The organism is Enterococcus sp. AZ194, from assembly GCF_051713825.1.
Taxonomy (GTDB): Bacteria; Bacillota; Bacilli; order Lactobacillales; family Enterococcaceae; genus Enterococcus_K.
Genome location: NZ_JBIOQR010000001.1, coordinates 2,736,715 through 2,967,400, shown reverse-complemented (window position 1 = coordinate 2,967,400; position 230,686 = coordinate 2,736,715). Strand labels below are relative to the sequence as shown.

The window sequence follows — 230,686 nt, the reverse complement described above, 5'->3', positions numbered from 1 at the left end:
CATATAGGAGGAGATAGAAATGTTTGGATTACTACAACCGAATAAGGAGAAAGTTGGCGCACGGTTGAAACAGATCAAAGACGAAATGAACATTTCGTTTACAGAATTTGGCAGCCGTTTAGGATTAAAGAAGCCAACGATCAGTTCGTATGTCCAAGGATATAATTTAGCTCCGATCGAAGTGATCGAAAAAATCTCGAAAATCAGTGGACGATCGGTGGGATGGTTTTATTTCGGTGATATAGAAGAATACATTGCGGATTATCTTACCTTAAAAGGTCAAGGAGAGTTGATAGAGGATTACCCTGACGTAATTAAGGAAATAAAGAATGAATTTTTCAATAGCGAATTTAAAAATCCCGGATGGGAAAATGAAGTAGGGTAGCCTGAAGAAGAGTTTATTGATGATTTTTTTTCAGATATTTTCCCAAGTATATTAGATCGTTATGTTGGTAAAATAGTTACTGAGGTGATAGAGCACTCTGAGAAAGTACAATCACTTACTAAAACGGAAAAAAATGACGCACTAATTATTGTTTATACAGAAGTTATTGATTATGTTGAAATGAGCGGGGAAATTAAGTACGGTGATAAAGAAGAAATAGTTGAATTAGTCAATCAGTCAATAAAGAATCTTGATAGGAATCCAAAAATAGAATTTTCAGAAGAATATTTGATTGGAAAATTGGTGAACGTACTTAATGATGACAAAAAAACCGAAAAGATGATTTCAGATTTGTCGGAGATAATGATAGGAAAATCATTCTCAACGTTTTTTGGTGGTAAAGAGTTGGTTGAGATATTTCAAACTATGCGTCCAGCTCTGATGAAATTATATGCGGAAACTTCTGTGGAAGAAGTTTATGAGTGGTTTGAGAAATAGTACAATCGTTTAAGATGGAGTGTGAAAAATGATGAAGATTAAGGATTTGTTGAGTTCTGAAATTGTACCTATTACAGATAATAAGAATGCTTTAGTTGGTTTGGATGAAAAATCATTAAGGCAATTATTGAGTGAATACTACAAAGGTGAAATGAAGGTAAAAGAGATTATCGGAAAATATAAACTTAATATTTCCAAGGATGTCTATTTTTCTAGAGATTTACCTCTCTTCTACAGTAACGTAAAATGTCCATATGATGGTGAAAGACTAGTAACGAAATTTCCAAGTAAGTCGAGCCTAGCATCTTCTTCGTTAGATTATTATTGTATAAAATGTGGTCATAATGAATATAGTTCTAATTCTAAAGAATGTTCGTGTGATAATTGTAATGAAAAAGAAAAAAACTTGGAAAGAAAGATTCGAGATATTATTGATGATATTTATGAAGATAGTGAGGTTGAATTGGATAGTATATCTATAGAAGATAGGTTAAATTTAGCCACTTTATTACAAACGAGTGATGTAGATTTTGGGTATCTAATTCCTCCTTTTTGGAATTATAATACATCAGATAACTGTATCTCGATAGAAATTGTTAGAGACCTGATAAAAAAAGATATTTTAAAAATATCAAAGCAAAACTCCTTGTCAATCTTCTCTAATATTAAAGATTCAGGATTTTCATATAACATTGAAAAAGTGCTTTTATCTTTGAATATCGTTAGTGATGAAATAAGTTCGGAAAATGAATTATTTGAAGAGATTAAGTATTTTAATAAACCCAAATTTAATTCAGTTGACGAAAAACGCTTATTATGGAAAAAAATAGTCTATAAAGAATTATATAAAATGTTTGTTTTGTTGATGGAGAATAGTAAATTTACAAGAGAGTTAGGAGATCAAAAAAAAGAAGCGAAATTGTATAATGCATTTGACAAGTGGATAGAAAATTATACACCTTCTCAGATTTATGCAATCTTGTATAAATCAATTAAGGAAGCCGACAACAAAAGAACCAGTGGATACATGGGGAATTTTAGATTCAATGAAATTTCATTCATTATTAAACTGAGTGATGAAATGATCGTTAAATATGAAAAAGAAAATTGGGCTATACGACACTATAATTATCCGAAACAATTAGAAATAAATTTACAAACCAAAATATTCTTTTCTAAAGTTATTAAATTTCCAAACTGGTTCGATTCAAAAATCTTTACTAACTCTCAGTTAGAAATTATGGTTGTTGAAGATGAAGAGCGTGTAGTTAGAAACTACTCTAATTATATAAAGAAAAGAGAAGTTAATGCACTTGACAATCATGTGATTTCTACTTTAAGGAGTGCAGTTTACTATAGTGTGAACTATTATGGCGTAGTGATATACGATGGATTAGTCAATTGTCTTTTCGCGACAAAGAAGGATCTATGGGACAATCGCGAAAATCTGGTTGAAGCAGGAAACATTAAAGATGAATGGACAAAGGAGAGTGTTGAGGAACAAATATCAAGAGGTACAATGTTTTATGTAGAGAATAGCTATGCTCAGTACATTATCTATTTAATTATCAGTGAACTAATTAGTTCAAATGTTCCAACCAAAGAACAATGGAATCTGAAAGATGATGAATAAACGATTTGTTGAATATCTTTTTTTTGAACTACTCTATAATTTATAACAGGTTGCATTGATGATTTAAACATCTATTAATCTTTGTAAAACCTTGTACAATACAACTAACTAACACCACCAACAGAGTTTTTCCTTTTAACATAAGCTACTAAAAAATGTAGAAAGGTACAAGAAGATAGTTATAAAAAAATTCCATGGCGTATTGATAGACAGCGTTCATTTATTGAAATCATTGTGCTATAATTAACATGCTAATATCAGCAATTAAATTGTTGGGTATTAGGTAATTTGTATAACAAAGTAAAGTGATTTGACTTCAACAGAAGTAAATTGCCTGTCGTATACAGAGCTTAATCTTAATATTAATATTAAGCTCTGCATACTAAGTATGGTAACCAAGACTGTCAGAAGAATCATTTCGCACCTCCAAGAGTAATAATCTGTTGGAGAAACTTTCTTAGTTATATCATATACTATTTGTATTTTGTGAGCATTTGCTCACCCCGCCATATTACGGATGCGGTAATAGCCTTAATTGGCAGAAGTAGAGCCTGAGAGTCGCGTCTTAGGCAGTGTGCAAAGTAAATTATATAGTAGCGGGACTAAATTTACTGTTGTTGCTCCAATAAAAAACTAGTGGACTGAGGGACTCGAAATGAATAAAGATGTTTATAAATATCCAACAAAAAAATATCTTCATTTTGATAAAATTACTAGTTTTAATTCAAAGGTAGAAAAGTATGTGGATGGGTTTGAAAAAAATCCTACGCATAGTTTTCTACCTTTGATTTTTAATGAAATCTGCGTTGAAAAATTTAGAGATTTCAAAGATGATCCTGACAATGAGAACAAAAGTAGAAATGGTCGAAAAATTCCAGTCAAGGAAAAAATAAGACCAATCATGTACGCCTCTCATATAGATAATTACATATATAAGCATTACGGTCTTCAATTAAATGAACTATACAATACCTATGTTAGTGAAAAAAAATTTGATAGTTCTGTCTTGGCATATAGGACTAACAAACATGGGAAAAATAATATTCATTTTGCTGCAGAAGTAATTAATTTTATAGCAAAGAATCCTGACTCTTTTGTTTATGTAGGAGATTATACAGGATTTTTCGATAACTTAGATCACGAATACCTTAGAAGAATGATCAATCTTTTATACTACGATAATAGAATGCCTGATCATCAATTTAAGATTTATAAAAGTTTGACAAGCTACTCTTATATTCACAAGGAAGATATAAACTATTTTGTTGCCCCTGATGATGAAATATATGCTAGTCGGAAAAATTCTTATTTCGATGATTTTTCTGAATTTAGACGTTTCAAAAAAATGAATAGTTATCATTTTAATGACGGGGAAAAAGTTGTTAGAACAAATAAAGAGAAAAAAGGAATTCCACAAGGCACGGCAATAAGTGCGATATATTCAAATATATATATGTTAGAAATAGATGATTTTATTTCAGATTTGATAAATATATGGGGTGGGATTTATCGGAGATACTCAGATGACTTTATTATCGTTATACCTGAAATAAGTGATGGCCAATTTGATAACTTAAGGGAAGAAATAGAAAATAATATTTTCGTTAAAACTAAGATGTCCATTCAAAAAGAAAAGACTAATGTAATGTATTTTGATGGGAAAATATTGAGGAAAGTAGACTCTCGTGCAGTTGCCAAATTAGATTATCTAGGTTTTGTGTTTGATGGAACAAATGTTAAGATGAGAGAAAAAAGTATTACAAAGTTTTATAGAACCGCGTATAAATTAATTAAAAAGGGAGAAATTATTTCCAAACAGAAAGGACATACTGGAAACAGAAAACGATTAACCTATAGACGTAAATTATATCAAAATTATCATCAACTTGGGGAACGTACAGATATCAAATACCATTATAAACAAAGAGAATTTGGAACATTTATTACATATGCTCGAAAATCTCAGAAAATTTTTGACATGATATCACCTAGGACTAACAATCTAATGTCGACTCAAATAAGAAATCATCAAAGAAATATCCGAAGAAAATTGAATGAATCTAAAAAGGAATTAAGATAATAAGCTTTCTCATTTCAGTTTAAATTGACTCTTTATCCTCACTCAAATTGATTTTTGATATACTGGCGATTTTTTGACTATCTTTTTGACCATACTTTGTAGATTTAGTGGGACTATATCAGAGTTTTTCATTGATCAGAAAATCCTAGAAATCCCATTCTAATCAGCGACAGGTGCTACTAAGCATCTAAGTTACCAACACAGTAAAATAATTTTTATTTTTATCAAAAGGATAGGTTCAGATTTTTGGTGGAGATTTTAGAGTATCCGTTATAATCATGAGTCTCTTGATTTAACAAGAGGAGTAGCGACACTCGTTTAAAAAAATAAATGATCCTATTTTTGGCGGCATAGAGAGCTTTGAATAATACATAAAAAATGATTCGAAATTTAAGAGGCCTATGATTTTGAGGACCAGTTTAGTTAGCTACAAGGCGAATAGGCTGACGAAACTGAAGTAAACAAAATTGGCGAAAGGAGTCCCGGATGAAACTATGGTAATAAACCTTGCTTAGATTAAACAAAAACAGAAGAGCAGTTGTTTCTTCTAAGTGAGGATGAAAAATATGAAAAATAATCAAGCATATATAAAATTAATTGTAGGACAAGTTTTAGCCAACATCGGCGACACAATATATACCGTAGCAATCGTCAGTTCCGTTTTTGCATTAACAAATTCAGCTTTAGCGGCTTCGATGGTTCCGGTAATCATTACAGGAGGAATGGTCGTTTCAGGATTGTTAGCCCCGGTGATTACTGCGCGGTTTTCTATAACAAGTATCATCAAAATAAGTCAATCCTGTAAGCTGTTCATTTTATTTCTTTTAGCTGTTTATTTACAGTCAAGAATCAATCAACCAAATATTACGCTCATATATTTATTGGTTGCAGGGATTGCTTTCTTTGATGGATTTACAGAGTCAATAAGTATGGCATTAGTCCCACATTATGTAGAAAAAGAGTATTTGATAAAAGCCAATAGCCTATTTAGTACACTTTTACAGTTAGTTGGTATTGGAAGTTGGGCAATAGGTTCTTCACTACTAATCCTTTTTTCAGTTGCACAGGTTGTCTGGTTAGATGTTGGTGTCTATGTGCTATCAACGATCAGTTTACTATTACTTCCTAAAGTTAAGATAGACTCAGACTTGAAGCAAACGAGCAAAGAAGAGCTTCTGAGTGGCTGGAAGGGAATCAAAAAATATGAAGTGATTCAGACGGTTATCAAAATGGATCTCCTAGAGACGATTGCAAACACTATCTGGGCCTCTTCGATTGTTTTAGTTTTTGTAAAAGAGGTTTTACATGTTTCTGAGAGCTGGTGGGGTTACATTAATGCGACTTTTTTTGTTGGCGCAATGATGGGCAGTCTTATTGTGATGAGAGTATCAGAGTGGATTGATCATCATAAATCTAGCTCAATTTACTGGGGCTCTTTTCTTGGAGCGATAGTAACAATTATTGTTTCATTGAGTTGGAATCCAATATTTGTGTTAATCTGTTCGGTTCTGATTGGTTTGTTTTCTCAAATCAAGAATATTCCTCAAGCAACGTCTATACAACAAAATATACCTAAAGATCAACTAGCATCTATTTATGCTTCAACGGGAGTATTAAATACCGCAGCATTTTCAATTTCTATTCTTTTGATGGGGATTATCTCAGATGTTTTTGGTGTTAGGACCGCATTTTTTATTTCAGGACTGCTATTACTGATTGTTGCCAGGATTACTAGAAAAAAGAAGCACTTATTTGATGAAAAAAGAAGTGTTTAATCCACTAATTTCTAGTTAAAAGGTGACAAGTAGTAAAAATCTGAGAAGCGTCATAACAGAAATTGTCTTTAAGTATTCGCTGTATCCTATGAGTAATGGGATACAGTTTTTTTATTTTTAAACTTTCTCAACGAACTAAAGGGCCAGCAAAGTTTATTCGTATCTTTTGATAGACATTCCTATGACGGTAAAACAATTCAAAATATGTGTACTTGTGGGAATCATTCATTTCTATAAATGAGCGAATTTTTTAGGATCGATATTGGACACGCTTACCTTTTTTTGCTATGTTAGTAGGGAATACAGCGAATGTGTAATTGAATAAATAATTGAGGTTGAGTAGAGATGAGCGAAGTATTTTTAGGAATCGATGTTGGAACGACAGCCATAAAAGTAGGCGTGATAGATAATGGTGAGTTAGTGTATGACGTGGCGAAAAAGGTGACCACTTATTATGGGGAAGAGGGGGAACGTTATCAACTTGCTGCCGAATTGCTTCAAGTACTTAGTGTAGCGATTCAGAGAGTTCCTTTGACTCTGAGAGAACGAATTGAACGAATCGGCTTTAGTGTAGCTATGCATAGCTTGATGCCTGTACAAGATGGTCAGGCTGATAAAGTTTATATCTGGTCAGATACGCAGGCAACAGAGATAATTGAACAATTTCGTGAAACAGATTTAGCCAAAAATTTCTATCGGAAAACGGGAACGCCGATTCATACGATGTCTCCGTTTGCCAAAATCTTGCATTTTAAAGAGCAAGGTTTATCTGATAAAACAACTCACTGGTACGGCCTAAAGGAGCTATTAATGCGGGCTTTTACTGGGGAGTATCTATTAGATTATTCGACGGGTTCTGCAACAGGGCTACTTAACCTTGAAAGTTTAAACTGGGATGAGGAGATTCTCCAATTTTTAGGAATCTCAGAGGAGCAGCTAGCACGATTAGTGGCGCCTCTCCATACATCAATAATCTCTCCGGGAATAGCTGGAACGCTAGGCTTATCCAAGAATACCAAAGTTACAATTGGTGCCAGTGATGGCTGTCTGGCGGCTTTTGGGAGCTATGTTTCAACTGGGGTTCCTAATAGCTTGACGATTGGGACTAGTGCAGCGATTCGACGAGTCACAAAACAAGCCATTTTTGATGAGGAACGTCAAAACTTTTGTTATTATTTAGCACCCAGATTGTATATTGTGGGTGCGCCTTCCAATAATGGCGGCTGTGTTTTAGAATGGGCAAGCCAAACGTTAAGTGACTCAGAGACCATGTTTTATGAAACCTTGAGTTCCAAACTGGAAGAGTCCCCGATTGGCGCGAATGGTCTTCGATTCCATCCCTATATTAATGGGGAACGCGCACCATTTTGGCGAAGTGGCATGACTGCTGAGTTTAAGTATTTATCGATTCAGCATACGAAAGCAGATTTAACTCGAGCAGTAGTTGAAGGTGTGCTAATGAACATTCGAACATTGAAGGAGATGGTAGGAAAAATTAGCGAGCTGACGCTAAGTGGCGGTTTCTTTAAGAACACCACGCTTAGAGATTTAACTGCTGATTTATTAGATACTACCTGCTATCATGAAAAATCAACAGAGCCTATCTTTGGATTATATTATCTACTGAATCAGTCAGTAGTTCAAGAGGAACAAAGGGCTGCTATCCAGCCCGACAATCAAAAGGTCAAACAATATGCTAAGCTCGCTGAAGGATATTTTGAGTGAAGTGTAAAGAAAGACTAGGTTCATATAAGATAGCCTCAGCAAGCCGAGGTTTTGAGTTTCCATAAGACAATCAATTCCTACCATCCTTCTTTGGTCTCATGAAAAGTACTGGAAAGCCAATTACCGATAGCTTTCTTACACCTCGATATTATATAATCCCCTTGCAGTTAAAAAACAAGCCCCAACTCATCGTATTTTTTCTGATGAGTTGAGGCTATTCTTTAGTCTAATCCGATTAAGTAATCGTCATCTTTCATTGCTTCAACGGTTCCTAACAGATAGCCGTTCCCTACTTGCGAGAAGAAGTCATGGTTACTTGTACCTGTTGAAATTCCGTTCATTACGATTGGATTAACATCATTGGCTGTATCAGGGAATAGTGGATCCATTCCCAAATTCATTAGCGCTTTATTGGCGTTATAACGTAAGAAGGTTTTTACCTCTTCAGTCCAGCCTAACTCATCGTAGAGCTCTTCAGTGTAACGTTCTTCATTTTCATAAAGTTCATAAAGAAGACCATACATCCAGTCCTTCAATTTTTCTTGTTCATCGTCGGGTAATTCATTAAAGCCTAATTGGAATTTATAGCCAATATAGGTACCATGAACAGATTCGTCACGGATAATCAGTTTAATGATTTCTGCCACATTAGGTAATTTATTATTTCCTAAGTAATAAAGAGGCGTATAGAATCCAGAATAAAATAGAAAAGTTTCTAAGAAGACACTCGCGACTTTTTTTTCTAACGGCGTGCCGTTTTTATAGATCTCGTTGATAAACTCTGCTTTTTTTTGCAGGTAAGGGTTAGTGTTGGTCCATTCAAAAATTTCTTCGATTTCTGACTTAGTGTTTAAGGTACTAAAGATCGAAGAATAACTTTTAGCATGGACAGATTCCATAAATTGAATGTTATTTAAGACAGCTTCCTCATGTGGTGTACGGACATCATTTCTAAGCTGTTCCATCCCACTTTCTGACTGAACAGTATCAAGTAAAGTTAAGCCACCAAAAACGTGCCCAACAGTGGTTTTTTCTAAATCTGATAGTGTCCGCCAATCATCTAAGTCATTGGATAGGGGAATTCGTGTATCTAGCCAGAATTGTTCCGTTAGTTTTTCCCAGGTTGATTTATCGATAATATCTTCAATCTCATTCCAGTTTATAGCCTCATAATACGTGTTTGACATGAGTTATCCTCCTCGTTTTTTTCAATAGAAACCAGCCGCTCAATGAACGACTGGTAAAAGTCTAGGTAATCCTAAGTTTATCTAGTCAGTCACAAAGGTTAGATGACACAACTTTCGCATTGGTTGCTACCAATTTCTTCTGCATCGTCTGTAAATGTACGAACATAATAAATTGATTTAACCCCTTTATGGAAGGCATAGTGGCGTAAAATATTCAGGTCACGGGTTGTTTGTTTGGTTGTATCTTTCCATTCATACAGACCTTCAGGAAGTTCTGAGCGCATAAACAAGGTTAAACTCATTCCTTGATCGACATGTTTTTGTGCTGTTGCATAAACGTCGATTACTTTACGCATATCCATATCATAGGCTGAGGTATAATAAGGAATCGTGTCATTAGCTAAATAAGGAGCTGGATAGTAAATTTTACCAATTTTCTTCTCTTGACGCTCTTCAATCATACGAGTAATTGGGTGAATACTTGCACTCGTGTCATTGATATACGAAATAGAGCCATTTGGTGCAACTGCCAGACGATTTTGATGATAAAGACCGTCTTTTTTGATTGCTTCACGGAGTTCTTTCCAATCTTCGGCTGAAGGAATAAAGATATCGTTGAAGATTTCTTTGACTTTTTCGAATTTTGGTTGGTAGTCTCCTGTGACATATTTATCAAAATAGGTACCACTTGCATAGTCTGATTTTTCAAAATTATGGAAGACTTCGCCATATTCCTTGGCAATGGCATGACTTTCAACTAGCGTCCAATAATTTAATAACATGAAATAAATATTCGTAAAATCAAGTGATTCCTCAGAGCCGTATTCCATATGATTTTTAGCAAAATAAGTATGCAGTCCCATAGCTCCTAAACCAATTGTGTGGTTTAGTTTATTGCCGTTTTGAATAGAAGGAACAACATCAATATCAGAAGCATCTGTGACAAATGTCAAAGCACGAGTCATCGCGCGAACAGATTTACCAAAGTTTGGGCTATCCATTAGGTTTACAATATTAGTTGACCCTAAGTTACAACTAATATCTGTCCCCATAACATCATATTCTTGTTTGCCGTTAATTACAGAAGGCTCCTGTACTTGTAAAATTTCAGAACAAAGATTACTCATAATAATTTTTCCATAAACCGGATTTGAACGGTTTGCAGTATCGATATTTACGATATATGGGTAGCCTGATTCTTGTTGTAATTTTGAGATTTCATTTTCAAGATCACGCGCGCGAATCTTTTGTTTACGAATATTTGGATTTGCGACCATATTGTCATATTCTTTAGTGATGTCCACATATGAGAAAGGAACACCGTACTCTTTTTCAACACTATAAGGGCTAAACAAATACATATCGTCATTATTTCTAGCTAATTCATAGAACTTATCTGGCACAATCGTCCCTAGAGAAAGTGTTTTAACTCGAATCTTTTCATCCGCGTTTTCTTTTTTTGCAGAAAGAAATTGAATGATATCTGGATGAAAGACGTTTAAGTAAACAACACCGGCTCCTTGACGTTGGCCCAATTGATTGGAGTAGCTAAAGCTATCTTCGAATAATTTCATCACGGGAACCACGCCGCTTGCTGCCCCTTCATATCCCTTGATTGGCGCACCAGCCTCACGAAGATTCGAAAGAGTAATCCCAACGCCGCCACCAATTCTAGAAAGTTGTAATGCTGAATTGATTGAACGGCCAATTGAGTTCATATCGTCGGTTACTTGGATTAAGAAACAAGAAACCAATTCACCACGGCGTTTACGTCCAGCGTTTAAGAAAGAAGGAGTCGCTGGCTGGTAGCGTTGATGAATCATTTCATCAGCAAGAGATAAAGCAAGCTCTTCGTCTCCATTGGCAAAATAAAGCGCATTAAAGGCAACACGATCTTCGTAGGTTTCTAGATAAGCCGTTCCATCGTTTGTTTTTAATGCGTACTGAGAGTAAAACTTGTAAGCTGCCATAAATGATTTAAACTGAAAGTTCTGTTCGTCCAAAAATTGATAAAGCTTTTCAATAAAGGTCATTGAGTAAAGCTTGATAAATCCTTCTTCGATATAATCATTTTTTACTAGATAATCAATCTTCTCTTTAATAGAAGAAAATGTCATCGTGTTAGGTGTTGCATTCTCCTTGAAAAATGCAGCTAACGCTTCTTGATCCTTGTTTAACGGGATTTGTCCATTAACCGGACGATTAATCTCATTGTTTAGCTTAAAGTAGCTAACGTCTTTTAAATTTTTAAGACTCAAGTTCATTCACAACCTTTTTTATAATGTCGACATCTTCAGAGGTGCCGCTAAACTCAAGTGCATGGAGCAGAGGCACTTGATAATTCTCTGCCAATTGTTTTGCTGCGTAAACAAATAACTCGGCAAAATTTCGATTGCCGCTACCGATAATTCCTCTTAATAGAAGAGAGTTATCTTGATGGTCTAAAAAATCATAGACGACATCCATAATTTCCTGATCATAAGTTGGCACAGCAAGTACAAATGGTTCTTTTATCTCAAAAAAAGGATTTGCAGGCTCAATTTCATAAGCAGGCAAATCCAACTTTTTAACAAACCTTCTAGTCTGACCCGTCATGGAGAAGAAAACAATCTTCATATTAGCTAGCTAATTGTTTTAGTTGGTCAGGGCGGAAGCCGATAACAGTTGTTGAATTAGAAGTAGTTACTGGAACAGTTTGAAAACCTTGTTCTTTTAACCAATCAACAGCTTCTGGTTGATTATCAATATTAACTTCTTCAAATGCTATATTATTCTCGCTTAAGTAGCGTTTCACCATTTTGCATTGCATACAATTATTTTTTGAAAAGATTTTTACGTTCATTATAAGTTCCTCCCGAATGGATAATTTCTATACTCATTAGTATAAATCTATCTAGGAAAAAGTCAATCTAAAAACACTATATATTGTGTTGAAAAAAAAGAGAGACACCAAGTTTAGTGTTTTGAAAAAATATGAAAGCAAGAATTGCAAGGGTGAAAACAGTTTTCTAAAGTAAAAAAACTTTAAAAAATTTTTTCGAAAAAGACGAAATTTTGAGGCGATTGAAATGAATTTATTTTAGACTAATTCGCTAGTTTTTTCACAATCTCATTGACTTTTATGGAGGAAGGGAGTAATCTTATTGAGAACGATTATCAATTTCAATGAGTTTTCTTGGAATTAAAAATATGAAAATAATTCACAAGGGGAAGTTACTATGTTATCTCTTAATCAAGCACAACATAATCGAGTGTATCAGATAAAAGCAGTCAATGCTGAGGAGTCAGTCAAAAAGCATTTAAGTAACTTGGGTGTCATACCAGGGGGAAAGGTTGTATTGATTAATACATCTGGTGAGAATGGCATTGTTTTATTACACAATAGTAGAATTGCGATTAACCAGACTGTTTTAGAATCTATTTTGATAGATGAACCCTCAGAGAATCCAGCAAATTGGCTTTCATTAGACCAACTCGTTGTGGGAGATTCGGGGCAAGTGGTTACGATTCATGGGACAGGAGCTGTTAGACGTCGTTTAATGGATATGGGTCTAACTAGAGGCACGTCAGTTTATATAAGAAAGTTAGCTCCTTTAGGTGATCCAATTGAGATTCATGTTCGTGGGTATGAACTAACGTTGAGAAAAAGTGAAGCTGAGTTAGTGCTAATTGAAAAGGAGGAGAAATAATGAGTGACTACCAGATTGCTTTAGCAGGGAATCCTAATAGTGGGAAGACTAGCACGTTTAACCACTTGACTGGGGCTAACCAATATGTTGGAAACTGGCCTGGAGTAACAGTAGAAAGAAAAGAAGGGCTCCTAAAATCAGATCGAACTGTCCGAATTCAGGATTTACCCGGGATTTATTCACTCTCTCCATACACACCAGAAGAGGTCGTTGCTAGAGATTATTTATTGCAGGGACAGCCTAGCGTCATTTTAAACATTGTTGATGCAACAAATCTTGAAAGAAATCTTTATTTAACAACCCAGTTAATGGAAATGGGTATTCCAGTTGTGATTGCTTTAAATATGATGGATATTGTTGCAAAACAAGGTAAAAAGATTAATTTAGAGAAGCTTGCGTATGGTATGGGGGCCCCTGTTGTTGGGATGAGTGCTCTAAAAAAACGTGGACTTCAAGAAGCTGTCAAGGAGACACTTCATGTAGCTAAACAATTTCCGGCTAAGGTAGATTTTCCAACCTATGATGTTCGATTAGAAACGGCCTTGAATGAGATTGTTGACGTTCTTGGTCAGACGGTTTTGGAAAAACAAAGTCGTTGGTATGCGGTGAAACTATTTGAACGTGACGCACGTGCCCAAGAGGAACTCGATCTTAGTGTGATTCAAAAGAAAGAAATTGAAGAAATTATTACGATTACAGAAAAAATCTTCCAGGAGGATAGTGAAACCATCATAATTAATGAACGGTATGAATTCATCAGTCGAGTCATTAGCCTCTGTGCGATTGAAAAAGATGAGATTCGGTTGTCATTTAGTGATAAAATTGATCAAATCGTGACAAATCGTTGGTTGGCCCTTCCAATTTTTGCTGGAGTCATGTGGCTGATTTATTACCTGTCTATTCAAACCTTGGGAACGATGGGAACGGATTGGGTTAACGATCAGGTCTTTGGAGAATGGATTCCAACTATAGTGGGCGATGCTTTAGCAAACTGGCAGGTAGCAGATTGGATGCAAGGACTTATTTTAGATGGAATTATTGCTGGTGTAGGGGCTGTTTTAGGCTTTTTACCACAATTAATTGTTTTGTTTTTATGTTTATCCTTTTTAGAAGACTGTGGTTATATGTCTCGGATTGCTTTTGTTATGGACCGTTTATTTCGGAAATTTGGCTTATCAGGTAAGTCGTTTATTCCTATGCTGATTGCTACTGGCTGTGGCGTTCCAGGTGTGATGGCGAGTCGGACAATCGAAAATGAGAAGGATCGTCGAATGACCATTATCGTGACTACGTTTATGCCGTGTTCGGCTAAGTTGCCGATTATCGCTTTGATTGCAGGGGCTTTTTTCCCTAACAGTAGTTGGGTCGCGCCTTCTGCTTATTTTGTCGGAATTGGTGCAATCGTTCTTTCGGGGATTGCCTTGAAAAAAACGCAGCTCTTTGCTGGAGACCCTGCACCATTTATCATGGAATTACCGGCTTATCATCTTCCGCAAGTAAAAAGTATTTTACGACAAACGTATGATAGAAGTAAGTCGTTTGTTAAAAAAGCAAGTACGATTATTTTTGTTTCTAGTATCGTTATCTGGTTCACGTTTTCCTATAATTTTGCGTTCCAACCGGTCGACTCTGACCAAAGTATTTTAGCGAGTCTGGGGCATGTGATTGCACCATTATTCGCGCCTTTAGGCTGGGGGAATTGGCAGGGGGCAGTTGCCACGATTACCGGTCTAATCGCCAAGGAAAATGTCATTAATACGTTTGGGATTTTGTTTGGCCATGCAGGAGAGATTTCTGAAAATGGACAGGAAGTCTGGTCAGTTTTACAAGGAAGCTACACAACAGTTGCGGCTTACTCATTCCTCGTCTTTAATCTGTTATGTGCGCCTTGTTTTGCAGCTATTGGTGCGATTCGTCGTGAAATGGCCAATGCTAAATGGACGTGGCTTGCAGTTGGCTATCAATGTGGCTTAGCCTATGCGGTCAGTTTTGTGATTTATCAATTCGGGCATGTCTTTTTTGAAAATGGATCAATTGGATTTAGTTTTATAAGTGCCGTTCTTGTATTGGCAGGAATGATGATTCAGTTACTGAAGAAAAACAAACAGAAAACCAACACAACAGTCACGCTAACAACAGTTGAAGGAGGGGCGAAATGATTGCGACAATTATTCTTTCGATTTTAATTTTTGGTGGTGCGGGTTATGTCGTGTATTCTCGTATCAAAACGGGAAAAACCTGTGATGACTGTGCGACAAGCTGTCCAGTCAAAACACAACAAAATAGTAAATAAGAGTGAGAGTGGAACGGACAGGATGACTACCCAGTCAAAAGACGGGCTAGTGTCCAGTGTCTTACACCACTCTTTTTTATTTTGCTTATTCTATCCGTTCATAGTACTATTAGCGTAAAGATATAATGTGAGGGAAATTTGATGCGAGAAAAAAAGAAGGTTGTTGTACCTAGATACCAACAAATCGCTGTCGAGTTGGCGGAAAGAATTATTGAAAATAGATACCAAGTGGGCGAAAAAATTCATGCTCGCTCAACATTAGCTAGCGCCTACAACGTCTCCCCCGAAACGGCTCGAAAAGCAATCAATGTTTTGGTTGATTTGGGAATTATGGAGGTTCGTCATGGCAGTGGGGCGTATGTTGCTTCTAAGGAGAATGCCAAAACCTTTTTGGAACAATATAAGGATGTTCAATCGATTCAAGAAGTAAAGGTTGAAATCATGGAGAGTGTTAAGCAACAGAAGGATGAGTTGGATCATTTTTCTAAGTTGTTGGATCAGCTAGTCGCTCAAACGAAACGGACTCACAGCATGAATCCATTTTTGCCATTTGAACTGGTCATTACATCAGATGCGCTTCATTTGGAGAGTTCAATTAGTGAACTGAATTTGTGGCATGAGACCAATGCAACCGTGGTTGCGATTCTTCATAAAGAAGAGTTGTTATTGTCCCCGGGGCCTTATGCGAAGATCTCAGAAAATGATACGATTTATTTTGTTGGAAATGAGTACGCGTTGCAACGAATGCAAAACTTCTTTTACCCAGGTGTTAGTTTGGAAACAGATGTGACACATTAGTTTAGTTAGTATAATTGGTAAGCTTCAAGGAGTGTACGAGGCACTTAATCTAGTGAAGTGATTGTTGTAAACATACAGCTTGTCTTCACTTCGTTGTGTAGGTTAAGGAATCACTGTCAATTGATAAAACAGTGTTAGGATGATTTAGTGGACCTATTTTGGGAGAGGATTATAGTAGCTTCGAACAATAATCTGGGTATGCTGAGATATGAATAAATTTTTGGGAAACTAAGTGCATTAGGCTACGTAAAGGTAAAAAAAAGAAATTCGTATATCGTTCCCAAGTGTCGTAGTAATTTGAAAAGAATAAAGAGGCTAAAAAAATTATCGCTTTCCAGATGGTTCATGCCCGTGATTCCTACACTTTTTTTACTCTTTATTATGCACAACAAAAAGATTCCTGGATAGAGTACTGAGGCATTTTTCTCAGTGTTTACTTTAGATACGGCTCCTGTTTTGATTTTTGTTAATTTCAATTAGGTAATCCGTAAGCTATTTTTTAAACTCATTTAAAAGAAACTGAAGGAGAGAAAATGAAGCTTTTTTTTATTAGTCAAGTTTTGCTGTATTTGAATTTATTGTTAATTCTTTTGATAATAGGATTTGTTTTTATTCTGCCTAACGAAATAACGGGGGCTTTAAGTTGGTTTTTAATACCTCTAGCTATATTTTTACTGGGCATAAATTTGCCCATATCTATGATTTCCTTTGCTATCTTTTGGAAAAAACTTAATAAAAAGATGGAATAGAGGCTGAGGTTGGGACAGAAGTGTTTTACTCCGAGAAATAAGAGGGAATCCACGAAAATTGCTCTTCAAATTTTTGTGAATTTCAGCTTATTTCCGAAGGAGTTGCTTCTGTGCTCACCGTTTATTCGGGAAATAGGAGCATGGGCATAACTTTTTGAGTTATGTCCCATGTCCCAGCCTCCTCAAACTCGCTTAAAGAAATTTTAAAGAATTAGTTGTGGGAAAAAAGTAAACCTAGTTAAAAAGAGTTGGACAGAATAACAGAATATAAGAGGCAGCTTATTCATGGTGATGAGCGGCCTCTTTTTTTACTAATTAAAGAGAAATATTAGCGAAACCTTCTTTTTGACAAAGTGACTACACCATGTTAATCTAGTGTAGTCACTTTGTTTTCAGAAAAGAAAATGAAAAAAGCGTGAAAAAGGAGTTTTTTTTTGATAAAAGTAAAAGTTAATCATTTAACAAAAGTATTTGGTAAGAAGGCACAGACAGCGTTAGCGATGATGAAAGATCAACGTCCTAAGACGGAGATTCTGGCAAAAACAGGCGCTACTGTCGGTGTGTATGATGTGAATTTTGAAGTGAATGAAGGCGAGATATTCGTGATTATGGGCCTATCAGGTAGCGGGAAGTCTACCTTGATTCGTCTATTAAACCGATTGATTGAACCGACTTCAGGAGATATTTACATCGATGGACAGGATATTGCTAAGTTAAGTAAAGAAGGTCTCCGTGAAGTGCGCCGTCATAAGATGAGCATGGTATTTCAGAATTTTGGCCTATTTCCTCATCGAACTATTTTGGAGAACACAGAGTATGGACTAGAAGTTCGAGGAATTCCCAAAGAAGAACGTCAGAAAAAAGCGGAACAAGCCTTAGAAAATTCAGGGCTAATTTCGTTTAAAGATCAATTTCCCAACCAATTATCAGGAGGCATGCAGCAACGTGTCGGGTTAGCACGAGCATTAGCGAATAATCCAGAGATTCTCTTAATGGATGAAGCCTTCTCAGCATTAGACCCACTGATTCGCCGTGAGATGCAGGATGAATTAATTGACCTACAAGCAACGGTTCAAAAAACCATTATATTCATTACTCATGATTTGAATGAAGCCTTACGAATTGGTGATCGAATTGCGTTGATGAAGGATGGCGAAATTATGCAAATTGGGACGGGAGAAGAGATTCTGACTAACCCTGCCAATGACTATGTTCGTGAGTTCGTAGAGGATGTCGATCGTTCGAAGGTGTTAACTGCCCAAAATATTATGGTTCCAGCGTTAACAACCAATATTGATATTGACGGACCGACTGTCGCACTCAATCGAATGCGTAAAGAGGAAGTTAGTATGTTGATGGTTGTCAATAAGAGACGTGAGCTGAAAGGGTACATCACAGCAGAACGTGCACTTGAAGCAAGAAAAACGCAGCGACCGTTAAGTGAATTTGTCGATGCAACGATTACAACGGTGGATAAAGAAATGCTGGTTAATGATATGTTTACGATTATTTTTGATTCGCCTACCCCACTTGCTGTTGTTGAAAATGGGCGCCTTCAAGGAGTGATTATTCGAGGGAGTGTACTAGAAGCATTAGCAGAAACGAGTGAGGTGAGTGAGAATGAATAATCTATTAACGAATCAATTACCGGTAGCTGATTGGGTCGAGAGAATTACTGAATGGGTGACTAATAGCTTTTCTGGCTTATTCTCCTTAATTCAACGCGGCGGACAATCATTGATGGATAGTATTACGAACGGTTTGGTGCAAATTCCGCCAATTCTGTTTATCCTCGTATTGACACTAATTGCGTTTTTAATTACTCAAAAACGCTTTGGACTAACGATTTTTACGTTTGTCGGATTACTTTTCATTTATAATCAAGGGTTGTGGACGGACTTAATGAGTACCGTTACATTGGTCTTGATTTCTAGTGTGGTTTCGATTGTTGTCGGCGTACCACTGGGCATTATCATGGCTAAAAGTAGCAAGGCTCAAAGTATTATTACACCGATTCTTGATTTTATGCAAACTATGCCAGGATTTGTTTATCTGATTCCGGCAGTCGCCTTTTTCGGAATTGGTATGGTTCCTGGGGTTTTTGCCTCAGTGATTTTTGCATTGCCACCGACCGTTCGTTTTACTAATTTAGGGATTCGTCAAGTGCCTAAAGAGTTAGTAGAAGCGTCAGATTCATTTGGCGGAACGGCTTGGCAAAAACTTTTCAAACTAGAATTACCTCTAGCTAAAAATACGATTTTAGCTGGGATTAATCAAACGACAATGCTTTCTTTATCAATGGTCGTTATTGCTTCAATGATTGGTGCACCAGGATTGGGACGGGGCGTTCTTTCCGCCTTACAACGTGCGCAGGTCGGGAATGGGTTTGTTAACGGGGTCGCACTGGTTATTTTGGCAATTATTGTTGATCGGTTCACTCAACATCTAAACAAACCTAAAACGGCAGCTTCAAAAAACGGTTCTAAAAAAAAGAAATGGTTAACAGTAGCAAGTGTTGCAGCGATTCTTCTGGCAGGAATGGGTTTGAGTGCCTTCACCGGTAATGAAAAAAATCAGAAAGAAATCAATTTGGCGTATGTTGAATGGGACACTGAGGTTGCTTCAACCAATGTTGTTGCAGAAGTTTTAAGAGAAATGGGCTACAAGGTCAATGTGACACCACTGGACAATGCGATTATGTGGGAGTCCATTTCAAAAGGCGAGATGGATGGAATGGTGTCTGCATGGTTACCAAATACACACGGCTCTCAATACGCGCAGTATAAAGAACAAGTGGAGGATTTGGGTGAAAACTTGACAGGCGCGAAGGTTGGGCTTGTTGTTCCTTCTTATATGGATGTGAATTCAATTGATGAATTAACAGAGGAAGCAGAAAAAACAATTACCGGCATCGAGCCAGGAGCGGGCGTGGTCAATGCGGCCGAAAACACAGTAAAGACCTACTCGAATTTGAGTGATTGGAAGGTTGATACCTCGTCTTCAGGTGCAATGACTGTGGCGTTAGGTCAGGCGATTAAAAATAAAGAGGAGATCGTAATCACTGGGTGGTCCCCGCATTGGATGTTTGCCAAATATGACCTTAAATATCTAGAAGATCCTAAAGGTGGAATGGGTGATGAGGAAACGATTCATACGATTGCCAGAAAGAATCTAAAAGACGATCAGCCAGAAGTCTATCATTTATTAGATAATTTCAACTGGACGAAGGATGATATGGAGGAAGTGATGCTCCAAATTAATAATAAAAAGAATCCAGAAGTGGCTGCAAAAGAGTGGATTAAAAAAAATTCAGATTTGGTTGCCAGCTGGAAAAAATAACTGAAAGAAATCAGCAGGAATTACTTGAGCTAAAGATTCCAGATGTCCTCCTTTAATGGCCCCTAATAGGCTTGACTGAAAAAGAAATAACTGATTACTCGCAGAGAGTGGACAGTTATTTCTTTTTTGCTATAGAGGGGTAAAAGCTTCTAAAATGAAAGAGCAGAAGAATGGATCATTCATGGATAATGACGATAGATTTTATGATTTCACCAATTCAAAAAAGAAGCATCATGATGGGTTATTTTTTAAGTACCTTCTTGGTTTCATTATTGATTACCTTCGCAGTAGTGATAGTTGCTGAATGTTATATCGTTTTCTTATCAGGTGGCGTACTTTTGAGTGTAAAACAATGGGGAATGTTAGGCGTATCTTGTCTATTTACGATTTTTTGTTCCTCTGCATTTATGTTTTTTGTTGCAAGTTTTTTTCGCAGAATAGATACTTTTTCGACAATGACTTCAACCATTGGTCCATTATTAGGGTTTCTGACAGGGTGTTATGTTCCAATCGGTAGTTTACCTGAAACGGCACAGCTAGTTGTTACCTATTTTCCTCTTACAAGTGGTGTTGTGTTAATTAGAAAAGTCCTTACAGAAAATGTCTTCACTTCAGACAATGAGCAAATGGTCGCCACTGTCAAAGAAGAGTTGGGTATTACTATGGGTGTTCAATATGAGACGTTGGTTCCGTTGGCTATTCTTGCATTATCAGGGGTTGTCTTTCTAGCAATCGCTTTATGGAATATCAAACGCTATGAGTTCAAACGCTAATTCTTACTCTTAGTACATAAAAAATCAATAGAGAAAATGAGTGCTTCAGATGAGATGACCACGTGTCAAAAACTGGAGACTTAGTTTCTTTATTTTTCTTGAAAAATTGGTTGACTAAAAGAAAGCAGTTTTTTAAGTTGATTTTTCCCAATCATTTATATTGAAAAATCGACATAATTGGCGTAAAATGCTTGAGCAATACTATTTATTTTACGAGGAGAATGTGTATGGTCAACACACGAGAAAAACAGTATCTGCAACAAACGTATGGCGAGTTAATTGAAGCAAAAGAACAATTAACACAACTATTAAAACGGGCAAAGGAGGAAGGCATTTCAGCATTAAGCGAGATGTCAGGAGATATTCGTCTTAATTTTGACAGTGTTCTTGATAATCTAGATACATTTTCGATGATCGAGATGAAAAACCGTGAGATTGATCAGATGAATATCAAAGTGCAATCAGCAGATTTACAATTGCAAAAAGTCAAACGACTGTTAGAAACGCCGTATTTTGGGAAGGTTTCAGTCGATTTTTTGGATTCTGAACCGGAAGAGGATTTCTATATTGGAATTCACAATTTTGCGAATGAGGTAGGCGAAAACCGCATTTATGATTGGCGGTCGCCTATTGCGGAGCTATTTTATAACAACATGATTGGGCCGTCTAGTTACCAAGCTAATCAGGTGAGGATTGAAGTGGAGATTTTGAAGCGGCGTCAGTTTCTGATAGAGAGGGATAACTTGATTCGCTTTTTTGATACATCCATTGCGATTCAAGATGATGTTCTTTTAGCAGCTTTGGAACAAAATTCGACAAAACAAATGCAAGATATTACTTCAACCATTCAAAAGGAACAAAATACGATTATTAGAGACACCGCTACTCATAGTATTTTAGTGAATGGTGTGGCTGGAAGTGGGAAAACTTCAACTATCATGCAACGAATCGCTTATCTGCTGTATTCATTACGGCAGGAAATTACCTCAGAGGATATTTTAATTCTGTCGCCTAATAACAAATTTATTCAGTATATTAGTGATGTTCTGCCTTCTCTAGGTGAAAAAAATCCTAGAAACCAGACTATTGTCCAATTTGCGCAGCAGTTCCTAGAAGAGGCGATTGAAGATGAGGCTACCTACTTTAGTCGAGTTAGCTCAGAAACGGTTAATGAGCAAACTACTGTTTTACGCAGCAAGGAGTTTATCACTTTTCTCAAAAATAAAAGTCAAACGATGCGACTAGATGAACTTCCTTTAAAGGATATTGTCAAAAAAGGAAAGGTCATCATTTCAAAAGAGCGAATAAAGGAATGTTATCAAAAGACACCTAGTGAAGCATCCCTCATCGAACGAATCCAGGCAACAAAAAAACTGTTAGCGGAGTACTGGGAGATACGGTTATTACGCCAAGCCAAAAATGAAGAGACGCAAAATCAAATTTTATCTTTGTCAGAAGAACAACAAACAGCCTATTTTGGTGGCTTAATTTCAGATGACTCAGAAAAAAGTATTGTCGCATACGGTCATAAACTCTTAAAAAGAACGTACAGAAAGATAACGAAATCTATTCAACAAATCGATTGGTTAGATAAAGAAGAATTTTTTTTGAGACTATACAAACAGTTTAAAAATGAAACTTACTACACTAATCAGAGTGAGTATACGCTAGATGAAGCGATTATTATGTTGTACATCCAAAATTGTTTTATAGAAAAGCTCGATCTTCCAAAGACCCGTTTTGTGTTAGTTGATGAAGTGCAAGATTATACGCCTGCACAAATACAGTTATTAATCGAGCTATTTCCTAGTAGTCAATTCACACTCGTTGGAGATGAAAATCAATCAATTTTTAATTCCTCCATTTCATTTTCGGCTATTGTGGAAGCCTTTGAGGAGTATAAAAAACCAATCTATACGTATCATTTATTGAACAGTTATCGTTCAAGTGGGGCAATCACAAAGGTCTTTAAAAAGTTGAGTCTGCAGTCTGCCGAAGAAATGGAGATTGTTCCAGTTCGACCAAATGGAGAAGAACCACAAGTTTATGAATGGACGAATGAACAAACTTTTCCTCAACTCATTCAGGAACGAATCTCTCATGTTGAAGGAAAGTTAACGATTATCACCAAAACGATAGATGAGGCCAATCATCTAACCAAACTTTTAAAGAAGGCGCTGGCTGAGAAGAAGATTGAGGTTTACCCAATTAGCCTTTCTAAGGGCTTGGAGTTTGACCATGTCTTTTTGTATGACGTATCTGAAAGTAATTACCATTCTGATCGGGATAAACGGATTCTCTATACCGCCGTTTCACGGGCGATGCAAACATTAAGTCTAGGGTATTCAAAAGAGTTAACCGAGTTCTTGAAATAATCACAGCGTTCGCAGGTACAAAAATGAGTACGTGTACCTGCGAATTAATCGCTGAAAATAGCTAATAATGAGGAATTTGAAGCGTGGGACTATAAATAAAACGGCCTTTTTTGAAAAAACTACAGAAGATGATTGCATTTGATTTTTGAAAGTGTTAGAATAACTGAGTGATTAAATTACAAACGTGAGAGTTGGTTCTTTATTTTTATAAAGTCTCCATATCCACAAATTAATTTTTTCTGGGGGTATAGCTCAGTTGGTAGAGCAACAGACTCTTAATCTGTGGGTCTAGGGTTCGAGCCCCTATGCCCCCATTGGGTGCCAAACCCACGACATCGGATTTCCATTGGCGTTATTTATAACGTTTAGAAAATGGAAGTCGCGGTGTCATTTTTTTTTGCCAAAAATCAGATGTAGGTAAGATTATAGAACCATAAAGAGCCAGAGACATAACTTTTTTTGGCACTTTGTCAAATGGTGTTGTTTTAAAAATAAGTCACAGAATTGAGAACACTTTTGGTGTTCTCTTTTTGTTTTTTAAATGAGTTCACAGAGACCTTGTTGGACTAGAATCCGCAGGCGTAGATGGCGAAATGTTCGGAATCCAAAGGCAATACGTTTGATTACTTTGATTAGGTTGTTTTTTCCTTCTAGTTTCCCGTTAGAATAGCTGTACATCAAGGCATTACAAATGGCTTTTCGATGCTTTCGCAGGTAGAGAATGGCTTTCTTGAATCCTTTATTCAATTGCGCAGGAAGTTGGTCGATACAAGTAAAGAAGCCCTCATAATCCTTAGTTTCAAAGGTTTCTAAGAGTTCTTGATAAATTTCATAGCTTTCTCTGAGGTCAGAATCCACGGTTAGGAGATGGTCCAAAACCTCTGATTCTGTTACATATCTCTTTTGAAAGAGGGGAAACTGCTTGAGCGCACTGTAGTTGATATTTTTATGTTTCTTTAAAAGAGTCCGCCAATATTTTTTTAACTTGCGATAGTCCTTTTGGGCAAGGGCATCACTTTTTTTTAGTTGATTCATTGTTTGAATTCGTTGTTTATTAAAAGCTCTACTCAGTTGTTGAATCACATGAAATCGATCAATCGAAATTTTGGCGTAAGGAAATACATCTTTTACAAAGCTACTATAAGAAGCATTCATGTCCATGACAATATGGGTGACTTTCTTTCGTGCCTTTAGCGTAAAACGCTGAAAATACGCACGTAGCTTGAAGTTTCTTCGGTCGCTTAAAATGTCAAAAATTTGTCCTGTATCTGCGTCACTGACAATAAAACACATGGCTCCTTCACAATCTTTCGTTCCTTTAAACTCGTCAATCAATAAATGAGCTGGCAAGTAATGAGGGTTAAAACGGGGTTCTCTATGAAAAGAGTCTAGAACTCGTTCAACCGTTTTAAAAGAGACAAAATAGCGTTCGCCAATATCTTTCATTGAAATTTTCCGCTTCAAATCAATGGCAATAGCGAATTTCAATGGGTTCGAAATGTAACAATTTTCCTGAACATAGGTCGTCTGGGCAGAAAAAGTGGCGGTACATTGTTTACAACGGAAGCGCTGCTTAAATAACCGTAAGTAGGTAGGAACCTCTTGATACGGAATGAGCTGAATAAGACTCTCATAATACGCATGACGAATAATACAGTGTCCTTCATTGACAGAGCCGCAAGCAGGGCAACAAGAAGGTGTATAAGTAAGTACACCGGTAAAGACGTTGGATAGCTTGCCGGAGATCGTTTCTTTAGATAAGGGGTCCTCTACAAAGTAAAGGTTTGGATCTTTTATATTTAATAATTTTTTTATCAATTCACTTGTCTTTTCCTGTTTTTTTCTGTTAATCTTAGTTATAGGCATTTGGTTTCTCCTTCTATATTTTGTTTAGGCGACTTAATTATAGAGGAACCAAATGCTTTTTGTTATAAAAAAATTTGGAGTTCCTACTCATTTTTTGAGTAACAACACCAAATATTATAGAGCCCTTTTTTTAGTTATGTTTCTGGCTCTTAGCATCCGAATAAATGACAGGATTTCAAAATTAAGGTTCAATCGCAGGGCTTAGATTCAGTTCATACATTTTTGAGAGTAATGGTTTTATCTTTCGGTGTGCGACCATACATGAATAATCATTACTAAAATGAACGATTCCATCAGAGCGACTTACCTCACTGATATTTTGTAGATTAACAACAAATGAGCGATGTGTTTGAAACAGATACTCATCCATTTTTTTAATTTCACTTAAATTTGCATAGAAATCTACAAGCCTACGTTTACAAACGAGACGAAGCTTATGGGATATTTCTGTCGTCTCAAAATAATAGATATCTGAGAAGGGTACTTGAAAGGTTGTATGTTGATTTTCAAAAAAGAATATTTTGCGATTGTCTGCTTCACCTATACGATTCGATTGACTGACGGCTTTTTCGACGTGCTGGGCAATTTTTCCATTTTCCCATTCTTTATCAATGAAATCAAAAGCATAAACTTCGTAGGCGTAGGTAATCGGTGCAAACTCGGAATGAGTGGTAACGAATGAAAGAACACCATTGAAGTCGAATGAGCGGATTTCTTTTGCTAATTCCAATCCTCTATGCCTGTTGTTATGAATCTCGATATCCAAGAAATAGATATTATTTCCTACAGTTTCCCGTGCTTTTTTTAAAAGATACTCCGGTTTTGAAGTAACAACAAAAGAGGAAACATTCCATTTGTTTTCTGCAATCACATGTTTAAGAATTCGTTCGAGCCGCTGTTGCTGTAAAACATCATCTTCTAATAAAAAGATATTCATTGTGTCTCCCCCTTAATAATCAATGTTTGGCGAAATAATTGTCGGTTATATTCTGTATGTAAAGAAACCTGATGCGAACTTTTTAAAATGGTTTGGACGGTATTTAAGCCAAGGCCTCTTTTTTGTCCTTTAGTGGAATAACCTTTTTCGAATATTCTATGGAGATTGATTTCTTTCTCAACAATAGAGTTTTCGATAATGAGCTGAACGTCATTAGTCTCCTCATTTTTTAGATAGACAATGTTCATTAAGGGCTGTGTTGATTCTAGAGCTGCTTCAATTGCGTTGTCTAGTAATATTGCTACAATCCGAACGTAATCCAAGGTATCTATATTTTCGTCAGCGATAGTCTGTTGAATCTCTAAATTTACAGCGATACCGCTCTCCCAAGCTTTTATTACATGGGAAGAAAAAACACTTTTTACAGGTAAGGTTTTTAATAAATTCAACTTAGCCAAAGAGTGGTGTTCATCCTGTAATTTTAGACCTTCATCGTTTAATATTTGTTCGTAGGTTTCCTTGATAATTGTTGTATCCTGTGTTTGAACACTTTCATTCAAACTAATCAAAATATTGCGGTAATCATGGCGGAAGCTCCGAAGCTCGTTGTACATGGCTTCAACCTGTTCAACATAGCTAGATAAGTCGGTTAGCTGAGCATCTTTTAATTGTTGGATTTGAGCTTGATCCCAGGCTTTAATCTTATTGTCGATATAACGGAGTAATGAAATGATAGTTATTATAAAAATAAGAACCATATAACCTCGCAATGGGTTTACTCCGTTATGAAAGATGTTTACTTCCAACCAGTAGCTCGTAAATTGAATCGTACAACAGGCAAATAGAATAATGTTAATAACTAGTAAGAACTTTTGACTAAGTTCTTCCCCATACATTTGTAAAAATTTTAAATTTGGTCTGATTGCTTGGAAAATTAGCCAATTACATAAAATCGGAAAGCTAGTACTGATAACTAAATCAAAAAGTATAAGGTTCTCTATGTAATATGATTGTCCAAAAAGATAGTTGATAGATATATTGACTAAATAACTAAATAAAGAGAAAGAAAATATTGAGTAGATACTATAGAAAAACAAGATATTTTTGCTTGTTTTTTCTTTTCTACCGATAAACATCAAGTATAGGATAGTCGGTAGGTATAAAAAGTAATCAAATATTGAATAGCTAATAAAAATAATTATAGGGGCTAGTAATATATAATGCTTACACACATTGAAATTAGATAACATTTTGTAAATAAATATTATAGATAAGCTTTGTGCTATTGAATACACTATAGGGCTCATATATCTATTGTACTTTCATTCTTGGATGTACAGGTTCATAGGCAAATAAAGAGCATGAGGCTTCAGTAGCTACTAATAGGATAGATAGTATAACTAAAGACCTAATAAACATATGTAATTTATTGATTCTATAATACTTTTTGATAGTTTTCATAATTGTTATAGCTCCTTTTGGTTAATTTATAATAGAGGGGACTTATTAAGAGTGTTTCTAACGAAAGTCCTAAGATTATTAATATTTGGAAATAATTGGTTAACAATAAAAATGATAGAGAGAGCATAGTTATCACAGTGATGAAGGATAGTATAGCTTTTCTTTTTCTATGCTCAGCATTGATTAATGGATTTTTTTCTGTGTCGGCAGGAGCATAGAATAAAACACCAACTAGACAGCAAATCGATAGAACAGTCAGGGACCACCCTGGAATAACTAGTGCTGATTCTTGTAGTAACCGAGGAATCCCAACAAATGTGACAATTCCAAATATAGAACAGCCTATTGAGGTTCGTGCATGCCAACCTCCTGCGTGATGTCTCAGTAAAATATAGGCGCCATTCATTATCGCTGTTTCTAGCATCGTTCCCAATAAATACGCAGCTAAGTAAATTTGAGTCATTTTAAATAGGTTAAGTAAAACTATTTCTATAAAGTAACACGTATAATCATATTCAGTTTCATCCATATACAGACGAGCATTAATTTTTTTGGGGAAACACAAGTTATTTTATGGGGCGTATTTATTGCCCAATCCCGTCTATGTGTCTTTAGTTTACCTTCATTCTGTAAAAGCAACAAGAGAAAATTTGTGATAGTTTTGATTTTTTATCAGTAGTGATGTAAAGAATAGAATCTATATCTATCCTCATACTTTTTTCCACTATCTACATTAGAAGGCGCCTTCTGATGTAGAAAATCTAAGTAATAAGATAAAGTAGGGTGAATTCTTGATTGGAAAGTACGGAGAATCTATTTAAACAAAAATAAATAACCTCGAAGCCCTATCAATTTCTGAATATGGCAGAGCATTATTTCCCCATTATGAGCAATTATGGAAGAACAGTTAGAATTGGATGGAGTTGCCGAGTTTTCTATGGGAGGCTTCTTGGCTACAAGTGGGGGTTTCGCAAGTGCTGTTTCTTGCGGCTCAGCAGTTTCATCAGCTTCTTCGTTCTCTTCATTTGTAAGCTAAAGTAAATTAACTTCCTATATGAGTCTTATTAGCTAGTTAAGTCATCTAGGAAACTCTAGATGCTCATTGTTCGTGGGTTCCAAATTCTCAACGAAAAGAATTCCCCCCCACTTTTTTTAACTCCCCTCAAATGTTTCTTTGAAATCCAAGGGGTATTGCTTGACTTTTTTTAATCGCCTACATAATCAGCGAGAACAGACCTAAACCCCTGTATCTCACTGAAAGTAGGACTTTTTATGTTAAAACAACTTCAAACACACCTAGACTATCTCTCCACACAAGAAAGATTACTCCCTCACGTCACTCCAGAAGCAAAGGGTGAATACCAGGAGACGATTGAACTGTTTCGACACCTAAATTTTGATGCAGCACATGAACTGCTTGCTTCACTTTATTCTCATACTGGGCGTCCAGCCCTCGTTCAAATCGAAATTTTGCGCACAATGATTCTATGTGCCTATGAGAAAATTTCTTGGGAGACCGCTTTGTATCGACTAAATAATCGCATCGTGTATCGCGTAATCATTGGTATCGATAAAGAGTCGATTCCAACACTACCTTCTTTTTATGAGCTTAGTCGTCGCTTAATGCCGACGAATGAAAAATCGATTTTAAGAAAGAAACGCGCGCAAAAGCCAACAGAAAAATATAAGAAAAACGAAAAGATGCCTGAGTCTAAGAAAACTTGGACGCAACGCATGGCCGACATTGCACGCAAAGGAACCTTCACCTTGTATCGACCCGACCGCTTCTTACAAAAGCTCTTTAAGCTTGTTAGTATCGATACCTCTGTTAGTTACGGCTTACTTGATCCAGAGCTATACGTATCAGGAGACGGTACCTGCGTCTATACTGGGGCATCTGCTTATGGCACGGTTGTTTGCGATTGTCGGAAACAAGGAATCTTCCAGTGCGACTGCCCAAAACGTTATTCAGATCCTAATGCCACATGGGGCTGGGAAAGTTCAAAAGAACGCTACTTTTATGGCTACAATGCCTATCTACTCTCCACTTATAATGCCGAACGAAAACTTGATTTACCCCTGTATTTACGAATGGTCAGTGCCAAGCGTCACGATAGCGTGTCTGCGCTTATTGGTCTAGCGGAGTTTCGTGACCTTTGTCCAGAATTCAAGATGAAAGGTTTTTTATCTGATTCCGCATCTGACAACTATGAAACCTATCATTTACTGAAGGAATGGAAAATTCCAGCCTTTATCGCATTGAATAATCGAAAGGAAGGCACGTTTACATACAAACAAGTCGAAATCAATTCAAACGGTATTCCTATTTGTGAGGGTGGCCTCGAAATGACGTACGACGGGCGTGAAACAAAGCGCAGTCGAGCAAAATTCCGTTGTCCAGCAAAAATGAAGAAGTGCATCAAATGTCCGTTAGAGAAACCTTGTTCTTCCTCACCTTATGGACGAACGGTTTATACAAAGACCGATGATAACCCCAGATTCTTTACGGAGGTTCCGCGAGATTCAAAACAATGGCGTACAATCATGAAGCAACGAACAAACATCGAAAGAATCAATAAGCAACTCCTACGAGACTGCGGGATTGAAGCGAGTGGCGTTCGAACACGCAGTCGTCTCACGCTGTGGTTAACAGCGGCCATGATGGTGATCCACCTCAAAGCACAATATAAATACGCTGGTTAGCATTTTTACTTAAAAAAATTTTTTTAAGCCTTACGCTTATTTGAGTGCGTCTTCTTTTGTGAAAGAGCTGAGCAGAACATCGTGACTCGTTCAAATACGATAAATTTCCATATTTTTATACTTATCCCCTCAATTTTAGCAAGAATTTATCCCATCTTTCCTAGTTCACTCCTAGTTTGTAAAGGAGGGAAACTTATGGAAAGGTGTAAAAATTGCGGGAACGATAAGTTTGAAAAGGTGTTGTAATTTATGCAAGTGAAACAGAAGAAAAGCTCTTGGTCAGTATCAAATTTAGAAATAATTTTTTGCGTAAGATGTGGGGAAATTACAAAAATCTATTGTTTTAAATCCAGAGAAGTTTATTTAAAATTTATCAAAAGTAGTGAGCCCTCTTGTCAAAGAACGAAGAAGAGTCCATTTATTAGATTCCGTAGCTTGTTACTAACTTAAATGAATATCCAAAAAAAGAATACAGCAATACGTTGAAGACTAGTTCATCATTAGAATCGACTTCAACGTATTGCTATTTTTTTCATTGATTTTAAGTCATTCTGTGTATTTTATAGAAAAAAAAGCTACTGAATTGCGGAATAATACTGATGAGAGTTGTTCAGGGAATTTTTTGCGGAATTCATTTATGGTGGAAATATAATCATTCAGGGGGAGCTTCTATCCAATAAACATAAAAACGATTATTGTTGATTCAAGGGTAGTTTTATTCTTACAAATATCATACAAGTTCGGGAAATAGTTTTAAGGAAAGAGGGATATTAGATGAAGACAATATTGGAAATTAAACATCTTTCAAAGAAGTTTGCTAATTATGCAGCATTGCGAGATATTAATTTTGAAATTGGACAAGGAGAAATCGTTGGTTTTTTAGGGCCGTCCGGTGCTGGGAAAACGACAACAATCAAAATCGTTACAGGACAATTACGACAGACGTCTGGAACGGCGACACTATTAGGAAGAGACAGTAAACAGTTAACACATGAAATCTATAAAGAAATTGGGATTGTTTCAGATAATAGTGGAATTTACGAGCGAATATCAGTCTATGATAATTTACTATTATTTGCCAAGCTATTAGAGGTGTCTACAAGCTATATTGATCAATTATTAAAGCGAATTGGCTTATATGATCAGCGAAAGCAAAAGGCCGAAAAATTATCTCGTGGGCAGAAACAACGCTTGATTTTAATTAGAGCACTTTTACATAAACCAAAAATATTATTTTTGGATGAGCCGACTTCTGGATTGGATCCTAGCACCACACTTGAGGTTCATAAAGTCTTGTTTGAACTAAAGGAACAAGGAATGGCGATTTTCCTCACGACACATGATATGCAAGAAGCAACCAAGCTTTGTGACCGAGTGGCGTTGATCAATGACGGTGAAATCGTTGAATATGGCACACCTAAAGAATTATGTTTGAAATATCATACAGACAAACATTATTCTGTATTGTTAGATAATCAAACAGAGGTTGTGACGGATGATAATGAAGAAGCTGTGAAAAAAATAGCTGATTGGTTATGCCAGGGCCGGCTACAATCAATTCATTCATCAGAACCAACATTAGAGACAGTATTCTTAACAGTTACAGGGAGGGAATTAGCATGAGTATTTCATTAAATCGAGTTTCTACATTGTGTATTTTCAAAATGAAGGCGACATTCTCTAACATGTATACATTATCTTTTCTATTGTTGCCTCTACTAGTAGTGGTGGCTATGCCGTTAGTAGCCCAGGACTCTAATGAAACAGCAATCTATCTGATGGCAGCTCAACTGTCAGTACTTTTTAATTTGGTCGGTGCAGCCTTGACCGTTCCAATTATTCAGATGGCTGAGGAAAAGGAAAAGTATACACTAAGAACATTGATGGTCTCTAGTGTGACCGCTTGGGAATATTTAATTAGTAGTATCTTCCCAACCTTTCTTTTATCTTTTCTAACCCAATTTTTGATACTTGTTTTTTCAAAAGTAACTTATACTACACCGGCGCTAGTGGTTTATTTACTTACTTCTGCTGGGGCAATAGCAATCAGCTGCTTAATCGGGATGTGTTTTGGTCTATTTGCCAAAAATCAACTACAAGCATCTATGCTTCCTATGCCGATTATGTTGGCTATGGTGGCTATTCCAGTTTTGGCAAAAAATAATGAAACGCTAAGTACCATTCAAAGTTTTTTATACACAGACATCATCACAGAACAGGTTTCGGCGATGTTTACGAAGGTGAGCTATGATTTTTCAGTCAAGAAGCTGCTAGTTTTACTTGTAGAATTACTTATTGCTATTATTGGATTTATCGTCATCTATAAGCGAAATGGTTTCGAAAGTGACTAAATGATAGGAATCACTTCAAAGTAAAATTCATTTTTGAAGTGATTCCTATCTATATTGAGTTCCTTACTGATAAATAGATATAATATATTTTGGGGAGAGTGAACAAACTTTGCTTATATGTATAGTCGTTATTGTTATTGGTCTATTAATTGGCATTATTTTTTGTAACACGAAGGTGAGACATCTCAGCTTCTATCATTTAAAAAATGAACTAATAAAAAGACTAAGAAGATGGATTGTAAACTCTTTTGACATAGTAAATATCGGACAGATAAAAAACTTTACTGGTAGAGCGTATGCGTATATAAGGTTAGGTGCTACTGGTTTTATAATCTTTTTATTAATTGCATTGATGGATAAAGATATTAATGAAGGTGGTTTGAATAATATTTGGTATGTCATAACTATGTTAATGACTACATATGGAGTTGGTATGTTAATTTGTGATGGCATAGCAACTTCTATTATGCTAATAAATTTTCGGGTCTCTGTTCGTAAAGAAAAGAAAGTGCTAGCTGATTTTCATGAATTGATGGATAATGTGAGGTTTGGATCTGTACGACATCTACTAAGAAATATTTCTGAAGATACGACAATGCAAACTGCTATGAATGAAGTGAAGTTCGAGCTACAGATACATAAAAACAGAGATGCCAAGAACACAGAGAATAAGCGTAAAAGAAAAGCAGTAAATGATTCACCGTACTTCTATATCACATCTTATAGGAATTATGACATCTTTATAATCTTAATTACTCAGTATTTTGAAAAAGTAGAGGTTAGTGAGCTTAGGCGTATGCTACTTTATCTAAAAATATATAAACAAGATGATAGTTGGAAGAAGGCTATGGGTACAGTTGGCCCTATAATACTTGGTGGTATCATTTGGATAGCAGAAAAAAATATTTTTGGTATAAAGACTTTCTTGAAAAGATATTTGGAAAATGCTGATTGGATAAAAGATAAATTAAGTGAAATCGATTTAGACAACGTATTTATCCTATACTTGTTATGTGTCTTTATTTGCTTAATTATTGTGTTTATCTTAACTATTGTCGTGATTTTTAAGGATAAGAAGTTAAGACAGACAGTTATCGTAATATTAGAGAATACCATAAGGATTAAAATAGAGGAAGTAAATTTATAGGGTTTAAGTTCCTTTGCACAAGGGTACTATATTGTTACATTATGGAATGGAACTTATAGATCATAGAATGGAAGTATATAATTCCATCATGTTTTAGGGAGATAGAATTATTCACATAGATATTACGTTAAGAGTGAATTTGGTAGTGTATTTAAGCCTAGTAACATATTAGTTTGAATTTATTATTTACACAAGTTCAACAAAATCTACACAAGGTACTCACTTTCAAAAGAGGAAACAGTAGGAAGTAATTGAATTGGCAAATAAAACAGTCGTAGGTAACCAACCTATTGTTATCGAAGGAGACTAGTCAAGGATGCAATCCATCTTTTGTGGAACCAGCATAAGAATGTTCTGATGATGGTAGAAGCGAAAAAATAAATCTTTTCAATAAAAATATCCAGGCCGAGTGATGCTACTTGGTTTTTTTTGTGTTCACGAGTAATTTTGCTTTATTCAACGTTTAGGTTGTGATTTTTTTCTCAAAAACAAAAAAATCTATCAATAGTTAATTGTAATTGGCAAATGCGCATGTTATTATAATTGATACTGAGAATCATTCTCAATGATAGGGTTCTCAATTTAACTCCATAGAGTAAAGAATGGACGGTGTTTGATTGCAGTTAGAAAAGAAAGTCGAAGCGCAAGCTAAGGGCGTTCGAAAAAAGATTCAAATTTTGATTACTTTAGGTTTTATTAGCATTTTTGCCTTATCGATTCTCATCTCTTTAGGAAATGGTCAGGCGAACATTTCTTTTCAAGAGGTTTGGCACATTTTAGTCTATAAAGTAACGAATGGCGCATTTGCTTCGGAGACGATTGAGTCAATCAATCAAGCGACAGTCAATATTGTGTGGTTTGTTCGAACGCCAAGAATTCTGGCTGCCGTTTTTGTTGGCTGTGGTTTAGCCGTGAGTGGGGCAGTGATGCAGGCCGTTGTTCAAAATCCTTTGGCAGATCCCTATATATTAGGCATCTCATCGGGCGCTTCTCTTGGTGCCACATTTGCAATCATGATTGGTTTTGGTAGTGCCTCAATATTTTCACAAATGGGTCTGTCAGTTAGCGCGTTTATTGGGGCTTTATTAGCGACATTTTTTGTTTTATTACTTTCTAGTGTCGGTGGGAAAATGACGTCTATCAAATTAGTTCTTTCAGGAACAGTGATTAATTCGGTACTAGGCGCCATCTCAAGTTTGATTATTTTCTTGGCGAATAATGCGGAAGGAATGAAGACGGTCACTTTTTGGTCAATGGGAAGCTTGGCATCGGCTAGTTGGGCGAAGCTGCCTTTTTTAGCGATAGTGACTAGTATTGCTGTACTCTTTTTTTGTACGCAGTATCGAATATTGAATACTTTACTGTTGGGTGAGGAAACAGCAACAACTCTGGGGATTTCTCTGACCGTTTACAGAAGGCTCTATATGCTGATTGCTTCTCTCCTTACTGGAATCATCGTCGCAAGCTCAGGGATGATTGGGTTTGTGGGTTTAATTATTCCTCATATTGTTCGTGGAATTTATGGCTCAACGCATAAAATTCTTATCCCAATGTCAGGATTTGTGGGAGCTCTGTTCCTAATTTGGACGGATCTATTGTCGCGCATTTTATTACCAAATACGGAACTTCCCATTGGAATCTTGACAGCAATTATTGGTGCACCCATTTTCATTTACATTATTTTGAAGAAAGAATATCGATTTGGGGGATAAAGAAATGCTTGAAGTAAATAATCTATCCGTCAAGATAGGGAAAAAAAGAATTTTGGACAAAGTGGCACTTTCGATGAAGACCAATCAATTTGTGGGAATTATTGGTGCCAATGGGAGTGGTAAATCGACTCTCTTGAAAACTATCTATAAAGGGCTGGTTCCAACAGAAGGAACTGTTTCATTTCGAGGAATGGATCTATTAAAAACACCAGCGAAAAAGGTGGCTCAAAAAATCGGTGTCGTTGGGCAATTTAACGAGTTGAGTTTTGATTTTAGTGTTTCTCAGATGGTGTTATTAGGAAGAATGCCACATAAACGGTTGTTGGAGAGTGATACGGCAGAGGATTATTCAATTGTGGCGCGCGCACTTGAAGAGATGGGACTGACAGCGTATCGAGAAGAAAGTTTTTTGTCATTATCTGGAGGAGAAAAACAGCGGGTCATTCTCGCGCGGGCACTTGCTCAACAGCCGGAGTTTTTGATTTTGGATGAGCCAACGAATCACTTGGATATCCGCTATCAATTGGAATTAATGAACCGTGTAAAAAAATTAGAGATTGGTGTGTTGGCAGCGTTGCATGATCTAGATATGGCTGCCTCTTTTTGTGACTACTTGTTTGCTATGAAGGATGGTCAAGTGGTGGCAGAAGGAACGCCTGAAGAAGTTTTAACAAAACAGTTGATAGAAACGCTATATGGTGTTCAATGTGAGATTTATAGAAATCCTATCACACAGAATTTGGCGTTTCATTATTATATAGAATAGGTGGAATTTATTGATGAAAAAGTGGGCAACAGTACTTATAACAATCACGGCATTAGCACTCTTTACCGGATGTGGTTCAAAGAGTGAGCCAACAAAGAGCACTGAAAAAGAAGAAGGATATCCTGTGACGATTCAAAATTTCACGAAGGCTGAGGGAGGGACTGAGTGGCGTGTGAAGGAGCAGGTTTTTGAGAAAGCACCAGAACGAGTGTTAGCGAATACACAACCAGCTGCTGAATTGCTGTTACATTTGGGCTTACAAGATCGAATTGTAGGTGTCGGCGCTGTTTTTGGCATGTCAGATGAAGAGGTCTCCCAAGAATTTAGTAAACTGAATCATCTATCTGATGGGTATCTTAGTAAAGAGGCTGCTTTGAGTGTCGATCCGGATTTAATTTATGGTCGTGGGGGATTATTTGAAAATGAGGAGTGGGGCAATGGCACGGTTGATTCAATCAATGAGATGGGGATTGCGACCTTTGTTCAAGAAACCTCAACAGATAAAGCAACCTTTGAATCGGTGTATCATGACATTGACCATTTGAGTGAATTGTTTGATGTGCAATCAGCAGGAGAGAATTTTAAAGAAGAACTAAAAGGCCGAGAGAGTGCCTTGAAAAAGCAAGTTACTGAAGTAGGAAAAGAGCAAACCTTTGCGTTATTGTTCATGAGCGATCCTAGTGATCTGTCCATTTACTCAGCAAGTGGGGAGAGTTTTTTTAACTCAATGATGAAAATGGTTAAATTAGATAATGCTTTAGGAGATATTCAAGGGGACGCATCGCTGGAAACCTTGATTCAACGTGATCCGGATGTTCTAATTGTTCCAGATTGGTCAACCTATAAAGAAGGCGCCAAAAAAGATGAGATGGTGCAGGCTGTGTTGTCTAACGAAAAAATTTCTAGTCTGAAGGCTGTTAAAAACAAACAGGTCTATTCCGTCGATTATAACTACATGTTTGGTTATGGTTATCAATCTCTAACAGGAATGGAGCAGCTGGCGGAGGAATTGTATGGGAAATAGCAACGACCTAGATAAACAGTTAGAAAAACAAGTTGATTTGGTTATTATAGGTGGTGGTCCAGCAGGCTTATATGGGGCTTTTTACGCAGGGTTACGCGATATTAGCGTGACGCTTTTAGAAGCTCAGGAAGAATTAGGCGGGAAACTAAACTTTTACCCTGAAAAATTTGTTTGGGACGTGGGTGGGTTACCGCCGACTAAAGGCAAAATAATTAGAGAAAACCTAATTCAACAAGCGACTACCTTTGAGGCAACAATCTATACGAAGGCAAAGGCTGTGCAAATTAAACAAGAGGAACAGTTATTTTATGTGGAGGATGCAACAGGTCGTATCCATCCTTGTCGAGCAATTCTGTTTGCAATTGGGGGTGGGATTGTGTCACCCACAAAACTGGAATTAGTCATTTCTGAGGAACTTCAATCAGCGATTCATTACACTTTTCCTAGTCAAAAAGAGCTTCGGGGAAAACAGATTCTCGTTTCTGGTGGTGGAGATGCGGCGGTTGATTATGCAAATGATTGTTTGAAGTATGCGCATCAAGTAAAATTGATTTATAGAGGTAACAAGCTAAAGGCACATGAGACAGCTATTCGCAATTTTCAAACGAATGGTGGGGAGATTCTCCTAAATAGCGAGATTCACCAGATAGATAAGAGCCACAGCGGGCAACTGAGACTTCAATTAAAAAATCAGATGATGTTAGAAGCGGATCACCTGTTAGTCCAGCATGGTCATGAGCGAGATAGTTCGTTTTTAGAAACACTCGAGTTTTCTTTCGCCAAAGAACAGGATTTCTATTTTTCTTGTGAAGAGCCGACGAAAACAAATGTTGAAGGGATTTATGCGGCCGGGGATATCCAGTTCTCAAAGGGAAAGCTCTATCTTTTGGCTGGTGCCTTTCAAGATGCAGCGACGAGTATCAATCAAATCAAACAGTATCTAGCACCTGAGAGCAGCAACTATGCAATGGTTTCTTCCCATAATCATAAATTTGATCAACGAAATGATGCATTAATTGAATAAAACAACGAAGGTTGGGGTTGGGACAGAAGCGTTTAACTCCGAGCACCGGGTATAGTCACTGTGCAACATCAACTCATACTTCGTTGTGTTTTACAGCACTATGAGCGCAGGATGTAACTTAAAAAGTTAGGTCCTGCGCTCTTATTTCGAACCTAAATCGTGTGAAAATTGTAAAATAACCAAGCTGTATCTAGAGCGTGTGGCTAATCTGATAGCGATGGACAAAAGTAAAGAGTCGGCTCCAGCTTTCTTGATTAGTGGGGTCATCAAAATAAAAATAGTTGTCACTTTTATAACGTTTTTCATAAAAATCAGAGATAATAATATCTGCGGTTGTCATATCTTCAATGACTTCTATATTTTCGCGACCAAAAAAATTGTAGAGCTGACTATGAATATAGACGGCACCAAACATATTTTTGGAAAATTGAACATAGATTTTTAAGGGTCGTTGTTTCATCTGTGATAAAAAATAATAGACTAAGCTATGTCCTAGCGTGAGATGAAAGCTAGAAATTTCGTCTTTATTTATAAAGGCTGTTTTTTCTAGAAACTGATTGAAAAAGCGTTCTCCTTTTTGATACAGTTTAGATTTGACTGTTTGCATTGTCGGATTGATAAACATAAAGTCTTGCAAATGAGAGGAATCAAAACCGATAGAGCGAATGTTAATTATATAGATGGAAAAAAAATACGAAAGCTCACATTTTAACTCATGGTAATTGCTCATGTCTTTCATCTCAGGATTTTCAAGTGTCAGAGCATTAATGAGCTGTTTGCAAAAATCAATCAGTTCATTGTCTAACTGAAGGAGACGCTGACCAATTTGGAGTTGAATTTCATGTGGATCTTTATAGGAATTAAATATCCGACTCATAAAATTAAAAAAAAGTCTTTCAGAAAGTAAGGCCTCGCTATCCTGGATCATCGGATAGTGCGTCTGTAACAATCTATTAAGTGGTCCTGACAAATCATTGATGTCTTGAAATACAGCTAAGATTTGTTTTACAGATTCTTCTAGATGTAATTTTTTTTTTCGAACGGGATAAATCTGATGAATGATAGCTAAAGAGTGTAAAAACTTGGTTTGTTTAGCTAAAGATGAGTCAAAGATGGCTTTGAATTCTCGTTCTGTGAAACAAGAAAATAGTTCATCAACTGAGATATTTTTAAAGAGCCACTCAATGCCCTGTGTGACATTCCAAAAAAAATAGGTTTCAAAAAGGCGAATATTCGCATTGCTTCCAGAAATGCCCAGGCTGTCTGCGTTAAAGGAGTAGTCAATTTGAATATGAAAGGGTTTTAGGAATTGGTTAGCAGTCAGTAACAATTTATAAATATAAGGCAGGCTGATGGCTAAAGAAGCTGCCAAGTCATGAATGCTTCTGATTGAAGTTGAAAAAATCCTTTCAAGTAGTTGGAATTGTAGTGAATTGATATGGTATCGATAGTTCATTTTTCGTAATACGTATTGACTATTAAACGGTGTGGGATTATCTATAGAGTAGCCAACTTCTTCGATTATCTTAATTTGATTAAATTCTTTTATATTGTGTAAGTCTTCGTTTATGGATTGAACATATCTTTTTAATGTGGATGCTGAGACAGCCAGCTCAGTAAGAAGCCAGTCTTTACTGATAGGATTGTCCTTTGTCACGAGATATTTTAGGAAAACGAGTTTGCCTACTTCACGCTTGTTTAGAATCATTATTCATGCACCCTTCTCTTTTAAATATGAATAAAGATACCATGAGTTTCTTCGTAAGAAAAGCGGATACTGGAATTATGAAACGAATACATTCAGCTTTTAATCGAATTTTAAGTAGATGTAAAGGTTGATTCCAATAAAAGTCGAATGAATGTGATATTCAATAGTTTGATTTTTAAAAAGGAAGGTTATTTAAACGTTTCCGCTAATTCTTTTTGGATAGGCATTAGGTATTTCTGAAGAATAAGGAATTACTATTGATAAGCATGAAAATTTTTTGTCAATTTCACAAGTAATCAAAAAATGTACTATCTAGTTTTCGAAACTAATTTGAATGTTTTTGAAAACTATGATAAGATGTTATTGAAATTTATTAGAGGTGAACGTATGAATGAATTAAAAAAAGAACTCGAAAAATGGAGCCAAGAGCTTTCCGCGTTTCATTTACCCAAGTGGGAAGAGTTACCTGAACTTGATTTATATATGGATCAAGTGATTACCTTGATTGATCGCTATCTTTCGCCTGTGATTGAGCCAGATAAACATACGTTATTGACCTCTTCCATGGTGAATAATTATGTCAAACTAGGACTTATCCCGGCACCTGAAAAAAAACGTTACTCCAAACGGCATGTGGCTTTTTTGGTGGCTATTACCTTGTTAAAACAAGTACTGACAATTCCAGAAATCAAAGAAGGAATTTTATTTCAAGGAAAAGCAGTTGGCATAAGAGAGGCCTATAATCTATTTTGTCAAGAGCAGGAACAGGCGATTCATATTGCTTGTCGCCAAGCTCGTGGGGAAACGGTCACGATTGCACAACAGGAAGTTAGACTTGAATACTTAGCGGTAAAAGCGGCGACTGCTTCGTTTGCAGCCAAGCTTTTAGCAGAGAAAATGATTGAACTTGAAATGAATTATATGAAAGAGGGACACTTTGATGAATAAAGAAAAAATCGCTATTTTGGTAGACTCAGGAACAGATGTACCGGAGGAAATTATCAAACAAGAAAATATGTACATGATTCCGTTGAAAATTATATATAAGGATCGAGAGTATACGGATAAAGTGGATATTACTGCTGACGAAATCTATAAAAAATTGCCAGTAGAAATCCCAAGCACTTCCTTACCAGATGGAGAGGCGATTACACAAATCTTTGATAAAATTAAAGAAGATGGTTATGAAAAAGTGTTAGCAATTACTATCTCTAGTGGTTTAAGTGGGACATTTAATGTGGTTCGTTTGATAGGTGAGCAGTACCAAGGGTTAGAGACATTTGTTTTAGATACTAAAAATATTGGGATTGGTGCAGGCTTTCAAGCAATACGTGCAGCTGAGCTTTTGAATGCGGGCACTGGATGGACGACTTTAAAAAAACAATTGAGTGATGAAATTAAAAGAAACAAAGTCTACTTTAATGTAGCGACCTTGGAATATTTGCAAAAGGGTGGACGAATTGGTTTGGTTGCTTCAATCTTGGGGAATGCCTTGAAGTTGAACCCGATTATTTCTTGTAACGACGAAGGAATTTATCATACAGTTGCAAAAGCACGTGGCCGCAAGAAAAGTTTAGAAAAGACCGTTGAATTAGTAAAAAAATTCGTTGGCGAGCATGTTCACTTTAACTTGGCGGTAGCGCATGGTGATGCTTTAATTGATGCAGAGTGGATGAAAACCAAACTACAAGAAACGTTCCCTAAAGTTGGTCAAATCTACTTTGGTCAAATTTCTCCAGCATTGGTTGTTCATACGGGACCAGGACTACTAGGCGTGGGTATTCAAATTATTAAGTAATGAGACTATAGAGGGCATTAAGGATGAATTTGTTTAGCAAATTTAACCTTAATGTCTGTTTTTATAAGAAAATGGCTTGACCTGTAAACCAAGATAAATAACAAAAGACAAGAATGAGAAAAAACTAATTTTTATTTCAAAAATAATAATGCAAAAGTTACCCATTTTCTTTCTGAAAATGATATGATTGATTTCATGAAAGAGGTGGAAATTTTGAAAAAAGCAATAGCAGAACTTATTGGTACATTTATTTTAGTGTTTATCGGAACGGCAACTGCTGTTCTAGGCGGGGGAATTGATGGGATTGGAATTCCAGGTATTGCCTTGGCATTCGGCTTAACGATTGTGGCCGCGGCTTATAGTATTGGGACGGTCTCAGGAGCTCATTTGAACCCGGCTGTTTCAATCGCTATGTGGGTTAACAAACGAATCACAGCAACAGAATTACTTTATTATGTGGTAAGCCAAGTACTTGGGGCTATTTTAGCAAGCTTCACCTTACGATTTTTATTGAGCGATGCTGGAAAGTCACTAGAAAATTTAGGCCAAAATGGTTTTAGCGAGTTAGGAACAGGCGGTGCTTTGGCTGTCGAAATCATCTTAACATTCATTTTTGTCTTAGTTATTATGACGGTAACCAGTGCGTCAAAAGGAAACAGCAAGCTTGCCGGACTCGTGATTGGTTTGACTCTAACACTTGTTCATTTTGTAGGGATTCCATTAACAGGAATGTCTGCAAACCCAGCAAGAAGTATTGGCCCAGCAATCTTCGTCGGTGGCGATGCACTTAGTCAGCTTTGGGTATTTATCGTGGCGCCAATCATTGGTGGTTTACTAGCAGCCGTAGTGGCTAAAGCTTTGTTGAACACAGAAGAATAGGTCATCCTTCAAAAACTATTAAAAGGAACAAAAATCACAGGTTGATTTTTGTTCCTTTTTTTTACCTTAACAACTATTTTATGGATATGAAATGTGCTATCTATGCACAAAAAATCTCAGTTTTTTCTACTGTAGATTTACGAAGGATGAAAGAATTTCAGAAATGAGGTATAATGAGTAAGAATCAATAGAGATGAAAATGAAACCGAGGTGGCTTCTAATGAAAAAAATATTAGTAGTAGATGATGAGAAACCAATTTCAGATATTGTGAAATTTAATTTGACAAAAGAAGGCTATGAGGTGTTTACAGCCTATGATGGTGAAGAAGCATTGGAACGGGTGAAGGAAGTTGAACCAGACTTAATTTTACTTGATTTGATGTTGCCAAAAATGGATGGACTTGAAGTGGCTCGTGAAGTGCGCAAAACGTATGACATGCCGATTATTATGGTAACTGCAAAAGATTCTGAAATCGACAAAGTATTGGGGCTAGAATTAGGGGCAGACGATTACGTAACCAAACCTTTTTCTAATCGTGAGCTCGTCGCTCGTGTAAAAGCCAATTTACGAAGAGGTGCGGTTCCTGCCAAAGAAGCGGAAGAGACTGCGCCATCAGAGTTATCGATTGGTGATTTGACGATTCATCCAGATGCTTATATGGTGACAAAACATGGGGGAACGATTGAATTAACACATCGTGAATTTGAATTATTATTTTATCTAGCCAAACACATTGGTCAAGTAATGACACGTGAGCATTTGTTACAAACTGTTTGGGGTTACGACTATTTTGGCGATGTTCGGACGGTCGATGTAACGGTGAGACGTTTGCGTGAGAAGATTGAAGACAACCCAAGTCATCCTAATTATTTAGTGACGCGCCGTGGTGTTGGTTACTACTTACGTAATCCGGAACAGGAGTAAGCTTGCATGAAAAATAAAGTTCGTTTTTATCAATCAGTGAATTTCAAGATTGCCCTAGCGTTTATTTTAATTTTACTGATTGCTATTCAGATTATTGGGGCTTATTTTATTCGAGGATTAGAGAAGGAGACTATCAATAATTTTATTACGGATATGAATTCTCGAGTGACCGGTCTTGCTTCAACGGTTGGACCAGAATTGAATAAAAAAGGCGAAGACGGACAAGAAACAGAAGACGTGACAGCGAATATTCAACGAATTATTAATAGTAGCTCGTTACCTGATGTGATTGAGGTTCGTGTGATTGATGATAAAGGGATTGTTCGGGCAACTAACCGCTCGAATGATTCTAGTATCATCGGCAAAAAAAATGACTATACGCGAGCCAATGATTTCACCAGCAAACAAGAGGTCGTGCTTGATCCAAGCACTGATAAACGAGTGAACATCAATATACAACCGATTCAGTCCCCGACTGGCGATGCCAATATCGGGGTTCTTTACGTTAAAAGTGATATTGAAAAAAAATATTCGGAAATTAGTGATACGGCGTTAATCTTCTTTACTGCGTCAATGATTGCGGGACTTATCTCAATTGTTGTCGCTGTTCTTGTTTCTCGTTCAATTACACAGCCGATTGGCGAATTAAAAGAGCAAGCATTACGGATTGCACGTGGCGACTATTCAGGCAAGGTTCAGGTGCATGGGAAGGATGAATTGGGTCAGCTGGCCGATACGTTTAACCAACTAGCTGAGCGAATCGCCGAGGCCCAAGATACCATGGAATCTGAGCGGAATCGATTGGATAGCGTCTTGTCTCATATGACGGATGGTGTTATTGCGACAGATCGACGAGGTAAGATTATTACCATTAATGAAATGGCGCTCTCTTTATTAGATGTCACGACAGAAGAGGCAATTGGCGAATCAATTTTAACCTTGTTGGATATTGAGGAAGAGTATACGCTAAGAAAACTCTTAGAGGATACGGATGATATGGTTTTAGATCGTTCCGTTTCAGCCCAAGAAAAAGATCAAATGATTTTACGCGTTGATTTTGCGATGATTCGTCGTGAGTCAGGGTTCATTAGTGGGCTAGTGGCGGTGTTACATGATGTCACTGAGCAAGAAAAAACGGAGAGAGAACGAAGAGAGTTTGTTTCGAATGTCTCTCATGAATTACGCACCCCATTAACGAGCATGAGAAGTTACATTGAAGCATTGAGTGAAGGCGCTTGGCAAGATCCAGAAATTGCGCCAAACTTTCTAAATGTAACCTTGGAAGAAACTGATCGAATGATTCGGATGATTAATGACTTGCTCAGCCTTTCAAGAATGGATTCTGGTAATGCAAACATCCAAAAGGAATTCGTTAATTATAATGAGTTAATTAGTTTTATTTTGGATCGATTTGATATGATGGTAACCAATCAAGAAAAAAAATATACAATTCGCCGAGAGTTTACCCAAAGAGACTTGTGGGTTGAGGTGGATACAGATAAGATTATTCAAGTAATTGATAATATCATGAATAATGCAATCAAATATTCGCCAGACGGAGGAACAATTACTTGCCGTTTGCTTGAAACACATAATAATGTTGTATTGAGTATCAGTGATCAAGGGCTAGGAATTCCTAAGAAGGATCTTGCTCGAGTCTTTGAACGGTTCTATCGTGTAGATAAAGCACGCGCTCGTGCACAAGGTGGAACAGGGCTTGGCTTGGCGATTTCTCGAGAAGTAATTAAGGCGCATGGTGGCTCAATTTGGGCTGAAAGTAAGGAAGGAAAAGGTTCGACCTTCTATATTTCTCTTCCATATGAGCCTTACGAGGAGGATTGGTGGGAATGAAAATACCTGAAAGAGTCATTCAAATAGGATTGGCATCCTTAATCTTACTTAGCCTGTATTTTACCTATGTCATTTGGCTGAGTCCGGCCAATAAGGGGACAGCAAGCCTAAGTAGTGCAGCCAATCCAGTTGTGGCAACGCCAACAAATTATCGAACGGCAAGAGAGACCTTTTTACCTTTACGAGTCGTTTGGTTTCAAGGAAAAGAGATAAAAGAAAGCACGAGTGAAAACTTGATTACGAACATTCAAAAAGAACTCAGCAAAGCATCGATTGGCAAAGTTGAAAAAAAAGGTAGCGAGGATGAAAAAGAATTTGCTTCATATAGCCAGATAAAAGAGGGAATTGAGATGGGCTACGCATCAAATTTCTTACTTTCGAAGTATGATGAAACTTACAAAATGTCGATGGATCTGGATGCAGTCAATGATGGGAATGTCTATTTTAATCATTTGCAAATTGATTATGAGAAGAAAAAAATTCGTTTTTTAAACTACAGTACGTTTTCTGTCTATGAGGCAACTATTGATATCAATGAGACGGCCATTAAAGAATTTTTGACACAGAAAAACACTTCCTTACTTTCCATGAAAAGTGCGGAAGACTCAATTTTGAGTCATCAATATAGTACACGAGATAGAATCAAATTGAAAAAATATAGCTATATTCTCGCTCAACAGCCAGTCTCGTTGTTTAGGAATGCGTTTTTCCAAAATCCTGAGAATGTCCGAGAAAATAATTCTGTTTATTCTTTTTATAGTGAACGAGAAGTATTATCGGTCTCATCGGATGATCAGCTGATTGATTTTAAAGGAGAAAGCCCGGGAGAAGAGAAGCGAATGGATATTTTTTCAGGAAGCTTTTCTTATATTCAAAAGCTAAGCAATACGATTGGGAATCTTCGTTACTTTGACTATGACTCTGGTACCGTGAACTATCGGACGTTTGTTGAAGGGTTTCCTGTCTTTAGTGATGGGAAACAGGGAAAAGTTAGTATTAATATTCAACGGACGACAAATAGTCAAAACGGTAAGCAGTCCGCTTACTCTGTTCAAATTGCCACCAGTAGAAACACGATCCAAGTGCCAATTCCTTCTGATGAGGAAGTCGAATTGGTTAGTACCAATGAGGTGATTCAGCAGTTACTCGACAAAGGAGCTCTTGTTAACAAGATAAACAATGTCATGATTGGATACACTTGGGAAGTCATCAAAGATACAAAATCCGTCGTTGACTTGAAGCCTGAATGGTATGTTCAATATGAAAATACTTGGTACTCAGCCAGGGATTTACTCCAAAAGCTACCAGAATTGGAGGCGAAGTAAGTGGATTATCGTAAAATTGAATGGATTTTTTTAATCGCATTTTTAGGGCTCAACCTGTTTTTGTTTTCCATTTACAGTGAAAGTCAAAATGAAGAGAGTCTAATTAGTCGCTACAATCAAACAGAGTCACTTGAGAAACGTCTAGCAAATGACAACATCCGTGTCAGTCGCAATTTTTCTACAAAAAAAAATGAGGGTTACTATTTAAGTGGTGAGCAGACCGATATGTCACAAGCGATAGACCAAGCCAATGAAAAAGCAAATGTGAAACAGTTTTTAGAGTCAGGTGTGAGTATTACTGAAAATACGTTGACCAATAATTTAAGAAATGATTCATACGTTAATGAAGAAAAAATAGAAGAGAGTCTGACGGAGTTTCTGCGGAAGAAAGACCGCGTTCTTTTTGGCGATGAATATACGTATTTAAAGTATTTTTCAAGCAGTAACGAAGGATTCCAAAAGTTAGTTGCAGCTCAAAGTTTTGAGGGGATTCCTTTTTATGATGAGACTGCGAAAATCGAGGTCACCCTAGAGCCTTCTGGCGAGTTATTAAAAATTAGTAAATACACCCAAACGCATATTGAAGGGATTGAGACGCTTCGTGAAAAGATGGATCTTTATACAGAATATGATGCGGTGAATACACTCTATACAAACAACCGGATTCCTAGTGGTTCAAAGATTAAGTGGAGTCAATTAGCTTATTCAAGAATCTTAAAGGTTCGTGAAAAGAATGTCTATGTTCCTGTGTGGTTCATTGCGATAGAAACAAATGAAAAAGCTCTGCAAGTTGAAAGCGTAAATGCCATTAGCAATACCATAACAACCAATGCGATTGTCCCTAAGATTAATCAGTAGTGATTGACAAGAGAGAAAAGGATGGTTATCTTATAGCTAGTATATGTGTTTGCTACTATAGATATCAAATGCGCAGATAGAGTAGTAGAGATAGAAGGGAAGAAGCTGTAAATTATGGATTCAAAGGAAGCATTTAAAGTTAGTATCTTAGCTAGTGGAAGTACAGGTAACTCCCTTTATATAGAAAGTGATAAAAAAAGAATTCTTGTTGATGCCGGCCTAAGCGGAAAAAAAATCACGTCGTTAATGGCTGAAGTGGGACGTTCTCCTGAGGATTTAGATGCCATTTTGGTGACACATGAGCACAAAGATCATATTCATGGCGTCGGTGTTTTGGCTAGAAAATACAAGTTGGACGTCTACGCAAATGAAAAGACTTGGGATGCCATGGACAGTATGATAGGAAAAGTTGATGTCGCTCAAAAACATATTTTTGAAATGGGGAAGGTCCTAACACTCGGTGATTTGGATATTGAAAGCTTTGGTGTGTCACATGATGCAGCAGCTCCTCAATTCTACCGTTTTTATAAAGAGAATCGTTCGTTTGTTGTATTGACGGATACAGGTTATTGCAGCGATCATATAAGAGGTGTTATTCAAGATGCAGATGCGTATCTGATGGAAAGTAATCATGATTTGGAGATGTTACGAATGGGTGGTTATCCATGGAGCTTGAAGCAACGAATTTTAGGTGATCATGGTCATTTGTCAAATGAGGATGGTGCCTTAGTTATGACCGATATTATTGGCGATCGAACCAAACGAATTTATTTGGGACATTTGAGCAAAGAGAACAACATGAAAGAGTTGGCTCATATGACGATGGAGAATACGCTACGTGAAAGAGATTTTGGTGTAGATGAAGATTTCAGAGTTTATGATACTGACCCAGATTCCGCAACAGAGCTCTTTTCAATTTAAGAATACAAAAAAAGTCGCATGCTGTGAAGAGCATGCGACTTTTTTGTAAGGGATGATATAGGTAGTCTAAGTGTCATAAATCCTACTGCGAAAGAATTTTCAATCCTCTAATTCGTCATATGAACTTGTGCTACATCCGTAATTCCTGCCATAAAAGCGTTCGACGTCTGGTCACAAGTAGCTAGCTTATTCCAGCCAACTGAATAAGTAGAACAACCAGATTCATACCAATGTGTGTACAGATAGAGGTCCAAATACTGCCAGTAAAATAATATAATAATGAAAATAAAAGGCCTAACGAGAAGTAAATCAGTAAATGACCATCTTGATGGGCGATAGCAAAAAAGAGAGAACTGATTATTGCGCCGACCCCAAAATTAGAATAATGATTTATGAAGCCTAAAAAGGCCCGTCTAAATACAAGTTCTTCCATTATTGGCGCAATGATAGTTGTAACTAGCACATAGACAGGAAGTTCAAGAACAGTCTGAGTGATGGTTTGGGTATTTTTTGAAGTGGCGGTTGATTGAAACAGCCAACTTTCAACAATAGCCAACCAATATTGAAGAACTAGCGCAAGTACAATTCCAACAATAGCCACTAAGAAAATTTGAAGAAGCGTTTTTTTCTTCCTTTCAAAAGGGAGAGGTTCAGTTTGGCGCGTATAAAAATAGAGAAGAAGGAGCATACCAAATAAGGAAGAAAGGATCACACTCAAGAGGTAGGGTGTGATAGAAATTCCCATGTAGCTCACTTTCTGATTAGCAGAAGAAATGAGTCCAACTTGGACAAAAAAACCTGGCAGCATTAAGGAAAGACCATAGAAAAACACGGTTAAGAAGCTATATTTTTTTAAAGACATAAAAGGGCTCCTGTCTAATTTTTATTCATTATATCACACGAAAAACAAAATAAAGTCGTTGGAAGTTGCAGAAAAATTTTGAGATTTTTTTGAAAGAAAATACTTGCAAACTGAAACGGAAATGAGTATCATAAGAAATGTAAGTTAGCACTCAAAGTACAAGAGTGCTAAAAACTAATTACTATTTAACGGAGGGATTTATCGTGTTAAAACCATTAGGCGATCGTGTGATTATTGAAGTCGCACAAGAAGAAGAAAAAAGCGTTGGAGGGATTGTTTTAGCTTCATCTGCCAAAGAAAAACCACAAACGGGTACGGTTATCGCAGTTGGTGAAGGACGAGTACTTGAAAGTGGTCAAAAGATTCCTGCAACAGTTAAAGAAGGCGACCAAGTAATGTTTGAAAAATATGCTGGAACTGAAGTGAAATACGAAGGAAAAGAGTATTTAATCGTTTCAGGGAAAGATATTATTGCGATTGTAGAATAATAATCAACTTAAAATAAATTCTAGAGGTGGAAAAAATCATGGCAAAAGACATTAAATTTGCAGAAGACGCACGCGCAGCAATGCTACGTGGAGTAGATATTTTAGCGAATACAGTAAAAGTAACATTAGGCCCTAAAGGAAGAAACGTTGTTTTAGAAAAATCATACGGTTCTCCACTAATCACAAATGATGGGGTAACGATTGCTAAAGAAATCGAATTAGAAGATCATTTTGAAAACATGGGCGCAAAACTCGTTTCAGAAGTTGCTTCTAAAACAAACGATATTGCAGGTGATGGTACGACAACAGCGACTGTTTTAACACAAGCAATTGTTCGTGAAGGATTAAAAAATGTGACTGCTGGTGCCAACCCATTAGGAATTCGTCGTGGGATTGAGCTAGCAACAAAAGCAGCGGTTGAAGAATTGCATGCTATTTCAACAGTTGTTGACTCTAAAGAAGCTATCGCACAAGTTGCAGCCGTTTCTTCAGGAGACGAACGCGTTGGCCAATTGATTGCAGATGCAATGGAAAGAGTTGGTAACGACGGAGTGATTACAATCGAAGAGTCTAAAGGGATTGAAACTGAGCTAGATGTCGTTGAAGGAATGCAATTTGACCGTGGTTACCTATCACAATATATGGTGACTGATAACGATAAGATGGAAGCTGTTTTAGATAATCCGTATATTTTAATTACAGATAAAAAAATCTCAAACATTCAAGATATTCTTCCATTATTGGAACAAATTTTACAACAATCTCGTCCATTATTAATCATTGCTGACGATGTAGATGGCGAAGCACTACCAACCTTGGTATTAAACAAAATTCGTGGAACCTTTAACGTTGTAGCTGTTAAAGCACCAGGTTTTGGTGACCGTCGTAAAGCGATGTTAGAAGATATTGCTGTCTTAACGGGCGGAACAGTGATTACAGATGATTTAGGCTTAGAATTAAAAGATACAGCAATCGAAAATCTTGGAAATGCAAGCAAAGTAGTTGTTGATAAAGATAACACAACAATTGTTGAAGGCGCTGGTGAAAAAGAAGCTATCGATGCACGAGTACAATTAATTAAAAACCAAATCGCTGAAACAACTTCTGATTTTGATCGCGAAAAATTACAAGAACGTCTAGCTAAATTAGCCGGTGGAGTAGCGGTTGTCAAAGTTGGGGCAGCTACAGAAACAGAATTAAAAGAATTAAAACTACGTATTGAAGATGCCTTGAATGCAACACGTGCCGCAGTAGAAGAAGGGATGGTTTCAGGCGGTGGAACAGCGCTTGTAAATGTGATTGGTTCAGTTGCAAAAGTAGCAGCAGAGGGTGATGTGGCAACTGGTCTTAAGATCGTCATTCGCGCACTTGAAGAACCAATTCGTCAAATCGCTGAGAATGCCGGTTACGAAGGTTCAGTTATCGTCGACAAACTAAAAAATGTTGAATTAGGCGTTGGTTTTAATGCTGCAAATGGCGAATGGGTAAATATGGTCGAAGCAGGAATCGTTGACCCAACTAAAGTAACTCGTTCAGCTCTACAAAATGCCGCATCTGTTGCTGCTTTATTATTAACAACAGAAGCAGTCGTTGCTGACAAACCAGAACCACAAGCACCTGCAATGCCACCAATGGATCCATCAATGGGTATGGGCGGCATGATGTAGGCTCTTTAAAAGGACTAACTTGATCTAACCAACCGTTTATTCGGATAAAAAGAGCATGGGACATAACTTTTTGAGTTATGTCCCATGCTCTTATTTTGGCGTAATTTTTTTCTTCGAATGTCGACTAACGGCACTCCTATAGTAAAGTTTTTATTAACTCTATAAGCTTTAATCAGACTGTTCATATATCCTTATATAGGCACGAAAAGAAGTTGAGGATATCCCTTGTTATATAGGAGTGCCTTTCTACTTTTAACTAGTGAAACGAGTATGATGAAGACTATAGTCTGTGATGATGAAGGATTCAGAAAAAATGAAAAGAACTATCTTTTGGAACCATAGGGGAAATAAGATACTCGCTTTTAAAGCTGTTGCAACAAAACCAACTCGGCCATTATTTGAGGGTCAATTTTTTTCCCTTTGAGCGTGACTAAATAAAAGTATTCTATGAATAATTGTTCAAGTGGAATTTTTTTTAATGTCTGGTTCTTTAACTCTTTTTCTACTGAGGCTTCAAATAGAAAACTTACTCCTCTATTTTCGGATACTCTCTTTTTTATAATAGTGGTTGTTGCAATTTGACTACATCGTTCAAAGTCCTGTGTCTTTAAGTGTTCATTATGAAATTTTTGTTTCAAAATATCTGTTACGCCGGATCCTTCTTCCCGTAAAATGAGAGACTCGGGTAGCAGATCAGCTAGACAATGAGCTTGCATAGCGCGATTATTGTCTACGGCACAAACCCCAATTAGTTCCTGTTTAATAAAAGGAGTTAAATTATAGTTATCAGAATTTAGGATACCCGCAATAATCCCTATATCAATCTGCCCCTCTTGTAGCTTTGTTAATAAAACACTGGTTGTATCTATGGAAAGCTCGATATCTTTTCTGTTAAAAAAGCTTGTGAGAGGAGTCCCTTTTTCGAATAAGATGTATTCTCCAACAGTACGACCACAGCCGATTTTTATTGTTTGCTTATTTTGCAACGTGTTACGAGTTATCTCGATTTCGGGCAATATTTGTTCGAGACGCTCGAGTAAATAGATCCCTTGTTTTGTCAATTTCAGATGACGATTTTGGTAATTAAATAAAGGAACACCTAAATCATTTTGTAGATACTGAATGTGCTGTGTAACGGCAGGTTGGCTGAGGTTTAGTTCTAAGGACGCTTGCGTGTAGTTTAAGGTTTTAGACAAAGTTATAAAGGTTTGATAACGGTAGTCTAGCATAAGTGAATGGACTTCCTCTCTGAAAATATAGAATACGCTTTGTTTGATTGTGTAAAAAATCACAATTTGATTGTATCCATAAGTATATCTTATAAGTGAATAAAAATAAACGATTTTACGGAAGCTGCTATTAGGTGTACTCTTTAACAAGAGAAAGCATTCACGAAATATATTTAGTTCATTTCATCAGGTGCTTTCCAAATTGAATTATTTGTGAAATGGAATACAAGAGGAGTGGAAGAATGCAAGAAATTGGACATCAGAATGAGGTAGATTCAGTAGGGACACAGCGCTTGATATTCAATAGCCAACCAATCATTGGGGCCATTGTTGTTGTAGTGTTAGTCGGGTTAGGCTTTTATTTGAACAATGTAAAAGCCTCTCTAGCAATGCATCTTTTTGCAGGAGTATTGATGGGGTATGTTTTATCAAGAGCTCGGTTTGGTTTTGCGGGAGGAATTAAAAGGATTTTTGTACGAGGAGAAGGTAGTTTATCAAAGGCACTTATTATTATGTTTGCTATCACAATGTTTATTACTTTGGGGATTCAATGGTATTCAGCCCAAGCTGGTGCAGTACCTGATTACTTAGCTGAAAAAGGACAAGCTATTATTCCAGGTACACAGAATGTTGCATTTACGAATATTGCAACGATTGTTGGTGGACTATGTTTTGGAATCGGAATGATTTTTTCTGGGGGCTGTGCTTCTGGAACTTTGACAGATTTAGGGGAAGGAGAAGGCCGCGCGTTTGTTACCTTAATTTTTTTTATCATCGGTTCAGCACCTGGCGAAATAGCTCGCAAAATTGTTGATGGAACAACAATTGGTAAGATTGGAATGCAAGTATATTTGCCTGAGACTTTTGGTTTTTTTGCGGCGATACTGCTATCACTGTTAGGGTTAGTCTTGTTATACTCTCTTGCTGTGAAATACGAAATTAAACGAAAGGCTCTGGGAAGTTATCATGATCCTCTGGGCGATTGGGAAGATTTTGAAAAGCCAGCAGATAATAATCACTCACTCACACTCTTTGAAAAGGCCTATCACAAATTATTTATTGAGCGCTGGACATTCATGCGTGGTGGAATACTAATCGCTTTTATCTGGGTATTTATATTAGTGACTCAGCATAAAGCCTGGGGGGTTACGTCATCATTTTCTAAAATGAGTGTGTTTGTTGGGGAAGCATTTGGGCTACATTTTACCAACACTAAGCTAGTTGAATTGTCACAAGAAATATCAGGCGGCATTTGGTTTGATGGTGGAACCATTCGAAACTTTGGGCTGATTATAGGTGCCTTGCTAGCCTTTTTACTGGCTGGACGTTTTAAATTGAATTTCAATTTTAAAGTGAAGGACGCAGGATATTTTATTGCTGGTGGGTTATTGATGGGGTTCGGTGCACGTTTTGCAAAAGGCTGTAACGTTGGCGCGTTATATTCTGCTATGAGTACATTCTCTATTTCAGGATGGGTTTTCTTAATTGCTATGATTTCAGGCGGTGTTTTCGCATTAAAAGTATTTGCAGGCAAAGCTTGTACACTTCCTAAATTGTAGTCAAAACTGATTAAATAGATTCGTAAAAAAGTTATTCTTTTGGAGGGAAAAATATGTCAAAAAAGATTGTAGTAATTGGTGGCGTTGCTGGCGGCGCCTCAGCAGCAGCACGTATCCGTCGTTTGGATGAGTTGGCAGAGATTGTCCTATTTGAGAGAGGTCCGTTCGTATCTTTTTCAAATTGTTGTTTACCATTTCATTTAAGTGGCACGATACCAGATGCTAATGATTTAGTTTTAATGAGCCCGATACAGTTTAAGAAACAATATAATATTATTGCAAAAGTCAATAATGAAGTTATTTCTATTAATAAAGACGAAAAAACGGTAACAGTTAAAAATAGGGAAACCGGTGAGCATTTAGATGAGCCATACGATGAGTTGATTCTATCTCCTGGGGCACGAGCAATTATGCCAAGCAGTATTAAAGGGATTGATGCTGAAAATGTCTTTTCTGTGCGAAACGTTCCAGATATTGTTGCAATCAAACAATACATTGATGAAAAACAGATTGAAGACATCGTTGTTGTAGGGGGAGGCTTTATTGGATTAGAAGTGGCTGAAAACCTAAAATTAGCGGGGAAGAATATCAGTTTAATCGAAGCTACGAATCAAATAATGAAGCCATTTGATTATGATATGGCTCAAATTTTACACAAAGAACTCTTAGATAAGAAAATCAATTTAATTGTTGAAGATAGCGTGGTTGAAATTACACTAGAACATGTTGTCTTAGCATCTGGTAAAAAAATACCGGCTAAAGCTGTTGTAGTGGCAATTGGCGTTACTCCAGAAACAGACTTAGCCCAGCAATCAGGATTGAAGATTACAGAAACTGGTGGTATAGATGTCAATCATCATTATCAGACATCAGATAAACATATCTATGCTGTTGGTGATGCTATCGAAGTGACACATATGCAAACAGGTAAAAAGACACGGTTAACAATGGCTGGGCCGGCTCAGCGACAAGCGCGTGCGGCTGCCGATCATATCTATGGACGGACGTATCGAAATAAAGGAGTTATCGGCTCTTCTGTTGTCCGAGTATTTGATTTAAATGCAGCACGAACTGGGTTAAATGAAAAAGAATGTCAAGCAGAGGGGATAGATTATCAAACTGCTTATGTTATTCCGAAAGATAAAGTAGGCTTAATGCCAGATGCTAAACCATTATTTTTTAAATTAATTTTTGCTGTTCCTTCTGGTCAAATTTTAGGGGCACAGGCGATTGGTCAAGGAAATGTTGATAAACGAATTGATGTTATTGCAACGATGATTACAATGAATGGAAATTTACAAGATTTAGCTGAGGTAGAATTATCTTATTCCCCGGAGTATGGGACAGCGAAAGATGTTACCAATATGGCAGCACTCGTTGGGTTGAATATTTTAAATGGGGAGTATCAACAAATCCCAGTCACTGAAATTCGTCAATTAGTCGAAGACAATGCATTTATTATTGATGGTCGTGAATCTGCTGAATATGCAGAGGGCCATATCAAAAATGCTGTAAATATCCCGATGAGTGAATTTCGCGATCGGTTAGATGAAATTCCAGACGACCAGCCAGTGTATGTGCATTGTTTGTCTAGCCAACGCAGTTACAATATGTGTAGGGCTTTAGGGATGCTTGGCTTTGATAATGTCTCGAACATACAAGGATCATTTTTGGGTCTAAGTGTGTATGAATACTTTAATGACCAAACAAAAAATCGTGAACCAATCGTTACGAACTATCGTTTTGACTTAATGTAAAAAAATGCTCACCATGCAATTTTTGTATGGTGAGTTAAACTCTTAGAAAGTAGCGTTAATCCATTGCTTTCATTAAGGAAATGACTATGAAAGAAATTAGTAAAAAGAAATTTAGTTTAATGGTTCTATTAACTTGGGTTATCTTGCTTGGAATTTGGTGGATTACAACGAATACTCGCTTAATTGATTCTAAGTTGGTTCCGACACCACAAGAAACGTGGCGCACATTCATAGATATTCTAAAACACGGCTACAACGGCATGTCTTTGTGGAAACAGCTAGTAGACAGCTTCTATCGAATGTTTATTGCTGTATTTTTTGCCATTGTAACGGCAGTTCCTCTGGGTTTGTTGAGTGGGTATTTTGTGTTCTTTAGAGCAATCATTGATTCATTAGTTCAGTTTTATCGTCCTCTGCCTCCACTGGCTTACTATACACTATTAATTCTTTGGTTAGGTATTGATGACACGTCTAAAATAACGTTATTGTTCTTGGCGGCATTTGCCCCAATCTATGTATCATGTGTCTCGGCCGTTTCAAGAATAAACAAAGACTATGTATTAAGTGGGGAGTCCCTTGGTGCAAACAAGCAACAAGTTTTTTTCACTATTGTTTTTCCAGCATGCTTACCACAAATTTTTACAGGAATTAGAACAGCTGTTGGCGTGGCCTATACAACACTGGTAGCGGCTGAAATGGTTGCTGCCACTAGTGGGATTGGATGGATGGTGATAGATGCTAGCCGTTACTTGAAAAGCGATGTGATGTTTGTTGGAATCATAATTATGGGGATCACAGGTGTTTTATTGGACTTTATTCTACGTCAAATTGAAAAAAGAATCGTTTTTTGGGAAGAATAGTTGAAAGGTTAAATATTCAGATTGGGAGAATACACTCTTAATTTTCCCAGGCGCAAGGAGGTGGAGGTGTATTATGAATAAATTAAAAATCATTGCTGCAATGGTTATGGTGGGATTATTACTGACTTCATGTGGCGATACCAAGAGAAAAGCAGAAGACAATGATACAGGACTACCAAAAGAAGTCAACATAGGGATTATTCGAGTGCCCAATGATAAACAGGTGGCTATTTCAGAAGGGTACTTTGATGATTATTTTACAGATAAAGGAATCAAGACAAATTTTATTTTTTTTGATTCAGGTGTGGCGGCTAACCAAGCATTCGCATCTGGGAGTATTGATTTTGCAGAAATGGGTTACACTAACGGAGTAGTCGCATTATCTAAAAATCTATCTGTTGAATTAATCTGGATTCACGATGTTCTTGGAAGCAATGAAGCTTTAGTTGCTCAAAAGGATTCTGAAATTACAACGGTTGCCGATTTAAAAGACAAGAAAGTGGCTGTTCCCTTTAGCTCCACAGCACATTTTTCATTATTGAAGGCTTTGCAAGAAGCCGGGATTGAAAAGGATGTCCAACTACTTGATATGCAAACAGCAGAGATTGTGGCAGCATGGGAACGTGGTGATATTGATGCCGCCTATACGTGGCAACCAACGTTAGCAAAAATAGAGGAGACTGGAACAAGACTGACTGATAGTGAAAAATTGGCAGAAAAAGGTTATATGACAACAAATATTGATTTAGTTCGCAAAGATTTTTCTGCAAAATATCCAGAACTAGTTGTTGATTATTTAGCAGTAATGTCAAAAGGCCGCGAATTGTATTGGGAGGATGCTAAGACTGCATCAAAAATTGTCTCTAAAGATTTAGAAATTGAACCAGAAGAAGCTCTAGCACAAATGAAAGGTTCTACATGGCTGACACCCAAAGAGCAGTTATCAGAGAAATATTTTGGTACAATGAAAAAACCTGGTCAATACCATCAAGTTTTTATAGATACAGCGAAATTTTTGAAAGAACAAAAGTCCCTCTCTGAAGTACCAAGTGAAGAAGAGGTTCATCAGTTTATCAACTCCAGTTATATTGAAAAACTAATCAATCGTTCAAAATAAACAATAGGAATTTAGAAGGTGGAAAAATGATAGAAAAGCTGCTGGAAGTTTGCCAAGCAGAAATTGTTTATCAATCAAAAGAAGAACAAATACAAGCAATAAAACCTATTGATTTGACGATTAATCAAGGCGATTTTATTTGTCTAGTTGGGCCTTCCGGGTGTGGCAAAACCACATTATTAAAGATGATTGCAGGTTATTTGAAGCCAACATCAGGGAGTTGTTATATGAAAGGCAGGGAGATTACGAGTCCAAGCTGGAATAGAGGCGTGGTCTTTCAATCACCGACACTATATCCTTGGTTGAATGTTGAAAAAAATATTGAATATGGCTTAAAGGTTCGAAAAGTTCCTAAAGAAGAACGGAATAGAATCAGTGACTATTTTTTAAAGCAAATAGATATGAAATCAGCTGCCAAACGATATCCATTCGAACTATCTGGTGGAATGAAACAACGAGTTTCAATGGCTCGAGCTTTAGCAAATGAACCAGAGTTACTTTTGATGGATGAGCCATTTGGTGCGCTAGATGCGTTGACACGGATTAATATGCAAGCTTTACTTCGTAGAATTTGGTTAGAGAACAATAAGACTATTTTCTTAATCACACATGATATTGAGGAAGCTCTATCTTTAGGAACAAAGATATTGGTTATGTCTAGTGGTCCAGGTTCGATTATTGAATCATATGATGTTCATTATGCTCGTATTGCTTTAGAAAGAGATAATCGAGTTAAAAGCGATGAGAAATTTGTTCAATTGAAGAGTCGTATCTTGAATCGTATTATGGGCTAACGTAGAATATTGGGATTATAGGAAGCATGAAAGCTTTAAAAAGGGATGTAGTGGGAGTAGTTCTGCTAGCATGAGAGGATCTTAGCTCTGTTTTTCATAAATAAATTCCCCTGTCTGATTGGTGACTCTGTCTTACAAGGGAATTTATTTCGTGGAATGCGATGGATTATTTCAAGACTTCCGAATAACTGATTTGTAGCATTATTTTATCGTGGATTCAAATGTAGAGATATCCTGTCATCCTCTGATTAATCACTAAAAGGGTTCTCCAAAAATTTGATTTCTTGTTTGTTTACATCTACTTGAGCCTTTATTCCAATTGGTAAGACACATCTAGGGGTGGCATGACCGAAATTCACGTTACAAACAATCGGGATATTTTTATTATCGATTACTTTAATCAACGCCTCTTTGTATTCTTCGTAAAAAGTCTCATCTTGTGGTTTTCCAAAAATAATACCATTAATCTGATGAAACAAACCTCTTCTTTTTAGCTCCAGCAGCATTTCTTTTACTACTTCTGGCGATTCTTTCAGTTCAGAAGTCTCAATAAACAGTAGCTTTCCTCGCCAGTCATTGGCTGTAGGGAACAGATGATAACGCTCAATAATGACTGGTTCATCTTGGTGAAAATGTGGCGTAAGCATATCATAAAGACTATCTAGGCAACCGCCAAGTAGTTCTCCTTCAAAAACTGATTTCCCTTGTAATAGCTCATACCCTTTGTGATCTTTATGAGCTATCCTGTTCTTACCAATAGCTTTTGCGGAAAAATCAGTTCTTTCTTCATACCAGATAGCACTTGGCGTAATTTTTCCATAGTTTTTTGAATCTTTTAGATAATACTTGAAATATTTTTCAGTGTACGACAGCATTTGGTTGCTAATTTCTCCTAAGTCAGTGATCAGTGCCATGCCATAATAAGTTGTTAAGCCTAACTTATAAAACATGAAGTGATTGACCGTGGTATCTGAAAAACCAGTAAATAATTTGGGCTTATTTTTTACTAACTCAATGAATTCTTTGTTCTCCATTAGATAAGGAAGTGTCTTATAAGTATCATCGCCACCAATTGCGCAGATAATTCCTTTAATTGAGTCATCACGGAAGGCTTCAATCAAATCTTCGGCTCTCTTTTCAGGATGATTGGCAATATAATCAATGCCTTTTAGTGCGTGAGGCATATAAATAGGCTCCAAACCAAATTCTTTCAAGCGTCTAGTTCCAATCTCCAAATTATGTCGAATATAGGGCTCACCCAATAAGCCCGATGATAGGCTAACAATCGCAACTTTGTCACCTTTTTTTAGTTTGTTGGGTTTTAACATGTAGCTATCCTCCTAGCATTTGCGTCTATATTTTATACTATGAAACTATTTCATCAATAACATGCATAGCCAGATAAATCACTCATCAGTAAGTTAGCTCATGATATAATTACAATGGCATAATTATTTATATACAGTGTAACATCAATAATACAATTCCCTATCTAAAAAAGATAGAGTAAGTTTTCTGTTAGTAAATAACTCGGAAATCCCACTACAGTAAAAAAGTTTAATAGAATATGTTGAAAGAGGAATCTTTATGAGAGCAAAAAAAGTCAGAGGAATTAGGCGGAAATTAAATAAAATGTTTTACCATGTTGCTAAATATACAGCGGAGTTTCCTACAATTAATGGTGACTATTGGCACTTATATTTACCGACGACTTACAATTTTATTAATTCGCCTAAGCTGCCTAATAAAGTTAAGATACAATGTATTCAATTACTAATCAATAAGGCACAACAATTAAGTGAGTTAAAACCAATCGATCAAGAGACTTACCGAGTAGTTGTTGCAATTACTCTTAATCATTTATGGAGCTCTCAGATTATTCTATTCAAAGGGGATAATTATTTTAATGTTTTTTTTGATAGAAACGATAACTATCAAAAGTGGTCACCTCTACCTGGTCATAAAAAATTTGAGTTGCAGGAAAATTTATTTGTTCCAGAAAATTTTAGTGTTCTAGGATATAAAGAAACACTTTCGTACGAGGGGGCTCCTAATATAATCAGCTATACAGGTGACATATGGTTTATTGGAAACCTAACCTAAATTGAAACTCAAAATAGACTGACCTTTCATTTCACTCGTTCTCCCCTAACAGTTAGAGTCCGAGCCTAGTTTTTTCGGTAGAATAGTAAGTAATCTTTTTCTTGTTTTGTCTTGCATAAACAATCTCTAGTTGTGTTCTCTCGCCAATATAACCATCGACGTCGATTACAAAAATCCCGTCCGCTAAATCAATCTTTTTAAGATGGACAGCTCCTAAAATTTCTTTCTCTTCATCTGTAAGTTTCGGTTTATCTCCTAGTTCGAAAAAAACGGGGCTGAGTATAACTAGCCCTTTTTGAGAAAGGGTCATTTCTACTTTTTTGAAGGTTTGTTCAAATTTAATCGAACCGCATAAAGTGATGACTTCGGTCTGACTCATTGTTTGTCCTCTCATTGCTGAATTATTTTGGGCGCTCAAAATTTTCTTTAACTCAAAAACTTGATACAGGATACTTCTGATTCAAATCCCAACTGTTGGTAAAACGGATAAGTTTCCTCTTCGGTAGATAAGGTGATAATCTCAAGTCCTTGTGCCTTGGCTTCTTTTAGTAAGGCTTGAATGAGTTGAGTGCCAAGTCCTTTTCCTTGGTGTTCGGGGCTGACCATGACATCTTCTATATAACCATGCTCAAGTCCTGGGCCACACATATAACCAAAAGCCACGAGCTCATTGGTTTCATTTGCTCGAATACTTGCATAAAAATTACATCTAGAAAATAAAAGCGGATAATCAGAATAGCGTGGGCCTCAACCAATTTTCATCCGTAATTTAGGGACTTCTTCATTTTGTATAGGGGCATTAATTGATAACTTATAAATGATTCAACACATCCTTTTATGTAATAAATCTAGTATAGCAGATTACATTCATCTGCAGAAGGCGACAAAAATTCTTATTTGTTTGTTGAACTGCGTAAAAGAGACACTCATTTAAATCAGCTGACGACTATAAATGAACTGGTTAATCGGTTTTGCCAGTCGATCGGATATAAGTTGAACAAGCGGAGAGAGGCTGAACAATACGATGAAGGTACCTAGCGCAATTTGTCGAGCGATGAATAGAGTCAAGACAATCGCGATTGAGTCACCAACGAATTTTGACGTTCTGAGATTTAATGAAAAACGCCGGGCAAGACTGAGCATCAAACAATCTACATGATTGGTTGGATACTTTGCTTGAATATAAATAGAAATACCAATCGACATTAGGACAATTCCAGTAATAAATAGAATAATCCGTACGATGGGTGTTTCACTAGGCCAACTATTTTTGACGAGCGTTAAATAAAAGTCAATGAGGAGACTTTGGATGAGACTAGTAATCAGCGATAAAAAGACGTGCCAGTCGTTGGTTAAGAGGTAACAGACGACCAGAATCAATGAAGCAGTTAGAATTGTTGCTAGGCCGACAGGAATCTGGGCTTTTTTGCTGAATGCGACATAGACACCGTCCCATGCACTTTGACCATAAGTACTTGTAATCAGAAAAGAGATTCCTACTATTAATAAATTAAAACCAATCAAATAAATAGCCGTCCGTTTGATATAGATCATTTCATTCACCTTCCATTTCGAAATCTTGTTAAATTTCAATAAGTTCGGTTCATTGTAGAAAAAAACGAACGGGAAGTCTGTTGCTCAGGCAACGCAACTGATTGTTTATTGAACGCCATACCTCAAATCAATAGTAGATAAGCTGTTTTATCAAATTATTAACAGGAATAAACACGCAACTGATTCGTTAAATAATTGTATAGGGTATCTTTTCAGTCACTGAGACTCATGGTTGAGTTGATTTCAAAAGAATTTTTGTGATAACTGATAATCCCTGCTTTTTGCATCGTACTGAGTTCCCTTGAAAGTGCACTTCTATCAACGTCTAAATATTGGGCCATTTCTTCTCTGTTAAACGGGATAAGAAAGGCATTTGATTGTTGTTCTTTGGCTATTCTTGAGAGGAAGGTTAAGACTTTTTCTCGAACAGTTGGCATGATTAAACAATCGTTTCGATCATGGAGTTCCAAGGCTCTTTCTGAGACGCTATCAAACAAATTAGATAAAAACAGACGATGAGCGGACTCAATTTCTGGGTAGTAACTAAAGAGTTTTTCTCTCGGAATACAAAGCATTGTCAAAGGTTCAACAGCACGGATTGTCATCGGACATTTTCGTTCGATGCTCAAGGCAGTTAATAAAGCTGAATAGCCACCTGCATGATGGAACGTTACGATGATTTCTTTGCCAAGGATATTTAATTTGCTGCTTAAGGCCGTGCCGCTCATTATAATCCCTAATTCGTGCACTTCTTCTTGTTCATACACAATAGTCTCGCCTTTTTGGTAAACTTTTTGTTCAGCATTCATGCGTGTGAGCAAGGCTTCAATTTCTGAGAGGGTTAGACGGGCAAAAAGATTGGTGTTTGTTAGAGTTGAATAAGGCATCATGACTTTTCCTCCTACGTTGCGTAGGCAACATATTTTATAGGTAGATGATAATATAATTGGCTGGTAAGTACAATACAATTGCTAAAAAAGGAGTGCTGAAAAATGAATTCAGTCATTGAACTACAACTAAAACACAAAACAATTCGTAAATTTAAGGACAAAGAATTGGACGAGACGACAGTTTCACAGTTGGTGGAAGTTGCCCAACATACGGCTACCAGTAATTACGCGCAATCGTATACCATTATGAGTATAACAGACGAAAAAAAGAAAAAGAGAATAGCTGAGATTGGTAGACAGCCGTATATAGCCGAGGCGGGGCATCTTTTTATTTTGCTATCAGACCAAGCAAGAAATGCAAAGATCGTTGAAGAGTCAGGAGAGTCAACCGACATTTTTTCTTCGTTTGATAAGTTTTTGATTGGGGCGACAGATGCTATCTTAGCCGCTCAAAATATTGTTGTGGCTGCTGAAAGTTTAGGATTAGGCGGTGTTTTACTGGGAAGTATTCTCAATCAAGTAGATGAACTGACTCAGCTTTTGGAATTACCGCCATTAGTTGTACCTGTTCTAGGGATTGCATTAGGTTACCCTGATCAAGAGCCTCAGCAAAAACCACGTCTTCCAGAAAAACTCGTTCATTTTGAAAATACGTATCCTAAATGGGAAAACGTTTCGGAACAGTTGGTAGAGTATGATAGCACGGTGACCAATTATTATAATGCTCGCGATTCAAACAAACGGATTGAAACATTTGCTCAAATGATTACACAATGGAGTCAAACAACGCATCCAGGACGTCTGAAAATGTTGACCTACATTCAGGCGCAGGAGCTAGCAAAATACTAAAAAAGTGGCTCTAGGCAAAAAGCTTGCCGCACAAACGAAGCATCATTAAATCAAATAGAAAGTCCCTCAGCTAGACATGATTTGTGTCTAGCTTTTTTTAACTGAAAAGGGATTATATAATGTCGAGGTGTAAGAAAACCATTGGTAATAGTTTTTCCAGCACCTTTCATGAGACAAAAGTAGCAAGGCCGCATCCATGATTTCTTCCATCAAAAAGTTATGCCCCATGCTCCTATTACCCGAATAAACGGTGGGCACAGAAGGGACTCCATCTGCTCTCAACAACTTCTACGCATGAGACATGCTAGAGTTGATGTTGCACAGTACCTACCCGGTTCTCGGAATTAAACACTTCTGTCCCAACCTTATTTCTACTAGAAAACTATCGAGCCTTTTCCAAATTTATTTTTGATTCTTAATCGCTTCAACTAAATAATTAGTGGCATTTTCACCGACTTGTCCATTATAGTATGCGGCAAAACGTTCGTCGGCTAAGTACGTCTCAGCAAGGCCTTTGTGCGCCTCTAGTGAGTACTCAGGCCATGAGTAAGACAACCATTGTTTGTGTAGTTGAGCAACTTTTTTTTGTAAAGCAACATCTTTTCCCTCAGCTGTAATCAACTCACTTAGCGCTTCAAAGAGTGCTTCCTCCGTATCGTTCATTTCTTTAAATTGTTCTTCTGTTAGATTGGCAAACTTTTTGTTCGATGTAACGACCGTTTGCTCACCGTATTTTTCACGAATTTCTTTTCCATAAGCTGCTTCATTTTTCCGTAACTGTTCTTGTTTAAATGCTTCAAATTTGTCTTTGTTTGACATCTGAATCTCTCCTTTTTGGTAACGTAAAGTCTGTTCTACTGTATAGAGCAAGGCATCAATTGCAGATCTTTTTTCAAGTAGTCGTCTGTGATGCTCCTCTAAAGCAGTCGCAATTTGAAAGTCTGGTTGATCTAAAATGTTTTTTATTTCTTCCAGCTTCATATCAAGGGAACGATAGAAAAGGATTTGTTGTAGGCGGTCAATTTCTTCTTCACCGTAAATACGATACCCTGAAGAATTGACTCGCTTAGGTTTTAATAACCCTAGTTCGTCATAGTATCTAAGTGTTCGTGCACTAACACCAGATAAATGCGCTATTTTTTTGATTGTATATTCCATAATTATTCTCCCCCTGACAAAATCTATCATAAGCCTTCACGTAACGAGAAGGTCAAGTTATTTTGTAAAAAAAGTTAAATTGCTTAAAGACTACTTATGTTATACTTGATTTGAAGACAAAATGAAAGGGGTTAGTTATGAATATTGTATTTGCAGATATTGATGGGACATTTCAAGGGATGGGGGCACCTGTACCTCAAATAAATATTGATGCGGTAACAGAGCTACAAAAACGTGGAGATCATTTTGTCTTTGTCACCGGACGGGGGTATGGATTAGTTGAGCCGTTACAAAAAGAACTGGGGTTAGATTGTGACGTCATTTTTGGGAACGGTGCTGGTTTGAAAGAGATAGGGAAGAAAGCAACCTATCGTAATTGTCTTTCTTTACCCACTTTAAAGAAAATGCTTCCTATATTGGATGAGTTAAATATTCTTTATTTTATTCATACGGATGATGAAGTATTGATGCAGCCTATTGATAACTATCGTCAGAATCTTCAAGAGTTACGCGAGAGTATGACGTTCATGGGAGATAAAGGGACGATGCTGATGGACTTCAAAACAAACTATTTTGAAAAAGATTGCCATCATGTATCAGACATTGCGACTTTCTTGGAGGAGCACCCTGAGCGAGTAATCGTCAAGGTTGAGTTAATGGAAGCAAGTGAAGAAAAACATCAGTTATTAAGAGAGAAATTAAGCAGTGCAGATACGTACGTTTTTGAGTCTTACGTAAAAACACTAGAAATCGTTAATCCCTTAAGTACAAAAGGGGCTGCGATTCAGTCGTATTTGAAGAAGTTTTCTGATGTCACAAGCTATGGTTTAGGTGATGGCGAAAATGATTTAGCAATGCTTGAAGTGGTGGATGTTGCCGTAGCAGTTGAAAATGCTACGGACCGAGTGAAAGAAAAGAGTCATCGAATAGCTCCAAGCTGTGAAGAAGGCGGCGTCGGGAAATTTATATTTGAAGAGATTCTAAATAAAAACAACGAATAAGCAAAATAACTTGTTTTTGAATCAAATAGAGATAAACGCTCGATACTTTCTACGAATGAAGGTATCGGGCGTTTTTAGGGTTCTGGCTGAATATAGCTAAAGTATGTACAATAATGAACAAATTATCATAAATACGAGCGATTTCCTTTTTCATTTCTGTTTTTTTGTTATAATAGGGGATAAATAAATTGAACGTATCTGTTTCATATAAAAGAGGAGCAAGAAGATGGAAAAAGTCTATGTCGATGATAGCCTAACATTACATACGGATTTGTATCAGATTAATATGATGCAAACGTATTGGGAGCTGGGCCGTGCAGATTTGCATGCGGTGTTTGAGTGTTACTTTAGAGAAATGCCGTTTAAGCATGGTTATGCGGTTTTTGCTGGGCTAGAGCGCTTAATTGAATACTTGGAGAATTTACATTTTTCTGAATCGGATTTAGCTTATTTAAAAGAAGTTGAAGGCTACTCAGATGGGTTTATTGATTACTTGAGAAATTTCAAATTTGCTTGTACGGTTCGTTCAGCCAAAGAAGGCGAACTGGTTTTTAATAATGAACCGATTATTCAAATTGAAGGGCCGTTAGCTCATTGCCAATTGGTGGAAACAGCACTATTAAATGCCGTGAATTTCCAAACCTTGATTGCGACTAAAGCAGCACGTATCAAATCCGTGATTGGAGAAGATCCTCTTTTGGAATTTGGGACGCGTCGGGCGCAAGAATTTGATGCCGCTATTTGGGGAACTAGAGCAGCCTATATTGGTGGAGCCGATGCAACGAGTAATGTTCGTGCAGCAAAGGTTTTTGGTATTCCAGCTAGTGGAACACATGCGCATTCATTGGTCCAATCATACGGAAATGACTATGATGCCTTTGTCGCTTATGCGAAGACGCATAAAGATTGTGTCTTTTTGGTGGATACCTACGACACATTAAAGTCAGGCGTGCCCACTGCGATTCGAGTGGCCAAAGAGTTTGGCGATCAAATCAACTTTCTTGGCGTTCGAATTGATAGTGGCGATATGGCCTATATTTCCAAAAAAGTCCGTGAGCAGCTTGATGAAGCCGGTTTTACAGAGGCGAAAGTTTTTGCTTCAAATGATTTAGATGAAAATACTATTTTGAACTTAAAAATGCAAAAAGCCAAGATTGATGTTTGGGGCGTTGGGACCAAACTAATCACAGCCTATGATCAGCCAGCGTTAGGAGCAGTCTTTAAGCTTGTTTCGATTGAAAATGAAGCTGGTGAAATGGTGGATACAATTAAGCTTTCAAGTAACGCCGAAAAAGTTACAACGCCTGGGAAAAAACAGGTTTGGCGAATCACTCGAAACTCAGATGGTAAGTCTGAAGGGGATTATGTAACTTTGTGGGATGAGGATCCTCGTGAGGAAGCAGAAATATTTATGTTCCATCCAGTTCATACCTTTATTAATAAGACAGTTAAAGATTTTTCTGCGCGTCCTGTCTTACAAGAGATTTATCATGAAGGAAAGCTTGTTTACGAGTTGCCGTCATTAGAGGAAATTAAAGAGTATTCACGAGATTGTTTGGATTCTCTTTGGGAAGAATATAAGCGTGACTTGAATCCGCAGAAATATCCAGTCGATCTGTCGACAGATTGTTGGAATCACAAAATGAAAATTATGGAACAAATTCGTCAAGAAGTAGCACGCAGCTACATTGTTGACTAGGAGGAAGTTAAGGATGAGCTTACAACAAGAGATTATCAAAGAATTAGGCGTTCAACCGGTGATTGACCCAGAACAAGAGATTCGTCGAAGTGTTGAATTTTTGAAAGCTTATTTAAAAAAATATCCATTCTTAAAATCGTTTGTCTTAGGAATCAGTGGTGGACAAGATTCAACTTTAGCAGGGCGTTTAGCTGAGCTGGCGATGAGTGAGATGCGTCAAGAGACAGGAGATGCGGACTATCAGTTTGTAGCGGTACGTTTACCGTATGGAACACAAGCGGATGAAGTAGATGCAAAAATGGCCTTGGATTTTATTCAAGCAGATGTTCGTTTAAAGGTGGATATTAAGCCAGCCGTTGATGCACAGGTCGCTTCATTGGCGGAGGCTAGTGTTCAAGTCAGTGATTTTAATAAGGGCAATATCAAAGCGCGACAACGGATGATTACACAATATGCAGTCGCTGGTGATAGAAAAGGTGCGGTAATTGGAACGGACCATGCAGCGGAAAACATTACGGGGTTCTTTACGAAGTTTGGTGATGGCGGCGCAGATGTGTTACCATTATTCCGCTTAAACAAACGACAAGGCAAAGCTTTATTAAAAGCTTTGGGTGCACCTGAAGAGTTGTATCTAAAAATTCCAACAGCAGATTTAGAGGACGATAAGCCATTAATCGCTGATGAAGTAGCATTGGGTGTCACCTATGATGAGATTGATGATTATCTTGAAGGTAAGGTAGTTTCTGCAGATGCGCAAGCGAAAATTGAAGCTTGGTGGCACAAAACACAACATAAACGGCATTTGCCGATTAGCGTGTTTGACACCTTCTGGAAGGAATAACGATGAGGAGAGTTTGGCTAGCCAGGCTCTCTTTTTGAGTGAAGAAAAGTTATATAAGTTAGACAATAGAGTAGCGACTCTTGTAGAAAAGAGCATCTAATTGATTGTTGTCTTAGGTTGTTTCCTTATAGCAATTAGTTAAACTACAATAAAATCATCTGAATTCAAATTCGATAAGGCGTCACAAAGGAGCTTTACAATCAAAAAGGCAAAGACTACAATAAAAAGTAATACGTTAAAAATTCTTTCTAAGAATAGAAATGAAGGAGAACTTTCGTGAAAAATACCATCCACAAATTGATTAAGGATAAACGAATTACTTATCCGCTGATTGCTATCTTGTTACTTGCTTTACTAATTGGGAGTAATCTCTATCTTCAATGGTGTCAAAATAATCTTTCCTGGGACTTAGCATTCAAATTTGCTTTTTCTTGGCATGCAGAAAAATTCTTTTTAGGCTGTTTGGTTCTGGCTATCCTAGGACTGTTTTTAATTAGTCTTGCCGGATCTATAAGTTTTGGCGCGATTTTATATAGTTTGATTATTGGCATTTTGGGCTACGCAGATTATATGAAGATGACCTTGAGACAGGAGCCCATCTATCCGGATGACTTAAAGATGATTACGGAGCTTGGGTTATTAAAAGAAATGACCGGCACAGGACCATTTATTTTTATTCTGATTTTAGCGGTCCTTGTGTTGGCTTTATTTGTCTGGGGGATTTATAAGAGCTTCAGAAAACCTCGTCGTTTCCAAGTGATTCGTGGTGTTCTTTTTATTTTGTCGATTTCGTTGTTTGCTTATATCAGCAACTTCAACAATCCAAACAATTTGTTACGCAAGGAGTACAACAAAACGGCCCTATGGATTCCTTATAGTCAGAAGATGAATTACTATAATACGGGTTTTATCGGTGGCTTTTTATATAATTTAAAAGTAGAAGCGATGGATAAACCTGAGGGCTACTCCAAAGAGAAAATTTTAGAGATTACCAAAAAATATCAAAAAGAAGCAGAGAGTCTGAACGAAACGCGAAGTAAAGAAGCACCCAACATTGTTTACATTATGAGCGAAAGTTTTTCTGATCCCGCTCGCTTGAACGGATTGACAATTAGCGGCAGTCCTTTAGCAGACTACTATGATATGGCTAATCAAACCTATAGCGGCAACATGCTTTCACAAAACTATGGCGGTGGGACAGCCAATATCGAGTTTGAAGCCTTGACTGGGTTTTCAATGGAATTAATGAATCCACAGATGACAACACCCTATACCATGTTAGTACCGAAGATGTCAGAAATCCCTTCATTAGTCTCTGTTTTACAAGAGCGAGAGTATGATACGACGGCTATTCATCCGTACAATACCTCAATGTATAAACGAAAAGATGTGTATGAAGTGATGGGCTTTGATAAATTTTTGGATGAAGATACCATGGTTTACACAGATAAACTAGAGAATAATGCCTATATTTCTGATAGCTCAGCCTATAGAGAAGTGATGGATATCTTAAACGATGACTATACCCCGCAATTTGTTCACTTGGTGACGATGCAAACGCATATGCCTTATAATGGCAAATATACAACGCTTGATTATGATGCGACAGGGCAAGGGAATATGGATTCTTTGAAAAATTATCTGCAAGATGTTTCTTACAGTAGTCAAGCTTTAAAAGAGTTTTTAATTAATTTGAAGAACATCAAACGCCAAACATTGGTGGTCTTTTGGGGGGATCATTTGCCAGGAATTTATTCGGAAGAAGTGCAAGCAGAAAATGAAGAGAGCACTCTTCATGAAACACAATTTTTGATGTATGATAACACAGGAAATTTGACGAATTCAGATACGCATACAGCCGTCACGAGTCCCTTTTATTTTGCTAGTGACTTGATGGAACAAAGTAATCAGCCAACGACAGGCTTTTATCAGCTGCTCACGACAGTTCAAAAAGAACTTCCTGCCTTTGAAAGAAATCTATATTATCAAAATGGGCAGTGGGTTAAAGAAATTAGTCAGTCCACAAAAGAAGCGACTGCTTATGAGGATTACCAGCTCATTCAATATGATATTGTTGCTGGAAAACAATACAGTCTAGCTGAAAATTTTTTTAAGGAGTAAAGTATGAGTTTTATAAAAAAAGATAATCAACATTATTATAATCCGATTCGTCGAGCAGTATTAAATCACGAGATGATACAACCAGGGGATCGAGTAGCGATTGGAATGAGTGGTGGAAAAGATAGCACGAGTCTGTTATATTTCCTTGATACCATTAGAAAGCAGAAACGCCTGGGCTTTGATTTTGAAATTGTTCCGATTAGTTTAGCAATGGGCTTTGATATGGATATCACTCCAATGCAAAGATTTGTTGAAGAGTTAGGATATTCTCTAGATGTGGTGGATACTAATATCGCTCAGGTTGTGTTTGACATTCGTGAAGAAAAATCACCCTGTTCTTTATGTGCCAAATTAAGGCGCGGTTATCTCTACGCCAGAGCAAAAGAATTAGGCTGCACAAAAGTGGCATTAGGGCACCATCTTGATGATGCGATTGAAACGTATTTTATGAATTTCCTATTTCATGGGAAAATGAATAGCTTTGAGCCTAAAAGTTATCTTTCCAAAACTGATATTACGTTGATTCGACCGATGCTGTATTTGGAGGAGAAAGAAATCATTCGGTTTGTTAAGAGAGAAGAGTTACCAGTAATTTTTAATCCTTGTCCGGTCGATAAAAAGACCAAGCGTGAGGAAATCAAACAGCTAGTGGGCAAGCTAGCAATCGATTATTCAGATATCAGAGAAAAGTTTATCATGGGAATGGAACAAGGACAGGGTCAAGATTTTTGGACTGACTCAAAAACAGGCTCGTTCTGAATTGACGACTCTTCTATAGAAACAAGTAGTCTAAGCGTTTGTTGAACAAACACCAATAAGAAAACAGCCAATCAATTGACTGTCTGATAAAAAGTAGAAGTGAGGAGGCTCGTATTCCTCACTTTTTTTGTGCCGAAAAACAATTCTAGAGAACAAACTTTTCTAAGAAAAAATAACATGAAGCTTGTTGTCAAGCGAAAAATTGGCTTTTTGATGTATAAGCAGTAAAAAAACATGAAAATTGCGAAAAACCATTGCTCTATTACTTGAGTCATTGTATACTGATAGGGTAATGATTCATGAGGGAGTAACTGGCAGCAACATGCTGTGGCAACATCACCAACCCTGAAAGAAATTTCTGGTGTTGTCTTAAACAGTGAGACTTATGTATGTCTATTAAGCATACACAAGTCTATTTTTTTTCCTTTTTTTCTGGGATTCGTTAGAATAGACTTGTAGAGCTGAAAAATGAGGAGGAAGAAAATGTCAGAAGAGAAGAAACAACAATTAACTCATGCATTTTACGGTCAGACAGAAGAGACCGTACTTTCTGAGTTAAACACTTCACAGGAGGGGCTTAGTGGATCAGAGGCCAAAAAGCGTTTAGGTGAATATGGTCCAAATGAGCTTGATGAAGGCAAGAAAAAGAGTATGCTCGTTAAATTCTTTGAACAATTCAAAGATTTAATGATTATCGTTTTAATTGCGGCAGCGATTATTTCAGCAATTGTTTCTCACGAAGTGGTTGATGCAAGTATCATCATGTTGGTAGTTATCATCAATGCGGTGATGGGGGTTATTCAGGAATCAAAAGCAGAACAAGCAATTGAGGCATTAAAAGAGATGTCAACACCGAATGCCAACGTATTACGTGATGGTCATACATTATCTGTTAAAAGTGACGAGTTAGTTCCAGGGGACATCGTTTTACTTGAAGCCGGAGATGTTGTTCCAGCAGATATGCGTTTGATTGAGGTTCGTTCTCTTAAAATTGAGGAAGCTGCTTTAACAGGGGAATCAGTGCCCGTTGAAAAAGAATTAGGAACCTTAGATGGTTCAGATATTGGGATTGGCGACCGTATCAATATGGCCTACTCAAATAGTAATGTAACTTATGGACGTGGAAAAGGTGTTGTTGTCAACACAGGTATGAACACGGAAGTTGGTAAGATTGCTGGAATGTTAGCACAAGCTGACGAAACTGAAACACCACTGAAAAATAACTTAAACCAATTAGGTAAATTCTTAACTTTGGCGATTATCGTAATTGCCGTGATTATGTTCTTTGTTGGAATTTTTGTTAACAATACATCACCTGTAGATATGTTATTAACATCAATTTCACTTGCAGTAGCAGCGATTCCAGAAGGATTACCGGCTATCGTAACAATTATTTTGGCTTTAGGAACACAAGTTATGGCAAAACGTAACTCAGTGATTCGTAAATTGCCAGCGGTTGAAACACTAGGAAGTACTGATATTATCGCTTCAGATAAAACAGGAACCTTGACGTTAAACCAAATGACTGTTGAAAAATTATATACCGATAACAAACAAGTAAGTGCAAGCTCAGATATTTCAACTGACAACATGGCACTTAAGATTATGAATTACAGTAATGATACCAAATTTGCTCAAGATGGAAGCTTAATTGGTGACCCAACAGAAACAGCGTTGATTCAATTTGGCTTGGACCATGGTTTTAATGTGACTGATAAAGTAGCTGAAGAACCTCGTGTGGCAGAATTACCGTTTGATTCTGAACGTAAATTAATGTCAACTGTTCACCAGTTAAAAGATGGAAAATTCTTAGTTGCTGTAAAAGGTGCGCCTGATGTTCTTTTACAAAAAGCAACACGCGTTTTATTAGATGGCAAAGAAACAGAAATGTCTGATTCAGATAAAAATGACATTTTAACAAACAATACAGATATGGCCAAACAAGCGCTACGTGTGTTAGGTATGGCGTATAAAGTGATTGATGCTGTTCCAACTGATGTTACAAGTGAAGTGCTAGAAAATGATTTAACTTTTGCTGGTTTAGTCGGAATGATTGACCCAGAACGTAAAGAAGCTGCAGATGCAGTACGTGTAGCTAAAGAAGCCGGTATTCGCCCAATTATGATTACAGGGGATCACCGTGATACAGCTGAAGCGATTGCTGCTCGATTAGGAATCATTAAAGCTGGCGACGATGATGCTGTTTTAACAGGTGCTGAGTTAAACGAAATGTCTGATGAAGAATTTGCTAAACGAGTGCACGAGTATTCTGTTTATGCACGAGTTTCACCAGAACATAAAGTTCGTATTGTAAAAGCTTGGCAAAAAGAAGGAAAAGTTGTTGCGATGACAGGGGATGGTGTAAACGATGCGCCAGCCTTGAAACAAGCAGATATCGGTATCGGTATGGGGATTACAGGGACAGAGGTTTCTAAAGGCGCTTCTGACATGGTTCTTGCCGATGATAACTTTGCAACAATCGTCGTAGCTGTTGAAGAAGGACGTAAAGTCTTCTCAAATATTCAAAAAACCGTTCAATACTTATTGGCCGCAAACTTAGGGGAAGTATTGACACTCTTTATCGCAACATTGCTTGCTTGGGATACGTTATTACCTATTCACTTATTGTGGATTAACTTAGTAACAGATACCTTCCCAGCGATTGCTTTAGGTATGGAGCCTGCTGAAAAAGACTTGATGAGCCACAAACCACGTGGACGTAATTCAAATCTGTTCTCTGGTGGTGTCTTCAGTAGTATTATCTATCAAGGGATTCTTGAAGGTGGCATTACGTTGTTTGTTTATTGGTCAGCAATTCAATGGCCGGTACATGCAGGATACGATGCAATCCACGCAGATGCTTTGACAATGTGTTTTGCAACATTAGGCTTAATGCAGCTATTCCACGCATTTAACGTGAAGTCTATTCATGAATCACTATTCAAAGTGGGACCTTTCAGAAACAAAGCCTTCAACTGGGCAATTCTACTGTCATTTGCCTTAATGGCTGTCATCATCTTAGTTCCAGGCTTAAACGATATCTTCCGTGTTTCTCATCTAGATGGTTACCAATGGGGAATCGTACTAGGCGCTTCTATTTCAATCATTCCAATTGTTGAGATTGTCAAATTCTTCCAACGTTTGGGCTTGAAAAAATAAGAACGAATTAACGAAATATAAAAATACATTTTAAGTGGTAGAACTCTTTTTGTAGGAGAGTTCTATCACTTTTTTTGTGGAATATATTTGTGAGTCTCGAAGTAATTAATTAGATTTCAACAGATGGATTTTTAGGCTCTGTTTGATAATTCTGACATACAGGGGAAATTGATTTGCGTAAGAAACCTTGTTATTACTCAACTTAATAAAATCTTAAATAATATAAAAAAGTAACATACAATCGTTATATTTTACCTAAACCAGATCATATCTCGATTCCTCTTTTTTTATTATTCATATTTTAAGAAAAATACCAATTATAATGATTTATATTATCTGAAGAAATAATTAGCTTCGAAAAGCGGGCTTTTCTTTCAATTGCAAACTGTCGTTAAGCGCTTTCTTGTTCTATATTTTGTATAGTCGATGAATTGTCAAAATATTGAAAGAGGCCTAAGAAATTGAAAAAGAATAATCGATTAATAGTGAAGTTGTTTGTTGCAATGGTCATGTTAGTTGGTTTGAATATAACAGGTACAGCATACGTCTCAGCAAATAATCATGGGGATGTCAGGGTTTCGCGTTGGACAAATGGAGATGGTGGTGATTATGTAACTAATCCTAGAGCAAAACAAGATCCATCTTCTATGTATGCTTATAATGATAACTCAACTAAAGATATCTATGTTACTGGAGCTGCTAGTAATGGAGGGAATCAATATTGGACAGAGGGGATTAGTCAAGGGACACCACGTGTTCCTGTCGGTCAGTTTCGTTTGGTTTATCAAAAGGTATTTGAAATGCACTATCGTTATGGCGTCTTGGTTTATTCATCTTCAGTTCATGATAAGACTTGGATAAGTTTCTTGTGGAGTCCTGACAGTGTATAGGTGAATAGCAATCGTTGGTCTCTTGTTCATCGACTAGTTTTGTAATTTTAAGATTTCTAGGAGGTTCTTATGTGAAGAAGAATATTATAACAGGCCTCATATTTTGCATTCTTGTTGTTTGTCTGTTAGGCTTGTTAATTTCTAAATCAGATATTTTTCCTACATCTGGTTCGGATTTCTCAAAAATTGTTAAAAGAACACCACCAAATAATTCTGTAGAGACAAAAAAGGATAAGACAAAAACGGTCAGGCAAGGTCAAACAGTAACAAACGAAAATTGTGAATTTAAAGTATTATCAGCTAAGGTCTCAAAGAAGCTGAATCATTTGAACAAAGTTAATCCAGTTGACTATGTTGAAAACAATGTGGCAGTGGATGAGAATAATACCTTCTTAGATAATCATCTGTATCTAGAGGTAGGGTTATCAATCAAATATACGGGAACAGACACCTATGTCTTCCCTTTATCCAATATTAGTCTTCATACGATAAAAGAAGGGGAGCTATTTAGTTTGACGGACATCTCAGTCACGGATACAACACTTGATGCTTCAAATTATGATAGTTTCCATGTTTCTTTTACATCGGGAGAAGAAAAAACTATTTATATAGGATATATATTGACTGAAAAAGAATATAACGAAATAAAGAATAATGTCTATATATTGCCAGATTTAACAACTAATGTGACTAGTGAACCTGAATTGCTAAAAAAAATAAAGTTGACTATTAAGGATGAATGGCATGAAAAAAATGATGCAAATTGAGTTATCACGTGCGCTACTTAATAAAAAGATGCTGGCTGCTCTGTTAATAGGTCTATTCATCTGCCTTTCTCAAATACCAATGTATCTAAAGGTAGGTAATACGCTCGATTTATATTCTTTAACAGGAAAAAATTTTATGACAGCACCAGACTATCTTTGGGGAGCGTGGATTGGTGGGGATAGCATGCTCGTTCACGGATTTTTATTCTTCTTGATTTTACCTTTGTTAGCAGCGCTTCCTTTTGGTAGTTCCTATCGATCGGACGAGCGAGATGGTTACGTGAAAGCTATTTTTGTAAGAACAAAGAGAAAAAACTATTATGTTGCTAAATGGGTAGCAACTTTTATTTCAGGTGGATTGGCAGTTATTCTGCCCTTGATAAGTAACTTTTTAGTGATGTTAACTATTTTTCCTGCGACTAAGCCATTTCCAGAAAGCTCTCACTTTGGTGTGTTAGGGAATAGTACATTGTCTGGCATGTTTTATTCTCATCCGTTCGTCTACTTAAGTATATTTTGGCAATTCATTTTTATTTTTTCAGGGATTTATGCAACTCTTTGTTTATTGGTTACTTTTGTTTCAGACTACTCGTTTATTATTCTAACATTGCCCTTCTTATGCCTAGTATTCATAACCATGCTCTTAGATTTGTTTGATTGCTCGTACTTGAGTCCACAAAAATTTTTGTATCCTGATCAAGCGAAAATCTCTATTTTGTGGTTGCTTATAGAAATGGCTGTATTAGGGATTTCTTCGGGTGCTACGTATCTATTGATAGGGATAAAAGGGGAGCTGCATTCATGAATTCGAGCCATTTGTCAATGTCCTATTATCTGCATAGGTCACAACAATTTATTTGGATTATTTTAGTGACTATTCTTTTTTTGGTTCTAGGTGAAGGTGGAACTATCTATTTTTATATTAATCATGCACAACACAGTTTAATTGAGTTTTCATTGGCGGATAGTTTCCTCCTACTAGAACAACCCTATATACTTGTGTTAGTAGTCACCGTTCCTTATTTGTTAATTTTTTCTCTATTAATTATTCATGATTTTCATCCACAGTTGATTGTTGCCCAGATAAAAAGACAAAAAATTTGGTCAAAGCAAATGAGGTGGGTAAGAATTATCAGTCTTATCTGGATCGCCCTATCTGTTGGAATAGCTTATTTTCTTACACAACCATTTGTAACAGAGTCTATCAATTGGACCTCGGTAACAAGCTATTCATTTTATCAAATCGGAATTACAGTAGAAACTAGTTTTCCTTTTGTTTTAATAATCGTAATGGTGGATCTTTGGTTGAAAGTTATTTTATTGAGCATTGCCTCTTTATTTATCTATTGGCTGAGTGAGAAATTGGTATTTTCACTTTTAAGCGTACTATTATTCTCGGGGATGTCATTTCTACCAGTATTTTCCAGTACATTTCTAAACTATGGTGAAATGAATGACCTAAAACATCTATCCTTAAATTTGATTGCTGAAATTATTCTAATTTTTATGGCTAGTTTCGGTATCTCTAATTCGAGGGTTGTTACTAGAAAGGAGTTTTATGGGAAAGAAGATTAATCATTTAACTGCCCATCAACAATTACGGCATGTTCCGTATTATATAGGTACCTCACTTTTGACTTTTATGTGTTTTCTATTCTTTTTTAAAGAATCAACAGCATCAGAGTTTTCTCTAGGAGATATTTTAGGTTATATTTCACTTGGAATCAATCCAATAACTGCATTCGATCCTTCGCAGGTATTTAAGCTCCCGCTGTTGTGGGTAAGCTTATATATCTATTTATTGTTTGTTTTACTTAGGATTTCCTTATCTTTTTCTAGCACATATGATTATTGGATGCTTTTCGTTTTGAAAAAACGAGTGACCTACTGGTGTTATCAAGTACAGCTAACTTGTAGTACAATAATAGGTCATTTTTGTTTAATAGTCTTAACAGCTACACTGTGTACCTTCGTTATGGGTGGCAATCTTTCCATAGAACCCACGAAACAATTTCTTCATATATTTTTACATCGTCACATACCAGTGTCAGGAACTTATTTTTTTATTCAAGCAATTGTTTTTCCACTCCTTGTTTGTTTTGTTGTGGGACTTTTGGAAGTGACACTCATGTATTTTTTTTATGCAAGTATCAGCTATCTCCTATGTATTGGTTATTTGATTCTTTCCACTTTCTTTACCTCACCGTTATTTTTAGGGAATTATTTGATGTTATTGAAGACGAGGATAGCTGCGGGTGAGGGGGTGTCAAACGGTGTTGGCCTGTTAATGATTATCTGTTCATTCATCGGTTTATTTATTGTAGGAATGAAAAAAGTGGAGCATTGGGATTATCTAAATTAACAGAAAGAAGGAAGCACGTATGGAAATTAGTGTTGAAGAAGTGTCGAAGGTTATAAAGCAGACCCCCATCTTAACAAATATCTCATTGTCCTTTGAGAGTGGCCGAATTTACGGCCTCAGAGGGAAGAATGGTGCAGGAAAAACTATGCTATTACGATTACTATGTGGCTTGATATTCCCAACGAATGGAAGAATAATGATTGATAAAAAGGAGTTAGGAAAAGATTTCTCGTTTCCTGAAAGTGTTGGAATATTAATTGAGAACCCAGGCTTTATTCAGTCTTATTCAGGGTTTAAAAACTTGAAAAATTTGGCTTCTATCAAGAATGAAATTGAAGACCAAGTGATTATGGACTTAATGACTTACTTTGATTTGGACTGGCGGGATAAAAAGAAAGTTAAACATTACTCTCTTGGTATGAAACAAAAGATAGGGATTATTAGTGCACTCATGGAAAGTCCGAAACTTATTTTATTAGATGAACCGATAAACGCTTTAGACGAAGAATCTTCAAAAAAGGTATTGGATTTGTTGACACTTAGAAAGAATGAAGGAGCACTTATCATTGTCGCCTCACATGATAAAGAGGAATTGGATTTTCTGTCAGATGAAATTATTGAGATGAAGGCTGGGAAGATCATTACACAGCAGAACGAGGGCAAGCATAATGCAAATAAAAACTAAAGGGCTGATCCTATTCTTTTTGTTGATTGGGATGATGATAATCTGTTTTTGGACATTTCTTGTCGTGAGGGTTAACTCAAAATACTCGACACCTGTTGAAACTATCCATCAAATGAAAAAAGAACTATCTGTTCCAAAAACAAATAATCTATCGTTTGTTATCGAAAAATCCACATTGTTATCTCCTGACGAAGTGAAAAAAAAGGTGCCATCTTCATATAATCATGTAAAAGAAATAGGATTAGAGGAATATCTGGTTGCTGTAGATATAGTTATTAAAAATAAATCAACTATTGAAGCTGAAAAATTTAGCTTAACTAACGCGATGTTGACAATGAATAATAACTACACGAATGGCGTGGATCTCATTGCGACAACCGAGCTGAACGGGGAGCAGCTTGATTCAACCGTTGCACCGAATAGCCAAAAAAAGGTAACCTTCTTGTATGGCGTTTTGGATCGTTACTTAACAAGACTGCAGTTTCAACATCTTTCTGATCAAACATTCTATCTTACTTATCTGATGGTACCAACTATCGAACGCGTGCAGCTAAAGTTTAGTTAATAGGCTCTTTGGTATCGTGGCATCAAGTCTTTGGAGCGAAGCTAACTCTGTTTAATATTTTTTATCCTATATTATAGATAATTCCTCACTTCTCGGCTGATTTCTAACAGAATAATGAATATTTTTATTGTAAGCTTGTCAGATGGAGGAAAAACAGTATAAAATAGAGATAGTATGATAGAAAGTAGGGATTTTTTTGCGACCAAATTTAGGATTTTATGTACAAACGATTAATGATATTGTGACTGACACAGAAAAAATAGGAGAAGAAATGAATCCGAGCTATGAAAAAATTCGGACAGCTTTGGATGAAAAGAAAACAGATAGCCTATCTCAAGAGGAATTAGCTGATATTCGTGTACTATTTGAAGAGGGTACAGATAAATATCGTGAAATGTCAAAAAAAATTAGTACACTTCGTCCGCCAGCGATGGTAATGGGTATCCATAAGAAGTTTGAAAGGTCTTATCTGAATTATGTAGCAGGCTGCGAAGAGATGTTACAAAGTATTCGTTCAGAGGAAATTGATAAAGCAGCTTTTGATGCTGCTGAAGAAAAACAAGATATTTCAACAGATGAAATTGCCTTTTCAATCCAAAGAATGACTAATTTACTATTGAAAAAATAGTTTATAACAAAATGAGAGTTATTTAATTTAAAATAGAAGGTTTTGTTTAGACAATTGAATAAAAATGAAGTATGATTAATTCATAACCAAAAACAACCTTTTTATTTTTCATTTTTACTCTTTCTAAGAGTAATTACTCCTTTTTCCATCGGCTTAACCACCCGATGGTTTTTTTGTATATTCTCATAAAAAAACAAGATGATTTTTATTAAACGAACCTTTTTATCATTCGGCTTACGAAGAAGGGGAGAATATTATTTGTTATTTAATATTAAATCTAAACAAAAAACTAAGTAATCGGCTGTTCGAACCAATGACTTAGTTTCGCTAAATTAATTTTCAACATTTCGGACGTAGTCATCAAAATATTGAAGTAGGTCTTTCTTGATTTGTTGATATTCTTCCTCGGTATACATCTTTTCTTCAATCGTTCCGTTAAAGAACGGTAGATTGAGTTCTTCTTTCAAGCGTTCTAAAACAGCTTGTTGATCCATGAAAACACCTCTCTATCTCTTTACCTTCCATTATAAGACATTGTTAGACGCAGTCAACTCTTCAAACAGTTCTTTCATCGTAGAGAGTTTGTTATACAGTTTACCTGTTGCATCATCTTCATGGAAGATAACTAATTTTAATTCGGAATAAAATTCATCAAAAGAGAGATAAAAGGCTTCAATTTCTTTTTTTTGAATCTCAGGATGAACCCCATAAAAAAGCTTAGATACATTATACATCGTAAATAGTTCGCTCATGTTGAGCAGGACACGTGTCTCATCATAGTGTCTGCTTGTTACCAGTTCATACACGGGTAAACATTTGTTGTATAGATTCGATAGGTCACTGACTAACTGTTGGCTTGGTTCTTTTTTTAACATAGAAATCTCCCTCCTTAGGCTAAGTATAATCAAAGATGGAAGAGAAGAAAAATAATAACTACATAAAAACGAATTTCCATGTGGGATACAAAAAACTGAGGTGCGAGTCCAAACAACCGCACCTCAGTTAATTGATGGCTTTTATCCATTTTTAAGTTTTATTTTTCAAAATAAACGCAGACACATTCAGGAGCGAAGATATCTTTTTGAATCATCTCAAGTTTGCCGTTTTTTGCATTTCTACGGTAAAGAGTTAGATTATCTGTGTTTTGGTTTGCGCAGACAAGGAATTCATTAGACGGGTTCAAGTTAAAGTCACGAGGAAAGTCGCCTTCCGTCGAGATAAGTTGAATCAATGAAATTTCTTGTCCTTCTTCATTAATTTCGTAGACCGCGATTGAGTTATGCCCACGATTAGAAGCATAAAGGAAACGACCATCAGTTGATACACGAATCGCAGCGCCTCCATTAAACTCGGCAAAGTCTTCTGGTAATGTCGAAAGCTTTTGAAGTTTGGTAAACGTACCATTTGTTGCGTCATAGGCTAAAACCGTAACAGTGCTGTCTAATTCGCCAAATAAGTAAGCTATTTTGCCATTTGGATGGAAAGCTAAATGACGAGGGCCGGTTCCAGGTTCTGCTTGGTAAATAGCAACTTTTGTCAGTTTACCGTCTTCAGAGACATCATATGTGTAGACGCCATCTGTTCCAAGATCGCAGACAGCCAAGCGGTTATCTGGTGTTAAATCTGTATAATGAACGTGAGGTTTATCTTGATTGGCATGAGGGCCAGTAGCTTCCACGTGATAAACACTATCAGAAGCTTCAATTGAGCCGTTTTCTAAAATGCGATACACATTAACCTCACCTTTATGATAGTTTGCACCATAAAGAAGTTGACGCGTTTCATCAACCGCCACATAACATAAGGGAGCGCCTTCTTCTGTGACCGCATTTAAAAATTCAAACTCAGGCGTATAAGCACTAGCGCCACCTTTTCCATCGATAGAAGTAATCGTGTAGACTCTCTTAGCCTGACTTCTTGTTACATAAGTTGGGCTGTCTTCTTTTGTTGCTAAAGCAAGATTCTGCAATTCACCTTTTTCTGTATCCAAAGTGATAGAGTAGACTCCTTCACTGACACGACGAGTATAGGTTCCTAATAATAGATTTTCTAACATTTAGTATAGCCTCCAATTCTTTAGTTTCCTTTATATTTTACCATAGAAAGTTGTTCATGGGTTTTTAAAAAAACTGAGTATGTTATAATATTTATATCATTTAAAAAATGAGGAGCGATGTTGGAAATGAAAGCAATTGTAAGTGAAATTGGCAGTCAAGCATTGAGCGAGAGTGAACCAATCGTGATTTTGTTTGGTGAAACAGCAACACCTGCCTTAAGAAAATATTCGGTTATTCAAAAAATCAGAGAGGAAACACCGACTGATTTGAAAATTTCTGGGAAGATTCTTTTTGATGGGGCTGAGTATACTATTCAATACGTAGGCAATACAGCGAATCAAAATTTACAAGCGATTGGTCACCTGACATTGGTTTTTGATGAGGTTCCAGAAGAAAATCAAATTGTGAATGGTGTTTATTTAACGCCTCATGTGATTCCGGCGTTTAAAAAAAATACTGAAATTGTTTATCTGTAGGAGGTAGGAATGCAAGAAGAAAAAAAACAACAACAGCGACCATTGTCCTGGTTTTGGAAGTGGTTTTTAAATAATCAAGCAGTTACTTCGTTATTAGTCATTTTATTAGTATTGCTGATTGTCTTATTGTTTACCAAAGTATCGTATCTGCTTGAGCCAGTAGGACAGTTCTTAGCGATTGTCGGATTACCGATTGTATTGGCAGGGATTCTCTATTATTTAATGAATCCAGTAGTTGATTATTTCGAGAAGCGTGGGATCAATCGAATTTATACGATTATTGCCCTGTTTATTTTAGTTGTCGGTTTAATTGTCTGGGGAATGGTTGTGATTATCCCACAAATTCAAGATCAGATTGTAAGCTTCACCACCAATTTACCGAGTTATTTAGACACAATGAACACTAAGATGGATGAGATTTTAAGTAGTCCTTGGTTAGCCCAGTTTAAAGATCAAGCGGAACAAGTTACCAATCGTTTGACGAGTTCTTTAGGTGAGATTATTCAAAGCGTATCTAAAGTTACTGTTCAAGGTGTTGGAAACTTTGTTGGAGCAGTAGCAACTATTTTAGTTGCAGTCATCACGATGCCGTTCATTTTGTTCTACTTATTAAAAGATGGGAAGCAGTTGGCTCCTTATTTCGTAAAATTTATGCCAACAAAAATGCGCAAACCAACATTGAAGGTTCTAAAAGAGATGAACGACCAAGTTTCTTCTTATATTCGTGGTCAGCTGACGGTGGCCTTCGCAGTAGCTGTGATGTTTATCATCGGTTTCTGGGTTATTGGCTTGGATTATGCCGTAACCTTAGGAATCGCAGCAGGCTTCTTAAACTTAATTCCTTATCTAGGTTCATTTTTGGCGATGGTTCCAGCGATTTTCTTAGGTTTGGTTGCGGGACCTGTGATGTTAGTCAAGGTGCTGGTGTTGTTTGTTATTGAACAAACGATTGAAGGACGTTTTATTTCGCCATTAGTTCTAGGAAGCCAATTATCTATTCATCCGGTGACGATTCTTTTAGTCCTACTTACTTCAGGTAAATTGTTTGGCATCGTTGGAGTAATGTTAGGAATTCCTGTCTACGCGGCAGCTAAAGTAATCATTACGCATATCTTTGAGTGGTACAAAGACGTTTCTAATCTTTATGAAGAAGAACATGCAGAAGAACAAGATCCAGGTTAAGTCAAATTGAATGAAATGAGAGTTGCATCTATTAGCTAGGTTTAATGATGCAACTCTTTTTGTTTTATTTAGGGGTTTTCTTTAGACTGAGGAAATCGGGTGAATTACCTTAACTTCACTGCTTTAAATTCATACTATAGATGCATTTACTTGCGTCTTTATTTGAGTTAATCGTTTCAGCATAATATAATTTATCTGAGGAGGAATGAAAAATGAATCAGACACAGTTTGTATTATTGGGTTTTACACTTATTGGTTTTTTTGGTAGTCTTTCACTGTTTACTCCAAATCTTGCGTGGAAAGATATTTCTATTCTTTTTCGAAAAGACAGAAAAAAAGAATATATTCAATTTTCAAATCGCTACTTTGGGAAGGTGTGGCTGGTTACTGGATGCGTTTCTCTGATATTATTGATCGTTTCATACTTGATAAAAATGAATTTGCAAGCTTACTTAGTGATTGTATTTTACCTACTATTTTTGCTAATTATGAGAATTCTGCTGGAGATAAGTTGGAATAAGCAAATCTAAATGGGAAAGAAGAAATTGTTTGAGGCTGTTTTGTGCGCTACAATCGCTTCTCTCTTACTAAAAAAGATCTGACATCTTTCACTTTTAAATGAAAAGAAGAGCCAGGAGCATAACTTTTTGAGTTATGTCCCTGGCTTTTAGTCTCTGAATAAACGGTGAGTCGGAATTAGAAAGTTTTTCCTAATTCGGTTGCTGTTGTTAAGGCAGTACCTAATAATTCTTCCGCGCGATCCGGGAAGTGGTCAATTCCCTCGATGAATACTTGTTCTACTTGGTCCACACCGATGAAGTTTAAGATTCCTTTCACATATTGTGAAGAAGCGTCTTGTGCTTCATAAAACCCACCATTTGATTGGATGTGTAACGCCTTTTTACCTTCAACTAAAGGTTTTGGTCCTTCTTCTGTATAACGGAATGTTTTTCCAGCTACGTTAATTGTGTCAATCCAAGCTTTTAAACGAGTTGGAACATTTAGATTCCACATAGCATTCGCGATAACAACCTTATCAGTCGCTAAAAATTGTTCAGTAAGCTCATTAAAGCGAGCAATTTTCTTTTGTTGCTCGGCTGTTAAGTCTTCAAAGGCAATTCCAGAGCGTAAAGCATTCCATCCTGTTAATATATCTTTGTCAATTTCTGGGATAAAGTCATTGTATAAATCTAATACAGTTACTTCATCGGTAGGGTTAGTCTCTTTGTAAGAGGCTAAAAAAGTCTCCAATGTCTTCACTGAACGAGATTCCTCAGCAGATAATGGATGAGCTTTAACAACTAATAATTTTGACATAAAAATAAATCTCCTTTAAATTTGATTTTTTAACCTTCACTAGTTTACTAAAAGTAAGTAACTGTTGGCAAGTTTTTTGACTCGAGGATTTATAAAATATCATATACCTAGGATTTAGAGAGTATTCTGTCACTTTTTTGACAATATATTTTCTAAATCAATTTGTGAAATGGTCGGTTTCTTTTTTTATGTGATAGTGGAGAGAATCGTTGGTTAACCGCCATTTCCTACCAAAATACAAGGGTTAAAATTTCTTATGAAAATATCATGTAAACTCCTTGATTTTTTGCCCCAAGGTGCTATAATGACAAGGTGTCATATGACGGAGTGTCATTATAGCGAAATAGATAAAGATAGGAGGATATTATGCCAACTCATACTTTTTTTCATTTACCTGCTGAGAAACAAGAACGATTGTTGGAAGCTGCACGTATTGAGTTCTCGAGGGCTCCTTTAAATGAAGCTTCTATTGCCAACATTGTGAAGCTTGCAGAAATTCCAAGGAGGAGCTTTTATCAGTATTTTGAAAATAAAGAAGACCTTTATTTCTATTACTTTGACTTATTACGACAAGATAGCAAAAAAGAGATGGAAGAGGCCGTAAAAAAAGCAAATGGGGATTTGTTTCAAGGCTTTGAGAATTATTTCTCGAAAATTATTCGAGAGACGTTAATTGGTGAAAATTCTTCTTTTTATCGTCATCTATTTATGAACATGGATTATCGTGCATCCAAACGAATGATTGTTGATTTCGCTAAAATGAGGAAAGAGAAACAGTGTCCTAAAGAGGAGGAAAAGGAGGCAGCACATCACCAGTTAGTTGAGATGATTAATATGGATTTGCTTCGGGTAAAGGATGCTCGGGAGTTCGATTTATTGATTCAATTAATGATGCATGCAGGCTTTTCCACGGTTGTAAATGGGTACAAACATTTGGCTAAAGATCCAGAGTATTCAACGGATTTAGTCGTTCAAGATTTTCAGTTAAAAATTGGTTGGCTTCGTGATGGTGCGATGCGACAGAAAGAAGGTAAGTAAATGGTAAAAATAATCAAGCGTGTTTCATTAGTTTCAGCAATCATGGCCGTAATTTTTATGATTGTTCAAGTATTAGCCGATTTATATCTGCCAACATTAACTTCCAATATCATCGATAAAGGGGTAGCAAAGGGCGATATCGATTACATTTGGCAAACAGGATTTGTCATGATTGGTTTTTCAATTATCAGTATTATTGCAGCCATTGGGAATACCTTCTTTGCTACAAGAGAATCACAAAAACTAGGTCGTGAGTTGAGAAGCGATGTCTATAGTAAGGTCGAACATTTATCAAATAATCAATTTGATAAATTTGGGACAGCTTCATTAATCACTCGAACTACAAATGACGTGACACAAATTCAAATGGTGACACAAATGTTTTTGCGAATGATGATTAATGCACCGATTACATTAATTGGCGCTAGTTTTCTTGCCTACAGCAAGGATCCAAAACTCACACAAATTTTCTTATATGTCCTACCAATTATGGCCGTTTTGGTCGGTGGGATCATGTATTTTGCGGTACCGTTATTTAAAAGTATGCAAAAGAAAACGGACCGCTTGAACTTAGTTTTTCGTGAAGGTCTAACAGGTGTCCGCGTGATTCGGGCATTTGGAAAAACAAACTATGAAGAAAAACGGTTTGATGAGGCCAATAAAGATTACACGCAGACAGCCATCAAGGTAAATACGATTGTTTCGTTAATGATTCCGTTGATGACGTTAATTATGAGTGGAACCAACATTGCAATTACTTGGTTTGGTGGACATTATATTTCTGAGATGACACTAGAAGTCGGTAATTTAATCGCCTTTATGACGTATGCAATGCAAATACTAATGAGTTTTATGATGTTGGCGATGATTTTTGTTATGGTTCCTCGTGCACAAGCTTCAGCTGACCGGATTAATGAGGTGTTAGAACTTGATCCAGATATCATTGATGTGCCAAAACCTGAGAAGCTTTCTCTTAAAGGAAAAGAGGCCACTCTTGTTTTTGATCATGTTAATTATCGGTATCATGGAGCAGAAAACTTAGCTCTTGAGGATATTGATTTTTCTGCTAAATCGGGAGAAGTGGTGGCAATTATCGGTGGAACCGGTTCGGGTAAAACAACCTTGGTCAACTTAATTCCGCGGTTTTATGATATTGAGAGTGGCTCGATTTTGATCAATGGGTTAAGTAATGCCAATGTTACTCAAGCTAATTTACGAGAAGCCTTAGGTGTAGTCCCACAAAAAGCCGTTCTATTTATGGGAACCATTCGTGAAAATATGCAATATGGAGCACCTAATGCAACGGATGAAGAAATCTGGAAAGCGTTAGAGATTGCTCAAGCTAAGGAGTTTGTTTCTGAGATGGAACAGGGCTTAGATAGTTATGTTGAGCAAGGTGGAGGTAACTTCTCTGGTGGACAACGCCAACGTCTGGCCATTGCTCGCTCTTTAGTGAAACAAGCGGATGTCTATATCTTTGATGATTCATTCTCAGCGTTAGACTTTAAGACGGATGCGAAATTACGTGCCGCATTAAAATCAGATGTGCAAGACGCGATTGTTGTTTTAGTTGCACAACGAGTAAGTACAGTGATGGATGCTGATACAATTTTGGTATTAGATGAAGGAAAACTTGTGGGTAAAGGAACACATGAAGAATTAATGGCGAACAACGAAACTTATCAAGAAATTGTTCGTTCTCAAATTAGAGAGGAGGATGGACCAAATGAGTAAAGACAAACACACGCAGCCTGCTAGACCAATGGGTGGAGGCCCAGGCCGTAACATTGGGGCTAAGGGACCAAAAGCCAAGAATTTCTGGGGCACAATCAGACGTTTATTTCAATACATGTCGAATAAAATTTATGCCATCCTTGCTGTGTTAGTATTAGCAATTGCTGCGGTTATCTTCCAGATTCAAACACCCAAAATTTTAGGGAAAGCAACCACTGAGATTTTCAGTGGGGTTATGAAGGGCGTGGCTCAAATGAAAGCCGGCCAAAAAATCTCTAGTTTCCCAATTGATTTTGATAAAGTGGGAGAAATCCTCTTAACAGTTATTGCGATGTATTTAGTTTCGGCACTCTTTAACTTCTTACAACAGTTCATTATGACGCGTGTTTCACAACGGACTGTTTATTCAATGCGACGGGAGCTTGAAGAGAAGATGAATAAAGTCCCAATTGCTTACTATGATACACACAGTAACGGGGACATTATGTCGCGTGCGATTAATGATATGGATAATATCGCAGGGACGCTACAGCAAAATTTAACACAGTTGATTACAAGTGTTGTAACTTTTGTGGGTGTCTTATGCATGATGCTTTCAATTTCTCCACAGTTAACATTAATTGCATTGGCGACGGTTCCTTTGAGTTTGGTCGTAGTTATGATTGTTGCACCAAAATCACAAACTTACTTTGCGAATCAACAAAAAAGTTTGGGGCTTTTGAATGACCAAGTAGAGGAGAGTTACGGTGGGCACATGGTGGTTAAAAGTTTTAACCATGAAGAGGCCAATCAAGATGCCTTTGAAGTAGAAAATGAAAAACTCTATGAATCAGGTTGGAAAGCGCAATTTATTTCAGCGATGATTATGCCTTTGATGAACTTTGTTAAGAACTTGGGCTACGTATTTGTCGCTGTTCTAGGTGGGGTCAAAGTCGCTAACGGAAATATGAGTCTAGGGGATGTACAAGCCTTCTTACAATATACGAGTCAATTTTCGCAACCAATCACACAAATTGCTAGTTTGATGAATACCATTCAATCAACAGTTGCTTCTGCCGAACGTGTCTTTGAAGTATTAGATGAAGAAGAGATGAGTGATACAGCTTCTGGAATTCCTCTAGTTGAAAATACCCCTTATAAAGTTCAATTTGATCATGTTCAATTTGGTTATTCGAAAGATCAATTACTGATGGAGGACTTTACTTTAGATGTCAAGCCTGGTGAAATGGTTGCTATCGTAGGGCCAACAGGAGCTGGGAAAACAACCCTAATTAACCTCTTGGAACGTTTCTATGATGTCAGTGGGGGAAGTATCAAATATGAAGGAAAAGATACGCGTGACTTAAGTCGTGATGAATTACGTGCGCATTTCTCAATGGTTCTTCAAGATACATGGTTATTTACAGGGTCGATTTATGACAACATCAAATACGGAAATGAGACTGCGACAAAAGAACAAATTGTTCGGGCAGCCAAAGCCGCACACGTAGATGATTTTGTGCGTAAGTTACCAGAAGGATATGATACGGTCTTAAATGAAGACGCTAGTAACATTTCTCAAGGCCAACGCCAGTTAATTACAATTGCCCGTGCTTTCTTAGCCAATCCAGATGTTTTAATCTTGGATGAAGCAACTTCAAGTGTCGATACACGAACAGAAGTATTAATTCAACGTGCGATGAATCGTTTATTGGAAAATAGAACAAGCTTTGTTGTGGCGCACAGACTTTCAACGATTAGAGATGCCGACAATATTATCGTGATGAACCATGGATCAATTGTGGAAACAGGAAATCATGATGAATTGATGGCTAAAAATGGCTTCTATGCTGACTTATACAATAGTCAATTTTCAGAAGATGTCGCGTAATCAATTGAAAAAAAGATGAAATAAGACACGTAGTCTGTAAAAATGCCCCATTTTTTTGCAGAATACGTGTTTTTTTCTATTTTGTTTAAGGATAACACTTGCGAGAATCCAAGATGATGAGTACAATAAAATTTGACATAGAGGGGGAAAAAGAAAAATGAGTGATTTTGGTTTTGAAAAAACAACTTATTTGAAGAGCGTTGCCATCCGTATTAAAGACCGCGATGCGATGATTCGTTTTTATAAAGAAGTAATCGGTTTTGCATTAAAGGGTGAAGAAAATGAACTAGCGATTATGGGGACAGAAGAAGCTGGCAGTGAGGTGCTTCTTTTGGAGGAAAGTCCAAGAGCCGCTGAGCATACTGGGGAAATTAAGAAACTACACAGATTATCATTAACGGTTCCAAGTGAAGCGGAAATGGCGAATGTTTTGTCTCGTATTCGAAAAGCCGATTATCCAATTTCAGGAGCACTTGAAGACGAAGGACGTTTAGGTATTTTGATGGAGGATCCTGAAGGGAACGAATTGGGTATCTATTACGTAGCGGATCAACCAGTTGCTGTTGAACATGCTGAACCTTTAGATGAAGAAAGCCTATTAAAGAAAGCAGATGAAGTGACGGCTGTATTGGCTGCGGGTTCAAGGTTTGATCGTGTTCATTTGAATGTCAGTAATTTAGAAAGTCAACGTGAATTCTTAGGTGATATTTTAGGACTAGATGTGAAGAATGAAAACAATGGCATTTTAGTTTTACATGAAGGTGAATTTCATGTTGGATTAAATGAAGCGACAGGTGGCACGATTGATTTGCCAACGGACTCTGTGCTTGGGTTAGACTTTCTGAAATTCCATGTGAGTGAAGAAAGTATGACAATGATTGAAGAGCATTTAGTTGCACTAAAACAAGACTTTTTCATTGATAAGAAAAAATCAATTTTGACGATTTATGACGCTGCTGGAATTGAATGGTGGTTCGTCAGAAAATAAGTGACGATTGATTATTTGAACAAATAGAATGGAATAGGAGCATGGGACATAACTCAAAAAGTTCTGTCCCATGCTCCTATTATCACAATAAACGGTGGGCACAGAAGCAACTCCATCTTCACGTTGTTCCGCTCTCAACAACTTCTACGCATGGGACATGCTAGAGTTGAAGGTCTTCACTCCGCCCCATCAATTTCTAAAGATGGAACACCTTTAGAATTGGTGGACTGCGTTCCGCTCTCAACAACTTCTACGCATGAGACATGCTAGAGTTGAAGGTTCTTATTGCTGTAAAACACAACGAAGCATGAGTTGATGTTGCACAGTACCTACCCGGTGCTGTAAAACACAACGAAGCATGAGTTGATGTTGCACAGTACCTACCCGGTTCTCGGAGTGAAACGCTACTGTCCCAACCTCTAATTTTTGATAGGAGGCACAAAGATGTACCCTCAAACGCAACAAATTATTCGCGACAAACAAAAGGAAGGTGCCTTTGCCGGTGCTGTGTTTGCTTTTATTGCGCGTGATTCAGACAAACAGTCAGACAAGGATATTGAAGAAACAAGTGGACTCATTGAAGAAATCCATGTGATAGGTAATGCGCGCTTGATTCCAGAGGTGTATCCAATGGAAGAAGAGGCGCTATTTGATGTCGCTTCACTAACCAAAGTTATTTGTACTACGAGTGTCGTTTTAAAGTTACTTGAGGATGGTAAGATTGAGTTGGATGCCCCCTTGAAACGCTATTTGCTGGCATTTGAAGATGAGCGTATTACGATTCGTCATTTGTTAACACACACGTCAGATATTACCACTTGGATTGAAAATCGTGATCAACTGAATCAGGAAGAATTGAAGCGGGCTTATTTGACTCTTAAAGCAGGCGAAAATCTTGGGGAACAGGTGAAATATACAGATGCCGGAACAATTTTATTAGGGTTTATGTTAGAGGAAATCTACTGGGGAGAAGCAATTGACATTTTTCAAGATGAAGTGCTGAGCCCCCTAAATATGATGCAAAGCTTGTTCCTACCACGACCGTCAACAAGAATCGTACCGACTGAACAATTAGCAAGTGGGGAAGTATTACATGGTGTTACGCATGATCCGAAAGCGCGTGTTCTCGCAGAACATGCAGGGAATGCAGGCTTGTTTACGAACATTAATGATTTGATTCAGTTTGCCACGATGTATCTTCAATTAGGCAAAGTACCTACCGGACAATTTTTACAAGAAGCAACTATTTTAGATTTGTTAAATGATAAAACACCTTTAGGAACGGGACACAGATCACTGGGTTGGGATTTAAAGGCGGATTTGACCGATGAACACCCACTCTTGTTTCATACTGGCTACACAGGAACCTTTATGCTACTGGATATCAAAATGGGTGAAGCATTTCTCTTTTTATCTAATCGGGTACATCCGGTTGACCATCGTGCAGAATATCTCAAGATTCGCGATGAAATTCTGTCAATTTATCTGAAAGAGAAGACACTAAAGAAAAAATAGTGATATAATAACAGAGAATGAATTGAGAGGAGTTTTCTACTATGCAAGAACCATTATTTTTAAAACCTGTTTTCCAAGAAAAAATTTGGGGAGGCAGTCGTCTTAAAACAGTTTTTGGCTTTGATATTCCTAATGACAAAATTGGTGAGGATTGGGCAATTAGCGCGCATCCACACGGCGTTAGTATTGTTGAGAATGGGGAATTTAAAGGACAAAAATTAAATGACCTTTGGGATACACACAAAGAATTATTTGGTCATCCAGAGGGTCCTGTGTTTCCACTATTAACCAAAATTTTGGATGCCGAGGATGAATTGTCTGTTCAAGTCCATCCTGATGATGAATATGGCTTAAAACATGAAGGTGAGCTAGGGAAAACAGAATGTTGGTACATTATCGATGCAGAACCTGGTGCAGAGATCATTTACGGACACCATGCCAAAACTCGTGAAGAGCTAGCAGAAATGATTCATGAGGGTCGTTGGGATGATTTATTACGTCGCGTACCCGTTAAAAAAGGCGATTTCTTCTATGTTCCAAGTGGTACGATTCATGCTATCGGTAAAGGGATTCTAATTTTGGAAACACAACAAAGCTCGGATACAACTTACCGCGTATATGACTACGATCGTAAAGATGATCAAGGCAACACCCGTGAATTGCATATTCAACAATCGATTGATGTGACGACTGTTCCTGCAAGCGTTCCAGAGGTTCAAATGAAAGAAGTTCGCCAAGGTGCTTCATCAATCATCACTTATTTAGAAACGGAATTTTTTAATGTCTATGAATGGCAAGTTGCTGGGAAATTACAAGTGAAAAAACAAGCACCATATACGTTGATGACCGTTATTTCTGGAGAAGGACAACTCGTTGTTGATGGAAAAGAATATCCATTAACAAAAGGAGCTAGCTGTATTTTCCCAAGTGACATTAAAGAATGGACACTGTTTGGTGATTTAGACATTATTGCTTCTGAACCAGGAAAGAACGCGTAAGTTTTGTTGGAAAATTTTAGCATTTAATAATATAAAGACTCAGGAAAGAGGTTGGGACAGAAATTTACAAATGATGTCTCTACCTCTTTAATTCACTGACACACTTCGCCAAAATGGATATACGAATCAAGGAATCCCACTAGTAACGTTAACTCCAGTCTAGGTTGGGACTAAGACAGCTTTGTTTGGTTTGAATGAATAGGGAAACTTCAGACTTTAGGCCGAGTCAAGTTTGTGAGACTTTTGTTATACTGAGGATACAAAGAATTGGCTAAACATTGGGGGAGTATAAATGAAAAAAATGGGGATATATTTATTTGATAGTAGTATAGAAATCATTCGTATCTTATTGATTTATCTATTCTTAAACGCAGTGTGGTTGAGCTACGGTTTTGTGATTATCTCACCATTTTTAGTGGTTGCAACTTCCTTACTAGGGCTGCAAACATTTTTATGGATTAATTTCTTTTTCGCCTGTTCATTAGTAGCGCTACTCGTGTTTTTAACCCCCTGGCTCTTACAGCTGACAAAAAAAATATTACTCCAGATGGGCGAGGTTATTCATGGACTATTCAAAAATTACTCACGTTGTTGTTGTGAGTCCTAATTGGAAGAGTGTGCGAAGGGTATCAAATTTTTATATATAATTAACACGAGATTCGGTGAGTAATCGCCTCTCGTGTTTTTTTGTGATTACTAGATACATTCTATTTTTATTTTCTTAAGCTGCTAGGGGTTTGTTTCATTTTTTGTTTGAATAGTGTCGAAAAGTAGTGCTCATCACTGAAAGACAATCGGTCTGAAATTTCCTGTATGGATAAACGAGTTTCAATCAAAAGAATCCGGGCCATCTCCATCTTTTTTGTTAGAAAATAATCATAGGGTGTTTGTTGAAACGTTGCTTTGAATAGACGGGTTAGTTGAGAAGCGGAAAGATTGACTTGTGCCGCAAGCTCAGAAATTGAAAGCGTTGTATGCAGATGATTATCCAAAATAGATTTGGCTTTTTGGATGGGTTCCGGAATCGGATTGTTTTCTTCTGGTCGTACCTGTTGATGAATATCTGCAATCAATTGATAGAATAAACGTGACGTTTTTTCTGAACGCATCTTTGGTGTGAGACGATAGTCCTGACAGATTTTAATCAGTGACTCCAAGTTTTCTTTACTGGTAATTGATTTTAGTAAATACTGTTGCTGCAAATGATAGACCTCAAATAAATGATCACAAAGGGTTCCAGAGACATTTATCCAAATCTTATGAAGAGGCTCCTGTTTATTCGACCAATAATGATGATGATGATTTTTTGGGAGAATATAGGTATCGCCTGCTTCTGGAGAATAAGCTTTGCCGTCAATTTGTATTTCACCCGTTCCTGCTAATACATATTCGATACTATAGATTTGAGAATGTTCACGTTCTACACGATATTCAGCAAATGGGTAAGTAATACCAGCAAGTTCAATTCGAAAAATCTCGGGGAACTCAAATTGCTCAGGTAAAAAGCCGTAAAGAATTTCTTTCATGCGTGTATTCCTCACTTTTTTAGTCGGATTCTCTCTTAAACTAAAATTATATGACTGTATACTATAAATGTAAAGAGTGAATGGAGGGAAAGTAATGAACAACATACCAAGACAAGAACATCCACAGCCTCAATGGCAAAGAAAGAATTGGGAAAATCTAAATGGCACCTGGGCGTTTGCCTTTGACTTTGGGAAAACTGGACTAGAAAGAGGTTGGCAAACAAAGGCGTCATTTGATCAAGAGATTTTGGTACCGTTTTGTCCGGAAAGTAAATTAAGTGGGATTGAATATACAGACTTTATGCCTGCTGTGTGGTACAAACGAACGATCCAAATTTCCAAAGAACAGCTACAAGGCGAAATTCGTTTACATTTTGGCGCCGTCGATTATTCAAGTCAAGTTTTTATAAATGGTCAGTTAGTTGGGACACATCTAGGTGGATATTCATCGTTTTCATTTGACATTTCGACATTTGTAACGGTTGGCGAAAACACGTTGACGGTGTATGTAGAAGATGATAATCGAACAGGTCGACAAGCAAAAGGAAAGCAGAGTAGCTTATATTATTCTCATGGATGCGATTATACACGAACAACGGGTATTTGGCAGACAGTTTGGTTAGAATTTTTACCAAAAGTTTCGATTCAAGAAGCAAAATTTTATCCAAATGTATCCGAGGGGAGCGTAACAATTGAAGCGACAGTTAGTGGACGTGACGAATTAAAGGCGGCAGTCTATTATGAAGGAGCTCTTTGTGGCGAGACGAATTCAGTCATTTCTTCCCACGGTTTTCTAACAATTGCACTTTCAGAAATACATTTGTGGGAGGTTGGTTGCGGACGTTTGTATGATGTTGTCTTAACTTATGGAGAAGACGTTGTAAAAAGTTATTTTGGTCTTAGAGAAGTCGTATTAGAAGACAACAAATTCTTATTAAATGGGCAACCCGTATTTCAACGATTCGTGTTAGATCAGGGATTTTATCCAGAAGGTATCTATACAGCAACAGATGACGAGATGTTAAAAAGAGATATTCAGCTTAGTTTGGATGCAGGGTTTAATGGAGCAAGATTACATGAAAAAGCCTTTGAACCACGATTTTTATATCATTGTGACAAGGCAGGTTACATGGTTTGGGGAGAGATGGCTAACTGGGGCTTAGATATTTCTTCGTATTCAGCAATGGCTGATTTTCTACCAGAGTGGACGAGTCTTGTAGCACGAGATTTTAATCATCCGGCAATCATCACATGGTGTCCGTTTAATGAATCTTGGGATTATGAAAACCGACGCCAAAAGCCTGAGTTATTAGAGATGATTTATCATACAACTAAAGGTATGGATAAAACGAGACCGTGTATTGACACGAGCGGCAATTATCATGTGATTACAGATATCTATGATGTGCATGATTACGCACAAGATGTGCAAGTATTTACAGAGCACTTTACTGGAGAAAAACAAAAGAATGGTGTTTTCTGGGATGAACATGACGCACGTCAGCAATATAATGGCGAACCATTTTGCGTTAGCGAATATGGTGGAATTAAGTGGGATCCGACCGAACAATCTGGAGATTCTTGGGGTTACGGAGAAGAACCAAAGACAGAAGAAGAATTTTTTGAGCGATATCGTGGGTTAACAGAGGTCTTATTAAACCATCCGAAGATCTTTGGCTTCTGTTATACACAGCTATATGATGTCGAACAAGAAAAAAATGGTTTATATTATTATGATCGTACGCCAAAATTTGATATGCAAAAATTTAAAGAAATCAATCAACAAAAAGCGAAGATAGAAGAGGTTTAGGCAGAGAAATAAATAACTTAAATAGAAAAAAACTAATCATAAGTCAGCGATGTGTGTATCTTAAATCTCGCGTGGCTATTATGGTTAGTTTTTTTATTTTACACCCAGACTAATTTAAAGGAAATGGATTGATATTGTTCATTTCTTCCCGATATTTTTTTGGAGATTTTCCCGTATTCTTTTTGAATAATCGAGAGAAATAGAACGAGTCTTGATAACCAACCTTATCGGAGATTTGGTAGAGTTTTAGGTCCGTCATTTTGAGATACATACAGGCTTTTTCTATTCGAATATGAATTAGAAAATCGATGGGCGATTTTTCAGTATATTTTTTGAAAATGGCGCTTAAATAACTAGGAGAGACATTGCTTACGCGTGCTAGGTCAGCTAAACTTAACTCCTGCTGGTAATTCTGATTCATGTAATCGACGCATTTCTGCAATAAAATGTTTTGTTTATCGATAACTTCCTCTTTGGCTAAAAAAACATCTGTCAAAATCAGTAGTAAATAATTCGCGCTGCTAAGTAGGTTCGGTAAAGAGACCTCTTGATCAGCTAGTTCAAGAAGTTCTGAAAAATTATGCTGAATCCGGCGCATACGGTCAGCACCAAAAACCGGGATTATTTTTACTTCATCTTGTGTGAATAGCTTCGTGTTTGGTGTATAAAAATGAATCCACATAACAGTCCATGGGGCTAATTTATCTGCAAAGTAGCGATGAGGGGTATTTCTAGGAATGCAAAGTGCTTCATTTTCTTTTATCCGGTAGGATTCCTCATTATTTAACTCGACTGTTCCTGCACCGTCCAAACAAATGAGTAAAATATTCTCTTGTGCACCTAAAGAACGTTCAGCATAATGATATTTTGCATTTGGAAAGAAACCAATTTTTGTTACATAAGTTTCTTTGATGGGTAAGTTTGCGATGATTGTTTGATAACGACTTGTGGGAAGAACAATTATATGTCGTTCCCCTGAAAAGCCTTCACGTTTTCTAATATCCATTTGCTTCACCTCTTTTTAATTTTCTCACAAAAAAGTAAGATAGTCCATGAATAAATAGGAAAGTCAATTCACCAATTGTCTGAAAGCGTTTAATATAAGGGCATGAAACGTAAAGGAGAAGAATGATGAACGAAACAAATGTGAACATGTGGGAAGAAAAAATAATCATACCTACTTATAAAACGGCAGTTCCAGATAAGAATCCGTTATTTTTTGAAAAGAGGGTCTATCAGGGAAGTAGCGGCAAGGTTTATCCGTTGCCGATTACAGAAAAAATAATGGATGATAAAGAGGGTGTAGAATATAATGCAGTTTTCATTGAGAACGCCTATTTGAAGGTAATGATTTTACCAGAATTAGGGGGACGAATTCAGCGAGCATATGATAAAACCAACCAATACGATTTTGTCTATTATAACCATGTAATCAAGCCCGCGTTAGTTGGTTTAGTGGGACCGTGGATTTCAGGAGGGATTGAGTTCAACTGGCCACAACATCATAGACCGAGTACGTATATGCCAACTGAGTACAAACTAGTAGATAATGAAGATGGCAGTAAAACGGTGTATGTAAGTGAAATTGATCAGATGTATGGGACAAAAGGTATGGCGGGATTTACTTTGTATCCTGACAAAGCATATATTGAAATTACAGGGAAGTTATACAATCGAACGGATACCCCTCAAACATTTTTATGGTGGGCCAATCCTGCAGTTCCTGTAAATGATCATACGTATTCGGTGTTTCCACCAGATGTGCATGCAGTAATGGATCACGGAAAACGGGCAGTTTCAAGTTTTCCAATCGCTACGGGCACGTATTACAAGTATGATTACTCAGAAGGAATTGATATTTCAAGATATAAAAATGTGGAGGTACCGACTTCTTATATGGCTTACCATTCAGATTATGATTTTATTGGTAATTACGATGAACAAAAAAAAGCGGGCTTACTCCATGTAGCGGATCATCATATTTCTCCGGGAAAAAAACAATGGACATGGGGAAATGGTGACTTTGGTCAATCCTGGGATCAAAATTTAACGGATGAAGATGGTCCGTATATTGAGTTGATGACAGGAGTATTCACGGATAATCAGCCAGATTTCACATGGTTAAAACCTTATGAAGAAAAAACATTTACACAATATTTTATGCCTTATAAGGGCGTTGGGAGAGTAAAAAATGCAACCATAAAAGCAGCATTAAATATTGAAATAGAAGACAATCAGCTCGTACTTACTTGTTATGGAACGCAAAAAATGGCAGATGTTTCCATCCATCTCTCAGTTGATGATCAAATTATTTTTTCAGAAAAATTCCAAATGTCTCCGATTGATTTTCAAACATTTACTGTCACCTCATCAATTGAAACAATTGATGAACGAGTAAAAGTTGCAGTGGTCAGTAAAGAAGGAGAAATTCTAGTAGCTTATCAGGGAGAAAAACAAACGATTCCTGAATTACCAGATCCAGCGGAAAGTTTAGCTTTACCAAAAGACTTAAAGTCGACAGAAGAATTGTATTTAGCTGCCACTCACATAGAACAATATCGACATGCTACACTAGACGCCGAGGATTATTATTTGGAAGGCTTAAATCGAGATGCTTCGGATATTCGTTTAAATAATGGGTATGGGGTTTCTTTATACAAGCGTGGTTTATTTAAAGAGAGCATTGAATTTTTAAAGAGAGCTGTAGCTAAACAAACATGGAAGTCTCCAAATCCTTATTATGGCGAACCGTTATTTAATTTAGGACTCGCTCAGTTAAGTGCAGGCCAACGTTCAGAGAGCTTTGATTCATTTTATAAAGCAACGTGGAGTGATGATACACAGGCTGCTAGCTTTTATCAATTAGCATGTATTGAAGCACAAAACGGGAATTACAATTCAGCTTTAGCGTTTATCGAAAAAGCACTAGTCAAAAATGCACACAGCATGAAAGCTAGAGGGTTACAACTAGTGCTCAGCAGAAAACTTGGAAAAAAAGTTGAAGCATTGATAAAAAGGAATTACGCGATTGATTATTTAGACTTGGCAACCCATTTTGAAGAGTTTCTTTTAACGGGTCGTAAAGAGCCTTGGGAAAAAGTGATGCGTGGGAGCCTAAATAATTATCTAGAATTGGCTGTTGACTATATACAGTTTGGAGATATCGATAGTGCCCTACAGATTTTACAAGCATTTCCAAATGAGGCACCAATGATTCACTACTTTATTGCGTATCTGTATCATCGTAATGGAGAAAATGAGCAAGCTAGAACACAGGTTCAATTGGCAGAAAAAGTGCCTTCTGATTACTGTTTCCCTAATAAACTGAGTGAACAAATGGTGCTAGTTAAGTTAATTGAGTTGTTCCCAGAAGAGACAGGTTTTGCCAAGTACTATTTAGGGAACTTATTTTATGATAAACGCAGGTATGAAGAAGCGATAGAATTGTGGGAAGAAAGCGTCCATCAAATCCCTGAATTCCCCACGGTCTATCGGAATTTAGCGTTTGCTTACTTTAACCAAAGGAATGATTTAGATGGTGCGTTAGACAAGATGACTAATGCCTTTTCTAAAGACAACAAGGATGCACGCCTTCTACTAGAATTCGACCTATTAAAAGCGAAAAAAGGGCTTTCTATCCGAGAAAGACGGACTTTCCTAGAAAAACATCTTCAGACGGTTCTGGTAAGAGACGATTTGTATGTTGAATATATTACTTTATTAAATAATGATGGAGATTATCAAAAAGCACTATCTTGTATCCAAAATCGACAGTTTCACCCTTGGGAAGGTGGGGAAGGAAAGGTTTCTGCACAATATGTTTATAGTCTCGTTCAATTGGCTCGACAAACAGAAGATTTAGAGACAGCCAACAAGTATTTGTTAGCGGCTCTAGACAGACCACGTAATCTTGGTGAAGGGAAATTAGCCAACTATCATGACAATTTTGTTCATTTCTACCTTGGTCAAAATTATGAAGGATTAGGATTACAGACCAAAGCCAATGAACATTATCAATTAGCTACGAAAGGGGGCAACCAGCCAGAAAGTGTGATGTACTACAATGATCAGCCAGCAGATTTAATCCTGTATAAAGGGTTGGCTCATCAAAAAATAGGGGAGGAAAAGGAGGCCAGAACTTGTTTCCATAAGCTACTCTCTTATGGTGAAAAGCATTTTTATGATGAAGTAGCCTACGATTATTTTGCAGTATCCTTGCCAGCAACGGTTGTTTTTAAAGAAGATCTATCTTTGAAAAATCAAATTTATTGCGAGTATCTAATGGGTCTAGCTTATATTGGTCTAACAGATTATCAAAAAGCAACAGAGATATTTAATAAGATACTAAGTAAAAATCCTGCTTATCAAGGTGCTTTACAACATTTACTTTTTATTAAGAATGAAGAGCAGTGAAAATAAATGGAAATTTCCAGAGAGACAATTATTAGAAGTGTTGGCCCCGCCATAGAAGTTTATGCGTTAACCAATTCAAATAAGATCCGTGTCGAGCTTTCTAATTATGGGGCTAGCGTCCTAAGCATTTATACACCAGATAGCCAAAGTCGATTGGCGAATATCGTTTTAGGCTTTAAAGATGCGACTGATTATTTAGCCACACGTAGTTATTTTGGGGCAACGGTAGGGCGAGTAGCTGGTAGAATAAGCTATGGTGAGGGAAGACTTTCAGATTCATCAAAGGTTGACTTGAGTAAAAACGACCCACCGCATCATTTACACGGTGGTTTTGTAGGACTAGATAATCAATTTTGGGTTGCACGTTCTTATAAGACGAGAGAAGCTGGGACGGTCGTTTTTTCCCTATTGTTACCAGATAAGATGGAGGGCTATCCAGGAAATCTAATGATTCAAACGTATTATACGTTAACAAATGAGAATCAATTGATTATTAAATATCGTGCTTATTCAGATAGGGAGACGTTGTTTAATCCAACGAATCATATGTATTTTAATTTATCTGGTTCTATGACTAGCGATATCTCAACGCATAGACTCTCTCTTGCAAGTGATTTTTATACACCGATTACAGTTGAAAGTATTCCTACAGGGGCAGTCAGAAGTGTCAAGAATTCCGTCTTTGATTTGAACCAACCAAAAATACTTGCTGAATTAATAGAAAGTCAAGAGCAAAGCATAATTGAGCAAGGGGGAGTGAATCATCCTTGGATTTTGAGAAGTTCTAAAGAGCCTATTTTATTGAGTGACCCCAAAAGTGGTCGAAGGGTGAAAATCCAGACAGATCAACCGGCAGTTGTTCTCTATTCAGGCAATCATTTTAACGAGAATCCCTTTCTCTTAAAACAAGGAATGATTAAACATGGTGGGCTGGCAATTGAATGTCAAGCCCTACCTGATGCAGGAAAATATCCCGAGTTTGGAACTATCTGTTTAAAAGGAAACACATTTTTTGAATCTAACACCATTTATACCTTTGACATAGACAAACCTAGAAAAGAGGAAAAAAAATGAATCGAACAATAAAAAATGTAACAACCCTATTAATTGGCCTTCTTGCGTTAACCGTATTGGGTGCCTGTGGAGGAGGCCAGCAAAAGAAAGATGGAACAGCATCTGGGGAAACGACCTTAAAATTTCAAATTTGGGACACCAATCAAAAAGCAGGAATGGAAAAAATGGCTGAGGCCTTCACGAAAGAAAATCCTAAGATCAAGGTTGAAGTAGAAGTGACACCGTGGGATCAATATTGGACAAAACTACAAGCAGCAGCAACAGGTGGTAACATGGCTGATATCTTTTGGATGCACCCAGATCAAGTGTATACATTTGAAGAAGGTGGCGCGATGCTCGATTTAACAGATAAGATTAAAGACAGTGCTATCGATATGTCAAAATTCCCAGAATACATCACAAGTGGGTATAACATCGGGGATAAACAATATGCGATTCCTAAAGATTTCAGCACGATTGGCTTATGGTACAACAAGGATTTATTTGATGCGGCAGGAGTCAGCTACCCTGATGATACATGGACTTGGGATACTTGGATGGATGCGGCGAAAAAGTTAACGAACAAAGAAAAAGGAATTTATGGCATGTTAGCACCTGCAAATGGACAAAACTTCTGGTATAACCTCGTTTGGCAAAATGGCTCTGATCTTATTTCCAAAGATGGCAAAAAGACAATGCTAGGAGATCCCAAAACAGTTGAAGCCCTTAAATATGGTGTTTCATTTATTGAAAAAGGTTACTCACCAACAACAGCAGATTTTGCTAATACAACAGCAGATCAATATTTCGAATCTGGGAAGGCCGCGATGGTCACATCTGGGTCATGGATGGCCAATGAATATTTATCTATTGATGGGTTACATGCTGATGTTGCACCGATGCCTAAAGGAACACAAAGAGGATCGGTTTCTAGCGGTATGGGTTATGCGATTGCTGCGAATACCAAACATGAAGATGAAGCTTGGAAATTTTTACAATTTCTTGCGGGTGATGAAGCCAATAAAATTCAATCAAAATCCGGTGCTGCAATTTCAGCTTTAGAGGGTACACAACAACCATGGGTAGATTCTTTACCAGATATTAATGCTAAAGTCTTTGTAGATGCTGCAGATTATGGCTACTCTTCAATGAGTACACCATCAAGAGCTGCTTGGGTTGAGACAGAACAAGAGTATGCAAACCAAATTTTCTCACTATCTATAGACGTTGAAAAAGGTTGTCAGGAAATGGCCCAAAAGGCTCAATCAGAAATTGATGACTATTTTGCACAGTAGAAAATCACAGTAGATTAGTTAGTTTAGATGAAAGTCTTGAGGAGGATCATACTAGATTTTCCTCAGACCTTTTATTATAAAAAATCATCTACAGGAAAGTGGGGACGACAAATATGAAAGCGACATCAATGAAAAAACAAAAGCTATTATGGGGAACAATACTAGTTGCACCAACACTTCTCTATATAATTGTCATGAACATTTGGCCAATGCTTCAAACAATCTACTTTAGTTTTAATAATATTAGAGGTTTAGGCATTCCGCGTTGGGTGGGTCTAGCAAACTATCAAAAAGCTTTTTCAGACCCCGACGTCTTACGCTCTTTGTCGAATACATTTATCTATACAGTAATTACTGTTCCAGTCGGGACGATTCTTTCCTTACTTACTGCGGTCTTTTTAAATACCAAGATACGTTTTAAGTCAGCGTTTCGACTCATTTATTTTATTCCTGTTGTAACGGCGCCTACTGCAGTCGCGATGGTTTGGCGATGGATGTATAATGCTGACTTTGGCTTAATTAATTACTTTCTTTCCTTTGTTGGTATAAAAGGCCCCAATTGGATTGGTGATCCTAAATTTGTCCTACTTGCTATCATGATTGTCGGGATTTGGTCATCCGTTGGTTATAACATGATTATTATCTTAGGCGGACTCCAAGATATCCCTAAAACCTATTATGAAGCAGCTGAAATAGATGGGGCGACACCAATAAAAAAATTCTTCACCATTACAGTCCCACTTCTCTCACCAACTCTATTTTTTGTTGTAACCACTTCGTTTTTGAGTGCACTACAAGTCTTTGATTTAGTATTTATGATGATTGATAAAACGAATCCAGCCTTAAAATCGGCAGAATCCATTGTCTATCTGTTTTATAAACAAACCTTTGACTCAAATAATCGAGGGTATGGGGCGGCAATTGCTGTACTTCTACTGATTTTAATCTTTATAGGGACGGCAATCCAAATGAAACTGCAAAAGAAATGGGTTCACTATAACTAGATAGAAACGAGGAGAAGAGTAATGGAAGCAACAAAAGTAACCACAACTACGGTAGATAGGAAACAAAAGCCAAAGAAAAAACAGAGAAATAAGGGTTTATTAGTTATCTATATTTGTTTAATTTTAGGTTCGTTTGTCATGCTCTTGCCTTTTGTATGGAGCGTGTTAACATCATTCAAAACATTATCTGAATCGCTACAATTTCCGCCAAACATCCTGCCAAATAAATTTGATACAGCAAATTACAAAAGCGTTTGGGAAGCACTCCCATTTGGACATTTTTTCATAAACACAGGGTTAATGATTATCTTTCGTGTGCTCTTTTCAGTCCTGTTCAGTGCAATGGCGGGTTACGCATTTGCCAGAATTCGGATTAAAGGAATGAATATTTTATTTTTAATCGTTCTTTTACCAATGATGGTTCCAGGACAAGTTTTTGTTTTACCTCAATATTTATTGATGTCAAAATTAGGCTTAGCCAATACGATAACCGCTCTAATTATCCCAGGAATTGCCAGTACATTTGGAACGTTTTTAATGCGGCAATTTTTTATGACGATTCCAGAAGAAATCGAGGAAGCCGCAATTTTAGACGGCTGTAATTACGGCCAAATGTTTGTAAGAGTGATGCTACCCTTGGCTAAGGCACCATTAATTTCGGTGGGGATATTTACAGCACTGTTCTCATGGAAAGATTTAATGTGGCCGTTGATCATTAATATGTCTCCGGATAAAATGCCGTTGTCTGCAGGTCTAGCTCTACTACAAGGACAATATACCACCAATTATCCACAATTAATGGCAGGTTCTGTCATTGCCACCATTCCAATGTTAATTTTATATTTTATTTTCCAAAAGCAATTTATCCAAGGAATTGCTTCTACTGGATCAAAAGAGTAAAGGGGAACGATGATATGACGATTCATTTTGATGAAAATAAGAGACAATTCCATTTGTTCAACGAATCAATTAGCTACGTTATGGAGCTATATAGAGGGACGTATCTTTTGCAGACCTACTTTGGTGAACGGATTCAAGCGTTTACCCAGAGTTTGCCTTATCCCCTAAAAGACCGCTCATCTTTTTCGCCAAATCCGAAAGACTGGCCAGATAGAGGGTTCTCACTTGACTCAGCCCTGCAAGAAATTCCAGGCTATGATACTGGGGACTATCGAGAATCGATTTGTGCCTTTACCTTTTGCGATGGGACAAAAGCTGTCGGGTTCAGCTATCTTGAGCACACGATTTTTCAAGGGAAAAAGGCTCTCGATGGTCTTCCGGCAACTTATGTTGAAGACGATGAGGAAGCAGAGACACTCGAGATAACAATGATTGATGCAAAACGTCAGTTAAAAGCGGTTCTTTCTTATACCATCTTTGCCAAGAGAAGTGTGATTACCAAATCGATACGATACCAAAACATGGGCAATCAAGTCCTCTATATAAATAAAGCCTTGAGTAGCTGCCTAGATTTACCAGATGCTAATTTTGATTTACTACAGCTTCCCGGAGCATGGGCGAATGAAAAACAATTAAAGAGAGACCGACTTTCTATGGGAGTTCACGTGCTTGATAGTAAGCGTGGGGCAAGTAGTGTCATGCAGCAACCATTTATGGCTCTGATGAGACCTGAGGCAAATGAACATTCTGGCGAGGTTTATGGATTTCACTTTGTCTATAGTGGGAATTTCAAGATGGCGACAGAATTCAGTTTCTTTGAACAGACCAGAGTTTTAATTGGGATAAATGATCATAACTTTAGTTGGAAACTAGGTGCAAACGAGATATTTCAGACACCAGAAGTGGTTTGTGTCTATTCAAATAAGGGGTTAAATAGCTTGTCTTCGACTTTTCACAAACTGTATCGTGAACGCCTGGCAAGAGGGTTTCATAAGTATCAAGAACGGCCAATATTGATTAATAATTGGGAATCTACTTATTTTGATTTTACGGAAGAAAAGTTGCTTGCGTTCACACAGAAGGCTCAGAAGTTAGGTGTGGAATTATTTGTGCTCGATGATGGTTGGTTTGAGGGGAGAAACTCAGATACAACTTCTCTAGGAGACTGGATAGTTGATAAGAAAAAACTTCCTGGCGGCTTAAAACAGCTCGCAAAAAAAATTCAAGCAGAAGGATTAAAATTTGGTTTGTGGTTTGAGCCAGAAATGATTTCAGAAAACAGTCAACTGTTTGAACAGCATCCGGATTGGCATTTACATGTGACCGATTATCCTTCATCAATTGGGCGAAATCAATATGTTTTGGATTTCAGTCGAAGTGAAGTTCGGGAAGAAATTTATCGTCAAGTGACACAAATTCTGGATAATGTGCCGATTGATTATATTAAATGGGATATGAATCGAAATATGACAGAGGTAGCTTCTGTCTTAAGGGAGACTGACCAACAAATGGAAACGAGCCATCGCTATATTTTGGGGCTCTATGAATTTTTGGAAAAGTTAACCAATCGATATCCTACGATCCTTTTTGAAAACTGTTCAGGTGGTGGTGGGCGATTTGATCCAGGGATGGTCTATTACATGCCTCAAAGCTGGGTAAGTGATAATACAGATGCTGTGGAACGCTTAAAAATTCAATATGGAAATAGCTTAATTTTCCCATCTGTCATGACTTGCGCTCATTTGTCCGCTGTTCCAAATCATCAAGTAGGAAGAATCACACCACTAGATACGAGAGCAGCAGTCGCGATGTCAGCCAATTTTGGTCTAATGATTGATTTGGAGAAAGAATCATCCGTTGACATTGACAAAATTGCAGAATACCTTCAGTGGTACAAAAAGAATAGACAGCTGCTTCAGTTTGGTGATTTTTATCGGTTATTAAGTCCTTTTGAATCCAATCATGCCTCTTGGGTTTTTGTAAACGAGGAAAAATCAAAAGCTATTCTATTTTTCTTTGAGATTCTAGCAAACGCCAATAAACCATTTATAAAGGTTAAACTAAAAGGGCTGCAAGAATCAGCCGTTTATCAAATCCAAGAACAGACGTATACAGGAGATGAGCTTATGAAGTTTGGTCTCTATTTAAATGAAGAGCTGTTTGGAGATTTTCAAAGTAAAATCATTGAAATAAATCGAATAGATTCATTTTAGTTAGAAGTCATTAGAAAGTTAAAAATAGCTATCATTTTCGTTGGTTAGCCCAACAAAAGAGATAGCTATTTTTTGTGCTTATTTAAATTCTTCTGGCAAGTCTAGCTTTTGCCCGTATTTTTTTTCTAGAGCCAGTTTAAGTAAACGAATGGCCAGTTGTTCGTTACGTGAAAGGATAGGTCCGTGAAAGTAGGAACCATAAACGTTTTTGTAAATGACGCCTTCTGATTGATCTTCCCCGTTGTTGCCGTGGCCTTCGATGACTTTACCAAGAGGGCGTTCTCCTTTACCTAAAAAGGTCCGACCATTATGATTTTCAAATCCATAATAAGTCTCATCAAATTCTTCATTGTATATCTCGATATCCCCAATAAAACGGTTGTTCTCTTGACTCAACGTATAGTGGTCAAGTGCGCCAATCCCGCTAATCTTTTCGCCATGTGCACCCATATAGTAATGGCCCAGTAGCTGATAACCGCCACAGATTGCTAGCATGACGCCATCGTTTTCGATATATTCAATCAAGTCTTCTTTTTTCTCTTGGATATCTTTTGAAACAATCACTTGTTCAAAGTCTTGTCCGCCACCAAAAAAAACTAAATCATACTTTTTTGCATTGAAGGGCTCATGAATACTGACGACTTCAGACTGGAAGCTTATGCCCATCTTTTTTGCGTAGTAGTTTAGCATCAATAGATTGCCGTTATCGCCATAAGTGTTTAATAAATTCCCATATAAATGAGCGATTGTTAACTCATAATTAGCCACGATCCATTCCTCCTTTGATATAGCCTTGGTTTGCCAGCTCTTTTCTTAATTGTAAAACGGCTGTATACGTAGCAAGGATGTAGACGTGTTCAGTAGGTAACTGTTTGATATCTTCAATCACTTCAATTAAATCTTTGGTTTCCGTTAATTGGTCTTCAGAAATTCCGGCAACCTTTAAGCGTAAGGCCATGTCTTTATGACGATCGCCACCTGCTAGAACGGCTGGAATATCCATATCGGCAAAAGCTTCATGATTGCCGTCCCAAATCCAACTAACATCAATGCCATCTGCGTAGTTAGCATTTAATAGGCAAACTAATGAGAATGAGTAAGGTGCCAAGCCTATCATATCGATAACTTGATTTAGTCCAACTGGGTTTTTTACAAGTACTAGGGTACATTTTTTACCAGCAATATCGATAACTTCTTGTCGACCAAACACTTTTTCATCGTAGCTGAGACCTTGGCGGATTTTTTCTGCTGAGACACCGTAGTATTCAGCAACAGCAGCAGCTGAAAGAGCGTTATAGACATTGTACATCCCACCAACCTCAATGCCGTATTCCGTTCCATCGATGATAAAATCGGCGGAAGTGTTGTCCATCGCGACCATCTTAGTTAACTGATAGTCAAGGGCAGGTCTACGAAAGTCACAATTAGGACAATAGTAATCGCCTAAGTTGGCATACGTAATCATCTTGTAGTGAAGGATATGCTGACATTTTGGGCAAAGAACCCCATCTGTATTGTAATGAGCCATCTGTTCTCTAGGCTCTTCATGATTAAAGCCGTAATATTTTCGCGGATTGATCGTTTCTACAGAATTAAAAATAGGGGAGTCGCCGTTACACAAAATAGGGGCGTTTGGTGACTTTGCAGCTCCATCTACAATCATCCGATAGGTAGTATAAATCTCTCCGTAACGGTCCATCTGATCTCGAAATATATTGGTAAAAAGAAAAAGTTCTGGTTTGATATATTCAGTAACTTTACTCAAGCTTGCTTCATCAATCTCTAAAACCGCAAATTTCTTTTGGCCTTTTTTCGTTTTAGATTCTAAAAAGGTCGAAACAATCCCCTGAACCATATTGGCTCCAGTGGGGTTGGTTAAGACCTCGAATTCTTGTTTTAAGATATTGACTGTTAAAGCCGTCGTCAAGGTTTTTCCATTGGTTCCGGTAACGACCACAATTTGGTAATCTTTTGCTAATGTATCAAGGATATGTGGATCAATCTTAAGTGCGAGTGTGCCAGGAAAACTTGAGCCACCTTTGAAGAAATTCCTTAGTACCCACTGAGCTGTTTTTCCAGCGGTAATTGCCAGTTGACTTCTTATCCCCATGAATGAGACCTCCGATAAAATTTTCTATATAAACATCTATTTTTGAATGGAAAATGATTGTCAAAATATACATTTAATTATTGCAAATAGCTCCGTCTATCATAACATAAGTAGAAAAAAATGTGGACTACCACTAGGGCTTTCTTATGAAAATATAAAGGAACATTGAGCGGGATTTATTATTTTTTGCAAAAAAAAGAGGTTGGGACAGACGAGCTTAATTCCGAACCTTCAACTCCAGCACGTGACCTGCGTTGAAGTTGTTGAGAGCGAAACGCAGTCCTTCAATTCTTAAGGTGTGTCACCTTTAGAGATTGATGAGATCGAAGTGGTTTTACGGAGTGAAGACCTTCAACTCTAGCATGTCTCATGCGTAGAAGTTGTTGAGAGCGGAACAACGTGCAGATGGAGTCCCTTCTGCGCCACCATTTATTGGGATATTAAGAGTCTGAAACATAACTTTAAAAATTATGTTCCAGACTTACCCGTAGTTGGTGTTCCTATTTTTATTTTTCTGTACGAAACGACTATTTTTCCAGTCAGTTTACCCAATAATAATTTTTTCTGAAGGATATTCGTAACCCAAATCGCGTGTTTCTTTTGGTACAAACAACAATAAAGTGTATAGCATGCCGATACGTCCGATAAACATGAGAGCTGCAATTGTGAGCTTGCCGACGATTGTTAAATCACTAGTAATTCCAAATGAAAGACCAGTTGTTCCAAACGCTGAGGCAACTTCAACAATAATCGAAATTAAGGAATGATCCTCGATTGCGGTTAGAAACAGAACGCTGAAAAAGCACATGCCCAGTGAGAGCATAAAGACAACAATCGATTTCCTCACGTCATCGTCATCAATTTGACGGCCAAAAATATTGATTTTTTCTTCACTTTTTAAGAAAGAAAAGAGATACAAGCCGATGATGGCAATCGTCGTTGTTCGCACGCCACCCCCAACAGAACTTGGGCTACAGCCGATGAACATAAGTAGAGAAAAGACAATTAAGGTGGTTACCTGGAAATCCTGTAAATTATGAATTTGCAGTCCAGCATTTCTGGTAGTCATGGAGTAGAACATCGAATTCATCCACTGATTTACTGGGCTTAATCCAGAGAATAAATGATCCTTCTCTAGGAAGAAAATTAATAGAGTTCCAACAATGAATAGTAGAACAAAGGCCAAGACCGCTATTTTTGTAAACAATGAAAAGCGAAAGGGCAGCTTATGCTTCTGTTTTCGATAGGTAAACCACTCGCGGACTTCCATTAAGACCGGAAAACCGATTCCACCAATGAAAATCAAGAACATGATGCTTAACAAAAAGGGATAGTCATTGGCAAAAGGAATGATCGATTCTCCCGTGACATCAAAGCCTGAGTTAGTAACAGCTGAGATAGCTTGATAAAAGCCGTTAAAAAGAGCATCTCCCCAATTATCAAAATAATGGTTAAAATAAAAATAGAGAGAGAAAAGCAAACCAAAGCCAAGTTGAAAACCAACAATAATTCCTAAGGTTATGCGAATCATTCGAACGATACCGCTCAAGCGTGGTTGGTTCATATCGGTCATAATTAGTTGACGTTGTTTTAAAGAGATACGGCGTTTTGAAATAATAAAAAAGAAGGTCGAGATCATCATGACTCCTAATCCGCCAATTTGAAATAAGAGCTCTAAAAGAATCACGCCGCGGTCATTAAAGACACTGTTTATATCAAAGGTTGTCAATCCTGTCACGCTGATTGTGCTGACTGCCATAAATAACATATCAATAAATTTTACAGAAACGTTTGGTTCTCTAAAAAAAGGCATATAAAAAAGACCCATTGAGACAATCGTCATAAGTATGTAGTAAGAGACAATAATTTGGATAGATGAAAAATGACTAGCAACGAAGCGATTGCCTCGTTTTCTAGATAAACGAACTAAACGGCCGAGATTCATAACGGGCCCTCCTAATAACTATTTATGATTCAGTATACAGGGATTGAATATGATTAGCTATAGATGAATAAAAATTTGAGGAACAAAGTGAGCTTAACTCTCAGACTCTTCAATGAATGGTGAGGGCTCATAGTAATCAATGAATCCTTCTCTATTATAGAGTGCAACAATCATGCCTTGTATTGTACTCTAAAAAAAATTATAAAAGGAAGTCTCTTTCTTTGCTGTTGACTATCAAGTTAATCTTACCTACCAAAAAAAGTAAAATCCTTACGCCTGTTTCCCATAGGAACATTATACCTCCTATAACGTTTCTTGAATAGAAGATGATTTATCTTAACCAGCCTCAACCTTTCCAATGAGTCTAAGTAAGCTGTCACTCTGCTGCTAGTCAAACACGCATGAATTCGCATATATAAAACTGAAAAAGAAAGCGGCGCAGAATTTATAAAAAGAATTCTTTGAATATCAAACGACAATCCGTCATAATATACTGGAAAAGAAAAAAGAGGAGTTTTAAACGATGAAAATAAATCAGTATAGCCTAAAACCGACAGACCGCGAAACGATGATTCAAGAATTAAAACTAATTGATTGTTATGAAGAACAAAAAACGGCAACAGATCAATGGTTTTCATTTCTCTCAAATGGTTTTCCTGAGGTTCAAGAAGCTTCCGGTCTAATAGAAAAATATAAATTACTCTTAGCATCTGAACAGTTGAACCTAGCTGACTTCAAAAATTCAAAGCAGATTGTGACAAAAGAAATCTTCTATACGATTGCGTTACAGCTGTTGGAGTTTCAATTGGGAATTGATTTTCAGGTATCTTCTATTTTAGCAGATACCAAAAAACTGGGTATATTTACAGTTAAAGGATCGCTTGAAACAAACGAAGACGTGATAGAAGCTTGGTATTATTTATTGAATACACATACCAAGAAGGGTTTGAGTTATTTGGATTTGTTGGCAAGTCGAGGATTTTATGCAAAAAGACATCCACTAAAACCGCTGTTTTTTAATGGGAAAGCGCAAGCGGTATTCGACACGAATAAGCTGATTCGAGAAGTTGTCTATGTAGAAGCGCCGCTAGATACAGATGAGGATGGAAAAAGAGATTTATTGAAGGTTGAGATTTTGAGACCGTCAGAAACTTATGACGGCTTACGTGTTCCAAGTGTTTTTACAGCGAGTCCTTACAACCAAGGAATTAATCCAGAAGCTGGGGAACGAATGATGCATGAGGTTAATGTGCCATTAACTAGAAAAGAACCTAATGAGAGAAGTTATGAAGAGATACAGTTTGTTCCTGTAGAGAAAGCTATACCGGCCGAACGTATGGTCAATGGGCAGACAACAAAAGCCTCAGAAACTTTTATGAGAGAAAAATCTTATGCACTGAACGATTATTTCTTAGCCCGAGGGTTTGCTGCGGTCTATTCTGCAGGGATTGGAACGCGTGGCTCTGATGGGATTCAGACGTGTGGTTCAGTCGAACAAACGATTGCGACAACGGCAGTGATTGAATGGCTTAGCGGCAATCGTCGTGCATTTACGAACCGAACAGATGGGATAGAAATTTCTGCTTGGTGGAGTAACCAAAAAGTTGCCATGACCGGAAAATCTTATTTGGGGACATTAGCGACAGCTGCCGCTACAACCGGTGTTGAAGGATTAGAAACGATTATCTCTGAGGCTGCTATTTCTGATTGGTATCAATATTATCGCGATAATGGCTTGGTGATTGCGCCAGGAGGATACCCCGGTGAAGATGCGGATGTACTCGCCGAAGAAACGTTTAGTCGAATGCATGATGCAGGTGACTATTTGGCGATGAAAGAATTTTTTGATCAAAAGCAGAAGGAAATGACTCGATTACAAGATCGAGTAACAGGTGATTATAATACTTTTTGGGATGAAAGAAATTATTTACCAAATGTAAAAAATATCAAAGCAGATATTGTCATGGTTCATGGTTTAAACGACTGGAATGTCAAACCACGACATGTTGCTCATTTATGGGAAGCATTAAAAGACGTTCCGGTAGAGAAAAAACTAATTTTACATCAGGGACAGCACATTTATATTCATAATATGCCATCAATTGATTTTAACGATATGATGAATAGTTGGTTATCTTATAAGCTGTACGGAATTGATAACCAAGCCGATAAGTTATTACCTAATATACTTGTTCAAAAAAATAATCGAGCATATACATGGGAGAAATTGGAAGAATGGGGTTCAGATAAGCTGGCAACATTTTATTTGGGGGAGACTCAACTATCCAAAGAAAAACAATCAGGCATGAAAACCTACAAAGACCAGTTGGAGGCAAAACAATTTGCGACTTACACCACAAATGTCGCTAAATGGGAAGCGGATATAAAACGAACTGAAGGACCTATGCAGGGGCATCGTTATTTGGCAAAAACAGCGCCATTAGAAGAAATGGTGACGTTGAACGGGCAACCTGTTTTGAGGCTGAAAATTGCTTCAAGTGTTAATTTTGGGATGGTAAGTGCCCAACTTGTTGATTATGGAGAAACAAAACGCTTAACAGAGGTTCCCGCAACCATTGAACTGAAGGGACTCCCTTTAGGGCATCAATGGCGAGAAGAGGATATAAAAGAGTTTCAACTAGGCAAGACGTCCTCTCATAAAATGATTACGAAAGGACATATTAATCTACAAAATCGTCAATATCCTTGGAAAACAGATGACTTAGCAGCAGATGAATTTGTTGAAGTAGAAATTATCTTGCAACCGACGATTTATGACTTAGCTAAAGGACATCAAATTGGGCTAGTTATATACGGTACGGACTTTGGTATGACCGTTAGAGGAAATCAAGAGATTAACTATACGTTGGACTTTGAGGGTTCTGAGATTAGCCTACCTGTTCAATAAAAGCTCCATCCAATCAGAGAGTTTGTGGCTGTAGATAAAAAATAGCAGTATAGATAGTAATAGAGAGCATGGGACATAACTTTTTGAGTTATGTCCCATACTCTTATTATCCGAATAAACGATGGGCACAGAAGCAACTCCATCTTCACGTTGTTCCGCTCTCAACAACTTCTACGCATGGGGACATGCTAGAGTTGAAGGTTCGGAAATAAGCTTCTGTCCCAACCTCTTTATTTTGGAGGCAATTCATTTATGGAGCAATTTCTGCACGTTTTCTCTTATTCTTCGGAGTTATTGGCTTCAGTCATGGACCTGTTCTGAAAGGGGACGACTGTCTCACGTTTGACGAGATGATGAGGGACGACTAAACGAACACCCGTTGTCAACACTTCATGAATTTGGTCCATCAGTTTTCTCATAGCCATGGTTCCAAGCTCAGAGACATCAACATCGATACTGGTTAAGTAAGGATGCATTAATGTTGAAAAGATGGAATTATTAAAACTAATAACAGAAAAGTCTTCCGGAACCGAATAACCAAACATTTCTACCAATTGAATAATTCGAAGTGCAAAGATATCGTCAATCACAACAGCAGCTGTCGCTTGGCTTTCTTTTAGCACCTGTTCAAAGCGAACATAATCTTCGGGTTGTTCTAATGCAATGCTAGAAAGAGCTGGCAAACCTGCGAGCATCATGGCCTTTTGATAACCAAAGTAGCGTTCAAAATAGACACTTTCATGCGTTGTATTGGTGATAAATAGAATGTTTTTATGTTGTTTTTGCAAAAGATAATCTGTTGCGTGTTTTCCTAATAGCTGATTGTCGTTATCGACATAAACAATTTCTTCCTCATGTTTATAAGGCTGTCCCACTAAGGTAAAGGGAATCTTATTTTCGTACAGATAATTGATGACCAAATCATCCTGGTCAGAATAGACAAGGATAAACCCATCAACTTGTTTTTGACGATGCATACGTTGAACATTCTCTAACAAACGAGGAAAGCTTTTGGCAGTTGCAATAGCTGTTGTCATCTCGTGTTTTTGCGCCTCATCATTGATAGCTTCAATAATTTCTAAATAAAAGGGATTGCCAATTCGTTCCTTCGAATCTAAGGGTGGCAAAATAACACCAATTGCACTAGATGTGCGTTTTCCTAAGTTTCGAGCAGCGATATTAGGCACATAACCCAACTCATCCATTACCTTGCGGACTTTCTTTTTTGTCGCTTCTGAAATACTTGGATGATCATTAATGACGCGAGAAACGGTCGAGGTGGCAACGCCAGCTCGTTTTGCCACATCTTTTACTGTAATGGTCATTATTTGCCACTCCTTTTTGTTGAGTTGATTTTTATAGACAAGAAAAAGTATAGGTGGTTTCTTCTCGTTTTTTCTGTAGCGGATGAAGCTCAATTGTGCCCCAAGACGGCTGATGAATAATGTCTGGAATTTGTTGTGGTTCGATGGCAAGTCCGTAGTTTGAGTGCATCGGGCGACCATTCACTAAAAATTCCGCACAAAAACCGGTCGTAGAAAATAATACCACACTTTGATTCGTTGTTGCTACGGTCAATTTTCTTCCTGAAAGAGGCTCACTCAAAGTCAAGGCACTTGTTTGATTTTTATCTAAGACAAAACAATCATCTAGTCCGTCTTTAAAGGTTGCGAGAATCTCTTCAAACGAATGAGTGGTTGAAAAATCAAGAGGCGCTTCAGACATAGATAGGCGTCTCCCAGTTGGTAGTTTTTCGTTATTTACAGCGACTAAATGCTCTGCTTGAACACAAAGCTCATGACTGGTCAAATCGCGTTTGCCGTCTCCTGAGAGGTTGAAATAACTATGACTGGTCGGATTAACGATGGTTGTCTCTGGACTGGTATATTCTGTCGTCATGATAAGTGTTTGAGCGAATAATTTATAGGTAACACTGACCATTATGGGACCAGGATAACCAGAGTAATCGTCTGTCAAATGAAAACGAACACCGATAGCCTGGTCCTCTTTAATCGTCTCAACTTCCCAAAATTGATAAGCCCACCCTTTAGACCCACCATGGATATGATGTGCGCCACAGTTTTTTTCTAAGGAATAACCGTTCCAATCGGCTTCTTTGATTCGGCCAGCTACGGGTCCAACGATTGCGCCAAAATAGCTTTTATCTGCGAGTAAATCAGACGGTTGATCAAAGGAAAGCAGGACATTTTCTAGTTTTCCTTTTTTATCAGGTGCCAGAATTTGATCCATTCTGGCACCAAAGTTATAGAAGGAAGCGACTAGATAGTCATTACTTAGCGTGATCTTAACTAAACGATTCGCAAGTGGTTCAATCTTAATGTTCATGAAAAGAGTCAGTCCATTGTGCAACCAAATAGTCAACAGTCAGTTTGGTTGTATCAGGCACTAAGGCAATATCAGCCCCTAAGTCTTCCACACGACCAACGCCAATTGGTAGGGCGCCACTCTTTTTAATTGCTTCAATTCCAGCCTGCGCATCTTCAACACCGATACATTCTTCTGGTGTTAGTCCCACTTTTTTTGCTGCTAAAATAAAGATGTCTGGCGCAGGTTTACCGGCTTTCACACTCGCTGGATCTGCAATTGCATCGAAATACGTTTCAATCTCCATTTTGTTTAAAAGAAAGGGGCCGTTTTTACTTGCAGAGGCCAAGGCGACTTTTTTTCCATCAGCCTTTAGACTTTTTAGTAAATCTAAAATCCCTGGGTAAACATCTTGAGGCGTGATTGCTTGAATCATTTCAACGTAATATTTGTTTTTCCGTTGTGCCATTTCAGCAAACTCTTCAGTCGAAAATTCATTTTCTTTATCGCCATAAGCGAGCATGCGTGAAAGAGAATCCTCACGACTGACTCCTTTTAGTTGTTCGTTAAAGGCACGGTCAATCGTAATCCCAATTTCTTCACCCAATTTTTTCCAAGCGCGGTAATGATATTCCGCTGTATCCGTGATGACACCATCCAAATCGAATAAGACACCTTTAAACATTTATTTAACCTTCTTTCTTAGGGGTAAAGTTGTTTTGTCTGTTAATGAAATTTTTTGATCATACAGTGTCACGTCAAGTGGGGCACCAGTGACCAGTTCAAGCGAAACGGATTGCGTATTTACAGTAATTAACAGTAGGCGCCCCCGATAATTAATATGAAACGCATAAGCCTGCCAATTCGTTGGTAAGAATGGTGCAAAACTTAGGGCTTCATTGTCTGTCTTCATTTGAGCGAAGCCTTGAACAATGGCTAACCAACTACCTGTCATAGAGGTGATGTGTAAGCCGTCTTCTGTGTCATTGTTGTAGTTATCCAAGTCTAAACGAGCGGTCCGTTGATACATTTCCATTGCTTTTTCTTCAAGACCTAACTCCGCAGCCAAAATGGCATGGATACTAGGCGATAAAGAAGACTCGTGAACGGTCATCGGCTCATAGAACTCGAAGTTTTTGCGTTTTTCTTCTAATGTATACTGATCGCCAAAGAAATAAATTCCTTGCAACACATCGGCTTGTTTGATGAAACAAGAACGAAGAATTTTATCCCATGACCAGTGTTGGTTTAAAGGTAACTCCTCTAAATTCAACTCGGAAACAGGCATCAAGTCTTTATCTAAGAAGGTATCATGTTGAACAAAGAGACCTAATTCTTGATCCATTGGGTAATACATATTTTCAACAATCTCTTGCCATTTTGTCAGCTCAGCTTCGTCAATTGTTAGAGATGTTTTATTCTGGTATTTTAAATAAGATTCGCGTGTATAGCGTAATACCCATGCTGCAATCGTGTTGGTGTACCAGTTATTATTGATATTATTTTCATATTCATTTGGACCCGTAACGCCGTGAATCATGTATTTTTGCGCACGTTTTGAATAGTGTACACGGTCTGCCCAAAAACGAGCTATTTCCGTCAAAACTTCTAAACCTTTCTCTTTCAAGTAAGAAGAATCGCCCGTATAGTTTGTATAATTGTAGATAGCGTAAGCAATTGCGCCATTTCTATGGATCTCTTCAAAGGTTATTTCCCACTCGTTGTGACATTCCACACCAGTAAAGGTCACCATTGGATATAAAGCGCCGTTTAACCCTTGCTGGCGAGCATTATGTTGTGCTTGCGGTAATTGGTTGTGACGATAAGTCAGTAAATTTTCAGTCACAGATGGGTCAGCCAAAGCTAAGTACAAAGGAACCGCATAAGCTTCTGTATCCCAATAGGTTGCCCCGCCGTATTTTTCACCAGTAAAGCCTTTTGGTCCAATATTTAAACGTTCGTCCTCACCGTAGTAAGTAGCAAACAATTGGAATAAATTAAACCGAATTCCTTGTTGCGCTTCAGGATCACCTTCAATCACCACATCTGCTAGCTCCCAACGAGTAGCCCAAGCTTTGATCTGGGCATCTCTATGTGGCGCATAGTCAAGTGTTAATTTGCCAAAAAGGGAGGTTAATTCAGTGACCTGTGAAGCCTCTGGAACGTCACGACTTGTTAGGACTAAGACTTGTTTTGTCAGTTCAAAAGAATCATTTTCCTTCAGTTTGAATAAAAAGCTTTCTTCGACGACTAGCGGGTGAGTCTCTGTTGAAACTGTCCGCACATAGTCTTGATTACAGTGGCACTTGTGTCTCATTGCTGAGGTCACGCTAAACTGCTCAATTCCAAACGCATTAGGAATTGTTTGTGTACTTAAATAAGAAAATAACTCTAAGGAGCTGGCACCTTTTGGCTCCCAAAAATGTTCCTCGTAGTTGCTATCTTCATTCTGGACATTGCCGTCTAACTTAGAAACAACAGTGATTTCTGCTGTCCCCATTAAAACCTCTGCGGATAGATGAATCATGGCCATTTCTTTTTGGACAATACTCAAAAAACGTTCAAATGTAAAACGAACCGTAGCGCCACCTTGTGTAATTGTGAAACGGCGAGAAAGAATGCCCGTTTTCATATCAAGCTCTAAGTAAAAATCTTCAGGTTCAACTGCATAGAGGTCGACTGCTTGTCCATTGATTGAGATGTCCATAGCAATGTAGTTCACACTATTAATCACTTTCCCAAAATAATCGGGATAGCCGTTTTTCCACCAACCAACACGCGTTTTATCAGGGTACCAAACGCCTGCAAGATAACTACCTTGGTGATGATCTCCTGAGTAAGCTTCCTCAAAATTACCACGCATTCCCATATAACCATTACCTAAACTAGTTAAAGATTCTTGTAAGCGACGTTCTTTTTTATCTAATGTATGTGTAGAAACTTTCCATGGATCTACTTCGAATAATCGGTGCATTTGTTTCATTTGATTTCCTCCTATTTCTTTTATGTCTTAATAATAAACGCAATCGGTTGCGTTAGTCAATACCTTTGCTACGAAATATTATCGATGGCGCAACAAAAGCGATTGCCAAAGCGTCTGTGATATCCATTTCGATTTTTTAGGACGTATCTTTAACAAAAGAATTTTCTTTTTCTGTTTACAAAAAATAATTTAGTCGCTATAATAGTTTTGTAAACGAAACCGATTGCGCAAAGGAGCGGAAAGTATGAAAAAGTTATTTAGTTTTGAATTTTGGCAAAAGTTTGGAAAAGCCTTAATGGTTGTTGTGGCAGTGATGCCTGCTGCCGGGTTAATGATTAGTATAGGGAAATCAATCCCACTAATTAATCCTGATTGGGCACCACTCGTGACAACAGGGAGTGTGATTGAAACATTAGGTTGGGGGATTATCGGCAACCTACATTTACTATTTGCTTTAGCGATTGGCGGAAGCTGGGCTAAGGAACGTGCAGGTGGAGCATTTGCTGCTGGGATTTCTTTTGTTTTAATTAATCGAATCACTGGCGCCATCTTTGGTGTAACTAGTGAGATGTTAGCCAATGAAGAAGCCTATACACATACCTTATTTGGAACAAAGATTATGGTTAAAGGATTCTTTACAAGTGTTCTAGAAGCACCTGCTTTAAATATGGGGGTCTTCGTTGGGATTATCGCCGGGTTTGTGGGTGCTATGGCCTTCAACAAATACTATAACTTTAGAAAATTACCTGATGCTCTTTCTTTCTTTAATGGGAAACGGTTTGTGCCGTTTGTGGTCATTCTTTGGTCCACTATTGTCGCTTTGTTACTGGCAGTTGTGTGGCCTTATATTCAAGCGGGAATTAACAACTTTGGTTTATGGATTGCTCAGTCGCAAGATACAGCCCCAGTGTTAGCCCCGTTCCTATATGGGACATTGGAGCGTCTGTTGTTACCATTTGGTTTGCACCACATGCTGACGATTCCAATCAACTATACTCAGCTCGGCGGAACGTACGAAATTCTTTCTGGTGCACAAGCGGGCACACAAGTCTTCGGTCAAGATCCACTATGGCTTGCATGGGCTACAGACCTAGTGAACTTAAAAGGGGCAGGCGATATGTCTCAATATAATTTCGTTTTAGAAAATTGGACGCCAGCTCGTTTTAAAGTAGGTCAAATGATTGGTTCATCTGGTATTTTGATGGGACTTTCTTATGCGATGTACAAAAATGTCGATGCAGATAAACGGAAGAATTATAAATCAATGTATTTTTCGGCAGCTTTAGCCGTGTTCTTAACAGGTGTGACAGAACCACTTGAATTTATGTTTATGTTTGCTGCGGTGCCTTTATATATCGTGTATTCGATCATTCAAGGACTCGCTTTTGCCATGGCGGATATTCTATCTTTACGTGTGCACTCATTTGGAAATATTGAATTGTTGACTCGAACACCACTAGCAATTAAAGCTGGTCTTGGTGGCGATTTGATTAACTTTGTTTTGATGGTGATTCTTTTTGCAGTTGTGACTTATTTTATAGCAAATTTCTTAATTAAAAAATTTAACTATGCAACGCCAGGTAGAAATGGGAACTACGATGGGGAAGCAGTAGAAACCAATGAAACTTCAGGAAACGCCTCAACTGCCAATCAACAAGTGATTGATATTATCAATTTACTAGGCGGTCGCGAAAACATTAAAGAGGTTGACGCGTGTATGACTCGACTGCGTGTAAGTGTCAACGCCCATGACAAGGTCGCCAAAGAAGAAGCTTGGAAAAAAGCTGGAGCAATGGGCTTGATTGTCAAGGATAATGGCGTTCAAGCGGTTTATGGACCGAAAGCGGACGTTTTAAAATCAGATATTGAAGATCTATTAAACTCAGGAGTTGCTATTCCTAAATCTGAGGGAACACCTGCTCCTACAGCTGCTCATACAACAACGCAAGCCTTCCTGGGCAAAAAAGAAGAGTTGTTTTCATTAGTTGATGGAACAGTCATTCCTATTGAGGAAGTTGATGATCAAGTCTTTTCACAAAAAATGATGGGTGACGGATTTGCCGTAATTCCAACAGATAACAAAATTTATGCGCCAGTCTCTGGGAAAATCGTCAGCATTTTCCCGACAAAACATGCACTAGGGATTCAAACAGCTGATGGTGTGGATGTTCTAATCCATATGGGAATTGATACGGTGGAAATGAAGGAAACAGCTTTCGAAATTTTCGTTTCAGAAGGGCAAGAAGTGACGGCTTCGACTCCAATCGCAAATGCTGACTTAGAAAAAATTAAAGCAGCAGGCAAAATGACAACAATGTTAGTGGTCTTTACAAACGGAGAGAAAATAGCTGAGTACCATCTGATGAAGACGGGAGAAATGCCCGCTAAGTCAAACGTGGGCTACCTAAACATCTAAATAAAAAGTACCAAGAGTTTGCTAAAGAAACAGAAAAATTAGTGTAAAATAACAAAGGAAAGGCTGTGACTCATGTCATGGTCTTTCAATCTAGTAAGAGAACAAAAGGAGTGGGGATATGAATTTACTGACACTGAATACCCATAGTTGGATTGAAGAAAAGCCTTTAGATAAATTAGAGGCTCTAGCACAAGTCATTCATGCAAAGGATGTCGCTGTGATTGCTTTACAGGAAGTAAATCAACGTATCGATAGTGCAAAGGTTACTTTAGATGAAACCTTTCATCCGACAGTTAAACAAGTAGCTATACATGAAGATAATTTTGCCTATTTACTGGTCAAACGTCTCAAAGAATTAGGCAGTAACTATCATTGGTGTTGGATGCCCAGTCATATTGGTTATGACATCTATGAAGAAGGCGCGGCCATTCTATCTAAGACTCCACTTGAAGCGGAATCGTTGGTTGTTTCAGAGACAAAAGAGTTTACGGATTATCATACACGCTGCCTAATAGGAGCCACAACTGAGCTAGGTGGGAAAACTATTTATGTGATGAGTAGCCATTTTTCTTGGTGGATTGATCAAAACAGTGGCTTTTCTTATGAGTGGCGAAACACAAAGGAGCTTCTTTCAAAAAAGAGACAGCCAATATTTATGCTAGGGGATTTGAATAATCCTGCACATATCATAGGTGAAGGCTACGGCCAAGTGTTGGCTAGTCAACTACCACTTACTGACTCTTACTTGCTTGCTGAAGAGATAGTCGGAGACGCGACCGTTGAAAAGATTATCGACGGCTGGGAAAATAATAACGAGCGTTTACGCATTGATTATATTTTTACCTCTGAGTTGTTTGAGGTCTCAAATTATGAAGTCATTTTTGATGGAAAAGAGACACCAATTGTCAGTGACCACTTTGGAATTTTGGTCTCTGGAAAATGGAAAGATTAAAAAAGTAGTTGACAAATGAAAATTCAAGAAGTAAACTAACCTCAACATCTAATTGAATTTTAATTTACATTGAAGAGAAGAGTAACAAATACGCTGAGGCAAGAGAACCCGGATGGTGAGAAAGGGAACTGAGCAAGTTTGTGAAGATGAGCTCTGAGTTTTTATATGGTTCACGCCATATGAACGGGTGCAACCGTTATATTGCCGGGTTTCAACAGGAACCGATGAGGTACTTTTTCCGTGAGGGAAGTATAAATGAGGGTGGTAACGCGAAAAGCATTCGTCCCTTTGTTTGTCGAAGAATCGGCAGGCAAAGGGACGAGTGCTTTTTTTAATTTTATAAAAAAATGGAGGAATAAAAAATGACCAATCAAACACTAACAAAACGTACCGTTTCACCTTACCGCTATGATGTGGTAGGAAGTTATCTGAGAACACAAGCGCTAAAGGATGCCCGAAAAGCACTTGAAGCGGGGGAAATTACTCAAGAAGAATTGAGAGCTGTTGAAGATCAAGAAATTATCTCTTTAATAAAAAAACAAGAGCAAGTAGGACTAAAGGCCGTTACAGATGGTGAGTTTCGTCGTAGCTGGTGGCATCTTGATTTCTTTTGGGGCTTAAAAGGAATCTCCTTTCATGTACCGAATCATGGCTACTTTTTCCATGGTGAGGAAACAAGACCAGGAACAGTGATTGTCACAGGGAAAATCTCAGGAGAAAATCACCCCTTTGTTGCCGACTATAAATTTACTCGAGCGCATACATCAGAAGGTATCGAAGTGAAACAAACTATTCCCGCGCCGGCTCAGCTTTTAGTTGAGTTACTAAGTCCAGACAATCGTGCTACAGTGGATGAATTTTATGCGAGTGTGGAGGATCTTGTGGCAGATATTACACAAGCATACAAACAGGTCATCTCTGACTTATATGCAGCAGGTGCACGAGTGATTCAGTTTGACGATTGTACATGGGGTGTTTTAGTGGCTCCTTTACCTAAAGGTTTTATTGCGGATACACAAGGCACTACAGATGAAAAAGAAGTTCGAAACGAGTTGAAAAAACTTTATCTAGCAACAAATAATGCTGTTTTTGAGGGGCTACCAGAAGATTTGGCCGTTACCACGCATGTGTGTCGCGGAAATTATCATTCTACTTGGGCTGCATCAGGTGGTTATGAAGATGTGGCGGATGCTTTGTTTGGCGAAGAACAAGTTGATGCTTATTACTTAGAATATGACAGTGACCGTTCAGGTGGATTTGAGCCGTTAAAACATATCGAAAATAAAAAAGTCGTGCTAGGGTTAATTACATCCAAAAGTGGCGTGTTAGAAAATCGTCAAGATGTGATTGATCGAATTCATGAAGCGACAACCTATGTACCTTTAGATGATTTATGTTTGAGCACTCAGTGTGGTTTTGCTTCGACTGAGGAAGGAAATATTTTGACTGAAGAGGAGCAGTGGCAAAAGATTGCTTTTGTCAAATCCATTGCAGAAGAGGTTTGGGGGGCGTAGCTTTAATTTATCGTCCCAAAAATTTCGGTAAATGAGTTATAAGGAAAACAAAAAAATAGTTGACTGACTTATAACAAGGAGAGAATGAACATGGCAGAAGTAGAAAGTTTTACATTAGACCATACGAAAGTAAAGGCGCCTTATGTTAGAGAAATTGCCACTGAAACAGGGCCTAAGGGGGATGTTTTAACCAATTTTGATTTACGGTTTGTTACACCAAATGAAAACGCGATACCGACAGCTGGTTTGCATACGCTTGAACATTTGTTAGCCGATTTATTGAGAGACCGCGTCGAAGGGATTATTGATTGCTCACCATTTGGTTGCCGAACTGGCTTTCATCTAATTGTTTGGGGCAATCCTTCATCGACTGAAATTGCGCGAGCGTTAAAAGAAGCATTAGAAAAGATTGTCCATGAAATAAAATGGGAAGCTGTTCAAGGGACAGATATTGTGAGCTGTGGAAATTACAAGGATCATTCGTTATTCGCCGCAAAAGAGTGGGCGAAGCTGGTCTTGGAAGAGGGCGTTAGCGATCAAGCATTTGAACGTCACTTAGTATAGAAGTGAGGAGTGGCGATGAATCAATTCGGGTTGAATAAAAAAGTTGTCTTAGTAATCGGTGGAGCAAGCGGTATTGGTGCTGCGATTGTTACCACGTTTCTACAAGAAGGGGCGTTAGTGATAGATGCAGACGTTGCTTATGGAAATCATTTATTAGAAAAAAGAACGGCTACTTACTGGCAGGTGCATATTGACGTAGCGATAGAAAAAAACGTCCAACAGGTAGTGAAACAACTTAGTGAGACGTCACTGATTCCTGATATTTTTGTTGAGGTAGCAGGAGTTTCTACCATGGATTTTCTAACTGAGAGTCAAACAAGCGATTTTGACCACGTCTTGGCAGTCAATACACGCGGGGTCTATCTCACTTGTAAGTATGTCGTGAAAGAGATGCAAAATCAGAAAAAGCGGGGGCGAGTTATCTTGATTTCTTCTCAAGCAGGAAAAAATCCCTATCGTGGTATGTCCGCTTATGTAGCCTCAAAGCATGCGGATATTGCCAGATGTTGATTTGGCATTAATTAGTAATACGGTTGCTTTAGAAGGAGGTTTGAATGTCTTAAAGGATGCACTTTATTATGAAGAGGTTAACGAAGAGACAAAAGAGAGTATCAATATCTTAGCGACCAAAAAAAGTCGAGTGAAGGAAGCAAAACTGCTGACATTGGTGGAGCTATATCATAGTAGCACAATAGAATTTTATGTAAACGCTCTATCCCTTATTAGACGATGGATAGAGCGTTTTTGTGGTTTAAGTGAATAGAGTGTTTGACCTTGATTTACATTTGTAAATCAGAAAATCTAGTTGTTTTTCAACTGAAATATTTTTTATTTATTGCTTAAATTAAATATAGATCAAGTCAGTTATTTCTAATATAAATACGCAAGTTAATGGGTTGGAAAATTCACATGAACATCTCTAATATCTATGGATAAATAAAGAAATACCATCGAGCAAATACTTCAATAAATGCTATTTCCAGAAGATAGATCTTATAAAAAAGCAAAGGAGTAATTTTATAGCACAACTAAAAATGGACACTTAAAAGTTGATTGTGTCTATACATTTCGAATTAAATGTAAATAAAATCTAATGAATATATGGTTGCTTGGATAAAAAATTAGATATTAAACAACTAAACTATTTACTAAGCTAAGTACATAAAATTTTTTGAACAGTCAAAAGCTAGGAATTTAGACATAAATCAAAATGGAGCACCTAAAAGCGTTTTAAATAGGAATGAGACTGTGAAAAAATTTGTTGTTGTCAACGCTCTCTTTGTAGTTTTTTGAAGCGAAAAAATATATTGACTGTTATTTTAAAAATAGGTAAACTTATGTTGATACTGAGTGGGAATTGGAGGAGAAAATGCAATTTATAGGGATTTTATTAGCAGTGTTTTTACTAGTGATATTGAGTTTCAAAGGAGTGAATATAGTTGTTGGTACGATAATATCTAGTTTTGTTGTGACCTTTACAAGTAAAATGGATATGAGTACTGTATTCTTTGGAGATACTAATTCCTATATGGCAGGAGCAAAGGAATCCATATGATCCCTTTGCTCATTATTTATTGGGCATGTTATTATATAAAACTCCTAAAGAAATTGGAGGAAATCGTAAGAAAGCATTGAATCATTTTAGAATGAGTAAATATTTAGGATATAAAGAGGATATCTCAGTTTATATAGAAGATCTAACATAGTCTATTCAAAAAAAATGAAAAGGGAGATCATATGGATTTTGTAAAAATAGATAATTTGGTTAAAAGATATGGGGATTATGAAGCACTTAATATAGAAAATATTTCTATTAAAGAAGGGGAGATGACTGGCTTACTAGGTCCTAATGGTGCTGGGAAATCAACCTTGATTAATATTTTAACTGGTTTAGATGAACAAGACAGTGGTTCAATTTTTTATAATGGGGAAGAAAAAATTCCTAAAGAAAACATCGGTTATGTTCCACAAGATATTGCGCTGTATGAAGAATTAAATGCTGTAGATAATTTAGCTTTTTTTGGATCTATGTACATCAATGATCGAAAAAAAGTTAAAAATAAAGTTAAAGATATCATTACTATGGTTGGATTAGAGAGTAAGGCTAAAAAAACAGTAAAGACTTATTCAGGCGGGATGAAAAGAAGAATAAATATTGGAGCTGCTTTAGTTCATGATCCACAAATTCTTTTTTTCGATGAGCCTACAGTAGGAATTGATCCTCAATCAAGAAATTATATTTATGAGATAATCAATAATTTAAAGGATGCAGGTAAAACACTAGTTTATACTACTCACTATATGGATGAAGTAGAAAAACTATGCGATTCTATTTATATAATTGACGAAGGAAAGGTTATTTTGAAAGGTCGAACTAAGGAACTGTTACAGAGTTTAGGAAAGAGTATTTTGGAGCTTACAGTTAAAAATTCATCTATTAATGATGAGCTAGTTTCAATAATTGAAGAAATTCCTGAAGTCAAATTTTTAAGTGTGAGGCAAGAAACCTATTATTTTAGTATTAATAAAAGTATAGAAGAGATAACAAAAGAATTGTTAGATAAGACAAGCAAAAACAACATTACAATTGATTCACTAAATTATTCTTCTCCCAACTTAGATACGTTGTTCTTAATACTAACTGGTAAAGAGTTAAGGGAGGGATAATGAAAATGAGATGGAAATATATTGCAATAAAAGATATAAAAATTCTATTAAAAGATCCTAGTGCGCTAGTTGTACTATTAATATTGCCATTGATGTTTATGACCATCATGAGCTTTGCACTAAAAAATGAGTACGGCAGTAATGATAATCCAGTTACCTTAGGATATTTCGACAAAGATAACACGAAAGTATCTCGTGACTATTTGACCAAAATTGAAGAGTCAAAAGGGATCAAATTAGAAAAAATAAGTACAGTAGAAGACTTTTCTAAATACAAGAAAGAGAATAGATATATTGTTTTGTTCACAATACCTGAAGGTTTTGAAAAGTCAATAATTGATAATGCTAAAATTAATATCGAAATGTTTTCTGATGCTACTCAAGCTACTACAGCGAATGTATTGATTCAGTCAATTATAGGAGTTTCTAGAGCTTTTGAAGTTAAGTACCAATTAGAGAGCTATGGTAGAAAACAGGCAGACATGACTAATAAATTTGTTAATGATGCTATCACGGGAACTGTTAAAGGCATTGAAGGTCAATTAGGCATGGAATTATCAATTGATAGTCCTCAAAACGAGGATAAAGAAGAAAGTATTAGTAAAGATACCGAAAAATTGATGAAGGAAGAAGTAGAAAAGCAAAATATCTCTGTTGAAAATGTATTTAGTAACGATCAGAAAACATCACCAAACTCATTTCAGCAAAATGTTCCTGGCTATGCTGTCATGTTTGCCTTCTTTATTGTGATGTGGTCAGGAAAATCATTTTTGAAAGAAAGAGAAAGTGGAACATGGAAGAGATTATTAATATCTAAAGCTAGTTCGTTTGATTTGTATTTTGGAAAATTCATTCCAAACTATATAGTGAATTTCTTTCAAATTCTTTTGTTGTTTCTATTTGGAAGTTTAGCATTTCAAATGAGTCTTGGAAAAGATTCGTTTGCCTTGCTGGTAATGATAGCTATTTTATCTTTATGTAGCACGTCTTTAGGGGCTTTACTATCATTAGTAGCAAAAACTGATTCACAACTTACAGGTTATTCCTTGTTCATAGTTCTATTTTCTGCTGCGTTGGGAGGGACTATGGTTCCTTTAAGATTAATGCCCGAAATGATGCAAAAAATTGCAAAAATAGTTCCTCAATCTTGGGCTCTTGAAGGGTTTCAGAAGATTATAGTAAGCAATGGAAATATGTCAAGTATAATAACAAACATGACTGTCTTATTAGGCTTTTCATTGGCATTCCTGATGTGTTCTTTAGTTCTCATCAGAACAAAAAAATAGGAGATTGTAAAAATGAAGTCAGTAATAAAAAACATTAGTGACATGGCTAAATTAGCTCCAGATAGAAATGCATATATTTCTATAAATGAAAAGTAACATACTTGGAGTTAGTGGTAGAAAAAATTATTGAAGATAAATTCAGTTCATTCAAGCATATGATTCAAATAATTCAATTTTGAGGATCAGCAGTTTGTTGCAACTAGAAAATTTCTACCACTCAATTTTTCTAAGATATTAATGTTGTATATATGAAAGTAACTGAAGTAAATCCAAGAATGTTTAACTTTTATAATGAAGGAAACTTATTATGTAATATGAAAGAGTGCATAAATAATTTGAAAAATAAAGAAAAATCATTTTATATTCTGTGGAGGTATTGAGTTAACGCAATGCCTAGCTTTAATTTTTGTGACCTTGATATTGACTTTGAACTGTTTAGTATAGATACGGACACAAGCGGTTTTGATTAATTAGAATGTGCTTGAATCCCTTAGTAGTGGTATACAAACGGATGTATTAGGAAATCAAGAACGAAATATCCAGTAAAGAGGTGCAAGACTACGTAAAGCAAACGTTTGAGGGAACCAAAGTTGAAGTCAGTCAGCCGGTTGAAACATTTAACAAATAAATTTTTAGGTACTATTCACGGCTAATCTGAGCGGGTACTTCTTGTTGTCTAAGCTTTCAAATAAAAGTGACGTGTCTTAAGGAATCAGTATATGAGAGACTAAAAATTGGCGGTATGAAGCATTTTTTAGCTACTCAATTCGATGATAGCATGTACAGAACTGAGCAAAATTACTCAAACTGCTGTGAGCTGTGACTTTACCATTTTTTGAATTCGGCAAATAAAATAAAGCGACAAGTGTTGACAGCTTATCGGTAGGCGTGCTATCATTTTGATATTATAAACGTAAAGTGAGGGATCGCGCATTGAGAATTTAAGTCAAACTGTTGAAGCTGCATTCAGACTAAAACCTACCAAGGGGTTAGTGTGCAGATTTTCAGGATTGGCTTAAGCTTTTGATGCGAGGTCTCTTTTTTGATCTCATAAAAGCTGTTTTTGTAGCCTGCCCTGAAAATTGGACGGGTTATTTTTTATGAGGTGAGAAGATGTCCAAAATAGAAATTAAAAATTTATCATTTGGTTATGACAATCAAGAGGGGTTGTTATTTGACCAAGCCACACTAAACTTTGATGAACGCTGGAAACTAGGGCTGATCGGAAGAAATGGACGTGGTAAAACGACTTTATTAAATATTTTACAAGGGAACCTTCCTTATCAAGGGAAAATAAATCATCAATTGGCGTTTGTGTATTTCCCACAAAAAATCAAAGATAAAAACCAATTAACGTATTATGTACTGAATGATATTTGTACCTTTGAGCAATGGGAGCTTGAACGTGAGCTGAATTTACTCCATCTGTCTCCAGATATTTTGTGGCGCGACTTCCCCTCACTTTCTGGTGGGGAACAGACAAAAGTATTATTGGCTTTATTATTTATTGATCAAATGCATTTTCCTTTGATTGATGAGCCAACCAATCACTTAGATTTACTCGGCAGACAACAAGTGGCTGAATATTTGAAGAAGAAAAAACAGGGCTTTATTGTTGTTAGTCATGATCGAAATTTTGTAGATGAAGTGGTGGATCATGTTCTTTCTATTGAAAAAAGCCAATTAGTTTTATACCAAGGGAATTTCTCTGTTTACGAGGAACAAAAGCGTCTGAGAGATGAGTTTGAGCAGGCCCAAAATGCCAAGCTGAAAAAAGAAGTCTCTCGTTTGAAAAAAACCGCGGCCGAAAAAGCAGAATGGTCTCGTTCTAGAGAAGGAGACAAAACGAAAAGCAGAACTGGCTTTATTGATACGGAGAACAGACGGGTTAACAAAGGGTCAATAGGAGCTGATGCGGCGCGAACGATGAAACGTTCCAAGGCGATTGTTACACGAATGGAAACACAAGCAACAGAAAAAGAAAAACTACTGAAGGACATCGAGTACATTGATCCTTTACACATGAATTATCAACCATCGCATAAGCAACGATTATTGACGGTTGAAAACCTAAGCTTGGGTTATGGAGAAGATTATTTATTTGAACCTATCAGTTTTGAAGTTAACAAACATGATAGAGTGGCAATCACAGGTCCAAATGGTTCTGGAAAATCAAGTATTATTCGCTATTTACTAGACCAATTTGATGGCAAGGTTGTAGGTGATGTACAGAACTCACCGACGACACAAATTAGTTACGTTCGGCAAAACTATGAGGATAACACAGGAACCCTCCAAGAATTTGCAGAAGCGAATAAATTAGATTATTCGATCTTCTTGAATAATTTGACCAAACTAGGGATGGAACGAGAGGTTTTTCATAACCCCATTCAACAAATGAGCATGGGCCAACGAAAAAAAGTGGAGGTTGCAAAATCTTTATCGGTTTCAGCAGAATTATATATTTGGGATGAACCGTTGAACTATTTAGATGTTTTTAACCAAGAACAGCTAGAACAACTGATCTTGTCAGTCAAACCAACGATGCTTTTAATCGAACATGACGTTACTTTTTTAACGAAAGTCGCAACGAAACAGATTAAATTAAAATAACATAAAATTTAAATATTCATCTACCCTTTATTTATAATTTATATTATAATTGAAGGAGCGCTAAAAAAAGCGCAGGAAAGGGATGAAGTAATAAATGAAAAAAGCAACATTACTTGTTGGGGCAGTAGCTGGGCTCTTTTTATTGGCCGGTTGTCAAGGGAAATCAACAAAAGAACAGTTCATGGATGCATATAAAAAACAAGCAGATACCAAAGAGTATAATGCGACCGAATTTGATTTAAAAGTAGACGACTTAAAAATTGATGCGGATGAAGAAACAAGCGGTCAAGTAGCAATGATTGTTACACAAATTAAAGATATGAAACTTTCAGGTGATACTTTAATAGACAGCGAAGGAAAAAAGATGGAATTAAATTTGAAGCTTGAAGCCTTTGGAAAAACGGTTCCAGTTCAAATGATTCAAATAGATGAGAAAAGTTACCTATCTGGTGCGACTTATACTGGTGTAATTGAGTTAGTTTCTTCATTTGGTGTGCCACTTAAACTTGACCAAGCTAAAATGACTGAATTAAAAACGAAGTACATTCCTATTACAGAGAAACTTTATGACGAGTCTGGCCTAAATCAACAGACAGATAAAACGGCCGATAAAGAATTGCTTACAGAATTAAAAGATGGAAAACTAAATGACTTATTTAGAGAGTATGTAGAGAAACAACTGAAAGATGATGACTTCAAAAAAGATGGTGATAAACTATCACACACATTTACAAAAGATGAGATGCTAGACTTTGCTAAATATGCAAAAGAGAATGGATCGAAACAAATAAAAAAATACGTAGAAGAATCTATTGAGCCATTGAAAGAATTGGATACGCTAGATTTCACGGTATCAATTGACACAAAAACAAATAAAAATACTATGAAAATGACCGTTAAGCAAGAAAAAGCAGAAATTAAAATCACTTTGAACATGACTCCTAAAAAATCAAAAGATAAAGTTAAGGAACCTAACAAGCTAGATATTATTTCAGATGAAGAAGTACAAAGCTTGATGGAAGATGCCGTTGGAACAGCTAGTAGTGACGAGTACGATACGATTGAGCCTGATGCAGATGATAATGATTTAGATGATTACGAGATTTCAGATGAAGACTTCCAAGAAATATATGATCAATTAGAAAAAGTTAAAGATACCTTAACTAAAAAAGATGTTGAAGAATACTTATCTCAAGTTGGGGATATGCTTACAGATGCTCAAAAACAAAAATTACTTGATTTAGTCAAATAAGAACGACAAAAAAGAGCGGACTTTGGTCGAGGCTGCTGAAAAAGTCTCTGACAATTTTACAAAAATAAAGAAAAATAGTGGTTGAGAAAACGTCTATTTTTCTTTTTTTTTGTATAAAAAACCCATTGTATAGCCATTTATTGGTATAATAGAAGAAGTGGAAGGAGTGTTTTAAATGCTAGATAAGGGACGTCAAACGAGCTTAGAAGTAGGCATGTATTCAGGTTTATATGATATTTTGATTGAAAAGGATAATTTTTGGAGACAAATCAATGAAACGGTTGATTTTTCTTTTATTTATGCTGAAGTAAAACAAAATTATTCAGAAACAGCTGGTCGGCCAGCTGAATGCCCCATTCTCCTCTTTAAACTAATCTTATTAAAAACCTCGTATAAGCTATCAGACCGCGATTTGATTGCTCGTTTACGTACGGATATGCAAATGAAATACTTCCTAGAATATGAACCAGAAGAAACTGAATTTATGGCTCCTAGCTTACTTTCTAAGTTCCGTCACCTACGCTTGAAAAATACGAATCTATTGGACTTACTTCTCACAAAAACTGTCGAAATCGCCTTGGACAAAGGCGTAATTGAAGTGGAAAATAAATTAATTCAAGATTCTACCCACTCGAATGCCATGTTCCAACACGTTTCGCCAAGAGAAGAAATTATCAAACGAGCGAAAGAAGTAAGAAAAGCCGTGTATGCTGTTGCCCCTCAAATGAAAGAAAAAATGCCAAAGAAAAAGGAACATACGGGGATCCTTGAAGACACCCTCCACTATGCAAATGAAGTGATAAAAGTGATTGAAACAGAGGGTGGTTTTGATAACTGCACAGCCGTGATGGAGCGAATGAATTACTTAAAAGAAGGCATCGAAGAAACAGAGGGAGCGTTTGAATTTTCTAAAGATCAAGAGGCAAAAGTTGGGCATAAGACGGCGGACACCGCTTTTTTTGGCTACAAAACACACCTTGCTTTAACTCCTGAACGAATCGTTACAGCCGCGACGATTACCAGTGGCGAAAAACCTGACGGCAAAGAAATGAAGACACTCGTCGAAAAAAGCCAACATGCAGGGATTGAAGTCAAGGCAATTATTGGAGATGGTGCGTATTCAGAGACGGATAATTTGAATTACGCAAAAGCAAACGGAATGAAACTAGTATCGAAGTTAAGTAAGTCAGTCACTCATGGGAATGGAAAAAACAAGGATAAATTCGCGTACAATAAAGATGCAGAAATGTATGTTTGCCTAGCAGGACACATGGCAATTAAAAAGAGAAAGTCAGGAAGTAAATGCGATAAAAAGGGAGTAGACTCGCGTGTAGAGGCCTATTTCTTTGACGTGGAAAAATGCAAAAGATGTCCGTTTCGCGAGGGTTGTTATACTGATGGAGCGAAAACAAAAACTTTCTCAGTAAAAATAAAGTCAGATACACATATCGCTCATATGGATTATATGGAAACCGAAGAATTTAAAGAGCTTTATAAAGAGCGGTATAAAATAGAGGCTAAGAATGCGGAGTTGAAAGGTCGATACAATTATGGAACCGCACAAAGCTGTGGTCTATTAGGGATGACCATCCAAGGGGCGAGTACGCTGTTTTTAGCTAATATGAAACGAATTATCAAGTTAGAAAAGGAAAATACGGGGAAATAGAGGGTAGATTCCCTTTATTATTATGAAAATACACAAAAAACAGTGAAATTCTTTTTTTTTGAAGAATTCCACTGTTTTTTTGTGAGTGTTTTTCAGCAGCCTCACTTTGGTCTAGCTCTTTTTTTCCATGTTAAAGGAACAGCAAATGGAATATAGGGTATAACTTGCCAAGATAAGAAATCAAAAATTTATGTATCTTTTGAGAAATTCGTACATTTAGTAAAAGTTTGCTATACTAGAAGAGGATTTTTCTATTGTTAGATAGTAAGGAGGAGTTTTATGGATAAGCAACATGCTTATTATCAGACCTTAGTTAATGTGGTTTCAGATACATACGGTAAAGCAGAAGTGAAGCGTCAAGAAAAGCCCCGCATCAATAAATTAATTGAAGAAACAAATCAATTGTTTAAAGAAGCGGAAAAAGAATATGATTGGTTAAACGATCAGAAAAAAGCTGTCTGGTCTCATCAACAATTGGTAGTGAATGGGATTGATGTTGATAGCTATTGGAGTTGGGGTGAAGTCAATCATCTCAGCGAGCAAGCTTCTATTGACTATTTTATTTGTGTGTCTGCTTCTGGGTTTATCTCTGGAGCGGTTGCCAAACAAGGTGAGACTTTCCACAATCGACTATGGCCTTATATTTTAGGTGAAACAAGTATGACTCAAACGCTAAATTCCTTACGTGAAAATATTTATCAAGGACAGTTTGTTGCAGACAATCCTTTTGTGAATATTTTGCATAATCAATTGACAAAGAATGCACGTCCCGATAGATTAGAGACGCTATCTTATGAACAACAACGTCAGATTACTAAAGACAATCCGAATCATTATTTGGATTTTACCACTATGTCAGATATTCAAGCAGATGTCTTTTATAAGATTATCAACTCCAAACTGGTTTCTTATAATTTTTTTGAGGTTCTACCAGATGAGAAAAAAGGTTCCTCAGCAGATTATTGGACGACCTATAGAGAAGCATTGTTTTTATTGGCAAGAGGGGAAGTTAAAGAAAAGAATCTCCAGTTTTTAAAAATAAACCATCCCAAACGCGGACTGGAATATGGTTTGTACATCCGCTAATCTCATTGAATCAAACGCCCAACCCTGTCTACAAGCAGAGGAGTTGGGCGTTTTTTGGCCGAACGGTCGCTTCACTGAAATCGTGTAGTTGATTTTATTTGATGGATAGAAAAAAATAAATGATTCACTGATAAACGGAGGACGAACGTTCATCTGAAGGAGTAGTTAGTGTATAATGGAACCAGATAAAAGTGAACCCCTGCTTAAATTAATAAAGTGGCTTAGTAGATAGATGCAGGCCACCTTTTCTATAGAAGGAAGTCGATAGAACAAATGAACTTAAAAGAAAAAATCATTGCTCAAAGTAAGCAATTGGGAATTGATAAAATTGGCTTCGCTTCGGCTGAACCATTTGATTATTTAGAAGAATCTTTGAGAGAACAAAAAGCAAACGGTCATACTTCAGGATTTGAACATCCGGTGATTGAAGAGCGTTTGTATTTGGAACGGACGTTTGAGAATCCTCAGACGATTATTTCTATTGCGCTGGCATACCCGACAAGAGCTCGTGAAAAAGCGCCTCGTGATGAGAAAAGAGGACAGTTTGCTAGAGCTTCATGGGGGATTGACTACCATGATATTCTGAGAGATCGTCTAGCCAAATTAATCGAGTTCATTAAAGAAGAAGCGGTCAATCAAACAGAAGCACAGGACTGGCGATTTGCTCCACAGGTTGATACAGGGGAATTGGTTGATGTTGCAGTGGCCCAACGTGCCGGACTTGGATTTATTGGGCGAAATGGTCTGTTGATTACCGAAGAATATGGTTCATTTGTTTATTTGGGTGAAATTGTCACTAATATTCGTTTAGAACCAGACGAACCTGTACCTTTTGGTTGCGGGGAGTGCACCCGTTGTATTACGGCTTGCCCTACTTCGGCCTTACTTGGCGATGGCCGTATGAATGCGCAGCGTTGTTTGTCTTATCAGACACAAACAAAGGGTATGATGCCTGAAGAATATCGAAAAAAGATGCATAATGTAATTTATGGCTGCGATATTTGTCAGTTAGTTTGCCCATACAATAAGGGAAAAGATTTTCATTTTCATGAGGAAATGGAGCCAGAGATAGAGGTCGTTTATCCGAAATTAAAACCGATGCTGTCGCTATCTAATAAAGACTTCAAAGAAAAGTTTGGTCATTTAGCAGGTTCTTGGCGTGGTAAGAAACCTTTGCAAAGAAACGCGATTATTGCTTTAGCAAACTTAGGTGATCGAACGGCTTTACCTGAAATTTGGCAAGCAGCCCATGATGTTCGGCCAGTGATTCGCGGAACAGCCGCTTGGGCGATTGGCAAATTGGGGCGAAAAGAACGCGATATTTGGCAACCTCGATTAACTAGTTGGTTAGAAGAAGAACAGGAGGAAGAGGTTAAAACAGAGATTAAAATGGCTCTTTCCATCTTTATGAAAGAATAAGAGGGTAATCCCTTTACTTTTGTTGTTGTACGTGATACACTCACTGATGTAGTATAGTTGTTGAATAAATAAATAGGCTAATTCATTCGTATGAGTGGTTCAGTTCCTCTTTTTTTATACGCAAAAGTATTGCAAATAATTCGTGCGTATGCACAAATGGAGGAATACATTATGAATACAGGTACAGTGAAATGGTTTAACGCAGACAAAGGTTTTGGATTTATTACTCAAGAAGACGGAACTGACGTGTTTGCACACTTCTCAGCTATCCAAGGCGACGGCTTCAAAACTTTAGACGAAGGTCAAGCAGTGACTTTCGATGTTGAAGAAGGTCAACGTGGCTTACAAGCAACTAACATCCAAAAAGGTTAATTTTTAACTATTTAAGCAATCCTTTAGAGGGTTGCTTTTTTTATTGGTCAAAATAGTCAGAAGATGGGTTGAATGTTATGTTTGTCAATATGATAAGTAAAATAATCCCTCCGATTTTTGATTGGGATTTTTAGATAGACATACGGATAAACAACTTTTATAAAAGTTTGTTGAGGATTTATAACACGTCAAATTTACTTTTTTGATAGTTTCCTTCTATATAATAAGAAATATAGACGAAAAATGGTCGTTAGTTTTCTCAATCTGAAAAATAAGCCACTCCAAAGTGTGTATCTGGAAAAAAGTTCGTGAAATTCTCAGAAAAAACTTACGAAGAAATTTTTTTTATGATAGGATTTTAGATGTCGCAAAAAAAAGGAGGAAATAACGTGCCAAAATCAAAAAAAGAAAGTATTCTATTCACTTCAATTATGTGTTTTATGATGGTTTTTGGAATGAGTGCTTATAATTTATTACTACATAACGCATTTACATGGGGGAGTTTGTTCGGAGGGTTAGTTCCAGGAATTATTGTTGCTTTTATTCTAGATACATGGGTTGTTGGAAAAATTGCAAAAGGGATTGCTTTTAAGTTACCAATTAGTCGCGAAAAAATGATTTATATGATCCTAACCATTTCAACGCTTATGGTAACAGGTATGGTTTTATGTATGTCGCTTTTCGGAGTTGTTTTTGAAGGAGGGATTCAAGAGGATATGGGGAAACTTTATCTTGAAGCAATTGGATTCAATTTTATTGCAGCCTTACCTCTACAATTATTAGTTGTTGGACCTATCTCAAGGTTTATTTTGGGAAGCTATCAAAAGAGACAAGCAGTACAATCATAATCTATTAAATAGAAACAGGGAGTAGGACAAAAAAGTCTTACTCTTTTTTTTGCAAAAAATCATGGAAAAGTTAGTTAATTAGAACATAAGTTATCGTTGAAAGCGTTGGCATTCCTAGTGTTTTTTCATTTCCTAAAAGAATCAATGATTGGTTTTAAGTAAAAAAAATAGTCAAAAACGACAAAAAATCATGAAATTATTCTGTAAAATTCAACATATAATAAGGAAAGCAGGGACTCTTTTTTGAAGATACTTTGATTTTCCTACTTTTTTTACTTTTTCAAAAATTCTATAATTTAAAAAAACGTTGATATGACGGCGTTTCTGAGATGTCTGTTACAAAAGATAAAATAATCATTGTTTTGCAATCAAATGTCACAATTTTATCACCTATGAAATATTTTCCGATGTTAAAGTGATACCTGTCGTTAGGAAAGACAGACGACAAAGAAAAGGAGAATGTTTACATGAAATCACTTAAAACACTTTTATTAGGCGCAACATTAGCAGCAGGAGTTACCGTAGCTTTAGGTACAGCAAATGCATATGCAGATACTTCATATACAGTTCAATCAGGAGATACACTATCAACAATATCTGCAAAATATTCTGATGATAGTAACTTTATTCAATCTATTGCAGAAAAAAATGAAATTACAAACATTAATTTAATCATTGCAGGACAAGAATTAATCATTCCTACAAATGATGGAGAAGTAGTCGAAGCAGCTACTCAAAAACAAGAAACAGCTACTGAACCTTCTTACACAGAAGAATACACTGCACCTGCACAAGAAACACCAGCTGCAACAACTTCTTCTGCAAAAGAATGGATCGCTCAAAAAGAATCAGGTGGTTCTTACTCAGCAACAAACGGAAGATACATTGGTCGTTACCAATTAGACTCTTCTTATTTAAACGGAGATTATTCAGCTGAAAACCAAGAACGTGTAGCAGATAACTATGTGATAAATCGTTACGGTTCATGGGAAAATGCCCAAGCCTTCTGGTTAGCAAACGGCTGGTATTAAGAGAATAGAGTCAAAAGTCTTTAATAACCCCGTAAGTCATTTCAGAGACTGGGATCATAACTTTACAAGTTGTGGTGTGCTCCCCGTCAAGTGGACAGTGAAAAATAATAAAATTTTTATCAATTGTCTGTCATTTTTTTGGCAGGCTTTTTTGATTTCTATTTCTAAGACTAGTCGCGCTACCGCTTAACTTGCCTGTCCGTCTCACAAGTGAAACGAAGCCCATTTCGCTTATGAGACGACCAGGATGATTAAGCCACCTCCAGATAGTGTTGATGATAAGCCATTGGTGTCATAACAGATAATTTACGCTGTAATCTTCTGTTGTTGTAGTAATCTATATAATCAGAAATCATAGATACTAGGCTTTCACGGTTGGTGAACTTCCGCCCGTAATACTTTTCTCGTTTCATCATGCCCCAGAATCCTTCCATTGGTCCGTTGTCGATACAATGGGCTACGCGAGACATACTCTGCTTCATTCCTGTATTTTTTAAACGTACACAAAATTGTTGGCTAGTGTACTGAAAGCCGCGGTCACTGTGCATCAAAGGATGCGCATGAGGTTCTAGTGCAATTGCCTGATCAAAAGTGTTCATGACCAACGGATTATCGTTACGGTCACTAATAACGAAGGACACGATGCGACGATCATACAAATCAAGAATAGCGCTAAGATAGACTTTGTGTATGTCCATACCAACGTAATACTTAAATTCAGAAACATCAGTCAACCATTTTTCATTTGGTTTGTCGGCATGAAAATCCCGGTTTAACTCATTTTTTGCCGTGTGGTAAGGTCTCTTACCTCTACGTGTGATACTGTTCGCCCAATGTTTAATCGTCGATTGAATCCCTAAAGCTCGGCAAATTCTCAAGATTCTTTTATCGTTGAACTTGTGGTGATAGCGTGTACTAATTTCATCATCTAGTCTACGATAGCCCATGTCAGGGTGTTCGTCATATATTTTTCTGATTTCTTGGGCAAGCTCAGTGTTTAAATAGGCTCTGGGACTTACAGGATGTTTCAACCATTTATAGTAGGCAGAACGAGAAACATGCAAGAAATGACACATTGGCTGAATTGGATAATTTTTCTCTTCGTGTAAGCTTTTGATAGCTTCATACTCAAATAAGTGTCGGGTAAAGCTTATTCCCACTTCCTTTCTAATTCCCTTACTTTTTTTAACAAGTCATTTTCCATTTGAAGTTGTCGGTTTTTACTTTCTGATTGTGCGAGACGGTTTCGTAATTCTTCTTCCGGTGTTCGACTAGGTTGTGTGCCAATCCGGCGACCTCTGCGATCTTCTAATCCAGCAGCACCTTTCTCCTCATATCTTTTGACCCAATTTCTCACTTGTTGATAAGAAACTTGGTATTTCAAAGCCATTGCACCATAATTTTTGTTTTGTGTTAGACAGTCTAAGACGATGGTTAAACGTTCTTCTGTCGAGGTTTCTCTTGCTTTTCTCATGTAACTTCCACCACTTTCTGATTTGAAGGTTCCATGAGTATTATACACCTGTACCCATTTTTTTAGTTGGCTACTACTTCTAAGTTTGTATGTTTTGGCTAATTCCTCGTAACTTCCTTTTCCATTGAGATAATCTATGGTGGCGGATAATTTTAACGCTACTGAATAGTGCCTATTCTTGGGCGCAGTCAATAGGGCTGTTCCTCCATCATTTTCATAAAGTCTCAACCATCTGACAATGGTAGGCAAAGAAACATTTCCTTCTCTCGCTGCCTCTGAAAGACTTAGTTCATTGTTTAGACAGCTTTCTACTAGTTTCACACGCTCTTCTACTTTTAGCTTCATCAATCTTTTAGTCATAATAAATACCCCCTATACTGGACTTATTATGTTTCAGTGTCCTGTATAGGGGTAGCATATCATTATGTCTCAGTCTCTTTTTTGTCTTTTCTAAAGATATTTTGACCAAAGTATTGACCGTCAGTTTACCTGCACAAGCTCCATTAATCTTTCTGTTTTCTTCTCGAATACATCATGTCATCTGCCCTATAGGCACATGAATCATTTGTAGAATCTCTTTGTTATCCACTAAATTAGCTAATATAGTTTTCCTAAAACATATAAACAAAATTTCTAACTTATTACATCATTTAATTTGTTCGAGCCGATAAAATTAAACAGACTATCTTATCCTTCCACACCATGTATCTATTTTGACAAATAACTTGGAGTGTCCAAGATACCAATCGTTTTATTGGTAAAACGTTTACTTTATCGTTTATTATAGAGGTGGTAAACTATAGAGGAAGGAGGTCTGTTTTACGTTTCCTGTTTGTTTTTCTATTTACGAAAGGCAGAGAAGAGACTAGGGCTATTAATGGATCGATTTCAAAAGTGACACGAAGAGGAGTGGAGGAACAAATATGGTTGAACAGTATATTTTATCGATCGATCAAGGAACAACTAGCTCGCGAGCGATTGTCTTTGATAAAGCGGGGAAACAAGTGGCGACTTCCCAAAAGGAGTTCACACAGTATTTTCCAAAAGCAGGATGGGTCGAACACGATGCCAATGAAATTTGGAATTCAGTTCAATCTGTTATTGCAGGCGCTTTAATTGAAGGAAGTTTGCGTCCACATCAAATTTCGGCTATCGGAATTACAAACCAACGTGAAACAACTGTCGTTTGGGATAAAAAGACAGGGGTACCGATTTATCACGCAATTGTTTGGCAGTCAAAACAGACGAATGAAATCGCTGATGAGTTAAAAACGGCAGGGCACAAAGAAATGATCCAAAAGAAAACAGGCTTAATTATTGATTCTTATTTTTCAGCAACAAAAGTGAAATGGTTATTGGATCATGTCGAAGGGGCTCGAAAACGTGCAGAAAACGGGGAGTTGTTATTTGGCACGATTGACACTTGGATTGTTTGGAAGCTGACAGGTGGTAAGGCTCATGTAACTGATTATACCAATGCCAGTCGAACAATGATGTACAACATTTATGATTTGAAATGGGACCAAGAGATATTGGCTTTATTAGATATTCCACTGGCGATGTTGCCTGAAGTTCGTTCGAATTCTGAAATATACGGCTACACTGAGGATTATCATTTTTATGGTCAACAAGTACCGATTGCCGGGATGGCGGGCGACCAACAAGCGGCTTTGTTTGGACAAACGGCCTTTGAAAAAGGGATGGTCAAAAACACCTACGGAACTGGGGCTTTCATCATTATGAATACGGGAGAAGCGCCTATTCTGTCAAACAACGGGTTATTAACAACTATTGGTTATGGCATTGACGGCAAGATCACCTATGCGTTAGAGGGGAGTATCTTTGTTGCTGGGTCTGCTATTCAATGGTTGCGAGATGGGCTTAGAATGTTTACTGACGCGCCAGAATCAGAAGAATATGCCAAACAGGTGCCTGATAGCGACAATGTGTATGTTGTTCCTGCTTTCACAGGGTTAGGTGCACCTTATTGGGACCAAGAAGCTCGAGGGGCAATCTTTGGGTTAACTCGTGGGACAACCAAAGAACATTTTATTCGAGCAACATTGGAATCGCTTGCGTACCAAACGTGTGATGTCGTCAAAACGATGGCAAATGACGCTCAAACGGAGATTAAACTTTTACGAGTGGATGGCGGCGCCTCAAAAAATGAATTATTGATGCAATTTCAAGCGGATATTTTACAAACACCAGTAGAACGAGCAGCCTTCTTAGAAACAACCGCGCTAGGTGTGGCTTATTTGGCTGGTTTAGCAGTTGGTTTTTGGAAAGACCTAGATGAAATTAAAGCGTTGAATCAGACCGGCAATCGATTTGAACCGAAGATGAAAAAAGAGGTTTGCGATAATTTATATGCAGGCTGGCAAGATGCAATTCAAGCAACTATGCAATTTAAGCACCGACCACTTGAACGACAATAGACAATAAACATAAGTTAAATCAATAACAACAAATCAAACTGAGTACACCGATAAACCAACCTACACTATAAGTAGATACACAGAAAAGCTCAAAAAAAGCATAAGAACAAAAACTAAAAACGAAGTCTAAATTTAAGAAAGAAGGAATTCTCATGGATTCATCTGTAATGACACAGTTTATTGGAGAAGTTGTGGGAACAGCAATTTTGGTATTGTTAGGGGATGGCGTTGTAGCAGGTGTGAGTTTAAAAAAGACAAAAGCTGAAGGTGCTGGCTGGATTGCGATCACCTTAGGCTGGGGAGCGGCAGTTTCTATCGGTGCCTATTCCTCAGGGTATCTTTCTTCCGCACACTTAAACCCGGCCGTGACCTTGGGGATGGCAATGGCAGGCAAGATTGGTTGGGATATGGTTGCCCCTTACATTGCCGGTCAATTGATTGGTGCGATTATTGGTGCAATTCTTGTTTATTTACAATATCTACCTCATTGGAAAGAAACAAAAGACTCTGCAACAATTCTCGGTGTGTTCGCAACGGGGCCTGCAATCAGAAGTTATGGTGCCAACTTAGTGAGTGAAACAATCGGTACCTTCGTTTTGGTTTTTGGTTTATTATCATTTTCAACTGGCGATTTTGGTGCTGGATTGAATCCACTAGCCGTTGGTGTCTTAATCATGGCAATCGGTTTATCTCTTGGAGGTACAACAGGCTACGCTATTAACCCAGCGCGAGACTTAGGTCCACGTATTGCACATGCATTCTTACCAATTCCGAATAAAGGAGATTCTGATTGGGCTTATAGCTGGGTTCCAGTGGTTGGTCCAATGATTGGTGGGGCATTAGCAGCCGGTTTATTTATGATTTTACCTATCTAAAGACTCAAAAAGATAGGAATACTTTTAGGTTAACCAAATGGGTGAATAAAAGGTGGTTGTCTTCGTTCTGCAGTATTTTTGATTGCTGCTTTTTGATCAGTATGTTTTGAAAAGCGGCTGAACATGGCGACCCTTTTTTATAGATAACGGAAAAGAGGAAAAGGTATGAAAAAAATTATCAATGATCCAAAAGATGTCTTAACAGAAATGGTAGCTGGTTTGGTGGGCGCTTACCCTGACAGACTTGTGCAGATACCTGAAACCTTCGTCGTAAAAAGAAAAGAAAATGCACAACAAGTAGCTTTAGTGAGTGGTGGCGGTAGTGGACATGAACCAGCACATGCCGGTTTTGTCGGAGAAGGAATGCTGAGTGCGGCAGTCTGTGGGCAAGTCTTTACTTCCCCAACCCCTGATCAAATCTATGAAGCGATTAAAGCGACAAATGAAGGAAAAGGCGTTCTATTGATTGTTAAGAATTACTCTGGGGATGTCATGAATTTTGAAATGGCTCAAGACATGGCTGATATAGATGATATTCCTATCGGCTTCGTTTTGGTAGATGATGATATTGCCGTAGAAGATAGTACCTATACTCAAGGGCGTCGTGGTGTTGCCGGAACAGTTCTTGTTCACAAAATTTTGGGTGCTTGGGCAAAAAATGGGGCAACAGTTCAAGAACTAGAAAAAGCTGGTAAAGAACTGGTACCAAAAATTAAAACAATCGGCGTTGCCTTATCTGGCGCAACAGTTCCAGAGGTTGGAAAGCCTGGTTTTGAATTAGCAGATGATGAGATTGAATTTGGCGTTGGGATTCATGGCGAGCCTGGCTATCGAAGAGAAAAAATTAAAACATCAAAAGAGATGGCACAAGAAATTGTCACAAAATTAAAAGCTGAATTCAAATGGGAAAAAGGTGATACGTATGGTGTTCTTGTCAACGGAATGGGGGCGACTCCATTAATGGAACAATACATCTTCTTTAATGATGTCAAGACAATATTGGCCGAAGAAGGCCTAACGATTACCTTTAGTAAAGTTGGTAATTATATGACTTCAATTGATATGGCCGGTCTTTCATTAACGATGATTCACACAGATCAAGCGATAGTTGAAGCGCTTGAAGCACCTGTTGACACGATTGCTTGGTAAGGGGGAAAAAGAGATGTTTACACCAGAAAATTTGATAGATACAGTCAAACGTTTTGACGAAAAAATTCAAACCAATAAAGATTATTTAAGCGAACTAGATACGCCAATTGGTGATGGCGACCATGGGAACAACATGGCGCGAGGGATGGCCGCAGTCATGGAAACAACGCTCGAAGGAAGTTTGTTTGATGAGTTCAAAACAATTGCAATGACACTTATTAGTAAAGTCGGGGGCGCATCTGGCCCACTTTATGGTACGGCTATGCTAGAAATGGCGAAAGCTAGTAAAGAAACAAATGATCCAGAAACTATTTTACGTGCCGGAATTGATGGCATTGAAAAAAGAGGGAAAGCAGCGTTAGGTGAAAAGACGATGCTTGATCTTTGGATTCCAGCAGTTGACGCATTAAAAGAGGGCACATTAACTTCTGAATTATTGACCACTCTGACAGACAACACAAAAGAGTTGATTGCTACCAAGGGACGTGCGTCTTATGTCGGCGAACGTTCAAAAGGACATATTGATCCAGGGGCAATGTCCTCAAATTATCTTTTCCAATCAATGATAGAAGCGGGGGTTTTTGCTCATGAGTAGTGCAATTCTATTGGTTTCACATGTTGAAGAAATTGCAAAAGGTTTGCAACGTCTTTTGGCAGAGGTTGCAAAGGATGTTACAGTGGTTGTCGCAGCTGGCCTGGAAGATGGTGGCGTCGGGACTTCTATGGAACGGATTTCTAACGTCATTGATGGCTTATCAGAAGAGAGCATTTTAGCTTTCTATGATTTAGGCAGTGCGAAGATGAATTTAGAAATGGCTATGGAAATGACTGACAAAGAAATCCAGTTGTATGATACAGCGTTTATCGAAAGTGCTTATACAGCAGCTGCTCTACTTCAAGCAGGAGCACAAAGAACAATGATTGATGAACAATTAAAAGAGTTAAAAATTAAATAGATAACAAACCGCTAGAACAGCTGAAACGCCTATGTATGTGCTATCTATGAAAAAAGTCTTCACAACCTATCCACTAAGGGAGGCTGCGAAGACTTTTTTGTACACTGAGGTGTTGTGTGCCTTTACTTGTTGGTTTCTTTTTTGATATAAGTATCCATGGACTTTTGATAGGGAGTAGTGTCTATAGACTGATTATGAAAATAATCTGCTAGGAGATAACCGATATAAGGCCCTGTAGTTAATCCTGAAGAACCTAATCCACTAGCTACCACGATAGTTTGATCTTCTAAAGGCCCAAAGAATGGCGCAAAATCGGAGGTGTAAGCTCTAGTTCCTACGCGAAACGTGGGGTTTATTTTTGAAAAGAGCTCATCTGAGTCTAAGAAGGGTTGACTGACTGTCCGTAAGTGCTCATAAGCCTCCTGAGTAGGGTTTAAATCAAATCCGGCCTCATTTTCATGAGTTGCTCCTAACAAAATCGTCCCGTTATTAAAAGGAATTAAATCACTTTCACCGTCGAGCATAGCAACAGGCCATTTTTGACTGTCTTTAAATGCTGTCGTAAAACTTAATAGCTGCCCTTTTTGCGGACGGACATCGACTTGATAGCCAAGTGGGGATAAGAGATTCTTTAGGCCAGGTCCCGCTGTTACAGCTACAAAATCAAAGGTTCCCAGAAGATTACCTGTCACAGCTTCATGAAGTAGCCAGTCAGTTGTTTTTGAGAGAGTTATATTTCTCTTTTCAAAACGGATACCATTCGCTAATGCTTGCTGCTTTAGTTCCTGCAAATAGGCCGCACCGTCTAATCGGCCACCGCCGGAAATGTGTAGGGAAGGCTGTCGTTTTAGAAGTGGGAGCTGCTTTTGCGTTTCCTCTGCTGTTAATTTTCGAAGTTCACCAATTTCGGGCGCTTCTTTTTTTCTAGATTCGGCAAGGGTAAAAAGCTCTTCTAAATCATTCTTTTTTCTGAGTAGTAAGGTGCCGGATTTTGTATAAACGGACGCATCCAAGTGAAAGTCGCAAACGAGCTTTTCATAAAATGCGGCACCTTCACGGGCTAGTTGATACCATTTTTTATTTCGTCGTTTTGATAACCAAGGGGAGATAATGCCAGCACTTGCTTTGGTTGCTTGTCCTACTTCTGAATCAAACACGGTGATTGCAAATTTCGTTTTATCTAAATAACTGGCTAGCGTCATGCCAATAATACCGCCACCAATAATCGCTATCTTTTTCATCAAATGCCTCCTGCTACTTTTTTTGAAATCAGATTGATTTACTCGTTTATCCAAACCTTTAAGGATAAATCTTTTTCCATTTTGACACAGGGGCGGTTAATAGACAAGATTCCTGTTTCTAGTTACCTGACTTTCTACTTCAATTTACTATAAAGTAAAAAATACCAAAAAAGCTAGTTTATTTTAGGTATTTTTTGCTATAATTAGATTAATCAGATAGAGAGACTCATTATTTTTGAGTAAGTATAATACCCGAGTTCTTGCAACCAGTCGAATGTCGATAAAAATACTAGTAAGTTAATTGATAGAATTGGAGGACTAAAAATGAAAGAAAAAATGAAAGCGTTACAGAATGGATCGGATATACGTGGGATTGCGATTGAGACACCTACTCTTTCAGCAACCTTAACTGAAAGAGAAGTCCACTTAATTGGCCAAGGTTTGGTCAACTGGTTAAGAAGTAAAGGAAATCATCAACCTTTAAAAGTTGGGATTGGTCGTGATAGTCGTCTGAGTGGTCCAAACCTGCAGCAAGCATTGATTGAAAGCTTAGTCTCTCAAGGTGTCGAAGTGCTTGATTTTGGTCTGGCAACAACACCCGCAATGTTCATGACAACACAGTTTAATGAATTTGCATGCGATGCAGGAGTCATGTTAACAGCGAGTCATCTGCCCTACTATTTTAACGGCATCAAAATTTTTAGTCGTGCGGGTGGGGCTGAAAAAGAAGATATTCGTTACATCTTAACCCACACGGATAAGTTGGTGGAATCAGGAGAAACGACTGGAAAAGTAGAGAAGAAGGACATTATTTCGCCTTATGCACAAGATTTAGTTAAAAAGATTCGTAAAGGCATGAAGACAATTGATAAAGAGCCGTTAAAAGGGTTTAAAATTATTGTTGATGCCGGAAATGGTGCAGGGGGCTTTTTTGCCAAACATGTATTACAAGCACTAGGGGCGGATACAGCTGGTTCACAATTTTTGGAACCGGATGGACATTTCCCTAATCATATTCCTAATCCTGATAACAAGGAAGCTATGGCGAGTATCCAAGCAGCCGTTATACAAAATAAAGCTGATTTGGGTGTCATCTTCGATACAGATGTTGATCGTTCAGCTGTGGTAGCGAAAAACGGCGAAGTAATTAATCGCAACAATTTGATTGCGGTTTTGAGTAAAATTATTTTGAGCGAACATCCCGGTACCAGTATTGTGACGAATTCACCGACCTCAAATCACTTGAAAGACTTTATCGAAGAAAATGGGGGCAAACAAGTTCGTTATATTTCTGGTTATCGTAACGTCATTAATAAATCAATTGCTCTGAACAAAGACGGAATTGATAGTCAGCTAGCGATTGAAACCAGTGGCCACGCTGCTTTCAAAGAAAATTACTTTTTAGATGATGGGGCTTATGTAATTGCTAAAATACTTATGTTGCTACCGACATTAAAAGAAAATGGCCAAACTTTAGACACGTTAATTCAAGAATTGAAGCAACCAAAAGAAACAAAAGAAGTGCGGCTTCGTTTGTTAGAGGCAGAGTATAGACTCTTGGGAGAAAAAGTCATCTCGGAACTTCCGGAGTATTTGAGCGCGGAAAAAGGCTATACGGTGGACTTAGAAAATGAGGAAGGCATTCGGTTTACCGTCTCAGATCCGTATGGTAGCGGGTGGTTTTTACTGCGCATGAGTTTGCATGAACCCTTACTCGTATTGCAGATTGAAAACGATGTTGTAGGCAACAATCAGCTAGTTATTGAAAAACTGTCAAAATTCTTCGATAAATATCCGTCTATTGAAAAAAATCAAATTTAATGCATTTTATTTTTGAGAACTGCATGATTCCGCTTGCATTTTTGGCCAATTTTGTCCATTATGTAGAATAGGAAATAAAAAAGTGCGTGTGAAGAGCGCACTTTAGTACATAAATAAATACGGAAAAATTTATTTAAGATAGATGAATGAATTGAGGTTGGGACAGATTGCGCTGCTTTTGTGCCCACCGTTTATCTGATGCTGTGGTGGTATTAGATTCCTTGAAAGGGCAGTCATTCTAGTAAAAAAGGTGTCGTTATTTGAGGTGGAAAGAATGTTAGTTAAATTTATAGTGGTTATGACGGTCTTTACGTATGGAACCAATTTTTTGGTGTATCTCTATTTGAAAAATCAACGAAAAGCAGATATCTTAGAAAAGATCTCCGTTTACTTTGGAATCAACATGTCAGTCATGCTCATTGATGGTATTTTATTGTTTTTCGGGAAATTAGTTGAGGATGGCATTCTACTTCTTGAATAATTCACAAGGCGAATCTTTTGTTTTCTGATCCAAAAGTCACTACAATAAGCTTATAGGATGAATTAAAAAGAGGAGTGAAGGACAGTGAAAAAGGTTTATGAAACAGCAATGATTAACCATGGTGGTCGTGAGGGTGAAGTAGCAGCCCCAAATGGAACCATGAAGATGAAGATTACGGCCCCAAGTATTCACAGTGAAGGAACCAATCCGGAACAATTGTTTGCAGCAGGTTATGCTTCTTGTTTTAATGGTGCTCTTCAACATATTCTGAAAGAAGAAGGTATAACAGCCGATTCAGAAGTGAAGGCTCGTGTGTCTCTTTATACATTAGACGATGGTGGTTACACAATCGGTGTCATTTTGGAAGTGCATCTTGATGGATTAGAAGCAGCGGTTGCTAAAGAAATGGTGGACAAAGCGCATGCATTTTGTCCATACTCTAAAGCAACAAAAGGAAATATTGAAGTTGAATTAGTTCTTGTATAATAAAAATCAAAAACAGTCGCGAATTCGTTCGTGGCTGTTTTTTTTATGGGCTCTTTGTTAAATGAGGTTGGGACATAGCTTGTAGAGTCCCAGCCTCTTTTATTATAGAGTCGTTTTGACGTCTGGCAGAGAATCTTTTAGTCATTCAGTAACTCCTTAATCATCTTTTTTAAGGCATCTTCGCCAAACTGATTAGGTAAAGGTGAGCTTGGGTCAACGGCTTGTGTATTTAAGTGAGTAGTTGAGTAGGTTTTTCTATAAGCGGTTGGCGTGACACCCACTTTATTCTTGAAGATACGCATAAAATGTTTAGAATCGCCAAAGAATGAATGCTCCGCTACTTCTTCAATTGAGTCTATCGTAGTGGTTAGCAAGTATTTGGCGTGGGTCAATTTTGCTTGCAGAATGTATTCTTTCAGACTTACTCCTTGTTCTTTACGAAACAATCGTGTTAAATAGTTGGCATTCATTTCAAACTGTTCAGCAATCTCCGTAATCGTTAACTCTTTATATAAATGCACGCGAATCCACTCGGCAACATATGCTGTCTTTGCCGAAGTATGATTGACCTTCTTAGCTAATTGATTCAAGTAATCATCACTTAAGGCAGTTAGTAAGCCACTTGCTAAAAAGTCTGTTCCTCTATTTGAGTAGGAATAACTAGCGTTTGCGGTCAGCAGCTGCTTAACCAATAACTCCATTTGCTGCTTATTCTGTAGTGTAAATTGTGTAGGTAGGACACTGGCATTTATAAAACGACTAGCTAGCTTTTGTTTGGCAATCTGTTCCAAATCTTCTTTCAACAATTCTTCATTGATCTCTTCCCAGCTGGCCAAAAAGTGAAGCCAGTAAAATTCAATCTCTTCAGAGGTTTCTTTTGTTCCAAAAACAGTGGCTAAAGGTGGAATCAATGTACAGGACCCTTCTTTAATTATCAGCTCTTGTTCATTTATTTGGAGTGTGAACGCGCCCTTTGTTGCCAAAATTAATTCAAACTCTTCAGAATGGACATGAGGTTTATGTTTCCAGGGAACACCTTGTTCAGATAGAAAGACCCCAGCCCACACTAATAAAATCGGTTTCTCAAGAGAAATAGCATACATAAATGAACTCCTTTAAAAAAGTCAGATTTCAACACTTAATCTATTAGTCAAACAGTTATTCTTGGATTTAAGTGTCATTATACTAGTTATTATACAGGTTCACAAAAAAGATAACAGAAAAACAGGTGGAAAAATTAGACCTCGTTTAGTAAAAATAAACTATTTTTGAAGGGATGAAGAGGATGCAAAAACGCACGATATATAAAGTAGAAGATTACGGTGTAGTACCAAATCGCAACGAGATCCAAACGATCAGTATTCAAAAATGTATCGATGCTTGTCGAGATAATGGTGGGGGGATCGTCCATTTTTCAAAAGGGAGCTATACAATTGGAAGCATTCGGCTATACAACAATATCACTCTATACTTGGCTTCTGGGGTTGAGTTAAATGGCAGTAAAAATTTAATGGATTATCAAGATTTCCGAGTACCCAGCACGATTAGTTACCTTAAAGATGCGTATTATGTAACAAAATGGCATTTACCAAATTATTACTTTTATGGAATGATTACGGCCTTTCAAGCGGAGAATATTCAGATCATTGGAGAGCCAGGATCAGTAATCAATGGTCAGGACGTGCTTGATAAAAATGGAGAAGAGGGCTTTCGTGGACCGATGGGAATCGTGATGTCTCAAGTGACTAATGTGAAGCTGTCTGTCTATCAATTTAAAAAGAGTGCCAACTGGTCTCATGTCTTAGATGGCTGCAATCAAGTGGAAATTAGCGAAACAACCATTACAGCAGGGCACGATGGGTATAATTTACATCATTCAAAAAATATTACAATTCAAAATAGTCGCTTTGAAACAGGTGATGATTGTTTAGCTGGTTACGATATTACGAATCTAGTTGTTAAAAATTGTTATCTGAATACTGCTTGTAACAGTTTACGTTTGGGGGGTGAGCAGATAAGGATGATTGATTGTACGTTCACTGGACCAGGGCGCTATCCTCATTTATCAGAGGACACTTACTATACTCATGGCCTCTTCAAATATTATTCGATGGATGCAGATAGCCTATTAACCAACAAAGAGTCGATTGAGTTTGAAAATTGTAAAATCAATCAAGTAGGCAAATTATTTTCCTATGATTATGGAAAAAAAGAGCTGATGCAAAATAATCATCCACTGAAGCGGATAGTGCTCAAGGATATGACCATTGCTAATATTACTGAGACCTCAATTGTTAAAGGAAACGGCGAACCGATTCAACTTACTTTTGATCAGGTGAAGTTCACAGAAATTACAGCTACACCCTTTCTGGAGATTGATGAATCAACAAGCATAGAATTGATTAATGTGATGTTTACAGAGCCCGTAACTATTGAACAATTAGGAAAAGAGCCGCTTGTTTTAGAAAAGAATGTCACTAGATTAGTGAATGCTCAACAAGAAGAGCACAAATAGAAGGAATCTTAAATAAAATGAAAAGGGAAGTGAGCAGTATATTCTGTTTCCTTTCCTTTTTTTGATAAAAAGCGGATCCGTTATAAATATTCTTATGGTTAGTTTTATAGACAAGGTCTTCTAGTTTACCTGGTGTTGATAAACTGGAAGGATAACAAATAATTGTTCAAAGAAATCTAAAAATACTTTGGCTTTCTTATTCGGTTCTTTTTTGCATGCAGTTAATTTATTCAGCTACGGTCTACGTCTTAAGTCCCAGTGTAGTTCATCCTCTAGCCTGTGTGCGGTGTCATTTCTGAGTGATACTCTTAACTTAAAGGAAATTTAAACTTTTGAAAGTTAGGTGAGGGAATGAAGAAGAATTTATTATTTTTATTGTTAGGCCAGGTTATTTCTGTTTTTGGTGGAGCGATTCTGCGGTTTGCATTGTCCTTATATGTTCTTGATCAGACGGGGAGAGCAGATATATTTGCCACGATTTTGGCGATTTCTAGCATTCCTGTATTATTTGCGCCAATTGGTGGGGTAATCGCGGATCGGTTTAATCGAAGAAATTTAATGGTCTTAATGGATGTGGCTAATGCTATTTTAGCGGTTGCTTTATATTTTGTGTTGGGGACGAGTCAAGCGATTTTCCTCATCGGGTTGTTACTTTTTATTCTGTCAATTGTCGGAAGCTTTGACACACCGGTTGTTTCAGCAAGCATTCCGCTATTAGTGAAACAAGAAGATTTAGAAAAAATCAATGGTTTAGTAAATAGTGTTCTCTCCTTATCAAATGTTGCAGCGCCAATACTTGGTGGGATTTTGTATAGCTTATTAGGGGTTGAAACCTTGGTAATCAGTACGACTATTTTCTTTGTGGTCGCAGCTTTAATTGAGAGTATGTTGCAGATTCCGTTTGAAAAACGACCCATGGACCAGAGCCCTCTGCGTACACTAACTGCTGATTTGAAAGAAGGCGTGTTGGAAGTAAAAAACAATCGTATAATCCGCAATGCAGTGATTATTGCTGCATTAATCAATTTTTCTCTGGGTTCGTTTTTTATTGTTGGGATTCCAGTTGTCTTGCGTGTCGTATTAGGAGCAAGTAACTCAATGTACGGCATTGGCATGTCAGTGATTAGTCTATCAACGATTATTGGTGCCGTATTTGCTGGGTATTTTGCCAAGAAGTTATCGCTAAAAACCTTGTATCGAACCTTCGCTTTATCTGGCATATTGATAATTATTATGAATATCGGCCTTCAATTTTCTGGGAATTCTGTGGGAAACATCATTGGTTGGATCCTCTTTTTTGCAACAGGACTACCGATTGGGATGTTGATGAGTATTATCACAATTTATCTAATTAGTATGGTTCAACGAATTACGCCTAAACAAAATTTAGGCAAAATTATGGCAATCATTGTGGGTGTTTCGCAATGTGCGATGCCGATTGGTCAAGTTCTTCTTGGTATGCTATTAAAACAAACAAATAATCACCTATTCTTCCCAATGACCTTAATTGCTGGGCTGATTTTACTGGTTTCTGTCTGGTGTTTTCATTTGTTTAAACATACAGAGGATTCGGATATTCAGATGAGTGAAAAGATTCATGTCTGAATTTGGTTATTTCATCCTTGGAGATTTATAAAAATAAGGTATAATAAGTTCAAGATAGCCGTTTATCTTGAGCTTTTTTAGAGGATTAGAAAATAGAGTGTTATTTTTTATTCAAACGCTGAGATTCATAACGGCGAGGAGTGGGAATGGAGGGCCAAATGTATGGCTAAAGTAATGATTGTAGAAGATGAGGCGGTTATTCGCCAATTATTAATGGAAGAGTTAGAAAAATGGCAATTTACGAGTTTTGGAACGACCAATTTCAATCAAGTCTTTGAAGATTTTGAAAGAGAAGATCCTCAATTAATCTTGTTAGATATAAATTTACCTGTTTATGACGGTTATTATTGGTGTCAAAAAATTCGTGAGGTGTCAAAAGTCCCAATCATTTTTATTTCTAGTAGAAATACCAATATGGATATGATTATGGCGATGAATATGGGCGCGGACGATTTCGTGACAAAACCGTTTCAATTGGATGTTTTGATTGCCAAAATTAATGCCTTGTTACGCCGGTCTTATAACTATGTCGAAAATTCGAATGAGATGATGACGCATAATGGCATCACATTGAATGTGGATAATGGTAGTATGGAAATCAATGGAGAAATGATTAATCTGAGCAAAAATGAGTATCGTTTGTTATATATTTTAATGAAACAGCATGGGAAAATTCTGACCCGTGAAAAGCTTTTACGTGCGCTTTGGGATGATGAACGTTTTGTAGATGACAACACGCTGACGGTTAATATTAATCGGTTGAGAAAAAAGATTCAACAAGCGGGACTTGAAAACTATATTGAAACGAAAGTTGGGCAAGGCTACATTGTCCCTTAGATAAGGAGAAATCATGACGGTCAAAAAATATATCAAGGATGAATGGTTATTGATCGTGGGCTGGCTCTTTTTTGTGGCGATGACCGGATTAATCATGTGGTTGACTCCAGGACTCATCATGGATTGGTCAACGATTGGCTATTTGTGTGTAGTAGAAGGGGTCTTGTTAATTATTTTTATGACGGCTCATTTTGTTTTAAAAAAGAACTGGTGGGACAAGCTGACGCTTACTGAAGAGACGTCTACCCTACAGAATTACTTGGAGGGTGCTAATTCGCAGGAGGAGCAGCTAGTACAAGACTACATCAATCAGATTATCCGCGAGCACCAAGAAGTTATGCAATCAGCAATTAGCAATCAACAAGATCAAAAGGATTATATTAATTCATGGGTGCATGAAATCAAGGTGCCTCTTGCGGCTACGCAATTAATTGTTCACTCTATCGAATATGATATTGATGATAAGAAGTTTATGTTACTTGAAAACGAGCTTTCCAAAATTGATGAATACGTTGAGCAGGTTCTCTATTATGCTCGCTTGGATAGTTTTTCTAGAGACTATCTAATCCGCGAGTATTCACTGAAAACAATTATTCAGCCTGTTATGAGAAGCCAGGCCAACTATTTTATTCAAAAAAATATCCGCTATTCAATTATTGGTGAGGATGAAATTGTTCTAACGGACGGAAAATGGGTCAGCTTCATTTTTCGGCAATTGCTAAGTAATGCGATTAAATATACGCCCAACGATGGCGAGATTATCATTACAATCGCTAAAAGAGGAAGTGGCACGGTTCTTTCGTTGAAGGATACAGGGATTGGAATTCCTCAACAGGATATCCGGAGAATTTTTGATAAAGGCTTTACTGGAGAAAATGGCCGGTTAAGCGAAGAACATTCAACGGGGCTGGGGCTCTATTTAGCGAAGAGCTTGGCAGAAAAATTGGGGATAGAGCTTTCCGTTCATTCTGCTGAAAATAAGGGCACAACGATGGAGTTATTTTTCCCAGAATTAACCTTTTATTCGAAAGACACGTAGAGACTTCCTAAGAAAATGATGAGGGTTAGCCGATAGATTCCCTAGAAAACGTAAAAAATAAATTTCGTTATCTGAGAAAACCGTGATAATCATGGTTTTTTTCTTGTGTAGCGAGCGTTTTCTTTGTTAAACTCAGTCCTTGAATTGAATGTCAAAAACGATAGGAGAACAAAATGGATATTTTAATTGCATTGGTTCCGATGTTCGCTTGGGGAAGCATTGGGCTTGTTAGTGGAAAAATTGGTGGGGATGCCAATCAGCAGACATTAGGTATGACAATCGGCGCATTTTTGTTTTCAATCGTAACACTTTTTATTTTACAACCCGCTGTAACTAGTTGGATTTTATTTATTGGGTTTTTATCTGGCTTGTTTTGGAGTGCTGGACAAAATGGGCAATTTCACGGGATGAAATATCTCGGTGTGTCTGTGGGATTACCTTTATCGACTGGCATGCAGCTCATTATAAATACTGTGGCAGGAGCAATCTTTTTTCATGAGTGGACCAAGAGTCAGGATTTTCTTGCTGGTAGCTTAGCCCTGATTCTTTTGGTATTAGGCGCGTATCTAACCGCCAAACAGGATCCTACGAGCCAGATTGAGCACAATCGTATGTTTAACTTTGGGAAAGGATTTCGGGCACTGATTATTTCAACAATCGGTTATGGGTTATATACGATTTTAATTACTTGGGCGAAAGTCGATCCAGCGGCCGTCATCTTTCCTCAAAGTCTAGGGATGCTAGTGGGCGCTAGTCTTTTTGCTTTCAAAAAGGTCTCGATTAACCGGTTTGTTTGGAAGAATATGTGGAGTGGGCTTTTATGGGGAGCAGGCAATGTTTGTATGTTATTGACGCTTCAAAAAGTCGGTCTAGCGGTTAGCTTCTCACTTTCACAAATGGGAATTATTATTTCAACATTAGGTGGAATCTTTATACTAGGTGAAGCAAAAACCAAAAAGGAAATAACTTATGTAATTCTGGGTTGCCTTTTGATAATTTGTGGTGGTATTCTGTTAGGGTACATGAAAACAACCTAACAAAAGATGAAGAACTGAGCGGAGGCTAAAATGGATATTTTTCGAAAAAAAACGATTGAACCAGCTTCACTGAAACCGAGTGGAATGAAAAAAGAGTTAAAATCAACAGACCTGATTATGTTGGGGATTGGCGCAATTATTGGTACAGGAATTTTTGTTGTAACTGGGGTGGCAGCAGCAGAGACGGCCGGACCGGCATTGATTATTTCCTTTATCTGTGCAGCATTTGTGGTGATTCTTTCAGGACTTTCCTTTGCAGAGTTTGCTTCACGAATCCCGGTATTAGGAGGGCCTTACGCTTATATTTATGTGGTTTTTGGTGAAATAGCGGCTTGGATGACTGGCTGGTTTTTCATTTGTGAATGTTTTCTGGCGATTTCCTCGGTTGCTTCGGGTTGGTCAGGCTATCTACAAGGATTTCTAAGTAGTGCAGGAATAAAACTACCAGTAGCATTGACAGCTGCCTATAACGCCGAAAAAGGGACGTATATTGATATTATTGCTGTGTTAGTGTTAATTGCAGTAACCTATTGGGTCTCTCTTGAAGCCAAAACAGCCTTACGCTTGAACAACATAATGGTGTATGTCAAGTTTGGTATTATTTTATTGTTTATCGTCTTTGGCGTATTTTTTGTGAAGCCAGGGAATTGGCAACCATTTATGCCAAAAGGTTTCTCTGGTGTCTTAGATGGGGCTGCGATTGTTTTCTTCGCTTTCTTGGGATTTGATTCGGTGGCAATGGCGGCCGAAGAAGTCAAAAATCCTCAAAAGGATGTACCAAAAGGAATTATTGGCTCGATCGTGATTGCTACAGGGTTATACATTGTTGTGACATTAATTTTGACAGGGATTGTTCCTTTTGATCAATTGAATGTTAAGGATCCAGTTGCTTTTGCTATGCGTTATGTTAATCATGGAGTTGTGGGTTCAATTATTTCTGTAGGAGCGATTTTAACCTTACTTACTGTGACCATTTCGATGATGTATTCTCTAGCGCGTGTGTTATATGCGATTAGTAAGGATGGCTTGTTACCGAAGTTTATGAGTCACTTGGATGAAAAAAGACGAACACCCAAAAATGCGACATATGTTGCAGGTGTCGTCGCAATTATCTTTGCCGGCATTTTTCCTTTAAATCTATTAGCAGAGTTTACCAATATTGTGGCCTTAATGCATTTGATTTTGGTCTCACTTGGTTTACTAAAACTAAGAAAGATGAAAGGTTTGCCTAAAAAAGGGGAGTTTAAGGTTCCATGGGTCCCAGTATTACCCATCGTGTCTATCTTGACCTGCTTGTTCTTAATGGTAAGACTTGATGTTGCTACATGGATTGTCTTTTTTGTCTCAGTTGTTGTCGGCTTGGCGATTTATTTTGGTTATGGGTATAAGCACAGCCTCTATGAACAAAAGAGCAAACCTCAGCAAAGTAAATAAACGTAGAGATAAAAACAAACATAAGTTATTCAAATGAACAAAAAACGTCGTGCGAAAAATTTTCGCCGACGTTTTTTTGTATTTTATTATTGAGTTAATTCGAGCAATTTGTTCTTTAAATCTTCTTCCATGTGGCCTAATTCAATCTCAGCCGCACGACGTTTTTCGGTTCCTTCTTTTTGAATACGTAATGTTTCTTGGATTGTTTCCACCAAATCATTTTGTGTTTGTTGTAAGGTTTCCACATCCACGATACCACGTTCATTTTCTTTTGCTGTTTCGATAGCAGAAATTTTGAGCATCTCTGAATTTTTCTTCAATAAGTCATTGGTTGTCTCAGAAACCTGACGTTGAGCGGTTACCGCATCTTTTTGACGTAGGAGAGTGAGGGCGATGACGACTTGGTTTTTCCATAAAGGAATCGCCGTATTGACAGACGCTTGAATTTTTTCGGCTAGTGCTTGATTTGTGTTTTGAATCAGACGAATCTGCGGCGCTTGTTGAATCGTAATTTGACGAGCCAAACGTAAATCGTGCGTTCGTTTGTCAAGACGATCTAAGAACTGTGAATAGTCATTAACTTGTTGTACATCCATTTGTTCTTGTGTCTCTTCCGCACGCTTGATGGCTTGAGGAATCGTTGTTTTCTGCAATTCCTCCATCTTCAATTCACCAGCTGCAATATAAATATTCAACGCATCAAAATAATCTTTGTTCTTTTGATAAAGCTGTTCAAGCATCAAATTGTCTTTTAACAAACCATCTTTTTCTTTATCTAACTTGACGGCAATTTTATCAATTTGTGCACCAATTTTTTGGTATTTGGCGGTTACCTCATAAATTGATTGTTTGACTTTCCCAAACACGCGCATGAAGATATTTCCTTCTCCGGCACGTAGTTCATCAGGGTTGGCTTCTTGCAAACGATACATCAATTCAGTTAGTGAGTCACCAACTGGGCCGATATCTTGTGCTTGTACATGGTTTAGCATCGATTGTGAGAACTCGCCAAGCTTTGTTTGGGCAGCCGATCCGTAAGTAATGATTGATTGTGAATCTGTTGTATCAATCTTTGAAGCAAGTTCTTGTGCTTGCGCTTGTCGTTCTGCAGGCAATTTATCAATCAATCGAGGTGCTGCTTGTTGTTCTTGTAAAGCAGAAATCTCCGTTTGTTGAGTAGCTGTCAAAGAGTCGACAGGAGTTGAAAAAGGATTGTTCAATAAATCTTCTAATGTATCATTAACGGGTGTTACTTCTTTTACTGGTTTTAGTTCATCCATAAATGTTCCTCCTAATACAGTGATTACGAATAAGTTTTTTTGAATTTTATGATAGATGGAATAAAAAGTGGGGGTCAAACGTCCCACTTTTATCTATTATACCCTATTATCACGCTTTAGGCTTTGTTTGGCAACGGTTAATTCTATGTCCAAATCTTCTAAATCTTCTTCCACAAATTTTTGATAATCTTGGGCAATCAGTGCAGCAACTTGATCAATAATTTGAGCACTTTCTTCCAATTTTTCATAGGTTTGTTTGTTTTTTAGCTCATGATTATTAATTTCGATATACTTGTTTGTCAAATCAACCATGTTCGGTAAGTGCGTATATAAAAAGTGACTGGCAGAGTGTAGCTTCGTTGGGTCTTTGGTTAACTCTTTAAATAAGGCTTTAGAAGCTTTTACTGTATTCTGACGAAGGTCAATCGCTTTTAATTTTGCAGTACCGCTCATATTTTCTTGTAACTGAACAATCTGTTGTTTCGTATGATTCATCGTATTACGGAAAAGATCAACCTCACGATCAGTCATTCCGAGCTCCTCATAGTGCGCCTCTTTTTCTCTTGTTAAGACGGGTAAGCTTTCTTCTGATTTGCCTTTTCTCTTATTGAAAATGAGTAGGCCGATAAAAATAAACCCGCAAATTAGTAAGAAAATCAGTATGTCTGGCAGACCGTTTTCTAATAAGAAATACAAAACAAGCACGAGCCCGATTAAAGGAAGCAGTTTACGAAATCTTTTATTTTTTTTCATTGAATTCCCTCCTATCCCGTTCATGGGGATACATTATATAGTTTTAGTTACTTCGTCTTAACTACAAGACCATTTTAGCACAGTTAGCTAGGGAAAGAGTATCGGACTAAAGGTGGATTTTTGGAATTTAGAGAATTTATAAGAATTACCTGTTTCTCTTAAAGAAAAATTGAAAAAACTCCTAGAAACAGGTATGATAACAAAGAAAGTTAGGTGAATAGCATGCGAAAATTTGAGGAATTTGAAGAAAAGACAATTGCTCGTAAAAATATTTTTAAGGGGCACGTGATTGAAGTCGTTATAGATGATGTTCAATTACCCGATGGTGGAACAGCTAAACGTGAACTAGTTTTTCATAATGGCGCGGTTGGGATTATTCCAATTACACAAGACGGTCGAATTCTTCTAGTCAAACAATTTAGAAAACCTTTGGAGAAAGTCATCTTAGAGATTCCTGCAGGCAAAATTGATCCTGGTGAAGAGACACAACCAGAAAAGACTGCAAGAAGAGAGTTAGAAGAGGAGACTGGTTATAAAGCAGCTTCTTGGACAACCGTCTCGACGATGTATTTATCACCAGGATTTTCAAACGAAAAGATGGTCATTTATTATGCAGAGGGGTTAACAAAAGTTGAGAATCCACTAGCACAGGATGAAGATGAAGTTCTTGAGCTTTATGAATTCACACTTGAAGAAGCCAAAAAAGAGATTGAAAAGGGAACGATTTGCGATTCCAAAACGCTCTATGCTATTCAATACTGGGAGTTACAACAACGAACGCCACTCAAAAATTAAAAGAATTCTATTCTATAGAGGATAGAAGCAATAAGGAAGTGTAAGAGGTATGAGCAAAGGTCCCTTAGTAACTCGCTCTGAATTACGAAAGAGGCGTGAAGAAGAGGCTGATTTGTCGGAAAAACAGATAAAACAACAACTCAAACAAACCAATAAAGACTATGACAGACAAGAAAAAGAAATTTCTAGTTTTTATCGGAAAGAGCAAAAAAAGGCCAAAGCGATCACAAAAACTCGCGCAGGTGAGCAAATAAAAATGCGCGAACGTAACAAATTTTTAAACAAGTCATTACTAATTGTAGCTGTACTGTTGATTATTGTTGTATTAATGGTTATCTACTTATAAGAAAGAGGAACAAAGATGAAAATTGGTATTATTGGAGCGATGGAACAAGAAGTTAAAATTTTGCGTGAGACAATGGAGGCTCCCGTATCATGGGAGCGCGCTGGCGCATTATTCATTTCGGGCACACTAGGCAAACACGAGGTAATTGTTGTCCGTTCAGGGATTGGGAAGGTGCTTTCATCTATTACAACGAGTCTGTTGATTCAACAATATGGGGTGAATATGGTCATTAACACTGGTTCAGCTGGCGGGATTGGTGAAGGCCTTCGCGTGGGTGATCTAGTGATTTCTGACAAGCTTGCGTATTTTGATGTGGATGTGACAGGTTTTGGTTATGAGCCTGGCCAGTTACCTGGTATGCCGTTATATTACGAGGCAAGTGGTTACTTGAAAGCCGAGATGGGCAAAGCTGCTAAAGCGACCAGTCATACCGTTCGAGAAGGGTTGATTGTAACAGGCGATAGCTTTATCAACTCTCCGGATAAAATGAAAGAAATTTTAGCTAAATTCCCTGATGCACTGGCTTGTGAGATGGAAGGCGCGTCAATTGCTCAAACTGCGATGCAATTCAATATTCCATTCCTTGTTGTGCGTGCAATTAGTGATACAGCAGATGAAGCAGCGACACAAAGCTTTGATGCCTTTATTGAAGAGGCTGGAAAACGCTCGGCCGAAATGGTGATTGAGTTTGCCAAACATTTAGTCTAGGAGGATACATCAAATGAGAGCTTTACTTTCGATTGATTACACCAATGATTTTGTGGCAACAGAGGGTCAGTTAACGACTGGTCTACCGGGTCAAGCAATTGAAGAGGCTTTAGTTAGCCTAACCCAATCATTTATCGAATCAGGAGATTATGTCGTTTTTGCTATTGATGCGCATGATGCAACAGATACTTATCATCCTGAAAATAAACTATTCCCACCACATAATTTGATTGGCACAAAAGGCCGAGAATTGTACGGCAAACTCTTTGATGTTTACCAAGAAAACAAAACAAATCCTCGCGTGTATTGGATTGATAAGCGTCACTACTCAGCGTTTAGTGGCACTGATTTAGCCATTCGTTTACGCGAAAGAGGGATTACAGAACTTCATTTAGCAGGTGTCTGTACCGATATTTGCGTCCTTCATACAGCAATTGATGCCTATAACTTAGGATTCAAATTAGTCATACATGAAAAGTCCGTCGCTAGCTTTGATCCAATCGGTCACAAGTGGGCATTAAGACACTTCAAAGAAACCCTAGGCGCAGAAGTCAACCCCTAAGACCTGATGAAAGATAAAGACACTCATAAATAGTACAAAACGGACGATTCACCCATTCTAAAAAAAGGTGAATCGTCTTATTTGCCAGTCCCGCTAGTATAGGAGCCTTTAGCGGGATGGTAGGCGTGAGGCGATAATACAAAATGGCACATTTTGTTACCTTATAACAAGCCTTAGCTGCCAGTCCCACTTTTGTAGGACCATCTAGTTGCCAGTTCTACTTGTATAGGACCATTTAGTAGAATGGTAAGCGCAGTGCGATACTAGTGAAATGTTTCATTTCACTTCCTTCAAATAGCACTAGCAGGGATGGTATGCGCGGAGCGATAAGGCGAACTGGAACAGTTCGCGAACCTTTAAAATAGCTCTAGCACCCAGTCCCGCTTTTGTAGGATCATTTCACCTGTATCGCACTAGAAAGGATGCTAGGCGCAGTGCGATAAGGTAAACTGAAACCAGTTTACTGACCTTAAAAAAAGCATTAACTTTTTTAAGCAGGCAAACTTTTTTCATAATTATCTTCGTAAATAATGATGAAAAGGTGTACAATTATGGTGAAAAAGCTTCAGACAGTATTTTTCAGAAAGAAGGAGCACTCATGATTCATACGTTGACAAGCAACTATTCACGTATTCAAAAGTTAAATTATTTATTTCTTATCTGTTCGCTAGCACTCAGCAGTTATTTATTCCTCCATTTGCCAGCGCAAGTACCGACCTATTTTGATTTTTTTGGAACACCTAGTAATATGGGTGGCAAAGCGATTGTCTGGGGTTTTCCGCTGATATTTTTAGTTAGTCGCTTTCTTTTTAGTGAGAACAGACTTCCCCGCCTTTTTGCTAGTTGGACAGCCCATAATAATGCTGTAAAAATTGGTTGTCTCGGGCTTGAGCTTCTTTTGTGGTGTTTTATTTTTAGAGTAAACCAATGTACTTTGGTTTACTCTAAAAAGCTAACTGGGAGAGGAGTAGCGCACATGCACAACACACTGACTCATTTGGATAGCGAAACAGCGATTATTTATTTAGGATTTGCCGTCACGGCGTTCTTACTTTTAATGGCTCTCCTGACAAAATTCTCAAGTGGCCTGTTTTTGGCACGAACGTTTCTGGGTTTTCAAAAAGATCGTTACCACCCTAACTATAAAAAAGAGCGAGCAGTGGGTGCCCACTATCGACGATTTGTTTTTCGGTATATTAGTCCAATATTTATAGGGTTTGCAGTACTCTCTTTGATGAAGTTATTACAAGGATAGGCTACAAGCAAGATTATCCATTGAATATTATTTATTTAGGTATTTTTTTCATAAGATACGTTATATAATTTATAATAGAGAAAGGGTGGTAAGATGAATCGCGAATATTCAATAAAAGTACATGATAATATTATTGCCAATACAGAAGCTTGGGTAGAACAGTTCGAGGAGTCAACCTATTTTAAAAAGTTGACCAAAGCTCAAAAATCGGATGCGCAGTTTATCATTGAATTGTTCACTGATTGGAGTTACGGTTATGAGCTGAGACGACCACGAGAATGGACTCAAAACTCTTTATACTCAGTGTTACTGGATCCGTTTCCGCGTAAAATCACTGCAGAAAGTGCTTTTTTCAAGAGGGTGGAGCCTGTGTTAACGCAATATTTTTTGTTTTTAGAAGAGCTAGGAAAAATCAAAAACAGTAAAGCTTTGATTAAGACGCTCAAGGAAGTGGCACCAGAAATGGTTGCTAGAGAAAAAGATCCTGCTGGATGGGGGTTTGCTAAGCAGCTAATGTCTTCAAGTGATTTATCTGACTTTGATCTTGACATAGATTATTTAAATCTGTGATTCGTTTACTTAGTGACACAAACTGTTTAAGGATTCTCAGTTATTTAAGAGCGATGCTAAGCTATCTGAGGTGGTGGTTACCGCACATGATTATTATGTGCGGTAACCACCACCTCAGATGGCCTTTTGTTATTTCACTAGATTATTAGATTGCACTAGAGATAGTCACGGTGAAAAGTGCCTCTTGCGAAGGAAAGTTTTAGAAAAGAGTCAGGTAGTTCATGACTCCTTCCTCTTCTACATTCACGTATTACAGAGTGTATTTGTGGGGAAGAATGTCTCCGTATGGTATCATAAATTCATGGGTAATTGACTAATTGCAAGCAAGTATTTTTGCGATGAGCTGAACGGAGAAGAAACAGATGAAGAAATTAATGGTGTTATATAATGATACTTCTGGAAACAATCAAGGGCAAACGCTCGCCAATAAATTTAAAGACTATGCGAATAAACAGGGGGTAAATGTGGTGTTGCAGCCTTCTAATCCAACTGTCGATCCAAGTGAAACTCGTAAAAACGCTGAGGAAAGTAAAGTGGATGGTCTAGTGATTATTGGCGGTGATGGTACGATTCATCATGTGGTTCAAAATTTTAAGGACAGCATCTCGACCTACACACTTGGAATTATTCCCAGTGGAACAATCAATAATTTTGCTAGAGTATTGAATATCCCATTAGACGAGCAAAAAGCGTTTGAGACTATCCTAGAAAACCATGTCACCCCTGTCGATTATGGTTTGGTCAATGAGGATGTAGTCATTTCTACTTTAACAGTGGGGCTTTTGGCAGATACAGCGGCAAATATCACGCAGCAAGAAAAACAAACTTATGGACCTTTCGCTTTTATTAGACAATTTTTCCGTTTATTAATAAAAAAAAGGAAATATCAGTTAACAATTGAGGGAACAAATCAAACGTGGAAAGGGAAGGCCCAGCTTCTTTCGATGGTTATGACAAATTCAGCTGGAGGTTTTACCAATTTTGACGCAAATGCTTCGCCAAATGATGGAAAAGCTCATATCATTGTTTTACCGAAGCTCGTTCTGTACAAATTCTTATTTTATTTACCAAAAATTATTCGTGGACAGATTAATGAAATACCAGGTGTTGTGTATTTGTCTGAGGATGCCTTTAAAATTAGTGGCAACAAGTCAGGGATAAAAACAAGAACAGATGGTGATCCAACAGATGATTTGCCGGTTACTATTAAGGTAGTCAAAGGGGGACTCTCGGTTTGTGTTCCTAATGAAGACATGACAAACGATCAGTTGAGTGAAGTAAAAAATAAATTGAAAAAGTTGAATGAATCTCACTCATAAAAGGCCGATATTCAAATAGCACTCCAATAAAACCCGAAGAAAGCCTCCCAACTATGGGCAGACTTCTTCGGGTCTATTTGTGATGAAAATAGAAAATCCCTCTTATTTTACTTTGACTACATCTCTTCTTCATCTGGACTTTACATTGACGGGGTATCTTTAATTCAGACAAAAAAGAAAGGTGGAAATGGTGATGAGAAGTTTAAAGAGAGCAGCTTTGAGTGTTAGCAAACAATTTAGGAGGTCTGGTTTATTATTACTATTATTTAGTGTAATTATTTCACTTTTATTAGTTGGTTTTGGCATTCAGAAGGCTGTAGAGGTAGCAAACAAACAAGCAAAACAGCAGATGAAAGCAGAAATGTCCATTCAACCCGATTACATGAAAGCTTACCAAGATGGAAAGGAGAGCGTACCTCAGATAGATTCGGATATGGTTGAAAATATAAAAAATATTCCGCATGTAAAAAAAGTAATTGTGGATACAAAGGCGTATATAAATAATGAGTATGAGTTGTATATGACTGATCAACAAAAAGAAATGTTTGCTAATGATAATATGCAGAGTATGGGCTTAAAAGAAGGGCAAAAGGAACCTAAACAATATTTGTATGGCATTTCGGACAAAAACCAGATAGAGGTTTTCAAAAAGGGGCAGGCCTTTTTAGTAGAGGGCGAATTTCCTTATGAGTCAAAAAAACAGAATCCCTTGTTAATTTCTAAGGAAGTCGCTGAGTTAAATAAGCTAAAAGTCGGGAATACCTACAAGTCCAATGGGGGAGATTTAGCGAATAAGCCTATTGAATATACCGTTTGTGGTATTTTTGATTATCAAGACCCAGCGCCTGCAAAAGAAGGCAATAACAATATGATGACCTTTAAACATCCAATGGAGGAAGAAAAAAATCTTCTTTATACAACTATTGATGTAGCCAAAAAAACTATGCTACTAAATAATCCAAAGGGGAAGGTTCAATACGAATCAGTTAAGCTGGTTATCGACAATGTAGAAGAAATTACTGGTATTCAGAAGTACATAAAAGAAAAATTAGAAGGTGAATGGGACTATATGAATTTCACCTCTGACTTTGATCAATATGAAAAAATGACTGCAGCGATTAACCAAGTCGCTAATATTGCTAATATGATTTTAGTTATTGGAGGCATTGCTGGGGTAGTCATCCTAACCTTGATTTTGTTGCTATCCTTTAAAGACCGTATATTTGAATTTGGAATTCTGTTATCCCTAGGTGAATCAAAGGTAAATATCGCTTGCCAAGCAGTATTAGAAGGACTAATTATCTTAGTGGTAGCTTTTGTTTTGGGTATTGGAATTAGTCAACCGATTGCTGATGCTGCTAGTCAATCGCTTTTAGAAAATCAAGTGCAAAAAGTTGAAGAAAAGAAAGAGGACTCAGAAGGCAATGCAAATGAGATGGTTGTTATTGGTGGGAGTCATATGGACGAACAAACAGAGGTCAAGCAAATTGACAAGATTTCTGTTGCAACAAAGGATGTGAAAACGTTAGGTATGACCCTTGTTGTTAGTTTTTGTATTCTCCTATTCTCAACGGTTTTCCCACTGGCTTTATTATTTAGAAAAGACCCAAAAGTCATTTTACTAGCAAAGGACTAACTATCTATCGCTTTTTGTTTCAACTAAAAAACGATCTAAAAAAAACCATAATTTACGAGGAGTGACTCTTATGTTAACAGCTACAAATTTATCTTATCGGTATAATTACACAGAAGTCTTACAGAATGTCAATTTATCTTTTGAAGCAGGGAAAATGTATGCAATCGTAGGCAAATCAGGGAGCGGTAAAACGACCTTATTATCTCTGTTGTCGGGCATCAGTACACTTCAAGAAGGAAATATTCAATTTCAAGGACAGTCACTGACTACTGGACAACTAGCAGCTTATCGCAAAAAAATTAGTATTGTTTTTCAATCGTATAATTTAATAAATTATTTATCCCCTCTTCAAAATGTACTATTAGCGCTAGATATTAATCGTAAAAAAGGCAATAAAAAACAATTGGCGACTTCTTACTTAAATAAAGTCGGCTTATCTGGCGATCAGCTCACTCGTCCATGTAAGGAACTATCAGGGGGACAGCAGCAGAGAGTCGCAATTGCCCGCGCGATTGCTTGTGATTCTGAGATAATTTTTGCCGATGAGCCAACGGGAAACCTAGATGTTAAAACCGGACAAGAAATTATTACGTTGTTAAGAAGTATTGCAGAGGTCGAAAAAAAATGTATAATTTGCGTGACACATGATTTACAATTGGAGGAGTATGCAGATGCGACGTACCGTATCTCGGACGGGAAAATTGTTGCGTAGGAGGGATTAAGTGAATGCACGGTTATTGTTGGTAGAAGATGATTTATCTATTCAAAAGGTTATGCTGACCTTTCTGCAAAAAGAAGGTTATCGAGTAACAGCGGTTTCTGATGGACAGTCAGCAATTGATTTGTTTCAGCAAGAATCGTTTGAATTAATTATTTTGGATATGATGCTGCCCAAAAAAAGTGGAGAAGAGGTGTTGAGAGAGATTCGACAATCCTCTCAACAGCCGATTATGATTATCAGCGCGCTGAATGATGAGATGACGCAAATAGGTGCGTACACCAATCAAATTGAGGATTACGTAGTGAAACCATTTTCGATGAATATTCTGTTATTTAAAATTTCAGCGATTTTAAAACGAATTTATGGAGATACGAATCAACGGATACAGCTAGGCGACGTTACTATGTTCGTTGAACAGTATGAAGTCAAAAAAGCCGAACAGCTTGTTGTATTGACAACAAAAGAATTTGAAATTTTACTGGCGATGGCACAAAACAAAGGGAAGGTCTATTCAAGAGAAGAGCTGTTGACTTTAGTTTGGGGGTACGATTTTTTAGGGGATAGTCGGACCATTGATGTGCATGTAAAAAACATCCGCCAAAAATTAGGAAGTGAGCTGATAAAGACAATTAAAGGCGTCGGCTATAAGGTGGAGAAATGAGAAAAATCAGTTTTTACAAACAAACTTGGCTAGTTAGTGTCAGTATCATCGTTTTAACGTTACTTATCAGTTTTAGCATTTTTATCGCCTTTACAGGATTCTTTTTACAGCAAAATCAACAGCGTCAATTTGATGAGACTAGTAAAAATATTCGTCAAATGATTGAGAAAGAAGGCATCAACAAAACATACTTTGAAGAGCTTATACTGTCAGGCTATTACATAATAATACTCGGAACTGATGATCAAGTGATTTATCCCAAAGGTCAAACGCTCGTTTATACATACCCAGCACAACCGTTTTCAGAAGAAGATTTTCCTAGCTCAGGAGGCATTTTTCAAGCAGTTGAGCTGACCCAAAACGAGAGTACCTTCTTAGCAGATAATTTTACAGTAGGGTATCAACAAGTGCAGTATTCGGTGAAACTGTTAAAAAATATTTCTATTTCTAGTGAAGATTATCAAGGAGTCATTATTACGGCCGCACCTATTTTTTTGATTACTGGCTTACTTGTTTCAGGGATCATTTCCACAATCTATGCACAATATTTTAAGCGGAAGATTCAACATGTCAATCAAACAATTGATCAGATGAGCCAAATTGATTATCACCCAGTCATCATTGAGTCGAACGATGAAATGCAAATTCTTGAGAACAATGTCAGCTATTTGTACTTAGAGTTGAAGAAAAATCTAGAACAGCTTCAAAAAGACTATTTGTATATTGAATCTTTGGAAAAAGAGCGGAACTTATTTATGAAAGGTGCAACCCATGAGCTTAAAACACCAATCATGGCTATGCAAACAGTGCTTGAAGGATATTTTGCGGAACTGCCAGATACGGAATATAGTGATCCAGAATATGTGATGAGAAAGTGTCAATCTCAATTGAGAAGCATGACAAAATTAGTTAATGAGCTGCTGTCGTTATCAAGCGTTGAGTTAGCAAAAGAAACAGCAGAGATTGATGTGAAAGAGGCCTTAGAAACCGTGATACAGTGGTCGCAAATTCTAATAGACGAAAAGAATCAAAAAATTGTCGTAGATTTACCAACCATCACGATGTTCATTTCTAAAAAAATGTTGTTAAAAATATTCTCCAACATTATCAGTAATGCCACCCATCACGGAAAAGCAAACAGTAACATAGAAATTTCACTTGTCGGGCGTGAATTAATTTTTCGAAATCAAATAAACCAACAAGTTGAAGAGGTTGAGAAACTCTTCCAACCGTTTTACACCACTCAAGAAGACGATTATGAGGGGCATGGCTTAGGCTTATATTTGGTCAAAAACAGTTTAAGTAATTACGGATACGAAACGTTGATTCGTTTACCTGAACCCAATACCTTTGAATTAGTTATTTTGCTAACGAATCAAGAAGAAAGCTGAAAACTTTCTATTCAGCCGTTCTATTGTTTGGGTACAAATAAAGGAAATAAGATTTATAAAATTGATAAAATAAGCCTATGAATGGGTCGCAAAAGGGATTTCCAGTCGACACGTACATTCATAGGCTTTTTGAGTGATGCTCAAAAAGAGTTTTTAGTTCTCTAACGGAGAGCTAATGGAAAAGCAACTATTGGGCTTACCAAATACTTACCCTTTTTTCTGGAGCAAGATACATTGGGTCTTCTGGCTGAATGTCAAAGGTTGTATAAAAATCCGCTAAGTTTTTTGGTTGAACATTGGCTCGTAGTTTTGTAGGACCGTGAACATCGATGGATAATAATAATTGTTGGTATTCTTTCTTGGCTTTTGTTCGCCAAATTTTTGCCCAGTTCATAAAGAACTCTTCCAAAGCAACAGATTCTTCACCTTTAGCGGCTTCTAGTGCACAGCTAAGGCCGCCAGCATCGGCAATATTTTCAGAAACAGTTAATTTTCCATTTACGAGACCACCAGCGAAAGGTAAGCCGTCAAATTGTGCAATCATTTCATCAGCTAACGATTGAAAGTGGGCTAAATCTTCTTCACTCCACCAGTTGTTTAGGTTACCCAGCTCATCAAAGAGTGCCCCATTATTATCGAAGGCATGAGAAATTTCATGTGCAATCACAGCACCAATTCCACCATAGTTGGCACTACTCGATTGGTCCAGACTATAGAAAGGTGCTTGCAGAATAGCTGCAGGAAAAACAATCATATTTCTAAATGGATGGTAGTAAGCATTCACAGTATCTGCGCTCATTTCCCATTCATTGCGTTTAACAGGCTGATTCCATTGACTATAATGATCTTTTATTTTAATTTTGCTAAAATTCAGGACATTTCCTAAAAGTGTTCCACCTTCTTTAGCAGACCGCGTTTTAAATTGTTGATAAATAGCAGGGATTTCATCAGGATAACCTACTTGGATACCTAAAGCGTCGAGTTTGATAATTGCTTTTTGGCGAGTAGCCTCACTTAACCACGTATTATTTTCAAGACGAGATTTGTAGACTGCAATCATCTTTTCAACCATCTGATGGACATCTTGTTTAGCTTTTTCCCCGAAATATTTTTTACCATAGTAATTTCCCACCACTTGGCTGAAACGTCCACTAGCTAGATAATAGGCAGCTTTCTTTTGCGGCATGGCTTCTTCGGCACCAGATAACGTGCGCTGATAAATCCCGCTAATTTGGCGGATATCCTCTGTTAAGTAGTTACTGTACGACAATAGAGTGACTACGGACATCCAGCTCTTCATAAGTGGAAAATGATCTACTATCAAGATTTGGTTAAGAGCTACAAAAAAATTGGGATCCGTTACAATCACTTTCTCTGTTTTTTCTCCGATTAAACCTTGAATCAGCGCTGCTAAATTCAGCTCAGAACTATGCGCGATGAAGTGCTCAAATGATTGAGGATTATAAATTTTGCTGTAGTCAGCTGATTCCTCTGCACTCTTTACATGTGGAGCAAGCAGTTTATCAAACGCGATGGCTTGTTCGACAATTGACTCGGCTTCAGTGGCACTTTTTCCTGCCAATTTAAAAAGCTGGACCATCATATCAAAGAAGACGTTTAATAACTGTGGGCCACTCTCATGTCCGTCTTCGTAGTAGGTTTTATCTGGTAAAAACAGACTTGGTGCGGATGCAAAAAGTGCATTGACTTTGGCATTTTTCATATCTGTGTCGACATCTAAAGAAAACGGAAGGGTTAGTCCAGACAGAACCCACTCTGGAAAGTTTTTATTGAGGTCACTAAAAGAGTGTAAATCTTCTATCTTTTGAAGGATAGGAAGAAGAGGTGCGACACCATCTGCTTCTCGTTTTTCAAAATCATTGACAAGTTGGTAATACTTCAAAAATTCTTTCATCAACTCGGAAGGAGCCTGTTCGATGTCTGTAGCCATTTCTTCAACATCTTTCATCAACCGTTTTTCAATTCCGTCAGCTAAGTCTTGAAATCCACCTGTTGCTGGTTTATCTGCTGGAATTTTGGCCGTTTCTAACCATTCATGATTGACATATTCGTAAAAATCTTTTTTTAATAGTGCTTGTGTATCTGTTGTACTCATTAAAATTCCTCCTAATTCTCTTTGTTATAAAAGCGATTGCGTATACTTACAATAGAACAAAAAAAGGCTTTAGACAAATGAAAAAGTGAAATTGTAAAAGAAATTAGAGAATAATTCATCAATCACTCTTAAAAATGAGGTATTCTATAAGAAAAAGAAAGTGGAGGAGAGAGCATGCGGAAACTAACTAACCGAGTAAACTACTCATTGACACTTGAAGATAAAACGGAAATAATCAAACAAATCTTCGTACTATCAGGAATTGATGAAACGTCTCACGCCTTAGCCTTCGTTTTTCAGGATCATAGTTATGCTATAGTGGGGTTTCCTTCCGGGAAGTTAATGGAATACTGTCTGTCAGAAGACTCGTTTCCTTATTCAGAAAAGGCAGAGAACTATTATATAGGCCCCTTTAACTATTACAGTAAAACAGCACTAGGCTATCAAGATTTATTAACGAAGGAAGTCATTCCTTTTCATTTGGCTGAAGAGAGGTTTATTGATAGGCAAACACAAAGTATGAAAACGGAAATGGTTAGGGACGAAGCGTCCAACAATAGACTCTATGATGAGTGGATCGGACTACCCGAATCACGATTTTATCCCTATCGAAATTGGCATACACCATCTGGGTATCTTTGCGGGACTTATGCGTCAACCGTTCTATTAGCCTACTATCAGGATTATATCGATGAAACAATCATTCCCAAAGAGTTACGAGAAAAAGGTGAAAATCGATATGAAGATGTAGCGTCTTATCTTCGCCGTTTAATCCAACCACATGGCTTACCCACAATCCCATTTCAAGTCGGCTTCGGTTTATCTAGATATTTTGATCATTTTGGGCTGAATTATCGGGCGCGAACAACTGTAATCGGTTCATGGGCGCGTGCGACTAAAAGAATGCAACAAGGGAAACCTATTGAATTAGGTATTTTAAAAATTCTAGGCAGCTCCTATGGCAATCACTGGGTGACGGCGTACGCTTATCTAGAAAAATCAGATGGCTCACGGTACTACAAGATTCATGACAACTGGGGAAACTATAACAAGGTCATCAATGCAAGCTGGGGGAATGGTACGGTATCTCTGAGATAGGCCAAACTTAATTTTATTATCTAATTCTTACTAAGTGTATCAATTAGAGGAATCTTAGTGTTCTCTACAATCAAAAATGACAGCTAAATGAATAGCACAAAACAGAAGTTGGTGAAAAGATTATTTTCATGAGCTTCTGTTTTTTCGCAACGCTTACATTATTGCCAAATTAGTTGGCAATAAACTCTACTAACAAAAATAATGTAAGGGGTTTATATTTTAAATAGACAAGGAGATAACGAGATGAAAGAACGAACAATGAAATTATTTCAGCGATTCATAGCCTCAGAATTTCCACTTAGCAGGAATACATTGTGTGAAGATTTCAAGATAAGTCAACGAACCGTTCAAAATGAGATTACGGAGTTAAATAGTTATTTAATAAAATGGCATCTGCCTGTTATTCAAACAATCCGTGGGAAAGGATTTCAACTTCAACTTAGCGATTGTGAAAAAGAATCATTGATTGAGTTATTTAAGCAAGAGAATCAGGAGGTGTATTTCACCAGAGAAGAAAGAGTCTTTGACTTGCTGTTAGATATTGCTTTAGGAACTGAAAACGTCTTTTTTTATAAAAAAGAAGAACAGTACAAAATTTCTAAAAGTAGCTTAGATGAAGATATCAGAAGAGTTCGAGCAATCGTTAAAAATTATCCCGTTGAAATTATCAGCGTGCCTAAACAAGGGATTGTGCTAAGTGGGAAGGAACCGATTATTAGAACGATGTTATATGCAACTTTAACGAAGGAAAGTGAAAAGTTTAGTTTGGTTGATACACCGCCACACCCATCGATTATGCAACAAATTTTATTTAAATATTTGCCTTATGAAACCTTTAAAAAACTAGACAAACTTTATGACCAATCTATCTCTGCAAATGAAGAAACAATTTATCGGAAAAATATTCTTTTGTTTACAGGAGTTTGGTTAAAAAGAAATCAGGAGAACTTTGTTATTCGGGCAACTAGTTGGGAGAAAAAGATTGATGGACTATCAAACGATATTCAAACATTTGTCTCTTTAGTAGTGAACACATTTGGACTGACAGATAGAGAAAATGAAATTAATTATTTGCTATTTATGCTGAATACATTTAACTCCAAGGACATGCATTCGACTGTTGAATGGGGCCAAGCACAAATCTTATCACTCCAGCTGATTCAACATGTTGAGGAAGAGACAAAAATTCCGTTTACTCACAAAGAGGAAAGGCTTCAAGAGGGATTATACAAACACATTGCCGGATTGCTTAATCGCATGCGCTATGATATTCAGTTAGCTAATCCTTTAAAAGAAAATATTCAAAGGGGATACCACTCTATCTATCAGGCAATTAGTAATTTTTCAAAAGAGTTTTCAAAGGTTACAGGAAAAGTCATTACAGAAGATGAGTTGGCCTTTTTAACTATCCATTTTTCTACAACTGAGAGTGAGCTAAATCAAGAGATTGATTACGTTTACCGAGTGGTAGTAATCTGCAATCATGGAGTTGCTACAGGAAAATTATTAGCGGAAAACCTTCAAGAGCTATTTCCTATAGAAGTATTAGCTGTGTTGAGCTCCCGAGAAGTGCATCTAATTTCAAAGCTGGATGTTGATTTAGTCTTTTCGACGTTGATGATTCAACTAAGTTTTAAGCCTTTATTAGTAATTGAGCCAATCATCAAGGAATCTAGCAAAGAACTAATTCATCAGTTTTTGGAAAAAAATATTGAAGCGAGACGTTTGGTTCATATCCACGAAGACTCTACTTCATTATTTAATGGCATTTTAGAGCTATTAGAGTCGCAGAAATACAAAGTAACAAAAGAAACTTATGAGAGGCTAGAAACAGTTTTTCGAGAAAATAATTTAGTGATAAACACAAGGGAGATTCAGCCAATGATTAAAGATGTTTTAAACGACCAAAGTATTTTAATTAAAAAAAGTGCAAATAATTGGCAAGAGTCGATTCAGCTAGCTGCACAACCACTATTAGAACAAAAAATAATTACAAAACACTATATCCAAGCAATGATCCAAGCAGTTGAAGAATTTGGACCCTATATAGTAATTGGGCCTCATATAGCATTAGCCCACGCAAGACCTGAGGAAGGGGCCAAAGAATTGGGTTTAAGTGCCTTGACTTTAGATGAGCCAATCTTATTTGGGCATGAAGACAATGATCCAGTCAAAATTATTTTTTGTTTATCAGCAATTGATTCATATTCGCATTTGAATATTATGAAAAATCTCATTGATTTAATCAATGATGAAAAAAGAATTGAAGAATTAGCTCAGTCTGAATCAGTTTCTAGCTTTAAGAAAATTCTGTTCGATTGAATTGGGATAAGGGATTTAAAAATAATTTATAGAACAAAGAGGAGAGAGAAGGATGGGAAAAAAAGTAAATATTTTATTTGTTTGTGGTGCAGGTCTAGGAAGTAGCTTTGCAGCACAGATGTCAGCAGAAGATGTTTTAGACAAGTTTCATGTAGAAGCAAACTTGGATCATGTTGATATTTCAACAGCTGCTTCTATGCAACCAGATGTTATTATTACGGCTCAAAATTTTCGTTCGCAATTTGAAAAGTTCAATATTGATACAGAAAAGACCGCTATCGTTTATTTAAAAAATATTGTTTCTAAAGTTGAAATTGAAGAGAAATTGATTCCGGTTTTGAAAGAAAAAGGCGCTATCTAATAAAAAGAAGAGGTGATAAACATGGGAGTAGTAAATTTTATTATTGATAATATTTTGACACAGGCTTCAATTACTATTGCGTTAATTGCAATGTTGGGTCTTGTCCTCCAGAAGAAGTCTGCAGGACAAGTTATCTCAGGCTCATTAAAAACGCTGCTAGGATTCCAAGTTTTAAGTGCTGGTTCAAGTATTATTGTTGGAAGTTTAACTTATTTTGGAGAAATTTTTACAGCAGGCTTCAAGATGCAAGGAATTATTCCATCGATTGAAGCAATTAATGGACAAGCGATGAATGAACTTGGACTTGGACGTGATATTGCATTAACATTTCTAGCTATTTTTGTATTTAATATCATTATTGCTCGTTTCACAAAATGGAAATACATTTTCTTAACTGGTCAAGCTATCTTATGGATGGCCACAATGACGACAGTCTTTGGTTATTTTGCTGGCTTACGTGGCATAGTCTTGATCTTGGTTGGTGGTTTTGTAGGAGCAGTATTTGCAGTTTTGATGCCAGCAATTGCACAACCAATTATCCGACAGATTACAGGATCAAACGATATAGCATTAGGACATTTTTGTACGATTGGTTACTTATTTGAAGCTGGAGTAGCAAAGGTTTTTGGTGAAAAAGGTGAAAATAAGAAATCTATTGAAGACATTAAACTTCCAAAATCATTCGAATTTCTGCAAGATACTTATTTATCAGTCATGGTTGTAATGGTGCCTTTGTATATCATTACAGCAGCATTTGCTGGTCCTGAGATAGGGAATCCTGGAACACAAAACTATTTGATGTTTGCCTTTTTACAAGCAATTCAATTTGTTGTAGGTGTATATGTTTTACTTGCAGGCGTACGATTATTATTGGGTGAAATCGTCCCTGCTTTTCGAGGAATTGCCATGAAATTAGTTCCAGATGCGATTCCAGCGTTAGACTGCCCTGTATTCTTCCCGTATTCTCCTAATGCAGTCATACTAGGTTTTATTACCACAACAATTGGAACAATTATTGCAATGTTCGTCTTACCAACATTTGGTTTAGCGATGATTTTACCAGGAATGCTTACAAACTTCTTTGCTGGGGGGACAGCTGGAATTTTCGGGAATGCGGTCGGAGGTCGTCGAGGGGCTATCATTGGTGGGATTGCACATGGGTTCTTTATTACATTGTTACCTGCTCTTCTTGTGACAATATTTAATGGTATGGGCTTCATAAATGCAACTGCTACCGACGTTGATACAGTAGTGGCAGCATTACTCTATGCTTGGATTTTTAGTCCAATATTAAAAGCATTTTAAAGCATGCGGAAATGAGGAAATAAAATTGTTTCGTATTTTTGGGAATAAGAAAGAAAAGAAAAAAGTGGTACAAGAGGATTCCTCATTATCAGAGGACCAAAAAAAAGAATTATCTGCTGAGATTGAGCAACATCAATTGGCTATCAGTGATTTGGAAAACCAATTGTCAACAGACCCAACTCTTTTAGCTAGAAAATACGAAAGGATAGGTCTCATTTATGAAATGTTAGGGGAAATAGATTTAGCTATTTCCACATTGGAAAAAAGTTTGGACTTAAAGTTATCCATTGATGACGGGTACAAAAAGCTTATGGGCCTATACAATAAAAAACGTGCAGCAGCTGCAAAAAATGGTGATGATTCAGGGATAGAATATTATATGCAAAAAATGGATGATATGAGACAAATCGCAAAAAAAGTTACGATTACAGGCTAAAAAATAGCAGAAGAGGGATTGAAAACATGTATAAAACTTTAAAAGAAGTAACAAAAACTGCAGAAGAACTAAATATGACGATTGGTGCATTTAATACGCACAACTTAGAGATGCTACCAGAAATGATTCGTGGGGCGAAAGAAGAAGGTAGTCCGATTATCATTCAAACAAGTATTGATACAGCAAAGTATATCGGTTATAAAGTAATGGTTGCCGTTGTTAAAGAAATAGCAACTGATGAGATGGTTGATGTAGCCTTACATCTAGATCATGCAAGAGATTTTGATGAAATTAAAGCAGCAATCGATGCAGGATACTCTAGCGTTATGTATGATGGGTCTCATTTACCTTTCAAGGAAAATATTGTGAAGACTAAAGCAGTTGTTGAATATGCCCATGCACACGGTGTATCGGTTGAAGGTGAACTAGGAACTATCGGTGGGACAGAAGAGGGTATCTCTGTTTCAGAAGAAGATAAAGTGTATACTCGTCCAGAAGATGCGGTTGAATTTGTTAAAGAAACAAAGGTTGATGCGTTAGCAATTGCTATTGGAACGAATCATGGTCAGTTTAAATCCAAAACAGAAGTTAATATTCCTTTATTAAAAGAAATTCACCGAGTTGTTTCCATCCCTTTAGTGATTCATGGCGGGACAGGAGTCAAGGAAGAAGATTATTCGGAATTAATCAATAACGGTATTCGAAAATTTAATGTAGGAACAGAGCTCTTAGTTAATTGGACAAAAGAAGCAAAAGATACGTTTGGTAATACAGAAATAAATAAATCTCTGAGACATAACGTTATCCCTGCAAATATGAAAGTCAAGGAAATTGTCAAACATAAAATTCGTCTGTTTATGAATCTTGACAGTCCATTAAAAAAATGAAGAAATATCTTATATTAATTGCGGGAAGCCCCGCTACAGGAAAAAGTTATTTGATTAATCAAATCCGAACCGTTTTACCCAATGTTTTCATTGTAACTCCAGATGAATTAAAAGAAACACTAGCCGATTCTGTTGGCTTCGACTCCCTTGAAGAAAAACAAGAATTAGAGAGAGATGTCTGGAAATATTATTACGAACTACTAGAATTAAATTTAATAATTGGTAGACAACATATTCTATCTGAATATCCATTCTCTGATAAGCAAAAGCATAAGCTAGCTCAGTTAGCAGAAAAATATGATTATCAAGTAATTACCATTCGATTAGTTGCTGCTTTTGATAATCTATGGAAAAGAAGAAGACTTCGAGATATTGAAGAAAATCGACATTTAAGTCATATCATGTCGCACTATCACTATGGAGATGAGCTTCATAATCGAGAACAGGCGGATAACTTAATTACTGAACAAGCCTTTAAAGATATCATTGAAGCCCGTCAGTATGCTAATTTTTCTCTAGGAACAGTTATTGAATACGATGTAACAGACTTTTCAAAAGTAGACTACACTTCACTATTGGACAAACTAAAAAAATTAAATTAAAGTTGATATAGTCACGTGAGAAAACCTGGTTTTCCTATGTGGCTATTTTTTTGTAACAATATATTTCCATTTTGACAGGCCTTTCATAAATAAAATACGCAATTTGCACGGAATTTCCTTGGCAAATATGATAGAATTAAGTGAAAATAATCTTTGGGAGGATCATATGAGCCAAAAATATCAAGACGAAACACTAAAAATCTTTAGTTTAAATGGCAATCGTCCTTTAGCTGAAAAAATTGCTAAAGTGTTTGGTACAGAGTTAGGGAAAAGCGTGGTGAAACAGTTTAGTGATGGAGAAATTTCTATCAATATAGAAGAAAGTATTCGTGGAGACCATGTTTACTTAATCCAATCAACAAATGCGCCAGTTAACGACAACTACCTAGAATTGCTTATTATGATTGATGCGATGAAGCGGGCGAGCGCTAAAACGATTAATGTCGTTTTACCGTACTATGGTTACGCTAGACAAGACAGAACAGCTAAACCACATGAACCAATAACCGCTAAGCTTGTAGCAAATATGTTGCAAGAAGCTGGAGCGACGAGGGTTCTAACTTTGGATTTACATGCTGTTCAGGTACAAGGATTCTTTGATATTCCTGTAGATAATTTGTTCACTATGCCATTATTTGCACATTACTATCGGGAACTTGGCTTGACCGGAGATGATATCGTGGTTGTTTCACCAAAAAACAGTGGTGTACAACGAGCACGAAGCCTTTCTGAATACTTGAATTCGACTTTGGCAATTATTGATCAAAGCGAAGAAGGAAATCCAGAAACAGGCTACGTCATTGGCGATGTTGAGAATAAAATCTGTATCATGGTGGATGATATCTTAAACACTGGAAAAACGTTTGCTTATGGCGCAACTGTCCTAAAACAAAATGGTGCAAAAGAAGTCCATGCCTGTGCTTCTCATGGCTTATTATCGACACCAGCGAAGGAAATTTTGGATCATGCACCACTTAAGGATATCTGCATTACTGATTCGGTATGGACGGCTGAAGAAAAACATCCTGAAAACTTAACGATTATTACTTGCTCACAGTTAATGGGTGAGGCAGTCAAACGAATCCACGAAAATACACCGATGAGCCCTCTATTTCGTTTAGAGGAGAAAGAATTCGAATAAACTAACTGAAAAATTTCATAGGTAAACTGTGAATAGACTGGAACTGGGTAGAAAGTAGAGGCATTTGGCTTCGAACTTTCTAAACATTCCAGTCCTTTTCTATACAGAGGATAAATTTGTTAATGGTAAGTAGGCGAGTGGGCGAACCAATCGTCAAATCAGATAATAAATAGGGAATAAAAAATGAGTGGTTTTTATGTAGTCGAGTCTACATAAAGGATAGTGGAGGGAATGGGTATGAAAGAAACAAAAAAAGGCGTCTTGATTGGGTTTGGTGCGTATATATTATGGGGAATTATCCCCATGTATTGGAAGCTAATCCCGACCTCAGTTGGACCAATAGATATTTTAGCTTATCGTGTTATTTGGTCTTTCGTTTTTATGATTATTTATATTTTAGTGACAAAAAAGCGAAAGAATTTTTTCAGAGAGTGTAAGGAACTTTGGCAAGATAGAAGAAAACTCATTTCGATTATTTTTGCGGCTCTTTTTATTTCGATTAATTGGTTTACCTTTATCTATACAGTCAGCATCGGGCAAGTCACACAAGCAAGTCTTGGCTATTACATGAATCCATTGGTAAATGTCTTATTAGCTACACTAATTTTGAAAGAACCTTTAGGCAGACTGGGAAAAATAGCTTGTGGGTTTGCCTTCATAGGGGTTATTCTTTTGACAATTCAGACGGGAACGATTCCTGTCCCTTCACTAGTCATGGCCTTCTCCTTTAGCATCTACGGCTTAATAAAAAAAGGGTTAACATTATCTTCATATACAGGATTAACCATTGAAACACTAGTCATTTTACCAGTTGCGCTGATTTATTTAATTGGATTTTCGCCTTCAGGGTTTATGACTTATACGGGAGAAGTGAATCTATTATTATTGGGAGCAGGAGCTATCACAGCGATTCCATTATTGTTATTTGCTGAAGCTGCAAAACGAATTTCGTACATTATTTTAGGCTTCATTCAGTATATAAATCCAACCATTATGTTACTTTTAGCAGTGTTCGTTTTTCATGAACCATACACTGGCGAACAATTTTTTGCCTTCTCCTTTATTTGGGTGGGGATTGCTCTATTTACCTATGCGACGATCCATTCATGGAGAAAAGAGCAGCAGTTTGAGCAACAAGTGATTAAAACAGAAAAATCAACCAAACTAGAAGAATAATCTTTGGCTATCCTATTTTGTTTATGCTAGAATTAGCCATATTATTACTGGAAAGGAATGAATCTAGTGAATAGAATTTATCTAGATCATGCAGCAACCACCCCAATACACCCAAACGTGATTGCCGAAATGACACGAGCAATGGGGGAATATTATGGAAATCCCTCAAGTATTCATAGTTTTGGGCGTCTCGCACATGAACAGCTAGAGCTAGCAAGACAAGTCGTTGCGGATAGCTTACAGGTAGACCCACATGAAATTATTTTTACAAGTGGTGGTACCGAATCAGATAACATGGCGATTATTGAAACGGCTTTTTCACGTCAGAATGAAGGACGTCATTTAATTACTACAGCTATTGAGCATCCAGCAGTAATGCAAACGATGAAATATCTTGAGACACAAAATTTTGAGGTTACTTACTTGCCGGTTGATGAAAAAGGGAATATCTCCCTTGCCGATTTTGATTATGCTTTACGAGAAGAGACGACTCTTGTCTCTATTATGTTTGGCAATAATGAAATTGGGAATTTATTACCCATAAAAGAGATTGGTGAACGTTTGCGTGAGCATCCTGCTTATTTTCATAGTGATGCAGTTCAAGCCTATGGGAATCAAGAGATTCGCCCACACGAGCTGGGTATTGACTTGTTGAGTGTCTCTGCACATAAACTCAATGGTCCTAAGGGTGTCGGTTTTTTATTCAAGAGCGATAAAATAAAACTGCCTTCCTTGTTTCATGGCGGCGAGCAGGAAGAAAAAAGACGCCCTGGCACAGAAAATTTAGCAGGAATTTTAGGGATGAAAAAGGCTATAGAACGCTTAACAATAGAGAAACAGAAAGAAAACAACCAACAGTATCTAGAGTATAAAAAACAAATTCTTTCGTTTTTGGATGAAGAAAAGATTGCCTATAAAGTGAACGGCGATCCTTCAAATAGTCTGGCTCATATAATGAATCTCCATCTAGTAGGCGTGCCAAATAATCTTTTGTTAATGAAACTAGACCTTAAGAACATTGCCGTTTCCACTGGTTCAGCTTGTACAGCAGGAGCAGTTGATCCCTCACATGTTCTAGAAGCAATCTACGGAAAAGGAGATTCAGCAGTAACAGAATCGATTCGGATTAGTTTTGGTTGGGGTGTAACGCACCAACAGATTAAAACATTTTGCCAAGGACTAGTGACAAGCATAAAAAAATAGGTGAAGCTTCCCTTAAAAGACAATTTCTTTAAAATTTTGCCTATCCTAAATGAGAGATTCTGAATTTCAGCTAGCCAAGATAGTGGGAAACCTCTATAATAGAAAGTGACTAAATTATTGAGGTGAAAGATTATGGCTTTTTTAGAAACAGCAACAGTTGAAGGCACAGATGTGTTGTACAAATTAAATCCAGCAGCAAAAAAATATACATTACGAGATAATGGCTTTAGTGAGACCAAATCAGGGAATTTCCAATTGATTCGTCCATTAGATGCAACTCCTCAGAGTAAAGAAGGCTTCAAATTAAAGATTACCGTCTCTAAAGACATCAAAACATTAAAAATGTCAATTACGACTGCGAATGGTTTGAAATCAGTGAATCTATTTAAAGATGAAAAACATAAAATGAATCAAGATAAATTCTTCTTCTTAATGGATGGAATGATTGATCGCGGTTTATTTGAAAAAGTAGCAAAATAATTAAGACACTAAATAAAAAAGTTGTGACAATCAGTCATGGAGGGCATCATCATCCTAGCTGCTTGTCACGACTCTTTTTTTGAACCAATATAAGAGGGGACTTTTACTGGTTCATAGTTATATACGCTGTTTACTCCCATACTTTTTTATTTTTATAAACTATTTTGAGGAGAAGCAGCTTGATTTCAGGGGCTTTTTTCTTTATAAACGAATTTGAAAACTGTTTCATAAATAGCAAAAGACTGAGAATTAAATTCTATTAGTGAAATATTTGCTGAAATGTCGTATAATGTGAATCACTGAAAAGTTGCGACCTTCAACTCGTGGATGTTTCAGAATCTAATTGAAATGATGGTGATATCATGACTGACAACAGCAAGACTCGCGTTGTCGTTGGGATGAGTGGCGGTGTTGACTCATCTGTAACAGCACTTTTGCTGAAAGAGCAAGGCTATGATGTAATCGGGATCTTTATGAAAAACTGGGATGATACCGATGAAAATGGCGTATGTACAGCAACAGAAGATTATAAAGACGTGGCTAAAGTAGCTGCGCAAATTGGCATTCCATATTACTCAGTAAACTTTGAAAAAGAGTACTGGGACCGTGTATTTGAATATTTCTTAGCGGAGTATCGTGCAGGAAGAACACCTAATCCTGATGTGATGTGTAATAAAGAAATTAAATTCAAGGCCTTTTTAGATTACGCGCTAGAATTAGGGGCGGATTATGTTGCAACAGGACACTATGCGCAAGTTTCTCGCGATGCGGATGGAACGGTTCGTATGCTAAGAGGCGTAGACAATAACAAAGATCAAACGTATTTCTTAAGTCAACTTTCCCAAGAACAGTTGGCAAAAACAATGTTCCCATTAGGACACATGGAAAAATCTGAAGTTCGTGCGATTGCAGAACGAGCAAATCTTGCTACAGCAAAGAAAAAAGATTCAACAGGTGTTTGTTTTATTGGAGAAAAGAATTTTAAACAATTTTTAAGTAACTACCTTCCTGCAAAACCTGGGAATATGGTCACTTTAGATGGCGAAGTAAAAGGAAAACATGATGGATTGATGTATTATACCATTGGCCAACGTCAAGGACTTGGCATTGGTGGTGGCGGAAAAACGCAAGAGCCTTGGTTTGTGGTAGGAAAAGATTTGACTACTAATACACTTTATGTAGGCCAAGGATTTCACCATGACGCCCTTTATGCAACAAGCCTAACAGCAAGTGAAATTCATTTTACAACGAACACACAACAACCAGCAGAATTTCGTTGTACAGCCAAATTCCGTTATCGTCAACAAGACGTACCCGTGACGGTTCAATTAACAGCTGATGGAAAAGCGACAGTCATTTTCGATGAACCTGTTCGCGCGATTACACCTGGCCAAGCAGTTGTTTTCTATGATGGAATGGAATGTTTAGGTGGCGGACTGATTGATCAAGCGCTGAAAGAAACGAACGTCTTACAATATATTTAATTTAAACTTTGACTATTTGAAAGTCTGTAAAGAAACAAACAAAGAGGTTGGGACAGGAGTTGCTTCTGTACCCACCGTTTATTCGGATAAAGAGAGGTTAGGACATAACGTATGAAGTTTATGTCCCAGCCTCTTTTTCTCTTTTATATTTTGAATCGTGTTACAAACGTGTTCCTTATTTGCCTCGTGTGATTATTAGGAAAGCAAATGGTGTATCAATGTCAGGTAGGAATAGAATATGCAAAATGGGCACGTGATAGTAAAAGTACATCTATCCAGTTTGGACCACCTAATGCTGAGCCACCAGACAAACAACAATCACGTAGCAACAGACACAACAAAATGTAAACTCCGTATCTTCCTCTAGGTCCAGACGATTCTAGCTTGATTGGTCGATAAATTTTTTCCGATATTGTAGTGGAGTGAATTGATAGGTTTCTTTAAACTTCTCAATAAAATAACTCAACTGGTTAAACCCTATCAGATGACAAATTTCAGAGACGGAGTGTTCAGTTTCTAACAACAAGTGTTGCGCTTTGAGAAGACGATAATTGATTACATAGTTCATCGGAGAAAAGTGCGTATACTTTTTAAAAATTTGCGTGCATTTATTTTTATTAATATGAACTGCTGCAGCTAAGTCCTCAACTGTTAGTGGCTCTTGATAGTTTTGATGGACAACATTTAGTAACTGATAGATTAGGTGATTTTCATTTTTGTTTGATTGGTGTTCGCACTTTTTGGCAAATAGGAAATGTTCTACTAAAGAAAACAATAAATGGGTGGCAGTGAATATTCCTTTAGCTATGCCTAAGTCTTCTTGAGTAAAGGATTGAAGTAAGCATTCGATTTCATCTGTCATTTGGAGGATTTTGTAAGGCGTTTCTTCGTTTGAAAAGAGTTCCTCACGTAAGAACGGCAGAAGGTGCTCAGGGAATAATCGCTCTGAAAAATCAATACAGGTATAAAAACAATTGCCAGTTAGCGGTAACGTACCATGGAGTACTCCTGAATTAATAAATAAAGCTTTCTGATTGGTTAGATGAATTTGTTCCTCTCCAATCTGATACGCTATTTGCCCGGAATGTAGGTAGACAATCTGATACTCTGGATGCCAATGAAGTGGGATCTGGTCATTTCTTATGGCTGTCAGTTGACGTGTGTAGCGAGCGAGTGGTGCACCTTGCGTCTGATGAAGGGTCAATTCTTGAAGCGACTGGGCTCGATTAAAAAACATAATAGGACTCCTATTTTTACATAATAGTGATAAAAATCGTGAGAATATTCATAGTATTTTTTGTTTTATTAAATTTATAATAGCATAAGTGATAATTTGAATGAAAGAGGGAAAAAATGAAAAATAAAGGAATTCTCTATGCAAGTAGCGCAGCGAGTTTTTGGGCTATTTCAGGAATTGCCGGACAATTATTGTTTGAAAACTATGATTATGAGGCAGCTTGGTTGGTATCCACACGATTGTTTTTAGCAGGAATCATCTTATTAGCCATGGCAAAATTCGGTTTGAAACAAAAAATATTTGCACCGCTAAAACAGAAGTGGAGTCTAGCTTCACTCTTGATTTTTGCCTGCTTTGGCATGTTTACTGTTCAATACACCTATTTTAAAACAATCGAGGTCAGCTCAGCATCATTTGCTACGATTATTCAATACACTGGGCCGTTTTTTGTCATATTCTATAGCTCGCTTAAGAATCGGCAACGACCTTCAATAAAAACGATTGGCTTATTAGCTCTAACAGCGACCGGCGTTCTGCTAGTTGCCAGTAAAGGAGAGCTGAGTCGACTAATATTCTCTGGCGAAGCCTTATTCTGGGGCATCGGTTCAGCGATTGCTTTAGCTTTTTATTCAATTCAACCACAAAAATTAATTCATACGTTTGGCAGTTTACTGACAGTTGGCTGGGGAATGCTGTTAGGAAGTATTTTGGCAAACTTTGTGCAGCCCATCTGGCTCTTTAAAGGTAAATGGAATTTGACGGTCTTTTTCTTATTACTTTTGGTCATTGTCTTAGGGACAGCTGTCGCTTATTGGATTTATTTATCAAGCTTACGGTATATCACACCTACTTTGGCCAGTACGCTGACCGCTTTTGAGCCCGTCCTAGCAGCATTATTCTCATTAATTGTGTTTAAAATGGGCCTGACAGCTGCTGAACTCATTGGCTTTCTACTCGTTTTATTCTGTATCTTATTTGTTCAAAAAGAAATGACTTAAAAAGCACTACGAATCGATTGCCAAATTTCGGCAGCCGACTCGGAGCGCTTTTTTACTGTTTATAATTTTACAATGGTTCTTCCTAAATGTTGCCCCGCTTTTAATGCTTCAATTGTTAGAGGCAAATCAGCTAAGCTTATTTCATCAGACAGTGTTGTGTTAGTCACATTCCAATCAGTTGCCATCTTTTGCCAAACTGCTGGACGTTCTTCAATAGGGACATTAACCGAATCAATGCCTAAAAGGTTAATTCCGCGTAAAATGAAAGGCAAGACAGTCGTTGCAAGCTTAATCCCGCCAGCATTTCCACAAAGACTAATACTCCCGCCATAATGGATAAAGGGCAGTAAATCAGAGGCAACTTGACCACCAACTGTATCCAAAACAAAATGGAATCTTTGTTTATTTAAAGGCCGTTTTTGGTCCGCGAACTCACTTGGAAAAACAACCTGATGTGCGCCTAACGATTTGGCAACTTCGATTTGATTCTCTTTTCGAACCATGGCTGTAATTGAAGTGAAGCCCATTTTTGCAAAAATTTGAAGCGCGATACTACCCACGCCACCTGTAGCACCGGTTACAAGAATATTTGGTTGATCTTTGACAGATAAGCCATACTTTTCTAACGCATTGATTGATAACGCCGCTGTTAGGCCAGCTGTGCCAAAAATCATGGCGTCTTTTAATGTTAACTGTTCAGGTAGAGGAATAACCCATCCTGCTGGAACACGCGCATACTCTGAAAAACCACCTGTGTGACTCATGCCAACCGCAAATCCTGTAACTAAAACTTCTTGGCCAACTGCATAATTGGGATTCGTCGATTCTACAATCGTTCCACTAAAATCAATACCTGGAATCATTGGATAGTCACGGATGACCCCGGCATTCTTTTGAAGAGCTAACATATCCTTGTAGTTAACAGATGAATAAGCGATCTTAATTAAAACGTCTCCTGTTGATAAATTCTCAATCGTTGTTTCTTCAATAGCGGAGACAATCTGTTCGTCGTCTTCTCTGACAATTAGTGCTTGAAATGTTTTCATAAATACGCTCCCTTTTGTTAAATAAGTTTCAAATGACAATCTTTCTACTCAAAAATTACCATGTTCTCGAAACACTGTCAATTATTGACGAGAAGAGAAAACTTAGCTACTCAATGGATTGAGAAAAACAGCATAAGTTTTTTTAACGATGGCGCTGTTTTGTGATAAACTATTCATAGACTATGGATAGTTTTCAACAAACAGTAGAATAGGAAGTTTTTTTAAATAAAGAAACTTTTTTCACAAATCAAATTCTTGCAACTTTTTATAAAAGTGACTAGTATGATGTGTATCAAGGAGAAAGTGAGGGCCAGGAATGTACCAAGTAATCGTAATGTATGGTGATAATGAGCCGTGGTGGTTTTTTGAAGACTGGCAAGCTGATATTGAAAAGTGCGTTACTTTTCAATCACTGGACTCCGCACAAGCATTTTACAAGGAACAATGGCTAAAGTTACATTCCCAATATGCATATATTAATGCGAAGAGTAACTTTTTATGCGCCTTTTGGGTAGAAGGCGATGAACGCTGGTGTGAAGAATGTGATGATTACCTTCAACAATATAAGGGGTTAGCATTATTGAAGGATTATCAGCCTATTTCAGTTGAAAGCGGAAAGGAATTTTATGAAGCAACTAATTCTAGCGGAAAAACCAAGTGTTGCCAAGGACTTGAGCAAAGTCTTGGGCGCACAGCAAAAGCATAAAAACTACTATGAAGGACCCAAAGTTATCGTAACCTGGGCCCTTGGTCATTTATTAGGGCTAAAAATGCCTGAAGATTTAAAAAAAGAATGGCAAACATGGCAGATGGAAACATTGCCAATGATTCCACATAATTTGGGCATTAAACCTTTGCCAAAAACAGGGCATCAGTTAAAAGCCATTAAACAGTTAGCCAATCGAAATGATGTCAACGAAGTGGTCATTGCAACAGATGCAGGAAGAGAGGGTGAACTGGTCGCTCGCTGGATTTTAGAATATGTGCATTTTAATAAGCCAGTTAAACGATTATGGATTTCTTCTCAAACAGATAAAGCAATCAAAGAAGGCTTTAGAAACTTGAAGCCAGCTAAAATGTATGATGATTTGTATCAGTCTGCTTTAGCTCGCGCCAAAGCAGATTGGCTCGTTGGGTTAAATGTGACACGGGCATTGACAGTTAAGTATCAAGATAATTTATCAGCTGGTCGAGTGCAAACACCCACTTTAGCACTTGTTCGTGAGCAAGAAAAGAAAATCGAACAGTTCCGTCCACAAACTTACTTTACTATTCAATTGGAAGCACAGACACAAAAGGTAACAATGCGTCAAAAAAATCCTTATATCTTTAAGGAACGAGATAAGGTTGAGGCCTTCGTAAAAGAGTTAAGCAAAAAGAATGGGAAAGTCACAAATATTGAAGAAAAAACAAAGGTTGAACCTGCGCCGTTACCATATGATTTGACGGAAATTCAAAGAGAGGCCAATCAACGGTACAATTTTTCAGCTAAAAAGACACTTTCTCTAGTACAAAGCCTATATGAAATTCATAAAATTGTGACCTACCCGAGAACAGATAGTAAGTATTTGACTAGTGACATGAAAGCAACAATGAAAGAGCGTCTTCAAGCAGTAAGTGATTTTTCACCAGAAGTTAAAACCTATTTAAAAAAAGGGGCTGTCGTGAAACAAACGAAGGTTTTCCAAGATAGTAAAGTCACGGATCACCATGCTTTGTTACCTACTGAAAAAGCAGCTCGTTATGAAAAATTGGATAACGATGAACAAAAAATTTACCAGATGATTGTGCAACGATTTGTCGGCTTGTTTGCTGAACCGCATAAAACACAACAAACCAAGGTAACCGTTCAATTCGGACAAGAAGTCTTTGTCTTTCAGCAAAGCCAAGTGATTGAGGCAGGCTGGAAAAAAGCAGATGAACAGCCTAAACCTCTTGTAAAATGGCAAATGGGACAAAGTGTTCCAGCTAACTTTGCCATCACAAAAGAATTGACAAGCCCACCTAAACCACTGACAGAAGGTAGCTTATTGGGCTTAATGGAAAAATATAGTCTAGGGACACCCGCAACTCGAGCAGAGATTATTGAAAAACTAATCAAATCCGAGCTGATGGAGCGAACAGCTAGTGGACTACAAGTCTCTCAAAAAGGCAAACAGCTGTTAGAGCTTGTTAACCCATCCTTAGTGACTCCAGAATTGACAGAAAAATGGGAGAAGGATTTAGAGGCGATTTCAAAAGGGAAAAAATCTGCAACGACTTTTATTAAAGAAATCGAAAAAGAAACGCAACGATTAGTCTCCGAAGTCAAGAAGAGTGAGCAGAAATATCAAGACTTTTCTGTAACCTCCAAAAAATGTCCAGATTGTGGGAACAACTTACGAGAAAAGAATACGCGAGATGGTAAAATCTATGTCTGCACCAATCAAGAGTGTAGCTACCGACGTCGGAAGGACCCAAAAGTTTCGAACCATCGTTGTTCACAATGCCATAAGAAAATGGAAATTATCGATGGCAAAAATGGTTCTTTCTTCAAATGTAAATTCTGTTCCATCACAGAGAAAATTCCTGATAAAAAAGAACGAAAACAAAAGTTAACCAAACAGGAAGAACGACGCTTGATGAAAAAATATTCGCAAGCAGAGGAGCCAGAAGAAAGTCCGTTAGCACAAGCCTTGAAAGCGGCACTTGAAAATAAATAGAACGTGAATTCATCTTATGACCAGAAGGAAATTCATCAAGCGATGAGGGCTCTCTGGCAAACCCATAGATACTAGACATAAAGGAGCATAGGACATAACTTTTGGTTATGTTCCACGCTCTTTTTATCCGAATAAACGATGGGTACAAAAACAGCTCCATCTTCATTCCGCCCCATCAATTTCTACGCATGAGATATGCTAGAGTTGGAGGTTCGGAAAATAAGCTGAAATTGCTGTGAAACACTATTTACAAAGTAAATAGATGTAGAACAGTACCTACCTGGTCACAAAAATTTGAAGAGCGCCACATAGGAATCAGTATCGAAGGAAGTTTTTCGTATTTCTTGCCGTTTTCGTGAATTCCTTCTTGGTTACCGGAGTTAGACACTTCTGTCCCAAGCGCGTTCTAGTTTTATCATGTTACAAAAGATGAATACACGAAAGGAGCAACTATGAATAAAGAAATCGGGCGGTTAACAAGAAAACAGCAGATAAAAATAATTCTGCAATTCTGTGGTTGGAATTCCACAAGAAAAATAGCGAGCATTAAAAGTGTCCTCGCATATTTCAGAAATAAAAAATTCGAAGTGAACGAACCTATTGAACGGTGGTTACAAACTTATTTTGAGATAAATAGTGTCGTTTATATTGGTAGAGATGATTTATATGACGGACAACCTGTCTATCAATTTGTCTATCAGTTTACACTTGAGCAATCCGAGTTAGTTGAGAATACACAAGATTTTAAAGATATTCTTCAGTTCTCTCAAGAACAATGTCTACCTCTAGGAACCTTCGGATATTATTATGATGGCGTTGTAGCGATTGGACTATCAGGAACACTCTACATAAAACATGATTATTCAGAAGACGTAGCTAAATTTGACTCTATGACAGATTTGATTTCGTATGAATTAAGAACTATAGAAAAAATAACTGCTATTTCTAATACATCTAGTTTATAAGATTATGAACCTATCTCAATACAAGAAGTCAATTGTCGCACATTTTGATTCCTAATGAGAGGGTATTCCAAGTTCATTTTAGTTGTTCTAATTGAGAACTTAAGCTAATATGGAGAGGGAGTTTTCTAAATAATTGATCTGTTTTTAATGAAGAGAAAGATATCTTGTGAAATAGAGCATTTGTCTAAGAGTAAAAGTCTCGAGGTAGATGTCTCACAGCTGAAGTGACACTTTTCTATTTTTTGTTTACTTCTATGCTAAAAATCTTTGAGATTTCAATTTTCCAGAGTATAATTCCCAATGGAACGTGCAATTATTCAGTAAACTTTCTTTTTTTCATACGTTTTGAAAATTGCAATTATTATTATTTTCTTTTCTGGACAGAAGAGAAACAAAAGGAGGAAACACATATGGATATTGTGACATTAGCACGCTTTCAGTTTGCGATGACAACGGTTTTTCATTACTTTTTCGTACCGTTTTCAATCGGAACTGCACTAGTCGTGGCTGTCATGGAAACCATGTATGTGGTCAAAAAAGATGAGCAGTACAAAAAGTTAGCAAAATTCTGGGGAAATATTTTTCTTTTGAGTTTTGCAGTAGGGGTCGTAACAGGTATTATTCAAGAGTTCCAGTTTGGAATGAACTGGTCTGATTATTCACGATTTGTTGGTGACTTATTTGGCGCCCCTCTAGCAGTAGAAGCCTTGCTAGCCTTTTTCTTAGAGTCAACATTCCTTGGTTTATGGATGTTTACTTGGGAGAAGGTCAATAAAAAGCTTCATGTATTATTCATTTGGTTAGTCACATTTGGTTCACTTATGTCAGCGTTTTGGATTCTTGTTGCGAACAGCTTTATGCAACATCCATCTGGCTACACATTAAATAATGGCCGAGCAGAAATGAATGACTTTGGTGCGTTATTGAGTAACCACCAAGTTTGGTACGAATTCTCTCACGTAATTGCTGGTGCGATTACGATGGGTGGGATGATTGTCGCGGGTCTTGCCGCTTTCCAACTGCTTAAGAAACAGCGGAAAGATCATATTTTCTTTAAAAAATCAATGCGCATTGGTTTGGTCATTTCTTTATTAGGTTCTCTAGCTGTTATTGGTGCAGGGGATTTACAAATGAAAGCTTTGATAGAAGATCAACCAATGAAGTTTGCAGCGATGGAAGGTTCTTATGAGGATTCAGGAGATCCTGCTGCATGGACTCTGATTGCTTGGGCAAACGAAAGAGAGCACAAACAAGTTTTCGGGATTCAAATTCCATATATGTTAAGTATTCTTTCTTACAATAGTCTATCTGGTTCTGTAGATGGGATGGATACGGTCAATCAAAAATTAATTGAACAGTATGGCGATGATAAGAATTATTATCCGCCAGTCAACACTTTATTCTGGAGCTTCCGTATTATGGCAGGATTCGGGATGTTAATGTTACTTGTATCAATTTTAGGCTTGTTCTTTACTCGGAAGAAAAAACCTATATTATATGAAAAACGGTGGATGTTATGGGTGGTTGCACTATGTACGTTTGCCCCATTCCTATCAAACACATTCGGCTGGTTAAATACTGAGCTGGGGCGTTATCCTTGGACGGTTTACGGTTTATTCACCATTGAAGATAGTGTCTCACCAAACGTTTCGGTCGCTTCTTTACTAACGACCAATATAATTTACTTCCTATTGTTCTCAACTCTCGGTGCAACAATGATTTACCTTGTTCGCCGTGAATTGAAAAAAGGACCTGATTATGAAGAATTAATGTTAGCAGAAGAAAATCAACCTTCAACTGATCCATTTGATAAGGAGGAGTTTGACCTATGAGTTCTTTACAATTATTATGGTTCGTTTTAATTGGTGTGCTATTTTCCGGCTTCTTCTTTTTAGAAGGCTTTGACTTTGGTGTCGGAATGTCTGTTCAGACGTTGGCGCACAATGAAGACGAAAAAGATCAGATTGTTTCAACAATTGGACCTGTTTGGGATGGTAATGAAGTCTGGTTACTAACGGCAGGTGGGGCGATGTTCGCTTCTTTCCCTTACTGGTATGCTTCATTATTCAGTGGATATTACTTAATTTTGTTTATCATTTTGTTCGGCTTAATTATTCGTGGTGTTTCGTTTGAATTCCGTCACAGAATGCCTATTGAAAAGAAAGGAACATGGAATTGGACCTTATCAATTGGGAGTTTTCTAGTGCCCTTCTTTTTCGGTGTTTTGTTCATCAGTATGATTCAAGGAATGCCTATTGATGCAGATGGCAATATGACTGCGACATTTGGCAATTATATCAATCCTTTCTCACTTGTGGGTGGGGTTGCCTTAACATTACTTTGCTACCTACACGGACTAAACTATATTTCATTAAAAACAACGGGTCCTGTTCGTGATCGTGCAAAAAATTATGCACAGCTTCTTTACTGGGTATTATATGTTGGTCTAGTAGTCTTTGCCGTAATGATGTACTTCTATACAGATTTCTTTGATAACAAATTCTTCTTAACATTCGGCTTATTAGCGCTGATTGTTTTGTTGACAGTGGTTGCAAATGTTTCTGTATTTAAGAAAAAAGAGATGCTGGCATTTTTAGCAAGTGGCTTAACTTTAGTGGTCTTAGTTGTTTTATTATTCACTGGTTTGTTCCCACGTGTTTTAATCAGCTCTAACGGATCAGAGTTTGACTTGTTAATTAAAAACGCCTCATCAAGTCCTTATACATTAAAAGTAATGAGCTACTTGTCTCTTACTTTATTACCTTTTGTGTTAGCTTATACGGGCTGGGCGTATTATGTCTTTAGAAAACGAATTAGTCACAAACCAACGGAGGTTCATGGATGATAGATCGAGCAATCGTCAAACTTCCAGGAATGAAAAAGATGCTCGGATTGCTTGCAGGACTCGCTGTTCTGCAGGCAATCTTTATTATTGGCCAAGCCTACACGATTGCCACAGCCATCACCGGATTATGGGAGGGCGGCACTCTATCTGAGCAAATCAATTGGATTGTTCTGTTTATTCTTGTTTATGCAGGGCGACATTTTGTGACGTTCTTACGTGACAAGATGTTAGATAACTATGCCTATAAACAAGCTCGTGATTTGAGAAATCAATTACTTCAAAAGATTTTTCGTATGGGGCCACAAGTCGTTCAACAAGAAGGAACTGGGAATATGACCACGATGGCTTTAGATGGCATTACTCAAGTGGAAAACTATATTCACTTGATTTTGGCAAAAATAATGAACATGATGATCATTCCTTGGATTTTATTAGTCGTTATCTTTTTATTAGATTGGCAATCAGGTGTTGTCTTACTAATTGTCTTTCCGATTATTATTATTTTTATGATTGTGTTAGGCTATGCTGCACAAAGTAAAGCGGATAAACAATATCAAGCCTTCCAAGTGTTATCCAATCACTTTATTGATTCCTTACGTGGGATTGATACCTTAAAGTTATTTGGTTTAAGTAAAGGCTATGGAAAGAGTATCTTCCATACGAGCGAACGGTTTAGAAAAGCCACAATGAGTACGCTAAAAATTGCGATTCTATCGACCTTTGCGTTAGACTTTTTTACCACCTTATCTGTGGCCGTCGTAGCTGTTCTACTGGGCTTGCGTTTGATTAATGGGATTATCTTACTTTTCCCAGCATTGACCGTCTTGATTTTGTCTCCTGAGTATTTTTTACCGATTCGAGACTTTTCAAGTGACTATCATGCGACATTAGATGGCAAAAATGCGATGACAGCCGTTCAGGCGATTCTGACACAACCAGAAAAAGAAATTGTCCAACAAGAAGTTGGCTCTTGGCAAAAGACAAGCAGGCTAGCTATTGAAAATCTTCAATTTAGTTACGGGCAGCAGCTTGCACTAGAAGAACTTACTTTTTCTGCAGAGGGTTATACGAAAATTGGTATTATTGGGATGAGTGGTTCTGGAAAATCAACGCTTATCAATATACTTAGTGGCTTTTTACATCCAGATGAAGGACAAATTCAATTATCAGCAAGTCAACTAGATTCATTTGCCCAAAAATCTTGGCAAAAACAACTGATTTACATTCCCCAAAATCCATATATCTTCCAGCTTTCATTGAGAGAGAATGTGGCTTTTTATCATCCTGAAGCAAGTCGAGAAGAGATAGATGGGGCCATCAAAGTTGCCGGTCTAAGTGAGCTTGTGGCTGAACTTCCTGAAGGGATTGAAACGCAGATTGGAGAAGGTGCTCGAACTTTAAGCGGGGGACAAGCGCAAAGAATCGCTTTGGCTCGTGCCTTCCTTGATCATTCGAGAAAAATTCTCTTACTCGATGAACCAACTGCTCATTTAGATATTGAGACAGAAGTTGAGCTGAAGGAACGGATGTTACCTTTAATGGAAGAACGCTTAGTGTTCTTTGCAACGCATCGTCTTCATTGGATGAAAGAGATGGATTATATCTTAGTAATGGAAAAAGGGCGGATTGTAGAACAAGGCACACTACAAGAGTTACAAGAAAAGGGCGGCGCATTTGTGCGTTTAAGTCAGCAGATGAGGGGGCGTACAAATGAATAAAATTGGCTTATTTCAATCATTAAAATCTGATACATGGGTCAAACCCTTCTTGAAAAAGTATAAACGTTCCTTGATTGCTGCGTTAATTTTAGGCTTTATCACCTTCTTTTGTGCAGGCGCACTAATGTTTACTTCGGGCTATCTGATTAGTCGAGCAGCCTCTCTGCCTGAGAATATTTTAATGATTTATATTCCGATTGTTCTGACACGAGCTTTTGGGATTGGCCGACCCGTCTTTCGTTATATTGAACGCTTGACGAGCCACAACTGGGTACTGAAAATGACCTCAAATCTGCGTTTAAAGCTCTATACGACCTTAGAAAAGGATGCGATTTTTTTCAAGCGGAACTATCGAACAGGGGATATTTTAGGATTACTAGCTGAGGACATTAACCATATCCAAAATCTGTATTTACGAACAATTTTCCCAACGATTATTTCTTGGTTACTTTACGTATTTATTATTATTGGATTAGGTCTGTTTTCGTGGTGGTTTGCTTTAGTCATGCTTTTATTGTTAGGGATTGTTCTATTCGTTTTACCGCTATGGTCTGTCTTAGTAAATGGTGCCCGTCAAGAGAAAGAAAAGCAGATGAAAAATCTTCTTTACACGGATTTGACGGATAATATCTTAGGCGTTTCTGACTGGATTTTCAGTCAAAGAGGAAAGGCTTATGTTGCACTACACGAAGAGGCTGAAACTGAGCTTCGCGAAACGACCCAGAAACTAAATCGTTTTGACCGGAAACGTGATTTTCTTTTACAGATGATGTTCGGTGTCATCACAATTGTTTTACTTGTTTGGACAAGTAGTCGTTTTGAAGGAAATCATGGTGGCGCGGCTAACTGGATTGCAGCCTTTGTTCTGAGTGTCTTCCCTTTAATTGATGCCTTTGCACCACTGCCAGCCGCAGCACAAGAAACAAATATTTATAAAGACTCTATTGATCGTTTAAATAACTTACCTGAGAAGGCAGAAACAGAAGTAATGGATACAACGGTAATTGAAGGCGCGTTGACGATTCAGGTCAAAGATGTCTCATTCAATTATCCAAATACCACCAAAGATGTGCTAACGCATCTCGATTTAACGATCAATGCAGGTGAGAAACTAGCCATTTTGGGACGAAGTGGCTCAGGAAAAAGTACGCTGGCTTCCTTAATTCGTGGAGATTTACTGCCGACAGAAGGGGAGATTACTCTAAATCACATGCCGACCGGTTCGTTTGGAGATGAAATCACTAATTACATTGGTGTGATACATCAGACACCGTATTTGTTTCATACAAGTATTCTTAACAACATTCGGATAGGCAGACAATCTGCCACAGATGAAGAGGTCTGGGACGTACTTGAACGTGTCGGCTTAAAAGAGATGGTTAAATCCTTACCGGAGGGCTTAATGACCATGGTCGATGAAGCAGGTCTGCGCTTTTCTGGTGGGGAACGTCACCGGATGGCTCTAGCAAGAATTTTGTTAAAAGACGTGCCGATTATCTTGTTAGATGAACCGACTGTTGGCTTAGATCCAATCACAGAACAAGCATTGTTGGAAACATTTTTCAATGAGTTACAAGAAAAAACGATTATATGGATTACCCATCATCTACAAGGAATTTCAATGATGGATAGAGTGATTTTTATTGAAGACGGTCAACTCGAAATGAGTGGCAGTCCACAAGAATTAGAGCAAACAAGCCCACGTTATCGTCATTTACAAGAAATTGATAAAGGTTTCTAACTGAACTTAAGGAGCATGGGACATAACTCAAAAAGTTATGCCCCATGCTCCTATTCTCTGAATAAACGGTGGGCACAGAAGCAACTCCATCTTCACGTTGTTCCGCTCTCAACAACGTAAGAGCCTAATAACTAGGTACCTATAATCAAGCGACACCTCCGGGTATACTTGGCTTATCAAGTAAATTGGAGGTGTTTGTTTGACCAAGACAAACGAAATTGTACCCATTCAGCTTCATACGCAGCCAGACCAGAAACAAAATCAGAAAGTAGTGAGTGCGAAGCTAGCTGCACGAATAAAAAGAAAAGATGGCTCTGAAATACATCTTTATAATGGTATCAGTAGTTATATTCTTGCCGCAGTGCTTAGGGAGTTGAGATGACGTGCTTCTTGATTTCACTAAAGTAAAGAACTTGTATATCGTCACTGGGAAAACAGACCTTCGTCGTGGAATTGACGGATTGGCGAGTCTCATCCAACAAGAGTACGAGCTAGATGTTTATTCAGATGCCCTCTTCCTTTTTTGCGGTAATCGATGTGATCGTTTCAAAATTTTGTATTGGGATGGTGACGGCTTCCTCTTATGTTATAAAAGGATTCAAGATGGCCGACTCAAGTGGCCTAGAAAAAAAGAAGAGGTTCGACAACTAACTAGTCAACAAATTCGTTGGTTATTTGAAGGGTTGGACATCGATCAACCCAGGGCGATAAAGCCAGGGAAAAGAGGCCAATTCTAATAGATAAAAACCGTAATAAACATTGATTTAATGCGGTTTTTATCTGTTTTTTTGTTCTGAAAAATGGTATAATAAAGGGAAGAAAAATAGATAGAATGGTGGTGGATTTTTTTGGATATATCGACAGATGTAAGTTCAACAAATAACGTTGAGATTGATGTAAATGTCTTACTTGAACTTTTAAAAAATCAGACTGAAACGATTGATTCTCTAAAGAAAACCAACCAAGCATTAACCACCGAAATTCAACTACTGAATGAAAAACTCAACTACTTTATGAATCGCCAATTCGGGCGCTCAAAGGAGACTATTTCCTCAGATGTTAGTGGTCAATTAAATTTATTCACAGAGGAACTCGAAGAGGCCTCTATATTTACCGTACCCAAAGAAGAAAAACCGGCCCCTGAAAAAAAGTCTAAAAGGAAGAGTGGCCAAAAAGCTGAGAAAATCGCGCACCTTCCTTTAACTGAAATACACCATGAACTTCCACAAGAAGAACGTTCTTGTGAACATTGTGGTACTCAAATGATTGATATCGGTACAACAAAATTACGTGAAGAGGTCCGATTCCATCAAGCAATGTTGGATCGATTGGCTCACATTCAACACACTTATTGTTGTAAGGCATGTGAAAAGGCAGATGTTTCTTCCTATAAGAAGGCACCTGTTCCTAAACCAGTCGTCCCAAATAGTTTAGGCTCAAACAGTATTATTGCGGAAACAATCCGTCTAAAATTCGGTCAAAAAAGTCCAGCGAATCGCCAAGAAATTTATTGGCGAGAAACACTCGGACTCGATATCTCACGCGATAATATGACAAACTGGCATATCAAAGCTTGTCATCATGCGTTAGATCCGGTTGCCGAACGATTCAAACATTATTTGAATCAAGAAGAGATTCTTCATGCAGACGAGACGAGCTATCAAGTGATTCAGAGTAAAAAAGCAAAAACCTATTACTGGCTCTTCTCAACCGGGAAACATAGTGCACAGCCTATTGCCTATTACCATCATGCAGAGTCTAAATCTGGGACAGTACCGAAAGAGTTTTTGTCTGACTTTAAGGGGTATCTTCATTGTGATGGCTATGCAGGGTATAATTATGTAACGGATGTGAAGCTCGTCTATTGCCTTGCGCACGCACGTCGAAAGTTTTTTGAAGCCATTCCAAAAAATGGTAAGGCCGAACAAACGCCAGCAGTTGTCGCTGTGAAAATGCTCGATATCTGGTTTGAGCTAGAACGTAACTGGAAAGAATACACCATTGAGAAACGCTTTGATAAGCGTCAAGGCTATCTGAAGCCATTAGTGAATAACTTTTATGAATGGTTAGATACGTTCGTTGCCGTCCCAAAATCGAAGCTAGCGAACGCCGTTGAATATGTACGGAAGATACGAAGCGGTTTTGAGCGAATCTTTGAGGATGGTCGATTGGAATTAAGTAATAATTTGGCCGAGCGCCACATAAAAGAGCTGGTGATTGGGCGAAAAAATTACATGCATTCCTGTAGCTTAGAAGGTGCACGAACATCAGGCGTGATTTTGAGTATCTATCGAACGGCAGTGGCTAACGGTCTCAACCCGATTCGGTATATAGAATTCCTATTTGATCGCGTGCCAAATATGGAGACTCTATCAGATGAAGGGTTAGATGCCTTACTTCCCTGGAAATCTGACGTTCAAGCTTTATGTACAACCACTTACAAATAGACCAAATAACCTAAGCTTAGTATAAGGCTTGGGTTATTTGGCGTGTAGGTACTATTTTATTGGGCACTTACTCAACAACTTCTACGCATGAGACATGCTAGAGTTGAAGGTTCGGAAATAAACTGAAATTCACAAAAATTTGAAGAGCACCACGTAGGAATCAATCAACATCGAAAGAAAGGCTTTCGTGTTTCTTGTCATTTTCGTGAATTCCCTCTTATTGCTGTAAAACACAACGAGTATGAGTTGATGTTGCACAGTACCTACTCGGTGCTGTAAAACACAACGAAGTATGAGTTGATGTTGCACAGTACCTCCCCGGTTCTCGGAGTTAAACACTTCTGCCCCAACCTCCTTAGTTTATGGGCTCTTAGTCGATGGAAGCCTCCTCGGTAAGAAGAGTCATTATCTGCGTAATTTCTTCTTTTAGCTCATTTCTTAAACTTTCTGGCGACAAAACATTTAAAGACTTACCAAAGGATAGAAGATAACGGATTAGCCATTCTTGATTTGGTAACAGGGTCTCTACGCGAACCGTCTGTTTATCTTTTTGTGTGATTGTCTCATAGTCAAATTCATCATATACACGATAAAAAACCTCTTTTGAGAATTCAAGAATTACAGGGATTTTTTCCTGTTCTCTGTTTGTTTTAGGCAGCTCAGGAAGAGCCGCTTCTTGCGGTTGAAAGGGCCTATCTGTCACAAAGATGTCACTCATTCGATTGACTTTAAAGTATCTGAATTGATTGGCTTCTAAACACAGCGCCTGAAGATACCATGCTTGAGACTTAAAGACTAATTTGTAAGGCTGCCCCCTACGCCGTTTAGGGGACTTGCCTGTACTCACATATGTAAATTCAATTTGTCGCTTAGCCAAGATACTAGTTTTTAATAAGCCAAATTTTTCATCAGCAGAGGTCGTTTGCTGCCAGGTAGAAAAGTCAACCTCCAACCAATCATCAAAGGTTGATTGAAACAGTGAGTGCAGTTTAGTGAAGGCCTGGTCACTGATCTGTGGATTGATCTTTCGGGTTCCTTTAAGGGCAAGCAAAAGATTATTTTGTTCCTCTTCTGACAGGAGGACTTTTGTCAGAAGAAAATTATCTAGTAAATGAATCCCACCATTTCTCCCTGTTTGCGTATAGATGGGGATACCTAAGCTACTCAATTTGTTGATGTCTCTATGAATCGTTCTGCTAGAAACCTCAAAGTGTTCTGCAAGCTCCGTGATAGTGGCTTTATTGTTATTGATGAGATAATAAATGATGCCAAATAACCGATGGGTACTCAAATTCACGCTTCCTTTCATCTATCTTATTAATTATGACATAGGGTGTCAGGGTTTCTATCGTATCATGAAAGTAGATTAATGAGGAGGAGAACACATGAAATTTTCAATTTTAAAATCAGAAAGAACCAATAATTTTACAGATCCAGCGATTCAAACTAAAATCTTATCACTATGGGAGATAAATGCTTCAACCGTTCAGGAGACGTTTGAAAAGGGCGGAACAATTGTTTGTGTCTATCATGCGTATCAAACAAATTATAAAGGGGACTATTCTGTTTCTTTGTGTCCAGAAGAGGTAGCTGACGGAATCTTTGACACGACGAAGTATCAGTGGAAGGAATACATTGTCGACTCTGACGATAAATTAGGCGTGATAAACACCTGGCAGAAGATTTGGGCAGAGGAGGACAATCAGCAGATCAAACGAGTCTATGACTTTGATTTTGAGCAGTATAAAGCAAACGGTGAGGTAAGTATTTTTGTCGCGATTGATTAAAAGTTAACAAAAAGAGGTAGCCAAAAAAGACTGGAAGAAAGTAAGCCCGGACCCTAGACTTAACGTCTTAGGGGATACAGGTCTGCTATCTATCAGTCTCTTTCTATCAATAAATAAAAATAGAGCTTTTGTTCATAGATGGCCGCTTAATAATCGCGACCTAATAAGTCCGAGGTTAGTTGTTTAATCATTGTTTTTCCTGGGCTATCAGGAAGCTGTTCAATCTCAGCCAAGGCTTTTTCGGTGAACTCGAGCGCAAACTCTTTAGCCTTATCAACCCCGTCATATTCCAACACAAGGGTACTGACTTCGTGTGCTTCTTCAACTGTAATCGATTCTCTTTTATCCAAATAAGGCGCAAATACTTCAGGATGTTCTTCTTTTGCTAACAAAAGAGGTAAGGTATACACTCCTTGAGCCAAATCTTCTAGCACTGGTTTTTTTAATTTTTCAGTATCTGATATATAATCAAGGATGTCGTCATATACTTGAAAAGCTACCCCAATATTTCTACCTATTCTACCTGCTAGCTGTTGGGTGTCTGCGTCAGCTTTTCCAAAATGAGCACCTTCAATACAGGCTAACCAAAAGAGTTCAGCGGTTTTGCCGTTGACACTGCGAAGATAATCATTAAGTGTTTGATTTTGATCAAAACGAACATGCATCTGATCCAATTCGCCAAGAAGGAGTCTTTTCATTGAACGTGCATTGGTATGTAAGAATTCAGAGCCATTCATAGCATCAGACAAAAGATCGAAGAAAACCGTGAATAATAAGTCGCCTGTATAGACAGCCACATCTTTTCCATATTCAGATTGGACTGTAATAATCCCACGACGCAGTGGGGAATCATCAATGACATCATCATGAATCAAAGTCGCCATATGCAAAATCTCTAGTGAAGTCGCTACTTTAATTAGTTGGTCTTCATTGTGTTGGGTTTTATCGCCGACCTCAGAAAATAATAAAAACAGAGCCGGTCGTAGCATTTTTCCTCCTGCTTGAGTCAGGTTCATCAACGCTTCTTGTATCTCTAAATTCCTAACTTGTACTTGAGACTCAATCAGTGAGCATACGGCTTTGAGTTTTTCTTGTATTGTAGGATAATTGTTCCAGTAGTCTAGCATAATGTAATCCTTTCAAATAAACTAATCAACAGTGTTTATTTTACCTCAGGGAGCCAACATTGACTAGCGTAATGCCTAAAATTGTAAAGAAAAGTGGTTGTGAGATGAGTTTATCTGTATTTTTGGAATTAGTAGAATTTAAAGCTAAGACAGCGAGTGTTTTTCCGTTTTTTATTGGTTTATGTTATAGCTGGTATAACTATCAGTCTGTCCATCTTTTTTATGTCTTTTTATATTTTGTTGCCATGTTCATTTTTAATATGGCTGTTGATATTCTTGATAATTATAACGACTATCATCATGCGACAGATGTCCATGACTATAAAGAAAAAACAAACATCATCGGTCGAGAGAATCTATCTTTAAAGCTTGTCTTTCGATTAATGGTGGGGATGATTTTGGTTTCTGCCCTCATCGGGATTGGCCTATCATTTGTCGTTGGCTGGCCCTTGTTAGTTATGGGTATCTATTGTTATTTAGTGGGGATCTTTTATTCTTCTGGACCTAGACCATTATCTAGTCTACCTTTAGGAGAATTTTTCTCAGGGTTTACGATGGGTTTCATGATTTCCTTGATTTGTGTCTATTTAAACACCTATGAATCGTTTCAATGGACTTTTGAAACAGTTGGAGGGATAATTTTGATATCACTTCCCAATACACTTTGGATTGCAAATTTGATGCTAGCCAATAATATCTGTGATGTCGAAGAGGACGAAAAAAATCAGCGCTATACACTCGTTCACTACTTAGGAAAGCCACGTTCAATAAAACTTTTTGTGTTATTTAATGTGTTAGCTTTACTTAGTTTGGTGTTGGCAGTCGTCTTGAAACTTGCCCCGATATGGATGTTAGCAAGTTTTATTATATTGCCAATTGTTCTCAAACAAATCCGGCTATTTTTAAAGAAACAAGAGAAACAAACAACCTTTATTTGTGCAATTCGGATATTAGCGTTAGGTGCATTTGCCCAAGTGTTTAGCTTCTTAATTGGGATCATATTATAAGGAGAGCGAAGTACCATGACAGAAATAGTTATTTTAGGAGCAGGGTATGCAGGTTTGCGGACATTAAAAGAACTACAAAAAAGTAAAGAGGACGTTCATATTACCTTAGTTGATCAAAATACGTATCATTTTGAAGCAACTGACTTACATGAGGTCGCCGCAGGAACACAGTCAAAAGAAAAGATTACTTATGAGATTAAAGACGTTGTGAATTCTGAGAAAACGACTTTTACACAAGCCAAAGTTCAAAAGATTGATCGAGACAATCAAAAAGTAACACTCGATTCAGGTGAATCCCTTTCTTATGATTATCTAGTGGTTGCTTTAGGCTTCCAATCAGAATCATTTGGTATCAAAGGCGTCTCAGAAAATGCCTTAGAAATGGTTGATGTGGACTCAGCAGTCAAGGTTCATGAACATATCAAACAAATGATGCAACAATACGCAGCCACAAAAGAGGAAAACTATTTGAAAATTGTTGTTTGTGGCGCAGGCTTTACGGGTATCGAATTATTAGGTTCTTTAATCGAAGGCAAAAAAGAATTTGCTCAAATTGCGGGTGTCTCACCTGAAAAAATTCAAATCTACTGTGTAGAAGCAGTCACTCGTTTACTTCCAATGTTTGATGAAAAACTAGCGGATTATGCAGTCAAACATCTAACTGATTGGGGCGTTCAATGGCGAACAGGCAAACCAATCAAAGAAATTAAACCAGGCGTTGTCGTGTATCAAGAAAATGCAGAAACTGGTGAAACCAAGGAGCTCGCCGCCCAAACAATTATTTGGACGACAGGTGTCAGCGGCAGTCACGTCATTGGTGAATCGGGATTTTCAGAACGACGTGGCCGTGTAACAGTTAGTGCAGACTTAACTGACCCCGACCATAAAAATGTTTATGTTATTGGGGATGTCTCAGCAGTGATGGATCCAGAAACAAATCGTCCTTACCCAACAACTGCACAAATCGCTTTGAAGATGGGAACAATGTCTGCTAAGAACATTCTTCATCAACTTAAAGGAGAAAAAACAGAAGGCTTTACCTTTAAATCTCAAGGCTCGGTCGCATCTATTGGTAATACTCATGCACTAGGTTTAGTTGGAAAAAGTGCGGTGAAAGGTTACCCTGCTTCATTTATCAAAAAAATGATTATGAATAAATCCTTACTTGAAACAGGTGGTATCAAAGAAGCTATGGCTAAAGGGCGCTTTGATCTTTACCATTAAAAAAATCAACAGAAACAGGCAAAAAGAATCTAACCAACTTTTTAAAGGTAGGAGACAAGTCAATCGACTCATCTCCTACGTTTTTTAATACTGGGTAGACTCACGAAAGTTAACAAAGTTAGTGCTGAAATCCATTGGCTGATTCGAATGATAATAGGTGCATGGTAGGCGATTACGACCTTCTGTGGTTTATCTAATTGAATCAAGAAGGTGCCACGTTCTGACTGTTCACTAGGCAATATTTGTCCCGACTCATCATAAACGTGGAGTCCAGGATACGCTACGATGGGTAAATCAATTGCAGAAGACTTTGTGAGTGACATAAAATTAAAGCTTGTTTGACCATTTTTCCACTCATAAGGCATTGGTCGCTCTTCTTGATTAATCCAGCCCTTTTTTGTGAAAATTGATTGTTCCTGTTCGGCAGTTAAGCCTTTGACAAAATAATCTTTGTTTCGATAATTTTGGAATCTTCTGGAGGTCAGTAACTCTTCATCAGAATGAAAGACAAAGGTTTTGTCTTGGTTTAACCCAGTAATCAGCTTATCTGTGCTATAAAAGCTGACTCCTAGAATACAAACGGTACCCAAAGCTAGAAAGAGCCACTTGTTCTTTAAAAGAGTCAGTCCAAGGTCTGTAAAGATAATGCTGACGAAAAACAGGCCGAAAACAAGCAAATAGACAGACAAACGAAAAGGGAACTGAATCGTTGAGACGGGTGTTTCTTGGAAAAATGACCAAGGAAATTTATTGGTTAACAAAAAACAAATGGCTAGTGAAATTAAGAGTAGTCCATAAAGTAGGGAATTATTCATTATGGGCAATTTCTTTTTGAAAAGAAAGAGACTCGCACCAACGCCTAAACCTAAAATTAAAACAGTTCCCATACTGGTATAAGATAACTCATTTTTTAAAGAAGAAAGAAGAATCGGCTTAATCCCATAGCTGCTGTTAATTAACGGGTATTTCAAAACAGAGCGAACGGGGAAATACGCTAACTCATAAGCGATTGGCACAATACTAGCAGCAGAGAGTAGAATCGTTATCACAGCAGATGAGACTAGCTGCCACATCACTGCTTTATTGATTTTTCTAGCGATTAATGAGCATACAAATAAAACAACTAGCATAACAATTGAGAGTATGGCAGAGAGTAGGTGTGTATAGGCTAAACCTGTTAGACCAAGAATCAGCCAGCTTTTCTTTTTTCCAGAATCAAAAACAAGGCTATAAAATCCGGCAAAAACAAGTGGATAAAAACTGATAGAAACGAATTCACCCAGAGCCATTCGTCCATAAAAGGCGTTGAGACGATAGGTAGAAAAGACATAAAGAACAGTGAAAACAATCGGTGCAATCTTTAGAAATGAAGCAGATTGATAGGTCTGGATAGTGCGATTGAGTACATATTTTGCAGAAATAAAACAGCTAAAACACGTGAATAAATTTAATAAAAAAACATATAAGTACAGTCCAGCAGTCAGTGATTTTGTACCCAGTGAAAAGAGCGCGATTGGGTAAACTGAAGTTAGCGAAGGATAAAAAAGATTTGCGCTATAAAGGATTTTAGGTTCGCCAAAAGCCGAGAAGTAGGCGGGTAGACCGTTTTCTTTGAGCTGCTCAATCATCGCGGTAATTCTCGAAAAGTGGAAGAAATAATCATCGCCTCCCGTTAATAGTAGATGATGGGCAGAAAAATCATAGACTGGTACTAAAAATAAAATTGAAAGGAGAATAAAAAAACAAATAAGTAAACGATTAGTTTTAAGCATGAGACACTCCTATATAAGTAAAATGACCAACAAGACAGAAAAATGTTACGAGCATATTTTTCTGTCTTGTTGGTTTGAGCAATGTTAGTTAAAGCCTCTTGGTTCGTTCATTTCCGTTATTGTCCGTTTAGCCAAAAACTTACGTGGCTCAAAGGATTCCCAAAAACCAGCAGAAACAATCGCTATCAGTGGGAACACAAAATAACGGTAGCGTGTTTGAATTTCAACAATTTGATGAACAAGTACATAACCAAAAATGATTAATAACAATAGGTAGAAGGCTTGTTTTTTACTTGTCAGTTTGAGAACCGCAAAGAAGGCGCCGATAATTAGAACATAATATTGCACCTTTTGAATCATAAAGAGTAAAATTTGCCGGATAGAAAAATTATCTTTAAAATCAGTTGCCCAAGAGATAGACGAATCAAAGTCATTCCACATTCGTTTGAACTTCTTGACCATTAATTTACACAAATCTAAAGGGTTCTTTGTTCGCTCTGTAATTAATTGTTTGGCGGCATCATCCCTTTGTTTTTGTGTCTCAAATCGATTGACCTTTTGATAATCTTCATTATTCCAGTGCCCTTCTGAGGAAAGATTTAAACCGAGAGCGAGTTTCCAATAAGGATTGACCGTTGAGATCGCACTATCTGCAGTAGTGACCTGTGTTTCTAGCAAAATCTTATCTGTGATCTTTCCACTTATAAAGAAAACAAGAGGAATAGTTAGCAAAAGGAGCAAAAAAGGAAATTTCTTTTTAATAGTAGGTAACTGAAAAAAGAGACCATAAAGGACAAGGGCAATAATCAAAATGGAGGCTAATGGGCGAGTCAAGTTGCCGATAAATAACAGAAACCCAACCAATGGAAACCAACGTTGACCTTTCAAAAACAGATAAATTGCAACGAGGAAAATGAAAAGCGCAACAATCTGGTTGGTTAAGACGGAGGTCAAAGCAATATTTGGCACATACAAAGCCACGAACCAGCCAGCTAGGAGCGCGACTTTTTTTGAAAAAACTTGTTGACCTATTTTATACGTCATAAAAACAGTTGCTGTGCTCCACAAAACATTTAATAGCTTTAGACCGAGAATACTTGGTCCGATAATTTTTATCATCAATCCCTCATAAAGAACAAATCCAAGTTGATAGGGAGAAACAACAAAATACCACATATCCTGCATAAACCCAAAGTCGCCTTTAGCAAATCGGACAGAAGCTTGATACATTTTAAGAAAATCTTGTTCGGGAGCCGTTTGAACAAACAGAATCCATAATAGCCGTAACAAAAGAGCGATTCCTATAAGCCACACGACCGAAGTGAGTTTCGCTCTATATTGAAGCAATAGCAGCCCCATGAATAATGTACCGATGATGGTTGTCGCAATCAGCAATAGCTCGCCGCTAAGAGTCAATTCAAAAGGGAGATAACCGTTATTAAAATAAACCAGACTAATCACTAAAATGCCAAGAAAAAAGAGGGCGGTCGCACCTAATAAAAAATATTTTGCTAAACGTACAAGAAACAAGGGTTCCTCTTTTCGCTGAATAAATAAATGCATACATAAGCTCCTTACTACAAATTAATATCCCTAGCATACCTCACTATTTTCAATTGAGCTAGAAAAAATGAGAAAATAATTAAAAAAGTAGTTGACAAAAGTTGAATAGTAGCGTAAATTAATAAACAACTTAAACATTTTGACATCGAAAAGACAAGTAACAGACGAAAGCTTAAAGAGAGTCTCTGGTTGGTGAGAAGAGATAGTCGTAGATTGTGAAACACATCTTGGAGTCGATTTCTTGAACAGAAGTAGGGAAATCCGGGGAGCCCGTTACAGCTGCGGTCATTGATTGATGACCAGATAAGGTTAGTCACTGCAAGGTGCTAACGAATAAAAGGTGGAACCACGTTATTAACGTCCTTTAGTCTTCTGACTGAAGGACTTTTTTTATCCTCTTTTAGGAAATCACTTTTCTGGTACTTCATGACTGATAGAGACTTTTCTTGTAAGAGAGAAGTGAACTGAGGTGGCACCACGTTTAATAACGTCCTCTTGGCTTAGGCTGAGTGGGCGATTTTTTGTTTTTAAAATAGGAGGAGAAAAAAATGGATTATGTAGTTAGTGTTATGCCCCAACTTTTGGTAGGAACGATCACCACAATTAAATTATTTGCTTTTACCTTACTAGGCTCTTTGCCTTTAGGAATTGTTCTCGCATTACTGTTATCAATTCCGTTCAAACCACTCAATTATCTATTACAAGCGTATGTGTGGGTATTAAGAGGGACGCCTCTATTGCTTCAATTAATTTTCTTCTTCTACGGCTTGCCTAAAGTAGGAATTGTGTTCGATCGTTTTGACGCTGCATTAATTGCTTTTGTTTTGAACTATGCTGCATACTTCGCAGAAATTTTCAGAGGTGGTTTACAATCAATTCCAGAAGGTCAATATGAAGCAGCCAAGGTTTTGCGTTTACGTCCGCTTCAAACGATTCGCAAAATTGTGATTCCTCAAGTAGTCAAAATTGTCTTACCTTCAATCGGAAATGAAGTCATCAATCTAGTGAAAGATTCTTCATTAGTGTACATCTTAGGCTTAGGTGATCTGATGCGCGCAGGAAAAATCGCTATGGAACGTGATGCGACTTTACTTCCATTGTTAGGGGTAGCCTTGATTTACCTATTAATGACGGGAATTTTCACCCTAATCATGAAACAAATTGAAAACAAATTAAACTATTATCGTTAGGAGGGCTAAACATGATTGAATTAAAAAATATCAGTAAAAAATTTGGTAATAAAGAAGTCATCAAAAATTTAAATTTAACGATTCCAGATGGGGAAATCCTAGCAATCGTTGGTCCTTCAGGTGGCGGGAAAACAACGCTACTCAGAACCTTAGCAGGGTTAGAAACGATCGATAGCGGAACGTTCCTTCAAAATGGGAAAGCTTTTAATCCAACTGAAACAACGGAACATGAGCAAGTGGTCGGGGTCGTCTTTCAAGATTTCCAATTATTCCCACATCTTAGTGTTTTTGATAATATTTCATTGGCACCAAAAATGGTCTTAAAACAAACGAAAGAGACCTATACACAAAAAATTCAAGAGTTAGCCCAAACCTTGGGCATCAGCGAGTTATTAGCGAGTTATCCCTTCCAGTTATCTGGAGGCCAAAAACAGCGAGTGGCGATTGCTCGTGCACTAGCGATGAACCCTAGTGTGTTAGCGTATGATGAACCAACCAGTGCGTTAGACCCAGAGTTAAGACAACAGGTACAAAGCCTGATTTTATCATTAAAAGAAGAGGGCGTAACACAAATTGTTGTCACTCATGATCTAACATTTGCTAAAGCAATTGCAGATCAATTATTAGAAGTATCACCAAAATAAAAAAAGCGGAGGAAACAAACATGAAAAAATTCGGGATGAGTTTGGTAGTAATGGTAAGTATTTTATTTTTAGGCGCATGTGGCAATTCAAAAGAGGCAAAAACGGATGCCAGCAAGGACTCTTGGGAAACAATCGAAAAGAATAAAAAAGTGATTGTCGGATTAGATGATACCTTTGTTCCGATGGGCTTTAAAGATGAAGCAGGAGAAATTACAGGCTTTGACGTGGAGTTAGCCAATGCTGTCTTCGATAAATACGGTATTGAAGTTGAATTTCAATCGATTGATTGGTCGATGAAAGAAACAGAATTAGAGAACGGCACAATTGATTTGATTTGGAATGGTTATTCAGTGAATCCAGCACGAGAGAAAAAAGTTTTATTTACAGATCCTTATATGAAAAACGAACAAGTATTGGTTGCTTCAAAAAAAGACAAAATCAATTCTTTTGCGGATATGAAGGATAAAAAACTAGGCGCTCAAGAAGGTTCCTCAGGCTATGAATCCTTCACAAATCAGCCAGAAGTGTTACAAGATATTGTTGCAGACCAAGATGCGGTGTTGTATGCAAGCTTTAGTGAAGCCTTTATTGATTTGGAAAGTAAACGAATTGACGGGTTATTAATTGATAAGGTTTATGCCAATTATTATTTGACGCAAAATGGAAAAATTGATGATTATGCAATCCTCGATGGTGAATACACAGTTGAAGCCTTTGCTGTAGGGGCCAGAAAATCAGATAAAACCTTAGTCGAAAACATCAATAAACGGTTTAAAGAGTTACAAGAAGATGGAACTTTTGCAAAAATCTCTGACAAATGGTTTGGCGAAGATGTTGCGCCAAAATAAGACTCCGCGTAGTTGATGCTTGAGAACGTATACGAAATGCATTTGAAACAAAAAATTCGATTGGTTAGAGAGATTGGGGCAGCACTTTACAAGTTATGTCCCAACCTCTGAATAACCGATCGATTTTTTTATGACTTATCAGAATAAAAAGTCTATATTTTTATGGTTTCATCTCTATTTTTTTCTTTGAACTAACTGACGTTCCATGGTATTCTAAATGTGAGGTACACAGACATAGATATAAGAGAGGAAGAATCAAATGGAACACAAAAAACTAGCTAGTTTTCCAAAAGATTTCCTATGGGGTTCAGCTTCTGCCGCTTATCAAGTAGAAGGTGCTTGGCAAGAGGACGGCAAGGGCGTTTCTGTATGGGATGAATTTGTCCGTATTCCTGGAAAAACATTTAAGAGAACAAATGGTGATATGGCAGTTGATCATTATCACCGTTATAAAGAAGATATTGCTTTAATGAAGGAACAAGGGTTAAAAACGTACCGCTTTTCGGTTGCTTGGACGCGTATTTTCCCAAACGGCCGTGGCGAAGTGAATCAAAAAGGTTTGGACTTTTATCATGACTTGATTGATGAGTTAAGAAAAAATGAAATTGAACCCATGCTGACGTTATATCATTGGGACCTGCCACAAGCGTTACAAGACGAGTATGGTGGTTGGGAATCAAGAAACATTATCGCTGATTTCACAAATTATGCAGTGACACTATTTGAAGAATTCCGTGACAAAGTACATTACTGGGTCAGCCTAAATGAACAAAATGTCTTCACCTCGCTGGGGTATATGCTTGCTGCACATCCACCAGGGGTCCAAGATCCAAAACGGATGTACGCAGTGAACCATATTGCCTTTCTAGCTAATGCGACCGTTATTAATAAGTTCCATGAAATGGCTATGCCTGGGAAGATTGGGCCGAGCTTTGCCTACACGCCAAACTATGCCATTGATAGTAATCCAAAGAATGTTCTTGCCGCAGAAGATGCAGAAGATTTGATGGCGAATTACTGGATGGATGTTTATATGTGGGGTAAGTATCCAATTGCTGCTAGAAACTATCTGCTTGAGCAAGGATGGGCGCCAACAATTGAAGACGGCGACCAAGAGCTTCTGGAATCAGCAAAGCCTGACTTCTTAGGCATTAATTATTACCAAACAGCTACCAATATGTTCAATCCGCTAGATGGTGTGGGTATGGGTAAAATGAATACCACTGGCCAAAAAGGAACCTCTGAGGAAAGTGGAACACCAGGAATGTACAAAAAAGTCGACAATCCATTCGTGGATCGAACCAACTGGGATTGGGAAATTGATCCTGAAGGGTTGAGAATTGGCTTGCGCCGGATTACAAGTCGTTACCGGATGCCTGTGATGATTACGGAAAATGGTTTGGGCGAATATGACAAGTTGACCGAAGAAAACGAAATTCATGACGAGTATCGAATAAAATACTTAAGCAGTCATGTCCATGCAATTCGCGAAGCCATTTCTGATGGGGCAACTGTCCTTGGATATTGCACATGGTCCTATACTGACTTGTTAAGCTGGTTAAACGGCTATCAAAAACGTTATGGTTTTGTTTATGTTGATCAAGATGAAAATCAAAACGGTAGTTTGGCTCGTTATAAAAAAAATAGTTATTACTGGTATCAAGCAGTCATTCGTGAAAATGGCGAAAATAGCTAGAATCAAATAAACTGTTTATTTAATTAAATTTTCCAACTGTTCCTCTGTTTAGCTAAACTTGCTGAATAGAGGTTCTTTGTCTCGTGAAAATAAACGAAATAAATCACATAAAATGCAAATAAACGTTCTCTTTATTCAGTAAAAGCTTTTATTTCAGATTAAATGAAAATAAAATCCTGAGTAAAAAATGAAAGAATGGAAAATTTATGAAAACAAAACTTTTGTTCGCCTTCTTTTTTTTGTATAATGGAGAGTGATGAAAAGAGGGATGGAAAAATGGCGAAACGTAAACGCCCAACTAAAAAACGCAAAACAAAAAAACAAGAGAAACAACAAGAACAATTAGTAACGATTCTTTTAGGATTTGTTTTTATCCTTTTTGCCATATTCGGTCTACTAAAACTAGGATTTTTAGGTACACTTATTGCTAATGGCTTTCGAATCGTTGGAGGAAATACCTACCCCATTTTATGTAGTATATTAATTGTTTATGGTGGCTGGTTAATGATAAAAAACACACAAATTACTTACGGCCAGCCTAGAAGATGGGTCGGAGCGATTCTTTTTTATGTGGCCGTTCTCTTATTTTTACATGCGCAATTATTTGGCAAAATACAAAATGGTGACCCAAACATCATGGGAACAACTTGGGATATGATCGCAATGGATATTCGAAGCGGAAAGATTGTCCAAAATGTCGGAGGGGGCATGATTGGGGCCTTGGTTTATAGTGGGACTTATTTTATGGTCTCCCAACTAGGAAGTTATATCTTAGCAACTCTGTTTGGTTTGGTCGGCCTGTTTTTGTTTAGTATGCGAGACATTCATGAGGTGACTGATTCAATCCAATTAGTAGGCGAAAAATTGCATGATTTGTTTGCTGGAGACCCAGAAAAGCAAGCCTTAAAACAACAACAAAAAGAACAACGCAAAGAAGAGCGTGCGCGAATTCGCGAAGAAAAAAAAGAAGCAGCACGTGCGCAAGCAGAAGCACAATATGAGGAGCAACAAAAGAACCAAGTCCGTCCGTTATCAGAGGGCGAGCGTTTAGCAAAAGAACAGATTGAGCCTGCTGAATTTGAGCCAGAACAGCTTGATTTGGGCTCAATCATTGATGGGTATCAAGAAAACCTACAGTCAACTGATGACTATTTATACGATGAACCTGAACCAATGCAGTCACAGGGACAGACTTCAAGTGCTTCTAGTCAACACGCATCAATGGATGAGACAGGTGATCTTGAAGATACGGGTGATTTGAATTTTGAGATTCGTGCAGAAACGGAAAATCGAGATTATGAGTTACCACCAGCTACACTCCTCGATTCAATCCCAGCGACGGATCAAAGCAGTGAATACAAAAAAATCGAAAAAAATATTGGTGTTTTAGAACAGACCTTCCAAAGCTTTGGTGTGGACGCCAAAGTAGTGAAAGCAAGCTTAGGGCCTTCTGTAACCAAATTTGAGGTTCAACCAGCAGTAGGAGTAAAAGTTAGTAAGATTGTCAGTTTAACGGATGATATTGCGTTAGCGTTAGCTGCTAAAGATGTCCGAATGGAAGCACCAATCCCAGGGAAATCATTAATTGGGATTGAGGTTCCAAATAGTGCCATCAGCATGGTCTCATTTAGAGATATTATTGAAGCACAGCCAAAACACCCAGATAAACTGTTAGAAGTTCCTTTAGGAAGAGATATTTCTGGCATGGTTCAAACGGCAGATCTCTCTAAAATGCCCCATTTACTTATTGCAGGATCCACAGGGAGTGGGAAATCAGTTGCGATAAATGGAATTATTACCGGAATTTTGATGCAAGCAAAACCTCATGAAGTCAAATTGATGATGATTGATCCAAAAATGGTAGAATTGAATGTGTACAATGGAATTCCGCATTTATTAACACCGGTTGTAACCAATCCAAGAAAAGCCGCACAAGCATTACAAAAAGTGGTGCAAGAGATGGAAGAACGTTACGAAAAATTTGCAGCTACTGGTGTTCGAAATATTTCTGGCTACAATGAATTTGTTGCTCAGAAGAATTTAGAAATGGGTGAAAATCATCCAACTTTACCATTTATTGTCGTGATTGTAGATGAGTTGGCCGATCTGATGATGGTTGCCAGCAATGAAGTGGAAGATGCGATTATTCGTTTGGCTCAAATGGCTCGAGCAGCTGGAATTCACATGATTTTGGCAACACAACGACCAAGTGTTGATGTCATTACCGGAATCATCAAAGCAAACGTGCCGTCAAGAATGGCCTTTGCCGTTTCTAGCGGGACCGATTCTAGAACGATTATTGATAGCAATGGTGCCGAAAAACTCCTAGGTCGTGGGGACATGCTCTTCTTACCAATGGGGGAAAACAAACCGATTCGTGTACAGGGTGCTTTTATTTCTGACCATGAAGTGGAAAGAATTGTCGATTTTGTGACCGACCAACAAGAGGCTCGTTATGATGAAAAAATGATGCCATCAGAAGAGACAGCTAGCGTTTCTCCGGACAACCCACAAGATGACTTATATGAAGAAGCGAAAGCCTTGGTGATTGAGATGCAGACAGCCAGTGTCTCTCTTCTTCAACGACGATTCCGTGTCGGCTACAACCGTGCCGCTCGTTTAGTTGATGAATTAGAAGCACATGGCGTTGTCGGTGCTTCTGAAGGAAGTAAGCCGAGAAAAGTTTTGATTGAGCAGACAGAAGAACCTGAAGCAGATTCTCTACCAACAAATGAATAAACCAAGTTAAGAATAAGTAACAAAATTTAAAGCATATCATCAGTCTAAGAGACGGGTGTTATGCTTTTTTCGATGTTTGCTAAGTAAAAAAACAATCTTCTGTATTCATGTATCATAAAATAACTATTGATATTTATGAAGAAAACATTCAGAATAAGTGAAGATAGTCACACTCCTAAATAATAGTGGCTCAATCATGAGAGGGGGGTAACGATGCATCGTATACATAAAAAACAGATAGGTATAGGTTTATGTCTTTCATTTCTTCTTATTAGCTTGGGATTATTTATTTATAAACAACTGAAACCCAAAAACGAAGAGGCAAGAACTGAAGCCTCCACGAGTCAGAGTACAACACAAGAAAAGGTGCCATTGAGTGACGAAGCATACATCGAACAATTTCTTCACACGTTAAAAGATGAGGAGCTCCTTTTGAATGTCAATAAGGCCTATCAGATTGATGAAGCTTCTTCTATACTTAAACCAAGTTATGAACTAGCAGAGAGCATTATTGAGTTTGAGGTTCAACCAGAGACTGGAACATCTTCGCCCGATTTTGCACCAAATGAGTGGAGAACAGGAAAAATTATCTATTTTGCTAGTGCGGAAAATCGCCAAAAATTTCTTGATGCCCGCGCGGAAGATAATCAGTTTATTGATTATTCGATGATTAATACCAATGAAATTAATCCTCTAGTGATTGCTCACAAGGATCGACAGATTGTGTTGGAGCTGAATCAATTTATCTGGGCTCACTTGATTGAGAAGTATCAAAGGATATTTGCAGAAGATCTATCAATTTAATCAAGGAGTTTAAGCTTCTATTTAGATTTAGGAAAGCCTGGTCAAATCTCATGTAGTTTATGTAGAATGTTGGCAAATAGAATGTTATTATGTTTGTATAAACTATGCAAAAGGAGTAAGTAAACAGCAGGCAAATTTATACACAAACAGTCAGTTATGAGTTGTAATTATCATGAGGTGAAAGTATTATGATGAAACCAAAACAAATGGCATTACGATTGGGAGTGTCAGTAAGAACGTTGCAACGCTAGGATAATGACGGAACATTAATCGCGCATCGTTCACCTAAAAATCGAAAATATTATACAGAAGACCAGTGTTTAGCTTATAGTAAAGCGGATAAGAACAGTGAGAAAAAAGCCTATTGCTTATGCCAGGGTTCCTAACGTAGGGCAAAGAGATGACTTAAAAATTAAGTGGCGTTTTCAAGAAATTTTGCGAATGCAAAAGTAATCATTCTGGATGATGTTATTGTAGATATTGGCAGTGGTCTTAACTATAAACGAAAAAAGCAAAATCTCTTGTTAGACGAAGTAATGGTGGGAAACATTGGTACCATCTATGTCACGTTCAAAGATAGATTTGTGCGGTTTGGATAGGATTGGTTTGAAAAGTTATGTTCGAAGTTCGATACAACAGTTGTCGTATTGAATAATCCCAGCTTATTCCCTCAACAAGAACGGGTTGAGGATTTAATTTCAATCATCCATGTTTCTAGTTGTCGTATTTATGGACTACGAAAGTATAAAAAGAAGATTGAAGGTGATAAAGATGTTAGTGGCGTACAGGACAGAAATTCTTCTGACGGAAGAACAAAAAGGAAAGATTAAGCGAACTATTGGGGTTGCACGATATGTGAAGAATTTTTATATCGCCCATAACCAAGAAGTGTATAAAGCAGGCGGAAAATTTGTATCGGGTAAGGATTTCTCTAAATGGCTAAATAATGACTATATTCCAAATAATCCTGATAAAAGTTGGATAAAAGAGGTTTACGCAAAATCAACGAAGCATGCCATTATGGAAACCGAAAGGGCGTTTGAAAGATTTTTTCAAGGAAAAGCAAATTTCCCTAAATTTAAAAAGAAAAAACGCCAAAACGTTTCTATGTACTTTGTAAAAAATGATAAAAGAACCATTATTAAATGTGAGCGACATCGAATAAAAGTACCTTCCTTAAATTGGGTTAGATTGAAAGAAAAGGGCTACATTCCAAGACATGATGAACATCATATTATAAAGAGTGGAACAATTAGCCAACAAGCTGACCGCTACTATCTGTCGGTACTGGTGGAGCAAGACGATTCAACTCAAGTGTCAAATGAAAAAATCAACGAAGGTATTGGAATTGATTTAGGGATAAAAGATTTTGCGATTTTATCTAATGGCGCAACCTATAAAAACATAAATAAGTCAGGGAAGATACGAAAACTTGAAAAGCAACTAAAGAGGCAACAACGCCAGCTATCGAGGAAATACGAAAGTGAAAAAAGGCGTACAAAAAACAAACATTTAAAGAGAGGAGAAGCTACTCGCAAAAATATCGAAAAACAAGTCTTAAAGGTACAGAAACTTCATAAACGTTTAGCTGATAGTCGGAATGATAAACAAAATAAGATTGTATCTATCTTGGTAAAAACCAAACCAGCATATATTACAATTGAAGACTTGAATGTGAAAGGTATGATGAAGAATCGCCATCTTTCAAAAGCAGTAAGAGACCAATCCTTTTATGCATTCCGTAAAAAATTAGAAGATAAATGTAAAGTATCTACTATCGAATTACGGATAGTGGATAGATTTTATCCAAGTTCAAAATTATGCCATAAATGTGGGGATAAAAAAGTGGGCTTGAAGTTATCTGAGCGCATGTATCATTGCGATAACTGTGGATATAAAGCAGACAGAGATTACAACGCCAGTCTCAATTTGAAAGATGCGAAGAAATACAAAGTACTCGCATAAACACGCAACTTTGTAAATGTACCGATGGCTTAGTCGGGAATTAACGACTGTGGAGAGCGACACAAACCGTAGTAGTGAGCAAATGACGAGGCGGAGTTCAACGAAGCAGTAATTCTAAAAGTGTGAGCTTTAGAGAAATCTCGATATAGATATATTTGTCTATATTTTGAGTAGCAGATGAATAGATGAAGCGAAAAAGTGTCCTTTATTTAGATATTGCTGACCAAATAAAAGAAGATATATTTTCTGGAAAATACCCAATAGGTAGCTTGCTACCTACAGAATCTGAGCTTGAAGCGCTGTTTGGTGTGAGTAAAATCACGGTTAGAAATGCGATTGAACTGCTAGCAAGTGATGAATATGTTGAAAAGAAAAGTGGGCGTGGTACCACTGTTTTGAGCAACCGCCCTTACAACAAACTCTCTAAGGCTGGTAGCTTTACACAGATTCTTAACAAGACAGGACTGGATGTACAAAAGAAAAATCTTTCATTTGAAGAAGTTTCTCTAACTCCAGAACAGTCTGCTTATAAGTGCTTTGGTGAAAAAGCCATGCGTTTTTGTCGACTATACACGCTAGATCATCAGCCATATATTTATTTTGAATACTATCTACCGAGTTCATTGACAGATGTTACACTTGAATCATTTGAACAAGAATCTTTATACAGAATCCTTGACCAACGCGGATTCAAGATTGAGCGTTTTGAGGATGGTTTTAAAGCGGCTATGCTGACCTTTGAGCAACAGAAGTTTTTAGTCACCACCGAAACAGCTGGACTTCTTAGAACGCGTCATGCCATTAGTCCTCAAGGCAAAGTGATTGAATACTCAGAAGCATTATACAATACTTCACTCTATCCATACTTAATTGAATATGAAGCCTAATTTGTAGGAGGTTGGGACATAACTTATAAAGTTATGTCCTAGCCTCTTTTTATCCGAATAAACGGTGGGTACAGAAACAACTCCATCTGCACTCCGCCCCATCAATTTCTAAAGGTGGAACACCTTTAGAACTGATGGACTGCGTTCCGCTCTCAACAACTTCTACGCATGGGACATGCTAGAGTTGAAGGTCTGCACTACGTAAAAACCATACTCCGATCTCATCAATCTCTAAAGGTGAAACACCTTAAGAATTGAAGGACGTTGTTCCGCTCTCAACAACTTCTATGCATGGGACATGCTAGAGTTGAAGGTCTTCACTCCGTAAAACCACTTCGATCTCATCAATCTCTAAAGGTGAAACACCTTAAGAATTGAAGGACGTTGTTCCGCTCTCAACAATTTCTATGCATGAGACATGCTAGAGTTGAAGGTTCTTATTGCTGTAAAACACAACGAAGCATGAGTTGATGTTGCACAGTACCTACTCGGTGCTGTAAAACACAACGAAGCATGAGTTGATGTTGCACAGTACCTACCCGGTTCTCGGAGTTAAACACTTCTGTCCCAACCTCTTTTTTATTTTGACCATTCATCAGACTTCTTACAAGTAAGAGGTAAAAACTCTGAGTGACATTCCTGCGATAAAAGTGAAAGGTAACGTGACGGAATTGTTAGGTAAATGTTATTTCAATCACACGCACAATAAAAAACTTAAGCGTAAACTAAGTCCATACAAGACAGAAAGTAGAGGAGAATGACTATGTTAACCGTTCAACATTTAACCAAAACTTATGGAGAGACTATTCAATATCAGGCGCTTAAAGAAATAAATTTAACGATTGAGGATGGTGAATTTGTTGGGATTATGGGGCCGTCTGGAAGTGGCAAATCGACATTATTAAACTTATTGGCGACCATCGATCAACCAACGAGTGGGGAGGTTCTCTTGAATGGGCAAAACCCGAATCGTCTGAACCCAGAACAAATTGCCCAATTTAGACGAAGAGAGCTTGGTTTTGTTTTTCAGAGCTTTAATTTGATGCCGACATTAACTGTTGAAGAAAATATTATTTTACCACTGACCTTAGATGGTGAAAAAGTCAGCGTCATGAAACAAAAATTAAAAGAGATTGCACCACGATTGGGTATTGAAACGTTACTCAAAAAACGTATTGCTGAAATATCAGGTGGTCAAGCGCAACGTGTGGCAGTCGCTAGAGCGATGATTCACCAACCAAATTTATTATTAGCCGATGAACCGACAGGAAACCTAGATACAAAATCTTCCAAAGATGTGATGGGCCTGTTGCGTCAGCTAAATGAAGAAGAAAAAGCCACGATTATGATGGTCACCCATGATCCTCTTGCAGCAAGTTACTGTAAACGAATTGTCTTCATTAAGGATGGCCAGCTGATTCATGAGATTTCAAGACAAACCAGCCAAAAGCATTTTTATGATGAAATCATGGTAGAGCTTTCTCGAATTGAGGGGGTTGACAATGAATTTTAATCAGTTTGTCGTACGGAATACCCTACGCAATAAGCATTTATATATGGCCTACTTTTTAAGTACACTAATGTCTGTGATGGTTTTCTTCACCTTTACCGTCTTTGCCTTTCATCCAGATTTGACTTCAGGACTAAACAAAAATGTTCAAATTGGAATGTTAGCGGCAGCAATCATCATCTATGGGTTTGCTTTTTTCTTTGTCCTATATTCAATGGACGTTTTCTTACAATCACGAAAAAAAGAATTTGGTCTATTGATGATTCAAGGGATGAGCCCCAAACAGTTAAAAAAGATGGTCTTTATTGAAAATTTAGTCATTGGCTTTTTCGCCACAATTTGTGGAAGTGTTTTAGGAATCGGCTTTTCTCAAGTGATTCTTTGGTTATCCAAACAATTGATGCATGTCACTTATGGCTTCTATTTTCCAACACAAGCCCTTATTTTAACCATTGTTTCGTTTCTTTTTTTATTTTTCTTAATCTCGTTTTTCATTCAATTTCGTTTGCCACGTTTAACACTACAAGAACTATTAAAAGCAGGGGAATTAGGAAAAGGAACCATTAAAGCCTCTAAAGTTAAAGGGTTTCTTGCACTCCTGTTATTAGCTGTGGGGTATGCAATTGCCTTAGCGACACCGGGGCAGCTCGTTCCGATGGTCATGATTCCGGTCATTTTTATCGTAGTAGTCGGAACACGTTTTTTCTTTAATCAATTGAGTGTGTTACTAATTGAAGGATTCAAAAAGAAACAGTCACTCTTTTGGAAAAAGACCAATATGGTAGTTTTTTCTGATTTGGCTTTTCGTATGAAGGACAATGCGCGCTCCTTTTTCTTGGTGTCAATTATCTCAACAGTTGCCTTTGCTGCAATTGGTACGTTGTATGGCTTTCAAAGTTTGATTCTGGAACAAACCAATGCCGTTTCTTATGAGTTTCAGGTGCAAGGAGATCCCAAAGAAGTCAAGGAGTTGGAAACGTCTCTTAATCAAGTGCTCGTAAAGGAAGGTGTCGATACTCGCGCGGCTTCAGCAACAATTTACCAAAATGAAAATAACCAACAGTTCATTACCCAAACAGAATATAACCACATGGCTGAGCTAGTAGGAGAAAAAACGCTTTCAACCTCAACGAATTCAGCTGTGGAAATCCGATCAGTCAACGCAATGGTTCAAACGAAGCAAAAGACAGATTCCATCAAAATTTCAAATAAAACTTTGGCTGTTTCAACTGTTGAGGATACCAAGGTGATTCCAGCGTACCAAGAAACCTTTGTTGTGCCAGATACACTTGATCTTTCAGGCATGGCTCAAACAAAACTGACGAATTGGCAACCAAAATCTGCGAGTCGCGAACAATTATTGGCAGTCGGAAAAGCCTTTGAAGGTCAGCCACAATACATCTTTGCCAAAACCTATTCTGAGCAGTCGATTCTAGATATGTTTAAACCTATTCTTTTTGTCGGCGTCTTTATCGGGATTGTCTTCTTTATTTCAGCCGGTAGTTTCCTCTACTTCCGTCTATATAGTGATATGGATGTTGATGTTGAGAAGTTCAAGATGATCTACAAAATGGGCTTGTCAAAATCTGAGCTGAAAAAAATGATTTACCAACAAGTTGGCATTCTCTTTTTCACTCCGATTATTATTTCAGTCATCCATGGGGCAGTCGCTCTTACTGCGATGTACCACATCTTTAATTTGGGAATGCAGTTGACTGGTTGGCAAGTGCTAGGGACCTTTGTTGTGATTCAAGCCGTTTATTATATAATTGCCCGAACTTTCTACTTTAAGAAAGTCTATCGACAAATACAAGTGTAATAGAATAAGCTGGTCTTTAAACTAAATCGATTAAACAAATGAGTTTAAGAAGTGACAGGAGCAATCCGATAATTCGACTTCTTGAACTCATTTTTGTTGTATAATGAATGTATCACTCACAGTAAGGAGTCCTGTACAAATGATTAACGAAGAGAGCTTTGAAGAAATCGGCTTAACGATTGTCAATTATCCAATCGCTATAGAAGAAGGGCTGCCTGTCTATGCCGGTCATCTAAAGGAGCTACCGATGATAAATGCTTCAGCAAATTCGAAACAACAATTTATTAAGGAACTGTCTGAAAAATATCTTGCGTATCGTGAAGAGCATATGGAAGAAACCGAAGAAGTTGAAACGGCACACTTACGCCTCGACGAATTACTCAGATATTATGATGGCGAGACCTTTGATGGTTTTGATCTAGGTTTGAATTATTTAAACAAAGATGAAACGACGGAACGATAAAACGTTATTTTTGGCGAATCCGCAAGCAAAACAGTAGCGATTTTTTATGAGGAACATTGAGATTTTGTGTCCGACCAGAATGGTTGGAGACAGAATCTTTTTTGGTCTTTATTCCCTAAAAGGGGAAATTTAATTGGCAAATAATTAGCTCGCGGTTTTTTTGTCAAAAACATGGATTATTTTTCGTTTTTTTGCTTGATATACCCGGGATAATATTGACAGAGAAGGGCGAATAACGTAGTATATATAATGATTGTTTTTTATTAAATATACTGATTAGAAAAAATTTTATACAAAGACTGTCGTTTTGTCAAAAAACGATTGCTTCATAGAGGTGATCAGGCATGTGACAAGGTCTAATGAATGAATCACTCTGACAAATTGTCATCAAGCTTTTATTTCGTTATTTTAAGCATTTGTTTTTTTTAGAAATGAGGAATAAGAGCATCAAAATATGATGATTTTGTCTGATGGATTCGATAAAAAGGAGGCACGATAAATTTATGCTTTGGTTTTTATTGATTGGCTGCGTATTTATTCTTTCGTTGTCCGGCATACTGATTTATCGGACATTTGTTCAACATCAGCTAGATCAGGTGAAAATACCTAATGATGGTGCAACGAAAAAATTTAAAAGAAAACTGGCCTTTGTAAAACAACGAGAAACGTCAAAACATGTGATGTACTTGATTATCTGGGGAATGGGTGTTCTGATTTTTCTGTTATTTATGATGGTATCCTTATACATCGTCGAGACGAATCGTACTAATGAGATGTCTACGCTAAAATCTCAAGTTCAAGCATTGAAAAAGGAACAACAATTTCTTATCGAAAAAACGGACTATCCCATTCAAGGACTTGGTTTTGCAGATGCGAATTGGGAAGGCGTCTTATCTGGAAAAGATAGTAAGAAAATAAAAGAGACGATTGAAAAAACGATTACCGAGAAACTGACACCATACATTGGTCTTCCAACTGTGGTATTGTTTGTCGATTCACCCACACAAAGTATCTCCATCTCAATTACCACTGAGGAATCAGGGGAAAATCAAGTTCGCTTGAAAAAAACAATTGAGGCGTTCGTGAAAGATTTGCAGTCTGTTGATTTGATTGCTCAAGTTCAGTTTGAGTTAGTAAAGTCCAAAGAAGAAAAAGCAGCGGCCTTGTATACCGTAATCTATGTTCGAGAAGAGGCTGGGCAAGAGTTTAAGGTTATGCTTGACTCTGATGAGGAAGCAAAACAGGCAAAAAAAGATAGCGAAAAAAAATAGACATAGACAGTAAAGAGGTTAAGACCTAACTTATAAAGTTGGCTCAACCTCTTTTTTTGATGAGTTATCAAGTTCTGGCACTAATCGCGTGGCACCTGCCAAAATAGTTTCATCTGTTCAATAGGTTAGCATTACATTATAGAGGAGTGTATTTTATGAGATTAGAGAACTTAATTCCCGTAGATAAGTTTGACGATAGTCAAATAGATGAGTTAAAGACCATAGATAGACATACCGTAATGCCTATTCTTGATCAGCTACTAGTTTGGTTACAAGATTTAAATTGCCCAATCGCACAAAAATTTTTTGATGTATTGCCCAGGTTTCAGGCTGAGCTTACCCCATGTATCTTAGAGATACTTTGCTCCGATGACGATATGTGGAAAAATGATGTACTGCGTTTAATTGAAAACTTTGAGTTGGAGACTGTCCGTATAGTCGAACCAGAAATTAAGAGGATAGCCAACAAACCTACAGTGGGAGAACTTTCAGAGGAGACGCCCGTTTATGCAAAACGTATAATTGATAAATTTATTCTGGGGGATTTTAAAGACTAATCAGCTCAATCACACCAATACATTTAATGAGATAACCAAATGAGTGCGATTTTTTCTCGAGAGGTTAGGCGCAGAAGTGATTGAGGGAATACGACAAGTTAAGGATTTTTGTCAATCTGCCAAACGAATATTTTGCCCCGATTATTAAACGACTCTTTGCTCTTTTATTTTGCCATCCAGGTTACTATTCACAACCAAATTAAGAAAGGGACACTCGAACATCAGATTTCCCCTTAACAAAAATAGAGAAGCGCATCTATGTCGAGGCTGCTGAAAAAGTCTCTGACAATTTTACAAAAATAAAGAAAAATAGTGGTTGAGAAAACGTCTATTTTTCTTTTTTTTTGTATAAAAAACCCATTGTATAGCCATTTATTGGTATAATAGAAGAAGTGGAAGGAGTGTTTTAAATGCTAGATAAGGGACGTCAAACGAGCTTAGAAGTAGGCATGTATTCAGGTTTATATGATATTTTGATTGAAAAGGATAATTTTTGGAGACAAATCAATGAAACGGTTGATTTTTCTTTTATTTATGCTGAAGTAAAACAAAATTATTCAGAAACAGCTGGTCGGCCAGCTGAATGCCCCATTCTCCTCTTTAAACTAATCTTATTAAAAACCTCGTATAAGCTATCAGACCGCGATTTGATTGCTCGTTTACGTACGGATATGCAAATGAAATACTTCCTAGAATATGAACCAGAAGAAACTGAATTTATGGCTCCTAGCTTACTTTCTAAGTTCCGTCACCTACGCTTGAAAAATACGAATCTATTGGACTTACTTCTCACAAAAACTGTCGAAATCGCCTTGGACAAAGGCGTAATTGAAGTGGAAAATAAATTAATTCAAGATTCTACCCACTCGAATGCCATGTTCCAACACGTTTCGCCAAGAGAAGAAATTATCAAACGAGCGAAAGAAGTAAGAAAAGCCGTGTATGCTGTTGCCCCTCAAATGAAAGAAAAAATGCCAAAGAAAAAGGAACATACGGGGATCCTTGAAGACACCCTCCACTATGCAAATGAAGTGATAAAAGTGATTGAAACAGAGGGTGGTTTTGATAACTGCACAGCCGTGATGGAGCGAATGAATTACTTAAAAGAAGGCATCGAAGAAACAGAGGGAGCGTTTGAATTTTCTAAAGATCAAGAGGCAAAAGTTGGGCATAAGACGGCGGACACCGCTTTTTTTGGCTACAAAACACACCTTGCTTTAACTCCTGAACGAATCGTTACAGCCGCGACGATTACCAGTGGCGAAAAACCTGACGGCAAAGAAATGAAGACACTCGTCGAAAAAAGCCAACATGCAGGGATTGAAGTCAAGGCAATTATTGGAGATGGTGCGTATTCAGAGACGGATAATTTGAATTACGCAAAAGCAAACGGAATGAAACTAGTATCGAAGTTAAGTAAGTCAGTCACTCATGGGAATGGAAAAAACAAGGATAAATTCGCGTACAATAAAGATGCAGAAATGTATGTTTGCCTAGCAGGACACATGGCAATTAAAAAGAGAAAGTCAGGAAGTAAATGCGATAAAAAGGGAGTAGACTCGCGTGTAGAGGCCTATTTCTTTGACGTGGAAAAATGCAAAAGATGTCCGTTTCGCGAGGGTTGTTATACTGATGGAGCGAAAACAAAAACTTTCTCAGTAAAAATAAAGTCAGATACACATATCGCTCATATGGATTATATGGAAACCGAAGAATTTAAAGAGCTTTATAAAGAGCGGTATAAAATAGAGGCTAAGAATGCGGAGTTGAAAGGTCGATACAATTATGGAACCGCACAAAGCTGTGGTCTATTAGGGATGACCATCCAAGGGGCGAGTACGCTGTTTTTAGCTAATATGAAACGAATTATCAAGTTAGAAAAGGAAAATACGGGGAAATAGAGGGTAGATTCCCTTTATTATTATGAAAATACACAAAAAACAGTGAAATTCTTTTTTTTTGAAGAATTCCACTGTTTTTTTGTGAGTGTTTTTCAGCAGCCTCATCTATGTCTTCTTCTTTTTTTATTTGCAAAACAATATCGCTTGTATTAATATATATAATACAAACATCGAATGATAAACTTTGTTTGATTCTGCCCATTGGTTTGGGACGTCACTTCTTATGGACAGCTGATTTATCTATCATTATATGGAGGAGAAAACGATGAACACAACGATTGACCTAGCATTTATAAAAGAAATACTGCCGTTTCTTATCCCTTATGTCCTACTTGAGTTAGGGTTAGCTATTTCTGCACTGATACATATTTTACGTCATCCGCACTATAAATTTGGCAATAAATGGTTTTGGATTCCAGTTGTGTTAATTCTACAAATTATTGGACCCTTAATCTATTTTATTTTTGGAAGAGGGGAGGAATAGTTTTGTTTGCATTAGAAATACAAGGAGTCAAAAAAAGCTTTAAGCAACAAGAAGTTTTAAAAGGGGTCAATTTACAGGTGCAAGAAGGGTCGATTTATGGGTTTGTAGGTGAAAACGGCGCTGGAAAAACGACGACTATGAAAATGATTGTCGGATTGGCTCCCATACAAGAGGGCTGTATCCAAGTATTTGGGATGCCAGTACAGTTTGGTCATGCCACAACAAATAAGCTGATTGGTTATTTACCAGATGTGCCTGAATTTTATTCCTATATGACATCAAGAGAGTACCTAATTCTTTGTGGAGAACTAACTGGGATGAGAAAACAGGATATAAAAAAGAGAAGTGAGGAACTTCTCACATTAGTCAATTTGGCCGATGAAAAGAAAAAGATTGGTGGTTTCTCTCGTGGGATGAAGCAACGTTTGGGCATTGCACAAGCCTTGTTAAACCGCCCGCGTTTATTGATTTGCGATGAACCCACCTCCGCACTAGATCCGATGGGCAGAAAAGAAATCCTCGATATTCTATTGTCGCTAAAAGGGCAAACAACCGTTTTGTTTTCTACTCATATTCTTTCTGATGTTGAACGTATCTGCGACTCTATTGGTATTCTTCACAATGGCGTGCTGCAAACGAGCGGCTCAATTGAAGAGTTGAAAAAAGTGTATGGCCAAGAGGGAATATCGGTCACTTTTGAAACAGAAGAAGAGATGAAGCGACTGCTAACAAAACTCACTCAATTGATGCCTACAATCACTAGTGAAAAAAACGGGACCGTCGTTTTTCTAACCAGTGAACACTCATTGGACGAGTTAGGTCAACAGCTAATGACTCTGCTGTTAGATGAGCAAATCGTTCCACTAGAGTTTAAACAATCGGCATCGACTTTAGAGTCAATCTTTTTGGAGGTGGTGAAATGAGCAATTATTTTTTCTTTTTAAAAAAGGAACTAACAGAGGGAATAAAGACCTATAAGCTGCCAATTCTAGCATGTATCTTTTTTATCTTTGGTATCTTAAGTCCCATGACTGCAAAATTTCTACCGACTCTTCTTCCTAGTCTCTTAGGAGATGATCTGAACCTTGAACTGCCTGAGCCAAGCTCACTTGATTCTTGGACGCAATATTTTAAAAATATGAATCAATTAGGCCTAATTGTTGTGGTTCTTATATTTAGTGGTATTCTCAGCACGGAGCTTGAGAAGGGGACCTTAGTCAATTTATTAACAAAAGGTCTTTCTCGAACTACCGTAATCTTCGCCAAGTACTCTGCTATGATTTTCGGCTGGACGCTCAGCTTATTGGTCTCCTTTCTTGTCACTTGGGGATATACAGCCTATTATTTTTCGGATGCAAAGAGTCAGCATCTTTTTGCGGGAATCTTTCCACTCTGGTTATTTGGTTGCTTAATTCTTAGTATGTTGATATTTGCCGCAACCTTGGTTGAAAAAAACTATGCTAGCTTA

Annotated in this window: 199 protein-coding genes, 1 tRNA gene, 2 pseudogenes and 2 other annotated features (1 of these 204 cut by a window edge); of the genes and pseudogenes, 159 read left to right on the top strand and 43 right to left on the bottom strand. The window is 37.5% G+C overall.

All coding sequences use genetic code 11. The features are described from left to right. Window positions 1-19 precede the first annotated feature (19 nt). The 6 genes from IGI37_RS13945 to IGI37_RS13920 all read left to right on the top strand — a co-directional run bounded on the left by IGI37_RS13945 (window position 20) and on the right by IGI37_RS13920 (window position 8,096). Window positions 20-385: a helix-turn-helix domain-containing protein gene (locus tag IGI37_RS13945; protein ID WP_438762677.1), complete on the top strand. Its 366-nt coding sequence runs from the start codon at window positions 20-22 to the stop codon at window positions 383-385. An 84-nt stretch (window positions 386-469) separates the two neighbouring features. Next, window positions 470-883: a Cro/Cl family transcriptional regulator gene (locus IGI37_RS13940; protein WP_438762676.1), complete on the top strand. Its 414-nt coding sequence runs from the start codon at window positions 470-472 to the stop codon at window positions 881-883. Window positions 884-911: 28 nt separating this feature from the next. Then, a complete protein-coding gene (locus tag IGI37_RS13935; protein ID WP_438762675.1) occupies window positions 912-2,516 on the top strand; it encodes a hypothetical protein in 1,605 nt (534 codons plus the stop codon). Window positions 2,517-3,171: 655 nt separating this feature from the next. Further along, a complete protein-coding gene (locus IGI37_RS13930) occupies window positions 3,172-4,596 on the top strand; it encodes a reverse transcriptase domain-containing protein (RefSeq protein WP_438762674.1) in 1,425 nt (474 codons plus the stop codon). A 566-nt stretch (window positions 4,597-5,162) separates the two neighbouring features. Continuing rightward, window positions 5,163-6,371 carry an MFS transporter gene (locus IGI37_RS13925; protein ID WP_438762673.1) on the top strand — a complete coding sequence of 403 codons (1,209 nt, stop codon included), beginning with the start codon at window positions 5,163-5,165 and terminating at the stop codon, window positions 6,369-6,371. A 345-nt stretch (window positions 6,372-6,716) separates the two neighbouring features. Continuing rightward, complete coding sequence (locus tag IGI37_RS13920) at window positions 6,717-8,096, top strand: gluconokinase (RefSeq protein ID WP_438762672.1); 1,380 nt, start codon at window positions 6,717-6,719, stop codon at window positions 8,094-8,096. Window positions 8,097-8,317: 221 nt separating this feature from the next. Here IGI37_RS13920 and nrdF read toward each other — a convergent pair whose 3' ends face one another. The 4 genes from nrdF to nrdH form a co-directional block, all read right to left on the bottom strand. Further along, entirely contained in the window at window positions 8,318-9,283 is a 966-nt protein-coding gene (gene nrdF, locus IGI37_RS13915; protein ID WP_438762671.1) for a class 1b ribonucleoside-diphosphate reductase subunit beta, read from the bottom strand. 98 nt (window positions 9,284-9,381) lie between these two features. After that, complete coding sequence (gene nrdE, locus IGI37_RS13910; RefSeq protein ID WP_438763656.1) at window positions 9,382-11,541, bottom strand: class 1b ribonucleoside-diphosphate reductase subunit alpha; 2,160 nt, start codon at window positions 11,539-11,541, stop codon at window positions 9,382-9,384. Beyond that, window positions 11,531-11,899 carry a class Ib ribonucleoside-diphosphate reductase assembly flavoprotein NrdI gene (gene nrdI / locus IGI37_RS13905; RefSeq protein WP_438762669.1) on the bottom strand — a complete coding sequence of 123 codons (369 nt, stop codon included), beginning with the start codon at window positions 11,897-11,899 and terminating at the stop codon, window positions 11,531-11,533. Before nrdI ends, nrdE begins: the two co-directional genes overlap by 11 nt. Before the next feature lies 1 nt (window position 11,900). Continuing rightward, window positions 11,901-12,125 (bottom strand): glutaredoxin-like protein NrdH, encoded by a 225-nt coding sequence (gene nrdH, locus IGI37_RS13900; RefSeq protein ID WP_438762667.1) that lies wholly within the window; start codon window positions 12,123-12,125, stop codon window positions 11,901-11,903. Between the two features lie 376 nt (window positions 12,126-12,501). Here nrdH and IGI37_RS13895 point away from each other — a divergent pair, with 376 nt between their 5' ends. From IGI37_RS13895 to IGI37_RS13855, 9 genes are all read left to right on the top strand, one after another. Further along, window positions 12,502-12,972 (top strand): FeoA family protein, encoded by a 471-nt coding sequence (locus IGI37_RS13895; RefSeq protein WP_438762664.1) that lies wholly within the window; start codon window positions 12,502-12,504, stop codon window positions 12,970-12,972. Next, complete coding sequence (feoB, locus tag IGI37_RS13890) at window positions 12,972-15,131, top strand: ferrous iron transport protein B (protein WP_438762662.1); 2,160 nt, start codon at window positions 12,972-12,974, stop codon at window positions 15,129-15,131. The genes IGI37_RS13895 and feoB overlap by 1 nt, the downstream gene beginning before the upstream one ends. Beyond that, window positions 15,131-15,265: a FeoB-associated Cys-rich membrane protein gene (locus IGI37_RS13885; RefSeq protein ID WP_438763655.1), complete on the top strand. Its 135-nt coding sequence runs from the start codon at window positions 15,131-15,133 to the stop codon at window positions 15,263-15,265. The genes feoB and IGI37_RS13885 overlap by 1 nt, the downstream gene beginning before the upstream one ends. A gap of 141 nt (window positions 15,266-15,406) precedes the next feature. Then, window positions 15,407-16,063 carry a GntR family transcriptional regulator gene (locus IGI37_RS13880; RefSeq protein WP_438762660.1) on the top strand — a complete coding sequence of 219 codons (657 nt, stop codon included), beginning with the start codon at window positions 15,407-15,409 and terminating at the stop codon, window positions 16,061-16,063. 1,183 nt (window positions 16,064-17,246) lie between these two features. Further along, a complete protein-coding gene (locus tag IGI37_RS13875) occupies window positions 17,247-18,440 on the top strand; it encodes a quaternary amine ABC transporter ATP-binding protein (RefSeq protein WP_438762658.1) in 1,194 nt (397 codons plus the stop codon). Then, window positions 18,433-20,151 carry an ABC transporter permease/substrate binding protein gene (locus IGI37_RS13870; protein WP_438762656.1) on the top strand — a complete coding sequence of 573 codons (1,719 nt, stop codon included), beginning with the start codon at window positions 18,433-18,435 and terminating at the stop codon, window positions 20,149-20,151. The genes IGI37_RS13875 and IGI37_RS13870 overlap by 8 nt, the downstream gene beginning before the upstream one ends. A 170-nt stretch (window positions 20,152-20,321) precedes the next feature. Continuing rightward, window positions 20,322-20,924, top strand: coding sequence for an ABC transporter permease (locus IGI37_RS13865; RefSeq protein WP_438762654.1), 603 nt, complete (start codon window positions 20,322-20,324; stop codon window positions 20,922-20,924). A gap of 227 nt (window positions 20,925-21,151) precedes the next feature. Next, on the top strand, window positions 21,152-23,299 hold the full coding sequence (locus IGI37_RS13860) for a HelD family protein (protein WP_438762652.1): 2,148 nt from the start codon (window positions 21,152-21,154) through the stop codon (window positions 23,297-23,299). A 241-nt stretch (window positions 23,300-23,540) separates the two neighbouring features. Next, a tRNA-Lys gene (locus IGI37_RS13855) sits at window positions 23,541-23,613 on the top strand. 223 nt (window positions 23,614-23,836) lie between these two features. Here the strand turns inward: IGI37_RS13855 and IGI37_RS13850 are convergent. The 4 genes from IGI37_RS13850 to IGI37_RS13835 all read right to left on the bottom strand — a co-directional run bounded on the left by IGI37_RS13850 (window position 23,837) and on the right by IGI37_RS13835 (window position 28,092). Beyond that, window positions 23,837-25,165: an ISL3 family transposase gene (locus IGI37_RS13850; protein WP_438759476.1), complete on the bottom strand. Its 1,329-nt coding sequence runs from the start codon at window positions 25,163-25,165 to the stop codon at window positions 23,837-23,839. Window positions 25,166-25,346: 181 nt separating this feature from the next. After that, window positions 25,347-26,102, bottom strand: coding sequence for a response regulator transcription factor (locus IGI37_RS13845; protein WP_438762650.1), 756 nt, complete (start codon window positions 26,100-26,102; stop codon window positions 25,347-25,349). After that, the gene (locus IGI37_RS13840; RefSeq protein WP_438762648.1) at window positions 26,099-26,872 is read right to left on the bottom strand and encodes a GHKL domain-containing protein; all 774 of its coding nucleotides are present in this window, start codon (window positions 26,870-26,872) and stop codon (window positions 26,099-26,101) included. Before IGI37_RS13840 ends, IGI37_RS13845 begins: the two co-directional genes overlap by 4 nt. Before the next feature lie 665 nt (window positions 26,873-27,537). Beyond that, window positions 27,538-28,092, bottom strand: a complete 555-nt coding sequence (locus IGI37_RS13835; protein ID WP_438762646.1) for an accessory gene regulator AgrB — start codon at window positions 28,090-28,092, stop codon at window positions 27,538-27,540. A 366-nt stretch (window positions 28,093-28,458) separates the two neighbouring features. On the opposite strand from IGI37_RS13835, the gene IGI37_RS13830 reads away from it, so the two are divergent. From IGI37_RS13830 to IGI37_RS13790, 9 genes are all read left to right on the top strand, one after another. Next, window positions 28,459-28,599, top strand: a complete 141-nt coding sequence (locus IGI37_RS13830; protein WP_438762644.1) for a thiocillin family RiPP — start codon at window positions 28,459-28,461, stop codon at window positions 28,597-28,599. 236 nt (window positions 28,600-28,835) lie between these two features. Continuing rightward, window positions 28,836-30,266: a transposase gene (locus IGI37_RS13825; RefSeq protein WP_438761152.1), complete on the top strand. Its 1,431-nt coding sequence runs from the start codon at window positions 28,836-28,838 to the stop codon at window positions 30,264-30,266. Window positions 30,267-31,040: 774 nt separating this feature from the next. After that, window positions 31,041-31,889, top strand: coding sequence for an ABC transporter ATP-binding protein (locus IGI37_RS13820; protein WP_438762642.1), 849 nt, complete (start codon window positions 31,041-31,043; stop codon window positions 31,887-31,889). After that, window positions 31,886-32,617 carry a hypothetical protein gene (locus tag IGI37_RS13815; RefSeq protein WP_438762640.1) on the top strand — a complete coding sequence of 244 codons (732 nt, stop codon included), beginning with the start codon at window positions 31,886-31,888 and terminating at the stop codon, window positions 32,615-32,617. Before IGI37_RS13820 ends, IGI37_RS13815 begins: the two co-directional genes overlap by 4 nt. A 109-nt stretch (window positions 32,618-32,726) precedes the next feature. Then, complete coding sequence (locus IGI37_RS13810; protein WP_438762638.1) at window positions 32,727-33,764, top strand: hypothetical protein; 1,038 nt, start codon at window positions 32,727-32,729, stop codon at window positions 33,762-33,764. 617 nt (window positions 33,765-34,381) lie between these two features. Further along, window positions 34,382-35,476, top strand: coding sequence for a FecCD family ABC transporter permease (locus IGI37_RS13805; RefSeq protein ID WP_438762636.1), 1,095 nt, complete (start codon window positions 34,382-34,384; stop codon window positions 35,474-35,476). A 4-nt stretch (window positions 35,477-35,480) separates the two neighbouring features. Then, entirely contained in the window at window positions 35,481-36,242 is a 762-nt protein-coding gene (locus IGI37_RS13800; protein WP_438762634.1) for an ABC transporter ATP-binding protein, read from the top strand. A gap of 13 nt (window positions 36,243-36,255) precedes the next feature. Beyond that, window positions 36,256-37,266 carry an ABC transporter substrate-binding protein gene (locus IGI37_RS13795; RefSeq protein ID WP_438762632.1) on the top strand — a complete coding sequence of 337 codons (1,011 nt, stop codon included), beginning with the start codon at window positions 36,256-36,258 and terminating at the stop codon, window positions 37,264-37,266. Next, window positions 37,256-38,290, top strand: a complete 1,035-nt coding sequence (locus IGI37_RS13790) for an NAD(P)/FAD-dependent oxidoreductase (protein ID WP_438762630.1) — start codon at window positions 37,256-37,258, stop codon at window positions 38,288-38,290. The genes IGI37_RS13795 and IGI37_RS13790 overlap by 11 nt, the downstream gene beginning before the upstream one ends. Before the next feature lie 190 nt (window positions 38,291-38,480). Here IGI37_RS13790 and IGI37_RS13785 read toward each other — a convergent pair whose 3' ends face one another. Further along, window positions 38,481-39,998, bottom strand: coding sequence for a helix-turn-helix domain-containing protein (locus tag IGI37_RS13785; RefSeq protein WP_438762628.1), 1,518 nt, complete (start codon window positions 39,996-39,998; stop codon window positions 38,481-38,483). A gap of 387 nt (window positions 39,999-40,385) precedes the next feature. Between IGI37_RS13785 and IGI37_RS13780 the strand changes: the two genes are divergently transcribed. From IGI37_RS13780 to IGI37_RS13745, 8 genes are all read left to right on the top strand, one after another. Further along, window positions 40,386-40,946, top strand: a complete 561-nt coding sequence (locus tag IGI37_RS13780; protein WP_438762626.1) for a DUF1836 domain-containing protein — start codon at window positions 40,386-40,388, stop codon at window positions 40,944-40,946. Next, window positions 40,939-41,796 carry a DegV family protein gene (locus IGI37_RS13775; RefSeq protein WP_438762624.1) on the top strand — a complete coding sequence of 286 codons (858 nt, stop codon included), beginning with the start codon at window positions 40,939-40,941 and terminating at the stop codon, window positions 41,794-41,796. The genes IGI37_RS13780 and IGI37_RS13775 overlap by 8 nt, the downstream gene beginning before the upstream one ends. A gap of 183 nt (window positions 41,797-41,979) precedes the next feature. Beyond that, the gene (locus tag IGI37_RS13770; protein ID WP_438762622.1) at window positions 41,980-42,675 is read left to right on the top strand and encodes an MIP/aquaporin family protein; all 696 of its coding nucleotides are present in this window, start codon (window positions 41,980-41,982) and stop codon (window positions 42,673-42,675) included. Window positions 42,676-42,895: 220 nt separating this feature from the next. Beyond that, window positions 42,896-43,600, top strand: coding sequence for a response regulator YycF (gene yycF / locus IGI37_RS13765; protein WP_438762620.1), 705 nt, complete (start codon window positions 42,896-42,898; stop codon window positions 43,598-43,600). A gap of 6 nt (window positions 43,601-43,606) precedes the next feature. Next, window positions 43,607-45,451 carry a cell wall metabolism sensor histidine kinase WalK gene (gene walK / locus IGI37_RS13760; RefSeq protein WP_438762618.1) on the top strand — a complete coding sequence of 615 codons (1,845 nt, stop codon included), beginning with the start codon at window positions 43,607-43,609 and terminating at the stop codon, window positions 45,449-45,451. Then, on the top strand, window positions 45,448-46,776 hold the full coding sequence (locus tag IGI37_RS13755) for a YycH family regulatory protein (protein WP_438762615.1): 1,329 nt from the start codon (window positions 45,448-45,450) through the stop codon (window positions 46,774-46,776). Before walK ends, IGI37_RS13755 begins: the two co-directional genes overlap by 4 nt. Continuing rightward, window positions 46,777-47,634: a two-component system regulatory protein YycI gene (locus IGI37_RS13750; RefSeq protein ID WP_438762613.1), complete on the top strand. Its 858-nt coding sequence runs from the start codon at window positions 46,777-46,779 to the stop codon at window positions 47,632-47,634. 114 nt (window positions 47,635-47,748) lie between these two features. Continuing rightward, on the top strand, window positions 47,749-48,555 hold the full coding sequence (locus tag IGI37_RS13745) for an MBL fold metallo-hydrolase (RefSeq protein WP_438762612.1): 807 nt from the start codon (window positions 47,749-47,751) through the stop codon (window positions 48,553-48,555). 181 nt (window positions 48,556-48,736) lie between these two features. On the opposite strand, the gene IGI37_RS13740 is transcribed toward IGI37_RS13745, so the two are convergent. After that, window positions 48,737-49,417 carry a lysostaphin resistance A-like protein gene (locus IGI37_RS13740; protein ID WP_438762610.1) on the bottom strand — a complete coding sequence of 227 codons (681 nt, stop codon included), beginning with the start codon at window positions 49,415-49,417 and terminating at the stop codon, window positions 48,737-48,739. A gap of 203 nt (window positions 49,418-49,620) precedes the next feature. On the opposite strand from IGI37_RS13740, the gene groES reads away from it, so the two are divergent. After that, window positions 49,621-49,905: a co-chaperone GroES gene (gene groES, locus IGI37_RS13735; RefSeq protein WP_438762608.1), complete on the top strand. Its 285-nt coding sequence runs from the start codon at window positions 49,621-49,623 to the stop codon at window positions 49,903-49,905. 38 nt (window positions 49,906-49,943) lie between these two features. Then, the gene (gene groL, locus IGI37_RS13730) at window positions 49,944-51,572 is read left to right on the top strand and encodes a chaperonin GroEL (protein WP_438762607.1); all 1,629 of its coding nucleotides are present in this window, start codon (window positions 49,944-49,946) and stop codon (window positions 51,570-51,572) included. 362 nt (window positions 51,573-51,934) lie between these two features. On the opposite strand, the gene IGI37_RS13725 is transcribed toward groL, so the two are convergent. Next, a complete protein-coding gene (locus tag IGI37_RS13725; RefSeq protein ID WP_438762606.1) occupies window positions 51,935-52,801 on the bottom strand; it encodes a LysR family transcriptional regulator in 867 nt (288 codons plus the stop codon). Between the two features lie 242 nt (window positions 52,802-53,043). Between IGI37_RS13725 and IGI37_RS13720 the strand changes: the two genes are divergently transcribed. From IGI37_RS13720 to IGI37_RS13700, 5 genes are all read left to right on the top strand, one after another. Next, a complete protein-coding gene (locus tag IGI37_RS13720; protein ID WP_438762605.1) occupies window positions 53,044-54,360 on the top strand; it encodes a YeeE/YedE family protein in 1,317 nt (438 codons plus the stop codon). Between the two features lie 53 nt (window positions 54,361-54,413). Beyond that, complete coding sequence (locus IGI37_RS13715; protein WP_438762603.1) at window positions 54,414-56,117, top strand: FAD-dependent oxidoreductase; 1,704 nt, start codon at window positions 54,414-54,416, stop codon at window positions 56,115-56,117. Window positions 56,118-56,203: 86 nt separating this feature from the next. Continuing rightward, window positions 56,204-56,977, top strand: a complete 774-nt coding sequence (locus IGI37_RS13710) for an ABC transporter permease (protein WP_438762601.1) — start codon at window positions 56,204-56,206, stop codon at window positions 56,975-56,977. A gap of 73 nt (window positions 56,978-57,050) precedes the next feature. After that, window positions 57,051-58,094: a taurine ABC transporter substrate-binding protein gene (locus IGI37_RS13705; protein ID WP_438762599.1), complete on the top strand. Its 1,044-nt coding sequence runs from the start codon at window positions 57,051-57,053 to the stop codon at window positions 58,092-58,094. A gap of 26 nt (window positions 58,095-58,120) precedes the next feature. Next, complete coding sequence (locus IGI37_RS13700; protein WP_438762597.1) at window positions 58,121-58,888, top strand: ABC transporter ATP-binding protein; 768 nt, start codon at window positions 58,121-58,123, stop codon at window positions 58,886-58,888. 248 nt (window positions 58,889-59,136) lie between these two features. Here the strand turns inward: IGI37_RS13700 and IGI37_RS13695 are convergent, their stop codons facing one another. Beyond that, the gene (locus IGI37_RS13695; protein ID WP_438762595.1) at window positions 59,137-60,216 is read right to left on the bottom strand and encodes a S66 family peptidase; all 1,080 of its coding nucleotides are present in this window, start codon (window positions 60,214-60,216) and stop codon (window positions 59,137-59,139) included. Between the two features lie 259 nt (window positions 60,217-60,475). Here IGI37_RS13695 and IGI37_RS13690 point away from each other — a divergent pair, with 259 nt between their 5' ends. Then, the gene (locus tag IGI37_RS13690; protein ID WP_438762594.1) at window positions 60,476-60,991 is read left to right on the top strand and encodes a DUF3916 domain-containing protein; all 516 of its coding nucleotides are present in this window, start codon (window positions 60,476-60,478) and stop codon (window positions 60,989-60,991) included. 52 nt (window positions 60,992-61,043) lie between these two features. Here IGI37_RS13690 and IGI37_RS13685 read toward each other — a convergent pair whose 3' ends face one another. The 4 genes and pseudogenes from IGI37_RS13685 to IGI37_RS13670 all read right to left on the bottom strand — a co-directional run bounded on the left by IGI37_RS13685 (window position 61,044) and on the right by IGI37_RS13670 (window position 63,435). Continuing rightward, window positions 61,044-61,370, bottom strand: coding sequence for a hypothetical protein (locus IGI37_RS13685; protein ID WP_438762592.1), 327 nt, complete (start codon window positions 61,368-61,370; stop codon window positions 61,044-61,046). 47 nt (window positions 61,371-61,417) lie between these two features. Then, a pseudogene (locus tag IGI37_RS13680) lies at window positions 61,418-61,684 on the bottom strand (GNAT family N-acetyltransferase); the annotation flags it as partial. Between the two features lie 237 nt (window positions 61,685-61,921). Beyond that, window positions 61,922-62,545, bottom strand: coding sequence for a YczE/YyaS/YitT family protein (locus tag IGI37_RS13675; protein ID WP_438762590.1), 624 nt, complete (start codon window positions 62,543-62,545; stop codon window positions 61,922-61,924). A 212-nt stretch (window positions 62,546-62,757) separates the two neighbouring features. Further along, complete coding sequence (locus IGI37_RS13670) at window positions 62,758-63,435, bottom strand: Crp/Fnr family transcriptional regulator (RefSeq protein ID WP_438762588.1); 678 nt, start codon at window positions 63,433-63,435, stop codon at window positions 62,758-62,760. Between the two features lie 102 nt (window positions 63,436-63,537). On the opposite strand from IGI37_RS13670, the gene IGI37_RS13665 reads away from it, so the two are divergent. After that, on the top strand, window positions 63,538-64,284 hold the full coding sequence (locus IGI37_RS13665; protein WP_438762587.1) for a nitroreductase family protein: 747 nt from the start codon (window positions 63,538-63,540) through the stop codon (window positions 64,282-64,284). Between the two features lie 402 nt (window positions 64,285-64,686). On the opposite strand, the gene IGI37_RS13660 is transcribed toward IGI37_RS13665, so the two are convergent. Further along, a complete protein-coding gene (locus IGI37_RS13660) occupies window positions 64,687-65,442 on the bottom strand; it encodes a MerR family transcriptional regulator (protein WP_438762585.1) in 756 nt (251 codons plus the stop codon). Between the two features lie 137 nt (window positions 65,443-65,579). Here IGI37_RS13660 and IGI37_RS13655 point away from each other — a divergent pair, with 137 nt between their 5' ends. The 14 genes from IGI37_RS13655 (at window position 65,580) to IGI37_RS13590 (ending at window position 80,919) form a co-directional block, all read left to right on the top strand. After that, on the top strand, window positions 65,580-66,443 hold the full coding sequence (locus IGI37_RS13655; RefSeq protein WP_438762583.1) for an HAD-IIB family hydrolase: 864 nt from the start codon (window positions 65,580-65,582) through the stop codon (window positions 66,441-66,443). 226 nt (window positions 66,444-66,669) lie between these two features. Next, window positions 66,670-68,142 carry a nicotinate phosphoribosyltransferase gene (locus IGI37_RS13650; RefSeq protein WP_438762582.1) on the top strand — a complete coding sequence of 491 codons (1,473 nt, stop codon included), beginning with the start codon at window positions 66,670-66,672 and terminating at the stop codon, window positions 68,140-68,142. Between the two features lie 13 nt (window positions 68,143-68,155). Beyond that, window positions 68,156-68,983, top strand: a complete 828-nt coding sequence (gene nadE, locus IGI37_RS13645) for an ammonia-dependent NAD(+) synthetase (protein WP_438762580.1) — start codon at window positions 68,156-68,158, stop codon at window positions 68,981-68,983. A 276-nt stretch (window positions 68,984-69,259) separates the two neighbouring features. Continuing rightward, the gene (locus IGI37_RS13640; protein ID WP_438762578.1) at window positions 69,260-71,104 is read left to right on the top strand and encodes an LTA synthase family protein; all 1,845 of its coding nucleotides are present in this window, start codon (window positions 69,260-69,262) and stop codon (window positions 71,102-71,104) included. Between the two features lie 3 nt (window positions 71,105-71,107). Beyond that, on the top strand, window positions 71,108-71,863 hold the full coding sequence (locus IGI37_RS13635; protein WP_438762576.1) for a tRNA 2-thiocytidine biosynthesis TtcA family protein: 756 nt from the start codon (window positions 71,108-71,110) through the stop codon (window positions 71,861-71,863). A 483-nt stretch (window positions 71,864-72,346) separates the two neighbouring features. Then, on the top strand, window positions 72,347-75,022 hold the full coding sequence (locus IGI37_RS13630; protein WP_438762574.1) for a cation-translocating P-type ATPase: 2,676 nt from the start codon (window positions 72,347-72,349) through the stop codon (window positions 75,020-75,022). Window positions 75,023-75,483: 461 nt separating this feature from the next. Next, complete coding sequence (locus IGI37_RS13625; protein WP_438762572.1) at window positions 75,484-75,912, top strand: hypothetical protein; 429 nt, start codon at window positions 75,484-75,486, stop codon at window positions 75,910-75,912. A gap of 71 nt (window positions 75,913-75,983) precedes the next feature. Then, window positions 75,984-76,679, top strand: a complete 696-nt coding sequence (locus IGI37_RS13620; RefSeq protein ID WP_438762571.1) for a hypothetical protein — start codon at window positions 75,984-75,986, stop codon at window positions 76,677-76,679. After that, the gene (locus IGI37_RS13615) at window positions 76,657-77,484 is read left to right on the top strand and encodes a hypothetical protein (protein ID WP_438762569.1); all 828 of its coding nucleotides are present in this window, start codon (window positions 76,657-76,659) and stop codon (window positions 77,482-77,484) included. The genes IGI37_RS13620 and IGI37_RS13615 overlap by 23 nt, the downstream gene beginning before the upstream one ends. Next, window positions 77,481-78,254 (top strand): hypothetical protein, encoded by a 774-nt coding sequence (locus tag IGI37_RS13610; RefSeq protein ID WP_438762567.1) that lies wholly within the window; start codon window positions 77,481-77,483, stop codon window positions 78,252-78,254. Before IGI37_RS13615 ends, IGI37_RS13610 begins: the two co-directional genes overlap by 4 nt. Continuing rightward, window positions 78,238-79,041 (top strand): hypothetical protein, encoded by an 804-nt coding sequence (locus tag IGI37_RS13605; protein WP_438762565.1) that lies wholly within the window; start codon window positions 78,238-78,240, stop codon window positions 79,039-79,041. The genes IGI37_RS13610 and IGI37_RS13605 overlap by 17 nt, the downstream gene beginning before the upstream one ends. 19 nt (window positions 79,042-79,060) lie before the next feature. Next, window positions 79,061-79,726, top strand: a complete 666-nt coding sequence (locus IGI37_RS13600) for an ABC transporter ATP-binding protein (RefSeq protein ID WP_438762563.1) — start codon at window positions 79,061-79,063, stop codon at window positions 79,724-79,726. Further along, window positions 79,710-80,291 (top strand): hypothetical protein, encoded by a 582-nt coding sequence (locus IGI37_RS13595; RefSeq protein WP_438762562.1) that lies wholly within the window; start codon window positions 79,710-79,712, stop codon window positions 80,289-80,291. The genes IGI37_RS13600 and IGI37_RS13595 overlap by 17 nt, the downstream gene beginning before the upstream one ends. A 196-nt stretch (window positions 80,292-80,487) precedes the next feature. Next, on the top strand, window positions 80,488-80,919 hold the full coding sequence (locus tag IGI37_RS13590; protein WP_438762560.1) for a hypothetical protein: 432 nt from the start codon (window positions 80,488-80,490) through the stop codon (window positions 80,917-80,919). A gap of 332 nt (window positions 80,920-81,251) precedes the next feature. Here the strand turns inward: IGI37_RS13590 and IGI37_RS13585 are convergent, their stop codons facing one another. From IGI37_RS13585 to IGI37_RS13575, 3 genes are all read right to left on the bottom strand, one after another. Continuing rightward, window positions 81,252-81,413, bottom strand: a complete 162-nt coding sequence (locus IGI37_RS13585; RefSeq protein ID WP_438762558.1) for a hypothetical protein — start codon at window positions 81,411-81,413, stop codon at window positions 81,252-81,254. A gap of 30 nt (window positions 81,414-81,443) precedes the next feature. Next, window positions 81,444-81,794: a hypothetical protein gene (locus IGI37_RS13580; protein ID WP_438762556.1), complete on the bottom strand. Its 351-nt coding sequence runs from the start codon at window positions 81,792-81,794 to the stop codon at window positions 81,444-81,446. A 158-nt stretch (window positions 81,795-81,952) separates the two neighbouring features. After that, the gene (locus IGI37_RS13575; RefSeq protein WP_438762555.1) at window positions 81,953-82,975 is read right to left on the bottom strand and encodes a lactonase family protein; all 1,023 of its coding nucleotides are present in this window, start codon (window positions 82,973-82,975) and stop codon (window positions 81,953-81,955) included. 126 nt (window positions 82,976-83,101) lie between these two features. On the opposite strand from IGI37_RS13575, the gene IGI37_RS13570 reads away from it, so the two are divergent. From IGI37_RS13570 to IGI37_RS13560, 3 genes are all read left to right on the top strand, one after another. Beyond that, a complete protein-coding gene (locus tag IGI37_RS13570; protein WP_438762553.1) occupies window positions 83,102-83,452 on the top strand; it encodes a PTS glucitol/sorbitol transporter subunit IIA in 351 nt (116 codons plus the stop codon). Between the two features lie 9 nt (window positions 83,453-83,461). Then, complete coding sequence (locus IGI37_RS13565) at window positions 83,462-84,634, top strand: AI-2E family transporter (protein ID WP_438762551.1); 1,173 nt, start codon at window positions 83,462-83,464, stop codon at window positions 84,632-84,634. A gap of 212 nt (window positions 84,635-84,846) precedes the next feature. Further along, a complete protein-coding gene (locus IGI37_RS13560; protein WP_438762550.1) occupies window positions 84,847-85,164 on the top strand; it encodes a hypothetical protein in 318 nt (105 codons plus the stop codon). 166 nt (window positions 85,165-85,330) lie between these two features. Here IGI37_RS13560 and IGI37_RS13555 read toward each other — a convergent pair whose 3' ends face one another. Next, window positions 85,331-85,951, bottom strand: a complete 621-nt coding sequence (locus IGI37_RS13555) for an NAD(P)H-dependent oxidoreductase (RefSeq protein ID WP_438762549.1) — start codon at window positions 85,949-85,951, stop codon at window positions 85,331-85,333. Window positions 85,952-86,317: 366 nt separating this feature from the next. Between IGI37_RS13555 and IGI37_RS13550 the strand changes: the two genes are divergently transcribed. The 7 genes from IGI37_RS13550 (at window position 86,318) to IGI37_RS13520 (ending at window position 94,701) form a co-directional block, all read left to right on the top strand. Then, window positions 86,318-86,989: a TetR family transcriptional regulator gene (locus tag IGI37_RS13550; RefSeq protein ID WP_438762548.1), complete on the top strand. Its 672-nt coding sequence runs from the start codon at window positions 86,318-86,320 to the stop codon at window positions 86,987-86,989. Beyond that, on the top strand, window positions 86,990-88,723 hold the full coding sequence (locus IGI37_RS13545) for an ABC transporter ATP-binding protein (RefSeq protein WP_438762547.1): 1,734 nt from the start codon (window positions 86,990-86,992) through the stop codon (window positions 88,721-88,723). Then, window positions 88,716-90,593 carry an ABC transporter ATP-binding protein gene (locus tag IGI37_RS13540; protein ID WP_438762546.1) on the top strand — a complete coding sequence of 626 codons (1,878 nt, stop codon included), beginning with the start codon at window positions 88,716-88,718 and terminating at the stop codon, window positions 90,591-90,593. Before IGI37_RS13545 ends, IGI37_RS13540 begins: the two co-directional genes overlap by 8 nt. Window positions 90,594-90,750: 157 nt before the next feature. Then, window positions 90,751-91,581, top strand: coding sequence for a VOC family protein (locus IGI37_RS13535; protein ID WP_438762545.1), 831 nt, complete (start codon window positions 90,751-90,753; stop codon window positions 91,579-91,581). Window positions 91,582-92,025: 444 nt separating this feature from the next. Beyond that, window positions 92,026-93,096 carry a serine hydrolase domain-containing protein gene (locus IGI37_RS13530; RefSeq protein ID WP_438762544.1) on the top strand — a complete coding sequence of 357 codons (1,071 nt, stop codon included), beginning with the start codon at window positions 92,026-92,028 and terminating at the stop codon, window positions 93,094-93,096. Between the two features lie 41 nt (window positions 93,097-93,137). Continuing rightward, window positions 93,138-94,094: a mannose-6-phosphate isomerase, class I gene (gene manA / locus IGI37_RS13525; protein ID WP_438762542.1), complete on the top strand. Its 957-nt coding sequence runs from the start codon at window positions 93,138-93,140 to the stop codon at window positions 94,092-94,094. A gap of 292 nt (window positions 94,095-94,386) precedes the next feature. Then, entirely contained in the window at window positions 94,387-94,701 is a 315-nt protein-coding gene (locus tag IGI37_RS13520) for a hypothetical protein (protein WP_438762540.1), read from the top strand. 106 nt (window positions 94,702-94,807) lie between these two features. On the opposite strand, the gene IGI37_RS13515 is transcribed toward IGI37_RS13520, so the two are convergent. Next, window positions 94,808-95,620 (bottom strand): AraC family transcriptional regulator, encoded by an 813-nt coding sequence (locus IGI37_RS13515; protein WP_438762538.1) that lies wholly within the window; start codon window positions 95,618-95,620, stop codon window positions 94,808-94,810. 94 nt (window positions 95,621-95,714) lie between these two features. Here IGI37_RS13515 and IGI37_RS13510 point away from each other — a divergent pair, with 94 nt between their 5' ends. Continuing rightward, entirely contained in the window at window positions 95,715-97,430 is a 1,716-nt protein-coding gene (locus IGI37_RS13510) for a glycoside hydrolase family 2 protein (protein ID WP_438762536.1), read from the top strand. Between the two features lie 109 nt (window positions 97,431-97,539). Here the strand turns inward: IGI37_RS13510 and IGI37_RS13505 are convergent, their stop codons facing one another. After that, window positions 97,540-98,436 (bottom strand): AraC family transcriptional regulator, encoded by an 897-nt coding sequence (locus IGI37_RS13505; protein ID WP_438762534.1) that lies wholly within the window; start codon window positions 98,434-98,436, stop codon window positions 97,540-97,542. Window positions 98,437-98,561: 125 nt separating this feature from the next. Here IGI37_RS13505 and IGI37_RS13500 point away from each other — a divergent pair, with 125 nt between their 5' ends. From IGI37_RS13500 to IGI37_RS13475, 6 genes are all read left to right on the top strand, one after another. Next, window positions 98,562-101,843: a DUF5107 domain-containing protein gene (locus tag IGI37_RS13500; RefSeq protein WP_438762532.1), complete on the top strand. Its 3,282-nt coding sequence runs from the start codon at window positions 98,562-98,564 to the stop codon at window positions 101,841-101,843. A gap of 6 nt (window positions 101,844-101,849) precedes the next feature. Next, window positions 101,850-102,917, top strand: a complete 1,068-nt coding sequence (locus IGI37_RS13495; protein WP_438762530.1) for an aldose epimerase family protein — start codon at window positions 101,850-101,852, stop codon at window positions 102,915-102,917. Then, complete coding sequence (locus tag IGI37_RS13490; protein ID WP_438762528.1) at window positions 102,914-104,191, top strand: ABC transporter substrate-binding protein; 1,278 nt, start codon at window positions 102,914-102,916, stop codon at window positions 104,189-104,191. Before IGI37_RS13495 ends, IGI37_RS13490 begins: the two co-directional genes overlap by 4 nt. Before the next feature lie 113 nt (window positions 104,192-104,304). Beyond that, window positions 104,305-105,195, top strand: a complete 891-nt coding sequence (locus IGI37_RS13485) for a carbohydrate ABC transporter permease (RefSeq protein WP_438762526.1) — start codon at window positions 104,305-104,307, stop codon at window positions 105,193-105,195. A gap of 21 nt (window positions 105,196-105,216) precedes the next feature. Next, entirely contained in the window at window positions 105,217-106,095 is an 879-nt protein-coding gene (locus tag IGI37_RS13480; RefSeq protein WP_438762524.1) for a carbohydrate ABC transporter permease, read from the top strand. A gap of 14 nt (window positions 106,096-106,109) precedes the next feature. After that, a complete protein-coding gene (locus tag IGI37_RS13475) occupies window positions 106,110-108,308 on the top strand; it encodes an alpha-galactosidase (RefSeq protein WP_438762522.1) in 2,199 nt (732 codons plus the stop codon). 78 nt (window positions 108,309-108,386) lie between these two features. On the opposite strand, the gene IGI37_RS13470 is transcribed toward IGI37_RS13475, so the two are convergent. The 3 genes from IGI37_RS13470 to IGI37_RS13460 all read right to left on the bottom strand — a co-directional run bounded on the left by IGI37_RS13470 (window position 108,387) and on the right by IGI37_RS13460 (window position 112,363). Then, window positions 108,387-109,076 carry a type 1 glutamine amidotransferase gene (locus IGI37_RS13470; RefSeq protein ID WP_438762521.1) on the bottom strand — a complete coding sequence of 230 codons (690 nt, stop codon included), beginning with the start codon at window positions 109,074-109,076 and terminating at the stop codon, window positions 108,387-108,389. Further along, window positions 109,069-110,418, bottom strand: coding sequence for a MurT ligase domain-containing protein (locus IGI37_RS13465; RefSeq protein WP_438762519.1), 1,350 nt, complete (start codon window positions 110,416-110,418; stop codon window positions 109,069-109,071). The genes IGI37_RS13470 and IGI37_RS13465 overlap by 8 nt, the downstream gene beginning before the upstream one ends. Window positions 110,419-110,962: 544 nt before the next feature. Then, window positions 110,963-112,363 carry a TrkH family potassium uptake protein gene (locus IGI37_RS13460; protein ID WP_438762518.1) on the bottom strand — a complete coding sequence of 467 codons (1,401 nt, stop codon included), beginning with the start codon at window positions 112,361-112,363 and terminating at the stop codon, window positions 110,963-110,965. Between the two features lie 523 nt (window positions 112,364-112,886). Here IGI37_RS13460 and IGI37_RS13455 point away from each other — a divergent pair. Further along, window positions 112,887-115,271 carry a Xaa-Pro dipeptidyl-peptidase gene (locus IGI37_RS13455; RefSeq protein ID WP_438762516.1) on the top strand — a complete coding sequence of 795 codons (2,385 nt, stop codon included), beginning with the start codon at window positions 112,887-112,889 and terminating at the stop codon, window positions 115,269-115,271. A gap of 278 nt (window positions 115,272-115,549) precedes the next feature. Here the strand turns inward: IGI37_RS13455 and IGI37_RS13450 are convergent, their stop codons facing one another. From IGI37_RS13450 to IGI37_RS13435, 4 genes are read right to left on the bottom strand one after another with little or no spacing between them, the layout of a single operon-like run. Next, window positions 115,550-116,596 carry a LacI family DNA-binding transcriptional regulator gene (locus IGI37_RS13450; RefSeq protein WP_438762514.1) on the bottom strand — a complete coding sequence of 349 codons (1,047 nt, stop codon included), beginning with the start codon at window positions 116,594-116,596 and terminating at the stop codon, window positions 115,550-115,552. Between the two features lie 31 nt (window positions 116,597-116,627). Beyond that, complete coding sequence (locus IGI37_RS13445) at window positions 116,628-117,617, bottom strand: aldose epimerase family protein (protein WP_438762512.1); 990 nt, start codon at window positions 117,615-117,617, stop codon at window positions 116,628-116,630. Further along, window positions 117,607-118,281 (bottom strand): beta-phosphoglucomutase, encoded by a 675-nt coding sequence (gene pgmB, locus IGI37_RS13440; RefSeq protein ID WP_438762511.1) that lies wholly within the window; start codon window positions 118,279-118,281, stop codon window positions 117,607-117,609. Before pgmB ends, IGI37_RS13445 begins: the two co-directional genes overlap by 11 nt. Continuing rightward, a complete protein-coding gene (locus IGI37_RS13435; RefSeq protein ID WP_438762509.1) occupies window positions 118,282-120,579 on the bottom strand; it encodes a glycoside hydrolase family 65 protein in 2,298 nt (765 codons plus the stop codon). It abuts the gene before it with no gap. 244 nt (window positions 120,580-120,823) lie between these two features. Here IGI37_RS13435 and IGI37_RS13430 point away from each other — a divergent pair, with 244 nt between their 5' ends. The 17 genes from IGI37_RS13430 (at window position 120,824) to IGI37_RS13350 (ending at window position 140,265) form a co-directional block, all read left to right on the top strand. After that, a complete protein-coding gene (locus tag IGI37_RS13430) occupies window positions 120,824-122,995 on the top strand; it encodes a PTS transporter subunit IIBC (protein ID WP_438762507.1) in 2,172 nt (723 codons plus the stop codon). Between the two features lie 118 nt (window positions 122,996-123,113). Beyond that, window positions 123,114-123,947, top strand: a complete 834-nt coding sequence (locus IGI37_RS13425) for an endonuclease/exonuclease/phosphatase family protein (protein ID WP_438762505.1) — start codon at window positions 123,114-123,116, stop codon at window positions 123,945-123,947. A gap of 60 nt (window positions 123,948-124,007) precedes the next feature. Then, window positions 124,008-124,238: a binding site (T-box leader), on the top strand. 71 nt (window positions 124,239-124,309) lie between these two features. Further along, a complete protein-coding gene (locus tag IGI37_RS13420) occupies window positions 124,310-125,461 on the top strand; it encodes a 5-methyltetrahydropteroyltriglutamate--homocysteine S-methyltransferase (protein WP_438762504.1) in 1,152 nt (383 codons plus the stop codon). A gap of 90 nt (window positions 125,462-125,551) precedes the next feature. Beyond that, on the top strand, window positions 125,552-126,025 hold the full coding sequence (locus IGI37_RS13415) for an S-ribosylhomocysteine lyase (RefSeq protein ID WP_438762502.1): 474 nt from the start codon (window positions 125,552-125,554) through the stop codon (window positions 126,023-126,025). Between the two features lie 15 nt (window positions 126,026-126,040). After that, complete coding sequence (locus tag IGI37_RS13410; protein WP_438762500.1) at window positions 126,041-126,535, top strand: SDR family NAD(P)-dependent oxidoreductase; 495 nt, start codon at window positions 126,041-126,043, stop codon at window positions 126,533-126,535. Then, the gene (locus IGI37_RS13405; protein ID WP_438762498.1) at window positions 126,513-126,788 is read left to right on the top strand and encodes a MetQ/NlpA family ABC transporter substrate-binding protein; all 276 of its coding nucleotides are present in this window, start codon (window positions 126,513-126,515) and stop codon (window positions 126,786-126,788) included. Before IGI37_RS13410 ends, IGI37_RS13405 begins: the two co-directional genes overlap by 23 nt. 606 nt (window positions 126,789-127,394) lie before the next feature. Continuing rightward, a complete protein-coding gene (locus tag IGI37_RS13400; protein WP_438762496.1) occupies window positions 127,395-127,580 on the top strand; it encodes a hypothetical protein in 186 nt (61 codons plus the stop codon). A gap of 182 nt (window positions 127,581-127,762) precedes the next feature. Then, the gene (locus IGI37_RS13395; RefSeq protein WP_438762495.1) at window positions 127,763-128,692 is read left to right on the top strand and encodes an ABC transporter ATP-binding protein; all 930 of its coding nucleotides are present in this window, start codon (window positions 127,763-127,765) and stop codon (window positions 128,690-128,692) included. 5 nt (window positions 128,693-128,697) lie between these two features. Continuing rightward, complete coding sequence (locus IGI37_RS13390) at window positions 128,698-129,978, top strand: ABC transporter permease (RefSeq protein ID WP_438762494.1); 1,281 nt, start codon at window positions 128,698-128,700, stop codon at window positions 129,976-129,978. Between the two features lie 1,113 nt (window positions 129,979-131,091). After that, on the top strand, window positions 131,092-132,591 hold the full coding sequence (locus tag IGI37_RS13385; RefSeq protein WP_438762493.1) for an Lsa family ABC-F type ribosomal protection protein: 1,500 nt from the start codon (window positions 131,092-131,094) through the stop codon (window positions 132,589-132,591). Window positions 132,592-132,685: 94 nt separating this feature from the next. Continuing rightward, window positions 132,686-133,843, top strand: coding sequence for a hypothetical protein (locus IGI37_RS13380; RefSeq protein WP_438762491.1), 1,158 nt, complete (start codon window positions 132,686-132,688; stop codon window positions 133,841-133,843). A gap of 175 nt (window positions 133,844-134,018) precedes the next feature. Further along, the gene (locus tag IGI37_RS13375; protein ID WP_438759380.1) at window positions 134,019-135,509 is read left to right on the top strand and encodes an IS1182 family transposase; all 1,491 of its coding nucleotides are present in this window, start codon (window positions 134,019-134,021) and stop codon (window positions 135,507-135,509) included. A gap of 279 nt (window positions 135,510-135,788) precedes the next feature. Next, the gene (locus IGI37_RS13370; RefSeq protein ID WP_438762489.1) at window positions 135,789-136,595 is read left to right on the top strand and encodes a hypothetical protein; all 807 of its coding nucleotides are present in this window, start codon (window positions 135,789-135,791) and stop codon (window positions 136,593-136,595) included. Between the two features lie 273 nt (window positions 136,596-136,868). Next, window positions 136,869-138,014, top strand: a complete 1,146-nt coding sequence (queG, locus tag IGI37_RS13365) for a tRNA epoxyqueuosine(34) reductase QueG (protein WP_438762487.1) — start codon at window positions 136,869-136,871, stop codon at window positions 138,012-138,014. Window positions 138,015-138,185: 171 nt separating this feature from the next. Beyond that, the gene (locus IGI37_RS13360; RefSeq protein ID WP_438762485.1) at window positions 138,186-138,386 is read left to right on the top strand and encodes a cold-shock protein; all 201 of its coding nucleotides are present in this window, start codon (window positions 138,186-138,188) and stop codon (window positions 138,384-138,386) included. Between the two features lie 389 nt (window positions 138,387-138,775). Continuing rightward, window positions 138,776-139,234: a DUF2798 domain-containing protein gene (locus tag IGI37_RS13355; RefSeq protein WP_438762483.1), complete on the top strand. Its 459-nt coding sequence runs from the start codon at window positions 138,776-138,778 to the stop codon at window positions 139,232-139,234. 467 nt (window positions 139,235-139,701) lie between these two features. Then, entirely contained in the window at window positions 139,702-140,265 is a 564-nt protein-coding gene (locus IGI37_RS13350) for a LysM peptidoglycan-binding domain-containing protein (protein ID WP_438762481.1), read from the top strand. 251 nt (window positions 140,266-140,516) lie between these two features. Here the strand turns inward: IGI37_RS13350 and IGI37_RS13345 are convergent, their stop codons facing one another. Both IGI37_RS13345 and IGI37_RS13340 read right to left on the bottom strand, forming a co-directional pair. Then, window positions 140,517-141,425 carry an IS3 family transposase gene (locus IGI37_RS13345; RefSeq protein WP_438762480.1) on the bottom strand — a complete coding sequence of 303 codons (909 nt, stop codon included), beginning with the start codon at window positions 141,423-141,425 and terminating at the stop codon, window positions 140,517-140,519. Next, window positions 141,416-142,099 (bottom strand): helix-turn-helix domain-containing protein, encoded by a 684-nt coding sequence (locus IGI37_RS13340; protein WP_438759894.1) that lies wholly within the window; start codon window positions 142,097-142,099, stop codon window positions 141,416-141,418. Before IGI37_RS13340 ends, IGI37_RS13345 begins: the two co-directional genes overlap by 10 nt. A 563-nt stretch (window positions 142,100-142,662) precedes the next feature. Between IGI37_RS13340 and glpK the strand changes: the two genes are divergently transcribed. The 5 genes from glpK (at window position 142,663) to dhaM (ending at window position 147,157) form a co-directional block, all read left to right on the top strand. Continuing rightward, the gene (gene glpK, locus IGI37_RS13335) at window positions 142,663-144,177 is read left to right on the top strand and encodes a glycerol kinase GlpK (protein WP_438762478.1); all 1,515 of its coding nucleotides are present in this window, start codon (window positions 142,663-142,665) and stop codon (window positions 144,175-144,177) included. 152 nt (window positions 144,178-144,329) lie between these two features. Continuing rightward, a complete protein-coding gene (locus IGI37_RS13330) occupies window positions 144,330-145,052 on the top strand; it encodes an MIP/aquaporin family protein (RefSeq protein ID WP_438762476.1) in 723 nt (240 codons plus the stop codon). Between the two features lie 165 nt (window positions 145,053-145,217). Further along, window positions 145,218-146,201: a dihydroxyacetone kinase subunit DhaK gene (dhaK, locus tag IGI37_RS13325; RefSeq protein WP_438762475.1), complete on the top strand. Its 984-nt coding sequence runs from the start codon at window positions 145,218-145,220 to the stop codon at window positions 146,199-146,201. Between the two features lie 13 nt (window positions 146,202-146,214). Next, entirely contained in the window at window positions 146,215-146,796 is a 582-nt protein-coding gene (dhaL, locus tag IGI37_RS13320) for a dihydroxyacetone kinase subunit DhaL (RefSeq protein ID WP_438762473.1), read from the top strand. Continuing rightward, window positions 146,789-147,157, top strand: a complete 369-nt coding sequence (gene dhaM / locus IGI37_RS13315) for a dihydroxyacetone kinase phosphoryl donor subunit DhaM (RefSeq protein ID WP_438762471.1) — start codon at window positions 146,789-146,791, stop codon at window positions 147,155-147,157. The genes dhaL and dhaM overlap by 8 nt, the downstream gene beginning before the upstream one ends. A 122-nt stretch (window positions 147,158-147,279) precedes the next feature. Here the strand turns inward: dhaM and IGI37_RS13310 are convergent, their stop codons facing one another. Next, window positions 147,280-148,398, bottom strand: coding sequence for an NAD(P)/FAD-dependent oxidoreductase (locus IGI37_RS13310; RefSeq protein ID WP_438762469.1), 1,119 nt, complete (start codon window positions 148,396-148,398; stop codon window positions 147,280-147,282). A gap of 324 nt (window positions 148,399-148,722) precedes the next feature. On the opposite strand from IGI37_RS13310, the gene IGI37_RS13305 reads away from it, so the two are divergent. The 3 genes from IGI37_RS13305 to IGI37_RS13295 all read left to right on the top strand — a co-directional run bounded on the left by IGI37_RS13305 (window position 148,723) and on the right by IGI37_RS13295 (window position 151,186). Continuing rightward, window positions 148,723-150,219, top strand: a complete 1,497-nt coding sequence (locus tag IGI37_RS13305) for a phosphomannomutase/phosphoglucomutase (RefSeq protein ID WP_438762468.1) — start codon at window positions 148,723-148,725, stop codon at window positions 150,217-150,219. Window positions 150,220-150,493: 274 nt separating this feature from the next. After that, entirely contained in the window at window positions 150,494-150,700 is a 207-nt protein-coding gene (locus IGI37_RS13300; protein ID WP_438762466.1) for a hypothetical protein, read from the top strand. Window positions 150,701-150,784: 84 nt separating this feature from the next. Further along, a complete protein-coding gene (locus IGI37_RS13295; RefSeq protein WP_438762464.1) occupies window positions 150,785-151,186 on the top strand; it encodes an organic hydroperoxide resistance protein in 402 nt (133 codons plus the stop codon). Between the two features lie 137 nt (window positions 151,187-151,323). Here the strand turns inward: IGI37_RS13295 and IGI37_RS13290 are convergent, their stop codons facing one another. Next, window positions 151,324-152,289, bottom strand: a complete 966-nt coding sequence (locus IGI37_RS13290) for an AraC family transcriptional regulator (RefSeq protein ID WP_438762462.1) — start codon at window positions 152,287-152,289, stop codon at window positions 151,324-151,326. A 182-nt stretch (window positions 152,290-152,471) separates the two neighbouring features. Here IGI37_RS13290 and IGI37_RS13285 point away from each other — a divergent pair, with 182 nt between their 5' ends. From IGI37_RS13285 to IGI37_RS13260, 6 genes are all read left to right on the top strand, one after another. Further along, entirely contained in the window at window positions 152,472-153,701 is a 1,230-nt protein-coding gene (locus IGI37_RS13285) for a glycosyl hydrolase family 28 protein (protein ID WP_438762461.1), read from the top strand. 351 nt (window positions 153,702-154,052) lie between these two features. Next, entirely contained in the window at window positions 154,053-155,306 is a 1,254-nt protein-coding gene (locus IGI37_RS13280; RefSeq protein ID WP_438762459.1) for an MFS transporter, read from the top strand. 162 nt (window positions 155,307-155,468) lie between these two features. After that, window positions 155,469-156,143, top strand: coding sequence for a two-component system response regulator SapR (sapR, locus tag IGI37_RS13275; protein ID WP_438762457.1), 675 nt, complete (start codon window positions 155,469-155,471; stop codon window positions 156,141-156,143). A 13-nt stretch (window positions 156,144-156,156) separates the two neighbouring features. Next, window positions 156,157-157,182 (top strand): two-component system sensor histidine kinase SapS, encoded by a 1,026-nt coding sequence (gene sapS, locus IGI37_RS13270; RefSeq protein WP_438762455.1) that lies wholly within the window; start codon window positions 156,157-156,159, stop codon window positions 157,180-157,182. Between the two features lie 173 nt (window positions 157,183-157,355). Beyond that, entirely contained in the window at window positions 157,356-158,219 is an 864-nt protein-coding gene (locus tag IGI37_RS13265; protein WP_438762453.1) for a GRP family sugar transporter, read from the top strand. Window positions 158,220-158,249: 30 nt separating this feature from the next. Beyond that, window positions 158,250-159,653, top strand: a complete 1,404-nt coding sequence (locus IGI37_RS13260) for an amino acid permease (RefSeq protein WP_438762451.1) — start codon at window positions 158,250-158,252, stop codon at window positions 159,651-159,653. Between the two features lie 86 nt (window positions 159,654-159,739). Here IGI37_RS13260 and IGI37_RS13255 read toward each other — a convergent pair whose 3' ends face one another. Both IGI37_RS13255 and IGI37_RS13250 read right to left on the bottom strand, forming a co-directional pair. Further along, window positions 159,740-160,933 (bottom strand): toxic anion resistance protein, encoded by a 1,194-nt coding sequence (locus tag IGI37_RS13255; RefSeq protein WP_438762449.1) that lies wholly within the window; start codon window positions 160,931-160,933, stop codon window positions 159,740-159,742. Between the two features lie 96 nt (window positions 160,934-161,029). Next, entirely contained in the window at window positions 161,030-161,686 is a 657-nt protein-coding gene (locus IGI37_RS13250; protein WP_438762448.1) for a 5-bromo-4-chloroindolyl phosphate hydrolysis family protein, read from the bottom strand. A 222-nt stretch (window positions 161,687-161,908) separates the two neighbouring features. Here IGI37_RS13250 and IGI37_RS13245 point away from each other — a divergent pair, with 222 nt between their 5' ends. From IGI37_RS13245 to IGI37_RS13195, 11 genes are all read left to right on the top strand, one after another. Next, window positions 161,909-162,481: an NUDIX domain-containing protein gene (locus IGI37_RS13245; protein ID WP_438762446.1), complete on the top strand. Its 573-nt coding sequence runs from the start codon at window positions 161,909-161,911 to the stop codon at window positions 162,479-162,481. Window positions 162,482-162,530: 49 nt separating this feature from the next. After that, entirely contained in the window at window positions 162,531-162,827 is a 297-nt protein-coding gene (gene macP, locus IGI37_RS13240; protein ID WP_438762444.1) for a cell wall synthase accessory phosphoprotein MacP, read from the top strand. Between the two features lie 15 nt (window positions 162,828-162,842). Next, window positions 162,843-163,535 carry a 5'-methylthioadenosine/adenosylhomocysteine nucleosidase gene (locus tag IGI37_RS13235; protein WP_438762443.1) on the top strand — a complete coding sequence of 231 codons (693 nt, stop codon included), beginning with the start codon at window positions 162,843-162,845 and terminating at the stop codon, window positions 163,533-163,535. Window positions 163,536-163,548: 13 nt separating this feature from the next. Beyond that, window positions 163,549-164,097: a cysteine hydrolase family protein gene (locus tag IGI37_RS13230; RefSeq protein ID WP_438762442.1), complete on the top strand. Its 549-nt coding sequence runs from the start codon at window positions 163,549-163,551 to the stop codon at window positions 164,095-164,097. A gap of 598 nt (window positions 164,098-164,695) precedes the next feature. After that, window positions 164,696-165,352, top strand: coding sequence for a DUF1648 domain-containing protein (locus tag IGI37_RS13225; RefSeq protein WP_438762441.1), 657 nt, complete (start codon window positions 164,696-164,698; stop codon window positions 165,350-165,352). A 93-nt stretch (window positions 165,353-165,445) separates the two neighbouring features. Continuing rightward, window positions 165,446-165,922 carry a hypothetical protein gene (locus IGI37_RS13220; protein ID WP_438762440.1) on the top strand — a complete coding sequence of 159 codons (477 nt, stop codon included), beginning with the start codon at window positions 165,446-165,448 and terminating at the stop codon, window positions 165,920-165,922. Between the two features lie 362 nt (window positions 165,923-166,284). Beyond that, on the top strand, window positions 166,285-167,241 hold the full coding sequence (locus IGI37_RS13215) for a diacylglycerol/lipid kinase family protein (protein ID WP_438762439.1): 957 nt from the start codon (window positions 166,285-166,287) through the stop codon (window positions 167,239-167,241). Window positions 167,242-167,434: 193 nt separating this feature from the next. Then, window positions 167,435-168,877 carry an ABC transporter permease gene (locus tag IGI37_RS13210; protein ID WP_438762438.1) on the top strand — a complete coding sequence of 481 codons (1,443 nt, stop codon included), beginning with the start codon at window positions 167,435-167,437 and terminating at the stop codon, window positions 168,875-168,877. Between the two features lie 70 nt (window positions 168,878-168,947). Further along, window positions 168,948-169,589 carry an ABC transporter ATP-binding protein gene (locus IGI37_RS13205; protein ID WP_438762437.1) on the top strand — a complete coding sequence of 214 codons (642 nt, stop codon included), beginning with the start codon at window positions 168,948-168,950 and terminating at the stop codon, window positions 169,587-169,589. A gap of 10 nt (window positions 169,590-169,599) precedes the next feature. After that, entirely contained in the window at window positions 169,600-170,259 is a 660-nt protein-coding gene (locus tag IGI37_RS13200) for a response regulator transcription factor (RefSeq protein ID WP_438762436.1), read from the top strand. Further along, window positions 170,256-171,650, top strand: a complete 1,395-nt coding sequence (locus IGI37_RS13195; protein ID WP_438762435.1) for a sensor histidine kinase — start codon at window positions 170,256-170,258, stop codon at window positions 171,648-171,650. The genes IGI37_RS13200 and IGI37_RS13195 overlap by 4 nt, the downstream gene beginning before the upstream one ends. Window positions 171,651-171,846: 196 nt before the next feature. Here IGI37_RS13195 and IGI37_RS13190 read toward each other — a convergent pair whose 3' ends face one another. Further along, window positions 171,847-173,766, bottom strand: coding sequence for a M13 family metallopeptidase (locus tag IGI37_RS13190; RefSeq protein WP_438762434.1), 1,920 nt, complete (start codon window positions 173,764-173,766; stop codon window positions 171,847-171,849). Window positions 173,767-173,940: 174 nt separating this feature from the next. Here IGI37_RS13190 and IGI37_RS13185 point away from each other — a divergent pair, with 174 nt between their 5' ends. From IGI37_RS13185 to mnmA, 12 genes are all read left to right on the top strand, one after another. Continuing rightward, window positions 173,941-174,864 carry a dihydrolipoamide dehydrogenase gene (locus tag IGI37_RS13185; RefSeq protein ID WP_438762433.1) on the top strand — a complete coding sequence of 308 codons (924 nt, stop codon included), beginning with the start codon at window positions 173,941-173,943 and terminating at the stop codon, window positions 174,862-174,864. Between the two features lie 243 nt (window positions 174,865-175,107). Then, entirely contained in the window at window positions 175,108-177,186 is a 2,079-nt protein-coding gene (locus tag IGI37_RS13180; RefSeq protein ID WP_438762432.1) for a BglG family transcription antiterminator, read from the top strand. A gap of 52 nt (window positions 177,187-177,238) precedes the next feature. Beyond that, the gene (locus IGI37_RS13175) at window positions 177,239-177,547 is read left to right on the top strand and encodes a PTS sugar transporter subunit IIB (protein WP_438762431.1); all 309 of its coding nucleotides are present in this window, start codon (window positions 177,239-177,241) and stop codon (window positions 177,545-177,547) included. A gap of 21 nt (window positions 177,548-177,568) precedes the next feature. Further along, a complete protein-coding gene (locus tag IGI37_RS13170; RefSeq protein ID WP_438762430.1) occupies window positions 177,569-178,852 on the top strand; it encodes a PTS sugar transporter subunit IIC in 1,284 nt (427 codons plus the stop codon). Between the two features lie 34 nt (window positions 178,853-178,886). Beyond that, complete coding sequence (locus IGI37_RS13165; RefSeq protein ID WP_438763654.1) at window positions 178,887-179,288, top strand: tetratricopeptide repeat protein; 402 nt, start codon at window positions 178,887-178,889, stop codon at window positions 179,286-179,288. Between the two features lie 26 nt (window positions 179,289-179,314). Beyond that, window positions 179,315-180,175, top strand: a complete 861-nt coding sequence (locus IGI37_RS13160) for a class II fructose-bisphosphate aldolase (RefSeq protein ID WP_438762429.1) — start codon at window positions 179,315-179,317, stop codon at window positions 180,173-180,175. Further along, complete coding sequence (locus IGI37_RS13155) at window positions 180,172-180,777, top strand: AAA family ATPase (protein WP_438762428.1); 606 nt, start codon at window positions 180,172-180,174, stop codon at window positions 180,775-180,777. The genes IGI37_RS13160 and IGI37_RS13155 overlap by 4 nt, the downstream gene beginning before the upstream one ends. 166 nt (window positions 180,778-180,943) lie before the next feature. Next, the gene (locus tag IGI37_RS13150; RefSeq protein ID WP_438762427.1) at window positions 180,944-181,918 is read left to right on the top strand and encodes a ribose-phosphate diphosphokinase; all 975 of its coding nucleotides are present in this window, start codon (window positions 180,944-180,946) and stop codon (window positions 181,916-181,918) included. Window positions 181,919-182,155: 237 nt separating this feature from the next. Next, the gene (gene rarD, locus IGI37_RS13145; RefSeq protein ID WP_438762426.1) at window positions 182,156-183,094 is read left to right on the top strand and encodes an EamA family transporter RarD; all 939 of its coding nucleotides are present in this window, start codon (window positions 182,156-182,158) and stop codon (window positions 183,092-183,094) included. Between the two features lie 66 nt (window positions 183,095-183,160). Continuing rightward, a complete protein-coding gene (locus tag IGI37_RS13140) occupies window positions 183,161-184,297 on the top strand; it encodes a cysteine desulfurase family protein (RefSeq protein ID WP_438762425.1) in 1,137 nt (378 codons plus the stop codon). Window positions 184,298-184,429: 132 nt separating this feature from the next. Beyond that, complete coding sequence (locus tag IGI37_RS13135; protein ID WP_438762424.1) at window positions 184,430-184,777, top strand: DUF1831 domain-containing protein; 348 nt, start codon at window positions 184,430-184,432, stop codon at window positions 184,775-184,777. A gap of 362 nt (window positions 184,778-185,139) precedes the next feature. Continuing rightward, the gene (gene mnmA, locus IGI37_RS13130; protein ID WP_438762423.1) at window positions 185,140-186,261 is read left to right on the top strand and encodes a tRNA 2-thiouridine(34) synthase MnmA; all 1,122 of its coding nucleotides are present in this window, start codon (window positions 185,140-185,142) and stop codon (window positions 186,259-186,261) included. Between the two features lie 379 nt (window positions 186,262-186,640). Here mnmA and IGI37_RS13125 read toward each other — a convergent pair whose 3' ends face one another. Then, window positions 186,641-187,498, bottom strand: a complete 858-nt coding sequence (locus tag IGI37_RS13125; RefSeq protein WP_438762422.1) for an AraC family transcriptional regulator — start codon at window positions 187,496-187,498, stop codon at window positions 186,641-186,643. Between the two features lie 116 nt (window positions 187,499-187,614). On the opposite strand from IGI37_RS13125, the gene IGI37_RS13120 reads away from it, so the two are divergent. After that, window positions 187,615-188,496, top strand: a complete 882-nt coding sequence (locus IGI37_RS13120) for a DMT family transporter (RefSeq protein WP_438762421.1) — start codon at window positions 187,615-187,617, stop codon at window positions 188,494-188,496. Window positions 188,497-188,555: 59 nt separating this feature from the next. Here IGI37_RS13120 and IGI37_RS13115 read toward each other — a convergent pair whose 3' ends face one another. Beyond that, window positions 188,556-189,542 carry a YhdH/YhfP family quinone oxidoreductase gene (locus IGI37_RS13115; RefSeq protein WP_438762420.1) on the bottom strand — a complete coding sequence of 329 codons (987 nt, stop codon included), beginning with the start codon at window positions 189,540-189,542 and terminating at the stop codon, window positions 188,556-188,558. A gap of 316 nt (window positions 189,543-189,858) precedes the next feature. Between IGI37_RS13115 and IGI37_RS13110 the strand changes: the two genes are divergently transcribed. The 10 genes from IGI37_RS13110 to tnpC all read left to right on the top strand — a co-directional run bounded on the left by IGI37_RS13110 (window position 189,859) and on the right by tnpC (window position 201,960). Further along, window positions 189,859-190,248: a DUF1033 family protein gene (locus tag IGI37_RS13110; RefSeq protein ID WP_438762419.1), complete on the top strand. Its 390-nt coding sequence runs from the start codon at window positions 189,859-189,861 to the stop codon at window positions 190,246-190,248. Continuing rightward, window positions 190,169-192,244, top strand: a complete 2,076-nt coding sequence (locus IGI37_RS13105; RefSeq protein ID WP_438762418.1) for a DNA topoisomerase III — start codon at window positions 190,169-190,171, stop codon at window positions 192,242-192,244. Before IGI37_RS13110 ends, IGI37_RS13105 begins: the two co-directional genes overlap by 80 nt. A gap of 452 nt (window positions 192,245-192,696) precedes the next feature. Continuing rightward, window positions 192,697-193,209, top strand: a complete 513-nt coding sequence (locus tag IGI37_RS13100) for a hypothetical protein (protein WP_438762417.1) — start codon at window positions 192,697-192,699, stop codon at window positions 193,207-193,209. 410 nt (window positions 193,210-193,619) lie between these two features. Continuing rightward, complete coding sequence (locus tag IGI37_RS13095; protein ID WP_438762416.1) at window positions 193,620-195,041, top strand: cytochrome ubiquinol oxidase subunit I; 1,422 nt, start codon at window positions 193,620-193,622, stop codon at window positions 195,039-195,041. Continuing rightward, window positions 195,038-196,054, top strand: a complete 1,017-nt coding sequence (cydB, locus tag IGI37_RS13090; RefSeq protein ID WP_438762415.1) for a cytochrome d ubiquinol oxidase subunit II — start codon at window positions 195,038-195,040, stop codon at window positions 196,052-196,054. Before IGI37_RS13095 ends, cydB begins: the two co-directional genes overlap by 4 nt. Next, on the top strand, window positions 196,051-197,772 hold the full coding sequence (gene cydD / locus IGI37_RS13085; protein ID WP_438762414.1) for a thiol reductant ABC exporter subunit CydD: 1,722 nt from the start codon (window positions 196,051-196,053) through the stop codon (window positions 197,770-197,772). The genes cydB and cydD overlap by 4 nt, the downstream gene beginning before the upstream one ends. Next, complete coding sequence (cydC, locus tag IGI37_RS13080; RefSeq protein WP_438762413.1) at window positions 197,765-199,513, top strand: thiol reductant ABC exporter subunit CydC; 1,749 nt, start codon at window positions 197,765-197,767, stop codon at window positions 199,511-199,513. Before cydD ends, cydC begins: the two co-directional genes overlap by 8 nt. 199 nt (window positions 199,514-199,712) lie before the next feature. Next, window positions 199,713-199,895 (top strand): hypothetical protein, encoded by a 183-nt coding sequence (locus tag IGI37_RS13075; RefSeq protein WP_438762412.1) that lies wholly within the window; start codon window positions 199,713-199,715, stop codon window positions 199,893-199,895. Window position 199,896: 1 nt separating this feature from the next. Further along, entirely contained in the window at window positions 199,897-200,250 is a 354-nt protein-coding gene (gene tnpB, locus IGI37_RS13070) for an IS66 family insertion sequence element accessory protein TnpB (RefSeq protein ID WP_438759491.1), read from the top strand. A 111-nt stretch (window positions 200,251-200,361) separates the two neighbouring features. After that, window positions 200,362-201,960 (top strand): IS66 family transposase, encoded by a 1,599-nt coding sequence (gene tnpC / locus IGI37_RS13065; protein ID WP_438762411.1) that lies wholly within the window; start codon window positions 200,362-200,364, stop codon window positions 201,958-201,960. A 370-nt stretch (window positions 201,961-202,330) separates the two neighbouring features. On the opposite strand, the gene IGI37_RS13060 is transcribed toward tnpC, so the two are convergent. Further along, window positions 202,331-203,257, bottom strand: coding sequence for a helix-turn-helix transcriptional regulator (locus tag IGI37_RS13060; protein ID WP_438762410.1), 927 nt, complete (start codon window positions 203,255-203,257; stop codon window positions 202,331-202,333). Between the two features lie 88 nt (window positions 203,258-203,345). On the opposite strand from IGI37_RS13060, the gene IGI37_RS13055 reads away from it, so the two are divergent. Next, window positions 203,346-203,747, top strand: a complete 402-nt coding sequence (locus tag IGI37_RS13055; protein ID WP_438762409.1) for a transcriptional regulator — start codon at window positions 203,346-203,348, stop codon at window positions 203,745-203,747. Window positions 203,748-203,893: 146 nt separating this feature from the next. Here IGI37_RS13055 and IGI37_RS13050 read toward each other — a convergent pair whose 3' ends face one another. Continuing rightward, complete coding sequence (locus tag IGI37_RS13050; protein WP_438762408.1) at window positions 203,894-204,874, bottom strand: polyprenyl synthetase family protein; 981 nt, start codon at window positions 204,872-204,874, stop codon at window positions 203,894-203,896. 104 nt (window positions 204,875-204,978) lie between these two features. On the opposite strand from IGI37_RS13050, the gene IGI37_RS13045 reads away from it, so the two are divergent. Together IGI37_RS13045 and IGI37_RS13040 are read left to right on the top strand one after the other, a co-directional pair. After that, complete coding sequence (locus tag IGI37_RS13045; protein WP_438762407.1) at window positions 204,979-205,881, top strand: prenyltransferase; 903 nt, start codon at window positions 204,979-204,981, stop codon at window positions 205,879-205,881. A gap of 15 nt (window positions 205,882-205,896) precedes the next feature. Then, the gene (locus tag IGI37_RS13040) at window positions 205,897-207,105 is read left to right on the top strand and encodes an NAD(P)/FAD-dependent oxidoreductase (RefSeq protein ID WP_438762406.1); all 1,209 of its coding nucleotides are present in this window, start codon (window positions 205,897-205,899) and stop codon (window positions 207,103-207,105) included. 68 nt (window positions 207,106-207,173) lie between these two features. On the opposite strand, the gene IGI37_RS13035 is transcribed toward IGI37_RS13040, so the two are convergent. Both IGI37_RS13035 and IGI37_RS13030 read right to left on the bottom strand, forming a co-directional pair. Continuing rightward, entirely contained in the window at window positions 207,174-208,877 is a 1,704-nt protein-coding gene (locus IGI37_RS13035; RefSeq protein ID WP_438762405.1) for a hypothetical protein, read from the bottom strand. Between the two features lie 84 nt (window positions 208,878-208,961). Next, window positions 208,962-210,440, bottom strand: a complete 1,479-nt coding sequence (locus tag IGI37_RS13030) for an ArnT family glycosyltransferase (RefSeq protein WP_438762404.1) — start codon at window positions 210,438-210,440, stop codon at window positions 208,962-208,964. A 136-nt stretch (window positions 210,441-210,576) separates the two neighbouring features. Continuing rightward, window positions 210,577-210,808 (top strand) — a binding site (T-box leader). A 180-nt stretch (window positions 210,809-210,988) separates the two neighbouring features. Here IGI37_RS13030 and IGI37_RS13025 point away from each other — a divergent pair. The 18 genes and pseudogenes from IGI37_RS13025 to IGI37_RS12940 all read left to right on the top strand — a co-directional run. Further along, window positions 210,989-211,630: an amino acid ABC transporter permease gene (locus IGI37_RS13025; protein WP_438762403.1), complete on the top strand. Its 642-nt coding sequence runs from the start codon at window positions 210,989-210,991 to the stop codon at window positions 211,628-211,630. 11 nt (window positions 211,631-211,641) lie between these two features. Further along, entirely contained in the window at window positions 211,642-212,274 is a 633-nt protein-coding gene (locus tag IGI37_RS13020; protein ID WP_438762402.1) for an amino acid ABC transporter ATP-binding protein, read from the top strand. A gap of 20 nt (window positions 212,275-212,294) precedes the next feature. Further along, entirely contained in the window at window positions 212,295-213,122 is an 828-nt protein-coding gene (locus IGI37_RS13015) for an amino acid ABC transporter substrate-binding protein (RefSeq protein WP_438762401.1), read from the top strand. Window positions 213,123-213,381: 259 nt separating this feature from the next. Then, window positions 213,382-214,818 (top strand): glycoside hydrolase family 1 protein, encoded by a 1,437-nt coding sequence (locus IGI37_RS13010; RefSeq protein ID WP_438762400.1) that lies wholly within the window; start codon window positions 213,382-213,384, stop codon window positions 214,816-214,818. Window positions 214,819-215,094: 276 nt separating this feature from the next. Continuing rightward, window positions 215,095-217,557, top strand: coding sequence for a DNA translocase FtsK (locus IGI37_RS13005; RefSeq protein ID WP_438762399.1), 2,463 nt, complete (start codon window positions 215,095-215,097; stop codon window positions 217,555-217,557). Between the two features lie 213 nt (window positions 217,558-217,770). Further along, a complete protein-coding gene (locus IGI37_RS13000; protein ID WP_438762398.1) occupies window positions 217,771-218,361 on the top strand; it encodes a hypothetical protein in 591 nt (196 codons plus the stop codon). A 188-nt stretch (window positions 218,362-218,549) separates the two neighbouring features. Further along, a pseudogene (locus tag IGI37_RS12995) lies at window positions 218,550-219,191 on the top strand (IS607 family transposase). After that, a complete protein-coding gene (locus IGI37_RS12990; RefSeq protein WP_438762397.1) occupies window positions 219,133-220,326 on the top strand; it encodes an RNA-guided endonuclease InsQ/TnpB family protein in 1,194 nt (397 codons plus the stop codon). The pseudogene IGI37_RS12995 and the gene IGI37_RS12990 overlap by 59 nt, the downstream one beginning before the upstream one ends. A 185-nt stretch (window positions 220,327-220,511) precedes the next feature. Continuing rightward, complete coding sequence (locus IGI37_RS12985; RefSeq protein ID WP_438762396.1) at window positions 220,512-221,213, top strand: GntR family transcriptional regulator; 702 nt, start codon at window positions 220,512-220,514, stop codon at window positions 221,211-221,213. Between the two features lie 763 nt (window positions 221,214-221,976). Continuing rightward, window positions 221,977-222,726, top strand: coding sequence for an ABC transporter ATP-binding protein (locus IGI37_RS12980; RefSeq protein ID WP_438762395.1), 750 nt, complete (start codon window positions 221,977-221,979; stop codon window positions 222,724-222,726). Then, complete coding sequence (locus IGI37_RS12975) at window positions 222,716-224,542, top strand: FtsX-like permease family protein (protein ID WP_438762394.1); 1,827 nt, start codon at window positions 222,716-222,718, stop codon at window positions 224,540-224,542. The genes IGI37_RS12980 and IGI37_RS12975 overlap by 11 nt, the downstream gene beginning before the upstream one ends. 139 nt (window positions 224,543-224,681) lie before the next feature. Next, a complete protein-coding gene (locus tag IGI37_RS12970) occupies window positions 224,682-225,005 on the top strand; it encodes a hypothetical protein (protein ID WP_438762393.1) in 324 nt (107 codons plus the stop codon). Between the two features lie 503 nt (window positions 225,006-225,508). Further along, complete coding sequence (locus tag IGI37_RS12965; RefSeq protein WP_438762392.1) at window positions 225,509-226,276, top strand: hypothetical protein; 768 nt, start codon at window positions 225,509-225,511, stop codon at window positions 226,274-226,276. Window positions 226,277-226,431: 155 nt separating this feature from the next. Further along, on the top strand, window positions 226,432-226,833 hold the full coding sequence (locus tag IGI37_RS12960; protein ID WP_438762391.1) for a DUF5071 domain-containing protein: 402 nt from the start codon (window positions 226,432-226,434) through the stop codon (window positions 226,831-226,833). A 410-nt stretch (window positions 226,834-227,243) separates the two neighbouring features. Next, window positions 227,244-228,734: an IS1182 family transposase gene (locus tag IGI37_RS12955; RefSeq protein ID WP_438759380.1), complete on the top strand. Its 1,491-nt coding sequence runs from the start codon at window positions 227,244-227,246 to the stop codon at window positions 228,732-228,734. A 265-nt stretch (window positions 228,735-228,999) separates the two neighbouring features. Continuing rightward, window positions 229,000-229,218: a PLDc N-terminal domain-containing protein gene (locus IGI37_RS12950; RefSeq protein ID WP_438762390.1), complete on the top strand. Its 219-nt coding sequence runs from the start codon at window positions 229,000-229,002 to the stop codon at window positions 229,216-229,218. Window positions 229,219-229,220: 2 nt separating this feature from the next. Next, complete coding sequence (locus IGI37_RS12945; protein WP_438762389.1) at window positions 229,221-230,141, top strand: ATP-binding cassette domain-containing protein; 921 nt, start codon at window positions 229,221-229,223, stop codon at window positions 230,139-230,141. Next, window positions 230,138-230,686: the 5' portion of an ABC transporter permease gene (locus IGI37_RS12940; RefSeq protein ID WP_438762388.1), read on the top strand. It continues 216 nt past the right edge of the window; 549 of the gene's 765 nt are visible here — the first part of the coding sequence; its start codon is at window positions 230,138-230,140; its stop codon lies beyond the right edge, outside the window. Before IGI37_RS12945 ends, IGI37_RS12940 begins: the two co-directional genes overlap by 4 nt.

Excerpts from the sequence above, each read along its gene's own strand:
- IGI37_RS13250 (WP_438762448.1), bottom strand. The coding sequence starts at position 161,686 with ATGAAAAAAAATAAAAGATTTCGTAAACTGCTTCCTTTAATCGGGCTC.
- IGI37_RS13395 (WP_438762495.1), top strand. The coding sequence starts at position 127,763 with ATGGATTTTGTAAAAATAGATAATTTGGTTAAAAGATATGGGGATTAT.
- IGI37_RS13410 (WP_438762500.1), top strand. The coding sequence starts at position 126,041 with ATGAATCAATTCGGGTTGAATAAAAAAGTTGTCTTAGTAATCGGTGGA.
- IGI37_RS13830 (WP_438762644.1), top strand. The coding sequence starts at position 28,459 with ATGGAAGAACAGTTAGAATTGGATGGAGTTGCCGAGTTTTCTATGGGA.
- IGI37_RS13405 (WP_438762498.1), top strand. The coding sequence starts at position 126,513 with ATGCGGATATTGCCAGATGTTGATTTGGCATTAATTAGTAATACGGTT.
- IGI37_RS13665 (WP_438762587.1), top strand. The coding sequence starts at position 63,538 with ATGAATTCAGTCATTGAACTACAACTAAAACACAAAACAATTCGTAAA.
- IGI37_RS13775 (WP_438762624.1), top strand. The coding sequence starts at position 40,939 with ATGAATAAAGAAAAAATCGCTATTTTGGTAGACTCAGGAACAGATGTA.
- IGI37_RS13360 (WP_438762485.1), top strand. The coding sequence starts at position 138,186 with ATGAATACAGGTACAGTGAAATGGTTTAACGCAGACAAAGGTTTTGGA.
- IGI37_RS13630 (WP_438762574.1), top strand. The coding sequence starts at position 72,347 with ATGTCAGAAGAGAAGAAACAACAATTAACTCATGCATTTTACGGTCAG.
- sapR (WP_438762457.1), top strand. The coding sequence starts at position 155,469 with ATGGCTAAAGTAATGATTGTAGAAGATGAGGCGGTTATTCGCCAATTA.
- IGI37_RS13560 (WP_438762550.1), top strand. The coding sequence starts at position 84,847 with ATGAATCAGACACAGTTTGTATTATTGGGTTTTACACTTATTGGTTTT.
- IGI37_RS13580 (WP_438762556.1), bottom strand. The coding sequence starts at position 81,794 with ATGTTAAAAAAAGAACCAAGCCAACAGTTAGTCAGTGACCTATCGAAT.
- nrdH (WP_438762667.1), bottom strand. The coding sequence starts at position 12,125 with ATGAACGTAAAAATCTTTTCAAAAAATAATTGTATGCAATGCAAAATG.
- IGI37_RS13455 (WP_438762516.1), top strand. The coding sequence starts at position 112,887 with ATGAAAATAAATCAGTATAGCCTAAAACCGACAGACCGCGAAACGATG.
- IGI37_RS13475 (WP_438762522.1), top strand. The coding sequence starts at position 106,110 with ATGACGATTCATTTTGATGAAAATAAGAGACAATTCCATTTGTTCAAC.
- IGI37_RS13195 (WP_438762435.1), top strand. The coding sequence starts at position 170,256 with ATGAGAAAAATCAGTTTTTACAAACAAACTTGGCTAGTTAGTGTCAGT.
- IGI37_RS13790 (WP_438762630.1), top strand. The coding sequence starts at position 37,256 with ATGGGAAATAGCAACGACCTAGATAAACAGTTAGAAAAACAAGTTGAT.
- IGI37_RS13415 (WP_438762502.1), top strand. The coding sequence starts at position 125,552 with ATGGCAGAAGTAGAAAGTTTTACATTAGACCATACGAAAGTAAAGGCG.
- IGI37_RS13530 (WP_438762544.1), top strand. The coding sequence starts at position 92,026 with ATGTACCCTCAAACGCAACAAATTATTCGCGACAAACAAAAGGAAGGT.
- IGI37_RS13160 (WP_438762429.1), top strand. The coding sequence starts at position 179,315 with ATGTATAAAACTTTAAAAGAAGTAACAAAAACTGCAGAAGAACTAAAT.
- IGI37_RS13175 (WP_438762431.1), top strand. The coding sequence starts at position 177,239 with ATGGGAAAAAAAGTAAATATTTTATTTGTTTGTGGTGCAGGTCTAGGA.
- IGI37_RS13865 (WP_438762654.1), top strand. The coding sequence starts at position 20,322 with ATGGATCATTCATGGATAATGACGATAGATTTTATGATTTCACCAATT.
- IGI37_RS13185 (WP_438762433.1), top strand. The coding sequence starts at position 173,941 with ATGCGGAAACTAACTAACCGAGTAAACTACTCATTGACACTTGAAGAT.
- IGI37_RS13860 (WP_438762652.1), top strand. The coding sequence starts at position 21,152 with ATGGTCAACACACGAGAAAAACAGTATCTGCAACAAACGTATGGCGAG.
- IGI37_RS13935 (WP_438762675.1), top strand. The coding sequence starts at position 912 with ATGATGAAGATTAAGGATTTGTTGAGTTCTGAAATTGTACCTATTACA.
- IGI37_RS13305 (WP_438762468.1), top strand. The coding sequence starts at position 148,723 with ATGAAAGAAAAAATGAAAGCGTTACAGAATGGATCGGATATACGTGGG.
- IGI37_RS13445 (WP_438762512.1), bottom strand. The coding sequence starts at position 117,617 with ATGAACATTAAGATTGAACCACTTGCGAATCGTTTAGTTAAGATCACG.
- IGI37_RS13820 (WP_438762642.1), top strand. The coding sequence starts at position 31,041 with ATGAAGACAATATTGGAAATTAAACATCTTTCAAAGAAGTTTGCTAAT.
- dhaL (WP_438762473.1), top strand. The coding sequence starts at position 146,215 with ATGTTTACACCAGAAAATTTGATAGATACAGTCAAACGTTTTGACGAA.
- IGI37_RS13690 (WP_438762594.1), top strand. The coding sequence starts at position 60,476 with ATGAGAGCAAAAAAAGTCAGAGGAATTAGGCGGAAATTAAATAAAATG.
- IGI37_RS13150 (WP_438762427.1), top strand. The coding sequence starts at position 180,944 with ATGAGCCAAAAATATCAAGACGAAACACTAAAAATCTTTAGTTTAAAT.
- nadE (WP_438762580.1), top strand. The coding sequence starts at position 68,156 with ATGAGCTTACAACAAGAGATTATCAAAGAATTAGGCGTTCAACCGGTG.
- IGI37_RS13285 (WP_438762461.1), top strand. The coding sequence starts at position 152,472 with ATGCAAAAACGCACGATATATAAAGTAGAAGATTACGGTGTAGTACCA.
- IGI37_RS13040 (WP_438762406.1), top strand. The coding sequence starts at position 205,897 with ATGACAGAAATAGTTATTTTAGGAGCAGGGTATGCAGGTTTGCGGACA.
- IGI37_RS13380 (WP_438762491.1), top strand. The coding sequence starts at position 132,686 with ATGAAAAAAGCAACATTACTTGTTGGGGCAGTAGCTGGGCTCTTTTTA.
- IGI37_RS13110 (WP_438762419.1), top strand. The coding sequence starts at position 189,859 with ATGTACCAAGTAATCGTAATGTATGGTGATAATGAGCCGTGGTGGTTT.
- IGI37_RS13710 (WP_438762601.1), top strand. The coding sequence starts at position 56,204 with ATGAAAGAAATTAGTAAAAAGAAATTTAGTTTAATGGTTCTATTAACT.
- IGI37_RS13715 (WP_438762603.1), top strand. The coding sequence starts at position 54,414 with ATGTCAAAAAAGATTGTAGTAATTGGTGGCGTTGCTGGCGGCGCCTCA.
- IGI37_RS13880 (WP_438762660.1), top strand. The coding sequence starts at position 15,407 with ATGCGAGAAAAAAAGAAGGTTGTTGTACCTAGATACCAACAAATCGCT.
- IGI37_RS13520 (WP_438762540.1), top strand. The coding sequence starts at position 94,387 with ATGAAAAAAATGGGGATATATTTATTTGATAGTAGTATAGAAATCATT.
- IGI37_RS13700 (WP_438762597.1), top strand. The coding sequence starts at position 58,121 with ATGATAGAAAAGCTGCTGGAAGTTTGCCAAGCAGAAATTGTTTATCAA.
- IGI37_RS13390 (WP_438762494.1), top strand. The coding sequence starts at position 128,698 with ATGAGATGGAAATATATTGCAATAAAAGATATAAAAATTCTATTAAAA.
- IGI37_RS12965 (WP_438762392.1), top strand. The coding sequence starts at position 225,509 with ATGCTTTGGTTTTTATTGATTGGCTGCGTATTTATTCTTTCGTTGTCC.
- IGI37_RS13430 (WP_438762507.1), top strand. The coding sequence starts at position 120,824 with ATGAAAAAGTTATTTAGTTTTGAATTTTGGCAAAAGTTTGGAAAAGCC.
- IGI37_RS13780 (WP_438762626.1), top strand. The coding sequence starts at position 40,386 with ATGAATGAATTAAAAAAAGAACTCGAAAAATGGAGCCAAGAGCTTTCC.
- IGI37_RS13480 (WP_438762524.1), top strand. The coding sequence starts at position 105,217 with ATGGAAGCAACAAAAGTAACCACAACTACGGTAGATAGGAAACAAAAG.
- IGI37_RS13725 (WP_438762606.1), bottom strand. The coding sequence starts at position 52,801 with ATGCTAGACTACCGTTATCAAACCTTTATAACTTTGTCTAAAACCTTA.
- IGI37_RS12990 (WP_438762397.1), top strand. The coding sequence starts at position 219,133 with ATGTTAGTGGCGTACAGGACAGAAATTCTTCTGACGGAAGAACAAAAA.
- IGI37_RS13815 (WP_438762640.1), top strand. The coding sequence starts at position 31,886 with ATGAGTATTTCATTAAATCGAGTTTCTACATTGTGTATTTTCAAAATG.
- IGI37_RS13375 (WP_438759380.1), top strand. The coding sequence starts at position 134,019 with ATGCTAGATAAGGGACGTCAAACGAGCTTAGAAGTAGGCATGTATTCA.
- IGI37_RS13245 (WP_438762446.1), top strand. The coding sequence starts at position 161,909 with ATGCGAAAATTTGAGGAATTTGAAGAAAAGACAATTGCTCGTAAAAAT.
- IGI37_RS12960 (WP_438762391.1), top strand. The coding sequence starts at position 226,432 with ATGAGATTAGAGAACTTAATTCCCGTAGATAAGTTTGACGATAGTCAA.
- IGI37_RS13120 (WP_438762421.1), top strand. The coding sequence starts at position 187,615 with ATGAAAAATAAAGGAATTCTCTATGCAAGTAGCGCAGCGAGTTTTTGG.
- IGI37_RS13125 (WP_438762422.1), bottom strand. The coding sequence starts at position 187,498 with ATGTTTTTTAATCGAGCCCAGTCGCTTCAAGAATTGACCCTTCATCAG.
- IGI37_RS13945 (WP_438762677.1), top strand. The coding sequence starts at position 20 with ATGTTTGGATTACTACAACCGAATAAGGAGAAAGTTGGCGCACGGTTG.
- IGI37_RS13210 (WP_438762438.1), top strand. The coding sequence starts at position 167,435 with ATGAGAAGTTTAAAGAGAGCAGCTTTGAGTGTTAGCAAACAATTTAGG.
- IGI37_RS13435 (WP_438762509.1), bottom strand. The coding sequence starts at position 120,579 with ATGAAACAAATGCACCGATTATTCGAAGTAGATCCATGGAAAGTTTCT.
- IGI37_RS13340 (WP_438759894.1), bottom strand. The coding sequence starts at position 142,099 with ATGACTAAAAGATTGATGAAGCTAAAAGTAGAAGAGCGTGTGAAACTA.
- IGI37_RS13745 (WP_438762612.1), top strand. The coding sequence starts at position 47,749 with ATGGATTCAAAGGAAGCATTTAAAGTTAGTATCTTAGCTAGTGGAAGT.
- IGI37_RS13230 (WP_438762442.1), top strand. The coding sequence starts at position 163,549 with ATGAGAGCTTTACTTTCGATTGATTACACCAATGATTTTGTGGCAACA.
- IGI37_RS13100 (WP_438762417.1), top strand. The coding sequence starts at position 192,697 with ATGAATAAAGAAATCGGGCGGTTAACAAGAAAACAGCAGATAAAAATA.
- IGI37_RS13135 (WP_438762424.1), top strand. The coding sequence starts at position 184,430 with ATGGCTTTTTTAGAAACAGCAACAGTTGAAGGCACAGATGTGTTGTAC.
- IGI37_RS13845 (WP_438762650.1), bottom strand. The coding sequence starts at position 26,102 with ATGAATATCTTTTTATTAGAAGATGATGTTTTACAGCAACAGCGGCTC.
- mnmA (WP_438762423.1), top strand. The coding sequence starts at position 185,140 with ATGACTGACAACAGCAAGACTCGCGTTGTCGTTGGGATGAGTGGCGGT.
- IGI37_RS13260 (WP_438762451.1), top strand. The coding sequence starts at position 158,250 with ATGGATATTTTTCGAAAAAAAACGATTGAACCAGCTTCACTGAAACCG.
- IGI37_RS13045 (WP_438762407.1), top strand. The coding sequence starts at position 204,979 with ATGAGTTTATCTGTATTTTTGGAATTAGTAGAATTTAAAGCTAAGACA.
- IGI37_RS13895 (WP_438762664.1), top strand. The coding sequence starts at position 12,502 with ATGTTATCTCTTAATCAAGCACAACATAATCGAGTGTATCAGATAAAA.
- IGI37_RS13310 (WP_438762469.1), bottom strand. The coding sequence starts at position 148,398 with ATGAAAAAGATAGCGATTATTGGTGGCGGTATTATTGGCATGACGCTA.
- walK (WP_438762618.1), top strand. The coding sequence starts at position 43,607 with ATGAAAAATAAAGTTCGTTTTTATCAATCAGTGAATTTCAAGATTGCC.
- macP (WP_438762444.1), top strand. The coding sequence starts at position 162,531 with ATGAGCAAAGGTCCCTTAGTAACTCGCTCTGAATTACGAAAGAGGCGT.
- IGI37_RS13425 (WP_438762505.1), top strand. The coding sequence starts at position 123,114 with ATGAATTTACTGACACTGAATACCCATAGTTGGATTGAAGAAAAGCCT.
- IGI37_RS13685 (WP_438762592.1), bottom strand. The coding sequence starts at position 61,370 with ATGAGTCAGACCGAAGTCATCACTTTATGCGGTTCGATTAAATTTGAA.
- IGI37_RS13460 (WP_438762518.1), bottom strand. The coding sequence starts at position 112,363 with ATGAATCTCGGCCGTTTAGTTCGTTTATCTAGAAAACGAGGCAATCGC.
- IGI37_RS13605 (WP_438762565.1), top strand. The coding sequence starts at position 78,238 with ATGGGAAAGAAGATTAATCATTTAACTGCCCATCAACAATTACGGCAT.
- IGI37_RS13595 (WP_438762562.1), top strand. The coding sequence starts at position 79,710 with ATGCAAATAAAAACTAAAGGGCTGATCCTATTCTTTTTGTTGATTGGG.
- IGI37_RS13850 (WP_438759476.1), bottom strand. The coding sequence starts at position 25,165 with ATGCCTATAACTAAGATTAACAGAAAAAAACAGGAAAAGACAAGTGAA.
- IGI37_RS13565 (WP_438762551.1), top strand. The coding sequence starts at position 83,462 with ATGCAAGAAGAAAAAAAACAACAACAGCGACCATTGTCCTGGTTTTGG.
- IGI37_RS12970 (WP_438762393.1), top strand. The coding sequence starts at position 224,682 with ATGATTAACGAAGAGAGCTTTGAAGAAATCGGCTTAACGATTGTCAAT.
- IGI37_RS13050 (WP_438762408.1), bottom strand. The coding sequence starts at position 204,874 with ATGCTAGACTACTGGAACAATTATCCTACAATACAAGAAAAACTCAAA.
- IGI37_RS13255 (WP_438762449.1), bottom strand. The coding sequence starts at position 160,933 with ATGGATGAACTAAAACCAGTAAAAGAAGTAACACCCGTTAATGATACA.
- IGI37_RS13535 (WP_438762545.1), top strand. The coding sequence starts at position 90,751 with ATGAGTGATTTTGGTTTTGAAAAAACAACTTATTTGAAGAGCGTTGCC.
- IGI37_RS13015 (WP_438762401.1), top strand. The coding sequence starts at position 212,295 with ATGAAAAAATTCGGGATGAGTTTGGTAGTAATGGTAAGTATTTTATTT.
- IGI37_RS13265 (WP_438762453.1), top strand. The coding sequence starts at position 157,356 with ATGGATATTTTAATTGCATTGGTTCCGATGTTCGCTTGGGGAAGCATT.
- IGI37_RS13755 (WP_438762615.1), top strand. The coding sequence starts at position 45,448 with ATGAAAATACCTGAAAGAGTCATTCAAATAGGATTGGCATCCTTAATC.
- IGI37_RS13095 (WP_438762416.1), top strand. The coding sequence starts at position 193,620 with ATGGATATTGTGACATTAGCACGCTTTCAGTTTGCGATGACAACGGTT.
- IGI37_RS13490 (WP_438762528.1), top strand. The coding sequence starts at position 102,914 with ATGAATCGAACAATAAAAAATGTAACAACCCTATTAATTGGCCTTCTT.
- IGI37_RS13180 (WP_438762432.1), top strand. The coding sequence starts at position 175,108 with ATGAAAGAACGAACAATGAAATTATTTCAGCGATTCATAGCCTCAGAA.
- IGI37_RS13870 (WP_438762656.1), top strand. The coding sequence starts at position 18,433 with ATGAATAATCTATTAACGAATCAATTACCGGTAGCTGATTGGGTCGAG.
- IGI37_RS13330 (WP_438762476.1), top strand. The coding sequence starts at position 144,330 with ATGGATTCATCTGTAATGACACAGTTTATTGGAGAAGTTGTGGGAACA.
- IGI37_RS13570 (WP_438762553.1), top strand. The coding sequence starts at position 83,102 with ATGAAAGCAATTGTAAGTGAAATTGGCAGTCAAGCATTGAGCGAGAGT.
- cydD (WP_438762414.1), top strand. The coding sequence starts at position 196,051 with ATGATAGATCGAGCAATCGTCAAACTTCCAGGAATGAAAAAGATGCTC.
- IGI37_RS13585 (WP_438762558.1), bottom strand. The coding sequence starts at position 81,413 with ATGGATCAACAAGCTGTTTTAGAACGCTTGAAAGAAGAACTCAATCTA.
- IGI37_RS13005 (WP_438762399.1), top strand. The coding sequence starts at position 215,095 with ATGGCGAAACGTAAACGCCCAACTAAAAAACGCAAAACAAAAAAACAA.
- IGI37_RS13280 (WP_438762459.1), top strand. The coding sequence starts at position 154,053 with ATGAAGAAGAATTTATTATTTTTATTGTTAGGCCAGGTTATTTCTGTT.
- IGI37_RS13800 (WP_438762634.1), top strand. The coding sequence starts at position 35,481 with ATGCTTGAAGTAAATAATCTATCCGTCAAGATAGGGAAAAAAAGAATT.
- IGI37_RS13925 (WP_438762673.1), top strand. The coding sequence starts at position 5,163 with ATGAAAAATAATCAAGCATATATAAAATTAATTGTAGGACAAGTTTTA.
- IGI37_RS13920 (WP_438762672.1), top strand. The coding sequence starts at position 6,717 with ATGAGCGAAGTATTTTTAGGAATCGATGTTGGAACGACAGCCATAAAA.
- IGI37_RS13025 (WP_438762403.1), top strand. The coding sequence starts at position 210,989 with ATGGATTATGTAGTTAGTGTTATGCCCCAACTTTTGGTAGGAACGATC.
- IGI37_RS13670 (WP_438762588.1), bottom strand. The coding sequence starts at position 63,435 with ATGATGCCTTATTCAACTCTAACAAACACCAATCTTTTTGCCCGTCTA.
- IGI37_RS13835 (WP_438762646.1), bottom strand. The coding sequence starts at position 28,092 with ATGGATGAAACTGAATATGATTATACGTGTTACTTTATAGAAATAGTT.
- IGI37_RS12955 (WP_438759380.1), top strand. The coding sequence starts at position 227,244 with ATGCTAGATAAGGGACGTCAAACGAGCTTAGAAGTAGGCATGTATTCA.
- IGI37_RS13170 (WP_438762430.1), top strand. The coding sequence starts at position 177,569 with ATGGGAGTAGTAAATTTTATTATTGATAATATTTTGACACAGGCTTCA.
- IGI37_RS13635 (WP_438762576.1), top strand. The coding sequence starts at position 71,108 with ATGAGTTTTATAAAAAAAGATAATCAACATTATTATAATCCGATTCGT.
- IGI37_RS13385 (WP_438762493.1), top strand. The coding sequence starts at position 131,092 with ATGTCCAAAATAGAAATTAAAAATTTATCATTTGGTTATGACAATCAA.
- IGI37_RS13105 (WP_438762418.1), top strand. The coding sequence starts at position 190,169 with ATGAAGCAACTAATTCTAGCGGAAAAACCAAGTGTTGCCAAGGACTTG.
- IGI37_RS13495 (WP_438762530.1), top strand. The coding sequence starts at position 101,850 with ATGGAAATTTCCAGAGAGACAATTATTAGAAGTGTTGGCCCCGCCATA.
- IGI37_RS13055 (WP_438762409.1), top strand. The coding sequence starts at position 203,346 with ATGAAATTTTCAATTTTAAAATCAGAAAGAACCAATAATTTTACAGAT.
- IGI37_RS13035 (WP_438762405.1), bottom strand. The coding sequence starts at position 208,877 with ATGCTTAAAACTAATCGTTTACTTATTTGTTTTTTTATTCTCCTTTCA.
- IGI37_RS13785 (WP_438762628.1), bottom strand. The coding sequence starts at position 39,998 with ATGATTCTAAACAAGCGTGAAGTAGGCAAACTCGTTTTCCTAAAATAT.
- IGI37_RS13615 (WP_438762569.1), top strand. The coding sequence starts at position 76,657 with ATGAAAAAAATGATGCAAATTGAGTTATCACGTGCGCTACTTAATAAA.
- dhaK (WP_438762475.1), top strand. The coding sequence starts at position 145,218 with ATGAAAAAAATTATCAATGATCCAAAAGATGTCTTAACAGAAATGGTA.
- cydB (WP_438762415.1), top strand. The coding sequence starts at position 195,038 with ATGAGTTCTTTACAATTATTATGGTTCGTTTTAATTGGTGTGCTATTT.
- IGI37_RS13825 (WP_438761152.1), top strand. The coding sequence starts at position 28,836 with ATGTTAAAACAACTTCAAACACACCTAGACTATCTCTCCACACAAGAA.
- IGI37_RS13225 (WP_438762441.1), top strand. The coding sequence starts at position 164,696 with ATGATTCATACGTTGACAAGCAACTATTCACGTATTCAAAAGTTAAAT.
- IGI37_RS12980 (WP_438762395.1), top strand. The coding sequence starts at position 221,977 with ATGTTAACCGTTCAACATTTAACCAAAACTTATGGAGAGACTATTCAA.
- cydC (WP_438762413.1), top strand. The coding sequence starts at position 197,765 with ATGAATAAAATTGGCTTATTTCAATCATTAAAATCTGATACATGGGTC.
- IGI37_RS13190 (WP_438762434.1), bottom strand. The coding sequence starts at position 173,766 with ATGAGTACAACAGATACACAAGCACTATTAAAAAAAGATTTTTACGAA.
- glpK (WP_438762478.1), top strand. The coding sequence starts at position 142,663 with ATGGTTGAACAGTATATTTTATCGATCGATCAAGGAACAACTAGCTCG.
- nrdF (WP_438762671.1), bottom strand. The coding sequence starts at position 9,283 with ATGTCAAACACGTATTATGAGGCTATAAACTGGAATGAGATTGAAGAT.
- IGI37_RS13510 (WP_438762536.1), top strand. The coding sequence starts at position 95,715 with ATGAACAACATACCAAGACAAGAACATCCACAGCCTCAATGGCAAAGA.
- pgmB (WP_438762511.1), bottom strand. The coding sequence starts at position 118,281 with ATGTTTAAAGGTGTCTTATTCGATTTGGATGGTGTCATCACGGATACA.
- IGI37_RS13795 (WP_438762632.1), top strand. The coding sequence starts at position 36,256 with ATGAAAAAGTGGGCAACAGTACTTATAACAATCACGGCATTAGCACTC.
- IGI37_RS13655 (WP_438762583.1), top strand. The coding sequence starts at position 65,580 with ATGAATATTGTATTTGCAGATATTGATGGGACATTTCAAGGGATGGGG.
- IGI37_RS13450 (WP_438762514.1), bottom strand. The coding sequence starts at position 116,596 with ATGACCATTACAGTAAAAGATGTGGCAAAACGAGCTGGCGTTGCCACC.
- IGI37_RS13705 (WP_438762599.1), top strand. The coding sequence starts at position 57,051 with ATGAATAAATTAAAAATCATTGCTGCAATGGTTATGGTGGGATTATTA.
- IGI37_RS13020 (WP_438762402.1), top strand. The coding sequence starts at position 211,642 with ATGATTGAATTAAAAAATATCAGTAAAAAATTTGGTAATAAAGAAGTC.
- IGI37_RS13600 (WP_438762563.1), top strand. The coding sequence starts at position 79,061 with ATGGAAATTAGTGTTGAAGAAGTGTCGAAGGTTATAAAGCAGACCCCC.
- IGI37_RS13770 (WP_438762622.1), top strand. The coding sequence starts at position 41,980 with ATGATTGATTTCATGAAAGAGGTGGAAATTTTGAAAAAAGCAATAGCA.
- IGI37_RS13515 (WP_438762538.1), bottom strand. The coding sequence starts at position 95,620 with ATGAAAGAAATTCTTTACGGCTTTTTACCTGAGCAATTTGAGTTCCCC.
- IGI37_RS13115 (WP_438762420.1), bottom strand. The coding sequence starts at position 189,542 with ATGAAAACATTTCAAGCACTAATTGTCAGAGAAGACGACGAACAGATT.
- IGI37_RS13505 (WP_438762534.1), bottom strand. The coding sequence starts at position 98,436 with ATGGATATTAGAAAACGTGAAGGCTTTTCAGGGGAACGACATATAATT.
- IGI37_RS13555 (WP_438762549.1), bottom strand. The coding sequence starts at position 85,951 with ATGTCAAAATTATTAGTTGTTAAAGCTCATCCATTATCTGCTGAGGAA.
- sapS (WP_438762455.1), top strand. The coding sequence starts at position 156,157 with ATGACGGTCAAAAAATATATCAAGGATGAATGGTTATTGATCGTGGGC.
- manA (WP_438762542.1), top strand. The coding sequence starts at position 93,138 with ATGCAAGAACCATTATTTTTAAAACCTGTTTTCCAAGAAAAAATTTGG.
- IGI37_RS13675 (WP_438762590.1), bottom strand. The coding sequence starts at position 62,545 with ATGATCTATATCAAACGGACGGCTATTTATTTGATTGGTTTTAATTTA.
- IGI37_RS13350 (WP_438762481.1), top strand. The coding sequence starts at position 139,702 with ATGAAATCACTTAAAACACTTTTATTAGGCGCAACATTAGCAGCAGGA.
- IGI37_RS13550 (WP_438762548.1), top strand. The coding sequence starts at position 86,318 with ATGCCAACTCATACTTTTTTTCATTTACCTGCTGAGAAACAAGAACGA.
- IGI37_RS12985 (WP_438762396.1), top strand. The coding sequence starts at position 220,512 with ATGAAGCGAAAAAGTGTCCTTTATTTAGATATTGCTGACCAAATAAAA.
- queG (WP_438762487.1), top strand. The coding sequence starts at position 136,869 with ATGAACTTAAAAGAAAAAATCATTGCTCAAAGTAAGCAATTGGGAATT.
- IGI37_RS13220 (WP_438762440.1), top strand. The coding sequence starts at position 165,446 with ATGAATCGCGAATATTCAATAAAAGTACATGATAATATTATTGCCAAT.
- IGI37_RS13400 (WP_438762496.1), top strand. The coding sequence starts at position 127,395 with ATGCAATTTATAGGGATTTTATTAGCAGTGTTTTTACTAGTGATATTG.
- IGI37_RS13660 (WP_438762585.1), bottom strand. The coding sequence starts at position 65,442 with ATGGAATATACAATCAAAAAAATAGCGCATTTATCTGGTGTTAGTGCA.
- IGI37_RS13155 (WP_438762428.1), top strand. The coding sequence starts at position 180,172 with ATGAAGAAATATCTTATATTAATTGCGGGAAGCCCCGCTACAGGAAAA.
- IGI37_RS13720 (WP_438762605.1), top strand. The coding sequence starts at position 53,044 with ATGCAAGAAATTGGACATCAGAATGAGGTAGATTCAGTAGGGACACAG.
- IGI37_RS13650 (WP_438762582.1), top strand. The coding sequence starts at position 66,670 with ATGGAAAAAGTCTATGTCGATGATAGCCTAACATTACATACGGATTTG.
- IGI37_RS13370 (WP_438762489.1), top strand. The coding sequence starts at position 135,789 with ATGGATAAGCAACATGCTTATTATCAGACCTTAGTTAATGTGGTTTCA.
- nrdI (WP_438762669.1), bottom strand. The coding sequence starts at position 11,899 with ATGAAGATTGTTTTCTTCTCCATGACGGGTCAGACTAGAAGGTTTGTT.
- IGI37_RS13540 (WP_438762546.1), top strand. The coding sequence starts at position 88,716 with ATGAGTAAAGACAAACACACGCAGCCTGCTAGACCAATGGGTGGAGGC.
- IGI37_RS13235 (WP_438762443.1), top strand. The coding sequence starts at position 162,843 with ATGAAAATTGGTATTATTGGAGCGATGGAACAAGAAGTTAAAATTTTG.
- IGI37_RS13930 (WP_438762674.1), top strand. The coding sequence starts at position 3,172 with ATGAATAAAGATGTTTATAAATATCCAACAAAAAAATATCTTCATTTT.
- IGI37_RS13485 (WP_438762526.1), top strand. The coding sequence starts at position 104,305 with ATGAAAGCGACATCAATGAAAAAACAAAAGCTATTATGGGGAACAATA.
- groL (WP_438762607.1), top strand. The coding sequence starts at position 49,944 with ATGGCAAAAGACATTAAATTTGCAGAAGACGCACGCGCAGCAATGCTA.
- IGI37_RS13465 (WP_438762519.1), bottom strand. The coding sequence starts at position 110,418 with ATGGGGATAAGAAGTCAACTGGCAATTACCGCTGGAAAAACAGCTCAG.
- IGI37_RS13290 (WP_438762462.1), bottom strand. The coding sequence starts at position 152,289 with ATGTATGCTATTTCTCTTGAGAAACCGATTTTATTAGTGTGGGCTGGG.
- IGI37_RS13740 (WP_438762610.1), bottom strand. The coding sequence starts at position 49,417 with ATGTCTTTAAAAAAATATAGCTTCTTAACCGTGTTTTTCTATGGTCTT.
- IGI37_RS13575 (WP_438762555.1), bottom strand. The coding sequence starts at position 82,975 with ATGTTAGAAAATCTATTATTAGGAACCTATACTCGTCGTGTCAGTGAA.
- dhaM (WP_438762471.1), top strand. The coding sequence starts at position 146,789 with ATGAGTAGTGCAATTCTATTGGTTTCACATGTTGAAGAAATTGCAAAA.
- IGI37_RS13205 (WP_438762437.1), top strand. The coding sequence starts at position 168,948 with ATGTTAACAGCTACAAATTTATCTTATCGGTATAATTACACAGAAGTC.
- IGI37_RS12950 (WP_438762390.1), top strand. The coding sequence starts at position 229,000 with ATGAACACAACGATTGACCTAGCATTTATAAAAGAAATACTGCCGTTT.
- IGI37_RS13610 (WP_438762567.1), top strand. The coding sequence starts at position 77,481 with ATGAATTCGAGCCATTTGTCAATGTCCTATTATCTGCATAGGTCACAA.
- IGI37_RS13420 (WP_438762504.1), top strand. The coding sequence starts at position 124,310 with ATGACCAATCAAACACTAACAAAACGTACCGTTTCACCTTACCGCTAT.
- IGI37_RS13300 (WP_438762466.1), top strand. The coding sequence starts at position 150,494 with ATGTTAGTTAAATTTATAGTGGTTATGACGGTCTTTACGTATGGAACC.
- IGI37_RS13010 (WP_438762400.1), top strand. The coding sequence starts at position 213,382 with ATGGAACACAAAAAACTAGCTAGTTTTCCAAAAGATTTCCTATGGGGT.
- rarD (WP_438762426.1), top strand. The coding sequence starts at position 182,156 with ATGAAAGAAACAAAAAAAGGCGTCTTGATTGGGTTTGGTGCGTATATA.
- IGI37_RS12975 (WP_438762394.1), top strand. The coding sequence starts at position 222,716 with ATGAATTTTAATCAGTTTGTCGTACGGAATACCCTACGCAATAAGCAT.
- IGI37_RS13000 (WP_438762398.1), top strand. The coding sequence starts at position 217,771 with ATGCATCGTATACATAAAAAACAGATAGGTATAGGTTTATGTCTTTCA.
- IGI37_RS13215 (WP_438762439.1), top strand. The coding sequence starts at position 166,285 with ATGAAGAAATTAATGGTGTTATATAATGATACTTCTGGAAACAATCAA.
- feoB (WP_438762662.1), top strand. The coding sequence starts at position 12,972 with ATGAGTGACTACCAGATTGCTTTAGCAGGGAATCCTAATAGTGGGAAG.
- IGI37_RS13545 (WP_438762547.1), top strand. The coding sequence starts at position 86,990 with ATGGTAAAAATAATCAAGCGTGTTTCATTAGTTTCAGCAATCATGGCC.
- IGI37_RS13030 (WP_438762404.1), bottom strand. The coding sequence starts at position 210,440 with ATGCATTTATTTATTCAGCGAAAAGAGGAACCCTTGTTTCTTGTACGT.
- IGI37_RS13500 (WP_438762532.1), top strand. The coding sequence starts at position 98,562 with ATGAACGAAACAAATGTGAACATGTGGGAAGAAAAAATAATCATACCT.
- IGI37_RS13695 (WP_438762595.1), bottom strand. The coding sequence starts at position 60,216 with ATGTTAAAACCCAACAAACTAAAAAAAGGTGACAAAGTTGCGATTGTT.
- yycF (WP_438762620.1), top strand. The coding sequence starts at position 42,896 with ATGAAAAAAATATTAGTAGTAGATGATGAGAAACCAATTTCAGATATT.